Annotated in this window: 217 protein-coding genes, 8 tRNA genes, 1 other RNA gene and 1 riboswitch (2 of these 227 only partly in view); of the genes, 92 read left to right on the top strand and 134 right to left on the bottom strand. The window is 70.9% G+C overall.

From position 1 onward, the window contains the following. The 3 genes from O3S82_RS15595 to purL all read right to left on the bottom strand — a co-directional run. Nucleotides 1-585: the 5' portion of a DUF47 domain-containing protein gene (locus tag O3S82_RS15595; RefSeq protein ID WP_179427786.1), read on the bottom strand. It extends 33 nt beyond the left edge of the window; the window shows 585 of its 618 coding nt (coding positions 1-585); the start codon lies at nucleotides 583-585; its stop codon lies beyond the left edge, outside the window. 79 nt (nucleotides 586-664) lie between these two features. Then, nucleotides 665-844, bottom strand: a complete 180-nt coding sequence (locus O3S82_RS15600; RefSeq protein ID WP_179422414.1) for a hypothetical protein — start codon at nucleotides 842-844, stop codon at nucleotides 665-667. A 90-nt stretch (nucleotides 845-934) separates the two neighbouring features. Further along, a complete protein-coding gene (purL, locus tag O3S82_RS15605; protein ID WP_269304042.1) occupies nucleotides 935-4789 on the bottom strand; it encodes a phosphoribosylformylglycinamidine synthase in 3855 nt (1284 codons plus the stop codon). 96 nt (nucleotides 4790-4885) lie between these two features. Between purL and O3S82_RS15610 the strand changes: the two genes are divergently transcribed. Then, the gene (locus tag O3S82_RS15610) at nucleotides 4886-5602 is read left to right on the top strand and encodes an ABC transporter ATP-binding protein (RefSeq protein WP_179427784.1); all 717 of its coding nucleotides are present in this window, start codon (nucleotides 4886-4888) and stop codon (nucleotides 5600-5602) included. Continuing rightward, nucleotides 5599-6324, top strand: a complete 726-nt coding sequence (locus tag O3S82_RS15615; RefSeq protein WP_269304044.1) for an ABC transporter permease — start codon at nucleotides 5599-5601, stop codon at nucleotides 6322-6324. The genes O3S82_RS15610 and O3S82_RS15615 overlap by 4 nt, the downstream gene beginning before the upstream one ends. A 37-nt stretch (nucleotides 6325-6361) precedes the next feature. Here O3S82_RS15615 and O3S82_RS15620 read toward each other — a convergent pair whose 3' ends face one another. After that, a complete protein-coding gene (locus O3S82_RS15620) occupies nucleotides 6362-6985 on the bottom strand; it encodes a hypothetical protein (protein WP_269304046.1) in 624 nt (207 codons plus the stop codon). Between the two features lie 238 nt (nucleotides 6986-7223). Here O3S82_RS15620 and O3S82_RS15625 point away from each other — a divergent pair, with 238 nt between their 5' ends. After that, nucleotides 7224-8123, top strand: a complete 900-nt coding sequence (locus tag O3S82_RS15625; RefSeq protein WP_269304048.1) for a DUF6801 domain-containing protein — start codon at nucleotides 7224-7226, stop codon at nucleotides 8121-8123. 62 nt (nucleotides 8124-8185) lie between these two features. On the opposite strand, the gene O3S82_RS15630 is transcribed toward O3S82_RS15625, so the two are convergent. Genes O3S82_RS15630 through O3S82_RS15640 form a run of 3 tightly spaced genes read right to left on the bottom strand, consistent with a single transcriptional unit; the run spans nucleotide 8186 to nucleotide 10554 of the window. Next, nucleotides 8186-9043, bottom strand: a complete 858-nt coding sequence (locus O3S82_RS15630; protein WP_269304050.1) for an Fpg/Nei family DNA glycosylase — start codon at nucleotides 9041-9043, stop codon at nucleotides 8186-8188. 18 nt (nucleotides 9044-9061) lie between these two features. Further along, nucleotides 9062-10276: an Nramp family divalent metal transporter gene (locus O3S82_RS15635; RefSeq protein WP_269304052.1), complete on the bottom strand. Its 1215-nt coding sequence runs from the start codon at nucleotides 10274-10276 to the stop codon at nucleotides 9062-9064. Next, nucleotides 10273-10554, bottom strand: a complete 282-nt coding sequence (locus tag O3S82_RS15640) for a GNAT family N-acetyltransferase (protein WP_269304054.1) — start codon at nucleotides 10552-10554, stop codon at nucleotides 10273-10275. The genes O3S82_RS15635 and O3S82_RS15640 overlap by 4 nt, the downstream gene beginning before the upstream one ends. Nucleotides 10555-10666: 112 nt before the next feature. Between O3S82_RS15640 and O3S82_RS15645 the strand changes: the two genes are divergently transcribed. Next, entirely contained in the window at nucleotides 10667-11983 is a 1317-nt protein-coding gene (locus O3S82_RS15645; protein ID WP_269304056.1) for a UDP-glucose dehydrogenase family protein, read from the top strand. Between the two features lie 66 nt (nucleotides 11984-12049). On the opposite strand, the gene O3S82_RS15650 is transcribed toward O3S82_RS15645, so the two are convergent. The 3 genes from O3S82_RS15650 to O3S82_RS15660 form a co-directional block, all read right to left on the bottom strand. Beyond that, complete coding sequence (locus O3S82_RS15650) at nucleotides 12050-13612, bottom strand: long-chain-fatty-acid--CoA ligase (RefSeq protein WP_179427768.1); 1563 nt, start codon at nucleotides 13610-13612, stop codon at nucleotides 12050-12052. A 118-nt stretch (nucleotides 13613-13730) separates the two neighbouring features. Then, complete coding sequence (locus O3S82_RS15655) at nucleotides 13731-14450, bottom strand: hypothetical protein (RefSeq protein WP_179427766.1); 720 nt, start codon at nucleotides 14448-14450, stop codon at nucleotides 13731-13733. Between the two features lie 66 nt (nucleotides 14451-14516). After that, on the bottom strand, nucleotides 14517-15062 hold the full coding sequence (locus O3S82_RS15660; RefSeq protein ID WP_179427764.1) for an RNA polymerase sigma factor: 546 nt from the start codon (nucleotides 15060-15062) through the stop codon (nucleotides 14517-14519). Between the two features lie 27 nt (nucleotides 15063-15089). Here O3S82_RS15660 and O3S82_RS15665 point away from each other — a divergent pair, with 27 nt between their 5' ends. Next, nucleotides 15090-15941 (top strand): serine/threonine-protein kinase, encoded by an 852-nt coding sequence (locus tag O3S82_RS15665; RefSeq protein WP_269304060.1) that lies wholly within the window; start codon nucleotides 15090-15092, stop codon nucleotides 15939-15941. A gap of 16 nt (nucleotides 15942-15957) precedes the next feature. Here O3S82_RS15665 and O3S82_RS15670 read toward each other — a convergent pair whose 3' ends face one another. Continuing rightward, the gene (locus tag O3S82_RS15670) at nucleotides 15958-16818 is read right to left on the bottom strand and encodes a phosphoribosylaminoimidazolesuccinocarboxamide synthase (protein ID WP_269304062.1); all 861 of its coding nucleotides are present in this window, start codon (nucleotides 16816-16818) and stop codon (nucleotides 15958-15960) included. A gap of 53 nt (nucleotides 16819-16871) precedes the next feature. Here O3S82_RS15670 and O3S82_RS15675 point away from each other — a divergent pair, with 53 nt between their 5' ends. Then, complete coding sequence (locus O3S82_RS15675; RefSeq protein ID WP_269304063.1) at nucleotides 16872-18059, top strand: MFS transporter; 1188 nt, start codon at nucleotides 16872-16874, stop codon at nucleotides 18057-18059. 4 nt (nucleotides 18060-18063) lie between these two features. After that, a complete protein-coding gene (locus O3S82_RS15680) occupies nucleotides 18064-18612 on the top strand; it encodes a maltokinase N-terminal cap-like domain-containing protein (RefSeq protein ID WP_269304065.1) in 549 nt (182 codons plus the stop codon). A gap of 84 nt (nucleotides 18613-18696) precedes the next feature. Here the strand turns inward: O3S82_RS15680 and purB are convergent, their stop codons facing one another. The 8 genes from purB to O3S82_RS15720 form a co-directional block, all read right to left on the bottom strand. Continuing rightward, the gene (purB, locus tag O3S82_RS15685) at nucleotides 18697-20118 is read right to left on the bottom strand and encodes an adenylosuccinate lyase (RefSeq protein WP_269304067.1); all 1422 of its coding nucleotides are present in this window, start codon (nucleotides 20116-20118) and stop codon (nucleotides 18697-18699) included. A 23-nt stretch (nucleotides 20119-20141) separates the two neighbouring features. Continuing rightward, nucleotides 20142-21143 (bottom strand): AsnC family transcriptional regulator, encoded by a 1002-nt coding sequence (locus O3S82_RS15690; protein ID WP_269304070.1) that lies wholly within the window; start codon nucleotides 21141-21143, stop codon nucleotides 20142-20144. A 104-nt stretch (nucleotides 21144-21247) separates the two neighbouring features. Beyond that, nucleotides 21248-22492, bottom strand: a complete 1245-nt coding sequence (gene purD, locus O3S82_RS15695; RefSeq protein ID WP_269304072.1) for a phosphoribosylamine--glycine ligase — start codon at nucleotides 22490-22492, stop codon at nucleotides 21248-21250. Nucleotides 22493-22533: 41 nt separating this feature from the next. Next, complete coding sequence (locus tag O3S82_RS15700) at nucleotides 22534-23073, bottom strand: hypothetical protein (protein ID WP_179427747.1); 540 nt, start codon at nucleotides 23071-23073, stop codon at nucleotides 22534-22536. Further along, on the bottom strand, nucleotides 23066-23812 hold the full coding sequence (locus O3S82_RS15705) for a hypothetical protein (protein WP_179427745.1): 747 nt from the start codon (nucleotides 23810-23812) through the stop codon (nucleotides 23066-23068). Before O3S82_RS15705 ends, O3S82_RS15700 begins: the two co-directional genes overlap by 8 nt. Before the next feature lies 1 nt (nucleotide 23813). Continuing rightward, nucleotides 23814-24770, bottom strand: coding sequence for a hypothetical protein (locus O3S82_RS15710; RefSeq protein WP_179427743.1), 957 nt, complete (start codon nucleotides 24768-24770; stop codon nucleotides 23814-23816). Then, complete coding sequence (locus O3S82_RS15715; RefSeq protein ID WP_269304075.1) at nucleotides 24767-25294, bottom strand: hypothetical protein; 528 nt, start codon at nucleotides 25292-25294, stop codon at nucleotides 24767-24769. Before O3S82_RS15715 ends, O3S82_RS15710 begins: the two co-directional genes overlap by 4 nt. 32 nt (nucleotides 25295-25326) lie before the next feature. Next, nucleotides 25327-26610, bottom strand: coding sequence for an adenylosuccinate synthase (locus O3S82_RS15720; RefSeq protein ID WP_179427739.1), 1284 nt, complete (start codon nucleotides 26608-26610; stop codon nucleotides 25327-25329). Nucleotides 26611-26868: 258 nt separating this feature from the next. Here O3S82_RS15720 and O3S82_RS15725 point away from each other — a divergent pair, with 258 nt between their 5' ends. From O3S82_RS15725 to O3S82_RS15735, 3 genes are read left to right on the top strand one after another with little or no spacing between them, the layout of a single operon-like run. Beyond that, nucleotides 26869-28260, top strand: a complete 1392-nt coding sequence (locus O3S82_RS15725) for a condensation domain-containing protein (RefSeq protein ID WP_179427737.1) — start codon at nucleotides 26869-26871, stop codon at nucleotides 28258-28260. Continuing rightward, a complete protein-coding gene (locus O3S82_RS15730; protein ID WP_269304078.1) occupies nucleotides 28257-29657 on the top strand; it encodes a condensation domain-containing protein in 1401 nt (466 codons plus the stop codon). The genes O3S82_RS15725 and O3S82_RS15730 overlap by 4 nt, the downstream gene beginning before the upstream one ends. Before the next feature lie 10 nt (nucleotides 29658-29667). Then, nucleotides 29668-30543 (top strand): diacylglycerol/lipid kinase family protein, encoded by an 876-nt coding sequence (locus O3S82_RS15735; protein ID WP_179427733.1) that lies wholly within the window; start codon nucleotides 29668-29670, stop codon nucleotides 30541-30543. A gap of 1 nt (nucleotide 30544) precedes the next feature. Here the strand turns inward: O3S82_RS15735 and O3S82_RS15740 are convergent, their stop codons facing one another. From O3S82_RS15740 to O3S82_RS15765, 6 genes are all read right to left on the bottom strand, one after another. Beyond that, nucleotides 30545-30949 (bottom strand): DUF3151 domain-containing protein, encoded by a 405-nt coding sequence (locus O3S82_RS15740; protein WP_179427731.1) that lies wholly within the window; start codon nucleotides 30947-30949, stop codon nucleotides 30545-30547. A 31-nt stretch (nucleotides 30950-30980) separates the two neighbouring features. Continuing rightward, nucleotides 30981-31418, bottom strand: a complete 438-nt coding sequence (locus O3S82_RS15745) for a universal stress protein (protein ID WP_179427729.1) — start codon at nucleotides 31416-31418, stop codon at nucleotides 30981-30983. A gap of 167 nt (nucleotides 31419-31585) precedes the next feature. Beyond that, nucleotides 31586-32602, bottom strand: coding sequence for a class II fructose-bisphosphate aldolase (gene fbaA, locus O3S82_RS15750; RefSeq protein ID WP_179427727.1), 1017 nt, complete (start codon nucleotides 32600-32602; stop codon nucleotides 31586-31588). A 29-nt stretch (nucleotides 32603-32631) separates the two neighbouring features. Continuing rightward, complete coding sequence (locus O3S82_RS15755) at nucleotides 32632-33240, bottom strand: TrmH family RNA methyltransferase (RefSeq protein ID WP_269304082.1); 609 nt, start codon at nucleotides 33238-33240, stop codon at nucleotides 32632-32634. Then, nucleotides 33237-33881: an orotate phosphoribosyltransferase gene (gene pyrE, locus O3S82_RS15760; RefSeq protein ID WP_269304084.1), complete on the bottom strand. Its 645-nt coding sequence runs from the start codon at nucleotides 33879-33881 to the stop codon at nucleotides 33237-33239. Before pyrE ends, O3S82_RS15755 begins: the two co-directional genes overlap by 4 nt. A 49-nt stretch (nucleotides 33882-33930) precedes the next feature. Continuing rightward, complete coding sequence (locus O3S82_RS15765) at nucleotides 33931-34578, bottom strand: sortase (RefSeq protein WP_269304086.1); 648 nt, start codon at nucleotides 34576-34578, stop codon at nucleotides 33931-33933. 231 nt (nucleotides 34579-34809) lie between these two features. Here O3S82_RS15765 and O3S82_RS15770 point away from each other — a divergent pair, with 231 nt between their 5' ends. The 3 genes from O3S82_RS15770 to O3S82_RS15780 all read left to right on the top strand — a co-directional run bounded on the left by O3S82_RS15770 (nucleotide 34810) and on the right by O3S82_RS15780 (nucleotide 38873). Further along, nucleotides 34810-35979: a pyridoxal phosphate-dependent aminotransferase gene (locus tag O3S82_RS15770; RefSeq protein ID WP_269304087.1), complete on the top strand. Its 1170-nt coding sequence runs from the start codon at nucleotides 34810-34812 to the stop codon at nucleotides 35977-35979. Between the two features lie 81 nt (nucleotides 35980-36060). Further along, a complete protein-coding gene (locus O3S82_RS15775) occupies nucleotides 36061-38112 on the top strand; it encodes a discoidin domain-containing protein (RefSeq protein ID WP_218845980.1) in 2052 nt (683 codons plus the stop codon). Nucleotides 38113-38351: 239 nt separating this feature from the next. Further along, complete coding sequence (locus O3S82_RS15780) at nucleotides 38352-38873, top strand: DUF1990 family protein (protein ID WP_269304090.1); 522 nt, start codon at nucleotides 38352-38354, stop codon at nucleotides 38871-38873. A gap of 69 nt (nucleotides 38874-38942) precedes the next feature. Here O3S82_RS15780 and O3S82_RS15785 read toward each other — a convergent pair. Next, nucleotides 38943-39018 (bottom strand) — tRNA-Thr (locus tag O3S82_RS15785). Nucleotides 39019-39102: 84 nt separating this feature from the next. Between O3S82_RS15785 and O3S82_RS15790 the strand changes: the two genes are divergently transcribed. Beyond that, nucleotides 39103-39402: a chorismate mutase gene (locus tag O3S82_RS15790; RefSeq protein ID WP_179427714.1), complete on the top strand. Its 300-nt coding sequence runs from the start codon at nucleotides 39103-39105 to the stop codon at nucleotides 39400-39402. A gap of 75 nt (nucleotides 39403-39477) precedes the next feature. Here the strand turns inward: O3S82_RS15790 and O3S82_RS15795 are convergent, their stop codons facing one another. The 6 genes from O3S82_RS15795 to topA all read right to left on the bottom strand — a co-directional run bounded on the left by O3S82_RS15795 (nucleotide 39478) and on the right by topA (nucleotide 46607). Next, entirely contained in the window at nucleotides 39478-40998 is a 1521-nt protein-coding gene (locus tag O3S82_RS15795; protein ID WP_269304093.1) for an alpha/beta hydrolase, read from the bottom strand. Further along, nucleotides 40995-42125, bottom strand: a complete 1131-nt coding sequence (locus O3S82_RS15800) for a DNA polymerase III subunit delta' (RefSeq protein WP_269304095.1) — start codon at nucleotides 42123-42125, stop codon at nucleotides 40995-40997. The genes O3S82_RS15795 and O3S82_RS15800 overlap by 4 nt, the downstream gene beginning before the upstream one ends. After that, nucleotides 42122-42784: a dTMP kinase gene (gene tmk, locus O3S82_RS15805; protein WP_269304097.1), complete on the bottom strand. Its 663-nt coding sequence runs from the start codon at nucleotides 42782-42784 to the stop codon at nucleotides 42122-42124. The genes O3S82_RS15800 and tmk overlap by 4 nt, the downstream gene beginning before the upstream one ends. 60 nt (nucleotides 42785-42844) lie before the next feature. Further along, nucleotides 42845-43084: a hypothetical protein gene (locus O3S82_RS15810; RefSeq protein ID WP_269304098.1), complete on the bottom strand. Its 240-nt coding sequence runs from the start codon at nucleotides 43082-43084 to the stop codon at nucleotides 42845-42847. 4 nt (nucleotides 43085-43088) lie between these two features. Next, a complete protein-coding gene (gene aqpZ / locus O3S82_RS15815; RefSeq protein ID WP_269304100.1) occupies nucleotides 43089-43841 on the bottom strand; it encodes an aquaporin Z in 753 nt (250 codons plus the stop codon). Between the two features lie 81 nt (nucleotides 43842-43922). Continuing rightward, nucleotides 43923-46607, bottom strand: a complete 2685-nt coding sequence (gene topA / locus O3S82_RS15820; protein WP_179427706.1) for a type I DNA topoisomerase — start codon at nucleotides 46605-46607, stop codon at nucleotides 43923-43925. Between the two features lie 111 nt (nucleotides 46608-46718). Between topA and O3S82_RS15825 the strand changes: the two genes are divergently transcribed. Further along, a complete protein-coding gene (locus O3S82_RS15825; RefSeq protein ID WP_179427704.1) occupies nucleotides 46719-47888 on the top strand; it encodes an MFS transporter in 1170 nt (389 codons plus the stop codon). On the opposite strand, the gene O3S82_RS15830 is transcribed toward O3S82_RS15825, so the two are convergent. Together O3S82_RS15830 and O3S82_RS15835 are read right to left on the bottom strand one after the other, a co-directional pair. Next, complete coding sequence (locus tag O3S82_RS15830) at nucleotides 47889-49340, bottom strand: DUF7059 domain-containing protein (RefSeq protein WP_269304104.1); 1452 nt, start codon at nucleotides 49338-49340, stop codon at nucleotides 47889-47891. It lies immediately after the preceding gene. 2 nt (nucleotides 49341-49342) lie between these two features. Further along, a complete protein-coding gene (locus O3S82_RS15835; RefSeq protein WP_078699459.1) occupies nucleotides 49343-49675 on the bottom strand; it encodes an STAS domain-containing protein in 333 nt (110 codons plus the stop codon). An 83-nt stretch (nucleotides 49676-49758) separates the two neighbouring features. Here O3S82_RS15835 and O3S82_RS15840 point away from each other — a divergent pair, with 83 nt between their 5' ends. Beyond that, on the top strand, nucleotides 49759-52047 hold the full coding sequence (locus O3S82_RS15840; protein WP_269304109.1) for a DEAD/DEAH box helicase: 2289 nt from the start codon (nucleotides 49759-49761) through the stop codon (nucleotides 52045-52047). Between the two features lie 117 nt (nucleotides 52048-52164). Next, nucleotides 52165-53898, top strand: a complete 1734-nt coding sequence (locus O3S82_RS15845; RefSeq protein ID WP_179427700.1) for a BCCT family transporter — start codon at nucleotides 52165-52167, stop codon at nucleotides 53896-53898. A gap of 20 nt (nucleotides 53899-53918) precedes the next feature. Here O3S82_RS15845 and O3S82_RS15850 read toward each other — a convergent pair whose 3' ends face one another. The 8 genes from O3S82_RS15850 to ssd form a co-directional block, all read right to left on the bottom strand. Next, entirely contained in the window at nucleotides 53919-54272 is a 354-nt protein-coding gene (locus tag O3S82_RS15850) for an Rv3654c family TadE-like protein (RefSeq protein WP_269304112.1), read from the bottom strand. Next, the gene (locus O3S82_RS15855) at nucleotides 54269-54583 is read right to left on the bottom strand and encodes a TadE family type IV pilus minor pilin (protein WP_269304114.1); all 315 of its coding nucleotides are present in this window, start codon (nucleotides 54581-54583) and stop codon (nucleotides 54269-54271) included. Before O3S82_RS15855 ends, O3S82_RS15850 begins: the two co-directional genes overlap by 4 nt. A gap of 17 nt (nucleotides 54584-54600) precedes the next feature. Continuing rightward, complete coding sequence (locus tag O3S82_RS15860; RefSeq protein ID WP_269304115.1) at nucleotides 54601-54801, bottom strand: DUF4244 domain-containing protein; 201 nt, start codon at nucleotides 54799-54801, stop codon at nucleotides 54601-54603. A 58-nt stretch (nucleotides 54802-54859) separates the two neighbouring features. Next, a complete protein-coding gene (locus O3S82_RS15865; protein WP_179427692.1) occupies nucleotides 54860-55054 on the bottom strand; it encodes a DUF4244 domain-containing protein in 195 nt (64 codons plus the stop codon). A gap of 117 nt (nucleotides 55055-55171) precedes the next feature. Further along, nucleotides 55172-55723: a type II secretion system F family protein gene (locus O3S82_RS15870; protein WP_179427690.1), complete on the bottom strand. Its 552-nt coding sequence runs from the start codon at nucleotides 55721-55723 to the stop codon at nucleotides 55172-55174. Nucleotides 55724-55857: 134 nt separating this feature from the next. After that, nucleotides 55858-56646, bottom strand: coding sequence for a type II secretion system F family protein (locus O3S82_RS15875; protein WP_269304118.1), 789 nt, complete (start codon nucleotides 56644-56646; stop codon nucleotides 55858-55860). Continuing rightward, on the bottom strand, nucleotides 56643-57761 hold the full coding sequence (locus O3S82_RS15880) for a TadA family conjugal transfer-associated ATPase (RefSeq protein WP_269304120.1): 1119 nt from the start codon (nucleotides 57759-57761) through the stop codon (nucleotides 56643-56645). The genes O3S82_RS15875 and O3S82_RS15880 overlap by 4 nt, the downstream gene beginning before the upstream one ends. Next, nucleotides 57758-58795: a septum site-determining protein Ssd gene (ssd, locus tag O3S82_RS15885; RefSeq protein ID WP_269304123.1), complete on the bottom strand. Its 1038-nt coding sequence runs from the start codon at nucleotides 58793-58795 to the stop codon at nucleotides 57758-57760. The genes O3S82_RS15880 and ssd overlap by 4 nt, the downstream gene beginning before the upstream one ends. A 132-nt stretch (nucleotides 58796-58927) precedes the next feature. On the opposite strand from ssd, the gene O3S82_RS15890 reads away from it, so the two are divergent. Next, complete coding sequence (locus O3S82_RS15890) at nucleotides 58928-59743, top strand: HAD family hydrolase (protein WP_179427682.1); 816 nt, start codon at nucleotides 58928-58930, stop codon at nucleotides 59741-59743. Between the two features lie 254 nt (nucleotides 59744-59997). Here O3S82_RS15890 and O3S82_RS15895 read toward each other — a convergent pair whose 3' ends face one another. Next, nucleotides 59998-60714: an oxidoreductase gene (locus O3S82_RS15895; RefSeq protein WP_269304125.1), complete on the bottom strand. Its 717-nt coding sequence runs from the start codon at nucleotides 60712-60714 to the stop codon at nucleotides 59998-60000. A 60-nt stretch (nucleotides 60715-60774) separates the two neighbouring features. Between O3S82_RS15895 and O3S82_RS15900 the strand changes: the two genes are divergently transcribed. Genes O3S82_RS15900 through O3S82_RS15910 form a run of 3 tightly spaced genes read left to right on the top strand, consistent with a single transcriptional unit; the run spans nucleotide 60775 to nucleotide 64088 of the window. Beyond that, entirely contained in the window at nucleotides 60775-61455 is a 681-nt protein-coding gene (locus O3S82_RS15900; protein ID WP_179427678.1) for a class I SAM-dependent methyltransferase, read from the top strand. A gap of 1 nt (nucleotide 61456) precedes the next feature. Beyond that, nucleotides 61457-62596 carry a sensor histidine kinase gene (locus O3S82_RS15905; RefSeq protein ID WP_331283461.1) on the top strand — a complete coding sequence of 380 codons (1140 nt, stop codon included), beginning with the start codon at nucleotides 61457-61459 and terminating at the stop codon, nucleotides 62594-62596. Nucleotides 62597-62615: 19 nt separating this feature from the next. Continuing rightward, the gene (locus tag O3S82_RS15910) at nucleotides 62616-64088 is read left to right on the top strand and encodes a GuaB1 family IMP dehydrogenase-related protein (protein WP_179427676.1); all 1473 of its coding nucleotides are present in this window, start codon (nucleotides 62616-62618) and stop codon (nucleotides 64086-64088) included. Nucleotides 64089-64172: 84 nt separating this feature from the next. Here the strand turns inward: O3S82_RS15910 and O3S82_RS15915 are convergent, their stop codons facing one another. The 3 genes from O3S82_RS15915 to O3S82_RS15925 form a co-directional block, all read right to left on the bottom strand. Continuing rightward, on the bottom strand, nucleotides 64173-65108 hold the full coding sequence (locus tag O3S82_RS15915) for a hypothetical protein (protein WP_269304129.1): 936 nt from the start codon (nucleotides 65106-65108) through the stop codon (nucleotides 64173-64175). Nucleotides 65109-65305: 197 nt separating this feature from the next. After that, nucleotides 65306-66514, bottom strand: a complete 1209-nt coding sequence (locus O3S82_RS15920) for a hypothetical protein (protein ID WP_269304131.1) — start codon at nucleotides 66512-66514, stop codon at nucleotides 65306-65308. Nucleotides 66515-66599: 85 nt separating this feature from the next. Continuing rightward, nucleotides 66600-67082, bottom strand: a complete 483-nt coding sequence (locus O3S82_RS15925; protein WP_179427670.1) for a TetR family transcriptional regulator — start codon at nucleotides 67080-67082, stop codon at nucleotides 66600-66602. Nucleotides 67083-67141: 59 nt separating this feature from the next. Between O3S82_RS15925 and O3S82_RS15930 the strand changes: the two genes are divergently transcribed. From O3S82_RS15930 to O3S82_RS15955, 6 genes are read left to right on the top strand one after another with little or no spacing between them, the layout of a single operon-like run. After that, complete coding sequence (locus tag O3S82_RS15930) at nucleotides 67142-67735, top strand: biotin transporter BioY (protein WP_269304134.1); 594 nt, start codon at nucleotides 67142-67144, stop codon at nucleotides 67733-67735. After that, nucleotides 67732-68394, top strand: coding sequence for an energy-coupling factor ABC transporter ATP-binding protein (locus O3S82_RS15935; protein WP_269304136.1), 663 nt, complete (start codon nucleotides 67732-67734; stop codon nucleotides 68392-68394). The genes O3S82_RS15930 and O3S82_RS15935 overlap by 4 nt, the downstream gene beginning before the upstream one ends. Next, nucleotides 68391-68996, top strand: a complete 606-nt coding sequence (locus tag O3S82_RS15940) for an energy-coupling factor transporter transmembrane component T family protein (RefSeq protein WP_269304138.1) — start codon at nucleotides 68391-68393, stop codon at nucleotides 68994-68996. Before O3S82_RS15935 ends, O3S82_RS15940 begins: the two co-directional genes overlap by 4 nt. 45 nt (nucleotides 68997-69041) lie before the next feature. Then, nucleotides 69042-69779: a LytR/AlgR family response regulator transcription factor gene (locus tag O3S82_RS15945; RefSeq protein WP_179427662.1), complete on the top strand. Its 738-nt coding sequence runs from the start codon at nucleotides 69042-69044 to the stop codon at nucleotides 69777-69779. Next, nucleotides 69776-70174, top strand: coding sequence for a hypothetical protein (locus tag O3S82_RS15950; RefSeq protein ID WP_269304141.1), 399 nt, complete (start codon nucleotides 69776-69778; stop codon nucleotides 70172-70174). The genes O3S82_RS15945 and O3S82_RS15950 overlap by 4 nt, the downstream gene beginning before the upstream one ends. Beyond that, nucleotides 70171-71676 (top strand): sodium/solute symporter, encoded by a 1506-nt coding sequence (locus tag O3S82_RS15955; RefSeq protein ID WP_269304142.1) that lies wholly within the window; start codon nucleotides 70171-70173, stop codon nucleotides 71674-71676. The genes O3S82_RS15950 and O3S82_RS15955 overlap by 4 nt, the downstream gene beginning before the upstream one ends. Here O3S82_RS15955 and O3S82_RS15960 read toward each other — a convergent pair whose 3' ends face one another. The 3 genes from O3S82_RS15960 to O3S82_RS15970 are packed head-to-tail and all read right to left on the bottom strand — an operon-like array spanning nucleotide 71677 to nucleotide 73757. Then, nucleotides 71677-72183 carry a winged helix-turn-helix domain-containing protein gene (locus tag O3S82_RS15960; protein WP_269304144.1) on the bottom strand — a complete coding sequence of 169 codons (507 nt, stop codon included), beginning with the start codon at nucleotides 72181-72183 and terminating at the stop codon, nucleotides 71677-71679. 58 nt (nucleotides 72184-72241) lie between these two features. Then, complete coding sequence (locus O3S82_RS15965) at nucleotides 72242-72739, bottom strand: bacterial proteasome activator family protein (RefSeq protein WP_179427654.1); 498 nt, start codon at nucleotides 72737-72739, stop codon at nucleotides 72242-72244. A gap of 43 nt (nucleotides 72740-72782) precedes the next feature. Beyond that, nucleotides 72783-73757 (bottom strand): NAD(P)H-quinone oxidoreductase, encoded by a 975-nt coding sequence (locus O3S82_RS15970; RefSeq protein ID WP_269304146.1) that lies wholly within the window; start codon nucleotides 73755-73757, stop codon nucleotides 72783-72785. A gap of 34 nt (nucleotides 73758-73791) precedes the next feature. Between O3S82_RS15970 and O3S82_RS15975 the strand changes: the two genes are divergently transcribed. The 4 genes from O3S82_RS15975 (at nucleotide 73792) to O3S82_RS15990 (ending at nucleotide 76309) form a co-directional block, all read left to right on the top strand. Next, a complete protein-coding gene (locus tag O3S82_RS15975; RefSeq protein WP_269304148.1) occupies nucleotides 73792-74556 on the top strand; it encodes a carbon-nitrogen hydrolase family protein in 765 nt (254 codons plus the stop codon). 5 nt (nucleotides 74557-74561) lie between these two features. Continuing rightward, nucleotides 74562-75614, top strand: coding sequence for a hypothetical protein (locus O3S82_RS15980; RefSeq protein WP_179427648.1), 1053 nt, complete (start codon nucleotides 74562-74564; stop codon nucleotides 75612-75614). A 161-nt stretch (nucleotides 75615-75775) separates the two neighbouring features. Then, nucleotides 75776-75864 (top strand) — tRNA-Ser (locus tag O3S82_RS15985). 1 nt (nucleotide 75865) lies between these two features. Continuing rightward, the gene (locus O3S82_RS15990) at nucleotides 75866-76309 is read left to right on the top strand and encodes a hypothetical protein (RefSeq protein ID WP_269304150.1); all 444 of its coding nucleotides are present in this window, start codon (nucleotides 75866-75868) and stop codon (nucleotides 76307-76309) included. A gap of 53 nt (nucleotides 76310-76362) precedes the next feature. Here the strand turns inward: O3S82_RS15990 and O3S82_RS15995 are convergent. Together O3S82_RS15995 and O3S82_RS16000 are read right to left on the bottom strand one after the other, a co-directional pair. Then, nucleotides 76363-76452, bottom strand: a tRNA-Ser gene (locus O3S82_RS15995). Between the two features lie 44 nt (nucleotides 76453-76496). After that, nucleotides 76497-77144, bottom strand: a complete 648-nt coding sequence (locus O3S82_RS16000) for a TetR/AcrR family transcriptional regulator (protein ID WP_179427644.1) — start codon at nucleotides 77142-77144, stop codon at nucleotides 76497-76499. 93 nt (nucleotides 77145-77237) lie between these two features. Between O3S82_RS16000 and O3S82_RS16005 the strand changes: the two genes are divergently transcribed. Both O3S82_RS16005 and O3S82_RS16010 read left to right on the top strand, forming a co-directional pair. Beyond that, nucleotides 77238-77313 (top strand) — tRNA-Arg (locus tag O3S82_RS16005). A 201-nt stretch (nucleotides 77314-77514) separates the two neighbouring features. Beyond that, on the top strand, nucleotides 77515-81213 hold the full coding sequence (locus O3S82_RS16010) for an Ig-like domain repeat protein (protein ID WP_269304153.1): 3699 nt from the start codon (nucleotides 77515-77517) through the stop codon (nucleotides 81211-81213). Nucleotides 81214-81478: 265 nt separating this feature from the next. On the opposite strand, the gene O3S82_RS16015 is transcribed toward O3S82_RS16010, so the two are convergent. After that, on the bottom strand, nucleotides 81479-84232 hold the full coding sequence (locus tag O3S82_RS16015) for a M1 family aminopeptidase (RefSeq protein WP_269304155.1): 2754 nt from the start codon (nucleotides 84230-84232) through the stop codon (nucleotides 81479-81481). 181 nt (nucleotides 84233-84413) lie between these two features. On the opposite strand from O3S82_RS16015, the gene O3S82_RS16020 reads away from it, so the two are divergent. Then, nucleotides 84414-84587 (top strand): CsbD family protein, encoded by a 174-nt coding sequence (locus O3S82_RS16020; protein ID WP_179427638.1) that lies wholly within the window; start codon nucleotides 84414-84416, stop codon nucleotides 84585-84587. Nucleotides 84588-84648: 61 nt separating this feature from the next. Here O3S82_RS16020 and O3S82_RS16025 read toward each other — a convergent pair whose 3' ends face one another. Further along, a complete protein-coding gene (locus tag O3S82_RS16025) occupies nucleotides 84649-85110 on the bottom strand; it encodes a hypothetical protein (protein ID WP_179427636.1) in 462 nt (153 codons plus the stop codon). A 42-nt stretch (nucleotides 85111-85152) separates the two neighbouring features. Next, entirely contained in the window at nucleotides 85153-87561 is a 2409-nt protein-coding gene (locus O3S82_RS16030; protein WP_269304158.1) for an ATP-dependent DNA ligase, read from the bottom strand. A gap of 53 nt (nucleotides 87562-87614) precedes the next feature. Here O3S82_RS16030 and O3S82_RS16035 point away from each other — a divergent pair, with 53 nt between their 5' ends. After that, nucleotides 87615-88382: a GAF and ANTAR domain-containing protein gene (locus O3S82_RS16035; protein ID WP_179427632.1), complete on the top strand. Its 768-nt coding sequence runs from the start codon at nucleotides 87615-87617 to the stop codon at nucleotides 88380-88382. A 1-nt stretch (nucleotide 88383) separates the two neighbouring features. On the opposite strand, the gene ku is transcribed toward O3S82_RS16035, so the two are convergent. Together ku and O3S82_RS16045 are read right to left on the bottom strand one after the other, a co-directional pair. Next, nucleotides 88384-89223 (bottom strand): non-homologous end joining protein Ku, encoded by an 840-nt coding sequence (gene ku / locus O3S82_RS16040; protein ID WP_269304162.1) that lies wholly within the window; start codon nucleotides 89221-89223, stop codon nucleotides 88384-88386. A gap of 17 nt (nucleotides 89224-89240) precedes the next feature. Then, nucleotides 89241-89963 (bottom strand): DapH/DapD/GlmU-related protein, encoded by a 723-nt coding sequence (locus O3S82_RS16045; protein ID WP_269304163.1) that lies wholly within the window; start codon nucleotides 89961-89963, stop codon nucleotides 89241-89243. A gap of 95 nt (nucleotides 89964-90058) precedes the next feature. Here O3S82_RS16045 and O3S82_RS16050 point away from each other — a divergent pair, with 95 nt between their 5' ends. Continuing rightward, nucleotides 90059-90700 carry an amino acid-binding protein gene (locus tag O3S82_RS16050; RefSeq protein WP_407647440.1) on the top strand — a complete coding sequence of 214 codons (642 nt, stop codon included), beginning with the start codon at nucleotides 90059-90061 and terminating at the stop codon, nucleotides 90698-90700. A gap of 1 nt (nucleotide 90701) precedes the next feature. On the opposite strand, the gene O3S82_RS16055 is transcribed toward O3S82_RS16050, so the two are convergent. Beyond that, nucleotides 90702-91592 carry an SDR family oxidoreductase gene (locus tag O3S82_RS16055; protein WP_269304165.1) on the bottom strand — a complete coding sequence of 297 codons (891 nt, stop codon included), beginning with the start codon at nucleotides 91590-91592 and terminating at the stop codon, nucleotides 90702-90704. A gap of 173 nt (nucleotides 91593-91765) precedes the next feature. On the opposite strand from O3S82_RS16055, the gene O3S82_RS16060 reads away from it, so the two are divergent. Further along, nucleotides 91766-93307, top strand: coding sequence for a Re/Si-specific NAD(P)(+) transhydrogenase subunit alpha (locus O3S82_RS16060; protein WP_218846854.1), 1542 nt, complete (start codon nucleotides 91766-91768; stop codon nucleotides 93305-93307). An 11-nt stretch (nucleotides 93308-93318) separates the two neighbouring features. Further along, nucleotides 93319-94725 carry a Re/Si-specific NAD(P)(+) transhydrogenase subunit beta gene (gene pntB, locus O3S82_RS16065; protein WP_179427620.1) on the top strand — a complete coding sequence of 469 codons (1407 nt, stop codon included), beginning with the start codon at nucleotides 93319-93321 and terminating at the stop codon, nucleotides 94723-94725. A gap of 100 nt (nucleotides 94726-94825) precedes the next feature. On the opposite strand, the gene O3S82_RS16070 is transcribed toward pntB, so the two are convergent. From O3S82_RS16070 to upp, 3 genes are read right to left on the bottom strand one after another with little or no spacing between them, the layout of a single operon-like run. After that, on the bottom strand, nucleotides 94826-96280 hold the full coding sequence (locus O3S82_RS16070; protein ID WP_269304167.1) for an MFS transporter: 1455 nt from the start codon (nucleotides 96278-96280) through the stop codon (nucleotides 94826-94828). A gap of 45 nt (nucleotides 96281-96325) precedes the next feature. Then, a complete protein-coding gene (locus O3S82_RS16075) occupies nucleotides 96326-97324 on the bottom strand; it encodes an adenosine deaminase (RefSeq protein WP_269304169.1) in 999 nt (332 codons plus the stop codon). After that, the gene (gene upp / locus O3S82_RS16080; RefSeq protein ID WP_269304171.1) at nucleotides 97324-97965 is read right to left on the bottom strand and encodes a uracil phosphoribosyltransferase; all 642 of its coding nucleotides are present in this window, start codon (nucleotides 97963-97965) and stop codon (nucleotides 97324-97326) included. Before upp ends, O3S82_RS16075 begins: the two co-directional genes overlap by 1 nt. A gap of 46 nt (nucleotides 97966-98011) precedes the next feature. Here upp and O3S82_RS16085 point away from each other — a divergent pair, with 46 nt between their 5' ends. The 4 genes from O3S82_RS16085 (at nucleotide 98012) to O3S82_RS16100 (ending at nucleotide 100692) form a co-directional block, all read left to right on the top strand. Beyond that, nucleotides 98012-98473 carry a tRNA adenosine deaminase-associated protein gene (locus tag O3S82_RS16085; protein WP_269304173.1) on the top strand — a complete coding sequence of 154 codons (462 nt, stop codon included), beginning with the start codon at nucleotides 98012-98014 and terminating at the stop codon, nucleotides 98471-98473. A 14-nt stretch (nucleotides 98474-98487) separates the two neighbouring features. After that, nucleotides 98488-98910, top strand: a complete 423-nt coding sequence (gene tadA, locus O3S82_RS16090; protein ID WP_179428386.1) for a tRNA adenosine(34) deaminase TadA — start codon at nucleotides 98488-98490, stop codon at nucleotides 98908-98910. Between the two features lie 88 nt (nucleotides 98911-98998). Then, complete coding sequence (locus O3S82_RS16095) at nucleotides 98999-100096, top strand: LLM class flavin-dependent oxidoreductase (protein WP_269307074.1); 1098 nt, start codon at nucleotides 98999-99001, stop codon at nucleotides 100094-100096. Next, the gene (locus O3S82_RS16100; protein WP_269304175.1) at nucleotides 100093-100692 is read left to right on the top strand and encodes a CE1759 family FMN reductase; all 600 of its coding nucleotides are present in this window, start codon (nucleotides 100093-100095) and stop codon (nucleotides 100690-100692) included. The genes O3S82_RS16095 and O3S82_RS16100 overlap by 4 nt, the downstream gene beginning before the upstream one ends. A 115-nt stretch (nucleotides 100693-100807) precedes the next feature. On the opposite strand, the gene O3S82_RS16105 is transcribed toward O3S82_RS16100, so the two are convergent. Further along, nucleotides 100808-101863, bottom strand: a complete 1056-nt coding sequence (locus O3S82_RS16105; RefSeq protein ID WP_269304177.1) for a YdcF family protein — start codon at nucleotides 101861-101863, stop codon at nucleotides 100808-100810. Nucleotides 101864-101938: 75 nt separating this feature from the next. On the opposite strand from O3S82_RS16105, the gene O3S82_RS16110 reads away from it, so the two are divergent. Both O3S82_RS16110 and O3S82_RS16115 read left to right on the top strand, forming a co-directional pair. Beyond that, nucleotides 101939-102025: transfer RNA gene (locus O3S82_RS16110), tRNA-Ser, on the top strand. A 648-nt stretch (nucleotides 102026-102673) separates the two neighbouring features. After that, on the top strand, nucleotides 102674-103225 hold the full coding sequence (locus tag O3S82_RS16115) for a nuclear transport factor 2 family protein (RefSeq protein WP_269304179.1): 552 nt from the start codon (nucleotides 102674-102676) through the stop codon (nucleotides 103223-103225). Between the two features lie 43 nt (nucleotides 103226-103268). On the opposite strand, the gene O3S82_RS16120 is transcribed toward O3S82_RS16115, so the two are convergent. The 11 genes from O3S82_RS16120 to O3S82_RS16170 form a co-directional block, all read right to left on the bottom strand. Next, complete coding sequence (locus O3S82_RS16120; RefSeq protein ID WP_269304181.1) at nucleotides 103269-104057, bottom strand: SDR family NAD(P)-dependent oxidoreductase; 789 nt, start codon at nucleotides 104055-104057, stop codon at nucleotides 103269-103271. Nucleotides 104058-104460: 403 nt separating this feature from the next. Next, complete coding sequence (locus tag O3S82_RS16125; protein ID WP_269304183.1) at nucleotides 104461-106386, bottom strand: hydantoinase B/oxoprolinase family protein; 1926 nt, start codon at nucleotides 106384-106386, stop codon at nucleotides 104461-104463. Continuing rightward, a complete protein-coding gene (locus O3S82_RS16130; RefSeq protein WP_269304185.1) occupies nucleotides 106386-108434 on the bottom strand; it encodes a hydantoinase/oxoprolinase family protein in 2049 nt (682 codons plus the stop codon). Before O3S82_RS16130 ends, O3S82_RS16125 begins: the two co-directional genes overlap by 1 nt. Nucleotides 108435-108612: 178 nt before the next feature. Then, nucleotides 108613-109476 (bottom strand): alpha/beta fold hydrolase, encoded by an 864-nt coding sequence (locus O3S82_RS16135; RefSeq protein ID WP_269304187.1) that lies wholly within the window; start codon nucleotides 109474-109476, stop codon nucleotides 108613-108615. Further along, nucleotides 109473-110141, bottom strand: a complete 669-nt coding sequence (cofC, locus tag O3S82_RS16140) for a 2-phospho-L-lactate guanylyltransferase (RefSeq protein ID WP_269304188.1) — start codon at nucleotides 110139-110141, stop codon at nucleotides 109473-109475. Before cofC ends, O3S82_RS16135 begins: the two co-directional genes overlap by 4 nt. After that, entirely contained in the window at nucleotides 110138-112723 is a 2586-nt protein-coding gene (locus O3S82_RS16145) for a bifunctional FO biosynthesis protein CofGH (protein WP_269304190.1), read from the bottom strand. The genes cofC and O3S82_RS16145 overlap by 4 nt, the downstream gene beginning before the upstream one ends. A 4-nt stretch (nucleotides 112724-112727) precedes the next feature. Next, nucleotides 112728-113411: an NADPH-dependent F420 reductase gene (gene npdG, locus O3S82_RS16150; protein WP_269307075.1), complete on the bottom strand. Its 684-nt coding sequence runs from the start codon at nucleotides 113409-113411 to the stop codon at nucleotides 112728-112730. A 90-nt stretch (nucleotides 113412-113501) separates the two neighbouring features. Continuing rightward, the gene (locus O3S82_RS16155) at nucleotides 113502-115445 is read right to left on the bottom strand and encodes a flavin-containing monooxygenase (RefSeq protein WP_269304193.1); all 1944 of its coding nucleotides are present in this window, start codon (nucleotides 115443-115445) and stop codon (nucleotides 113502-113504) included. Between the two features lie 33 nt (nucleotides 115446-115478). Then, entirely contained in the window at nucleotides 115479-117065 is a 1587-nt protein-coding gene (locus O3S82_RS16160) for a class I adenylate-forming enzyme family protein (protein WP_269304195.1), read from the bottom strand. Further along, nucleotides 117062-117877, bottom strand: a complete 816-nt coding sequence (locus O3S82_RS16165) for an enoyl-CoA hydratase/isomerase family protein (protein ID WP_269304197.1) — start codon at nucleotides 117875-117877, stop codon at nucleotides 117062-117064. Before O3S82_RS16165 ends, O3S82_RS16160 begins: the two co-directional genes overlap by 4 nt. Before the next feature lie 2 nt (nucleotides 117878-117879). Next, nucleotides 117880-119043, bottom strand: a complete 1164-nt coding sequence (locus tag O3S82_RS16170) for an acetyl-CoA C-acyltransferase (protein ID WP_269304199.1) — start codon at nucleotides 119041-119043, stop codon at nucleotides 117880-117882. Between the two features lie 105 nt (nucleotides 119044-119148). Between O3S82_RS16170 and O3S82_RS16175 the strand changes: the two genes are divergently transcribed. Next, on the top strand, nucleotides 119149-120714 hold the full coding sequence (locus O3S82_RS16175; protein ID WP_269304201.1) for an AMP-binding protein: 1566 nt from the start codon (nucleotides 119149-119151) through the stop codon (nucleotides 120712-120714). A 35-nt stretch (nucleotides 120715-120749) separates the two neighbouring features. After that, nucleotides 120750-121676 (top strand): SDR family NAD(P)-dependent oxidoreductase, encoded by a 927-nt coding sequence (locus tag O3S82_RS16180; RefSeq protein ID WP_269304203.1) that lies wholly within the window; start codon nucleotides 120750-120752, stop codon nucleotides 121674-121676. A 47-nt stretch (nucleotides 121677-121723) separates the two neighbouring features. Here the strand turns inward: O3S82_RS16180 and O3S82_RS16185 are convergent, their stop codons facing one another. The 9 genes from O3S82_RS16185 to O3S82_RS16225 all read right to left on the bottom strand — a co-directional run bounded on the left by O3S82_RS16185 (nucleotide 121724) and on the right by O3S82_RS16225 (nucleotide 131130). After that, nucleotides 121724-122494: an SDR family NAD(P)-dependent oxidoreductase gene (locus O3S82_RS16185; protein ID WP_269304205.1), complete on the bottom strand. Its 771-nt coding sequence runs from the start codon at nucleotides 122492-122494 to the stop codon at nucleotides 121724-121726. Further along, on the bottom strand, nucleotides 122494-123315 hold the full coding sequence (locus O3S82_RS16190) for an SDR family NAD(P)-dependent oxidoreductase (protein WP_269304207.1): 822 nt from the start codon (nucleotides 123313-123315) through the stop codon (nucleotides 122494-122496). Before O3S82_RS16190 ends, O3S82_RS16185 begins: the two co-directional genes overlap by 1 nt. Further along, nucleotides 123312-124061, bottom strand: coding sequence for an SDR family NAD(P)-dependent oxidoreductase (locus O3S82_RS16195; protein ID WP_269304209.1), 750 nt, complete (start codon nucleotides 124059-124061; stop codon nucleotides 123312-123314). The genes O3S82_RS16190 and O3S82_RS16195 overlap by 4 nt, the downstream gene beginning before the upstream one ends. 34 nt (nucleotides 124062-124095) lie before the next feature. After that, complete coding sequence (locus O3S82_RS16200) at nucleotides 124096-125841, bottom strand: branched-chain amino acid ABC transporter ATP-binding protein/permease (RefSeq protein ID WP_269304211.1); 1746 nt, start codon at nucleotides 125839-125841, stop codon at nucleotides 124096-124098. Nucleotides 125842-125865: 24 nt separating this feature from the next. Next, a complete protein-coding gene (locus O3S82_RS16205; protein WP_269304213.1) occupies nucleotides 125866-126804 on the bottom strand; it encodes a branched-chain amino acid ABC transporter permease in 939 nt (312 codons plus the stop codon). Between the two features lie 73 nt (nucleotides 126805-126877). Continuing rightward, complete coding sequence (locus tag O3S82_RS16210; protein WP_269304215.1) at nucleotides 126878-128110, bottom strand: ABC transporter substrate-binding protein; 1233 nt, start codon at nucleotides 128108-128110, stop codon at nucleotides 126878-126880. A 52-nt stretch (nucleotides 128111-128162) separates the two neighbouring features. Next, the gene (locus O3S82_RS16215) at nucleotides 128163-128921 is read right to left on the bottom strand and encodes an ABC transporter ATP-binding protein (protein ID WP_269304217.1); all 759 of its coding nucleotides are present in this window, start codon (nucleotides 128919-128921) and stop codon (nucleotides 128163-128165) included. Nucleotides 128922-129529: 608 nt separating this feature from the next. Further along, the gene (locus O3S82_RS16220; RefSeq protein WP_269304219.1) at nucleotides 129530-129976 is read right to left on the bottom strand and encodes a Zn-ribbon domain-containing OB-fold protein; all 447 of its coding nucleotides are present in this window, start codon (nucleotides 129974-129976) and stop codon (nucleotides 129530-129532) included. Next, nucleotides 129973-131130 (bottom strand): thiolase domain-containing protein, encoded by a 1158-nt coding sequence (locus O3S82_RS16225; protein WP_269304221.1) that lies wholly within the window; start codon nucleotides 131128-131130, stop codon nucleotides 129973-129975. Before O3S82_RS16225 ends, O3S82_RS16220 begins: the two co-directional genes overlap by 4 nt. A gap of 114 nt (nucleotides 131131-131244) precedes the next feature. On the opposite strand from O3S82_RS16225, the gene O3S82_RS16230 reads away from it, so the two are divergent. Continuing rightward, nucleotides 131245-131697, top strand: coding sequence for a VOC family protein (locus O3S82_RS16230; RefSeq protein WP_269304223.1), 453 nt, complete (start codon nucleotides 131245-131247; stop codon nucleotides 131695-131697). A gap of 76 nt (nucleotides 131698-131773) precedes the next feature. Continuing rightward, nucleotides 131774-132616, top strand: coding sequence for a TIGR03619 family F420-dependent LLM class oxidoreductase (locus O3S82_RS16235; RefSeq protein ID WP_269304225.1), 843 nt, complete (start codon nucleotides 131774-131776; stop codon nucleotides 132614-132616). 48 nt (nucleotides 132617-132664) lie between these two features. On the opposite strand, the gene O3S82_RS16240 is transcribed toward O3S82_RS16235, so the two are convergent. Both O3S82_RS16240 and O3S82_RS17380 read right to left on the bottom strand, forming a co-directional pair. After that, on the bottom strand, nucleotides 132665-133831 hold the full coding sequence (locus O3S82_RS16240) for an acetyl-CoA acetyltransferase (RefSeq protein WP_269304227.1): 1167 nt from the start codon (nucleotides 133829-133831) through the stop codon (nucleotides 132665-132667). Then, nucleotides 133828-134277, bottom strand: a complete 450-nt coding sequence (locus tag O3S82_RS17380; protein WP_442864734.1) for a Zn-ribbon domain-containing OB-fold protein — start codon at nucleotides 134275-134277, stop codon at nucleotides 133828-133830. Before O3S82_RS17380 ends, O3S82_RS16240 begins: the two co-directional genes overlap by 4 nt. Before the next feature lie 20 nt (nucleotides 134278-134297). Here O3S82_RS17380 and O3S82_RS16245 point away from each other — a divergent pair, with 20 nt between their 5' ends. From O3S82_RS16245 to O3S82_RS16260, 4 genes are read left to right on the top strand one after another with little or no spacing between them, the layout of a single operon-like run. Further along, nucleotides 134298-135467 (top strand): CaiB/BaiF CoA transferase family protein, encoded by a 1170-nt coding sequence (locus O3S82_RS16245; protein WP_269304229.1) that lies wholly within the window; start codon nucleotides 134298-134300, stop codon nucleotides 135465-135467. Next, on the top strand, nucleotides 135464-136597 hold the full coding sequence (locus O3S82_RS16250; protein ID WP_269304231.1) for an acyl-CoA dehydrogenase family protein: 1134 nt from the start codon (nucleotides 135464-135466) through the stop codon (nucleotides 136595-136597). Before O3S82_RS16245 ends, O3S82_RS16250 begins: the two co-directional genes overlap by 4 nt. Further along, nucleotides 136584-137594, top strand: coding sequence for an acyl-CoA dehydrogenase family protein (locus O3S82_RS16255; protein ID WP_269304233.1), 1011 nt, complete (start codon nucleotides 136584-136586; stop codon nucleotides 137592-137594). The genes O3S82_RS16250 and O3S82_RS16255 overlap by 14 nt, the downstream gene beginning before the upstream one ends. 11 nt (nucleotides 137595-137605) lie before the next feature. Next, complete coding sequence (locus O3S82_RS16260; protein ID WP_269304235.1) at nucleotides 137606-138382, top strand: enoyl-CoA hydratase/isomerase family protein; 777 nt, start codon at nucleotides 137606-137608, stop codon at nucleotides 138380-138382. Nucleotides 138383-138476: 94 nt separating this feature from the next. On the opposite strand, the gene O3S82_RS16265 is transcribed toward O3S82_RS16260, so the two are convergent. The 7 genes from O3S82_RS16265 to O3S82_RS16295 all read right to left on the bottom strand — a co-directional run bounded on the left by O3S82_RS16265 (nucleotide 138477) and on the right by O3S82_RS16295 (nucleotide 144546). Continuing rightward, nucleotides 138477-138962, bottom strand: coding sequence for a MaoC family dehydratase (locus O3S82_RS16265; RefSeq protein ID WP_269307076.1), 486 nt, complete (start codon nucleotides 138960-138962; stop codon nucleotides 138477-138479). A gap of 84 nt (nucleotides 138963-139046) precedes the next feature. Beyond that, complete coding sequence (locus O3S82_RS16270; protein ID WP_269307077.1) at nucleotides 139047-139787, bottom strand: FadR/GntR family transcriptional regulator; 741 nt, start codon at nucleotides 139785-139787, stop codon at nucleotides 139047-139049. A gap of 79 nt (nucleotides 139788-139866) precedes the next feature. Then, a complete protein-coding gene (locus tag O3S82_RS16275; RefSeq protein ID WP_269304237.1) occupies nucleotides 139867-140988 on the bottom strand; it encodes an acyl-CoA dehydrogenase family protein in 1122 nt (373 codons plus the stop codon). A gap of 41 nt (nucleotides 140989-141029) precedes the next feature. Then, nucleotides 141030-142235 (bottom strand): acyl-CoA dehydrogenase family protein, encoded by a 1206-nt coding sequence (locus O3S82_RS16280; RefSeq protein ID WP_269304239.1) that lies wholly within the window; start codon nucleotides 142233-142235, stop codon nucleotides 141030-141032. 151 nt (nucleotides 142236-142386) lie between these two features. Beyond that, entirely contained in the window at nucleotides 142387-143328 is a 942-nt protein-coding gene (locus tag O3S82_RS16285) for an aromatic alcohol reductase (RefSeq protein WP_269304242.1), read from the bottom strand. 561 nt (nucleotides 143329-143889) lie between these two features. Beyond that, the gene (locus O3S82_RS16290) at nucleotides 143890-144219 is read right to left on the bottom strand and encodes a hypothetical protein (RefSeq protein WP_269304244.1); all 330 of its coding nucleotides are present in this window, start codon (nucleotides 144217-144219) and stop codon (nucleotides 143890-143892) included. Nucleotides 144220-144264: 45 nt separating this feature from the next. After that, nucleotides 144265-144546, bottom strand: coding sequence for an antibiotic biosynthesis monooxygenase (locus tag O3S82_RS16295; RefSeq protein WP_269304245.1), 282 nt, complete (start codon nucleotides 144544-144546; stop codon nucleotides 144265-144267). Between the two features lie 72 nt (nucleotides 144547-144618). On the opposite strand from O3S82_RS16295, the gene O3S82_RS16300 reads away from it, so the two are divergent. Together O3S82_RS16300 and O3S82_RS16305 are read left to right on the top strand one after the other, a co-directional pair. Further along, complete coding sequence (locus O3S82_RS16300; RefSeq protein WP_269304246.1) at nucleotides 144619-145179, top strand: mycothiol transferase; 561 nt, start codon at nucleotides 144619-144621, stop codon at nucleotides 145177-145179. A gap of 154 nt (nucleotides 145180-145333) precedes the next feature. Beyond that, nucleotides 145334-149668 (top strand): LamG-like jellyroll fold domain-containing protein, encoded by a 4335-nt coding sequence (locus O3S82_RS16305; protein ID WP_269304247.1) that lies wholly within the window; start codon nucleotides 145334-145336, stop codon nucleotides 149666-149668. Nucleotides 149669-149832: 164 nt separating this feature from the next. Here O3S82_RS16305 and O3S82_RS16310 read toward each other — a convergent pair whose 3' ends face one another. Genes O3S82_RS16310 through O3S82_RS16320 form a run of 3 tightly spaced genes read right to left on the bottom strand, consistent with a single transcriptional unit; the run spans nucleotide 149833 to nucleotide 151884 of the window. Further along, nucleotides 149833-150702, bottom strand: a complete 870-nt coding sequence (locus O3S82_RS16310; protein ID WP_179427601.1) for an LLM class F420-dependent oxidoreductase — start codon at nucleotides 150700-150702, stop codon at nucleotides 149833-149835. 3 nt (nucleotides 150703-150705) lie between these two features. Then, the gene (locus O3S82_RS16315) at nucleotides 150706-151230 is read right to left on the bottom strand and encodes a flavodoxin domain-containing protein (RefSeq protein ID WP_269304250.1); all 525 of its coding nucleotides are present in this window, start codon (nucleotides 151228-151230) and stop codon (nucleotides 150706-150708) included. A 9-nt stretch (nucleotides 151231-151239) separates the two neighbouring features. Further along, nucleotides 151240-151884: a DUF4386 domain-containing protein gene (locus O3S82_RS16320; RefSeq protein ID WP_269304252.1), complete on the bottom strand. Its 645-nt coding sequence runs from the start codon at nucleotides 151882-151884 to the stop codon at nucleotides 151240-151242. 85 nt (nucleotides 151885-151969) lie between these two features. Here O3S82_RS16320 and O3S82_RS16325 point away from each other — a divergent pair, with 85 nt between their 5' ends. The 3 genes from O3S82_RS16325 to O3S82_RS16335 are packed head-to-tail and all read left to right on the top strand — an operon-like array spanning nucleotide 151970 to nucleotide 154618. Continuing rightward, on the top strand, nucleotides 151970-152626 hold the full coding sequence (locus tag O3S82_RS16325; protein WP_269304254.1) for a TetR/AcrR family transcriptional regulator: 657 nt from the start codon (nucleotides 151970-151972) through the stop codon (nucleotides 152624-152626). A 9-nt stretch (nucleotides 152627-152635) separates the two neighbouring features. Then, nucleotides 152636-153082 (top strand): type II 3-dehydroquinate dehydratase, encoded by a 447-nt coding sequence (gene aroQ, locus O3S82_RS16330; protein ID WP_269304255.1) that lies wholly within the window; start codon nucleotides 152636-152638, stop codon nucleotides 153080-153082. 33 nt (nucleotides 153083-153115) lie between these two features. Beyond that, nucleotides 153116-154618: a potassium/proton antiporter gene (locus O3S82_RS16335; RefSeq protein WP_269304257.1), complete on the top strand. Its 1503-nt coding sequence runs from the start codon at nucleotides 153116-153118 to the stop codon at nucleotides 154616-154618. Here the strand turns inward: O3S82_RS16335 and O3S82_RS16340 are convergent, their stop codons facing one another. Both O3S82_RS16340 and O3S82_RS16345 read right to left on the bottom strand, forming a co-directional pair. After that, nucleotides 154619-155131, bottom strand: a complete 513-nt coding sequence (locus O3S82_RS16340) for a LytR C-terminal domain-containing protein (RefSeq protein WP_179427592.1) — start codon at nucleotides 155129-155131, stop codon at nucleotides 154619-154621. It lies immediately after the preceding gene. Next, on the bottom strand, nucleotides 155128-155430 hold the full coding sequence (locus O3S82_RS16345; protein ID WP_179427590.1) for a type II toxin-antitoxin system VapB family antitoxin: 303 nt from the start codon (nucleotides 155428-155430) through the stop codon (nucleotides 155128-155130). Before O3S82_RS16345 ends, O3S82_RS16340 begins: the two co-directional genes overlap by 4 nt. A 114-nt stretch (nucleotides 155431-155544) precedes the next feature. Between O3S82_RS16345 and O3S82_RS16350 the strand changes: the two genes are divergently transcribed. Continuing rightward, nucleotides 155545-157287 carry a helicase HerA-like domain-containing protein gene (locus O3S82_RS16350; RefSeq protein WP_269304260.1) on the top strand — a complete coding sequence of 581 codons (1743 nt, stop codon included), beginning with the start codon at nucleotides 155545-155547 and terminating at the stop codon, nucleotides 157285-157287. A 4-nt stretch (nucleotides 157288-157291) separates the two neighbouring features. Next, on the top strand, nucleotides 157292-158056 hold the full coding sequence (locus O3S82_RS16355) for a M14 family zinc carboxypeptidase (RefSeq protein WP_269304261.1): 765 nt from the start codon (nucleotides 157292-157294) through the stop codon (nucleotides 158054-158056). A 6-nt stretch (nucleotides 158057-158062) separates the two neighbouring features. Here O3S82_RS16355 and ffs read toward each other — a convergent pair. Beyond that, nucleotides 158063-158153, bottom strand: an RNA gene (ffs, locus tag O3S82_RS16360) — signal recognition particle sRNA small type. Nucleotides 158154-158279: 126 nt separating this feature from the next. Between ffs and O3S82_RS16365 the strand changes: the two genes are divergently transcribed. From O3S82_RS16365 to O3S82_RS16385, 5 genes are all read left to right on the top strand, one after another. Beyond that, on the top strand, nucleotides 158280-158972 hold the full coding sequence (locus O3S82_RS16365) for a response regulator transcription factor (RefSeq protein ID WP_269304262.1): 693 nt from the start codon (nucleotides 158280-158282) through the stop codon (nucleotides 158970-158972). Then, nucleotides 158969-161527: a DUF4153 domain-containing protein gene (locus O3S82_RS16370; RefSeq protein ID WP_269304264.1), complete on the top strand. Its 2559-nt coding sequence runs from the start codon at nucleotides 158969-158971 to the stop codon at nucleotides 161525-161527. The genes O3S82_RS16365 and O3S82_RS16370 overlap by 4 nt, the downstream gene beginning before the upstream one ends. Before the next feature lie 59 nt (nucleotides 161528-161586). Further along, nucleotides 161587-161674 (top strand) — tRNA-Ser (locus O3S82_RS16375). A gap of 79 nt (nucleotides 161675-161753) precedes the next feature. Continuing rightward, entirely contained in the window at nucleotides 161754-162056 is a 303-nt protein-coding gene (locus O3S82_RS16380; RefSeq protein WP_269304267.1) for a DUF6458 family protein, read from the top strand. Between the two features lie 67 nt (nucleotides 162057-162123). Then, the gene (locus O3S82_RS16385; protein WP_269304269.1) at nucleotides 162124-163173 is read left to right on the top strand and encodes a lipoate--protein ligase family protein; all 1050 of its coding nucleotides are present in this window, start codon (nucleotides 162124-162126) and stop codon (nucleotides 163171-163173) included. Nucleotides 163174-163277: 104 nt separating this feature from the next. Here the strand turns inward: O3S82_RS16385 and O3S82_RS16390 are convergent, their stop codons facing one another. The 3 genes from O3S82_RS16390 to O3S82_RS16400 form a co-directional block, all read right to left on the bottom strand. Then, entirely contained in the window at nucleotides 163278-164375 is a 1098-nt protein-coding gene (locus O3S82_RS16390; RefSeq protein ID WP_269304271.1) for an acyl-CoA dehydrogenase family protein, read from the bottom strand. Between the two features lies 1 nt (nucleotide 164376). Then, nucleotides 164377-165492 (bottom strand): acyl-CoA dehydrogenase family protein, encoded by a 1116-nt coding sequence (locus O3S82_RS16395; RefSeq protein WP_269304273.1) that lies wholly within the window; start codon nucleotides 165490-165492, stop codon nucleotides 164377-164379. A 71-nt stretch (nucleotides 165493-165563) separates the two neighbouring features. After that, complete coding sequence (locus tag O3S82_RS16400) at nucleotides 165564-166871, bottom strand: threonine/serine ThrE exporter family protein (protein WP_269304275.1); 1308 nt, start codon at nucleotides 166869-166871, stop codon at nucleotides 165564-165566. Between the two features lie 100 nt (nucleotides 166872-166971). Between O3S82_RS16400 and O3S82_RS16405 the strand changes: the two genes are divergently transcribed. From O3S82_RS16405 to O3S82_RS16420, 4 genes are read left to right on the top strand one after another with little or no spacing between them, the layout of a single operon-like run. Further along, nucleotides 166972-167949 carry an alpha/beta hydrolase gene (locus O3S82_RS16405; RefSeq protein ID WP_269304277.1) on the top strand — a complete coding sequence of 326 codons (978 nt, stop codon included), beginning with the start codon at nucleotides 166972-166974 and terminating at the stop codon, nucleotides 167947-167949. After that, nucleotides 167946-168557, top strand: a complete 612-nt coding sequence (locus tag O3S82_RS16410) for an HAD family hydrolase (protein ID WP_269304279.1) — start codon at nucleotides 167946-167948, stop codon at nucleotides 168555-168557. The genes O3S82_RS16405 and O3S82_RS16410 overlap by 4 nt, the downstream gene beginning before the upstream one ends. Before the next feature lie 51 nt (nucleotides 168558-168608). Beyond that, the gene (locus O3S82_RS16415) at nucleotides 168609-170585 is read left to right on the top strand and encodes a DNA polymerase III subunit gamma and tau (protein WP_269304281.1); all 1977 of its coding nucleotides are present in this window, start codon (nucleotides 168609-168611) and stop codon (nucleotides 170583-170585) included. Between the two features lie 13 nt (nucleotides 170586-170598). Further along, nucleotides 170599-173211 (top strand): aminodeoxychorismate synthase component I, encoded by a 2613-nt coding sequence (locus O3S82_RS16420; RefSeq protein ID WP_269304283.1) that lies wholly within the window; start codon nucleotides 170599-170601, stop codon nucleotides 173209-173211. On the opposite strand, the gene adhP is transcribed toward O3S82_RS16420, so the two are convergent. Beyond that, nucleotides 173198-174229, bottom strand: coding sequence for an alcohol dehydrogenase AdhP (adhP, locus tag O3S82_RS16425; RefSeq protein ID WP_269304285.1), 1032 nt, complete (start codon nucleotides 174227-174229; stop codon nucleotides 173198-173200). The two genes, O3S82_RS16420 and adhP, sit on opposite strands and share 14 nt — an antisense overlap. A gap of 93 nt (nucleotides 174230-174322) precedes the next feature. After that, a riboswitch (guanidine-III (ykkC-III) riboswitch) is annotated at nucleotides 174323-174390 on the top strand. Nucleotides 174391-174400: 10 nt separating this feature from the next. Between adhP and O3S82_RS16430 the strand changes: the two genes are divergently transcribed. The 4 genes from O3S82_RS16430 to O3S82_RS16445 all read left to right on the top strand — a co-directional run bounded on the left by O3S82_RS16430 (nucleotide 174401) and on the right by O3S82_RS16445 (nucleotide 177936). Then, the gene (locus O3S82_RS16430) at nucleotides 174401-174715 is read left to right on the top strand and encodes a DMT family transporter (RefSeq protein ID WP_269304287.1); all 315 of its coding nucleotides are present in this window, start codon (nucleotides 174401-174403) and stop codon (nucleotides 174713-174715) included. 72 nt (nucleotides 174716-174787) lie between these two features. Further along, entirely contained in the window at nucleotides 174788-175384 is a 597-nt protein-coding gene (recR, locus tag O3S82_RS16435) for a recombination mediator RecR (protein WP_179427562.1), read from the top strand. A gap of 148 nt (nucleotides 175385-175532) precedes the next feature. Next, nucleotides 175533-176822, top strand: coding sequence for an aspartate kinase (locus O3S82_RS16440; RefSeq protein WP_269304290.1), 1290 nt, complete (start codon nucleotides 175533-175535; stop codon nucleotides 176820-176822). A gap of 79 nt (nucleotides 176823-176901) precedes the next feature. Continuing rightward, nucleotides 176902-177936, top strand: coding sequence for an aspartate-semialdehyde dehydrogenase (locus O3S82_RS16445; RefSeq protein ID WP_269304292.1), 1035 nt, complete (start codon nucleotides 176902-176904; stop codon nucleotides 177934-177936). A gap of 77 nt (nucleotides 177937-178013) precedes the next feature. On the opposite strand, the gene O3S82_RS16450 is transcribed toward O3S82_RS16445, so the two are convergent. From O3S82_RS16450 to O3S82_RS16470, 5 genes are all read right to left on the bottom strand, one after another. Then, nucleotides 178014-179963, bottom strand: coding sequence for an acetoacetate--CoA ligase (locus tag O3S82_RS16450; RefSeq protein WP_269304293.1), 1950 nt, complete (start codon nucleotides 179961-179963; stop codon nucleotides 178014-178016). 362 nt (nucleotides 179964-180325) lie between these two features. Beyond that, nucleotides 180326-180399: transfer RNA gene (locus O3S82_RS16455), tRNA-Pro, on the bottom strand. Nucleotides 180400-180417: 18 nt separating this feature from the next. Then, complete coding sequence (locus O3S82_RS16460) at nucleotides 180418-181320, bottom strand: metallophosphoesterase (protein ID WP_269304294.1); 903 nt, start codon at nucleotides 181318-181320, stop codon at nucleotides 180418-180420. Between the two features lie 32 nt (nucleotides 181321-181352). After that, nucleotides 181353-181949 carry a response regulator transcription factor gene (locus tag O3S82_RS16465; protein WP_179427544.1) on the bottom strand — a complete coding sequence of 199 codons (597 nt, stop codon included), beginning with the start codon at nucleotides 181947-181949 and terminating at the stop codon, nucleotides 181353-181355. Continuing rightward, nucleotides 181946-183070, bottom strand: coding sequence for a sensor histidine kinase (locus tag O3S82_RS16470; RefSeq protein WP_179427541.1), 1125 nt, complete (start codon nucleotides 183068-183070; stop codon nucleotides 181946-181948). The genes O3S82_RS16465 and O3S82_RS16470 overlap by 4 nt, the downstream gene beginning before the upstream one ends. Before the next feature lie 98 nt (nucleotides 183071-183168). On the opposite strand from O3S82_RS16470, the gene O3S82_RS16475 reads away from it, so the two are divergent. Genes O3S82_RS16475 through O3S82_RS16485 form a run of 3 tightly spaced genes read left to right on the top strand, consistent with a single transcriptional unit; the run spans nucleotide 183169 to nucleotide 185372 of the window. After that, a complete protein-coding gene (locus tag O3S82_RS16475; RefSeq protein WP_269304297.1) occupies nucleotides 183169-184113 on the top strand; it encodes an ABC transporter ATP-binding protein in 945 nt (314 codons plus the stop codon). After that, nucleotides 184110-184874 (top strand): ABC transporter permease, encoded by a 765-nt coding sequence (locus O3S82_RS16480; protein WP_269304298.1) that lies wholly within the window; start codon nucleotides 184110-184112, stop codon nucleotides 184872-184874. The genes O3S82_RS16475 and O3S82_RS16480 overlap by 4 nt, the downstream gene beginning before the upstream one ends. Nucleotides 184875-184910: 36 nt before the next feature. After that, a complete protein-coding gene (locus O3S82_RS16485; protein WP_269304300.1) occupies nucleotides 184911-185372 on the top strand; it encodes a GatB/YqeY domain-containing protein in 462 nt (153 codons plus the stop codon). A 9-nt stretch (nucleotides 185373-185381) separates the two neighbouring features. Here the strand turns inward: O3S82_RS16485 and O3S82_RS16490 are convergent, their stop codons facing one another. Continuing rightward, nucleotides 185382-187565 carry a transglycosylase domain-containing protein gene (locus O3S82_RS16490; RefSeq protein WP_179427533.1) on the bottom strand — a complete coding sequence of 728 codons (2184 nt, stop codon included), beginning with the start codon at nucleotides 187563-187565 and terminating at the stop codon, nucleotides 185382-185384. Between the two features lie 209 nt (nucleotides 187566-187774). Between O3S82_RS16490 and O3S82_RS16495 the strand changes: the two genes are divergently transcribed. After that, nucleotides 187775-188032 carry a WhiB family transcriptional regulator gene (locus O3S82_RS16495; protein ID WP_269304303.1) on the top strand — a complete coding sequence of 86 codons (258 nt, stop codon included), beginning with the start codon at nucleotides 187775-187777 and terminating at the stop codon, nucleotides 188030-188032. A 7-nt stretch (nucleotides 188033-188039) separates the two neighbouring features. Here the strand turns inward: O3S82_RS16495 and O3S82_RS16500 are convergent, their stop codons facing one another. Together O3S82_RS16500 and O3S82_RS16505 are read right to left on the bottom strand one after the other, a co-directional pair. Further along, on the bottom strand, nucleotides 188040-189239 hold the full coding sequence (locus O3S82_RS16500) for an ArsA family ATPase (protein WP_179427529.1): 1200 nt from the start codon (nucleotides 189237-189239) through the stop codon (nucleotides 188040-188042). Beyond that, nucleotides 189236-190216 carry an ArsA-related P-loop ATPase gene (locus O3S82_RS16505; RefSeq protein ID WP_269304306.1) on the bottom strand — a complete coding sequence of 327 codons (981 nt, stop codon included), beginning with the start codon at nucleotides 190214-190216 and terminating at the stop codon, nucleotides 189236-189238. Before O3S82_RS16505 ends, O3S82_RS16500 begins: the two co-directional genes overlap by 4 nt. A gap of 78 nt (nucleotides 190217-190294) precedes the next feature. On the opposite strand from O3S82_RS16505, the gene O3S82_RS16510 reads away from it, so the two are divergent. The 4 genes from O3S82_RS16510 to O3S82_RS16525 all read left to right on the top strand — a co-directional run bounded on the left by O3S82_RS16510 (nucleotide 190295) and on the right by O3S82_RS16525 (nucleotide 192568). After that, a complete protein-coding gene (locus O3S82_RS16510) occupies nucleotides 190295-190450 on the top strand; it encodes a DUF4177 domain-containing protein (RefSeq protein WP_153302903.1) in 156 nt (51 codons plus the stop codon). Between the two features lies 1 nt (nucleotide 190451). Further along, on the top strand, nucleotides 190452-190910 hold the full coding sequence (locus O3S82_RS16515) for a RidA family protein (RefSeq protein ID WP_179427525.1): 459 nt from the start codon (nucleotides 190452-190454) through the stop codon (nucleotides 190908-190910). Nucleotide 190911: 1 nt separating this feature from the next. Further along, complete coding sequence (locus tag O3S82_RS16520) at nucleotides 190912-191724, top strand: NUDIX hydrolase (protein WP_269304311.1); 813 nt, start codon at nucleotides 190912-190914, stop codon at nucleotides 191722-191724. A gap of 76 nt (nucleotides 191725-191800) precedes the next feature. Continuing rightward, entirely contained in the window at nucleotides 191801-192568 is a 768-nt protein-coding gene (locus tag O3S82_RS16525) for an MBL fold metallo-hydrolase (protein WP_269304313.1), read from the top strand. 22 nt (nucleotides 192569-192590) lie between these two features. Here O3S82_RS16525 and O3S82_RS16530 read toward each other — a convergent pair whose 3' ends face one another. Next, entirely contained in the window at nucleotides 192591-193226 is a 636-nt protein-coding gene (locus O3S82_RS16530) for a maleylpyruvate isomerase family mycothiol-dependent enzyme (RefSeq protein WP_269304314.1), read from the bottom strand. Between the two features lie 4 nt (nucleotides 193227-193230). Further along, the gene (locus O3S82_RS16535) at nucleotides 193231-193908 is read right to left on the bottom strand and encodes a Crp/Fnr family transcriptional regulator (protein WP_269304316.1); all 678 of its coding nucleotides are present in this window, start codon (nucleotides 193906-193908) and stop codon (nucleotides 193231-193233) included. An 81-nt stretch (nucleotides 193909-193989) separates the two neighbouring features. On the opposite strand from O3S82_RS16535, the gene nth reads away from it, so the two are divergent. From nth to O3S82_RS16555, 4 genes are all read left to right on the top strand, one after another. Further along, nucleotides 193990-194721, top strand: coding sequence for an endonuclease III (nth, locus tag O3S82_RS16540; RefSeq protein WP_179427517.1), 732 nt, complete (start codon nucleotides 193990-193992; stop codon nucleotides 194719-194721). A 76-nt stretch (nucleotides 194722-194797) separates the two neighbouring features. Beyond that, on the top strand, nucleotides 194798-195439 hold the full coding sequence (locus O3S82_RS16545; RefSeq protein ID WP_179427515.1) for an NUDIX hydrolase: 642 nt from the start codon (nucleotides 194798-194800) through the stop codon (nucleotides 195437-195439). A gap of 2 nt (nucleotides 195440-195441) precedes the next feature. Then, nucleotides 195442-196608, top strand: a complete 1167-nt coding sequence (locus O3S82_RS16550; protein ID WP_269304320.1) for a MarP family serine protease — start codon at nucleotides 195442-195444, stop codon at nucleotides 196606-196608. Then, the gene (locus O3S82_RS16555) at nucleotides 196608-197414 is read left to right on the top strand and encodes a hypothetical protein (RefSeq protein ID WP_269304322.1); all 807 of its coding nucleotides are present in this window, start codon (nucleotides 196608-196610) and stop codon (nucleotides 197412-197414) included. Before O3S82_RS16550 ends, O3S82_RS16555 begins: the two co-directional genes overlap by 1 nt. On the opposite strand, the gene O3S82_RS16560 is transcribed toward O3S82_RS16555, so the two are convergent. The 4 genes from O3S82_RS16560 to serS all read right to left on the bottom strand — a co-directional run bounded on the left by O3S82_RS16560 (nucleotide 197392) and on the right by serS (nucleotide 202072). After that, nucleotides 197392-197817, bottom strand: coding sequence for a phage holin family protein (locus O3S82_RS16560; RefSeq protein ID WP_179427509.1), 426 nt, complete (start codon nucleotides 197815-197817; stop codon nucleotides 197392-197394). The two genes, O3S82_RS16555 and O3S82_RS16560, sit on opposite strands and share 23 nt — an antisense overlap. 64 nt (nucleotides 197818-197881) lie before the next feature. Beyond that, entirely contained in the window at nucleotides 197882-199858 is a 1977-nt protein-coding gene (gene acs, locus O3S82_RS16565; RefSeq protein ID WP_269304325.1) for an acetate--CoA ligase, read from the bottom strand. A gap of 148 nt (nucleotides 199859-200006) precedes the next feature. After that, nucleotides 200007-200792 (bottom strand): HAD family hydrolase, encoded by a 786-nt coding sequence (locus O3S82_RS16570; RefSeq protein ID WP_179427505.1) that lies wholly within the window; start codon nucleotides 200790-200792, stop codon nucleotides 200007-200009. Further along, nucleotides 200789-202072, bottom strand: coding sequence for a serine--tRNA ligase (gene serS / locus O3S82_RS16575; protein ID WP_269304328.1), 1284 nt, complete (start codon nucleotides 202070-202072; stop codon nucleotides 200789-200791). Before serS ends, O3S82_RS16570 begins: the two co-directional genes overlap by 4 nt. 85 nt (nucleotides 202073-202157) lie before the next feature. On the opposite strand from serS, the gene O3S82_RS16580 reads away from it, so the two are divergent. Then, nucleotides 202158-203768 carry a YegS/Rv2252/BmrU family lipid kinase gene (locus O3S82_RS16580; RefSeq protein ID WP_179427501.1) on the top strand — a complete coding sequence of 537 codons (1611 nt, stop codon included), beginning with the start codon at nucleotides 202158-202160 and terminating at the stop codon, nucleotides 203766-203768. A 3-nt stretch (nucleotides 203769-203771) separates the two neighbouring features. On the opposite strand, the gene O3S82_RS16585 is transcribed toward O3S82_RS16580, so the two are convergent. The 4 genes from O3S82_RS16585 to O3S82_RS16600 form a co-directional block, all read right to left on the bottom strand. Further along, complete coding sequence (locus tag O3S82_RS16585; protein ID WP_269304330.1) at nucleotides 203772-206276, bottom strand: glycoside hydrolase family 65 protein; 2505 nt, start codon at nucleotides 206274-206276, stop codon at nucleotides 203772-203774. After that, nucleotides 206273-206986, bottom strand: a complete 714-nt coding sequence (locus O3S82_RS16590) for an HAD family hydrolase (RefSeq protein WP_269304331.1) — start codon at nucleotides 206984-206986, stop codon at nucleotides 206273-206275. The genes O3S82_RS16585 and O3S82_RS16590 overlap by 4 nt, the downstream gene beginning before the upstream one ends. A 74-nt stretch (nucleotides 206987-207060) precedes the next feature. Then, nucleotides 207061-207900, bottom strand: coding sequence for a DUF5926 family protein (locus O3S82_RS16595; RefSeq protein ID WP_179427495.1), 840 nt, complete (start codon nucleotides 207898-207900; stop codon nucleotides 207061-207063). 38 nt (nucleotides 207901-207938) lie between these two features. Further along, entirely contained in the window at nucleotides 207939-208331 is a 393-nt protein-coding gene (locus O3S82_RS16600) for an ATP-binding protein (protein WP_179427493.1), read from the bottom strand. Nucleotides 208332-208469: 138 nt separating this feature from the next. Here O3S82_RS16600 and O3S82_RS16605 point away from each other — a divergent pair, with 138 nt between their 5' ends. Beyond that, complete coding sequence (locus tag O3S82_RS16605; RefSeq protein WP_269304334.1) at nucleotides 208470-208787, top strand: rhodanese-like domain-containing protein; 318 nt, start codon at nucleotides 208470-208472, stop codon at nucleotides 208785-208787. Between the two features lie 4 nt (nucleotides 208788-208791). Here the strand turns inward: O3S82_RS16605 and O3S82_RS16610 are convergent, their stop codons facing one another. The 4 genes from O3S82_RS16610 to O3S82_RS16625 form a co-directional block, all read right to left on the bottom strand. Beyond that, on the bottom strand, nucleotides 208792-209862 hold the full coding sequence (locus O3S82_RS16610; protein ID WP_269304335.1) for a CPBP family intramembrane glutamic endopeptidase: 1071 nt from the start codon (nucleotides 209860-209862) through the stop codon (nucleotides 208792-208794). 78 nt (nucleotides 209863-209940) lie between these two features. Next, on the bottom strand, nucleotides 209941-210228 hold the full coding sequence (locus O3S82_RS16615; protein WP_179427488.1) for an HU family DNA-binding protein: 288 nt from the start codon (nucleotides 210226-210228) through the stop codon (nucleotides 209941-209943). Between the two features lie 97 nt (nucleotides 210229-210325). After that, nucleotides 210326-210982, bottom strand: a complete 657-nt coding sequence (aat, locus tag O3S82_RS16620; RefSeq protein WP_269304339.1) for a leucyl/phenylalanyl-tRNA--protein transferase — start codon at nucleotides 210980-210982, stop codon at nucleotides 210326-210328. After that, complete coding sequence (locus tag O3S82_RS16625; RefSeq protein WP_269304341.1) at nucleotides 210979-211944, bottom strand: phosphotransferase; 966 nt, start codon at nucleotides 211942-211944, stop codon at nucleotides 210979-210981. Before O3S82_RS16625 ends, aat begins: the two co-directional genes overlap by 4 nt. A 78-nt stretch (nucleotides 211945-212022) precedes the next feature. Here O3S82_RS16625 and O3S82_RS16630 point away from each other — a divergent pair, with 78 nt between their 5' ends. Then, entirely contained in the window at nucleotides 212023-212700 is a 678-nt protein-coding gene (locus tag O3S82_RS16630; protein ID WP_179427482.1) for an EcsC family protein, read from the top strand. 87 nt (nucleotides 212701-212787) lie between these two features. Here the strand turns inward: O3S82_RS16630 and O3S82_RS16635 are convergent, their stop codons facing one another. Genes O3S82_RS16635 through O3S82_RS16645 form a run of 3 tightly spaced genes read right to left on the bottom strand, consistent with a single transcriptional unit; the run spans nucleotide 212788 to nucleotide 217039 of the window. Then, nucleotides 212788-213711 carry a hydroxymethylglutaryl-CoA lyase gene (locus O3S82_RS16635; RefSeq protein ID WP_269304343.1) on the bottom strand — a complete coding sequence of 308 codons (924 nt, stop codon included), beginning with the start codon at nucleotides 213709-213711 and terminating at the stop codon, nucleotides 212788-212790. Beyond that, nucleotides 213711-215501, bottom strand: a complete 1791-nt coding sequence (locus O3S82_RS16640) for an ATP-binding protein (RefSeq protein WP_269304345.1) — start codon at nucleotides 215499-215501, stop codon at nucleotides 213711-213713. The genes O3S82_RS16635 and O3S82_RS16640 overlap by 1 nt, the downstream gene beginning before the upstream one ends. Before the next feature lie 5 nt (nucleotides 215502-215506). After that, entirely contained in the window at nucleotides 215507-217039 is a 1533-nt protein-coding gene (locus O3S82_RS16645; RefSeq protein ID WP_269307078.1) for a carboxyl transferase domain-containing protein, read from the bottom strand. A 52-nt stretch (nucleotides 217040-217091) separates the two neighbouring features. Here O3S82_RS16645 and O3S82_RS16650 point away from each other — a divergent pair, with 52 nt between their 5' ends. Continuing rightward, the gene (locus O3S82_RS16650) at nucleotides 217092-217646 is read left to right on the top strand and encodes a TetR/AcrR family transcriptional regulator (protein WP_269304347.1); all 555 of its coding nucleotides are present in this window, start codon (nucleotides 217092-217094) and stop codon (nucleotides 217644-217646) included. Here O3S82_RS16650 and O3S82_RS16655 read toward each other — a convergent pair. From O3S82_RS16655 to O3S82_RS16670, 4 genes are all read right to left on the bottom strand, one after another. Then, the gene (locus tag O3S82_RS16655) at nucleotides 217576-218487 is read right to left on the bottom strand and encodes an EamA family transporter (RefSeq protein ID WP_269304349.1); all 912 of its coding nucleotides are present in this window, start codon (nucleotides 218485-218487) and stop codon (nucleotides 217576-217578) included. The two genes, O3S82_RS16650 and O3S82_RS16655, sit on opposite strands and share 71 nt — an antisense overlap. Nucleotides 218488-218570: 83 nt before the next feature. Further along, entirely contained in the window at nucleotides 218571-219056 is a 486-nt protein-coding gene (locus O3S82_RS16660) for an NUDIX domain-containing protein (RefSeq protein ID WP_179427472.1), read from the bottom strand. A gap of 16 nt (nucleotides 219057-219072) precedes the next feature. Then, complete coding sequence (locus tag O3S82_RS16665; RefSeq protein ID WP_269304352.1) at nucleotides 219073-219879, bottom strand: hypothetical protein; 807 nt, start codon at nucleotides 219877-219879, stop codon at nucleotides 219073-219075. A 19-nt stretch (nucleotides 219880-219898) separates the two neighbouring features. Next, entirely contained in the window at nucleotides 219899-221404 is a 1506-nt protein-coding gene (locus O3S82_RS16670; RefSeq protein ID WP_269304354.1) for an MFS transporter, read from the bottom strand. A 128-nt stretch (nucleotides 221405-221532) separates the two neighbouring features. Between O3S82_RS16670 and O3S82_RS16675 the strand changes: the two genes are divergently transcribed. Next, on the top strand, nucleotides 221533-222054 hold the full coding sequence (locus tag O3S82_RS16675; protein ID WP_179427466.1) for a TetR/AcrR family transcriptional regulator: 522 nt from the start codon (nucleotides 221533-221535) through the stop codon (nucleotides 222052-222054). Nucleotides 222055-222136: 82 nt separating this feature from the next. Here the strand turns inward: O3S82_RS16675 and O3S82_RS16680 are convergent, their stop codons facing one another. Genes O3S82_RS16680 through O3S82_RS16695 form a run of 4 tightly spaced genes read right to left on the bottom strand, consistent with a single transcriptional unit; the run spans nucleotide 222137 to nucleotide 225249 of the window. Further along, on the bottom strand, nucleotides 222137-222736 hold the full coding sequence (locus O3S82_RS16680) for an IMPACT family protein (protein WP_269304356.1): 600 nt from the start codon (nucleotides 222734-222736) through the stop codon (nucleotides 222137-222139). Nucleotide 222737: 1 nt separating this feature from the next. After that, nucleotides 222738-223505 carry a class I SAM-dependent methyltransferase gene (locus O3S82_RS16685; RefSeq protein ID WP_269304358.1) on the bottom strand — a complete coding sequence of 256 codons (768 nt, stop codon included), beginning with the start codon at nucleotides 223503-223505 and terminating at the stop codon, nucleotides 222738-222740. A gap of 50 nt (nucleotides 223506-223555) precedes the next feature. Continuing rightward, nucleotides 223556-224362, bottom strand: coding sequence for a crotonase/enoyl-CoA hydratase family protein (locus O3S82_RS16690; protein WP_269304360.1), 807 nt, complete (start codon nucleotides 224360-224362; stop codon nucleotides 223556-223558). 5 nt (nucleotides 224363-224367) lie between these two features. Next, on the bottom strand, nucleotides 224368-225249 hold the full coding sequence (locus tag O3S82_RS16695; protein ID WP_269304362.1) for a MerR family transcriptional regulator: 882 nt from the start codon (nucleotides 225247-225249) through the stop codon (nucleotides 224368-224370). A gap of 126 nt (nucleotides 225250-225375) precedes the next feature. Here O3S82_RS16695 and O3S82_RS16700 point away from each other — a divergent pair, with 126 nt between their 5' ends. Both O3S82_RS16700 and O3S82_RS16705 read left to right on the top strand, forming a co-directional pair. Further along, nucleotides 225376-225666, top strand: a complete 291-nt coding sequence (locus tag O3S82_RS16700; protein WP_179424212.1) for a WhiB family transcriptional regulator — start codon at nucleotides 225376-225378, stop codon at nucleotides 225664-225666. Continuing rightward, nucleotides 225666-225968 carry a DUF4235 domain-containing protein gene (locus O3S82_RS16705; protein ID WP_269304364.1) on the top strand — a complete coding sequence of 101 codons (303 nt, stop codon included), beginning with the start codon at nucleotides 225666-225668 and terminating at the stop codon, nucleotides 225966-225968. The genes O3S82_RS16700 and O3S82_RS16705 overlap by 1 nt, the downstream gene beginning before the upstream one ends. A 157-nt stretch (nucleotides 225969-226125) precedes the next feature. On the opposite strand, the gene O3S82_RS16710 is transcribed toward O3S82_RS16705, so the two are convergent. Next, nucleotides 226126-226208, bottom strand: a tRNA-Leu gene (locus O3S82_RS16710). A 195-nt stretch (nucleotides 226209-226403) separates the two neighbouring features. Here O3S82_RS16710 and O3S82_RS16715 point away from each other — a divergent pair. Beyond that, on the top strand, nucleotides 226404-226408 hold the 5' portion of the coding sequence (locus O3S82_RS16715) for an FhaA domain-containing protein (protein ID WP_269304365.1). 706 nt of this gene lie beyond the right edge of the window; 5 of the gene's 711 nt are visible here — the first part of the coding sequence; the start codon lies at nucleotides 226404-226406; its stop codon lies off the right edge, out of view.

Genomic DNA, 226408 nt, shown 5'->3' on the forward strand with positions numbered 1-226408 from the left:
GTTGGCGACCGACTCGAGGGCGTCGATCGCGGCCTCCACGGCCTCGACGATGTCCTTGAGCTTCAGCACCTGCATGGCCTTGTAGTTGCCGTCGAACAGGTCAGCGAGCATGCGGCGGTGGTTCCGGTCGCCCTCGTTCTCGAGGCGGTTGATCTCGATCCAGAACTCGTCGAGGTCCTTCATCGTGCGCAGCCGCGGCATGGCCTCGGCCGTGAGGTTGGAGGCGCGCTGGAGCACCTGCACCTGCGCCGCGAAGGCGTCGGGGAACTCCGTGACGCCGTAGAGGGCCGCGCTGTCGACGACCTCCTCCATGTAGTCCATGACGTCGTCGAGGCCACTGGCCAGCGCGTAGATGTCCTCACGGTCGAACGGCGTGATGAACGTGCTGTTCACGAGCTTGATGATCGCGTGCGTGGTGTCGTCCGCGGCATGCTCGGCGTCGTTCATCTGCGCGGCGAGTGCGGTCTTGTCGGCCTCGGGGTCCAGGACCCTGGCGACGATCCCGGCGCCGGTGACCAAGTGGTTGGCCATCTCGGTGAAGAGGTCGTAGAACGAAGCCTCGACCGGTCGGATGCGAAAACGCACGCGGGTACTCCTCGGCATGTGGCGGGCAGACTCTGCCCATGGTAGGTGCTGGGCGAGTGCCGCCGCCAACCGAGGGCGGTCAGGCTTCGGGGTCGACGCCCAGGAGGCCGTCGATCTCCGACTGGGTCAGTGGCGAGGTGGCTCCCGACGCCGCGATCATGAGCCGCGAGGTCAGCTCGATCTCGGCCAGCGCGGCATCGTCGCGCAGCCGATCGTCGAGCGGCTCGCTCGTGCGCTCGCCGGGGGGGTACAGGGCCACATACCGAGAGTACGCGGGTACGCGCCGGTAACCGAAGTCCCGGACGGAAAACCGCCCGTTCGGACTACGCCCACACCCCGGTTCCGGGGGTCAGTCGACCCATACGCGGGCGTTGCGGAACATGCGCAGCCAGGGGCTCTCGGCGGACACGTCGCCCGAGGTCCAGGACAGCTGCACGTTGCGCTGGACGCGCTCGGCGTGCGGCATCATCGCGGTGAACCGACCGTCGGGCGTCGTGACCGCGGTGAGGCCGTCCGGGGACCCGTTCGGGTTGGCCGGGTACGCGCTCGCGACCTGCCCGTCCACGTCGACGAAGCGGGCCGCGCGGTGCACGGTGGCAGCGTCGCCCCGGGCCGAGAAGTTCGCGAAGCCCTCGCCGTGCGCCACCGCGATCGGCACCTTCGAGCCGGCCATGCCGGAGAAGAAGATCGACGGCGAGTCGAGCACCTCGACGAGCGACAGGCGCGCCTCGTACTGCTCGGAGGCGTTGCGGGTGAAGCGCGGCCACGCGTCGGCGCCGGGGATGATGTCGGCGAGCGACGCGAACATCTGGCAGCCGTTGCAGATGCCGATGCCGAACGTGTCCGGTCGGGCGAAGAACGAGGCGAACGCGTCCGTCAGCGCCGGGTTGAACAGCACCGAGCGCGCCCAGCCCTCGCCGGCGCCGAGCGTGTCGCCGTAGGAGAACCCGCCGCACGCGGCCAGGCCGACCACGTCGGCGAGGTCGAAGCGCCCGGACTGCAGGTCGGTCATGTGCACGTCGTAGGTCTCGAAGCCGGCGCGGTCGAAGCCGAACGCGGTCTCGACGTGCGAGTTCACGCCCTGCTCGCGCAGGATCGCGACCTTCGGGCGGGCCCGGCCGACGAGGTAGGGCGCGGCCACGTCGTCGGTGGGGTCGAACGTCGGCGCGACCGTGAGCGCGGGGACGTCGGCACCGATCGCGGCGTGCTCGGCGTCGGCGCACTCCGGGTTGTCGCGCAGGCGCGAGATCCGCCACGAGACCTCGTCCCACGCCTGGGCCAGACCTTGGAGCGGCTCGTCGAGGCCGAGCGCCGGGACGCGCACGTGGCGGTCCTCGGTGGAGGCGCCCACTGGCCGCACGAGATCGGCGAGGCCGTGCTCGGCGAGCAGCGCGAGGGCCTCGTCGGCGCGGTCGGCGGGCACGGCCAGCACCGCGCCGAGCTCCTCGGTGAACAGCGCGGCGAGGTCGGCGACGTCGAGGTCGGCGCCCATGCCGCCCGCGAACGCCATCTCGCACACGGCCGCCCACAGGCCGCCGTCGGAGCGGTCGTGGTACGCCAGCAGCAGGCCGGCGTCGCGCAGCGCGTTGACGCCGTCGACCAGCGACACGAGGCGAGCGGGGTCGTCGAGGTCGGGGACGGTGCCGCCGAACTCGCCGCGCACCTGGGCCAGCATCGAGCCGCCGAGGCGGTTCGCCCCGGCGCCGAGGTCGGCGAGCAGCAGCGCCGCGCCGGCGGGCAGCTCGGGGGTCGCGGTGCCGCGCACGTCGGGCAGCGCCGCGAACGCGGTGACGACGAGTGAGACCGGCGCGATGACCTGCTTCTCGGTGCCGTCCTCCTCGGTCCAGCGCGTGCGCATGGACAGCGAGTCCTTGCCGACGGGGACGGAGATGCCCAGCGCGGGGCACAGCTCCATCGCCACCGCGTGCACGGTGTCGTAGAGGGCGGCGTCCTCGCCGTCCTCGCCGCACGCGGCCATCCAGTTGCACGAGAGCTTGACGCCCGGCAGGTGGATCGGCGCGGCCAGCAGGTTGGTGATCGCCTCGCCCACGGCCATCCGGCCGGAGGCCGGCGCGTCGACCGACGCCAGCGGGGTGCGCTCGCCGCTGGCCATCGCCTCGCCGGCGAAGCCGACGTGGTCCGACAGGGTGACCGCGACGTCGGCGACGGGCACCTGCCACGGGCCGACCATCTGGTCGCGGTGCGTCAGGCCGCCGACCGTGCGGTCGCCGATCGTGACGAGGAAGCGCTTCGAGGCCACCGACGGGTGGCGGAGCACGTCGTACGCGACCTCGCGCGCGTCGACGTCGGCGAGGTCGAGCTCGTCGGAGGCGCGCGCGACGCGGGTGACGTCGCGCGTCATCTTCGGGGGCTTGCCGAGCAGCACCTCGAGCGGCATGTCGATCGGGACCTCGTCCTCGGGATCGACCGGCGCCAGCACGAGCTGGGCGTCGTCGCGGGCCACGCCCACGACGGCGAACGGGCAGCGCTCACGGTCGGCGAGCGCGGCGAACCGCTCCAGGGACTCGGGCGCGATCGCCAGGACGTAGCGCTCCTGGCTCTCGTTGCACCACGCCTCCTTGGGCGCCAGGCCACTCTCCTCGAGCGGCACGGAGCCCAGCTCGAACGTGGCGCCGACGCCGGCGTCGTCCACGAGCTCGGGGAACGCGTTGGACAGGCCGCCCGCGCCCACGTCGTGGATCGACAGGATCGGGTTCTCCTCGCCGAGCGACCAGCAGTGGTTGATGACCTCCTGCGCGCGTCGCTCGATCTCGGGGTTGCCGCGCTGGACGGAGTCGAAGTCCAGCTCGGCGGCGTTCGCGCCCGCGGCCTTGGAGGAGGCCGCGCCGCCACCCATGCCGATGCGCATGCCGGGGCCGCCCAGCTGCACCAGCAGCGTGCCGGCCGGGAACTGGATCTTCTCGGTCATCTCGGCGCTGATCGAGCCGAGGCCGCCCGCGCTCATGATCGGCTTGTGATAGCCGCGTCGGACGCCGTCGACCGTCTGCTCGTAGACGCGGAAGAAGCCGCCGAGGCCCGGACGGCCGAACTCGTTGTTGAACGCGGCGGCGCCGATCGGACCCTCGGTCATGATGTCGAGCGGGCTCGCGATGTGCGCGGGGCGGCCGAACTGCGCGGTCTCCCACGGCTCGTCGGTGCCGGGCAGGTGCAGGTTCGACACGACGAAGCCGGTCAGGCCCGCCTTCGGCTGCGAGCCGCGGCCCGTGGCGCCCTCGTCGCGGATCTCGCCGCCGGCACCGGTCGCGGCGCCCGGGAAGGGCGAGATCGCGGTCGGGTGGTTGTGCGTCTCGACCTTCATCAGCACGTGCACGTCGCCGTCGCGCGGCGCGTAGCGGCTGGGGCGGTCGGCCGACTCGGGGAGCCAGCGCGTGGCCGGGCCACCCTCCATGATCGAGGCGTTGTCCTTGTAGGCCACGATCGTGCCGGCGCCGTGGAGCGCCTCGGTGTGGCGGATCATCGCGAACAGCGAGCGGTCCTGCGGCTCGCCGTCGACCACGAAGTCGGCGTTGAAGATCTTGTGGCGGCAGTGCTCGGAGTTCGCCTGGGCGAACATCATCAGCTCGACGTCGGTGGGGTTGCGGTCGAGGCCGACGAAGGCGTCGACGAGGTAGTCGATCTCGTCGGGCGACAGTGCCAGGCCGAACTCGGCGTCGGCCCGCTCGAGGGCCTCCCGGCCGCCGCCGAGCACGTCGATCCGCTGCATCGGCTCGGCCTCGCGCTCGTCGAAGAGCTCGGCCGCGGCCTCGCGGGAGTACAGGGCGGTCTCGGTCATCCGGTCGTGCAGCACGTCGGCGCACGCGGCGAGCTGATCGGGGCTCGGCCGGCCACCCTCGAGCGTGTACTCGGTGACCCGCTCGACGCGGCGGACGTCCAGCCCGCAGTTGTGGACGATGTCGGTGGCCTTGCTCGACCACGGCGAGATCGTGCCGAGGCGCGGTCCGACCACCACCAGGGTGCCGTCAGGGCCGTCCTGCACCGGATCGCCGTAGTCGAGGATCCGCGTGACGGTGTCGGTGGTGGCCACGTCGAGGGGACGCTCGCTGGCCACCCAGTGCACGTGCCGGGCGCGGACGCCGGTCAGTCCGGGGGCCACCTCCTGCAGACGGGTCAGCAGGGCCTGGGCTCGGAAGGCGGAGAGGGCGTTGCCGCCCTCGACCACGGTGAGTTCGACGTCGCGCGACACGCGACCCAGCCTATCGGCCCGTCCTGCCCGGCCCGCCGGGCGCATCGGTCCGCGTGGGTGCTGGTGCGCGGCGCGCTCCGGTGCCATCGTCGGAGCATGACCACACCCGCGGTGGAGGTGAGCGGACTCGTCGTCGAGCGCGGCGGCCGGACCGTGCTGGACGGCCTCGACCTCGAGATCCTGCGCGGCCGCGTCACCGGGCTGCTCGGACCGAGCGGCTGCGGCAAGTCCACGCTCATCCGGGCCATCGCCGGCGTCCAGGTGGTGAGGTCGGGTTCGGTGACGGTGCTCGGCGAGCCGGCCGGCTCGGCCGTGAACCGGCGGCGCGTGGCCTACATGACCCAGGCGAGCTCGGTCTATCCCGACCTCACCGTCGAGCAGAACCTCTCCTACTTCGCACGACTGTCCGCGGTGGGACGTGACCGCGTGGAGGCGGTGCTGTCCGCCGTCGACCTCGGCGCGCAGCGCGGGAGCCTGACCCGCGAGCTCTCGGGCGGGCAGCGGGCACGGGTCTCGCTGGCGGCGGCGCTGATCGCCGAGCCCGAGGTGTGCCTGCTCGACGAGCCCACCGTCGGCCTCGACCCCGTCCTGCGGCGCGACCTGTGGCGGCTGTTCGGCGGGCTGGCCGAGTCGGGCGTGACCCTGCTGGTCTCGAGCCACGTCATGGACGAGGCCGACCGGTGCGACGTCGTGCTGCTCATGCGCGAGGGCCGGATGATCGCGCAGGACTCCCCCGCCGGGCTGCGCGCCGCGACCGGGACGGCCGACATCGAGTCGGCCTTCCTCGCCCTGGCCGAGGGGGGTGCCGCGTGACGGGCGCGACCGCCACGGCCCAGCGGGTGCTGGCGCAGCTGCGGCACGACCCCCGCAGCATCGTCATGCTGCTGTTCCTGCCGTCGATCCTGCTGGCGCTGTTCCGCTACGTGTTCGACCAGCAGCCGCAGGTGTTCGCGCGGGTCGGTCCGCAGATGCTGGCGCTGTTCCCCTTCATCCTGATGTTCCTCATCACCAGCGTGACGATGGTGCGCGAGCGGATCTCCGGGACGCTCGAGCGGCTGCTGACGACGCCGCTGCGGCGCGGCGAGCTGATCGGCGGCTACGGCGTCGCGTTCGGTCTGGTCGCGCTGGCGCAGTCGGCGATCAGCCTCGTGGTGGCGCAGTGGCTGCTGGACCTCGGCCTCGACCGGCCGTGGGAGGCGTTGGTCTTCGCGATCCTCGGGTCCGTCGTGGGCACGGCGCTCGGGCTGCTGGCGTCGGCGTTCGCGCGCACCGAGTTCCAGGCCGTGCAGTTCATGCCGCTCGTGATCATCCCGCAGATCCTCGTGTGCGGACTGCTCGTGCCGGTGGACGCGATGCCCGAGGTGCTGCAGTGGCTCTCGGTCGTCATGCCGCTGACCTACGCGACCGACGCGTTCTCCTCCCTCGCGGCCGGCGAGGCGGCCTCGGAGCGGGTCACCGACCTGGTCGTGCTGATCGGGTTCGCCGTCGGCTCGGTCGCGCTGGCCTCGCTCACCCTGCGCCGCCGCACCCCCTGACGCCGAGTGGCAAACCGGGGTCGCGAGTGGCGCGGGATCAGCGGGCGGCGAGCGCGATGGCGAGCAGCAGGCAGCTGACGAACGAGACGGGCACGAGCCAGAGCACGCCGAAGAAGAGCGTCACCGTCGTGCCGACCTTCGGCGGGAAGAACCAGCGGGCGCGGGGCAGGTCGGCCGCGTCCTGGAGGACACCCGGACCGAGGCCGAAGCCCCGCCCCAGCGCCTTGAGCCGCGAGAACACGCGCGGGCCGCCGGCGGCGCCGGCCAGCTGGCCCAGCACGAGGCGCGCCTCGCCCACGTCGTCGCTCATCGCGACGGCGATCCCGAGCTCGGTGGCGAGCTGCTGCTCGTCCTCGACGGCCGCGATGATGCGCGAGCGCCGCCACGCGAACGCCCCCGAGAGAGCGGCGCCGACGAGCGCGATCAGGCCGGCGACGACGGTCAGCCAGGTGTCGTCGGCCAGGAGGCTGACGATCGCCAGGCCCACCAGGAACGGCCACGACACCACCATGATCCCGAGGCTGGGCCAGCGCAGCAGCCGCACGCCGAGTCGCAGCGCCTGCGCCGCACGCGCCGCCGCGACCTCGGTCTGGCCGTCCACCCGCGACGCGAAGCCTCCGACCGCCGCGTTCACCCGTCGTCCCGTCCTGCCGATGCCCATGCCTCCAGCCTAGGGAGCACCCCCGCAGGCCCCGAGATGTGCTCCGTATTCGACCTTTCAAGCCGGTTGAAAGGTCGAAAACGGAGCAAAACTCGGGCGGGTGGGGAGGCCGTGAAAATAGTGGCTTAACTCACAGTTAAAACCTTGTTACGATGACGCACCACCGTTCCGTTCCGTGCACTCCCACCCGCACGGAGCTCGTCCTTCCGAAAGGCTCATCGTGACCCGTACTCCTGCTGTGGCACGCCGTCTGGCCGTGCCCCTCTCCGCCACGCTGATCGCCGGCATGGCCGGCGCGCTGACGATGGCCGGCGCCGGCACGGCGAACGCCGCCGACGTCCGACTGTCGAAGACGTTCACCTACAACTGCGGCGTCACCGCGGGCCCGCTCGACCTCGGTCGGCACAACCTCGGCGTGGCCATCTCCACCACCGTGCCCACCTCGGTCCGCGCCGGCCAGACGATCCCGGCTCGTCCCGTGAACATCACGCTGACGCTCCCCGAGGACCTCCGCGCCGCCACGGCCGGCCTGCTGCAGGGCCGCGAGGCCGCCGGCGCCAGCACCGACGCCTCGCTCACCCTGACCACCGGTGGTCGCAGCACCGCGGTGCGGATCCCGAGCCTGGCCGCCCCGCGGACCCCGGTCCCGCAGAACGTCGGCGACAAGTGGACCATCCCGGCCACCGGCACGGTCCCGGCGATCAAGGCGCCCGCGAACACCAAGCACACCGTCGCGCTCGGCGTGCCGAAGTCGTTCACGATCGCGGCCACGATCTACCGCGCCGACGAGTCCACGGTCCCGTCGAGCCTCACGTGCACCGGCCCGTCCAACCTGGCCCTCGGCTCGATCAAGGTCCCCAACCGTGCACCGGTCGTCAGCAAGAAGACGGTCAAGGTCGTCACGAAGCAGAAGAAGGCCAAGGCCTTCGTGCTGCGCGCCCGTGACGCCGACGGCGACCGCCTGACCTACAAGGTCGGCAAGGTCAGCAAGAAGGCCGGCAAGGTCAGCGGCAAGGGCCCGAAGTTCACGTTCGTCCCGAAGAAGGGCTTCAAGGGCAAGACGGCGTTCTACGTGACCGTCCGCGACGGCTACGGCGGCAGCGCCAAGGTGAAGGTCGTCGTCACCGTCAAGAAGTGACGCCACCCGCAGCGTGACGCAGGGGCGAGGGCCGCGAGGCTCTCGCCCCTGCGCCTGTCCGGCTACTTCAGGAACTTCGAGGTGGAGCGGTCCTTGAGGATCGTGCCGCCGGTCTGGCACGTGGGGCAGTACTGCAGCGAGGAGTCGGCGAAGACCACCTCGGCCACCGTGTCGCCGCAGACCTCGCACGTCTGGCCCGCCCGGCCGTGCACGCGCATCCGCTCGCGCTTGGCGTCCTTGAGGTCGGCCGCGGGCTTGCCGTCGGCCGCCGCGACGGCCTCGGCGAGCACCGAGGTGACCGCCTCCTCCAGGCGAGCGATCTCGTCGTCGTCGAGCTTCTCGGCGATCGCGAAGGGCGAGAGCCGCGCGGCGTGCAGGATCTCGTCGCTGTAGGCGTTGCCGATGCCCGCCACCACGGTCTGGTCGCGCAGCAGCCGCTTGACCTGCATCCGGCGCTGCAGCAGCGGCCGCAGCTCGAAGCCCGGCGCGAGCGGGTCGGGACCGAGCCGCTCGATCCCGGGCACCTCGTGCGGGTCCCGCACGGCGTAGACGGCCAGGCCCTTGCGGGTGCCGGCCTCGGTGAGGTCGAAGCCCTCGTGCGGGCCCGAGCCCCGGTCGACGCGGAACCTCAGGGCGAGCGGGCCACCCATCTTGACCCGGCTGTCGCCGAAGTGGTCGGACCAGCGCAGCCAGCCCGCCTTGGCCAGGTGGATCACGAGGTGCAGCCCGTCGACGTCGATGTCGATGAACTTGCCGTGCCGCGTGACGCCGCTGACGGTGAGCCCCGCGAACGACGACACGGGCGGGTCGTAGGTCTTGAGCACCGCGAACGACGCGGGCTCGATCTCGACCACGACCGCGCCCTCGAGCTGGGCCTGCAGCCAGTGGACGAGGGCCTCCACCTCGGGCATCTCGGGCATGACGTCAGCGTACGAGGATCAGCCGACGAACGTCAGCCACAGCAGCACCAGGTTGAGCGCCACGATCGCCGCGGCCGCGAGCGTCGCGAGCACGGTGGTGAGCCGCCGGTTCACGAACTCGCCCATGATGGCGTGCCGCGAGGTCAGCCAGACCAGCGGCACGACGGCGAACGGGATGCCCATCGACAGGACGACCTGCGAGACCACGAGGGCCCGCGTGGGGTCGATCCCGAGCAGCAGGACGATCACGGCCGGCACGAGCGTGATGAGGCGCCGGGTGACCGGCTTGAGCGACCACGGCGTCAGGGCGCGCATGACCTCGGCGCCCGCGGCGCTGCCGACCGAGGTCGACGAGATGCCCGAGCCCAGCAGCGCGACCGCGAACAGCAGCGCCACGCCCGCGCCGATCTCGCTCGTGATGAGCTCGTGCGCGCCGGCGATCGTATCGGTGCCGGGCAGGCCCTGCAGGTTCGCCGCGGCCATGAGCAGCAGGCCGAGGTTGAGCATGCCGGCGAGGATCAGCGCCAGCACGACGTCGATCCGGGTGGCGGCCAGCAGGTCGCGCACCGTCGAGCTCTCGCCCCGGACGCCCAGACGGTCGGCCGTGAGGCTCGAGTGCAGGTAGACCGCGTGCGGCATGACGGTGGCGCCGACGATGCCCGAGGCCAGCAGCACGCTCTCGGCACCGTCGAACCGCGGCACCAGTCCCTGCACGACCTCGCCAGCGGCGGGCGGGCCGACGACGAGGCCGGCCAGGAAGCCCACCGCGATCAGCAGCAGGAAGCCGACGATGACGCGCTCGAGCGCGCCCTGGCCACGGTGGTCGCCGATCGCGAGCACCAGCATCGCGACCAGGGCGGTCAGCAGCGCGCCGAGCGGCAGCGGCACGCCGAACAGCAGGTGGAACGCGATTGCGCCGCCGATGACCTCGGCGAGGTCGGTGGCGATCGCGATCCCCTCGGCCTGCATCCAGTACGCGAAGCGCGCGCGGACGCCCAGACGGTCGCCCACCTGGCCCGCCAGCGAGCGGCGGGTGACCAGGCCGAGCTTGGCCGAGAGGTACTGGATCAGCACGGCCATGAGGTTGGCCAGCACGATCACCCAGACGAGGGTGTAGCCGAACTGCGCGCCGGCCGTGAGGTTCGTGGCGACGTTGCCGGGATCGACGTACGCGATGGCAGCGACGAACGCCGGCCCCAGCAGCGTGAGCCGGCGCCGCAGGACCTGGGTCACTCGACCCGCAGATCCTGGTACTCGGGGTGCTTCTCGACGAACCGCTTGATGTAGCTGCAGTGGATGCGGGCCTTCTTGCCGCGCGCCCGCACGTCGTCGAGCGCGAAGGTCACGAGCTGGCTGGCCAGGCCCTGGCCCTCGAAGCGCTCGTCGATGATCGTGTGCGGGAAGACGACGACGTCGCCCTCTTCACGAGCCTCGGTGAAGCCGGCGCGCTCGCCGTCGACCGCGATCTCGTACTGCTGCTCCGCCGCGATGTGCGTGATGTCGACCGTCATGGGAACGACCTTCCCACACTCGGTTTTCCCTTGCGCACCATGCGTGCCGGGCCGACGGCGACGTTCGTCTCTTCGGGCCCGGTCCCGCCGCGCAGTCGCTACGGTGTCGGGTATGAAGATCAGCGTCATCGGCTGTGGCTACCTCGGCGCCGTCCACGCCGCGAGCATGGCGGAGCTGGGCCACGAGGTCGTCGGCGTCGACACCGACCTGGCCAAGATCGAGAGCCTGTCCGCCGGGCGTGCCCCGTTCTTCGAGCCGAACCTGCCCGAGCTGCTCGAGCGCACCCTGGCCAGCGGCCGGCTGTCGTTCACCACGGACTTCGCCGACGTCGCCGACGCGCAGGTGCACTTCCTGTGTGTCGGCACGCCGCAGAAGCGCGGCGAGTACGCGGCCGACCTGGCCTACGTCGACGGCGCGTTCACGAGCCTGCTGGAGGTCATCGCGCCCAGCGCGCTCGTCGCCGGCAAGTCCACCGTGCCCGTCGGCACGGCCGAGCGGCTCGCGGCGCAGCTGGCCGAGGTCCGGCCCGACGCGATGCTCGTGTGGAACCCCGAGTTCCTGCGGGAGGGCTTCGCGGTCAAGGACACGCTGCACCCCGACCGTCTGGTCTACGGCGTTCCCGACGGCGGGGCCGGCGAGCGCGCCACCGCGCTGCTCGACGAGGTCTACGCCGCGATCCTCGCCGAGGGCACGCCTCGCCTCACGATGGACCCGGCCACCGCGCAGCTGGTCAAGGTCGCCGCGAACTCGTTCCTGGCCACGAAGATCTCGTTCATCAACGCGATGGCCGAGCTGTGCGAGCGCACCGACGCCGACGTCACCGCGCTGGCCGACGCGATCGGCCTCGACGACCGCATCGGGCGCAAGTTCCTCAACGCCGGCCTCGGCTTCGGCGGCGGCTGCCTGCCGAAGGACATCCGCGCGTTCATGGCGCGCGCCGGCGAGCTCGGCGCCGACCAGACCCTCAGCTTCCTGGCCGAGGTCGACGCGATCAACACCCGCCGCCGCGTGCGCATGGTCGACCTCGCCCGCGAGGAGTGCGGGGGCTCGCTCATGGGCCGCACCGTCGCGGTGCTGGGCGCCTCGTTCAAGCCCGACAGCGACGACATCCGCGACTCCCCCGCCCTCAACGTGGCCGAGCAGCTGCGGCTGCAGGGCGCGAACGTGCGCGTCACCGACCCGGCCGCGCTGGGCAACGCGAAGTCGTCCTACCCGAACCTGCTCTACGTGGAGGACACCGAGGAGGCGCTCACCGGCGCCGACCTCGTCCTGCTGCTCACCGAGTGGCGCGAGTACCGCGAGCTCGATCCCGAGGCCGTCGGCGCGCTGGTGCGCCGCCGGGCGCTGCTCGACGGGCGCAACGCGGTCGACCCCGACCGCTGGCGCGCCGCCGGCTGGACCTACCGCGCCCTGGGCCGCCGCGCCTGAGACACGCCCACCCACGACAGAGCAGGGGCCCGCAGCCATCGGCTGCGGGCCCCTGTCGTGTCGGCGTCAGTCGATCTCGCGCTTGAGGATCTTGCCCGTCGCGGTCATCGGCAGCGCGTCGCGGAACTCCACGATGCGCGGGTACTTGTACTGGGCGAACTGGCCCTTGGCCCACTCGCGCAGCTCGGCCTCGGTGGTGGGATCGTCGGCGTTCTTGACCACGACCGCCTTGATCTCCTCGCCGTGCGACTCGTGCGGGACGCCGATGACGGCGACCAGCGAGACCGCCGGGTGCGTCATCAGCACCTCCTCGAGCTCACGCGGGTACACGTTGTAGCCGCCGCGGATGATCATGTCCTTGCTGCGGTCGACGATGTAGTAGTAGCCGTCGTCGTCCTTGCGGGCGAGGTCGCCCGTGCGGAACCACTCGCCCTGGATCGCCTCGGCCGTGGCGGCGGGGCGGTTGTAGTAGCCCTTCATGATGCCGTGACCCTTGATCGCGATCTCGCCGATCGCCTCCGGGTCGTGCGGCACGTCGCTCCAGTCGTCGTTGATGAGCTTCATCTCGACGCCCTCGACCGGACGGCCGATGGAGCCCACGCGGACCTCCTCGCCGCGGACGCCGAACGAGGCGACGGGCGAGGTCTCGGAGAGGCCGTAGCCCTCCTGGATGACGATGCCGAACTTCTCCTCGAACTGACGGTGGATGTCGGCCGGGAGCGCGGCGCCACCGGCGGCCGCCGTGCGGATGGTCTTGGCGATGGCCTCGACGTCGATGCTGCCGTCGGACGCGGCGAGCGCCTGCAGCAGGCCCCAGTACATCGTGGGCACGCCGGCGAAGAACGTGATCTTCTCCTTCAGCAGGAGCGCCAGGGCGGCCTCGGGCTCGAACCGCGGCAGGTAGACGACCGTGCCGCCGTAGAGGAACGCGCCGTTCTGGATGACGGTCTGGCCGAAGATGTGGAACAGCGGCAGCACCGCGAGGTACGTGTCCGGGTCGTTCTCGTCGGCGCCGAACAGCGAGGTGCCGAGGGCGGCGTTGGCGCGCAGGTTGCGGTGCATCAGCTCGGCGCCCTTGGGCTGTCCGGTGGTGCCCGACGTGTAGAGGATCACGGCGGTGTCGTCGTCGTCGCGCTCGACCGTGGTGAACTCCGGCGACTGCTGGGCCACGAGCGGGCCGTAGAACTCCGGCGGCTCCATCGGCTCGGGCGCGGCCGAGTCGAGCTTGATGAGGAAGAACTCCTTGCACGCCTCGACCTCGTTGAAGCCGGCCCAGGCGCGGTCGCCGATCGGCAGGTCGGGGGTGCCCTCGAACGCGATGAAGGCGACGGCGCCGGAGTCGTCGAGGTGGTAGGCGACCTCGCGCTCGGACAGCAGGACGTTCAGCGGGACGACCACGGCACCGGCCTTGAGGATGCCGAAGTAGGCGATCGTGAAGTAGGGCAGGTTCGGGATCGAGATCGCGACCTTGTCGCCGGGCTTGATCCCCCGCGAGACGAGCAGGTTGGCGACCTGGTTGGCGGCGCCGTTGACCTGCGCGTAGTTCAGGCGCGTGTCACCGAAGACGATGGCGGTGCGCTCGGGGTACTTCGCGGTCGTGTCGTCGAGGATCGCGGCGAGGTTGGTCACGGTGCCTTCTTTCGGGGGGTGTGGCCTCAGTTACATCGTCACTGTAACCAACGACCGCGGCACAAAGTGTGCCGCGACCCCTGTAGCAAAGCGTCGCGACCACACCCCTCCCGACGACTCAGCAGCCGTCGCGCATCAGGTCAGGCTGGTTGCCGTCGGTGACCTCGACCATCGTGATCCGCGAGGAGTCCGTGAGGCGGTCCGGAGCCTCGTCGAAGAGGAAGCCGATCCAGCGCGTGTCCTCACGGACGAACGCGCCGGTCTGCGAGTAGCCGGCCTCCTCCGGCTCCGACAGCGCCCCGCCGTAGGCCCGGCGCAGGCCTCCGTAGCTGTTGCCCACCGAGATGCCCTTCGCCGTCTCGGCCCCGTCCTTGAACAGGCCCAGCGTGGCGATCGTGCCGTCCTGCCGGACCTGCACGTCGAACCCGTCGCCGAGGTCGCCGGTCCAGCGGTACCGGGTGCCCTCGCAGACCAGTCCACTGTCGTCCCGCTCGATCAGCCCGGTCGCGATCGCCTCGTCGACCGGCGTGCCGACCCGGATCGGCTCGATCGCACCGGGAACCACGTCGCCCACCGTGATCGGGCGTCCCTCGGCGTCGACCGGGTCGGCGGGAGACCAGGAGGGCCCCGTCCGGTCGGCGCGGGCCGCCGCGAGATCGGGATCCTCCGTGGCGCTCGGCGCGGGGGACGTGGCCGTCGGGGCGGGCGACGACGTGACGGTGGTGCCGGGGTCGGCGGCCGACGCCGATCCTCCGTCCAGCTGGCGGGCGGCGAAGCCGGCGCCGACGCCGGCGATCACGCTGGCGGCGACGAGGGATGCTGCGATGCTGCGGTTCATGGTGTCCTCACCGACCGCCTCCGTGACGGTCTCACCCTCCTGATGCCGCCGGGGCACGGAAAGTTGTCACGCATCGGCACCGGCCGTGAGCTGCGCCCGGACGAAGCGCCGCGCCGTGTGGATCCGCGCCTTCACCGTGCCGAGCGCGACGCCGAGGATCGTCGCGATCTCGTCGTACGGCAGTCCCCCGAGGTCGCGCAGGACGAGTGCCTCCACCGTCTCGGGGTGGCGCTCCTCGAGCGCCTCGATCGCGTCGAGGAGGTCGAGCCGCGTGCCGGCGACGACGCTGGTGCGTGCCGGGTCGGCCGTCTCCGGCGCCGCGTCGAGGCCTCGCTCGACGGATCGCCGCTTCAGCGTCCGGTACGTCATCCGCGCCTGGTTGGTCGCCACCATCGCGGCCCAGGCCTCGAACGAGCCCCGGGCCGCCCAGGTGTCGAGCCGCGTGGCGATCGTGAGCAGGGCGTCCTGGGCGGCCTCCTCCGCGTCCTGGGGGTAGGGCAGGACGCGTCGGCAGCGCCGCTGCACGAGGGGTCGGACCTGTCCGAGCAGGTCCTCGAGCGCCGCCCGATCGCCGGCGCGGGCGCGCGCGACCAGGGCGTGGTGCACGTCCATCCGGCCTCCCCACCGATACTGGTCACGATGCGACAGATCGGACGTTACCGGCTCGACTCCGTGCAGGGGGTCGGCGCCTTCGCGACGGTGTGGCGCGGCCACGACCCCGATCTGGACGTCACGGTGGCGGTGAAGGTGCTGGCCGACAACTGGGCCCACCACCCCGACGTCCGCGAGCGATTCCTCGAGGAGGCCCGGCTGCTGCGCCGCATCCACGACCCTCTCGTCGTGCGGGTCCACGACGTCGGCGTCCAGGACGACCGGCCGTACTTCGTGATGGACTTCGTGCCCGGCGGGACGCTGGCCGACCGGGTCGGCGATCTCGGCACCGACGACGCCGTGGCGTGGGTCGTGGCGGCGTGCCGGGCCGTGCAGGCGCTGCACGACCACGACGTCCTGCACCGCGACGTCAAGCCCTCCAACCTGCTGGTGAGCGGCGACGACAAGGTCCTCATCAGCGACCTCGGGAGTGCGAAGCGACTGGCCGAGGCGAGCGGGATCACCGTCACCACCGGAACGCCCGCCTACATGGCACCCGAGCAGGCGTACGGGCAGCCGCTGGACGCGCGCACCGACGTCTACGCCCTCGGGGTCCTCGCGCACGAGCTGATCGCCGGCCGGCTGCCGTTCGACGGTCCGCTCGGACGGACCGCCAACGACCGGCTGGAGCCGACCGGAGCCGGCCCGCGGGTCGACGCGGTCGTCGCCGCCGCGCTGTCCGTGCGGCGCGAGGGCCGTCCGGCGTCGGCGGCCGCGCTGGCCGAGGCGCTCGAGTCGAGCGAGGAGCCGGGGCGCACGGCCGTGCCGCCCTGGCTCGTCGCCCTGCTGATGATCGTGGCCTTCGCCGCCGCCGCCGTCACCACCTGGTACCTGGGCTGAGGCGACGACCGGCGACTCACCAGGTGAGGCCGGTGAGTCGCTCGTAGGCCTCGATGTAGCGGTCGCGCGTGCGCTCCACGATCTCGTCGGGCAGCCGCGGCGGGGGCGTGTCGGACGCGCGGTCCCAGCCGGACTCCTCCGACGTCAGCCAGTCGCGGACGAACTGCTTGTCGTAGCTGGGCTGCGCCTGGCCGGGCACGTAGCGGTCGGCGGGCCAGAAGCGCGACGAGTCGGGCGTGAGCACCTCGTCGGCCAGCACGATCGTGCCGTCGGGACGGGCGCCGAACTCGAGCTTGGTGTCGGCCAGGATGATGCCGCGCTCGCGGGCGATCTCCTCGGCACGGCCGTAGACGGCCAGGGTGAGGTCGCGCAGCCGCTCGGCCATCTCGGTGCCGACGGTCTCCACGACCGCCTCGAACGAGACGTTCTCGTCGTGCTCGCCGAGATCGGCCTTCGTGGCCGGGGTGAAGATCGCGGTGTCGAGGCGCGAGCCGTCGACGAGCCCGTCGGGCAGCGGGATGCCGCACACGGCGCCGGTCTCGCGGTAGTCGGCCAGGCCCGAGCCGGTGAGGTAGCCGCGGGCGACGCACTCGACCGGGAACATGTCGAGCCGCTCGACGACCAGCGCGCGGCCGGCCACCTCGTCGGGCACGTCGGTGCTGACGACGTGGTGCGGCACGAGGTCGGCCAGCTGGTCGAACCACCACAGGCTCATCCGGGTGAGGATCTCGCCCTTGTCGGGGATCCCCGGCTCGAGCAGGAAGTCGTAGGCGCTGACCCGGTCCGACGCGACCATCAGCAGGTGGTCGCCGTACGTGTACAGGTCGCGGACCTTGCCCGAGTGCAGGTGGGTGGCTCCGGGAATCTCCAGCGGCATGGGATCAGGCTAGTGGCCTGCCCGTCGGCGCGTTTCCGTGGCAGGCTGTGCCGGTGCCATCGACCCGGACCACGACCACGACGCTGCTCGTGTCGGCCCTCGTGGTCTACAGCGCCCAGGGGATGCTCGTCCCGGTGCTGGCGCCCGTCACCCGGCTGGTCGGGCTCGGCGAGGTCGACCTCGGCGCCGTCATGACGCTGTCCGCGGCGATGCTCGTGCTGACCGGTCCGTGGTGGGGTCGCGAGGTCGACCGGGTCGGCGTCCACGCGGTCCTCGTGCGCGGCCTGCTGGTCGCCACGATCGGTGCGGCTGGCTTCGCCGTGATGACCGAGGTCGCCGTCCGGCAGGAGCTGCCGCGGTGGCTCGTGCTCTCGGCGTTCGCCCTCACCCGGGGCGTGCTCTACGGCGTCGGCTTCGCCGCCGTCCCCGTCGCGGCGCTGACCTATCTCGCCTCCACGAGCGACGGCGCCACCGCGCGCACGCAGGCGATGGGCGCGTTCGGAGCGGTGCAGGGCATCTCGCTCGTCGTGGGTCCCGCCATCGGCGGCCTCGCGGCGATCGGCGGGCTGCTGCTGCCGGTGCACCTCGCGCCCGTCCTCGTCGGGGCGACCCTCGTCGCCGTGTGGCTGCTGCCCGCGCCCGAGCGGCAGGAGCGCCCCGAGCGCGAGCGACTCGGCTTCGGCGACCCGCGTGTGCTGCCCTACCTCGCGGCGGGCGCCACGCTCTTCCTCGGCCTGGCGCTCGTCGAGATCATCCTCGGCTTCCTCGTGCAGGACCGCCTCGGCCTCACGAACAGCGAGACCGCGGGCGTCGTCGCCGTCGCGGGCGTCGCGATCGGCATCGGCTTCGCCCTCACGCAGGCCGTCGTCGCACCCCGCGTCCCCGGCGGGCCGCGCGCGCTCATCGTGATCGGCAGCCTCGTCGCCGCGGCCGGCTACGCACTCGCGATCGTCGCCACCACGCTCGGCGTGCTGCTGCCGGCCCTCATGGTCATCGCGGCCGGACTCGGGCTCGCCGTCCCTGGCTACAACGCCGGCGCCACGCTCGTCGTCGAGCCGTCGGAGCACGCCGCGGTCGCGGGCCAGCTCTCGGCGACCGTGGGTCTCACCTATGTGATCGGGCCGGTGCTGGGCGCCGGTCTCTACGGCCTCAACGACCTCGCCCCGATCGTCGGCGCCGCCCTCCTCTCGGTCGTGGCGGCCGTCGTGGCTGCCGCCAGCGTCCGACCCGTGGCACGATGACGCCATGGGCGTCGTGCATCCCGGATCCGAGCTGAACCCCACCAAGGCCGAGCTGCTGGAAGCCTGGCTGCCGAGCCGCGACTGGTGGCCGCAGGGCGCGGAGGTGCCCGCCTTTCAGGCGAACTTCCGCTTCGACGACCCCGAGGGCGAGGTCGGCATCGAGTCGTTCCTGCTCCCCGTGGGCGACGACATCGTGCACGTGCCGCTGACCTACCGCTCCGCCCCGCTCGAGGGCGCCGAGCTCGTGGGCGAGATGGACCACTCGGCGCTGGGTCGCCGCTGGGTCTACGACGGCGCGACCGACCCGGTCTACCTCGCCGAGGCGGCCGCCGTGATCCGTGAGGGTCGCGGCGAGGTGACGATGCTGACGCCCGAGGGCGAGCCGATCCCGCGCCGCCGGTTCACCGCGGCCGTGCACGGCAGCGGCTCGGGCCACGGCGAGCTGCACGTCGCGCGGGTCGTCGACGCCCACGCCCCCGCCGAGGCCTCGGGCATCCTCACGGCCACGTGGGCCGAGCACCCCGGCCCCGCGGTCCTGGCCTGGCTCGCCTGACCGCCCGTCCCGAGATGTGCTCCCTCTTCTACGTTTCAGACCTGCTGAAAGGTAGAAATTGGAGCAGATCTCGTCACGCGAGGGTCAGAGGATGGCGCCGGGCGCGTAGGCCGCGGCGTCGGGGTGGCGCTGCAGGACGGCCTCGACCTGCGTGAGCACCTGCGCGACCTGCGAGACGGCCGCGCCGGTGAAGGCCAGCGGCTCGGCGACGAGGCGCTGCAGGTCGTCGGCCGTGAGGCCGAGCCGCTCGTCCGCGGCGAGACGGTCGAAGAGGTCGTTGTCGGCCGTGCCCTGCTCGCGCATCTCGAGCGCGACGGCGACCGCGTGCTCCTTGATGGCCTCGTGGGCCGACTCGCGGCCGACGCCGTGGCGCACCGCGGCCATGAGCACCTTGGTGGTGGCCAGGAAGGGCAGGTAGCGGTCGAGCTCGCGCTGGACCACGGCCGGGAAGGCACCGAACTCGTCGAGCACGGTCAGGAAGGTCTCGAAGAGGCCGTCGGCGGCGTAGAACGCGTCGGGCAGCGCCACGCGGCGCACGACCGAGCACGACACGTCGCCCTCGTTCCACTGGTCGCCCGAGAGCTCGCCGACCATCGACGCGTAGCCGCGCAGGACGACGGCGAGGCCGTTGACGCGCTCGCACGAGCGGGTGTTCATCTTGTGCGGCATCGCCGAGGAGCCGACCTGGCCGGGCTTGAAGCCCTCGGTGACGAGCTCGTTGCCCGCCATGAGGCGGATCGTGAGGGCCAGGCTCGACGGCGCGGCGACCAGCTGCACGAGCGCGCTGACGGCGTCGAAGTCCAGCGAGCGCGGGTAGACCTGGCCGACGCTGGTGAACGTGCGCTCGAAGCCCAGGTGCGCCGCGACGCGCTGCTCGAGGTCGGCGAGCTTCGCCTCGTCACCGCCGAGGAGGTCGAGCATGTCCTGGCCGGTGCCCACCGGGCCCTTGATGCCGCGCAGCGGGTAGCGCGCGATGAGCTGCTCGACGCGCTCGATCCCCACCAGCAGCTCGTCGGCGGTGGTGGCGAAGCGCTTGCCGAGCGTGGTGGCCTGCGCGGCGACGTTGTGGCTGCGGCCGGCCATGACGAGCTCGGCGTGCTCGCCCGCGAGGCGACCGAGGCGCGCCAGCGCGGCGACGGCGCGGTCGCGCACCAGCTCGAGCGACGCGCGCACCTGCAGCTGCTCGACGTTCTCGGTGAGGTCGCGCGAGGTCATGCCCTTGTGGATGTGCTCGCTGCCGGCCAGCGCGGCGAACTCCTCGATGCGCGCCTTGACGTCGTGGCGGGTGACGCGCTCGCGCGCGGCGATCGAGTCGAGGTCGACCTGGTCGACGACGGCCTCGTGCGCTTCGATGACGCCGTCGGGGGTCTCCACCCCGAGGTCGCGCTGGGCCTTCAGCACCGCGATCCACAGCTGCCGCTCGAGGACGATCTTGTGCTCGGGCGACCAGATGCGGGCCAGCTCGGCGGAGGCGTAGCGGGAGGCGAGGACGTTCGGAGTGGTCACCGGCCCATTGTCGCAGTCCGCGGTCAGGGCGTGGAGAGCAGGACGCGGCCCTCGTCGTCGAGCAGCTTGCCCTGACGCTTGACGCTGCGCACGATCGTGGCGCGGTCGGTGACCCGCCATCCCGGCACGCGCTCCGCTGCCGTGCCCTCGAACTCGAACAGCTCGGCGAGGGCGTTGAACCGCACCACCAGCGCGAGGTTGGACGCGCCCACGACGGCCGCGCACCGCACGACGCAGGGCAGGTCGCCGATCACGCCGCCCGCCGTGCGTGGGTCGTCCGCCTCGGCCTCGAGGATCACGCCGCGTCCCGCACCGCCCGCGGAGGCCACGACGTCGCAGCCCAGCCGGATCGCGCGCGAGCGCAGCGCCCGCTCCAGCAGGCGGCGCGCGGTGGGCTCGGGACGGTCGAGCCGGCGCCCGATGTCGGCCACGCTCATGCGGGGGTCCTCGATGAGGATCTCGGTGAGCTGGGCGAGCACCTCGGCGTCGGGCGGCGTGACGGTGCCGTCGCCACGGCGGTCGAGCCCGCTGACCTGCTCGGGGCTGAGCGCGCCGAGTCGCCACTGCGCGTCCTCGCGGTGCACGCCGGCGATGAACGAGGCGCGCGTGCCGACGATGTCGGGATCGTCGCCCACGAAGGTGTCGACCGCCTGCCGCATCTGACCCAGTCCGCGGCCGATGAGGATGATGGCGACATCGTCCTTGCCGGCCAGCAGGTCGACGGAGTAGACCTCCTCCGCCTGGGCGATCTGCTCGGCGACCCGGACGTCGGCACCGGGACGGCAGGTCAGCTTGAGGACCACGGCATCGCGGTCGGGCGCCAGCTGCTCGGCGCTGGGACGCACCACGAACCAGGCCAGTCGCTCGGCGACCAGACGGTCCCAGCGACGGGCGGCGGTGGCGGGGTCGACGCCGATCGTGCGGCCGATGGCGCTCCACGGGGCCCGGGGAGCGACCTGCAGGGCGTGCACGAGCGCGAGGTCGACCTCGGGGAGCTCAGGCAGGGACTGCGACGACGCGTACATGCGGCCAGAATACGGGTTGCCGGTCCGACCGCACGCCCAGGTGACGGATCAGCCCGCCGAGGGCCCTCCGACTGACGGAACCGCGCTGTGGCGTCGGCGGGGACTCAGCCGGGCAGGTTCGCCGCGATGTCGCGCCGGTGGTGCGCCCCGCGGATGCGGATGAGGTCGACGGCCTCGTACGCGCGGGCCCGGGCCTGGTCGAGGTCGTCGCCGACGGCCGTCACCGACAGCACGCGGCCACCGGCCGTGACCAGGTTGCCGTCCTCGTCGATCTTCGTGCCGGCGTGGATCACGTCGACCCCCTCGACCGCGTTGGCCTCGTCGAGTCCCTCGATGCGGTCGCCGGTGACGGGCGACTCGGGGTAGTGCTCCGAGGCGATCACCACGGTGAGCGCGGCGCCGTCGCGCCACTGCGGCAGCCCGACCTCGGCGAGCGTGCCCGTGGCGGCGCCGTGCAGGAGCGCCGACAGCGGCGTCCTCAGCAGCGACAGCAGCGCCTGGGTCTCGGGGTCGCCGAAGCGGGCGTTGAACTCGACCACGCGCGTGCCGCGGCTGGTGAGCGCGAGGCCGGCGTAGAGCAGCCCCTGGAACGGGGTGCCGCGCGCGGCCATCTCCTTGACGGTGGGCAGCAGGACCCGCTGGGTCACGTCGCTCACGAGGTCGTCGGGCGCCCAGTCGAGCGGGGTGTACGCACCCATGCCGCCGGTGTTCGGTCCCTCGTCGTCGTCGAGGGCGCGCTTGAAGTCCTGCGCCGGCTGCAGCGGCAGCACGGTGGAGCCGTCGGTGATCGCGAACAGCGACACCTCGGGACCGTCGAGGTACTCCTCGATCACGACGCGATCGCACGAGACGCCGTGGTCGTAGGCCGCCTGGCGGTCCTCGGTGACGACGACGCCCTTGCCGGCCGCGAGGGCATCGTCCTTGACGACGTAGGGCGGGCCGAAGGTGTCGAGCGCGTCGGCGACCTGCTCGGGCGTCTCACACACGCGCGCCATCGCGGTGGGCACCTCGGCGGCGGCCATGACCTGCTTCGCGAACGCCTTCGAGCCCTCGAGCTGCGCGGCCTCGGCGCTGGGACCGAAGCAGGCGATGCCCGCATCGCGCACCGCGTCGGCGACGCCCGCGACGAGCGGGGCCTCGGGTCCGACGACGACGAGCCCGGCGCCGATGCGGGTGGCGAGGTCGGCCACGGCGGCGCCGTCGAGCGGGTCGACGGGGTGCAGGGTGGCGATGTCGGCCATGCCCGGGTTGCCCGGGGCGGCGTGGACCTCGGTGACCTGCGGGTCGCGGGAGAGGGCCAGGGACAGGGCGTGCTCGCGGCCGCCGGTGCCGATGACGAGAACCTTCACCCGTCGAGCCTATCGCCGGTGCACACGGGCTCCCGCATCGATCAGGATGGCGTGATGTCGGCGGCGATCTCGCGCGCGAACGCCACGAGCGCGTCCCACGGGCGCGGGCCGTCGGTGCCGGTGAGGAACGAGGACCACGTCAGCGGCGGCGGTGCCGGCAGTGCGAGGTCGTCGAAGGCGCGGGTCCAGCCGGCCAGCAGGCGCTCGTCGTAGCGGCCCGAGGCGAGCAGGAAGCTCGTGACGGCCGAGACCGTGCCGCGCCGGGCCTCGTCGTCCTCGCGCAGCAGCTCGGCCAGGTCGGCGCCGAAGCCCTCGGCGTCGAACTCGGGCCACGACGCGGCGGCGTGCAGGCCGTCGCGCAGCAGGTCGGGCAGGCGGTCCCAGTCGGTGATGTCCTCGCGGTGTGGTCCGAACGCGATCGTGGCCAGCGCCGAGACGACGCCGCCCGCGCCGATGGCCGCGAAGAACCCCGCCATCGCCTCGGGGCGCCGGTGCTGGCGCTCCAGCACGCGCAGGAGCCGCGTGAAGCGCGCCGCCTGCTGCCGCGAGACCAGGTCGGCCGGAGGAAGGACGTCAGTCATCGGCCCCCCGGGACCCGCGACCCGTGACGACGTCGCCGAGGGCGCTGACGACCTCGTCGAGCGTCAGCGGCGCGAGGGTGACCTCGACCTCCTCGGTGCCCGTGCGCGGGGCGTGCTCGACCCGGTACCAGCCCTGCGGACCGGCGTCGACGACCGTGACGGTGGCGTCGACGTCGCGCTCGGCCCAGTTGCCGGTGGCGCGCCAGGCCAGCCGCCAGCCCTCGAGGACCGGGTCGAGGTCGGCGTCGCCGCTGGGGTCGACGCCCTCGAGCGTCATGGCCGCGTCGATGACGGTGGTGTTCGTCGTCACCGTGGGGCGCTCGGCCGGGACCTCGCGGTCGAAGATCGCCAGCCACTGGCGCAGCTGGTCGCGCAGCAGGCCGAGCTCGGTGGCGGTGACGACGACGGCGCCCTCGGTGTCGGGCGCGCTCGTGGTGGCGCGGCCGTCGGGCATCCAGCCGATGAACAGGGGCGAGAGGGTGGCGCCGTCGAAGCGCTCGACGACGATGCTGCGCGCGGGACCCACCGCGACCTCGACCAGGCTCGCGGCCGTGGGGTGGACGCCCGCGGAGGTCACGAGGCCCTCCTGGCGCAGGCGGGTGGGCGCGTCGGCCGGGGCCACGCGGCCGGCGTGCACCTCGGCCAGCTTGATGAGGTCGTCGTAGCCGACGGTGAGCTGCAGGAAGGTCTCGTCGAGTCTCGGCACGGTGGCTCCAGCGTTCGCAGGGGTGTCGTTCATGTCAGTCCCAGAACGTCAGCTTGTCGCCGACGTCCTTCCAGGTGTCGCCGTCGGTGACGGTGTCCCAGGCCTTCGAGGCGCCGTCGCTGATCTCGTCCCAGTGGTCCACCACCTCGGCGCCGGCCCAGACCAGGCCGGTGCCCACGGCGATGGCGCCGGTGACCGGGTTGGGCGCGATGAGGAACGCCGTGGTGGAGGCGCTGAAGGCGGTCTCGGCCACGTCGGCCACGTAGCCGGCGCCCTCGCGCTCGAAGGCGTCGATCGGGTTGCCCTGCTGGATCAGGTTGTTGACGCCGACCGCCGTGCTGTAGACGCCACCCACGATGCCGAGGCCGCGCATGAGGCCCAGGCCTCCGGGGTTGCGGCTCAGCGGGTCGGCCCAGCCGGCGGTCGGGAAGCGGGTGCCCGGTCCGGCCCACTTGGGCAGCTTGTTCAGCAGCGCGGTGGGCGGGGCCGCGTGGCGCCCGCCGCCCGAGAGCATCCAGCGCGCCCACTCGCCCGTGCGCCCGCCGGCGTTGGCCATGCGGGTCAGCATGTTGCGGCCGACGAGGCCGGTCTGGAAGATGGGCGCGACGCCCGTGGCCATCTTCTTCATCTTGCCCAGCGCCGAGGCGATGGAGATGAGCGGGAAGTCGTCGTCGTTGCCGAAGATGTTGCCGAACTCGGCGCCGAGGTACTCCCCCAGCAGGTCGTTGAGGGTGTCGTTGATGGCGCTGAGCGACATCGTGACCTTGCCCTCGCCCGACTCGTCGAGCAGCAGCGCAATGTCGGCCAGTCCGTTGAGCTTCTCGGCCGCGTCGTCGAGGAACGTCGCCTTGGCCTCGATGTTCTCCAGGCTCGGCAGCGCGACCGGGCTGGCGGAGCGCGCGGACGCGGCGTTGGTGCGGATCTTCGACGCCAGCTCCTCCGCGCGGGTGGCCGACAGCGTGAGCTTGTCGTAGTCCATCTCGACGGTCATAGCGTGACCTCCTCCTTCACGGCGAACCACAGCGCGACGTGCTCGGGGCGGGTGCCGCCGACCACGCGCGGGGGGACGAGGTCGTGCTCGCGCACGAACGACCATTCGACGACGGCCATGTTGAGCGGCGAGGCCCACCGGCGCGAGGCGACCAGCACGCCGGCCTCGCTGCGCAGCGTGAGCAGCTTCGGCAGGCCGCGGTGGGTGAGCTGCATGCCGGGGAGCACGAACCGCTGGTCTCCGGTGACCGCGAGACGCTGGCGCCGTCCGAGGCCGCTGCGCTTCCCCTCGGTGGTGATCGTGGCGACGCGCTCGCCGTTCAGCGTCACGGGGACCCCGTCGTCGTAGGCGTCGCGGAACGGGTTCGCCTGCCGCTCGGCGGCGGTGCGGCGATCGGTCAGGTCGAGGCCCACCGTCGCGTCGCCCACCGTGGCCTCGATCGCGTCCGCGCGGCGCACCAGGCGCACCGGACCCCATGACGACCGGCGGTGGGACCGCCACTCGTACCTCTGCTCGTCGCTCACACCGTCTCCCCCGTGAATGTGCTTCGAAGATCCTAGAGCAGGTCGTGCAGGACGACCGTCTCCTCGCGGTCGGGACCGACGCCGACGGCGCTGATGCGCGAACCGCTCATCGCCTCGATCTCGCGCACGTACGACTGCGCGTTCGCGGGCAGGTCGGACAGCTCGCGGGCACCGCTGATGTCCTCGGTCCAGCCGGGGAAGAACTCGTAGATCGGCTTGGCGTGGTGGAAGCCCGTCTGGGTCATCGGCATCTCGTCGACGCGCTCGCCGTCGACCTCGTACGCCACGCACACGGGGATCTGCTCCCAGCCGGTGAGGACGTCGAGCTTGGTCATCACGAAGTCGGTGACGCCGTTGATGCGTGCGGCATAGCGCGCCACCGGGGCGTCGTACCAGCCGCAGCGACGGGGGCGACCGGTCGTGGTGCCGAACTCGCCGCCGTTCTCGCGCAGGCGGTCGCCGTCGGCGTCGAACAGCTCGGTGGGGAACGGGCCCTCGCCCACGCGGGTGGCGTAGGCCTTGACGATGCCGATCACGCGCGTGATGTCGGTGGGGGCGATGCCCGAGCCCGTGCACGCGCCGCCCGTGGTGGCCGACGAGCTGGTGACGAACGGGTAGGTGCCGTGGTCGACGTCGAGCAGCGTGGCCTGGCCGGCCTCGAGCAGCACGGTCTTGTCGTCGCGCAGCGCCTCGTGCAGCACGAGCGCGGTGTCGGCGACGTACGGACGCAGGCGGTCGACGTGGCCCAGCAGCGACTCGACGATCTCGTCGGCGTCGACCGCGCGGCGGTTGTAGACCTTGGTGAGGATCTGGTTCTTGAGGTCGAGCGCACCCTCGACCTTCGCCTGGAGGATCTTCTCGTCGAAGAGGTCCTGCACGCGGATGCCGAGGCGGTTCATCTTGTCGGCGTAGGTGGGGCCGATGCCGCGGCCGGTCGTGCCGATCTTGCGGCTGCCGAGGAAGCGCTCGTTGACCTTGTCGAGCGTGCGGTTGTAGTCGGCGATGAGGTGCGCGTTCGCGCTGACCAGCAGGCGCGACGTGTCGATGCCGCGCTCGTTGAGGCCGTCGATCTCCTGGAACAGGACGTCGAGGTCGATGACGACGCCGTTGCCGATCACCGGGACGCAGCCGGGCGTCAGGATGCCGCTGGGCAGCAGGTGCAGGGCGTACTTCTCGTCGCCGATGACGACGGTGTGGCCGGCGTTGTTGCCGCCGTTGAACTTCACGACGTAGTCGACGCGGCTGCCCAGGAGGTCCGTTGCCTTGCCCTTGCCCTCGTCACCCCACTGGGCTCCGACGATCACGACTGCGGGCATGGAATGCCACCCCTCCACCAGACGGAAAGCCCCGCTACGGGGGCTCGTGCTCGTCAATCCTACCGAGAACCCGCCGCGCGGGAGCCACCGGCGCTCGTCGCCGGGCGTGGAAGGACGGCGAAAAGGAGACATTCGCACCAGTTCAGGCGGAGTGATGGACATCACTGGAACGTGCCGTAGCCTTCCTGTAACTGCACGTGTAACGGTGAGTTGCATTGGGACTCCCCCGGACCCGCGGCACTCGAAGGAGGAACCCTCTTGCACCCCCATCGCCTGACCCTCGTCCCCGCGGGAGACGTCCACCTCTGGGTGCCGCGTTCCTCCACGCTGCGGGCGTTCGCGACCGCCGCGCCCGACCCCCGCCCGGTCACTCCCGACCAGCAGCGACGCCTCGACGTCGCCGGCCTCCCGCGCCCCGTGGACGACGAGGTCAACCCGTGGATCGGCCTGCGCGCCACCCTCCACGGCGCCGACCTCACCTCCCTGGCGGGCACGCTGCGCCGCTACTGCGCCCGCCACGAGAGCCTGCGCTGCATGTTCGTGCGCCGCGACGACGGCAGCTACGAGCGACGCATCATCGACGCGGAGCTGATCGGCTTCCAGCCGCGCCACCTCGGCCACCATGCCGACCCGGGCGAGGCGTTCGACGCGGTCATGGCCGAGCTCGACGACCGCACGGGTCCGCTGTCGTGGCCCGCCGCCACGGTCGTCAGCGTCACCGACGCGAACGGCGACATCACGGTGTTCGCCGCCTTCGACCACGTGACCTTCGACGGCTACAGCGCCTACCTGACGATGGGCGAGCTCAAGCACCACCTCGAGGCCGAGCTGAACCACGCGCCCTTGCCCGCCCCCGTGGGCAGCTACGTCGACTTCGCCGTCGAGCAGCGCGCCCTCCAGGACGCGATCAGCCCCGACAGCCCGGCCCTCGAGCCCTGGCGCCGCGCGGCCGATGCCACGGGCGACCTGCCCGGCCTGCCGCGCGCCACCGGCGTCCGGCGCGGCGACCGGATCCAGCACCGGATGCGGTACCCCACCTTCGCGGGCCCCCGGCTGAGCCGGGCGTTCCACCGCTGGTGCGACCGGCACGACGTGCCACCCGCCCTGGCGTTCACCGCCGTGCTGCTGCGCGCCATGGTCGCGGAGGAGGACGACGAACGACTCACGGTGCTGATGTCCACGCACAACCGCAACCGCCCCGAGTGGCACCAGGCCATCGGCTGGTTCTCGGGCATCGTGCCGATGACGGTGGATCTCGGCCGCGACCTGCCGCTGATCGAGCTCGTGCGGCGCACGGCCGAGGCGTGGCAGTTCGGTCGCACCGCCGAGACGATCCCGCTGCCCCTGGCCAACCACCTCCTCGGCACCACGATGCGCCCCGCGGCGGTCGTGTCGTTCCTGGACTCACGCCACTGCCCCGGCCGGGACGGCTGGGAGGAGATGGACTCCACCGTGTTCCTCGGCGAGGTCGAGCCCAGCGACGAGATGCACCTGTGGATCAACTCGATGCCCTACGGCACCGAGCTGCTGCACCGCAGCCCCGACACCCCGCCCTGCACCGAATGGCTCGACCGCGTGATGAACCGGATGCGCGACCAGATGGTGGCGGTCACGCGCGAGGTCAACGACCCGATGGAGGCACTGACATGAGAATGACCCGCATCGAGGAGCTCGACACCATCGACGGTGACGTCTTCCTCCTCCGCCCGTCCGAGGAGTCCGCCGCCGCCCTGGCCGCCGCCCCGGCGAACGAGCACCGGCCGTCCTACATGCAGGACCAGCACCTGCGGCTCCGACGCGCCATGGAGCGGGTGGGCTCGGCCGACGCCAACTGGCTGGGCCTGTGCTTCGACGTCCAGGGCCCGCTCGACGTCGACGCCCTGCACCGCGCCGCCACCGCGTGGGTCCGCCGGCACGAGGTCATGTGGGGCACCTTCAAGGACGACCCCGCCGATCCCGACGGCGAGCTGACCCGCCACGCGATCGCGCCCGAGGACCTGACGCTCAGCCTGACCCCGCTCGGGTCGCACGCGGGCGACGAGGTCAACCAGGTCCTGCTCAAGCACTTCAGCGACGCCGTCGACCCGATCGACAACTTCGGCTATGCGATCGCCGGAGTCTCGGGCGAGGACCGGTCCACGATCTTCTGCGGGTTCGACCACTGCTACGGCGACGGCTTCAGCGTCCTGCTCGCCTACATGGAGCTCTCGCAGCTGTACGCCACCGAGATCGGCGACGAGCAGGTCGAGATGCCTCCCGTGAAGGGCTACATGACGTACGCGCAGGAGGAGCGCGCCGACGCGCAGCAGTACGGCATCGACCACCCGTCGATGCAGTTCTGGGCCGACTACGCGATGGACGGCGCCGGCGCCAAGGACGGCTTCCCGATGGATCTCGGCATCGCCGAGGGCGAGCGGTTCTGGCTCGTCCCGATGGACTACGACATCCTCACGGCGGCCGAGTGCGACCGGCTCGAGGCGATCGCGAAGGAGGAGTCGGCCACGTTCCCGTCCGTCGTCTACGCCGCGTTCGCGCTGGCCGCACGCGACCTCGCCGGCGCGAGCGCCTACCGCTTCTTCAACCCCGTCGCGACGCGCCACACCCCCGAGACGCTCCCGACGATGGGCTGGATGATCAACGTCCTGCCGATCCACATCCCGGTCGCCCCCGAGGCCACGCTGTTCGACGTCGCGCGCGACGTGCGCCAGAAGTTCCGCGACGCGCGAGTGTGCGAGCCGGTGCCCGCCCTGCGCGTCATGGAGGTCGTCCAGGAGGCCTTCGGGTTCTCGCTCGAGGACACCCACCGGCCCGCGATCGTCTCCTACCTCGACGGCCGGATGATCCCCGGCCAGGAGAAGTGGGCCCAGGACCGATTCCACGGCACGACCGGCCAGGGGTACGACGACAACGTCAACGTCTGGATCAACCGCACGCCGACCGAGCTCTACGTGATGTGCAGCGTCCCGCAGACCCCCACGGCCGTGGCGAACGTCGACGCGTTCTTCACGTACGCCTCGAACCTCCTGCGCGGGGCCCTCACGCGCTAACGTCGAGCCCGTGAACTCCTGGCTGGCGGTCAGCAATGCCCAAGCGGGATCCTCCGACGAGGCGGTGATCGCCCAGGTCCTCGAGATCCTGCGCGAGGCCGCCGAGGTGGAGCACGTCGCCACCGAGGATCCCGACCACCTGGCGCGCACGCTGGCCGAGCACCCGGACGTCGACCTCGTCGTCTCGATGGGCGGCGACGGCAGCCTGCACGCCGTGGTCCAGGCGCTGCACGACGCGGGCCGGCTGCCGGGCACGCCCGTGGGTCTGGTGCCGCTGGGCACGGGCAACGACTTCGCCCGCACCCTGCAGCTGGCCGAGGACCCCGTCGACGCCGCGCGTGACCTGGCCGCCGGCTCGGTGCGCTCGATCGACCTGGTCCTGGACTCCACCGGCACGGTGGTGGTGAACGCCGCGCACGTGGGCATCGGCGCGGAAGCCGCGGCCCGGGCCGAGCCGGTGAAGCCCGCCCTCGGGCCCCTGGCCTACGTGCTGGGCGCGATCTCGACCTTGTTCACCCCGAGCGCCGACGTGCGCGTCACGATCGACGACCGCACGCTCAGCGGCCGGGTGGCCCAGGTGGCCGTGGGCAACGGCCGCTTCGTGGGCGGCGGCGGCGAGCTGCTGCCGAAGGCCGTGGTCGACGACGGCCTGATGGACGTGGCCGTGGCGTTCGCCGCCCGGCTGCCGCAGCGGATCGCGTACGCGCTGCACCTGCGTCGCGGCACGCACCCGAACGCCGACTTCGTGCACTACACGCGGGCGACGTCGGTGCGCGTGACCGGCGACGCCGTGCGCTGCACGACCGACGGCGAGCTCACCGATCCGCGCTCGGAGCACGGCTGGCGGATGCTCGCCGACGGCCTCGCGATGCGGCTGCCGGCCTGAGTCAGCCGACGAGCGCCTCGTAGCCCTCGCGGCTGGACTCGCGCAGGAACTCGCGGCAGCGGTGCGCCTCGGCGTCGTCACCGAGCCGCTCGCTGGCGGTGGCCAGGACGGCCAGGGCGTGCAGGAAGCCACGGTTCGCCTCGTGCGTCCACGGCACCGGGCCGTGACCGCGCCAGCCGTTGCGGCGCAGCGAGTCGAGGGAGCGGTGGTAGGCCGTGCGCGCGAACGCGTAGCCCTCGAGGTCGCGGCCGTCGGCGAGCGCGGCGTCGGCCAGGCGGGCCCACGCGGCGACCGAGTCGGGGTGGCGCGAGGCGACCTCGTCGGCCTCGGCGCCCTCGGCCAGCAGGGCCGTGCCCGGGTCCTCGGGCAGCAGCGTCTCGGGCGGTTCTCCCAGAAGGTTGGTCATGGTGAGCCAGCCTAGACGGGCGGTCCGACCGCTACCGCTGGTGCGTGTGCGCGATGTAGACGTCGCACGGGGCGTGCGCGGCGACGTCGCGCGCGATGCTGCCGAGCACGCGGGTCAGGCCCTGGACGCGCTTGTTGCCCACGACGATGACGTCGGCATCGAGCTCCTCGGCGGCGCGCACGAGCGCGTCGGCCGGCTTGCCCTCGCCGGCGCCGTACGTCACCTCGAGGCCGGGGAAGTCCTTGCGGATCTGGCTGAAGACGTCGCCGGCGACGTCCTTGGCCGTCTGCTCGTTCGTGATGAGGATCTCCTCGGAGCCGACCTCGATGCGCTCGGCCTCGAAGTTCTTCCCGTACGCCGACAGGACGTGCAGGCGGGCACCGAGTCCGGCAGCCAGCTCGGCGGCCTTGCGGGCCGCGGCGGCCGCGGGGGCGGTGTTGTCGACGCCGGTGAGGACGATCTTGGCCATGGGTTTCCCTTCGTCACGCGGGCGAGGCTGCCCGGACTCCTGCCTCGACCCTAGTGGGAGTCGGGCTCCCGGAGGCGGTCCGGACCTCCGGTTCCCGGTCACCGAGACCCCGTGGACGCGACGACGGCGGGGACGATCCCTCGTCCCCGCCGTCGGTGCTCGGTGCCTCAGTGCGTGCCGGCGCTGCGCAGGTTCTGGCAGGCCTCGACGACGCGCGCCGCCATGCCGGCCTCGGCGGCCTTGCCCCAGGCGCGCGGGTCGTAGGCCTTCTTGTTGCCGACCTCGCCATCGACCTTCAGGACGCCGTCGTAGTTCTGGAACATGTGGCCCACGACCGGGCGGGTGAACGCGTACTGCGTGTCGGTGTCGACGTTCATCTTCACGACGCCGTAGTCGACGGCCGCGCTGATCTCCTCGGGCAGCGAGCCCGAGCCGCCGTGGAACACGAAGTCGAACGCACGATCCTTGCCGAACTTCGCGGCGACGGCCTCCTGCGCGGCCTTGAGGACCTCGGGGCGCAGCTTGACGTTGCCCGGCTTGTAGACGCCGTGGACGTTGCCGAAGGTCAGCGCCGTGAGGTAACGGCCGTTCTCGCCCAGGCCGAGCGCCTCCACGGTGGCGATCGCGTCCTCGGGCGAGGTGTAGAGCTTGTCGTTGATCTCGGCCTCGACGCCGTCCTCCTCGCCGCCGACGACGCCGATCTCGACCTCGAGGATGATGTGCGCGGCGTGCGCCTTGGCGAGCAGCTCCTGCGCGATTTCGAGGTTCTCGGCCAGCGGCACGGCCGAGCCGTCCCACATGTGCGACTGGAAGTACGGCAGGCCGCCGCCCTTCACGCGCTCGGCGGAGGCGTCGAGCAGCGGCCGGACGAAGCCGTCGAGCTTGTCCTTGGGGCAGTGGTCGGTGTGCAGCGCGACGTTGATCGGGTACTTCTTGGCGACCTCCTGCGCGAACGCGGCGAAGGCCAGCGAGCCCGAGACCATGTCCTTGACGGTGGGGCCGGAGAAGTACTCGGCGCCGCCGGTGGAGACCTGGATGATGCCGTCGCTGCCGGCCTCGGCGAAGCCGGCCAGGGCGGCGTTCAGCGTCTGGGAGGACGAGACGTTGATCGCGGGGTACGCGAAGGAGTCGTTCTTCGCCTTGTCCAGCATCTCGGCGTAGACCTCGGGAGTGGCGACGGGCATGGGTCCTCCTGTGGGAACTCGTGTTGCGGTCAGTATTCCACCGACGCGAGGTCGGCATGCTCACGGATCCAGGCGTGCATCGTGATCGCCGCCGCGGCCCCCGCGTTGATCGATCGCGTCGAGCCGAACTGGGCGATCGCGACCATCTGCTCACACGCCTGCGCGGCCTCGTCGGTGAGGCCCGGGCCCTCCTGGCCGAAGACGAGGACGGCGTCCAGCGGCAGCGACGTGGTCTCGAGCGGGACGGCGCCGGGCAGGTTGTCGACGCCCACCACCGCGACCCCCGCCTGCTGCGCCCACGCGACGAACGCGGGGACGTCCTCGTGGTGGTACACGTGCACGTAACGGTCGGTGACCATCGCGCCGCGGCGGTTCCAGCGGCGCTTGCCGATGATGTGCACGCCGCCCACGTTGAACGCGTTCGCGGTGCGCACGATCGAGCCGATGTTGAAGTCGTGCTGCCAGTTCTCGATGGCCACGTGCAGCCGGTGCCGCCGCAGGTCGAGGTCGGCGACGATCGCCTCCACGGTCCAGTAGCGGTACCGGTCGACGACGTTGCGGGTGTCGCCCTCGCGCAGCAGGTCGGGGTCCAGCCGCGGGTCGTCGGGCCACGGGCCCACCCACGGGCCGACGGTCACGCCACCCCGTACTGCTCGCGGTACGCGCGCACCGCGGGGAGGTGCTCGGCGTGCCGGCCGGTCTCCTCCAGGTACTCGATGATGTCGTCGAAGCTGACGATGGAGGTCACGGTGATGCCGTGGTCGCGCTCGACCTCCTGGATGGCGGAGAGCTCGCCCGTGCCGCGCTCGCGGCGGTCGACGGCGACGATGACGCCCGCGACCTCGGCGTCGAGGCGGTCGACCAGCGCGATGACCTCGCGGATCGCGGTGCCCGCGGTGATGACGTCGTCGATGACCAGCAGGCGACCGCGCGGCTCGGCGCCGACGAACAGGCCGCCCTCGCCGTGGTCCTTCGCCTCCTTGCGGTTGAAGCACCACGGCACGTCGCGGTCGTGCGCGTCGGCCAGCTGCACCGCGGTGGCGGCGGCGAGCGGGATGCCCTTGTAGGCGGGACCGAGCAGGACGTCGAACTCCAGGCCCGCGCCGGCGATCGCGTCGGCGTAGAAGCCGCCCAGCGCCCCCAGCCGCGCCCCGGTGTCGAAGGCGCCCGCGTTGAAGAAGTACGGCGAGGTCCGCCCGGACTTCAGGGTGAACTCCCCGAACCGCAGCACCTCGTGCTCGAGGGCGAACTCGATGAATCGGCGCTGGTAGTCGTGCACCCGCCCAGCGTAGGGCGCCCGCAGTTTCCCCGGTTAAGTGGGGAAACTGTCACGCGCCGGGCTTGCGCTCGGAGGAGACGAGGTCGCCGACGACGACGTTGCGGTCGTCGGTGCGGAAGAGCTCGGAGCAGGTCACGAGGGTGACGACGGCCTCGGTGGCCTCCTCGCCCTCGGCCTCGGGGTCGGGCACGGGCCACAGCGGCCACGAGGTCGTGAAGGGCACGCGGATCCGGTCGCCGTCCTGGCGCAGCTCGTAGGTGAAGACGTGCGTGCGGGTCTCGACGACGACCTCGTCGCCGGCGCGCAGCTTGAGGAAGTCGCGGAAGGGCTCGCCGTGCGTCACGCGGTGGCCCGAGAGCACGAGGTTGCCGACCTCGCCGGGCAGCGCGCCGTCGGTGTCGCGACCGACCCCCTTCGCGAGGGTGGCGTCGTCGTCGCCGTCGAGGATCGGCACCTCGAAGTCGGCACCGAACCGCGGCACCCGCAGCAGGCCGGCGCCGGTGACCGGGTCCTCCTCCGCCTTCCAGGCCTCGGAGATCTCGCCGCGGATGCGCTCGTGCTCGCGCTGGGCGACGACGTTGGTGCCGAAGTACTGCCAGCCGACCCAGCCCAGGATCCCCACACCGGCGAGCAGCAGGACGACGCCCGCGACGAGCATGAGGCGCGAGGCGAGCGAGCGGGTCGGAGTGGCGGACACCTCCCCATTGTCGGGTGCGCACCACGTCGTCCGCGCGGCAGCCTGAGATCTCGATGAGGAATCTGATCATTTTCAACCGCCGTCAGGTGCCCGCATGTATTCTGGCGTTGCAGGTTCGGGGAGCTCTTGAGCCGCTGAATCTGCCGTCGGTCCGCCGTTTCACCCCCCGAGAACGGCGGGCCGACCTATTTCTCCCCCTCCCTCCTCCGCCGTCCCGGCTAGGGTCGAGCCGTGAGCAGGCGCAGCGCTCGTCTCGACGGCATCGGCACCACGATCTTCGCGGAGATGAGCGCGCTCGCGGTCGAGACCGGAGCGATCAACCTCGGCCAGGGCTTCCCCGACCAGGACGGGCCCGAGGTCGTCAAGGAGGCCGCGCGCGCCGCGATCACCGACGGCCCCAACCAGTACGTCGCCGGCATCGGCATCCCGCCGCTGCGCGAGGCGATCGCGCGTCACCAGCAGCGATTCCACGGCATCGAGCTCGACCCCGGGCGCGAGGTCGTCGTGACGACCGGCGCGACCGAGGCCGTCGCGGCGGCACTGCTCGGCCTGGTGAACCCGGGCGACGACGTCCTCGTGCTGGAGCCCTTCTACGACTCGTACCGCGCGATGATCCAGATGGTCGGCGCCCGTCACCGCGCCGTCACGCTGCGCGCGCCCGACTTCCGACTGCCGGTCGACGAGCTGCGCGCCGCCGTCACGCCGCGCACCACCGCGATCGTGCTGAACTCGCCGCACAACCCGACCGGGGCGGTGCTCACGCGCGAGGAGCTGACCGCCGTCGCGGAGGTCGCGATCGAGCACGACCTCGTCGTCATCTCCGACGAGGTCTACGAGCACCTGAGCTTCGCCACGCCGCACGTGCCGATCGCGACGCTGCCCGGCATGGCCGAGCGCACCCTCACGATCAGCAGCGCGGGCAAGACCTTCTCCTTCACGGGCTGGAAGGTCGGCTGGGCCACGGGACCCGCCGACCTCGTCGACGCGCTGATGGGCGCCAAGCAGTTCCTGACCTACACGTCGGGCACGCCGTTCCAGCCCGCCGTCGCCGCGGCGCTCGACCTGCCCGACGCGTTCTACGCCGCGCTGCGCGACGACCTCCGGCACAAGCGCGACCTGTTGTGCGCCGGGCTCGCTGACCTCGGACTCGACGTCTTCGTCCCCGAGGGCACCTACTTCGCCACCACCGACGTGGCGCCGCTGGGCTTCGACGACGGCCTGGAGTTCTGCCGCGAGCTGCCCCGCCGCGCCGGCGTCGTCGCGATCCCGCACCAGGTGTTCCACGACGACCGCCCGGACGGATCCAACCCCGGACGCACGCTCGTGCGCTGGGCGTTCTGCAAGCGCGAGACCGTCCTCGACGAGGCCGTCACGCGGCTCGCACGCCTGCGAGCCCGCTGATCCCGCGGTGCAACTCCTGTTTGCATGTGTCCCCGATCACACCTAGAGTCACGCCAACGGCACTCTCGGAGGGGGACTCTCGTGTCACGACAGCTCAAGGCGATCCTGGTGGCTCTGCTCGGCGCCCTGGTGGTGATCACCGCGGGAGCCGGCGCCTCGGCCGAGTCGGGATGGTGGGTCGCCACCTCGACACCGAGCCCCGAGTCCGAGGTCAACGCCACCGGCGAGCCCTCGGGCGGCACGAACGCCGCCGGCGAGGTCACCGGCTACATCGACGCCCACACGCACATGTTCATGGACCTCGGCATGGGCGGGAACGCGGTGTGCGGCTCGACGTACAGCGAGAAGGGCATCGCCGACGCGCTCAAGGACTGCGATCGTCACGGCGTCTCGCTCCTGGAGAACCTGACGAACTCCGGCGCCGGCCGCGGGCCCCTCGACCCCCACGACACCGTCGGATGGCCCACGTTCAAGGACTGGCCCACCTACTCGTCGTTCACGCACCAGCAGATGTACTACAAGTGGGTCGAGCGGGCGTGGCGCGGCGGCCAGCGGATCATGGTCAACGACATGGTGTCGAACCCCGGCCTGTGCCCGATCCTCGGCGTGATCGCCGGGCCGAACAAGTACAACTGCAACGACATGGACACGGTCCGACGCCAGATCCAGGCCACCTACGACCTCCAGTCGTTCATCGACAAGCAGTACGGCGGCGCCGGCAAGGGCTGGTACCGCGTCGTCACCAGCCCGAAGCAGGCGCGCGACGTCGTCGCCCAGGGCAAGCTCGCGGTCGTCCTGGGCGTCGAGGTGTCCGAGCCGTTCAACTGCAAGCAGGTGCTTGGCGCGCCCCAGTGCACCAAGGCCGACATCGACAAGGGCCTCGACGAGCTCAAAGCCAAGGGCGTCTCGAGCATGTTCCTGTGCCACAAGTTCGACAACGCCCTGTGCGGCGTGCGCTACGACGAGGAGACCGCCGGCCTGCTCGTGAACGCCGGCCAGTTCCTCACCACCGGCACGTGGTGGAACCCCAAGACCTGCAAGGAGGGCGAGGTCGCCGACAACACCGTGATCGGCGGCGTGCTGCCGCCCGAGATCGCCAGCGTCCCGGGCCTGCCCGCCGTGCTGCCGATCTACCCGAAGGGCCCGCACTGCAACCCGCGCGGCCTGACCGAGCTCGGCGAGTACGCCCTGCGCGGCCTCATCAAGCGCAACATGATGGTCGAGCTGGACCACATGAGCGCCAAGGCCGCGGGCCGCGCGCTCGACATCCTCGAGGCCGAGGCCTACCCGGGCGCGCTGTCCACGCACGACTGGCTGTCCAACGACTACATGGACCGCCTCTACGCCCTGGGCGGCTTCGCCACGCAGTACGGCCACGCCGCGAGCGAGTTCGTCACCCAGTGGCGCGAGACGAAGCCCGTCCGCGAGAAGTACGGAGTCGGCTACGGCTACGGCACCGACATGAACGGCTTCGGCGGCACCGCCGCCCCGCCGGAGGAGTCCGGCAAGATCCAGTACCCGTTCACGGCGCGCGACGGCACGGTCCTCGACCGCCAGGTCACCGGCGAGCGCACGTGGGACTACAACGACGAGGGCGTCCCGCACTACGGTCTGGTCCCGGACTGGATCGAGAGCCTGCGCACGCTGGCCGGGTCCGAGATCGTCGACGACCTCGCCGCCGGCTCCGAGTCGTACCTGCGCACGTGGGGCGCGACGAGGGACTTCGCCCCGGGCGCCAACCTCGCCACGGGTGCCATCGCCACGGCGAGCTCCACCGAGTGGAGCCTGCTCACCGACCTCAAGCCGGGGCGCGCGGTCGACGGCAAGCTGTCCACGCGCTGGGCCAGCAAGTACGGCCAGGACGACGCGTGGTTCCAGGTGGAGCTCCTCGCGCCGCGCCAGGTCCGCAAGGTGACGATCGAGTGGGAGAGCGCCTACGCGCGCCAGTACCGCGTGCAGACCTCGCTCGACGGCCAGCGCTGGCGCGACGTCGCCATCGTCGGCAACGGCAACGGCGGTCTGGACACCGTGACGTTCCAGCAGCCCCAGTCCGCGCGGTTCGTGCGGATGCAGGGCGTGGAGCGCGCCACCCGCTACGGCTACTCGATCAAGGAGTTCGGCGTCTTCAGCTGAGACAGAGGACCGCCCCAACCCTCCGATATGGGGGCCGGGGCGGCGAGAGGCCGGTGCTGCTCCGGCCACCGCTTCGGCCGAAGCGCACGAAGCGATGTGCCCAACCTACAGGGCCTGCCTGAGCGAACGTGAGGAGGGTCTCATGTTCTGGTCCGGAGACCCTCCGGAAGGACCAGCGGCACACCCGGCCGATACGCGAGGTGGACCGCCGAGGGGCTCGACCGTGCCACCCTGTCCCCATGCGTCGTGGCGAGTCGGACCTCAGCACGCTGTCGACGGCCGCGCTCACGTACCCGGACGTCGGAGCGACCCTCGCTGACCTGCCCCGCGGCTACCGGACCCTGACCCGGCGGCGCGTCATCGGCCGCGGCCGGGAGCGCTTCGAGGAGGCCGCGCGCGCGGTCCTCGGCTGGGACCTGCACCGCCGGGCGGGGCTCGGCGTCCGTGCGTCCAGCCCGAGCGTCGTCGAGGGAGCGGTCGCGGTGCTGCGCGTCGGATGGGGACCGCTCGGGATGGACGCGCCGGTGCGCGTGGTCCACGTGATCGACGAGCCGAGTCGGCAGGGCTTCGCCTACGGCACCCTGCCGGGACACCCGGAGTCCGGCGAGGAGTCGTTCGTCGTCGAGATGGACGAGTCCGGCGACGTGGTGGTGGCGATCACGGCGTTCTCCCGCCACGCGACACTGCCGGCCAGACTCGGCGGACCGGTGACCACCTTCGTCCAGTCCCGCATCACCGAGCGCTACCTCCGCGCGGCCTGAGCGGCCCGGAGACGACGAGAGCGCGGCTCCTGCGACTGCAGGATTCCGCGCTCCGAGGGGGACTTCTGGTGGAGCCGCCTGTCGGAATCGAACCGACGACCTTCTCATTACGAGTGAGATGCTCTACCGACTGAGCTAAGGCGGCGCGATTCGGCGAGGATCGCCCGCCGAACCAAGTGTGAACTATACCGGGTCGAGCCAGCACGCGGAAAACCCGGGGGCGGTCCGTATGATCGGCCGCGTGGACGCACCGACCCAGGCAGAGCTCGACGACATCCGCGCCAGCATCGACAACATCGACGCGGCGCTCGTTCACCTCCTGGCGGAGCGCTTCAAGTGCACCAAGCGGGTCGGCCGGCTGAAGGCCGAGCACGACCTGCCGCCCGCCGATCCCGCCCGCGAGGCCAGGCAGATCGAGCGGCTGCGCGAGAAGGCGCTCGAGGCCGACCTCGACCCCGCGTTCGCGGAGAAGTTCCTGAACTTCATCATCAGCGAGGTCATCCGGCACCACGAGGCCATCCGCGACTGAGCCCTGGCAGTGACGTTTGCGGGCTTGATCACCGCCTTTCTCCCCGCGAACGTCACGCCCAGCGCTTCTGGCAGGTCACTCCTCGCAGACGGTGCCGTCCTTCGGCACCGTGCCGTCGCCGAAGTAGGCGTCGACGGCGTCGCGGATGCACTCGTTGCCCGAGGTGTAGGCCGTGTGGCCGTCGCCCTCGCGGGTGAGCAGGACGCCGGATTCCAGCTGCTCGGCCATCGCCTCGGACCACTCGTACGGCGTGGCGGGATCGCGCGTGGTGCCGACGACGAGGATCGGCGGCGCACCCTCGGCGGTGACGTCCTCCTGCGGGTGCTCGCCCTTGATCGGCCAGTCGTGGCAGGCCATGACGCCCCAGCCCAGCGCGGCGCCGAACACGGGCGAGACCGCGCGGAACTTCGGGATGAGGTCCTGCGTCTGCGCGGCGTCGGGCGCGCCGTCGGAGTCGAGGCAGTTGACCGCGTAGATGACCTGTCCGGAGTTGTTGTCGAAGGAGCCGTCCTGGTCGCGCTCGAAGTACGTGTCGCTCAGGACGAGCATGACCGACGGGTCGCCCTTGACGAGGCCGCGCAGCGCGGTGGTCAGGTACGGCCAGGACTCCTCCGAGTACAGCGCCACGGCGATGCCGTAGAAGGCGCGGCCCTCGGTGAGCTCACGACCGCCCGGCGCCTTCAGCGGGGTGTCGCTGAGCTTGGCCATGAGCGCGGTGATCGTGTCCATGCCCTCCTGGACCGAGTCGCCCACGGGGCAGGCCTCGCCCTCGATGCAGGACGCGAGGTAGGCCTCGAGCGCCTGCTGGAAGCCGGTGGCCTGGCCCAGGCCCTGGCCCTCGGCGTCGAGGGTGACGTCGACGGCGCCGTCGAGCACCATCTTGTCGACCTTCTCGGGGAAGAGGTCGGCGTACGTGGCGCCCAGCTGGGTGCCGTAGGAGAAGCCGAACCAGCGCATCTCGTCCTGGCCCAGCACGGCGCGGGCGATGTCGTGGTCGCGCGCGGCCTCCTCGGTGGAGACGTGCTCGGCGAGGGCGCCGGAGTTCTCGCGGCAGGCCGTGCCCATCTCCTTCACCGACCGGGTCAGCGCGGCGACGCCGTCGGCATCGTCGGGATCGGGGTCGGTGTCGATGAACGCGTCGAACCGCTCGTCGGACAGGCACTCCAGCGGGGTGCTCTCGCCGACGCCGCGCGGGTCGATGCCGATCACGTCGTGCGTGCGGCGCAGGTCGTCGGGCAGCTCGCTGGCGAGGTAGCCGACGAAGCCGACCGCGGATCCACCCGGCCCTCCCGGGTTGACGAAGATCGCCTTCCCGCCCTTGCCGGTGGCGGGGACGCGGCGGACGGCCAGCTGGAGGGTCTCACCGTCGGGATCCTCGTAGTCGACCGGCACCTCGATCGTGGTGCAGCGGTCGTCACGGCAGTCGCGCCACGTGACGTCCTGGTCGTAGAAGCGCTCGAGGCCGGCCGGAGCCGTCTCGCCGGTGGGCTCGGGGTCGGGCGCGGGCCGGTCGACGAGGAAGAGCGCGCTGACGGCGCCGGCGACCAGCGCGACCACCAGCAGCGAGACCAGGGCGATGACGGTGACGCGCTTCATCCGAGGAACCTCGACATCATGTGCTCGAGCGCCAGCTGGGGCGCGGCGTTGGCCTGGAGCGCCTCGCGGCAGCCGACGATCGCGTCGATCGAGGCGAGCGTGCCCTCGGGCGTGGAGCGGGCGGCCATCGTGGCGATGTCGGCGGCGACGTCGGCATTGATGGCGGCCGCCCCGGTGCCCAGCTGCTGCGCCAGCACGTCGCGCTGGAACGACAGGAGGTCGAGCAGCACGCCGTCGATCGCGTCGCGCGCCATGCGCTTGCGACGGCGCTCCTGCTCCTTGGTGAGCGACGAGAGAGCGCCGGCGTAGCCCGCCGGACGGCGGCCCCGTTCCTCGACGCCCCACGACTCCTGCAGGTTGCCCAGCTCGCGCGCGTCGAGCACGTCGCAGCGCTCCTTGGCGCGGGCGGTGGCCTCCTGGTCGATCCGCTGCGCGGCGCGCAGGCAGTCGCCGAGTCCGCGCAGGCCGACCGGCAGCGCGAGGATCTCGGCGCGACGACGACGGGCCTCGGGGTCGCGGGCCAGCCCGCGGGCGCGGCCGATGTGCCCTTGGGCCGCGGCCGCGGCGCGCTGCGCGACGTCGAGCTCGATCCCGTCGCGCTCGTGCAGCAGCCGCGCGATGGCCGCGGCGGGCGGCGTGCGCAGCAAAACGGGTCGACACCGCGAGCGGATCGTCATGATGACGTCCTCGACGGCTGGCGCGCACAGCAGCCAGACCGTGCCGGGCGCGGGCTCCTCGATCGACTTGAGCAGCGCGTTGGCGGCCTGGTCGGTGAGGCGGTCGGCGTCCTCGACCACGAGGATCTGGTAGCGCCCCATCGACGGGTGCAGGGCCGAGCGACGGACGGCGTCGCGTGCGGCGTCGACGCCGATGCTGAGGCCGTCGGTGTTGATGACGGCGATGTCGGGGTGGCTGCCCGCGGCGGCGGTGACGCACGAGTGGCACGTCGTGCAGCCGCCCTGCTCGCACTGCAGGGCGGTGGCGAACGCGACGGCGGCGTTGGAGCGACCTGAGCCGGGCGGACCGGTGAACAGCCATGCGTGGGTCATCTGCCCGGCGACGGCCGACCCGAGCGTGGCGACGACGTCGTCCTGGCCGACGAGCTCGTCCCAGACGGGAGCGGTCATGCCTGCGCCCCTCGCGCCTGCGGGAGCCACGGCAGGACCGCGGCACGGACGCGCTCGTGAATCGCCTCGGGCGCCTCGTCGGCGTCGAGGACGACGTAGTGCTCGGGGTCGGCGTCGGCGAGGTCGAGGAAGTGCCGGCGGACGCGGTCGTGGAACTCGATCGGCTCGCCCTCGATGCGGTCGGGCTCGCCCGCGCGGGCCAGGCCCACGCGCGGGTCGACGTCGAGGACCACGGTGAGGTGCGGGCGCAGGTCGGCGGTGGCCCAGCGGGCGAGCGGTTCGAGCTCGCCGACGTGCAGGGCCCGCCCGGCGCCTTGGTAGGCCAGCGTGGAGTCGACGTAGCGGTCGGTGATGACGACCGAACCGTCGGCGAGCGCCGGCAGGATCATCGTGTCGACGTGCTCGGCCTTGTCGGCGGCGTAGATGAGCGCCTCGGTGCGCGGTGACAGGTCGCCGGTGGCCGGGTCGAGGAGGATCGAGCGCAGCCGCGCGCCGACCTCGGTGCCGCCGGGCTCACGCGTGAGCAGCGCGGTGTGCCCGCGCGACTCGACCCAGGACGCGAGCAGTCGCGACTGGGTGGACTTGCCCGAGCCCTCGCCGCCCTCGAACGCGACGAAGACGCCGACCTCGGTGACGAGGGGGTCGTCCGATGGCTGCATGGGGCGAGCCTAGTCGGCGCGCCCGACACCGTGCCGCACGGCCGAGCACGCCTGTGGACATCAGCGTCGACGAGTGGAGTCCAAGCTCCGGAGTGCGTGGAACTGCACCGGCACGAAGGCGATCCCGAGGCACATGAGCACGGCGACAAGTGTCTCCCGTACCGGCGACGGCAACGCCGGTGCCACGACGACCCCTGCGAGCAGGATCGCCAGCCAGACACCCGTGACGCAGAAGTACCGGCCTGCCGACGGGCCCGGGCCGAAGAGGCGCTCCGAGGCGCGGCCCACCCACGCCCACATCGATCTACGCGACGGGATCGCGGTCGTGGCCGAGCAGGAAGTCGTGCGAGAAGCCGGCGATCGCGGCGCCGACCACCGGCGCGAGGATGAACACCCAGACCTGCATCATCGCGTCGCCGCCGGCGAACCAGGCGACGCCCAGCGAGCGCGCCGGGTTCACCGAGGTGTTCGACACCGGGATGCTGATGAGGTGGATCAGGGTCAGCGCGAGACCGATCGACAGGCCCGCGAAGCCCACCGCGGCGCGCTTCGCGGTGGTGCCGAGGATGACGAAGAGGAACACCGCCGTCAGCACGACCTCGATGAGCGCCACCGACGCGAGGCTGTAGCCCATCGGCGAGCGGTCGCCGTAGCCGTTGGTGGCGAAGCCGGTCTCGACCGGGTCGAAGCCGCCCTCGATCCCGCGCGCGATGATCAGCAGCACCGCACCGGCCAGCGTGGCGCCGACGACCTGCGCCGCGACGTAGCCGGGCAGGTCGCGCCACGCGAACCGCTTCGCGACCGCGAGGCCCACCGAGACCGCCGGGTTGAAGTGCCCGCCCGACACCGGACCGAACGCGTACGCGCCGGTCAGCACGGTGAGGCCGAAGGCGAGGGCGACGCCCAGCCAGCCCACCCCGACCGCCATCTGCGCGTCGACGGGGATCGCGGTGGCGGCGAAGATCGCCGTGCCGCAGCCGCCGAAGACCAGCCAGAACGTGCCGAGCGCCTCGGCGCCCAGCCGCTGGGCCATCGTGTACTCGGGTGCCTCGGTCATGAGTGCTCCGTCCCACTGCGAAGGGTTCCTACACCGTAGGGCACGAACGCGGTCGTGGGCGAGACCTCCGCAGGGGCGGGCTCAGGACTTCTTGGCGGCCGACTTCTTGGTTGTGGCCTTCTTCGCGGTGGTCTTCTTGGCCGCCGTCTTCTTGGTGGCCTTCTTCGCTGTCTTCTTGGCGCCCTTCTTCGCGGGTCCCTTCGCGCGGCGCTCGGCGAGCAGCTCGACGGCGCGCTCGTGCGTCAGCGTCTCGATGTCGTCGTCCTTGCGCAGCGTGGCGTTGTACTCGCCATCGGTGACGTAGGCGCCGAAGCGGCCGTCCTTCGCGACGATCGGCTTGCCGCTGGTGGGGTCCTCGCCGAGCTCCTTCAGCGGGGCGGCGGCAGCGCGACGACCGTAGGTCTTGGGCTGGGAGTAGATCGCCCGCGCCTGCTCCTCGGTGATCGTGAGCAGCTGCTCCTCGGACTCCAACGAGCGCGAGTCGGTGCCCTTCTTGAGGTACGGCCCGTAGCGGCCGTTCTGCGCCGTGATCTCGGTGCCGTCGACGTCGGTGCCGACGACGCGCGGGAGCGTCAGCAGGCGGACCGCGTCGTCGAGGCCGATCGAGTCGAGGTCCATCGACTTGAACAGGCTCGCCGTGCGGGGCTTGGCGCCCTTCTTGGCGTCCTCGGGCAGGGACTCGGTGACGTAGGGGCCGTAGCGGCCGTTCTTCGCGACGATCTCGAGGCCGGTCTCGGGGTGGGTGCCGAGCACCTTCTCCATGCCGGCGGGCGTGGCGAGGAGCTCCTTGGCCTTCTCGAGCGTGAGCTCGTCCGGCGGCAGGTCCTCGGGCACGTTGGCGCGGGTGGGCTGCTCGCCGCCGTCCTTGGCCGGGACCATGGGCGGGCCCTCGACGTAAGGGCCGTAGCGGCCGACGCGCACGGCGATGCCCTCGCCGAGCTCGAACGTGGCCAGGCCGCGGGCGTCGATCTCGGGCAGGTTGTCGACGAGGCGCTTGAGGCCGGTGTCGGTCTCGCCCTCACCGGACCAGAAGCCCTCGAGGACGGCGACGCGGTTCTCGCGACCGTGGGAGATCTCGTCGAGGACGCCCTCGAGCTCGGCGGTGAACTCGTACTGCACGAGCCGCGGGAAGTGCTGCTCCATGAGGCGGATCACGCTGAACGCGACCCAGGCCGGCACGAGCGCCGTGCCCTTCTTGTAGACGTAGCCGCGGTTCTGGATCGTGTTGACGATCGAGGCGTAGGTGGAGGGACGACCGATCTCGCGGTCCTCCAGCTCCTTGATGAGCGAGGCCTCGGTGTAGCGCGCCGGCGGCTTGGTCTGGTGGCCGGCGGCGGCCAGCTCGACCGCGGTGACGACGTCGCCCTCGGAGAGGTTCGGGAGCTTGGTCTGCTGGTCGTCGCCCTCGGCGTCGGGGTCCTCGGTGGACTCGACGTACGCCTTGAGGAAGCCGTGGAACGTGATGGTGCGGCCCGAGGCGCCGAACTCGACGTCCTGGCCGTTCTCGGTGGCCGCGCCGATGCGGATCGAGACCGAGTTGCCCTTCGCGTCGGCCATCTGCGAGGCGATCGTGCGCTTCCAGATCAGCTCGTAGAGCTTGAGCTCGTCGCCGGACAGGCCGGTCTGCTGGGGGGTGCGGAACGTCTCGCCGGCGGGGCGGATCGCCTCGTGCGCCTCCTGGGCGTTCTTCACCTTGGAGCTGTAGACCCGCGGCTTGTCGGGCAGGTAGTCGGCGCCGTAGAGCTCCTTGACCTGCGAGCGCGCGGCGGTCAGCGCGGTCTGCGACAGCGTGACCGAGTCGGTGCGCATGTAGGTGATGTAGCCGCCCTCGTACAGCTTCTGGGCGATCGACATCGTGCGCTGGGCGCCGAAGCCGTGCTTGCGCGAGCCCTCCTGCTGCAGCGTGGTGGTGCGGAACGGCGCGTAGGGGCGACGCGTGTACGGCTTGGACTCGACCGAGCGCACGGTGAACTCGCGGCCCTCGAGCGCGGTGGACAGCGCCTGCGCGGCCGGCTCGTCGAGGTGGACGACGTTGCCCTTGAGGGAGCCGCTGCTGTCGAAGTTCGAGCCCGAGGCGACGCGCTTGCCGTCGACCGTGGCGAGCTTGGCCGGGAAGCGCGAGGGCTCGAGATCGCAGCCGAACGTGGCCTCGAGATCCCAGTACGACGCGGTGCGGAAGGCCATCCGCTCGCGCTCGCGCTCGACGACCAGGCGGGTGGCCACCGACTGCACGCGGCCGGCGGACAGGCCGCTCATGACCTTCTTCCACAGGACCGGGCTGATCTCGTAGCCGTAGAGGCGGTCGAGGATGCGGCGGGTCTCCTGCGCGTCGACGAGGTCCTGGTCGATGTCGCGGGGGTTGGCGATCGCGCGCTGGATCGCCTCCTTGGTGATCTCGTTGAAGGCGATGCGCTTGACCGGGACCTTCGGCTTCAGCTCGTCGAAGAGGTGCCACGCGATGGCCTCGCCCTCGCGGTCCTCATCGGTCGCGAGCACGAGCTCGTCGGCCTCCTTGAGCAGCTTCTTCAGCTCGGCGATCTGCTTCTTCTTCTCGGCCGGGACGACGTAGACCGGCTCGAACCGGTTGTCGATGTCGACGCCGAGACGCGCCCACGACTCCCCCTTGTACTTCGCGGGGATCTGGTCGGCGCCCTGCGGCAGGTCGCGGATGTGGCCCACCGAGGAGGACACGACGTAGCCGTCGCCGAGGTACGCCGCGATGCTGCGCACCTTGTTGGGCGACTCGACGATCACCAGTGATGTCACGTTGGGTTCCTCCGAGGGGGCCTGTTGGGGAGAGAGGCCGATGGAGGCCCACCGTAGCGCCTCCTGTCAACCATTTTTCTCACAGGTGTCAGCCGTGGAAGAATCCGGCGAGTGGAGAAGGTGACCTACGGACAGGTGCTCCGGTCACCCGGAACCGTGCCGCTGTACATCGCGGCGTTCCTCGCCCGAATCCCCATGATGGCGGTCCCGCTCGTGCTGACCCTGCTGGTCGTCGAGGGGCTCGACGCCTCCTACGGCGAGGCCGGGATCATCGCCGCCGTGGAGACCATCGGCGCGGGTCTCGGTGCACCCTGGCGCGGCCGGATGATCGACGGACTCGGCGTGCGGCGCGCGCTGATCCCCTCGATCGCGGTCCTCTTCGTCGTCTACCCGCTCGCCGCCACCGCGACCTACCTGTGGCTGCTCCCGCTGGCGTTCGTCATGGGCCTGTTCATCGCGCCCGTGCACTCCATCGTGCGGGTGTCGCTGGCGGCGAACCTGCCGTCGAGCCACCACCGCAGCGCCTTCGCGCTGGACTCGGTCATCGCGGAGGCCTCGTTCATCATCGGCCCCGCGGCCGCGGGCGTGCTGGTGGTGGCCGCCTCGCCGGAGATCGCGCTGCTCGCGGTGGGCTTCACCGTCGCGCTCGGGCTGCTCATCCTGTGGTGGCTCGACCCGCCCACCCGCAGCGAGGGCCAGGCCCCGGCCGAGCGGACCCGCGGCTTCGACTGGGTCACGCGCGACCTGATGTTCCTCTTCCTCGTGTCGGGCGGCGCGATGGTGGCCCTGATGTCGACCGACCTCGGGATCATCGCCGTGCTGCGCGAGCTCGACGCGGTCGGGCTCGTCGGCGTCGTGTACCTCGGCTGGGGCCTGTCGTCGCTGGTCGGCGGTCTCATCTACGGAGCGCGCCCGGCGTCGATCCGGCCCACCTACCTGCTGCTGGCGATGGGCCTGCTGACGATGCCGGTCGGCATCGCGCACGCGCCGTGGACGCTGGCGCTCGCGTCGATCCCCGCCGGGCTGCTGTGCGCGCCGATCATGACCGCGTGCAGCGAGTACATCGCCAAGCTCACCGACGAGTCCCGTCGCGGCGAGGCGATGGGCTGGCAGGCCACGGCCTTCACGGTCGGCGGTGCCGCCGGCGCGCCGGTCATCGGCGCCGCGATCGACCAGTGGGGCGCGGCGGCGGGCTTCGCGGCCGGAGGCGGGATCGCAGTCGCCATCGCGCTCGTGTCGCTGGGCGGTCAGCGCCGGCCCGTGCCCGTGCGGGCCGAGTAGCTAGACGAGGAAGCCGTCGGCCACGAGCTCGCGCACCGCGGGCTCGTAGGTCCGGCGCACCTCGGCGGCGTCCTGCTCGAGCAGCTGGGCGATCGCGTCGAGCAGCTGGCCCGCCGTGAGGTCGCCGTCGCTGGCCGAGACGAGTCCCGCCTCGATCGTGTCGAGCTGGCGCGTGGGGCGCAGGCCACCCATCCGCACGGCGCGGATGATGGCCGGGTCGGGCGCGCCCACGGGGCCCGCCGTCTCCTGGACGACGTCGTCGCCCACCCGCCACGCGCGGTCGAGCAGGTCACCCGTGTCGAGCGCGTCCGTGCGGCCGGCCCAGGCGGCGAACTCGGAGCTCACCGGCTGTGCCACGGGACCGGTCCACTCCTCGATCCTCACCTGAGGCGTCGCGCGGCCGGCCTTTCGCAGGGTGATCCAGCCGAAGCCCATGGCCTCGATGCGCTGCTCGGCGAACCACGAGAGCCACCGGTCGTAGCGCTCGAGGTGACCGGGCGCGTGCCGCAGTCCGGCGTCGGCGAGCCACATCTCGGCGTACTCGGGCAGGTCGACCCGCTCGCGCTGCACGACCCACGCGTCCATCCCCGTGGGCTCGATCCACGACGCGAGCCGCTCCTGCCACGGGACGCCGTCCTCGTGGATCCACGCGGCGAGCACCTGGCACCAGCCGCCGTCGTTCAGGTGGTCGGGCGCCTGCGTGACGATGCGGCGCACGACGTCGTCGCCGGGGAAGCCCGTCTCGCGGTAGACGAGGCGGTCGCCCTCGGGCGGCGAGACGACGAATGGCGGGTTGGTGGAGATGAGGTCGAACCGCTCCCCCGCGACGGGCTCGAAGAGGCTGCCCTCGCGGACGTCGAGGTCGACGCCGTTGATCGCCGCGGTGAGCCGGGTGAGGTCGGTGGCGCGCCGGTTGACGTCGGTGGCGACCACGTCACGCGAGTGGGTGGCGAGGTGCAGGACCTGCACGCCGCAGCCCGTGCCGAGGTCGAGCGCGCGATCCACCTGCGGCCGCACCGTGAGCTGGGCGAGCGACGAGGAGGCCTCGCTGATGCCCAGCACGTACGAGGGGTCGCGCGGGTTCTCACGGCCGTCCAGGCCCGGGGTCAGGTCGCACACGACCCACCAGTCGTGCGTCTCGTCGCCGTAGGGACGCAGGTCGAGCAGCGCCCGCGCCTCGTCGCCGTCGACCTCGACCAGGCCCAGCGCGAGCGCGGTCTCCCACGCGTCGCCGAAGGCCGCCTCGGCGCTCGCACGGGGCACCGCGGCCTGCAGCTGGAAGAGCCGGATGAGCGTCGAGAGGGTCGAGCCATCGGCGGTGGCGCGCAGCCCGGGCACGGTCTCGTTGCGGGCCAGCGCGCGCCACGCCGCGTCGCCGAGAACCCCGTGCACCGCGTCGACGGTGAAGCCGTCGATCGCCGCCCGGAGCCTGCCGACGTCGGGGGTCGCCACGGTCAGGAGACCAGCTCGTCGATCGAGGTGTGCAGGCCGAAGACCTTGTCGAGACCGGTGATCGCGAAGATGCGCAGGAGCCGCTCGCTCGTGCAGATGATGTCGAGGGAGCCGTTGTCGGCCCGCACGCGCTTCAGCGCCCCGACGAGCACGCCGAGGCCCGTCGAGTCGAGGAAGGCGACGTTCTCGATGTCGATCACCAGGCGGGTGTGTCCGTCGTCGATCGCGCCGACGACGACTTCACGTAGGCGTGGCGCGGTGTAGACATCGATCTCCCCCGCGACCTCGACCACGTGGAACGGGGGTGACTCCCGTTCGGTGAGCGTGAGGTCCATGTCCGAATTCAATCATCCGGCGGCACGTCTTCCCACCTGAACGCACGCACGGCCCCGTGAGGGCCGTGGGGGAGACTTCCCCCATGCCCCTGCACCCCGTTCTCGCGCGCCACGCGGAGCGACTCGTGCACGTGCAGCACCACCCCGCCATCGAGCCCGTGGTGGAGCCGTGGCCCGAGTGGATCGACCCCGAGGTCCGCGAGCTGTTCGCGGCCGAGGGCGCCGACGTGCTGTGGGGGCACCAGGCCGAGGCGCTCGCGGCGCTGCACGACCGACGGCACGTCGTGGTGGCCACCGGCACCGCCTCGGGCAAGTCGCTCGTCTACCAGGCGGCCGCGCTGCAGGCGCTACGCGAGGGACGCGGCGGGTCCGGCCTCTCCGGCGCCCGGCGGCCGTCGGTGCTCTACCTCGCGCCCACCAAGGCCCTGGCCGCCGACCAGCTGCGGCGGCTGCCCACCGGCGTGCCCGGCCTGCGCCCGGCCACGGTCGACGGCGACAACAGCCGCGAGGAGCGGGCGTGGGCGCGCGACCACGCGAACTGGGTGCTGGCGAATCCCGACATCCTGCACCGCACGATCCTTCCGCAGCACGACCGGTGGGCGCGCCTGCTGGCCGGTCTGCGGGTGGTCGTGATCGACGAGTGCCACCACTACCGCGGCGTCTTCGGCGCCCACGTGGCGCTGATCCTGCGACGGCTGCGGCGGATCTGCGCGCACTACGGGGCCGATCCGCTCTTCGTGCTGTCGTCGGCCACGGTGGCCGAGCCGGCCGCGTCGGCCCAGCGGCTGATCGGGGCGCCGGTCACGGCGGTCACCGAGGACGCCTCGCCCCACGCGGCGCGCACCGTGGCGTTCTGGCAGCCACCGCTGCAGGCCGCGCGCGACGGCGTGGAGGTGCGCCGCTCGGCCGGCTCCGAGGCCTCGGACCTGCTCACAGACTTCGTCGTGGGCGGCACCCGCACCCTCGTCTTCGTCCGCTCGCGACGCGGCGCCGAGCAGCTGGCGATGGGCACGTCGCGGGCGCTGGCCGAGGTCGATCCGGAGCTGGCCGGGCGCGTCGCCACCTACCGCGGCGGCTACCTGCCCGAGGAGCGGCGCGAGCTGGAGGCGCGACTGCGCTCCGGCGACCTGCTCGGTCTGGCCAGCACGAACGCGCTCGAGCTGGGCATCGACATCGCGGGCCTCGACGCCGTGGTCACGGTGGGGTTCCCCGGCACCCGGGCCGCCCTGTGGCAGCAGTGGGGTCGCGCGGGGCGAGCCGGGGTCGACAGCGTGGGCGTGATGATCGCGCGCGACGACCCGCTCGACTCGTACCTCGTGCACCATCCCGAGGCGGTGCTCGGCGCGCCGGTCGAGGCCACCGTGTTCGACCCGGAGAACCCCTACGTGCTGGGCCCGCACCTCGCGGCCGCGGCCCAGGAGCTGCCGCTCACCGAGGCCGACTTCGGCCCGTTCGGCCCCCGCGCGACCGAGGGCGTCGCCGCGCTGGAGGCCGCGGGGATGCTCCGCCGCCGCGCGGCCGGCTGGTTCTGGACCAGCCGCGAGCGCGCGGCCGACCTCGCCGACATCCGCTCCGCCGGCGGCCACCCCGTGCAGATCGTCGAGGGCACCACGGGGCGTCTCGTCGGCACGGTGGACGCCGGATCCGCCGACGCCGAGGTCCACGAGGGCGCGATCTACGTCCATCGCGGCGAGGACCACCTCGTCGAGTCCTACGACCCCGACCACGGCGCGGCGGTGGTGCGCCGTGCCGACGTGCACCACACCACCAGCGCACGCTCGGCCACGGCCGTCACCGTCGTCGAGGAGCGCCGCCGAGTGACGTGGGGCCCCGCCACGGTCGCCTTCGGCGACGTCGAGGTGGCCAGCCAGGTCATCGGCTACCAGATCCGCGACCGCAGCACGGGCCGCGTGATCGGCGAGGAGCCACTCGACCTGCCCGAGCGCACGCTGCCCACCGCGGCCGTGTGGTGGACCCTCGACACCGACGTCGCCACCGGCCTGATGGACCCCGAGGCGCTGCCCGGTGCCGCGCACGCCGCCGAGCACGCCGCGATCGGCATCCTGCCGCTGCTGGCGACGTGCGACCGGTGGGACATCGGCGGCCTCTCGACCGCTCTGCATCCCGACACCGGGAAGCTCACGGTGTTCGTCCACGACGGCCACGCCGGCGGTGCCGGGTTCGCCGAGCGCGGGTACGAGCAGATGGCCACGTGGCTGCGGATGACGCGCCACACGATCGCCGAGTGCTCGTGCCGCGACGGGTGCCCGTCCTGCGTGGTCTCGCCCAAGTGCGGCAACGGGAACCACCCGCTCGACAAGGCCGGAGCGGTGCTGCTGCTGGACGCCGTGCTGGCGTCCGCACCCGCCTGATCGAGCCGTTTCCCCCGGGTTTCCGGGCTCCGTTCGATTGGCCATTCCGGGACGACGGTGCGAGAGTTGAAAGGTTTGCAACCACAGACACACCAGAGACCCGAGGTGATTTCTCCGATGGCCATCGGCACCGACCGACCCGCCGACGCATTCGAGCCCGAGCTGGAACCACGCCCAGAAGGGAGACTCGACAAGGTCGTCTTCGGGGTCGCAGCCGCTCTGGCCCTCATGGTCATCCTCTGGGGAATCCTCGACCAGGCCTCCCTCGGCGCACGTGCCTCGGAGGCCCAGTCGTGGGTGATCGAGTACACCGGCTGGCTGTTCGTCCTGGCCACCACCGGCTTCGTCGTCTTCGCGATCTGGGTGGCCGCGAGCCGCTACGGCAAGATCCCGCTCGGGCGTGACGGCGAGAAGCCCGAGTTCCGCACCGCCTCCTGGATCGCGATGATGTTCAGCGCGGGCATGGGCATCGGCCTGATGTTCTGGGGCGTCGCCGAGCCGCTGACGTTCTACCTCGCACCGCCGCCCAACACCGCCGACGCGGCCACCGACGAGGCCGTCCAGGCCGCGATGGCGCAGACGCTGTTCCACTGGACCTTGCACCCGTGGGCCATCTACGCCGTGGTGGGCCTGGCGATCGGCTACGGCACCTTCCGTCTGGGACGGCCGCAGCTGATCTCGGCCGTCTTCACCAGGATCCTCGGACGTCGACGGGTGGAGGGACCGATCGGCAAGGCCATCGACATCATGGCCATCTTCGCCACCCTGTTCGGCTCGGCCGCGTCGCTCGGCCTGGGCGCCCTGCAGATCGGCGCCGGCCTGGAGCACAACGGCTGGGTCGAATCGGTCGGCGAGCTCCTGCTCGTCCTCATCATCGTGACCCTCACGATCCTGTTCATCCTGTCGGCGGTGTCCGGCGTCGCGCGCGGCATCCAGTGGCTCTCGAACATCAACATGGTGCTCGCGCTCGTGCTGGCCGCCTTCGTCTTCATCGCGGGCCCGACCCTGCTGATGCTGAACCTCCTGCCCACGGCGATCGCGGACTACGTGGAGTACCTCCCGCAGATGGCGGGACGCACCGATGCCCGAGGCGGCTCCGTCGCCGACTGGCTCGGCGCCTGGACGATCTTCTACTGGGCGTGGTGGGTGTCGTGGACGCCGTTCGTCGGCATGTTCATCGCGCGCATCAGCCGTGGCCGCACGATCCGTCAGTTCGTCACCGGAGTGCTGCTGGTCCCGAGCATGGTCAGCCTGGTCTGGTTCGCGATCTTCGGCGGCTCCGGCATCAGCGAGGCCGAGGCGATCTCGGGCGGCGAGACCACCGTCGACTCGAACTACGCGCTGTTCGACCTCCTGCAGCAGTACCCGATCCCCGCGGTCACGACCGTGGTGGTGATGCTTCTCGTCGGCATCTTCTTCGTCTCCGGCGCCGACGCGGCCTCCCTCGTCATGGGCACCCTGTCCCAGCGTGGCTCGATCGAGCCGAAGACCTGGCTGGTGATCTTCTGGGGCGGGTTGACCGGAGCCGTGGCGGCGATCATGCTGCTCATCGCCGATCCCGACGACCCCGTCGCACTCGAAGGGCTGCAGGCCCTGACGATCGTCGCTGCGCTGCCGTTCCTGGGCGTGATGGTCGTCCTGTGCGTGTCGCTCTACCGCGACCTGAGCACCGACCCGATCATCGTCCGCGAGGACCTCGGCCAGAGCCTGGTCGAGGGCGCGGTGCTGGCCGGTGTCGACCGCCACGGCGAGGACTTCGCACTCGTGGTGGAGGAGGCCCCGTCCGACGATCCCACCGGTCCCGTCGTCGACGGCGACGACGCGATCATCGACAAGTCCGCGAAGAGCTGAACCCGTCCGCCCCCGCCGCCTCACTCGAGGTACCAGGCGGGGGCGGCCCGGGCCCGCTGGTCGGCGGCCCATCGGCCGATCGACCAGCGCGGGCCCACCGCGCGCGCCGTGACCGTGGCGACATCGGCGTCCATCCGGCAGTCCCGCAGGCGCGCACCGTTGTCGCCTGCCACCCGGCGCGCCACCCCACAGGGGTTCGCCCCCTCCACGCTGGCGCGCGAGGCCGCGAGCGCCGCGAGGTCGGCGGCCGCCGCCGCCCGCTCGCGCAGCGCCACCGCCAGCGCGATCTGCAGGCAGACGAAGGCGACGAGGCTCAGCAGCGCGACGACCGCCGCGGCCTGCACCGTGGCCGATCCCCGCTCCGCGCTCCTCATTCGACGACCGCCACCGAGCGGCTGGACAGGTCGAGGTGGACCCGCGGCACGAGCGGCAGCCGCGCCCGGTAGCGGACGGTGACCCCGGCCCGGTCGCCCTCGCGGCTCACCCGCATGCGCGCGCCCGGCACGGCCTCACGGACCGCCGCGCGCGCCTCTGCGGTCGACTGACCCCGCGCCAGCAGTCGGGCTGCCTCGCGCGACGCGTCGGCGACGCGCATCTGGGCGACGCCGAGCGACACCACCCAGACCAGCACGCACGCGACCAGCACGACGAACGGCAGGACGACCACGGTCTCGGCGGTGACCATCCCCCGCTCACCTCGCCTCACCACGGCCACCGGAACAGATCGGGCAGCGTGGTCGTGAACGCCCGGGCGACGAGGTCGGTGACGAGATCGAGGACCCACCGGCCCATCACGGAGCCCGGACCGCCGAGGATCGCCCCGGCGACCGTGACGGCGGCGACACCACCGACGGCGTACTCGGCGGTGACCTGGCCCTGCTCGGCTCGACTCAGCTTCTTCATGGCGTGACTCCTCGGGTGGGGCCGCGGCACCCGGCTGCCCGGGTGCCGCGGCGGGCGATCAGAACGGCAGCAGGTCGGGGATCCGGCCGAGCACGTCCCGGACGAGGCCGCCGAACCAGTCGGACTGGCCGATCTTCACCAGCACGCCGCCGATGGTGCAGGCACCGAGCGTGCCCACGGCGTACTCGGAGGTGCTCATGCCGAGCTCGTCGGCACGGTCGGCGACGCGGCGCAGGGTGGCGATCAACTTCATGGGTGTCCTTCCAACGGATGATGTGACACCCGAAGATGGCGATCCGGCGCCCTGATCTGCGGTCCTCGCGGAAGCCTGTGGAGATCTCCCGTCGCGGCGCGCCGGGCTGGGGACGAGTCACATCCGGACCGATCCCACGACCGCGATCACCGTGGGAGCGACGCCCACCAGCACGAAGGCCGGGAGCAGGCACAGTCCCATCGGCACGGTGGTGCGGACCCCGACGCGACCGACCATCTCGCGCCGCTGTGCGCGGTCGGCCCGGCGCAGGTCATCGGCGGTGTCGCGGATCAGCGGGACGATCGCGGCGCCGGAGGTCTCGGCCCGCGCAAACGCGCGGCCGACCGGCTCGAGGACGTCGCCGTCGAGTGACCTCCACGCCGTCGCCGGATCGGCGGCGAGGCGCACGCGGAGGGCGACAGCCTGGAGCTCGGGGCCGATCGGGTCGGGCGCGTGTGCCGCGACCGCCAGGACCGCCTCGTGCGGCGAGCGGCCTGCCTCGAGGACCGCAGCGACGAGGTCGAGCGCGAGCGGCGCGCCCCGCACCAGCTGGACCCGCCGTCTGACGTCGCGCGACGACTCCCAGCGGCCGGCCTGGCGGTGGACGAACGGTGCGGCCGCCGCGCCCACCACGAGGCCGATGGCGCCGAACAGCAGCCAGCCGCCCACCGGCGCGCACGCCGCGACGAGCAGTGCCCGATCCAGGCGCCGGGGCGTCGTCGTCCGCCTCAGCCTCCGGAGGCGTCGCCGAGCGTACCCCGGGCGAGCCACGAGGACGGCTGCCGCAGCGAGCAGACCCGCGATCATCCGCCCGCCTCGAGTCGGTCGGCGATCCCTTCGATCCACAGCACGCCCGCGACCGCGAAGGCGACGCCGAGGGCGACGCACGCGGCCCCGGGAACGGTGGTGAGGACGACGTCCAGCGGATCCACCCCGAGGCCCGTCCCCAAGCCGAGTCCGAGGGGCGGCATCGCGATCACCAGCAGCGCGGTGGCCCGGGCCGGGGCGACGCCCGCGGCCAGCTCGCGCTCGAGCTCGCGGTCCTCCCGTGCGGCCTCGCGGACACGCTCGAGGGTGTCGACGAGCGCCACGCCGCACGACTGCGAGACCGCCCAGGCCTGACCCACGCCCCTCAGGGCCTCGGCACCCGGACGGCGACCCAGCTCGAGCAGCGCGGTCGCCACGTCGCCGCCGGTGGCCGCGGCGGTCGCGGCGGCGCGAAGGACGGGCGCCTCCAGCTCCAGCCGCTGGAGCGCGGTGGTCGGCGGCACCCCGCTGCGGAGCTCGCCGACGAGTCCGTCGATGACCACCTGGCACTCGTCGCGGACCACGAGCCGACGCCGACGCTCGCGGGCGCGCTGCCAGCGCACGGCGGCGGCGACCGCGACCCCCGCCGCGGTCCAGGCGAGGATCGTCGGCGCGGCCGGCAGCACCGTCAGGGACGCACCGGACGCGAGCACGGCGGCCGGGACGAGCTCGCGGCGCCCCGGCCGCGGCCAGGTGACGGGGTGGACCCGCACGCGGATCCAGCTCCAGGGCGGTCGCCAGACCAGCACGGCGGCCACGCCCAGCAGGGCCGCCGCCTCCCTCACGGCTCGACGACCCGGCCGCGACGGACCGTCAGCCGAGGCCGCACGACGAGCCGGCCGGACGCATCGGCCGCGACATCGGCGAGCGCCGCGACCTCGCGCACGCCGTCGGCGTGGCGCACGACGTGCACGACGGCGTCGAGGCCCGCCGCGACCTGGGCGTGGACCGCGTCGCGGGTGAGGCCGGCGGCGATGCCGAGTGCCTCCATTCGCGCGGGGACGTCGTCCGGCGCGTTGGCGTGCACGGTGCCGCAGCCACCCTCGTGACCGGTGTTGAGGGCGGCCAGCAGGTCGACCACCTCGGCCCCACGCACCTCGCCCACCACGATCCGGTCGGGACGCATGCGCAGCGCCTGGCGCACGAGGTCGCGCAGTCCCACCGCTCCGGCACCCTCCACGTTGGGCGGGCGGGCGACGAGACCGACGACGTGCGGGTGCCGAGGCCGCAGCTCGTCGGAGTCCTCGACCACGACGATCCGCTCGGGCTCCGGGACGAGATGCAGCAGCGCGGCGAGGACGGTGGTCTTGCCCGAGCCGGTGCCACCGGTGACGAGGAAGCTGCGACGGGCCGCGACGAGGTCCCGGAGCGCAGCGCCCATCGCCGGTGCGACGGACCCTCCCGCCTCCAGCTCGGCCAGGGTCATCGCCCGTCGCGGCGGCACGCGCAGGGAGATCGCGGTGCCCGTGCGGGCGACCGGCGAGAGCACGGCGTGGAGCCGGGTGCCGTCGGCGAGACGGCCGTCGACCCACGGTGATGCATCGTCGAGCCGGCGTCCCGCGGTGGCCGCGAGGCGCTGGGCCAGCCGTCGCACGGTGGCCTCGTCGGCGAAGCCGACCTCGGGCCGGGGCACGAGGCCGTCGCCGTCGTCGACGTAGACCCCCTCGGCGCCGTTGACCAGGACGTCGGTGACGCCCGGCAGGTCGAGCAGTGGCTGGAGGACGCCGGCCCCCAGCACCTCGCTGCGCAGCTGCTCGACGATGGCGAGCACCGTGGTGGTGCCCCACAGCTGCTCCTCGGCTCGCAGCGCCTCGGCGACCGAGTGCGGCGTGGGCTCGGAACCGGACGCGGCCAATCGTCGTCGGACCCGCTCGACGACCTCGGCACGGACGGCCGTCACCGCAGGCCGACCGTGTCGAGCACCCGTCGCGCCGCGCCGACCACGGACCGTGCGCGCAAGGGGCCGAGGCCGTGCTCGAGGTCGGCCGCCAAGCGTCGCGAGGAGCCGACATCGGCCAGGACCGGCAGCCCGAGCTCGCGCCCCACAGCCGCCGTGGGCATCCCCGACGGCGTCGACCGCGTGACGAGTGCGATCGAGCCGGACCACGAGCCCAGCCGTTCGACGAGGGCCCTCGCCGCGACCACCCCGCGCAGCCGCCGCGGCACGACGACCACCGTGAGGACCGAGCGGGAGACCAGCTCGCGCCCGAGGTCGTCCAGGTGGCGCGGCACGTCGGCCACGACCACGTCGAAGCCGCGCATCGCCGCGCCGATCACGGGTGCGCTGCCGTGCACCGGACGTCCGGACCGCCCGAAGGACACCAGCGCGATCCCGCGGTGCACCGGCAGGCTCTCCACCAGCTCGGCGGCGCCGACGTGACCGACGGCGCCGTCGAGGTCGTTCCAGCGCGAGCCGTCCACGGCCTCGGCGCCCGTGACGAGATCGAGTCCCCCGCCCAGCGGATCGCCGTCGACGAGGACGGGCGCGAGGTCGCGCCGGGCGGCCAGGCCCGCCGCGGCGGCCGCCAGCGTGGAGGCTCCGACACCTCCGCACGCACCGACGATGGTGATCGCGCACGCCTCGCCCGAGCCGTCGAGGGCCCGCACGAGCGCCCCGACGATCGCGGCGTCCTCGTCGGCCGACAGCACGTCACGCGCCCCGAGGTCGAGTGCCGAGCGCCAGGCCTCGCGCGGGTCGGGCGCCACCACGACCACCTCGTCGCGCCGCGGAAGGTCGACGGCCAGCAGCGCGTCGAGACTGCGGGAGTCGACCAGCACGGACGACGCCGAGCGCCAGGCGCGGCGCACCCGGTCGACGTCGGCGATGGTCTCGGGCTCGTGCCCGGCGGCCGCGCACCAGCGCCGGGCGCTCTCGGCGAAGGACGCGTCGCGGGTGACCACCAGGGGTACTGAGGAGAGCGGGCGTGGGTCCATGCCACCACCCTCGCGAGGTGCGAGACGCACCGACAGGGGTCGCGCCGAGCCTGTGGACGGCGCGACGGGTGTGACGTAGGCGTGTGGACGAATGTCCCCGACTGTCGGTGCGGACCGCCTACGCTGGAGGACATGGCGACTCCCGCGGGACGCCCCGCCGCCTTCTTCGACCTCGACAAGACCATCATCGCGAGGTCCAGCACGCTTGCCTTCAGCAAGTCCCTCTTCGCCGAGGGTCTGCTCAGCCGCCGCGCGGTCCTGCGCAGCGCCTACGCCCAGCTCGTGTTCAGCACCGGCGGCGCCGACCACGACATGCTCGAGAAGATGCGCGACGAGATCAGCGCCATGGTCACCGGATGGGACGCCGTCACCGTGCGCCAGATCGTGCGCGAGGCCCTGCACGACGTGATCGAGCCGCTCGTCTACTCCGAGGCCCTCGACCTCATCGAGGAGCACCGCGAGTCGGGCCACGACGTCATCATCGTGTCGGCCTCCGGCACCGAGATGGTCGAGCCGATCGCCGAGATGCTCGGCGCGACGCACGCCATCGCCACCCGCCTCGAGGAGATCGACGGCCGCTACTCGGGCCGCGTCCTGCACTACTCCTACGGCCCGAACAAGGTCACCGCGATGCGCGAGCTGGCCGAGCTCGAGGGCTACGACCTGGAGCGCAGCTTCGGCTACTCCGACTCCGAGACCGACATCCCGATGCTCGAGGCGGTGGGCCACCCGTTCGCGGTCAATCCCGACAAGGGACTGCGCCGTCGGGCCACCGAGGAGGGTTGGCCGATCCTCACGTTCGAGCGACCCACGGCGCTGCGCTCGCGGCTCGTGCCGGAGTCCACCACGGGCAAGGCGATGGCTCTCGGCGGCATCGCGGCGTCGGCCTCGCTGCTGGCGCTCGGGATCACCGCGGCCGTGCGTCGCCGCACGTCGCGACCCGCCTGACAACCCCCTTCACCCTTGTGGTTCCAGGCCGCGTGAGGCACGCTGGAGCCAGAACTCCAGAGCAGTCCGCACCCCGGTACCCACGCGGCGATCTCCCGTCCCACAGGGCAATCGCAGACGGGACAACCGCCGTCTCACGACGCCGGACCCGAGGCGATGATTGACGAAGGCACGCTTGGTAGCTGAAGGTGCGGACTTCCACGACGGCGTCGGGCCTGCCCCGACGCCGTCGTCCTGTGCCGGGACCGGCCGGCTCAGCGCGAGGACAGCGGCGAGGCCTCGGCGCCCCGCGTGAACGCCTCGGCGGCGTACAGCAGCCAGCGGTGGACGCCGGTCTCCTCGGTCCCGTAGGCCTCGAGTGCAGCGAAGTAGTCGGGCGCCGCGGCGACGTGGCCGGCCTCGGGCACGGTGACCGAGGCGGGATCGACGCCACGCGCCAGCAGGACGAGCCGCTCGGCCGCGCGCCCCACCACGCCGTTGTGCGAGACGAACGCCCCCGCGGAGGCGATCTCGGCGTGCACGAGCGCCGCCACGACCATGGCCGGCGCCTCGGTCTTTGCGCCGAGCAGCTTCGCCAGCTGGGTCAGCCGGGCAGTGCCAGCGGGGTTCACGGGACGGCCGAGGTCGTCGTCGGGGACCGAGCCCGCGGCCGCCAGCGCGTGCATCCGCGCCATCGCCTGCACCGGCGACCGCTGCCACGTGGGCAGCAGGCCGAGCAGCTCGGTGGAGAGCCGGACCGCCGCCCGCGCGGTGGCGTCGCCGCCGCCCGAGGACAGCTCGTCGAGGTCGATCTCGGAGCCCTCGAGCGTGGCCGTGGCCCAGGCGCCGATCAGCAGCGAGCGCGCCGTGTCGTCGGGCGTGCTGCGGCGCAGGCCGCGGTCGCGAAGGACGGCGTCCATCCCGTCGCGGGCGGCGCGGAACGCCGACGGAACGCCCTCGAGGGAGGCGGCTGCGATGAACGGATCGGACACGCAGGCAGCGTACCCAGCGCACCTCCGGGGCCACGGGCTGACCGGCGGTAGCCTCGGAGCGTGGACGTCATCCCCGCTGCGCGCGCCGCCAAGTGGATGGTGGGCGACCGCCTCGCCACGGTGCTGCACCTCGGCGACGGCGGCCTGGCGTACGAGCTGGCCGAGCAGGGTCACGACGTCACGGTCATCGGCGACGACGTCGAGCAGGTCCGCAACCCCGACCTCTCCTACATCCGCTCCGGCGGCGACCGGCTGCCGCTGCGCTCGAACACCTTCGACGTCGTCATCACGCCGTTCCTCGAGGAGTCGCCGGCCGCGCTGGCCGAGTACGCGCGCGTCCTGGTGCCCGGCGGACTGCTGTCCAGCATGAGCCGTCGCTACGACGACTCGATCCCGTGGATGCGCCGGTTGCGCACGATCACCGGCGACCGCGACGCGCCCGAGCCGGCCGTCGACACCTTCTCGGCCTCCGGCCTGTTCGGCCCGCCCGAGGTCGAGGTCTTCAACGCGTGGGAGGAGCTCGACCTGCCGCACCTGCTGCGCTTCGCCGAGCAGACCCGGCGTCCCTCGGTGCCCGAGTCCGCGCTCGGCGCCGTGCACGACCTGTGGCGCGAGTACGCCTCCGGCGCCGCGAAGCTCCGGCTGCGGCACGAGACGCGCTGCGTCCGCGCCGTCGTCGACAAGTCCGCGCTGGCCGGCGAGCCCGATCCGCCGGACGCGATCCTGCTCTCGCTGGACTGACGTGGGTCCCCTCGACGCCGCGATCGCGCTGGCGGTCGTCGCCGTGCTGGTGGCGCTGGCCCTGCTGACGCGCTGGGTGCTGCTGAGCCGCCGCCGCAGTCTCGGCTCGGCCGAGGACCGCGCCACGTACGAGACGCTGCACACCGCCGCGCTGGCCGCCCCGGCCCTCCGGTCGGGTCTCGACGCCGAGAGCGTCCGCCAGGCCCTCCCCCACCTGCGCCAGCTCATCGGCGCGCCGACGGTGGGCATCACCGACACGCACGGTCCGCTCGGCTGGGCGGGCACGGACGAGACCGAGCACACGGCCGAGCTCGTCGCGGTCGCCCTGGAGCACGGTCGCACGCAGGCGTCCAACCGCGTCATCGTCGCGCCGCTCTCGGTGGAGGGCCGCGTCGTCGGCAGCATCGTCGTGGTCGACGAGAGCGCGTCGGCGGGCCTCGCGCGCACCGCCACCGAGGTCGCCGGCTGGGTCTCGAGCCAGCTCGAGCTCGCCGAGCTGTCGGCCTCGCGCACCGCGCTCATGGAGGCCGAGCTGCGGGCCCTGCGGGCGCAGATCTCGCCCCACTTCATCTACAACTCCCTCGGCGCGATCGCGTCGTTCGTCCGCACCGACCCCGAGCGCGCCCGCGAGCTGCTGCTCGAGTTCGCCGACTTCACGCGCTACTCCTTCCGCCAGCACGGCGACTACACGACGCTCGCCGAGGAGCTGCGGTCGATCGAGCGCTACCTCGTGCTGGAGAAGGCGCGCTTCGGCGACCGGCTGCGGGTCGTCACCCGCGTCGCGCCCGAGGTGCTGAGCCTGACCGTCCCCTTCCTCACCGTGCAGCCGCTCGTGGAGAACGCGGTGCGCCACGGACTGGAGCGCAAGCCCGGCCCCGGCACGCTCACGGTGATCGCGGAGGACGCCGGCACCGAGTGCCTCATCTCGATCGAGGACGACGGCGTGGGCTCCGACCCCGAGACCGTCCGGGCCGCACTGGCGGGCCGCACGAGCTCGCCGTCGGTGGGCCTGGCCAACGTGGACGAGCGGCTGCGCACCGTCTACGGCAACGACCACGGCCTCGTCGTGGAGACCGCGCCGGGCCTCGGCACGAAGGTGACGCTGCGGGTCCCGAAATTCACTCCCACCACGGTCGACTGACGATCCGTAGACTTGACCGGTGAGGTTCCTCAACGATCTGCAGCCCAGCCACGACCTGACGTACAACGACGTCTTCATGGTCCCCGGACGCTCGGACGTCGCGTCGCGCTTCGACGTCGACCTGTCCACGAGCGACGGCACCGGTGCCACCCTGCCGCTGGTGGTGTCCAACATGACGGCCGTCTCGGGTCGCCGGATGGCCGAGACCGTCGCCCGCCGCGGCGGCATCGCGATCCTCCCGCAGGACATCCCGCTCGACATCGTCGCCGACACGGTCGCCCGCGTGAAGGCCGCGCATCCGGTCTACGACACACCCGTCGTGCTGACCCCGAACATGACGGTCGGCGAGGCGCTCAGCCTCGTGCCGAAGCGCGCCCACGGCGGCGCCGTCGTCGTCGAGTCGCTGCACGGTCCCGAGCTGAAGGTCGTCGGCATCTTCACGCCGCACCAGGCGCACGAGATCGACCGCTTCGCGCAGGTCCGTGAGGTCATGCTGACCGATCCGTTCGTCCTGCCCGCCGGTGGCGACGTGCGCGAGATGTTCAACCTGCTCTCGGAGCAGCACGTGCCGTTCGCCCCCGTCGTCGACGGCGGTGCGCTGGCCGGGGTGCTCACCCGCAAGGGCGCGCTGCGCTCCACGATCTACACGCCCGCCACCGATCCCGACGGCCACCTCGTCGTCGGCGGTGCCATCGGCATCAACGGCGACGTCAAGGGCAAGGCCCAGGCCCTCATCGAGATCGGCGTCGACGTCCTCGTCGTCGACACCGCGCACGGTCACCAGGCCAAGATGTTCGACGCGCTGCCGGTCGTGCGCGAGGTCCGCGACGCGCACGAGGCCGCCACGGGTCGCCGCCTGCCGATCTCGGCGGGCAACGTGGTGTCGGCGGAGGGCGTACGCGACCTCGTCGCCGCCGGCGCGGACATCGCCAAGGTGGGCGTGGGCCCCGGCGCGATGTGCACGACCCGCATGATGACCGGCGTGGGCCGGCCGCAGTTCTCGGCCGTGCTCGAGGCCTCCGAGGCGGCCGCCGAGCTGGGCGCCCACGTGTGGGCCGACGGCGGCGTCCGCTGGCCGCGCGACGTGGCGCTGGCGCTGGCCGCCGGTGCCGGCAGCGTCATGATCGGCTCGTGGTTCGCCGGCACGCACGAGAGCCCCGGCGACCTGAAGTTCGGCGCCGACGGCCGCGAGTACAAGGAGTCGTTCGGCATGGCGTCCTCGCGCGCCGTGGCCAACCGCACCCGCGACGCCGCCGGCTTCGAGCGCGCTCGCATGGCGCTGTTCGAGGAGGGCATCTCCACCTCGCGCATGTACCTCGACCCCGAGCGCCCCGGCGTGGAGGACCTGGTCGACCAGATCACCGCCGGCGTCCGCTCCTCGTTCACCTACGCCGGCGCCCGCACGCTGGCCGAGTTCGCCGACCGCGCCACCGTGGGCCTGCAGTCCAGCGCCGGCTACGACGAGGGCCGCCCGCTGCACGCCTCCTGGTGACCCTCGTGGGCGGTGAGCCGTCAACCTCTCCGCGCGGGTGGCGGTGAGTCGTCAACCGAATAGGTCCCCCATGCGGTTGGTGGCTCACCGCCCTCCCGGGACCGCTCTGAAGAGGGAGCCCCAGCGCTCCGCGAACTTCGGTGGCGGTCCGGTGTAGCCGTGGCGAACGAGCGCGGTGAAGAGCCGCTGCACGGACCCCGCAGGGTTGGCCGTCATCGCAGCCGTGATCTGGACGTAGGCGACGTCGTTGTCCCGGAACCCGGCGTAGCGATCGATGTCCTTGCGGAACTGGAGCGGGTCCTCGGCGTGCTGCCGGCCCTCGTACTCGGCCACCAGCCGCCACTGGGGGAACCACAGGTCGCCGATGCCCAACCGTGTCCCGTCGAGGGCGAGGACGTCGGCGTTCACCTCGGGCCGCGGCAGGCCCGCCGCGTGGACGTAGGCACGGAGCTCGGACTCCTTCGGCGACCAGGCTCGTTCGTCGAGCCACGAAAGGACCGCGGGCGCCTGGCTCGCGCCGGGCCGCCACGGGTGGAGCCGACAGACGTCCACGATCTCGCCGACCGTCGCGAGCTCCTCGCGCAGCAGGTGGTCGCCGATCACGATGAGGTCGAGCAGCCGCATCGACGCGCAGCACTGGACGAAGGCCGCCGCAGGCGTCACTCCCACGTCATCGCGCGGTGGCATGACCGCCGTCCGGTGCAGAAAGGTCCCCGTCACCGTGAGGTGATGGTCGCCGGCGATCGTGAAGCGCACCGGTCGAACAGGTCCGACGTCCAGACCCGTCCGCTGGATCCGACTCACGTGACTCAGCGCCGCTCCGTCCGGCATCGCGAGCGCCGCTGCCGTCTGCCAGTCGAGCGGCGTCATCTCGTACCCCGTCCACCGCCACACGCCGGGATGGAGTCGCTCGAAGTGCCTGCCCTGCAGGCGACGGTCGCTGACCCCGGCGGAGCGCGCCTGTTCTCGGCTGAACGGTCCGCGGCGAGCCAGGTCGGGGATCTCGGGTGGTCGAGGCACCGTTCCACGCTGCCGCGGCGAGGACCCTCAGCCGCTGTTCCGGCGGCTCCCTGTGGACTGCGAGCTCAGCCCTTGCCCCCCTGTGGATTCTGGCCAAGCGGTCAGCCGTCAACCTCATCACCACCGCATGACGTTGATGACGCACCGGGTCTCCCCGGGAAGGGTTGACAGCTGACCGCTCACTCAAGGGGCCCGCGTCAGTGCGCGCCGGCCGAGACGATCTCGTTCGGGACGCCGGGCAGCTCGACGCTGCGGGTGACCCGGCCGGCGGCGAGGTCGACCTCGTGCACCGTGGACGCGCCGGGCTCGGTGACCCACGCGGTGTCGCCGTCGACCTCGAGGGTCGGCCGCGGACGCTGCCAGTCGAGGGGCTCCTGCCACGGGTCGATCACGACGATGCGGTCGGCGACCTTGCCCGTCACGGGGTCGATCACGTGCAGGGCGCCGTCCGTGCCCAGCACGAGCGCCTCGCCCGCCGGGCCGCGGCCGAGCGACCGGAACGTGTAGCTGGTGCCGAGGTCCACGAGGCGCAGCTTCGCAGTCTCGGTGTCGATCAGGCTGATGCGCTCGGGGCGCTCCAGCTCGGCGTCGGCGTCGACCTTGTAGTCGCCGAGGACGACCGACGACTCCGGGCTTCCCGCCTGGTTGCCGATGCGGCCGTACGCGTCAGGGCTCGACACCTTGGTGATCGTGCCGTGGTCCACCACGACGACACCGTCCTCGCAGCCGACGACCGCACGGCCGTCGGCCGCCGTCGCCTCGCCGTGGACACCGGGGCAGTCGTCCGTGCGGGCCTCCTCGTCACCGTCGACGCCATCGCGCAGAACGACGGTCGAGCGGGCGTCCGCGGTGCCCTCGGTGTGCATGAGGTCGCCGCCGAGGTTCACCGCCACGCCGTGGTGCGGATCGGGGGTCTCGGTGGTCTCCACCACCTTCGTGGGGTCCTCGGAGTCCAGGACGCGGATCGAGCCGTCCCCGTCGCCGAACAGCACGGTGCGGCCGTCGCTGATGGTGACGTGGCCCGGCTCCGCGGCCTCGTAGGTCTCCCCGAACGCGGGCTCGCCCTTCGTCCGGTAGTGCGCGTGGTCGCCGTGCGCCTCGGCCTCGACGCCTGTGTCGAGCAGGCGGAAGCCCTCCTCGGTCGACACGAACACGTGCCGTGCGTCGCCGGCGGCGTTGACCCGCACGAACCCCTCGGCGGGCAGCGTCTTCACCGGCTCGAGGGTGTCGCGCTCCAGCACGAGCAGCCCGTCGTCGGTCGTCACCACGAGCCGGGGTCCGGAGACCTCGGCACCACCGTGGTCGTCGTCGTGCCCGGACTCGCTCGCCGTCTCACCGCACGCGGCCAGCGCCGACCCCGCCACCAGGGCCGCCACCGCCAGGCGGACGTGTCGCCATCTCGTCATCGTCGCTCCTTGTTGAGAATGAATGTCATTCCCGAAAGAGTACGACAGGGCGTCCACGCGACGCCACGGGGTGCCGGGAGACGCGTCAGCGCAGGATGAGGTCGAGGCCGCGCGCGAACGACGCATCGAGGTCGGGATCCTCGGCGAGGATGCCGATCTGCGCGGCCTGGCGGTGCATCTGGGTGGCCTGGGTGTGGCCGAAGACGTAGAGCAGCAGGGTGCGCGCGACGTCGGGCGAGGTCAGCGCCGCCAGCTCGGTCTCGATGCGCGAGTCGCCCAGCCGGAAGGCCGAGGCGGTGGCCACGACGTCGGCCCCGTCGCGGGTGGACAGCAGCGCCTCGCGCAGCGCGTGGGCAGCCTTGGCGGGATCGTCGCCGACCTCGACGTTCGCGACGATCCGGTCGGCCATCAGCGCCAGGAGCGTCTGCTTGTCCGGCACGTGGTGGTAGAGCGCGCTGGGCTGCACCCCGAGCTCGCCGGCGACGCGACGCATCGAGCAGAACTCGAGCCCGTAGGCGTCGAGCACGCGCAGGGCCCCGGAGACGACGTCGTCGAGGGTGTTGGCCATGTCGGCATCCTATCGGCTAGCCTGAACACCGTTCAGGTGAACACCGTTCAGGAGACCTCATGACCACGACCACCTCGGCGAGCCGTCGCCTCACCTCCACCGACCTCGCACTGATCGCCGCCTTCGCCGCGCTGATCGCCGTCTGCGCGCTGCTCCCGGCCATCAACGTGGGCGCAGGCCTCGTGCCGATCACGCTGCAGACGTTCGCCGTGCTGCTCTCCGGTGCCGTCCTCGGCGCGAAGCGCGGCTTCCTGGCCGTCCTGCTCTACCTCGCGGTCGGCGCCGCGGGCGTCCCGGTGTTCTCCGGCGGCGCCGCCGGCCTGGCCGTCTTCGCCGGCCCCACCGCCGGATACCTCATCGGCTTCCCGCTCGCGGCCGCGCTGTGCGGGTTCATCGTCGAGCGCCTCCCGCGCGAGAAGGTCGCCACGAGCATTCCGCTGATCTTCGCCGCGGGCCTGTTCTCCAGCGCTCTGCTGATCCACACGCTCGGCATCCTCGGACTGGCCTGGCGCGCCGACATGAGCCTCGCGGCGGCGGCCAAGATCGACCTGGCCTTCTGGCCCGGCGACGTCATCAAGAACCTCGCGATGGCCACGGTCGCCACCGCCGTCCACCGCGCCTTCCCGGACCTGCTGCCGGCCCGCCGGAAGTGATCGAGCTCGCCGAGGCCGCCGTCGAGGGACGGCTCGAGCCCACCAGCCTCCGGCTCGAGGAGGGTCGCATCGCCATCGTCGGCTCGAACGGCTCGGGCAAGTCCACCCTCGCGCGACTGGTGAACGGCCTCGTCGAGCCCACGAGCGGCCAGGTCCTGGTCGACGGGCTCGACACGCGCCGGCACGGTCGCGAGGTCCGCCGTCGCGTCGGCTTCGTGTTCACCGACCCGGCGGCGCAGCTGGTGATGCCCACCGTCGCGGAGGACGTCGCCCTGTCGCTGCGCAAGAGGCACCGCGACAAGGCCGAGCGGGCGGCGGCCGTCCTCGCCGTGCTCGAGCGGTTCGGCCTCGCCGACCTGGCCGAGCGCAGCGTGCACGCGCTCTCGGGCGGGCAGCGGCAGCTGCTCGCGATCGCGACGGTGCTGGCCACCGATCCCGACGTCCTGGTCGCCGACGAGCCGACCACGCTGCTCGACCTCGCGAACACCCGCCGCGTCGGCGACGTGCTGCTCGGTCTGCCCCAGCAGGTCGTCCTGGTGACCCACGACCTCGACCTCGCCGCACGGTGCGACCGCGCGCTGGTGGTGCACGCCGGACGCGTCGCGTTCGACGGGCCCGCCGCGACCGCCGTCGACCACTACCGGGCTCTCGTGTCATGAGCTCTCCGCTCGGGGTCTACCAGCCGGGGACGTCGCCGCTGCACCGGCTGACGCCCGGCCCGAAGCTGGCGGGACTGTTCCTGCTCGCCGTGGCCGTGCTCGTCGCGAAGGGCCCCTGGACAGGCGTCGCGTTCGTCGCGCTCGCCCTCGTCCTCGCCGCGCTCGGCAGCCTCTCGCCCCGATCCCTGCTGCGGGCGCTGCGGCCCTTCCTGATCGTCGCGGTGCTCCTGCTGGCCTTCAACGCGTGGCAGAACGGGTGGCCGCGGGCGGTCGAGGTGGTCGCCGACCTGACCGCGCTCATCTTGGCCGCGACCGTCCTGACGGCCACGACCGCCGTCAACGACCTGCTCGACACGATCGTGCGCAGCCTGCGGCCCTTCCGCCGCCTCGGCGTCGACCCCGACCGCGTCGGCCTCACGTTCTCGCTCATGCTGCGTGCACTGCCCGGCACGATCGAGCTGGCGGCCGAGACGCGCGACGCGGCCCGGGCGCGCGGGCTCGAGCGCAGCATCCGCGCCCGCACGATCCCGCTGGTGCTGCGCGTGGTCGCGCGCGCCCGCGACACCGGCGACGCGCTGCACGCCCGCGGCGTCCTCGACTGACCCGGTTCGACGCCGCATCCCTCGACAGTGACTAGGCTCACTCCCATGGCGCGCGCACTGCGGACGCTGGTGGTCGACGACGAGCAACCGGTGCTGGACGAGCTGGTCTGGCTGCTCGGCCGCGACGACCGGATCGGCACGATCGACACGGCTCGGTCCGGCACCGAGGCGCTGCGTCGCCTCGACGCCGGTGACATCGACCTGCTGTTCCTCGACATCGCCATGCCCGGACTGACCGGCATCGACATCGCGCGCCTGCTGGGCAAGTTCAAGACGCCGCCGCAGATCATCTTCGTGACCGCGCACGACGCGCACGCCGTGGAGGCGTTCGACCTCAACGCCGTGGACTACCTGCTCAAGCCGATCCGCGAGGAGCGCCTGCGCGAGAGCGTGCGCCGGGCCGTGGCCGACTCCGACCACGGCGGCACCGAGTCCGACGACACGATCGCCGTCGAGCTGGCGGGCGTCACGCGCTTCGTCTCGCGGTCGAAGGTCACCCACGCCGAGGCGCAGGGCGACTACGTCCGGCTGCACACCCTGGAGGGCTCGAGCCACCTCATCCGCACGCCCCTCGGCTCCCTCGCCGACGACTGGGCCGACGCCGGCTTCCTGCGCATCCACCGCAGCCTCGTGGTGAACCGCGCCCACATCCTCGAGGTCCGCATGTCGTCGGGCCGCGCCAGCGTCGTCGTTCCGGCCGCGGGCGGGAACACGCTCGAGCTGCAGGTCGCCCGCCGCCACACGCGGGCGCTGCGCGAGCTGATCGGCGAGCACACCCCGTGACCGACCAGGCCCTGCCCGAGCCGTCCGGCCGGGTCCGCATCACCAGCCCCCTCTCCACGGCGCCCGCGCACGTGCGCAGCACGGTGGGTCAGGAGATCGACGAGGCCACCGGGGTCGGCGAGGTCTACATGCAGTCGCTCATCCGGTCGCAGCTGCGCGCCGCGATGACCGTGGCGATCACGCTCCTGCTCACGGTCGTCAGCCTGCCGCTCGTGTTCTCGTGGGTGCCGGGCCTGAACGACCTGCGCGTCCTGGGCATCCCGCTGCCGTGGCTCGTCCTGGGCGGTGGCGTGCACGCGGGCGTCATCGTGCTGGGCTGGCTCTATGTGCGCCACGTCGAGCGCGCGGAGCGCCTGTTCACCCTGCTGGTCGAGCCGGACGACACCCGACCATGAGCCCGACCTGGGGCATCGTCGCCGTCTCCCTCGTCTCGATCGCGACCCTCGCGATCGGGGCGTTCGGCCTGCGGATCAGCCGCACGACGAGTGACTTCTACGTGGCCTCCCGGTCGGTCTCCCCGGCCCTGAACGGCTCGGCGATCAGCGGCGAGTACCTGTCGGCGGCCTCCTACCTCGGCATCGCCGGCCTCGTGCTCGTCTACGGCGCCGACATGCTCTGGTACCCGATCGGCTGGACGGCCGGCTACCTGCTCCTGCTGGTGTTCGTGGCGGCTCCCCTGCGCCGCTCGGGCGCCTACACGATCCCCGACTTCGCCCAGGTGCGCCTGCAGTCGGTGGCGGTGCGGCGCGTCTGCACCGCTCTCGTCGTGGCGGTCGGCTGGCTGTACCTGCTGCCGCAGTTCCAGGGCGCGGGCCTGACCCTCGAGGCCGTCCTCGACGCTCCCCGGTGGGTGGGCACCGTGCTCGTCGCGATCATCGTGACCCTCAACGTGGTGCTGGGCGGCATGCGGTCGATCACCTTCGTGCAGGCGTTCCAGTACTGGCTCAAGCTGACGGCCCTGCTGGTGCCGCTCATGTTCCTGCTGCTGGCGTGGTCGCGCGACGGCCAGCCGGCCGCGCAAGCCGGCAGCGACTGGTGGATCCCCCTCGGCGACGCCAACCCGCAGACCGTGTACTCCACGTACGCCGTGATCGTCGCGACGTTCCTCGGCACGATGGGCCTGCCGCACGTGGTGGTGCGGTTCTACACGAACCCCGACGGGCACGCCGCGCGGCGGACCACCCTGATCGTGCTCGGCCTCGTCTCGGCGTTCTACCTGCTCCCGACGTTCTACGGCGTGCTCGGGCGGGTCTACGCGTCCGACCTCATCGCCGCCGGCCGCGCCGACACGGTGGCGCTCGAGCTGCCGAGCCGCGTGATCGCGGGGACCGCCGGGGAGCTGCTGACGGCGCTCGTCACCGCCGGCGCCTTCGCGGCGTTCCTGTCGACCTCGTCCGGCGTGACGATGGCGCTCGCGGGCGTGGTGGGTCAGGGCCTGAGCAACCACGCGCCATGGGGCAGCCGGCTCTCGTCCATCGCGGCGCTGCGGATCGCCGCCGCCGTGTGCGTGGCGGTGCCGCTCGTGCTGGCCTTCGTCGCCGAGCCGATCCCCGTGGCCAGCTCGGTGGTGTTCGCGTTCGCGCTGGCGGCCTCCACCTTCTGCCCGCTGCTCGTGCTGGGCATCTGGTGGCGCGGACTGACGTCGGCCGGGGCGATCGCGGGCCTCATCGGCGGCGGCATCTGCGCGGGCGCGGCGCCCTTCGTCACGCTCGCCCTCGACGTCGAGGGCTGGTGGGGCACGCTCATGAGCCAGCCGGCCGTGTGGTCGGTGCCCGTGGGCTTCGGCCTCATGGTGGGCATCTCGCTGGCCACCCGGTCGCGCGTCCCGGCCACGGTCGGGCGCACCATGGTCCGCCTGCACACGCCGGAGCGGGTGCAGGTGGACCGGCGGTTCTGATCAGACCCGACGCGAGGTGTCGAGGCGGTCGAACGAGTCGAGCACCTCGCCCATCGACGGCTTGGCGATCGTGGTGACCGCCGCCGCGCGTCCCTCGCGCTCCTGGCGCAGGTGACGCTTGACCGTGGAGGTCGAGCAGCCGAGCCGCTGCGCCAGCTCGCGACAGGTCTCGTCGGGGTGCGCCTTGCGAGCGCCGATCACCTCGGCGTGGTCGACGGGACCGCCCCCGACGCGCGCCGTGCCGTAGGGGCTGGAGTCGACCCGCACCTCGATGCCGAGATCGCGGCGCATGGTGCGGCGCTCGGCCTCGCTGGTGCAGGCGACGAAGCCCGACACGTCGACGTCGACCACGGCCCGGTAGAGGCAGTCGTCGAGGACGCTGCAGCCCGCACATCGGCGGTGGGCGGCAGCGCGCTTGGTCACGTAGTCACGCCACTGCTCGACCGAGACGTCGCGTCGAGCGGGCGGGGACAGCAGGATCTCGTCCTGGTACATCTCGGGTGCCATGGCACACGGCGGGAGTGTCGGCCTCATTGCCATCTCCGATCATGCGAATGACACCAGTCTAGAGGTACATTCCCCCGGTTTCGGAAGGTGTGACGCGATCGTCCGAGGTACCATCCTCGCCGCCGGCCCCCGGGAGGGCCAGACGCATGTTCTGCAGCTGGTTCTGCGCCTGCACCTGCTGGGCGTAGAGGGCGGCCTGGATGCCGTGGAAGAGACCCTCGAGCCAGCCCACCAGCTGGGCCTGGGCGACGCGCAGCTCGGCGTCGCTCGGCGACTCGGCGTCGAACGGCAGGCTGAGCCGCTCGAGCTCGTCGACGAGCTCGGGCGCGAGACCGTCCTTCAGCTCGTCGATCGACTGGTGGTGGATCTCGCGCAGGCGGGCCCGGCTCGCGTCGTCGAGCGGCGCGGACTTCACCTCCTCGAGCAGCTGGCGGATCATGCCGCCGATGCGCATGACCTTCGCGGGCTGCTCGACCAGGTCGGTCAGCGGCGTGCGCGCGGGCTCGGAGGAGGCCACGGGCTGGCCCTGGGGGTCGATGATCCGGTCGTCGGTCATGCGCTCCAGCCTAGGCCGAGGTGCCTCGCACGGCGCTGCGGGCTCAGGCGCCCATGTCGAGGACGACCTTGCCCACGTGCGAGGACTCCTCGAGGATCCGGTGGGCGTCGGCGACCCGCGCCAGCGGCACGGTCTCGTGCACCACGGGGCCCAACGTGCCGTCCTCGATGAGCGGCCAGACCTTCTCGACGAGCTCGGTCATGATCGCGGCCTTCTCCTCCACCGGGCGGAAGCGCAGGGACGTCGCCGAGACGCTCCCCTGCTTCGCCAGCAGGGCGCCGAGGTTGAGCTCTCCCTTGCGGCCGCCCTGCATGCCGATCACGACGATGCGGCCGCCGCGGGCGAGGGAGGCGACGTTCTGGGCGAGGTACTTGCCGCCGATGATGTCGAGCACGACGTCGACGCCGCCGAGGTCCTGGCAGGTCTCGGCGAAGTCGTCCTCGCGGTAGTTCACGACCGCGTCGGCGCCGAGGCCGCGCACGACCTCGGCCTTCTCGGCACTGCCGACCGTGGTGACGACGGTGGCGCCGAAGGCCTTGGCCAGCTGGATCGCGGTGGTGCCGATGCCGCTGGCGCCGCCGTGCACGAGCACCTTCTGGCCCTCGCGCAGGCCGGCGAGCATGAAGACGTTCGACCAGACGGTGGCGTAGGTCTCGGAGATCGCGGCCGCGGTCGTGAGGTCGACGCCCGCGGGCACCGGCACCACCTGACCGGCCGGCACGACCACACGCTCGGCGTAGCCGCCGCCGCTGAGCAGCGCGCAGACCTCGTCGCCGACGGAGAGGCCCGTGACGCCCTCGCCGATCCCGTGGACGACACCCGAGCACTCGAGGCCGATGACGTCGGTGGTGCCGGGCGGCGGCGGGTAGTGGCCCTCTCGCTGCAGCAGGTCGGCGCGGTTGACGCCGGCGGCGGCCACGGCGATCACGACCTCGCCCGGCCCCGGCTCGGGGTCGGGAAGCTCGGCGACGTGGAGGCTCTCGGGGCCCCCGGGCTCTTCGACGATGACGGCTCGCATGTGAACCACCGTAGTGACCGGCACACTGGTCCACATGCAGGTGACGCTCGTGCAACTAGCCGCGACCCTCGACTCGGCCGCCAACCGCGACCAGGTGGCGGCGCGGCTCCGCGACGTCGAGGGCGGCGGGCTCGTCGTGCTGCCCGAGGGCGCGATGCACGACTTCGGCGCCCCCGACCACGACCTCGCGGCCGTCGCCGAGCCGCTCGACGGGCCGTTCGTGGACCTCCTCGCGCGCGAGGCGCGGCGCCTCGGCTCGACGATCGTCGCAGGCATGTTCGAGCGCACCGACGGACTGCCGTTCAACACGCTCGTCGTGGTCGGTCCCGACGGCGACCTCGCCGCGACCTACCGCAAGATCCACCTCTACGACTCCTTCGGCTACCGCGAGTCCGATCGCCTGCGCGCCGGCGAGATCGAGCCCGTCACGGTCACCGTCGAGGACCTCACGGTCGGCCTCATGACCTGCTACGACCTGCGGTTCCCCGAGCTCGCGCGCCGTCTGGTCGACGCCGGGGCCGACGCGTTCGTCGTGCCGGCCGCGTGGGTCGCAGGTGAGCACAAGGTCGACCACTGGCGCACGCTGCTGCGCGCACGGGCCATCGAGAACACCGTCTGGGTGGCCGCGGCGGGCCAGGGCGGCGAGCGTTACAGCGGTCATTCCTTGGTCGCCGATCCGTGGGGAACTATCGTGGAGGAGGCCGCCGGGGGGGACGAGCTCATCACCGCGCAGATCGCGGTGGACGCCGTGCAGCACTCTCGCGACGTGAACCCGTCGCTTGCCAACCGGAGGATGTAGACGCAGTGACGACCGCCACGCCGGGCCGACGACGACTGGACACGTCGGTCCCGACCCCGTACGAGGTCGCGACCCGTGAGCCACGAGTCGCGTCACCCCGTTGGGCGCGCCTGCTGATGCTCGGCACCTTCCTGGTCTGGCTCGCGAGCACCCTCGGCGCGGCCACGTCGATCTCCGACGTCGGTGCTCCCTCGTGGCTCTGGCGGCCCTCCGCCGCCGCGCTGCTCGTGGTGTTCGCCGTGATCCTGACCCACCGGGTCGGCGGCTACATGCGCATCTGGGTGACGCTGTCGGCGCTGCTGGCGGCGGCCGCGGTGCTCACCGACCTCAACTCGCTGCTCGCCGCGGCAGCCGGTGCGACGGCGGTGCTCTCGGCAGTGACCGCCGTGGTCTTCACGCGTCCCGCCGCGAACGTGCTGCAGGTGCTGCGCGAGTACGCCGTGATGCTGGTCCTGTCCGTCAGCGGCGCCGTGGGCGTCGCGGCGTGGAACGCCTCGGTCGACGTGCGGCCCTTCGGCCTCATGGTCATGGCCGTGTCGGTGACGCTGGCCGTCTCGATCGTGTGGCGCCTCGGCTCCAGCCTGCACGGCTTCGGCCGCCGCCACCTCAAGCTGCTCGTGGTCGTGGCCGTCATCGCGGTCGGGCTCTTCTTCTACGGCAGCTTCGTGCGCACCGCCGGATCGCCCGCTCTGACCAACCTGCTGGACGACACGATCGTGTGGCTGCGCCAGAACATCGGCGGCGTGCCGCGGCCCTACGAGTTCCTCATCGGCTTCCCCGCGCTCATCGTGGGCGTCTCGATGCGCTCGCGCTACCGCGAGGGCTGGTGGGTGTGCGTCTTCGCCGTCGTCGGCACCGTGATCGTCGCGAACTCGCTCATCGACCCGCGCGCCTACCCGTCGTACTTCGCGCTCTCCACGCTCTACAGCGCGGCCATCGGCCTGGTCATCGGCCTCGTGATCCGGGCCGTGTTCTTCCGGCCGCAGTCGCGCCGCTCCGCGCGCGCCGTGCAGCACGCCGAGCGCACCGAGCCCGGGCGCCTCTCGCCCCTGCGCTGACCCGCTACCGCTCGCCCCTCTCCACTTCTGGAACGGGTTGCACCCTTTCCGCGGCCGAAAGGGTGCAGAGCGTTCCAAAAGTGGGCAGGGGTGCCGCGTCGGGGCGCTGTGCGTGCGGAATGCGAGAATCGACGCAGGTCCCGCCGCTTCGGCGACGGCCTGGAGGGGTGCCGGAGTGGCCGATCGGAACCGCCTTGAAAGCGGTCGCTGGCAGAGATGTCAGCCACGGGTTCGAATCCCGTCCCCTCTGCGTGAACCGTTACCGACTCGATCGCGCGCACCTCATGGTGCTCGCGGGGGTGTGCTTCATCGTCGCTGCCGTGGGCGTGCTGGTCGCGTTCCTGACCGGGACCGACAGCGCCCTGCGCACCACCGTGACCGTCCTCGCCGCCGGCGTGGCCGTGATCGCGCTCCTCGTGGCCGCCGTGATGAACCTGCGGCCGCCGGTCGTGCTGACCCTCGACCAGGCCGGGTTCCGCGCCCGCGGGCGCCACGGCGACGTCACGTGGAAGCAAGTCGAGTCGGTCGAGATCAGTGAGGGCCTGCTGCGCTTCACCGACGGCACCGGCGCGATCACCGCGTTCCCGCTGAGCCTCGTCGACCGCACGCGCCGGGCCGAGCTCGTCCGCGAGGTCTACGACCGGCTCAACACCGCCAACGGCTACCGACGGTTCGACCCCACCGAAGGGCTCTGAGACCTCCGGAGAAGCGAAAGTGGGAGCAGGCTGAGCCTGCTCCCACTTCCCCATGGCGGAGATGGCGGGATTTGAACCCGCGAGAGGTTTAAACCTCAACCCGCTTAGCAGGCGGGCGCACTAGGCCACTATGCGACATCTCCAGACAACCGGATCAGGATACCCACCCCGACCCCCAGCCGCCGAATCAGGTCGTGCGCTTGACGATCGAGGCACCGCGCTCGTAGAAGTCCGGCGGCAGCTCGGCGAGCGGCGTGGGCTCGTGCGGATGGGCCCGCATCCCGTCCAGCAGCAGCGTGCGCATGCGGCGCGCGAGCCACTCGCGGTTCTCCGGCGCGGCCGTGTGGACCGCCCCGAGCATCAGCGGCGCGGCGCTGAGGTCGGCCACCGCGAGGTCGTCGCGCGCCGAGCCCTCGGCGACCGCACGCTGCACGAGGATCGCCAGCGTGCCCACCCACCGGTCGGTGGGCCGGTAGTCCGGGTCGTTGATCGCCTGACGACGCATCACCTCGGCGACGATGCGCCGGTCGATCATCACCTGGGTGGCCTCGTCGACCACGAGCTCGATGCCCTCCCAGCCCGTCGACGCCTCCATCGCGCGCTCCGCGATCTCGTCGAAGATCGCGATGTGCCGGTCGTAGAGGGCCCGCCACAGCTCCTCCTGCGAGGCGAAGTTGCGGTAGAGCGTGCCGGTGCCCACCTTCGCGGCCTCCGCGAGGCCGTGCAGGGGCGCGTCGAGGCCGTTCGCGGCGAAGTAGGCCTCGGCGGTGTCGATGATGCGCTCGCGGTTCGCCACGGCGTCGCGGCGCTGCGGAACGCGGGGGGAATCTGACATCGAAGCCAACTTACGGGATTTCGGGCCGCCCGTTGCCCCGATTTCGCACCTCGAGGGAACACCCGCTAGACTCGTCGAGGCCCGCAAGGGCGTGCGCCCGTAGCTCAACGGATAGAGCATCTGACTACGGATCAGAAGGTTTGGGGTTCGAATCCCTACGGGCGCGCCAGACACCCCCGGTCGACCACCAGGTCGCCGGGGGTCTCTCGTTTCCGGGGGCGCTCCCCACGGTCGCGCACTTGTTACGTGACACGCCGTCAGCACATCTGGATGAGCGCTTCTCGTCACATCGGCGAAACGAGGCCCTCCCAGACTCGGACGGTCCCGCTCGCTTCCCCACCTGCGAGCTCCCCCACCCGAGAGGGATCACGTGTTCACACAACGAGGATGGCGGCTCGCCACCGTGGGAGCGCTGCTCGCGCTGCCACTGGCTGCGGTGCCCGCCCACGCCGACGACGGCGAACTGGCCTCCGGCAGCGACTGGACGGTCTCGCGCGCCGCCGGCGGCTACCTGGTCACGGTCGACCTGGCGAAGAAGCTGCCGGTCGTCTCCGACGCCCCGACCATCGAGGTCGACGGCGAGCCGATCGGCATCGCCACGGAGTCCGCCGACGGCGAGAGCCTGAGCGTCTTCACCGCCGACGCGTCCGTGCTCAAGGCCGACGACATCGAGGCGGGCTGGTTCAGCAAGCCCTCCGGCGCCCCGGCCCAGCTCACGAGCGTCGAGGAGATCGCGGAGGCCGATCCCGAGGCCCTCGACGCGAACCCCGCGTCGCTCGGCGAGTTCGAGCACACCGAGGCCGTCTACAACTTCGGCGCGCAGTCGATCCCCCTCGCGGCGATCGGCGGCATCCGCGGTGAGCTGCAGGGCAAGGTCTACCTGCCCAAGACCGGTGGCGCCCGCCCCGTCGTGCTGCTGCTGCACGGCCGCCACACCTCGTGCTCCACCGGCACCGCCAACCCGAACCGCTGGCCGTGTGGACCGAACCAGATCAACATCCCGAGCTTCGCCGGCTACGACGGCACGGCACGCGCGCTGGCCAGCCACGGCTACGCGGTCGTGTCGATCTCGGCCAACGCGATCAACTCCAACGACAACCAGCTCGCGCTGGACCAGGGCGCCCAGGCGCGCGGCCAGCTGCTGCTGGACACGCTCACGATGCTCAAGAAGGCGAACGAGGGCGCCGCGGTCAACTACTACGACCAGCAGACCGACGCCGACGTCACGCTCGAGCAGGCGCTCGCCAACCAGGCCCCGCTGCCGGGCCTGACCGAGGGCACCGCGGGTCTCGCCCCCGCCGACTTCGTGGGTCGCTTCGACTTCTCGAACATCGGCATGATGGGCCACTCGCGGGGCGGCGAGGGCGTCACCTCGGCCGCGACGCTCAACCAGGGCCTCGAGAAGCCGTGGAAGATCACGTCGATCCTGCCGCTCGCGCCGGTCGACTTCGCGCGCATGACGGTGCCGAACGTGCCGATGAACGTGGTCCTGCCCTACTGCGACGGCGACGTCTCGAACCAGCAGGGCCAGCACATGCTCGACGACTCGCGCTACGCGTTCGACGACGACGTGCTGCGCAGCGGCGTGTGGATGATGGGCGCGAACCACAACTTCTACAACACGGTCTGGACCCCCGGGAAGTACGCGTACAGCGTCTCCGACGACTGGGGAGCGACCTCGACCGATGCCGTCTGCGGTCCCCGCTCGGAGACGAACATCCGGCTGAGCGCCGACGCGCAGTACGACGCCGGCACCGCCTACATGGCCGGCTGGTTCCGCCTGACGATGGGTGACGAGAAGCAGTTCCTGCCCATGTTCGACGGCTCCGCCCAGGTGCCCGAGGTGCTCGGCTCGGCCGACATCCGCAGCATGTCGACGGCTCCGGCCTCGGCACGCCAGACGATCACGACGTTCGAGGAGACCAGCTCGCTGGTCCGCGTCCAGGGCGCGGCCACGGCCACGGTCTGCGCGAGCGCCGCGGGTCGCACGGTGTCGCAGCCGCTGCCGGCCTGCACGCCCTCGACGATCAGCACCAGCGCGCTGCCGCACTGGACGCCCGCCAGCAACGGCGGCAACGTCCCGGCGACGCCGGTCACGAAGTTCTCGTGGACGGCCCTCGGCACCGGCACCACCACCGTGACGCCCAGCGAGGTGCGCGTCAGCGTCCCCGCGAAGGCGCGCAACGCGGCGGACCTCGAGCGCCTGTCGTTCAAGGTCGCCGCGGACGACACCGTCGCCACCAGCACCGCGATCTCGCTGACCGTGGTCGACAACGCGGGCCGGACGTTCACGACGCCCGTCGCGGACCTCAACCCGCTGGCCACCACGCGACTGCCCGCCTCGACCAGCACGATCCTGAAGAAGATCGTGCTGCAGCAGGTCGACCTCCCGGTCGCCACGCTGGCGGACGCGGGCCTGAACGTCTCGGACATCCGTGAGGTCCGCTTCGGCGCCCTCGCAGGCCCGGACGCGCTGGCCACCGGCGGCGTGTTCCTGTCGGACCTCGCGTTCGAGAGCTCGGCGGTCGGCACGGCCGACAGCAAGTCCCTGCCGACGCTCAACGTGAAGGCCCCCGTCGTGGACGAGGGCAACGGGCCGGGCACGGCAGACATCGCGGTCTACCTCGACGAGGCGGCCACGATCCCGGTCACCGGCTACGTGTCGGCGCTCGGCTCGGCCACGGGCCGCGCGGGCATCGCGATGGAGAAGGTCACCTTCGCCCCGGGCGAGACCTGCAAGGTCGTCACCGCTCCGGTGCTCGGCGACCAGCTGGCCAGCACGACGGCCTCCACGTCGGTGAAGGCCTCGGTCATCAACACGGCCGGCGCGGTCATGGGCACGAACGCCCTCGACTGGATGATCGTCCGCGAGGACGACGGCGTGACAGGCTCGGCGACGGCGCTGCCGCCGGCGGGCGTCCAGGGCGACGCGTGCGCCGAGCTGGCCGCGAAGGACGAGAAGGCCGACGTCACGGTCAGCGACGACAAGCCCCAGCCGGGCTCGTCGGTCACCGTCACGGCGGGCGGCTTCCGCTCCGGTGAGGGCGTCACCGTGACGATCGCCGGGGTCGACCCGGTCGTCGCCGTCGCCGACGGCTCCGGTGCCGTCAGCGCCGCCGTGACGATCCCGGAGACCGCCACCCGCGGTGCCGCGGACGTCACGGTCACGGGCAGCGGCACGGGCCGTACGGGCACCACCTCGGTGGCCATCCTCGACGCGAGCACGACGACCCTGTCGATCTCGCCCGAGGCGCCGCAGATCAACGAGGCGGTCACGCTCTCGGCGACGGTCGGCGGTGGCGACACCACCGGCAGCGTCGAGTTCTTCGACGGCGACCGCTCGCTCGGCACCGCGGAGGTCGTGGACGGCGTGGCCACCCTCGACGTCCCGGGCTTCAAGGCCGGCAAGCACGAGATCGTGGCGACCTTCGCCGAGACCGGGGTCACCGCCGGCTCGACGTCCGGTGCGGTCACCTTCACCCTCGTGAAGGGCAAGCCGACCCTGGTGATGTCGCTCTCGAGCGCCACCACCGTGTTCGGCAAGGCCGCGACGCTGTCCGCGGTCGTCGGCGGCGCGGACGGCGGCAACGTCACCTTCCGCTACGGCACCGTGACGAAGAAGGTCGCGCTGGCCAAGGACGGCTCGGCCTCGCTCACGCTGCCGGGCACCCTGAAGCCGGGTCGCTACACGGTCGCCGCGTCCTACGACGGCACCGACCTCACCGAGGGCGGGGTGGGCATCTCGTCGATGCTCACGGTGACGAAGAAGGCCACGACGACCAGCCTCTCGGCGCAGTCGTCGGTCAAGGCCGGGAAGACCCTGCGTGGCAAGTTCGCCGTCCGTGGCGGCGTCGCGAAGGTCGCTCCGACCGGCACGGTCAAGGTCTACGTGAAGCAGGCGAAGGGCGGCTACAAGCTGGCCCGGACCGTGCGCGTCACGTCGACCGGCAAGGCGTCCTTCACGGTGAAGACGCCGAAGAAGCGCCAGGGCCTGCGGGTCAAGGTCGTCTACTCCGGTGACGCCAACTACGGGTCGAGCATGAGCTCGAAGTCGGTGCGCCTGCGCTGACACCGTCACACGAGGCCCCGGCAGCACCCGCTGCCGGGGCCTCGTCGTGTGTCCGGCCTCGGCGGTCCGATCTGGTGCAGGTTCCCCGGTTGCGTGGGTTTGCTGTCACCGACCGGGGATCGCCCCCCGGAGGTGACAAAAGGAACCCCACTCGTCCACCGTGTCCCCGGTTGCGTGGGGACGGACGGAGGGGTGGGGCGGGGCAGACGAGAGCGCCCCGGCCCGCCGTGGCGGACCGGGGCGCTCGTGACGCCGGGCTCAGGACCTACTTGATGACCTTCGCCGAGCGGGGCGTGTACTTCACGACGGTCGCGTAGCCGGTCTTGCGCGCCGTGACCTTGACCCGGATCCGCTGGCCGCGGTCCGCCTTCGTGAGCTTGTACGACCTCTTCGTCGCGCCCTTGATGGCCTTGCTCCCGCGGTACCAGCGGTACGACAGCGTGACACCGGAGTCCCAGCGGCCCGGGTTGAACTTCAGCGTCCGGCCGACCTTCGGCAGGCCGCTCTGGAACGGTCGCGGCGTGCGCGTCAGCAGCCCCGGGGCCACCTTGAGCGGCTTGCTGGCCTTCGTCACGGGCGCCCAGCCGGCCTTCGCACCGGTGACGGCGACGGTCACGACCCGTCCCACGTCCTTCGGCGCGAGGCGGTAGGTCGACCCGGTGGCACCGGCGACGGGCGCGCCACCGACCGACCACTGGTACGTCAGCGCCGTACCGGCGGGCCACGTGCCGGCCGAGGCCGTCAGGACCGTGCCGACGCGTCCGGTGCCGCTCACGACCGGCACGGGGGCCGGACCGAGCGGCTTGAGGCCGACCGTGTGGGTCAGCGTGGGCTCACCGCTGCCGCCGGCGGTGCCGGGTGCGGCGGAGATCCGCAACGACGCGTCGGACTCCGCCTCGACCAGGACCGTGAAGTCCGCGCGGGCGGTCTGGCCGCTCGAGACGCGGGGCACGGACCAGCGCAGCGTCGTGCCGTCGAGCTCGAGCCCGTCGCCCAGCGAGACCACGGAGGCGTCGTCCAGCACGTCGGACAGGTCGATCTCGGCCGTCGCGTCGCGCAGCGGGTGGACCGCCGTGTTCTTTGCGGCCACGCTGTAGGTGATCTCGTCACCGGTCTCGACGTCGCCCGGCAGCGGGTCCGCCGACAGGCCGAGCGTCCACGCGTCGTCCTGGTCGGCGATCGCCGTCGAGACGCTGCAGGTGAGGCAGAACGAGCCCAGCGCGCTGGAGCTCGTCGTGAGGCCGACGGTGCCGCCGGACGAGGACTCCTTGACGGTGGCGGGGAACGAGACGGTCGCGGACGCGCCGGCCGCCGTGGCCGGGATCGTCCACCGCAGCGTGCCGCCGAGGTTCGCCAGCTCCGCCGGGAGCGCGCCGAGGCGCGCGTCGTCGACGAGGTCGGCGACGTCGACCGTCACGGTCTGGCCGCCGAGGGCGACCTTGCCCGTGTTCTGCGCCGTCAGGGTGTGCACGACGGTGTCACCCGCGGCGACCGGGCCCGTGGCGTCGGCAGCCGCCGACAGGTTCCACTTCGACGGCCACGCCGGCTTCACCGTGCCGTAGAGCCACGGGTTCAGCACCGGTCGCACGTCCTTGCCGGAGACCCGGTTCGCGAGCGCGACGAAGTCGGCCGTCGAGGCGTCCGAGCCGTTGTTCTCCGCGACCCACGTGCGCAGGATCTCGAACCACGCCTCGTCGCCCACGATGGTGCGCAGCGCCTCGAACGTCATGCCGCCACGCCCGTAGACGTAGTTGAAGAGGATGGCCGGGTCGGTGAAGCCGGCCAGCGGCACCTGCCACTGGGCCGACGTCGGGGCGCTGGCGTTCCACGAGTTGAAGTAGGCCGTCTCGGGCGTGGTCGTGGTGGTGCCGCTCGCGAGGTTGTAGGCCCGCGGGGCGTAGTCGCCCATGCCCTCGTTGAGCCACAGGTCGCTCCAGTCCGTCGGTGACACCGCGTTGCCGAACCACTGGTGGGCGATCTCGTGGATGAGCGTGCCGCGGCTGACCGAGTTCTGGTAGAACGAGCGGTCCTGCGTCTCCAGCGCGTAGCCCACGTTGATGCGGTCGACGACCGCGCCGGTGGCCACGCCCGGGTAGGGGCCGAACCTCGACTCCATCCAGCGCATGATGTCCTGCGTCTGCGCCAGGCTCGCCAGCGTCGTGTTCCGCTGGGTCGTCGTCATCGCGGAGTCGAGGAACGTCCAGTCGCGGTACGTGCCGCTCTCGAGCTCGACCACCGACTCGCGCACCTCGTACTTGCCGATCGAGACCATCGACAGGTAGGGCACCATCTGGTTCGGCTGGCGCCAGTGCCAGGTCTCCAGGGCGCCGTTGCGCGTCTTGGAGTGCAGCGTGCCGTTGCTGGCCGCGGCCATGGTCTCGCCGTCCATCAGCCGCGGGATCGTCAGCTTGATGTCGTACTTCGCCTTGTCCTTCAGCGAGTTGTTGACGGGGTACCAGGTCATCGCGCCGACGGGCTCGTTCACGGCGGTGGCGCCGTCGTCGCCGGCGATCCAGCCCTCACGCGAGCCGTCGGGGTCGATGTGGGTGACGGGCGAGCCGGAGTACGTGATCACGGTCGTGAACTCGCCCTCGACGGGCGTCGCCGGCGTGATGATGAGCTTGTACTTCGTGGCCGCGGCGTCGACGTCGCGCGTCCACGTGGCGGGTGCGCCGTTCACGGTGATCGACTCGACCGTGAGGCCCTCGAAGTCCAGCGAGAACTCCGACAGCGGCGCGTCGGCGGTCGCCGTGATCTTCGCGGTGGCGGCGATCGTGCTCGCGGTCGCGACGGGCGCGCCCGGCGTCCAGGCGATGTCGAGGTCGTAGTGCTTCACGTCGTAGCCGCCGTTGCCCACGTTCGGGAACAGGGAGTCGCCGGAGGTGCGGGCGCCGGCGACCGGCTCGGCTGCCGAGGCGCTCGTGGCGGTCGCGCCGAGCGTGCCCAGGCACAGGGCTCCGCTCAGGAACGCGGCCGCGACGGCCCTGGCGGGGCGGGCGAGGGGTGGGGAGAGGGACATCGATGCTCTTTCGTCGGAGGAGGTTCCGCTCATCCTGTCCGACGGACGTGGCGCGCGTCACTGGAACGCCAGAGGTTTCACCTGCCCGCAACACGCGTGGCGCGTCCCTCTGAAGATGCGGACACCGTGCGTCCGTGGTGGCATGGAGACAAGAACAGACCCCCGAGCGAAGGTGGAGATCATGGGACTTGACGACAAGCTGAAGAACGCCGCCGAGGACGTCAAGGGCAAGGCCAAGGAGGCCACCGGCAAGGCGACCGACAACGAGCGCCTCGAGGCCGAGGGCAAGGGCGACCAGGCCAAGTCCGACGTCAAGCAGGCCGGCGAGAACGTGAAGGACGCGTTCAAGCACTGATCACCGAACCAACGACGAGGGCCCCGGGAAGAGATTCCCGGGGCCCTCGCTCGTGTGTCGGTCAGACGGTCGGCGGCGGCGTGACCGTGCCCGTGGCACCGACGTCGCCCGTGGGCGTGGTCGGCGTCGTGGAGGTCGTCGGCCTGCCCGGCGTCGTGTAGGTCGAGGCCGTGTACGTCGGCTGGTCGGCGGAGCGGGCCTTGAAGAAGGCCACGACGCCCGCGATGCCGGCGGTCAGCAGGCCCACGAACGCGACCTTCCGCAGGCCGCGGAAGCGCTGGCGCTTCTCGATCGGCAGCTTGTCGCTGACCTCGTCGGGCAGCTTGTCGACCAGGTTGTCACGCAGGTCGAGCAGCTCGGTCTTGTCCGGGAGCTTCTCCATGAGATCGTCGCGCAGCGCCAGCCACTCGGCTCGGTCGGGAAGACGCTCCACCAGCTGGTCCCGGAGGTCGCGCAGCTCGGACGCGTCCGGCAGCTGCTCCACGACGGTGTCGACGTGATCCTTCACGCTCTTCTTGCCCACAATGGCTCCTTCGCACAGATGTCGTCGGACCTCCATCGTGTCTCACGGCGGGGTCAGTCGCACCTCGGCAGCCGACTCGAGCACCACGTCGGCCGCGTCCTTGTCCGGTCGCAGGCCGCGCCAGCTGGCGTGTCGCAGGTGCCCCGCGGGCGACCAGTCGCCGTAGACGACCTCGCCGACCAGCTGCGGCGTCACCCAGGTGGCATCGCGGGAGGCCGCGGACTCGACCTCGTCGACGAACGGCGAGGTCTTCCGCTCGAGCGGGTCGAGGAGCGAGCGGAGCTTGAGCCGCTCGGCGTTGCTGTAGCCCGTGCCGACACGGCCGAGGTAGCGCAGGCCTCCCTCCACGGGCACGCCCACGAGCAGCGAGCCGATCCCGCGCCCGCCACTGCTCGGGCGCCAGCCGCCGATGACGATCTCCTGCGTGTCCTGGTTCTTGATCTTGAGCCAGTCGGTGGAGCGCGCACCGGGGTCGTACGTGGACGCGCGCCGCTTGGCCACGATGCCCTCCAGCTGGTGGCTCCGGCTCAGCGCCACGGCCTCGTCGAGCGTGCCGCCGTGGGCGGGCGGCACGTGCACCAGCTCGGACTCGAGGTCGAGCTCCTCCAGCGCGTCTCGGCGGTCGTCGTAGGAGAGGTCGCGCAGCGAGGTGCCGTCGCGCTCGAGGAGGTCGAACAGCATCAGCTGCACGGGCGTCGTGCGTCGGAGTCGCTCCACGTCACCCGGCTTGGTGACGCCCATCCGCTGCTGCAGCCGGCCGAAGGAGGGGATGCCACGCTCGTCCATCGCGACGATCTCGCCGTCGAGGACCGCGTCGAGCCCCATCGCGGCGAGCTCCTCGACGAGCTCGGGATAGCTGGCGCTGACGTCGTTGTGGTTGCGCGAGTACAGCCGCACGTCCTCGCCCGAGACCACCGCGACGCACCGGATGCCGTCCCACTTCAGCTCGTAGGCCCACCCGTCGCCTGAGGCGTCGCGGCCTCCCGCGAGCACCGCGAGCATCGGCGGGACGAAGCCCGACCGCCCCGCGGGCGCCTTCTTGCGCGCCGGCTTCGCCCTCTTCGTCGCCTTCGGCCGCGAGGTCGTGGACGGCGCGCCCGGCTGCTGGTCCTTCATGAGGTGGATCAGCCAGTTCTCACCCGTCTTGATGAGCGCGAGCCGCTTCGAGCCGCCGAGGCCGCCCTCCTGGGTGCCGTGGAGCGTGGCGATCACCTCGTGGTCGTTCCACTTCTCGAGGTCGAAGTGGCCGTGGTCCCAGATCGTGACCTCGCCCGCGCCGTACTCGCCCTTCGGGATGCTCCCCGCGAAGGTCGCGTACTCCATCGGGTGGTCCTCGGTCTGCACCGCGAGGTGGTTGCCGCTCGTCGAGTCGGGCACGCCCTTCGGGAGCGCCCACGAGACCAGCACGCCGTCGCGCTCCAGCCGGAAGTCCCAGTGCAGCCGGCGCGCGTGGTGCTCCTGGATGACGAAGATCGGGTCGCCGTCACGGCCGCGCACCACCGAGTCGGGCACGGGCTCGGGCGTCCGGCTGGCGTCGCGCATCGAGCGGTAGGTGGACAGCTTGTCGGCCACGGGCGCGGCGAGCGAGGCCATGGGGTCGCCCCGCTCGGCCAGGCGCGCCGGCACCTCGTCGATCGTGAGGTGGCGCAGGCTCTCGTCGAGCTCGTCCCAGTCGCGCGGCACGGCGACCGTGGGCTCCTCGCGGCCGCGCAGGGAGTAGGGCGAGATCGTGGTCTTCGCGCCGTTGTTCTGGCTCCAGTCCACCAGGACCTTGCCTGAGCGCTTGGCCTTGCTCATGTCGCTGACGACGAGCTCGGGCATCGACGCCTCGAGCGCCTGCGCGACCTGCTTCGCGAAGGCGTTGACGTAGTCGGAGTCGTGCGTACCGTCGAGGTGCGCGAACAGGTGGATGCCCTTGCTGCCGCTCGTGACCGGGAAGCACTCGATCCCGATGTCGGCCAGCAGCTCGCGCGCCGCGTGGGCGACCTCGACGCACTCGGGCAGGCCCGTCCCGGGGCCCGGGTCGAGGTCGATCACGAGACGGTCCGGGTTCTGCGGCACGCCGGTGGCGTCGACCTGCCACTGCGGCACGTGCAGCTCCAGCGCGGCGACCTGTCCGGCCCAGGCGAGGTCGGCCACGGACTCGAAGATCGGGTAGACGTTCGTGCGCGACTTGTGCTTGATCGTGACCCGGCGGATCCAGTCGGGCGCGGAGTCCGGCAGGTTCTTCTCGAAGAAGACCTCGGCCCCCGGGCCGGTGCCGTTCACCCAGCGCTTGCGGGTGACCGGACGCCCCGCGAGGTGCGGCAGCAGCCACGGCGCGACCTGCACGTAGTACGAGATGACGTCGGCCTTCGTGGTGCCCGTCGCCGGGTACATCGGCTTGTCGCTGTTCGTCAGCCTCAACAGCCGTCCGTCCACCGAGACGGTTTGGGTGGACGCGCCTGCCACGACCTTGACCCCCTCCGCGTACTGTTCGTAGTCACCAGTGTGAAGGAGCGGCCGTGTCCGTGCTTGACTTCTTCTCCGAGGTGGCGCTCGACCTGCACGAGCAGCCGACCACGGAGAAGACCGTGGAACGCATCACCGAATATGCCCGCAAGGCCGCCGAGTGTGATGACGCCGGCATCATGCTGGTCCACTCGCGCACGCGCATCGAGACGGCGTCGACGACCTCCGAGCGGGTGATCCGGTCGCACGAGCTCCAGCGCGAGCTCGACGAGGGCCCCTGCCTGGACGCGCTCGAGGCCGGCGGCAGCTTCGTCTCGAACGACGTCAGCCTCGACCCGCGCTGGCCCAAGTGGGGCCGGGCCGCCGGCGACCTGGGCATCCGCAGTGCGATGAGCGTGCTGCTGGAGACCCGCGAGCGCCGCTACGGATCGCTCAACCTGTACGCCGACCGGCCCGACGCGTTCGACGGGAACGATCTGGCCACCGCGCTGATCTTCGCCCGCCACGCCTCGGTCGCCCTGGCCAATGCGCACCACGAGCAGGGACTGCTCCACGCGATCGATGCCCGCAAGGTCATAGGGCAGGCCCAGGGAATACTGATGGAGCGCTTCGACATCGAGGCCGACCGCGCGTTCGACGTGCTGCGTCGCTACTCCCAGAACCACAACCAGAAGCTGCACGCCGTGGCGACCTGGGTCGTGGAGAACCGCAAGCGTCCCGTGTCGGAGTTCCCCGGCACCATTCGCGTGGACGTGCCGGAGTCCCTCATGGCCGATCCTCCGAAGAACGCTCCCGAGAACGGCGACCCGCAGCCGGCCTGACTCAGGCCGACGACTTCTTCTTCGCCGCCTTCTTCTTGGGCTTGTCGTCGGACTTCGCGTCGCCCTTGCGCGCCTCGACGCTGCGTCGCAGCGCCTCCATGAGGTCGACGACCTCGCCGCCCTCCTCCTCCTGCTCGCCGAAGGTGGCCTCGGTCTCGATGCCCTCGCCCGCCTTGCGCTTGGCCTCGATGAGGGTCTTGAGCTGCTCCTGGTAGTCGTCGGTGAACTGGCTGGCGTCGAAGTCGCCCGCGAGCGACTCGATCAGCTGGCCCGCCATCGCGAGCTCCTTGTCGGTGACCTTCGCGGTGTTCTCCAGCACGGGGAAGTCCGCGGTGCGGACCTCGTCGTCCCACAGCAGGGTCTGCAGCACGAGCACGCCGTCGCGCACGCGCAGGGCGCCCAGGCGGGTGCGCTGGCGCAGCGCGAACGTGACCACGGCGGTGCGCTCGGTGTCCTCGAGCGCGCGGCGCAGCAGCGTGTAGGGCTTGAGCGCCTTCTCCTCGGGCTCGAGGAAGTAGGGGTTGCCCAGGCGCAGGACGTCGATCTGGTCGTCGGGCACGAACTCGACGACGTCGATCTCATGGCTGCGCTCGGCGGGCAGCGACTTGAGGTCCTCGTCCGTGAGGACGATCGTCTTCTCGCCGTCGTCGTAGGCCTTGTCGATGTTCTTGTAGGGAACGACTTCCTTGCAGATCTCGCAGCGGCGCTCGTAGCGGATGCGCCCGCCGTCCTCGTCGTGGACCTGGTGCAGCGACACGTCGTGGCTCTCGGTGGCGGAGTACACCTTCACCGGCACATGGACCAGCCCGAAGCTGATCGCGCCCTTCCAGATGGCTCGCATCCAGCCAGTATCCGCCTTCAGCGCCTCCAGCGCGACCGCTTGGCGTCGGTGCGCTGCGGGCGCTCGACGGGCACGAACCCGGGCTCGTACGGCTCGAGGCCGGGCACCCGCTCCTCGAGCTGCGCGATCGCGCGCGGCAGGTCGTCGAAGGTCACGCCGGCCAGCTGGTTGGGCGAGAACCGCCACCAGGCCAGCTCGAGCAGTCGTTCGCGGGTGGCGGGGTCGACGCGGTCGCGGATCGGTCGGGCCGGGATGCCGCCGACGATCGAGTAGGGCGCCACGTCCTCGGTGACCACCGCGCCAGCGGCCACGACCGCGCCGTCGCCGATCGTGACGCCGCGCAGGACCACGACCTTCGCGCCGATCCACACGTCGTTCCCGACCACCGACGGCTCGCCGCGGAACGAGGGGCGCCCGTCGGCCTCGGGGTCGATGACCTCGGACTCCGACGCCGAGGGGTGCCAGCCCCACGTGGCCTTCTTGTACTGGAAGGAGTTGACGCCGAGCCACGTCAGCGGGTGGCCGGTGGCGCCGATCAGGATGTCGGGGGCGAACTCGCAGTAGCGGCCGATCGTGGCCCCCTGGGTCTCGACGCCGTGGGCCAGGCTCGTGAACGCGCCGACGTGCGTCGTGCCGCCGCGGACCAGCAGGTCGCCCAGCATCCGGATCGGCGGCTCGGCCACCAGCTGCGACGAGCCGACGAGTCGCAGGCCCTCGGTCCCGCGTGCGTGCTCCACCACGGCGCCAGCCTAGGGGCTGCGCCCGGACGCGACTCGCCAGCGCCGCGTTTACCTCCCTGCAATCGGGACGCGCGACAATGGCTGCCATGGCGTTTCTGTTGCGCGTGGAGCTCCCCGACGTGCCGGGCTCCCTCGGCGCCCTCGCGACGGCCCTCGGTGGCGCCGGCGCCGACATCGAGGCGATCGAGATCGTCGAGCACCGCTCCGACGGCATCGCGGTCGACGACGTGCTGCTCGAGCTGCCGCACACCGTCATGCCCGACGCCCTCATCACGGCCTGCCAGGCGCTCGAGGGCGTGCACGTCCACTGGATCAGCCGCTACACCGCCGGCGCCAACCTCAGCATGGACCTCGAGGCGGTCGAGGCCTTCACCGACGAGCCCGACCTCGCGATCGAGCGGCTCGTCGAGGTCATCCCCTCCACGTTCCGCACCGACTGGGCGATGGCGGTGGGCCCCGGCGAGGAGGGCGCGGCGTTCATGTTCGGCTCGTCGGCGGCCCCGCGCGTCGTGCCCGACTGCGACGGCTGGCTGAAGGTGGAGAGCGCCCGCGCGCTGCCCGAGGTGGCGGCCTGGGACTCCACCGTGCTGGCCGGCTCCCCCGGCACCACCCGCTCGGGCACCGAGTTCTTCGTCGCCGTCGGCCGCCACGGAGGTCCGGAGTTCCTGCCCTCCGAGATCGCGCGCCTCGGCCACATGGTCTCGCTCGCCGCCTCGGTGCAGACCGAGGGCGACTGACCTACTGCTGCGGCGTCACCGGCGTGTGCGCGTGGTGGAAGCGGCCGAGCGCCGTGACCTCCTGCTCCAGCGCCGGCACCGTGCGGCGGGTCAGCAGCCGCACGTAGGGCCACGTGGCCGGCGAGTTCACGAACGCCTTCGTCCAGTTCGCCAGCAGCACGGCCTGAGGGACGTAGACACGGCTCTTGCGCTTCGCCAGCCCCACGAGGATCCTCTCCGCGCAGGTCTCGACGTCGGTGGTGGTGTTCGCCGGGTACGGCAGCTTGCGACGGATCGCCTTGAAGGTGGGCAGGTCGGCCTCGGCGTTGCGGACGATGTCGGTGTCGATCCACGAGGGGTGGCAGATGCCCACCTTGATCCCGAGGTGCGCGACCTCCTGGCGCAGCGCGACGGCGAGCGCCTCGTTGCCGGCCTTGCTGGCGCTGTAGGAGCTGAGTCCGGCGATGTTGGAGAAGGCGGCCAGCGACGACACGACGAGCAGGTAGCCCTTCGAGGCCCGCAGGTGCGGGATCGCGTACTTGGCCGTGCGGAAGACGCCGTTGAGGTTGACGTCGATGACGCGCTCGAAGGCGTCGTCCTCGATCTGGCGGACGGTGCCGTAGGACGCGATGCCCGCGTTGGCCACCACGTGGTCGAGGCGTCCGAAGTACGCCGCGGCCTCGTCGATCGCGGTGCGCAGCTGGTCGCTGCTGCGGACGTCGGCCTGCCACCACGCGGCCGACTCGCCGAGCTCGGTGCTCAGCTCCTCCAGCAGGTCGGGCTCGAGGCCGACGAGGGCGACGCGACCGCCGTGGGCGACGTAGGCCCGGGCCACCGCGGCGCCGATGCCACGCGCGGCACCCGTGATGAGCGCGACCTTGCCGCGGAATTGCTGGGGCTTCAGAGACGACATGCCGGCCAAGATACCGGCGGTATGTGAAATGTGCCACTGGCGATGTCACATGCACCGATTGCCACGCCGGCCCTGTGTTACCTGTCCGTAACGTGACACACCTCATGCGCCGGGTCCGCAGACACCCGGCTATTGTCTGCGGGATGAGCACCCCCCTGCCCGATCTGGGCTCGATGCGGATCGGCGTCGTGAAGGAGTCCGCGCCCGGCGAGACTCGCGTCGCCGCGACTCCGGCGACGGTGAAGCAGCTGATCGATCTCGGCTATCTGGTGACGGTGGAGAGCGGGGCCGGAGCGGCCTCGAGCTTCAGCGACGACGCCTACGCGGCGGCCGGGGCCACGATCAGCGACAAGCCCGACGCGTGGGCCAGCGACGTGATCTTCAAGGTCAACGCGCCGACCGAGATCGAGATCGCCCTGATGCTGGACGGCGCGACGCTGATCAGCATGATCAGCCCCGGCCTGAACCCCGACCTGGTGGAGAAGCTGGCATCGCGACCGATCACGGTGCTGGCGATGGACGCGGTGCCGCGCATCTCGCGCGCCCAGTCCATGGACGTGCTCTCCTCCATGGCCAACATCGCCGGCTACCGCGCCGTCGTCGAGGCCGCCCACGAGTTCGGCCGGTTCTTCACCGGCCAGGTCACCGCCGCGGGCAAGGTGCCGCCGGCCAAGGTCCTGGTCGCCGGCGCCGGAGTCGCGGGCCTGGCGGCCATCGGCGCCGCGTCGAGCCTCGGTGCGATCGTGCGTGCCACCGACCCGCGTCCGGAGGTCGCCGACCAGGTCAAGTCGATCGGTGGCGAGTACCTCGAGGTCGTCGTGCCCGAGGAGGCCAAGGAGGTCTCCTCCGACGGCTACGCCAAGGCCACCAGCGAGGCGTACGACAAGCGCGCCGCGGAGATCTACTCGGAGCAGGCCGCCGACGTCGACATCATCGTCACCACCGCCCTGATCCCGGGACGCGCCGCGCCTCGCCTCATCACCGCCGCCGACGTGGCCTCGATGAAGCCCGGCAGCGTGATCGTGGACATGGCCGCCGCGCAGGGCGGCAACGTCGAGGGCTCGGTCGCCGGCCAGAAGGTCGTCACCGCCAACGGCGTCACGATCCTGGGCTACACCGACCTCGCGGGCCGCCTGCCCACCCAGGCCTCGCAGCTGTACGGCACCAACCTGGTGAACCTCATCAAGCTGCTGACACCGGGCAAGGACGGCCAGATCGTCCTCGACTTCGACGACGTCGTCCAGCGCGGCGTCACCGTCGTGCGCGACGGCGAGAAGACCTGGCCGCCGCCGCCGGTGCAGGTCTCGGCCGCGCCGGCCCCGGCCGCCGCGCCGAAGGAGCCCGCCCCGGCCCCCGAGCCGAAGAAGCCGGTCAACCCCGGTGTCAAGATCGGCGCGCTCGCCGCGGGCGTCCTGATCTTCCTGTGGGTCCTGGCCACCGCGCCGGGTCAGCTGCCGCAGCACTTCACCGTGCTCGCGCTGTCGATCGTGATCGGCTACTACGTGATCGGCCACGTGCACCACGCGCTGCACACGCCGCTCATGAGCGTCACCAACGCGATCAGCGGCATCATCGTGGTCGGCGCCATGATCCAGATCGGTGCCGACGACAACGTCATCCGGGCGCTGGCGTTCGTGGCCGTCCTCTTCGCCAGCATCAACGTCTTCGGCGGCTTCGCCGTGACCCGTCGCATGCTCAGCATGTTCTCGAAGTGAAGGGCTGACCTGTGACTGCCTCCTCCCTCGCCAACGCTGCGTACCTCGTCGCCGCCCTGCTGTTCATCCTCAGCCTCGCGGGGCTGAGCAAGCACGAGACCGCCCGCCGGGGCGTCGTCTTCGGCATCTCCGGCATGACGATCGCGCTCGCCGCGACGTTCGTCCTCGTGGTCGACAACGAGCCCGGCATCGGTCTGGCCCTGCTGATCGTCGCCATGGCGATCGGCGCCGCGATCGGCCTGTGGCGCGCCAAGATCGTCGAGATGACCGGCATGCCCGAGCTCATCGCGCTGCTGCACTCGTTCGTCGGCCTCGCGGCCGTCCTGGTCGGCTGGAACGGCTACCTGGGCTACCGCGACCTCCCGCACGACCTGCCCGGCGACGCCGGGACGCTGCTCGACATCCACAACGCCGAGGTCTTCATCGGCGTGTTCATCGGCGCGGTCACCCTGACCGGCTCGATCGTGGCCTACCTCAAGCTGAGCGCCAAGATGAAGTCCGCCCCGCTCGTGCTGCCGGGCAAGAACTGGATCAACCTCGGCGCGCTCGCGCTGTTCGTGATCCTGACCATCTGGTTCGTCGTCGACCCCGCGCTGTGGCTGCTGATCCTGGTCACGCTGGTCGCGCTCGGCCTCGGCTGGCACCTGGTCGCCTCGATCGGCGGCGGCGACATGCCCGTCGTGGTCTCGATGCTCAACAGCTACTCGGGCTGGGCCGCGGCCGCCTCGGGCTTCCTGCTGAACAACGACCTGCTGATCATCACCGGCGCGCTCGTGGGCTCCTCCGGTGCCTACCTGTCCTACATCATGTGCAAGGCGATGAACCGCTCGTTCATCTCCGTCATCGCCGGCGGCTTCGGCATCGAGGCCGGCCCCGGCGACGACACCGACTACGGCGACCACCGCGAGATCAACGCCGAGGCCGCCGCCGAGCTGCTCTCGTCCGCCAAGAGCGTCGTCATCACGCCCGGTTACGGCATGGCCGTCGCGCAGGCGCAGTACCCGGTCGCCGACCTCACCGCGCGCCTGCGCGAGAAGGGCGTCGACGTCCGCTTCGGCATCCACCCCGTCGCCGGTCGGCTGCCCGGTCACATGAACGTGCTCCTGGCCGAGGCCAAGGTCCCCTACGACATCGTCCTCGAGATGGACGAGATCAACGACGACCTCAAGGACACCGACGTCGTGCTCGTCATCGGCGCCAACGACACGGTCAACCCGGCCGCCGCCGAGGACCCGTCCAGCCCCATCGCCGGCATGCCCGTCCTGCACGTGTGGGAGGCCAAGAACGTCATCGTGTTCAAGCGCTCGATGGCCGCCGGCTACGCGGGCGTGCAGAACCCGCTGTTCTTCCGCGAGAACAGCCAGATGCTGTTCGGCGACGCCAAGGACCGCGTCGAGGACATCATCAAGGCTCTCTGAGTCCCGGCCCCGCCCCCGGCGGGCCAGATGTGTAGCGCTCCCCACCGTTTCTCGGCCCTCGCGGGCTGAGAAGGGTGGGGAGCGCTCCACATGTCGGAGGTCAGTCGGGCGCGGCCTCGCGCCGGCCAGCCTGCACGTGCGAGCCCACCGCGACCGCCAGCGCGAGGCCGAGCACCACGACCGAGACGAGCAGCGAGACCCGCAGCGCCGTGTCGCCGTCGTGCGCCGATGCGGTCAGCCCGTAGACGGTCATCAGCGCCGCGGTGCCGAGTGCCGACCCGATCCGCTGGCCGGTCTGCAGGGCTCCGCCGGCGGCTCCTCCCACGCTCGGCGGCACGTCCTGGAGCGTGAGCGTCTGGTTGGGCGCGACGACGCCACCGCCGCCGAGCCCGGCGAACAGCAGCAGCGGCGCGAAGGTCCACCACAGGGCCTGGTCGGTCTGCCCGGGCGTCATCCACGCCATCGCGCTGAAGCCGACCATGATCACGACGAGCGCGCCGATCGTCACCAGGCGCCCGGCGCGACTGACCAGTCGGCCCGCCGGGGTCGAGGTGATCGCGGCGCCGACCGCGAACGGGGTCAGCAGCAGGCCGCTCTGCAGGGCGCTCAGGTCGCGCACCTCCTGCAGCCACACCGACGACGTCAGGAACACGCCCGTGAAGCCCGCGAAGTACAGGGTGCCGATCACGATGCCGCTGCCGTAGGTGGGCAGCTCGGAGAGCATCCCGACGTCGAGCAGCGGCTGCCGGTCGCGGGCCCGCACGGAGCGCTCCCAGCGCACGAACGCCACCGCCAGCGGCAGCACCGCCAGCACGAGAAGCAGCGGCAGCCGCTCGCCGGACTCGGCCGCGATGAGCGGGTACAGCAGGCACACCACGGTCAGGCCGAGGATGAGCGCGCCCACGACGTCGATGTGCTCGCGGTCGGCGTCACCGCGCGGCACCGGCACGAGGCGGCGGATCGCGACGAGTGCCACGAGGCCGATGGGCACGTTGACGAGGAAGATCAGCCGCCAGCCCAGGTCGGTGCCGGCCAGCGCGATGATGCCGCCGCCGAGGACCGGCCCGATGCCGGATGCGACCGCGACCGTCAGGCCGAAGTAGCCGAAGGCGCGACCGCGCTCCGGCCCGGTGAACAGCTCCTGGATCAGTCCCGCGTTCTGCGGCGTGAGCAGGCCCGCGGCGGCGCCCTGGGCCAGCCGCGCCGCGATCATCCAGCCCGCACCAGGCGCCAGTCCGACGGCGGCGCTGGCGACGATGAACGCGATGAGACCGATCGTCATGATCCGGCGCCGGCCGTACGCGTCGCCGAGGTGCCCGCCGGCCACCAGCACGAGGCCGAAGGTCAGCGCGTAGCCCGAGACGACCCACTGCACGGTTCCGGCCGAGGCGTCGAGGCCCTCGCGGATCGACGGCACCGCGACGTTCACGACGGTGACGTCGAGCAGGGTCATGAACCCGACGACGAGGGTCACCGCGAGGATGCGCCAGCGCCGTGGATCGGGCTCGTCGACGGCGATGGGATCGGCTCCCCCGTGCGTCGTTCCGTCTGCCACCAGACCACTGTGCCGGTGGGCGCGCCACCTGTCCTGTCGAGCGGGTCAGCCCGCGGCGGAGATCTCCTCACGCAGGTGCGCCTTCATCGAGTCGGACGCGAAGCTGGCGTCGACGGCGGCGATGGCGAGCGCGCGCAGGCCCTCCTCGTCGAGGCCCAGCAGGTCGGCCGCCACGGCGTACTCCTCGTTCAGCGTGGTGCCGAACATCGGCGGGTCGTCGGAGTTGATCGTCACCGTGACGCCGGCCTCGACGAGGACGGGCAGCGGGTGCTCGGCCAGAGACGGCACCGAGCGGGTGCGGACGTTCGACGTGGGGCACACCTCGAGGGCGACCCCCTCGGCGACGAGCCGCTCCATCAGCGCGGGGTCCTGCGCGGCGGCGATGCCGTGGCCGATGCGCTCGGCGCCGAGGTGGTCGAGGCTGTCGCGGATCGACTCGGGCCCCGTGGACTCGCCCGCGTGCGGCACGCTGTGCAGGCCGGCGGCCTTCGCGCGCTCGAAGTGCGGGGCGAACTGCGGGCGCGGCACGCCGATCTCGGGGCCGCCGAGGCCGAAGCCGACGAGCGAGCCGGGGCCGAGCCGCAGCGCGGTGTCGAGGGTGACGTCGGCGGCGGGGATGCCGGACTCGCCGGGAATGTCGAAGATCCACTGCAGGGCCACGCCGAAGTCGCGCTCGGCGGCCTGACGCGCGTCCTCGATGGCCTCGACGTACGCCTCGGCGGGAATGCCGCGCACGATCGACGTGTAGGGCGTCATCGTCAGCTCGGCGTAGCGGACGTTCTGCGCGGCGAGGTCGCGCCCGACCTCGTGCGTCAGCGTCCAGATGTCCTCGGGCGTGCGCAGCAGGTCGACCACCGACAGGTAGACCTCGATGAAGTGCGCGAAGTCGGTGAAGGTGAAGTACTCGGCCAGCGCCTCCGGATCGGCAGGCACGGGCGAGTCGGTGTGGCGCGAGGCGAGCTCGGCCACCGTCTCGGGCGAGGCCGAACCGACGTGGTGGACGTGCAGCTCGGCCTTCGGCAGCGCCGCGATGAACTCGTGCATCAGTCCACGACGCCGTAGAGGCGGTCGCCGGCGTCGCCCAGGCCCGGCACGATGTAGCCGTTCTCGTCGAGGCGCTCGTCGAGGCCGGCGGAGAACAGGTTCAGCGGCGCGTCGATGTGCGCGGTGTCGCGCTCGAGCCGCTCGATGCCCTCGGGCGCCGACAGGAGCGTGATCGCGGTGATCTCGCGTGCGCCGCGCTTCACGAGGAAGTCGATCGCCATCGCGAGGGTGCCGCCGGTGGCCAGCATCGGGTCGAGCACGTAGCACTGACGGCCGTCGAGACGGTCGGGCAGGCGCTCGGCGTAGGTCTCGGCCTCGAAGGTGGTCTCGTTGCGGATCATGCCGAGGAAGCCGACCTCGGCCGTGGGCAGCAGCCGCTGCATGCCCTCGAGCATGCCCAGTCCGGCGCGCAGGATCGGCACGACGAGCGGGCCGGGGCTGGTGAGCCGGACACCCTCGGTGGTGGTGAGGGGGGTCGTCACCTCGACGGGCTCGACGCTGACCTCGCGCGTGGCCTCGTACGCCAGGAGGGTCACGAGTTCCTCGGTGAGCCGCCGGAAGGTGGGCGAGTCGGTCCTCGCGTCGCGCAGCACGGAGAGCTTGTGGGAGATCAGGGGATGGTCGGCGACGTGAACACGCATGCCTCGAGGGTAGCGGCCGGTGACGGGCGTCTGTCACCATCGCAGAGTGGCCGAGGACGACGTCGACTTCGTGATCGCGGCGTACCGCGACGAGGGTGCGTGGACCGTCGTCGAGCTCCCGCCCCGACTGGGCGAGGACTTCGACGGGCTGACGGCCGCGCTCGCGCGATTCCCCTCCGAGGTGGGGGTGATCGGCCTGGCCTCGGTCAACGACGACTTCTTCGTGATCGTGCGCCGCAGCGGCGAGCACGTGCGGGCCCTGCTGTCCGACGCGACGGCGGTCTGGGACTGGCCGATCGCGGCCGACCTGGCCGAGCTCGTGAACGCGCCCGACGGCGACGAGGAGCCGACGCCCGTGGGCGACCTCGACATCGTGAGCGACCTCGGCCTGGCGTCGGTCGAGCTGAGCCTGCTGTGCGACGACGACGACCTGTTCCCCGACGAGGCGCTGGCCGACCTCGCCGAGAAGCTCGGGTTCGGCGACCAGTTCGAGGCGATCGTCGGGTGACCTGGGACCCGTACATGCGGCGGGCGCTCGAGCTGGCGCGCGAGGCCGCGGCCGAGGGTGATGTGCCCGTGGGCGCCGTGGTGGTGCACGAGGGCGAGATCGTCGGCGAGGGCCGCAACACCCGCGAGCGCGACGCCGACCCCACCGGTCATGCCGAGATCGTCGCGCTGCGTGCGGCGGCCGCCGCCCTCGGGCGCTGGCGGCTCGACGGCTGCACGCTCGTCGTCACGCTCGAGCCGTGCACGATGTGCGCGGGCGCGGTGGTGTCGTCGCGGGTCGACCGGCTCGTGTTCGGCGCCTGGGACGAGAAGGCCGGCGCGGTCGGCTCGCTGTGGGACGTCGTGCGCGACCGTCGCCTCAACCATCGGCCCGAGGTCCTCGCCGACGTGCTGCCCGACGACTCCTCCGTCCTGCTGCGCTCCTTCTTCGGGCGCTGACGATCCCCTCCGGGAATAGTCCGCGGCCTCCTGCGTTCTATTAGTTGAATCTTTAACTATCTTCTGGGAGACTGAGGACATGAGCAGCATGCAGATCGGCATCTTCACCGTCGGCGACGTCACCACCGACCCCACGAACGGCACGACCCCGACCGAGCACGAGCGCATCAAGGCCACGGTCGAGATCGCCAAGAAGGCCGAGGAGGTCGGGCTGGACGTCTTCGCCACCGGCGAGCACCACAACCCGCCGTTCGTGCCCTCCAGCCCCACGACGACGCTGGCCTACATCGGCGCGCAGACCGAGAAGATCATCCTGTCGACCTCGACGACGCTCATCACGACCAACGACCCGGTCAAGATCGCCGAGGACTACGCGACGCTGCAGCACCTCGTCGACGGCCGCATGGACCTCATGCTGGGCCGCGGCAACACCGCCCCGGTCTACCCGTGGTTCGGCAAGGACATCAGCAAGGCCGTCGAGCTCACGATCGAGAACTACCAGCTGCTCCAGAAGCTCTGGAGCGAGCCGGTCGTCAACTGGGAGGGCAAGTTCCGCACCCCGCTGCAGGGCTACACCTCGACGCCCGCGCCGCTCGACGGCGTCGCGCCGTTCGTGTGGCACGGCTCGATCCGCACGCCCGAGGTGGCCGAGCTGGCCGCGTTCTACGGCGACGGCTACTTCGCCAACAACATCTTCTGGCCGAAGGAGCACTACATCCGGCTGATCAACTTCTACCGGCAGCGCTACGCCCACTACGGGCACGGCACGCCGGAGCAGGCGATCGTCGGCCTCGGCGGTCAGTTCTTCATGCGCAAGAACAGCCAGGACGCGGTCAACGAGTTCCGCCCCTACTTCGACAACGCCCCCGTCTACGGACACGGGCCGAGCATGGAGGACTTCACCGAGCAGACGCCGCTCACCGTCGGCAGTCCGCAGCAGGTCCTGGAGCGCACGCTCGCGTTCGCGGACTACTTCGGCGACTACCAGCGCCAGCTGTTCCTTGTCGACCACGCGGGCCTGCCGCTGAAGACGGTGCTCGAGCAGCTCGACCTGCTCGGCGAGATCCTGCCCACCATGCGCGCCGAGTTCGACGCGCGCCGCCCGGCCGACGTGCCGGACGCCCCCACCCACGCCGCCCGTGTCGCCGCCCGCGACGCGGCCCTCTCCGAGGAAGTGACCGCATGACCCGCATCGTCGCCCTGTCCGCCGGTGTCGGCGAGCCGTCGACCACGCGCATGCTGGCCGACCGGCTGGCCGCCGCCTCCGGCTCCGCCCTCGGCGGCGCCAGCATCGAGGTCGTCAACCTGCGCGACTTCGCGCACGAGATCACCGACGCCGCGCTCACCGGCTTCGCGGCCCCGCGCCTGCAGCACGTGTACGACCAGGTCGGCGAGGCCGACGCGCTGATCGTCGTCGTGCCGACGTTCAAGGCCTCCTACCCGGGCCTGTTCAAGTCGTTCGTCGACGCGCTCGACAACGACGCGCTGATCGGCAAGGTCGTGCTGCTCGCCGCGACGGGCGGCACGACCCGCCACTCGCTGGTGATCGACTTCGCACTGCGGCCGCTGTTCGCGTACCTGCAGGCCGTGGTCGTGCCGACGGGCGTGTTCGCCAGTCCGCACGACTGGGGCTCGGCCGGCGAGGGCACGCTGCAGTCGCGCATCGAGCGCGCGGCTGGCGAGCTCGCCAGCCTGCTCGCCGGCGCCGGCTCGGGCCGCTCGAAGGACGACGAGATCGACCTCTTCAGCGAGACGATGCTCTCGATCAGCCAGCCCGGCTGACCTCCGGACGCTCCACCGCCCGCCCCCTGCCCACTTCTGGAACGGGATGCACCCTTCCGTCGCCGGAAAGCGTGCAAAACGTTCCAAAAGTGGCGACGGGGCGGGCGGCGGCGTCTCAGGCCCAGGAGGCGACGGCGCGCACGAGGAGCAGCGCCAGCGGGACGCAGGAGATCACGAGCAGGACGGCGTTGAGGCGGCGGTGCTCCCACAGGATCGCGGCGTACTCGCGCAGGATCGCGCTCGGCCAGAAGTAGCGCGCCGTGCGGGCGCCGAGACCGTGGCCCTCGAGCCCCATCCGGTGCAGCAGCAGTGCCGCCCGCAGCACGTGGAAGTCGTTCGTGACGACCGCGAAGCGCCCCGACTCCACACCGTGCTCGGCGGCGACGCGGGCGCTGAACCGCAGGTTCTCCTCGGTCGAGGTGGAGGCGTCCTCGAGCCACAGCAGGTCGCGGTCGACCCCCTGCTCGGCGAGGTGGTTCGCCATCGCGACCGCCTCGGGCACGACCTCGTCCGGTCCCTGCCCGCCCGAGCAGATCAGGTGCGTGTCCTTGCCGCGCGACCGCGACCGCTCGAGCGCCTGCCGACCGCGGGCGAGCCGCGAGGCCAGCAGCGGCGTCACCCGCTCGCCGCTCAGGCCCGCGCCGAGGACGATGACCGCGTCGACCGGCCTGGCCCAGCGGTCGGCGGCCCAGCCGTACAGCAGCCCGTAGCCCACGAACGCCACGAAGACGAACGCCAGGTAGCCCAGCAGCACGCCGACCGCGACGATCCAGAGGAACAGCTCGCGGGCGACCTCGGTGTGGTTCAGGTCGATCCACCACAGGACCACGATCAGCGCGCAGTAGCCCAGCACGCCGAGCCCGAACACGAGCGAGAGCAGGTTGGCGGGGCGCCGGCCCTCTCGTCGGATCATGAGGATCCCGTTCGCGACGCTCGCCAGACCGAGGACCACGACGGCCGCGAAGGCGACGCCGAGGCCGATCAGCAGCGCCCAGGCGAGCCGCAGCGGGTCGTCGGACCCGGCGAGCACGAATGCGAGGCGACCGAGCAGACCCACGGCCCCGAGGCCGATCGCGAGGGTGAGGTAGACGCCGATGCGGAGCCGTCGCGGGTCCTGCCACGCGGTCAGTCCAGCCGCGAGCGCCAGCAGCGCGACGAGTGCCCACCCCACGCCTGAACCCTAGGCCCCGCGCCCCTGACGGCCCCGATTGGGCCGCGACGGGGTGACTGACGTAGACTCCTCGGCGGTGGCGTGTCCGAGCGGCCTAAGGAGCACGCCTCGAAAGCGTGTGTGGGTTCACGCCCACCGTGGGTTCAAATCCCACCGCCACCGCCGTTTCGAAGCCCCCGTCCAAGTTGAATCCCAGCTTGGAGCGGGGGCTTCGTTGCGTCCGTTGGCGCGAAACGGGCATGCCGATGTGTCCACATCTACGTTCCGATGCCGCAGTTCGCGAAGTTGGCGCGGGATTGAATATGGTGTCTGCCGTGCGATGGCTCCGCTGAGTCTCAGGTGGATCGAAACGCAGCGATCAGTCAGCTTCGGCAACCGCATCAGCGCGCAGGTCACGGTCGGCGCCGGCCATCCGAGGTCTGGGGTGGAGCAAACCTGCGAGCAGGCCGATCTTCGATCTAGCCGAGGGCCGCACGCGTCTCCGTGTCGACTTCCGGGGTGAGCCAACTCGCCCCGAACAGACAGCTTCTCCAACTGTCGATCCGAGCGGTTCCGACGGGGGCCAACCAGAGGACCAACGTCACACGCGGCGGTGAGGATGGGGCGCGGGGCGCGCTGAACAACAGCGAGGCTTGGGCTACATCGAGGTGCCCTGATCGCCGTGAAGCCTGCCGGCAGGGTTGACCTCCGCCTGTCAAGGCCGACGGCGTGGGTCGGAGTGCCAAAGACGCTCCCAGGCACGCTCGACGCGGCATCCCGCCGATCGGCCCGATTTCGGCTTACTATGACACTAAATCAACGCTGGGAGAGATGATGACTGAACCATCCACGTCGCGCGACTCGATCCATTGCGACGAGCTTGCGCCCGAACTCGACATCATCATCTCCCGCGTCCTCGGCACGTACTGCCGCGGTGTTGATCGCCGCGACTGGGATCTCGTCCGCGCGGCGTTTCATTCCGATGCGATCGACGACCATGGCGTATTCGTCGGCTCGGTGGATCAGATGATCGAGTGGATGCAGGACCGGCACCAGGGCATCAGCAGCTCTCTGCATGTCCTTGGTCAGTCCTACCGGCGACTGATCTCCCCCGATACGGTCGTCGCCGAGAGCTACTGCGTCGCCTACCAGACGCACGGCAGTGCCGGCCTCGGGTCCGAACCCGTCCAGGTCCAGGTGCGCTGTCGCTATCTCGACCGGATCGTGTGTCGCGACGGCCATTGGCGAATCGCGCGACGGACGGTCGTCTTCGAGTCGCAGATGCAGGAGACGGGTATCCCCATCCCCGACGGTACGGGCGGGTCCCGTGACTTGACGGACCCCTCCTACAGCCTCCTCGCGACCGGTACCGTCGAACGCTAGAGCGGGGGGCCGACCGCTGGTCGGCCGCCCGCCACCGCGGTACTCACATGTCGGGCTTGGCCGATCGCCTCGAGACCTCGTTGATCACCCCTTGGAAGGCGCCACCGGCCGAGAAGCCGCCATCGACCGCGATCTCGGCGCCGTTGACGTACGAGGAGGCGTCGCTGCACAGGAAGGCCACGGTGGCCGCGACCTCATCGGCCCGCCCGGTGCGCTTTGACGGAACCGTCGCAGCGAACGAGGCGCGAACGGTCGCGTTGACGTCCTCGATCATGGGCGTCTCGATGATGCCGGGATGGACTGAATTGGTGCGGACGCCCGAAGGACCCAACTCGAGCGCGGCCACCTTCGTCAGCCCACGCACACCCCACTTGCTGGCCGAATAGGCAGCCGAGGAATAGGCCACCAAACCGGCGATCGAAGAGATGTTCACGATCGATCCGCGGCCGCGTTCGCACATGCCAGGGCCCACGCTGCGGATGCCGAGCATGCATCCCGTCAGGTTGATCGCCAGGACCTGGTCCCAGGTGCTCCTTTCGGTCGCCAGGATGCCTACCCTCTGGCTGACACCCGCATTGTTGACAAGGGCGTCCGCACCGCCAAGCTCGGTCGCCAGAGCCGTGACGCGGTCCCAGTCGGCTTCGCTGGTCACGTCGAGCGACGCGGCGATCGCGCGTCCTCCAGCCTGCTTGATCTCATCAGTGAGCGCTCGGGTTTCCTCGGGCAGCACGTCGCCGACGATCACCGTCCCTCCCTCCGACGCGAGGAGTCGAGCCGTCGCCGCTCCCATGCCCCGGGCCCCGCCCGTGACGATGATGGTCCTGTCATCCATGACACCCATGGTGTCTCCGTCCTGTCGTGATCTCGTGTCGTGGTGTGGCCGCTGTCCACGGGCAACCGTGAGGGCGACGGGGCTCGCTAGCCGTTTCGCGAGGCCGGCCAGTCCGAGGTCGCCGAGGCCCACGGTGGCCAGTGGTCGTCGGGCGTCGGCACCGTCGTCTCCAGGTGTGTGAAGCACTCCTGACACTTCACGACCATGCGAGGGCCGATGAAGTTCGCGACGGGATAGCGAGCCACGTCGCGCGACCCGCACATGGGACACGTCCGGTCCGTGGCGACCCTCTCAACACTTACGGTCGCCTCGTGGGGTGGCCCGAAGAGCAAGCGATCTACTCCCATGGGATTCCTTTCTCGATGTGGGGGTCCGGGCAGCGTGCCCGGAGCGCGGGTTCAGGTCAGAGGATCCAATCGACGGGTGAGGCGGACGGGACGCTCCATCGGCCTGCGTCACGCTCACCCGCCAGGTGGCGACGCAGCGCCGCGGTCTCGTCGAAGCGAAGCACCCCGTCCTCCAGGACCACGCCGAAGGCTCTTCGGGCGTATTCCGGCGAGTACAGTCCATCCCTGACGTCCTTGCCTACGGCGATGAGCTCTCGTTCCAAGGGGTCGCCCCACCCGCCGCCGCCACCGATCAGGACACGCACGGCGTCGCCGGCCCGGACCACCAGGCCGGCGATCTTGCCCGTGCTGTGCGTCGCTCCGCCGTACACCGAACCGTGATCGGCGTCCGGCACTCCGTGCTGGTCGAAGGCGCCATAGAGTGGCTCAAGTCCCGTGAGCAGTCGCGGATCCATGTGGGTGTCCCAGTCGAACTGCGGGATGTACCAGGCGTACGACGACATCCCCCGACCTCCGCCAAGGACACCGTCAGCGCCGTGGCGCACCCGGTCAGACGTGATGGTGAGGATGGTGTCGGAGAGGGCTACGAGGGTGTAGATGCCGCCGAATCCACCTCGGTGTCGACCTGCACCAGCGGAGTCGGGCATGACCTCCATCTGCCCGATCACGGTCGGTGACTCGGCTTCCGCGTGCTCGTGCACCGAGGTCCGGCAGTTGCCGATCGGTGCGATGCAGTACGACAGGCCGTCGCCTTTCCAGGTGCCGCCCCAGCCGCCGCCCGGTCCCGCGAAGGAACCCCACTGCTGGCCCTCGCGTCCGGGGCGCATGTCGATGCCGCCCATGACGATCGTCGCGCAGGTGCCGGAGTCGGCGGCGATGGATCTGGAGACCAGCGCGCCTGAAATCGCCTTGACGACCATGTTGATCGATCGCGAGCCGACGTCCATGTGGTTGGAGCAGCTCGACGGGGGCAGGACGCACACCGCGCTGCCTGGCGGCAGGATGGTCTCGATCGGCCGCAGAGTGCCGCTGTTGACTGGCGGCTCCGGGTCCACCAGCATCTTTACGGCCTCGATGCATCGCGTGGCCTCCACCCATGCCGTGCCCACATTGCCGCGCGGCTGGCGGCCGGTGCCGGAGAAGTCGATCTCCATGGAGTCACCGCGAACCTTGACGGTGACCACCATCGGTAGTGGCTCGACCACCACGCCGTCGTCGTCGAGGAAGTCCTCGATCCGGTAGTCACCATCGGGAATCTCGCGGATACCGGCCCGCATGCTTGCCTCGGTCACGTCGATGGCATGCTGGGCGGCCGCGAAGACCGTGTCGGTGCCATAGCGTCCGAGGAGGTCGCGGAAGCGTCCCTCCCCCACGACCAGGCAGCCATAGAGCGCGCGGATGTCGCCCAAGAGCATGGACGGCACGCGCGTGTTCTCCAACAGGTAGTTGAACGCGGGTCGGACGGGCACGTCGTCGGCGTACAGCAGAGTCGGCGGGAACTTCAGCTGCTCCTCGAAAGCAGTCTCCACTCCGTTCGAGAAGCCACCCGGAATCGGCCCGCCGAGGTCGACGACGTGGGACGTGGAGTGCAGTACCGCTCTTACCTCTCCGTCGACGTGGATCGGCCGAAGGAGGTTGATGTCGGACTGGTGGATCGCGCCACGCCAGGGATCGTTGACGAAGATGACGTCTCCCGGCCGAGTCCGCTCGAGGTCCCACTCGTCCATCGTGAAGTTGGCGATGTGCTGCGACGTGAAGGCGTGCTGCATGCAGCCCTCGAAGCAGGCGACCATCTCCCAGCCGTTCTCGGTCTTGAGATGGAGCGCCGTCGTGCAGTCCAAGATGTCCCGTACCACAGGCGAGAAGGCGCTTCGCATCAGTGACAAGTTCATCTCGCGGGCGATCTCGATCAGGCCGTAGCGGATGGTGTCGTAGAGACCGGCGGACGTGGCGTCCGGCGTCTCCTCGGGCGCGGTGGTCATCAGAGTCCTCCCTTGTCGTCGCGGCTGACGATCAGACAGCCGTCCTCCCGTACACGCGCCGACCACCCGGGTCGGACGAATGTCGTGGCGTAGCGCTCCACGACCAGTGCCGGGCCGACGATCCGCTCCTCGAGCGTGAGGAGTTCGCGGCGGTGGACCTCGGCGCCCATCGGACCATGACCCACCGCGGTGACGGTGGCGCTGCGGACGAAGGACGACCGGCCCGGGCTCGGGAGCGTCCGGCGTGTCGCGTCGACGCTGCGACGGATCACGCCCGTGACCTCGAGACTCGTGCACGTGATGGGGAGCTCGCGCGCCGAGAACCCGTAGGTGCGCTGGTAGAAGCTGTGGAACTCCTCGACCGCCGCGGCGACCGTGTCGGCGGTGACGGGCCCGTCGTCCAGGCGCTGGCGGTTGTCCCATGTCTGCCCGACGTACATCCCGAAGTAGGCACGCTCGAAGTCAAGGTCGGTCACGTCGAGGCCCTCGGCGATCAGGTCGTTCCGGATGCTCTCCTCCATCGCCGCGAACGACCGTTCCAGATCGGGGGCCGCATCAGCGGACAGGACGGTCATGGGAGCCGTCGCCGTCGTCACGCGAAGGTCGCTGCCGAGCAGGCCGAGGGCCGAGAACTGGCCGGGATTGTAAGGGACGACGATCGTGTCGACCCCGAGAATCTCGGCGACCTGGTTGGCCAGCATCGGTCCGGCGGCACCGAAGGGGAGGAGGGCAAAGTCACGCAGATCCATGCCACGGTAGACCGAGACCGACCGGATCTTCGCGGCCATGTCCTCGCAGGCGACCGCGTAGGCGGACAGCGCCAGTCGGTTCGAGTCCAGTCCGAGGTCCTCGCCCACGGAAGCGAGCGCCTTATGGGCAAGGCCGACGTCGAGGCTCATGGCGCCGCCGGCGAACAGGTCCGGTTGCAGGATGCCCAGGGCGACGCACGCATCGGTCAGGGTGGGTTCGGAACCTCCGCGCCCGTAGCACGCCGGACCTGGGACGGAGCCGGCCGACGCCGGTCCGACCCGCAGGGCACCCAGCGCGTCCACCGAGATGATGCTGCCCGCGCCGGACCCCACACTGCCCACGTCGACGAGAGGCATCGTCAACGTCAGACCTTGCTCGACAGTCCAGAGGTCGGTCAACGGCGTCGTCGCTCCGACGATGCTCGCGACATCGGTACTGGTGCCCCCGACGTCCATCGTGAGCAGGTTCTCCGGACCTGCAGTCTGCGCCAGACGGACGGAACCCGCCACACCGCCCACCGGCCCAGAGACGAGCTGGAAGACCGGGGCAGTCGCCGCGTGCTCGATCGTGGACACGCCGCCGTTCATCGTCATGATCCACAACAGCCCATCGAAGCCCGCGGTGCCGAGCAGCCCCCGGAGTCTGTGCAAGTAGTGCGTGACGGCGGGCCCGACGTAGGCGTCGAGGGCGACCGTCGTGGTGCGCTCGTGCTCCTTGGTCACCGAGTACAGCGACGATGTCTGCACGTAGGCGTCAGGAAGCACCTCTCGCACGATGGCGGCCGCGCGTTGCTCGTGGTCAGCGTTGCTGTAGGCGTTGACGAAACAGATGCCCACGCTCTCGACGCCGCCCTTCTTGAGCTCGATGGCCGCTTCGCGCACGGCACCCTCATCGAGCGGGCGCACCACCTCGCCTTCGGCTGACATCCGCTCCGGCACGCCGACGCGGCGCTCACGCGAGACGATGGGACGTTCCTGGTGCGGCCGCAGCCACGTCGGGTCATAGAACGCGGGGCCGAACTCCCGATTCATGCGACCGATGTCGAGTAGGTCGCGGTGACCGTCGGTGGCGAGCAGTGCTGTCGTGGCGCCCGCGCGGCTCAGTACGGCGTTGATGCCCACCGTGTGGCCATGCACCAGCTCTCCGACCTCGACCGGATCGATCTCCACCTGTCGAATGGCCTCGAGAACGCCGATCTCCTGCTCGGAAGTCGTGAGGACCTTACCGTCCCGGATCTCCCCGCTGATCGCGTGGAGAGCCACGATGTCGGTGAACGTGCCTCCGACGTCGACGCCCACGACCCATGGTCTTTCTGTTGTCGAGTTCCCCACGAGCCATCCTCTCGTCGCGTGCCGCTCACGCCGCTCGTGCGACGTGCGTCACATGCCGATCCTGAGGGACTGACGAATTTATGTCAATAGTTCGCATGATCTGGCGGAGTTGCTCCGCGATCGGGACAGCGAGCTTCCGTTCGACTCAGAACCGCGCTGCGTCGTAGGCTGAGACGTGCTGACGCACGAGGTCGATCAGCGCCTCCGGCTGGTCGACCATCACGTGATGACCGGAGTCGGGCACCACGGCCACGGTGGCGTCAGGGCCGAGGATCTCCAGCTCGGCCTTGGAAAATGGGGTCCGAGCCGTGCCCCGCTCGGCCTGAAGAACGACGACACGACCCTGAACCCGCGCCAAGTCCAAGGCGTCCGACACAGGCCGGGCGAAGATGCCTGGGTCCAGCTTCCATCGCCAGCCCTCAGTCGCCAGCGTGATCGAGCGAGCCGCGATGTGCTCGACAATGTACGGCCGGTTCGCCGCATCGGGAGGGGTCGGGGTGAACCGCTCGAGAAGTTGGTTCCTATCGGTGTAGTGCACCACCGGCTTGGCGGTGATGCGTCTCATCCACAGCCACTCGCGTCGGGCGGCATCGGTGATGGCAGAGTCCACCACGATCGTGAGGGCCGGGACGACGTCACGGGTTGCCATGTCCAGGGCCACCAGCCCTCCCAGGCTGTGCCCCACCGCCACCGGGCTCACGAGGTTCGCATCGTCCGACGCGGCCAACACCTCGTCCGCCCATAGCCGAAGGTCGTAGGCGTCGCGGCGGCCACTGTCGCCGTGGCCCGAGAGGTCCACCGCGATGACACGTCGATCCGCCGCAAGTGCAGGAGCGATGTGGTCCCACCAGGAGGCGTTCGCGCCGCCGCCATGCACGAGGACGACGGGCGGACCGTCCCCATCGCCCCAGGCCCGGTAGGCGACGTGGCACCCATCGACCAGCACCTGTCGTTCCTCGGGCTCGGTGTTCAAGGCCTCGACGAACCACTCCGGGAGGCTCGTGGTCATTGGTCCGCCTTCGCTGGCTTCGCGGCTCGGGTCGAGATGTGGTCCTCCCACGCCGCCGTGCTCTTCGCACCAAGACCCAGTGCCCTCGCCTCGGCGAGGTGCGCGACCGTGTCGACGTCGCGCCGGACGCGCACATCGACCTCCAGGAGCTTCTCGTACCCGAGCCGAGAGTGCCGGTGGGCCGATCCGGCACCGAAGGCGGGCCGGAGCGCGACCGGTGTTGGCGCCATGAGCATCGTGGTCCCGTCACCCTCCGCGTCGGCAACGAAGGTCGGAGCCTCAACGTGGGCGCGGCCAAGGACGTCGGTCAGGACCGAGGTAGTCAGGCACGGCAGGTCTGCGGAGACGACGGCGAGCGGACTGTCCGCGCGCCGAGCCCGAGCCCAAGCGATCCCGATTCCTATCGCGGCGTTCTGACCCCCTCGGCTCAGGAGGGGTCGGTCCTCCAGGACCGTCCACCCGGCACGCGGAGCAACTCGGCTGCTGACGGCGGCGTCAGCGGTCACGAGGACGACGTCAGACACGAGAGCGCACTCGTGCACGGCGGCAAGCGTGTCAAGTGCGAAAGCCTCCGCCAGTGACTGGCGAAGCCTGACGGGGACCTGCAGACGCGACTTTCCGAGGCGGGGGGGCTTGAGTGGAACGACGACAGTCCAGCCAGTCATGGTGCTTCCTTCCTGGATGCGTGCCCCACGCGTGTCTCCTCGAGTCGGTCGTGGAGGGTGGTGCGTTGGACGGCGGGTCGGCCGGCGAGGTGGGCCATCGCGATGAGCTCGTCGACGTTCTTGCGTGAGCCGTTCGTGGAGCCGGCCATGCGGCTGATGGTCTCTTCCATGAGGGTGCCGCCGAGGTCGTCAACGCCACCGCGGAGGACTTCGGTGCAGACGTCCGGACCGAGCTTGACCCAAGAGCACTGGATGTGGTCGATCAGGCCATGCAGGCGGATGCGCGAGACGGCGTGAACCGCGCGGTTGTCGCGAACGGTAGGGCCGGGGCGCGCGACGCCGGCGAGGTAGATCGGACTCGACTGGTGCACGAACGGCAACGGCACGAACTCGGTGAAGCCTCCAGTCTGTTCTTGGATGCGGGCGATGACACCGAGATGGGTGGCCCAGTGGCCGGGATGGTCGACGTGTCCGTACATCATCGTTGCGGTCGTGGGCAGGCTGACGGAGTGTGCCGTGGTGATGACGTCGATCCACTGCGTGGTGGGGAGCTTGCCCTTGGTCAGGATCCAGCGAACCTCGTCGTCGAGAATCTCCGCCGCCGTGCCAGGCAGGGAGTCGACGCCCGATTCCTTCAACGAGAGGAGGAAGTCTCGCACCGAGAGGCCGGTGCGTGCGACGCCGTTCATGACCTCCATCGGGCTGAACGCGTGCACGTGCATGTCGGAGTCGGTCGCCTTGACCGTCTGCGCGATGCGTGCGTAGGTGTCGCCGGGCAGATCGGGGTCGATGCCGCCCTGAATGCAGACCTCGGTCGCGCCGGCCTGCCGCGCCTCGGCCACGCGCGTCGCGATCTCGTCGAACGACAGCGAATAGGCATCGGCGTCGGACTTGCGCTGGGCGAACGCGCAGAAGCGGCAGCCGGTGTAGCAGACGTTGGTGAAGTTGATGTTCCGGTTGACCACGTAGCCGATCGGCTCACCGACTGCGTCAACGCGCATCTGATCGGCAAGCTCACACACGACCTCCAGGGCCGGCCCTTCGGCACGTAGCAGGGTCTCGGTCTGAGCATGCGTGAGGGTCGTGGGTGCTGACTCCGCGACCTGAAGTGCAGCGGCGACATCGGTACCCAACGCCGCACCGAACAGTGCTGGTGCACCCTTGACCTTGTTGCGCAGGACGGACCAGTCCCCGTAGACCTCGTCGAAGTCACCGCGCCGGTCGCCCATACGGCCGGTTGTGTCGATGCTGCTGTGGAGGTCCGAGCGGCCGGTCGTCTCGAGGCCGCCGTCGGGTTCCTGCCACGGCATGCCCACCGGACTCACGTCGTCGGCCAGCAGGCCATCCGGGCCGCGCAGTGCGTCGACATGAGCTCGCAGACGAGGGTCGATCCAGGGGGATTTCAGCAGTTCGGGATGCGTCGTCAGACGTGGCCGTAGCTCGAAACCGCTCCCGCGACACAACTCTGTCAGCACGCGAAGGTCTGGCCACGGCCTCTCCGGGTTGACATGATCCGGCGTGACGGGACTGATGCCGCCGAAGTCGTCCACCCCCGCAGCCAGCAGTGCGCGGCACTCGTCCAGGTCGACCAGGTTCGGCGGCGCTTGGATGTGCATCGAAGGGCCCAGCACGACTCGCGCGGTCGCGACCGCGGCAAGGTACTCGTCCAGCCCGACGTCGTCGGCCGAGCGCATGGCGGTGTCGGGCTTCGCGCGGAAGTTCTGCACGATGACTTCCTGGATCGAACCGTGCTCACGATGTACACGGCGGATAGCGAACAGGCTCTCAGCACGTTCCGTCAGCGTCTCGCCGATGCCGACCAGGATCCCGGTCGTGAACGGCACACCTAGACGCCCGGCATTCTCCAACACTCGCAGGCGGACAGCCGGGTCCTTGTCGGGCGACCCGTAGTGCACCTGCCCCTTCTCCTCGAACAGGCGGCGGCTGGTGGTCTCGAGCATCATCCCCATCGATGGGGCGACCGGCTTGAGCCGGTTCATCTCCGCCCATGACATGACCCCCGGGTTGAGGTGGGGCAGTAGGCCGGTCTCCTCCAACACCCGGATCGCGAGCGCCCGGACGTACTCCAGCGTCGAGTCGTAGCCGGCCTCGGCGAGCCACTGCTTCGCCTCGGGCCAGCGGTCTTCGGGTCGGTCTCCCAGTGTGAACAGGGCCTCGGTGCATCCCTCAGCCGCACCTGCGCGGCAGATCTCCAGTACCTCGTCCACGCTCAGGAACATGGCCCGACCGTCAGCTGCGAGCTGATTCGGCGTAGCCACGAAAGTGCAGTAGTGACACCGGTCCCGACAAAGCCGCGTGATCGGCACGAATACCTTGGGGGAGAAGGTGACCGTGGCAGGTCGACCGAGCGCCTCGAGCCCGGCGTCGCGCACCCGACCTGCGACTGCGATCAAGCGGTCCAGGTGCTCACCGTTCGCCGCGAGCAGAGCCGTGACCTCACCGATGTCGAGGGTCTTTCCCGCCTCCGCCCGCACCACCGCTCGCCGCACCTGCGCCGCGGTCGGCATCGCCTCGAGGACCCGCTCGGCGGGGAACGAGGGGAAGGGCAGGGGAGTGCTCATGAGGCTACAGGCCGTGGCCGGTGATGCGGATGCCCGCGTGGGTCTTGTGGCGACGATTGATCGCGATCAGGTTCGCGGTGAGCTTCTCGACCTGTCCGGCATTTCCCAGGCGTCCGCCGAACAGCCCCCGCACGCCGGGGATCGCTTCGGCCAGGGCGATGACCAGGTCGGTGTCGGCACGCTCCTCGCCGACAACCAGCACGTCGGTGTCCACCTCTGTCTGCAACATGTCTGCCAGCACGACGGCAGACACATTGTGGAACGCGCCGATGATGCGTGATCCGGGGAGCACCGCCTGCGCCTGCTGCGCTGCCGAGCCCTCGGCCACGTCGAGCGGGAAGGGGCCGGTCTTGCCGAACCCGATCGGGTTCACGCAGTCGACCACGACCTTGCCCTCGAGCTCGGAGGCCAACAGGGCGAGCAGCTCGCTGTGACCCTCCCACGGGACGGCTGCGACCACCACGTCGGACCGCGCTGCGCACACGGCGTTGTCCGCGCCCGTCACCTGTGCGTCCGGCGTACCGAAATCGGCAAGCAGGTCCACGAGCTCTTTCGCCGCAGCCTCGGCCCGCGCCGCGTCACGCGAGCCCAGCACGACCGGGATGCCCGCGGCAGCCCACCTCAGCGCGAGGCCACGCCCCTGTGCACCCGTCCCACCCAGCACACCGACCGTCACACCTTCCAGCACCGACAACGCTGCAGCCTTTCTCTTCGAGTTCAGTGCTCGACCTGCTCTCATCACTCGCGGTGATGAGAGCAGGCGAGCCCACGATCATTGCTAGTGGGTTGAGAGCGCCGGGTTGGCGTCCACGGGGGCCTCGAAGTCGAATTCGTCGAAGTCGACCACGTTCGTCATGGCCCAGTAGTCGACGACGCGCCACGGCGAGTTCGTGACCACCCGTCCGGCCGCGTTGCGATACCACGTGTCCATGCCGCGGTGGCTCCAGATCATCTGGGCGTGCTCCGCGTCGATCTGGGCGTTGTAATCGTCGTGGACGTTCTGGCGCACCTCAACCGTGCCGCCGTGCCGCCGGGCCAACTCGGTGCAGAGCTGCGTGATGTAGCGTGCCTGACACTCTCCGGCGAACATGTAGCTGCCGCCGTGACCGAGGTTGATGTTCGGTCCGTACATGATGAACATGTTCGGGAAGTCCGGAGTCGTGATGCCGAAGTAGGCACGGGCGTCGTCGTCCCCCCAGCGCTCGCGGATGCTGACGCCTCCCCGACCGCGGATGTCGAGGGGGTACAACATCTTCTTCGCCTCGAACCCCGTGGCGTAGACGATGACGTCCAGGTCCACGGTCTCGCCGGTTCCCGTGACGACACCCTCGGGCGTGATCGACGCGACGCCGTCGGTGATGAGCTCGACGTCGGGCTTCTTCAGCGCCTTGTACCAACCGTTGTCCAGCAGCATGCGCTTCCCGAACGGGGGGTAGCTCGGCAACGACTTCTCCAGGAGGTCCGGCCGGTCCGCAAGCTCGCTTTCGATGTACCGGGTCAAGGCGCGGCGGTGGCCGTCGTTGATGGCGTTGATCGATCGCTCCGGGTGAGCCCACTCGGGATCGACGCGCAGTGACGGGTAGAGCCGATCGTTGATCAGCCAGAACAGACGCAGGCGGTACCAGAGCTGGTAGTTCGGGACGTGGTCCAGCAGCCAATTGACGCTGTCGGACACCGGGTCCGCGTAGTTGTCACTCGGGGCCACCCACTGCGGGGAGCGCTGGAAGACGGACAGATGCGCCACTGAGTCGGCGACCGCTGGGACGATCTGCATTGCACTGGCGCCTGCGCCGATCACTCCCAGCCGCAGACCCGACACATCGAACCCCTCCGGCCACTGAGCCGAGTGGAACTGTGTTCCGGCGAAGGTCTCCGCCCCGGGGATCGCAGGGACAGCCGGACGGTTGAGCTGCCCGACAGCCGTGACCAAGACGTGGAACTCGTGCTGCTCGGTCCGGCCATCGGCCGTGCGCACCTCGAGCCGCCACCGCTGGGCGGCTTCATCGAAGGTCGCTGCGACGACCTCGGTGTCGAACCGCACCAGGTCTCGGACGCCGGTGTCCTTTGCGACGTCCTGCATGTAGGCGAAGACCTCGTCGCGCTTCCCGAAGAAGGTCGACCATCGGCGCTGCTGGAAGGAGAAGCTGTAGACGTGGCTCGGCGTGTCGACGCCGCAGCCCGGGTACCGGTTCTCATACCAGGTGCCTCCGACGTCCGGGTTCTTCTCGAAGATGACGGGCGTGATCCCGGAGGCCCGCATCTCGACCGCGGCCGCGATGCCGGAGACACCGGCACCGATGATCGCGACGGAGAGCTCGCCGGCGCCCTCGACGACCTTGCGCGGTCGGCCGCCCTCGGCCATCGCGCGCATGTCCTCGGCGAACATCGGTCCGAACTCCTCGGGGACCTCCTCGCCCATGCAGATCGTGATCATCTCCACGAGCATCGAGGCGTCTGGTGTCGGGTGGGCCATGGGAGCGCCGTTGCTCCACTCCGTCAGGATGTCGAAGGCGGCGCTGCGGATCGTCTCCTGCACCTCGGTCGAGAACCCGCCCGCATCATTGTCGGCGATGCCACGCGTGCGCTGCGGCCGGAACGGCTCCTCAAGCCATTTCCGCTCGCCGCTGAGCTGGAACATGACCATCAAGAGGGTCGGAAGGTTGGCCTCAGCCAGTGCGGCACGCAGCTCCTGCTCGTTGAATCGGTGGGGCTTCAGGGTCATGAGTATTTCCTTCAAGGTCGGAGGGCAAAGCGTTCAGGAAGCGGCCATGGATGCGATGAACGCGTCGCGCAAGAGGAACTTTCGCACCTTGCCGCTGGCGGTCATCGGCATCTGCTCGACCACGACGATGTGGCGAGGCACCTTGAACGACGCCAAGTGGTCGCGCGCGAACGCTCGCAGCTCGTCGATCTCCAAGGCATGTCCGGGCAGGGCAGTGACGTGCGCCAGACCGACCTCCCCCAGCCGTTCGTCAGGTACTGGTTGGACCGCCGCGAAGGCGACGCCAGGGTGCCGCATCAAGACCGTCTCCACCTCGATGGGATCGACGTTCTCACCGCCCACCTTGAACATCTCCTTGATGCGGCCCACGAAACGGAGGTAGCCGAGCTCGTCGACCGTCATCGCGTCGCCGGTGCGGAACCACCCGTCTCCCATCGCCTCGGCCGTCACATCGGGCAGCTTGTAGTAGCCCTGCATGACGGGCGGACCCTTGACCCACAGCTCCCCGACGACTCCGTTCGGGACCGGGGCACCATGTGGGTCGACGACCTTCACGGTCGACTTGGGCAAGGTCCGTCCCACCGTGTCTGCGCGCAGCTCGATCGCGTCATCCATGTCCCCCAACGACGTCATCGAGGTCGTCTCGGTCATGCCGTACACGTTGATGGCCGGCGCCATCTGGTCCGAGACCATCCGGACGAGGTCGCCCGTGCCGGCGGCGATGCACAGTCGGATCGTGGCGAGGTCACGCTTGGCGTAGCTGGGGTGACGGATCTGGTCCAGGTAGTGCGGCGCGACCCCGTAGACGAGGGTCACCCTCTCGCGCTCCATCAGATCCAGCGAGGCTTCACCGTCGAAGACCTCCATGAGCACCAGCCGGGCGCCGCGCACCATGAACGTGATGGTGGCACCGAGCGCGAAGATGTGGAAAAGCGGCAGGTACATCACCGCGACATCGTCGGACCGGAGGCGGAGCCGATCGGCGACGTCCTCGAGGTTCCCGATCACGCGGTGTGAGTGCATGACGCCCTTGGGGAACCCGGTGGTGCCGGAGGTGTAGAGCATCAGCGCGATGTCGTCCGGGCTCATTGCCTCGGCACGAGCCTGCGACGCAGCGGCGCCAGCGTCCGGAGCCTCGATCAGGAAGTCCTCGATCGTGGTCGCCCCGTCAGTGCTGCCGCCGACAGTTAGGACGGCCCGCACGTCCACGTCAGGGTGGGCCGCAACGGCGACCGCCTCTCGTCCCAGTTCGCGACCGCGCAGCGATGCGGTGGCGATCAGGAGGACCGAGTCGGACTGTCCGACCACGAACGCCGCCTCGTCGACGGTGAAGCCCGTGTTGACCGGCACCACGACTGCGCCGGCGCGGATCAGCCCTAACTCGACCAAGATCCAGTCGAGGGTGTTGCTCATCCACATCGAGACGCGATCGCCAGGCCGTACGCCCCAGCCGATGAAGGCCCGGGCGCGTCGATCCGCCTCGAGCGCGAGCTCCGACCATGTCAGCCTCGTGTCTGCGTGCACGTACGCGACTTGGTCTGGCCAGAGGCGCGCGGCCCGTTGCAGGAGGCCGTCGATCGTCAGGCCGTCGACCGCGTGGTCGTGGGTCGCGGCCGTCATGCCGGCTGTCCAGTTCCGCGGGAGCCGCGGTCGGCAACCGCCGTCAGGTACGCCTGCGTCGCAGCCACGGCGTCGGGCTCGAGGACCGCACGCGCCAGGGTGACGGCCTCGTCGTCAACGCCGAGTGCCGTGCTGTGGTCCGCGAGCGCCAGGATACGGCGCAACGTCGCGGTCACAGCGAAGCTCGGGCGCGCCGCACTCATGTCGGCGAGCCGGCGCGCGTGCGTCATCACCTCGGCACTTGGCACCACGGCCGTGGCCAGTCCACGGCTGAGCGCCTCGTCGGCTCGCATGGACCGTCCCGTCAGGAGCAGGTCGCGTACGGCGGTTGGTCCGAGATCTCGGATCAACCGCTCCATAGCGCCCCAAGCCAGGGGTACGCCCATGGCGAGCTCCGGCACCGAGACCAGCGTGTCCTCGGCGAGCACGCGTAGGTCGCATGACACCAGGAGCGCCACGGCGCCCCCGACGGCCCGGCCGTGCACGGCAGCGATCGTAACGAGCTCAGGGGACTCAAGCGCTGCGCAAAGACGAGCCCCGAGACGCGCGTCGTCCACCACCGCGTCGCTCGATCGGCCGCCGGACCGGGCATCGTGACGAACTTCGTCGATATCGGCTCCAGCCGAGAACATGCGTCCCTCCCCGGTGAGGACCAGCGCACGGATCTCGGGAGTCTCGACACAGTGCTCGACCGTCTCGAGCAGTGCGGCGAGCACGCGGCGCGACAGACCGTTGAGGCGGTCCGGTCGAGCGAGCGTGATCGTCGCGACGGCGCCGTCGATCGCGACGCGGATGCCCGTGCTGGTCGTCATCGTCAGGACAGTCGCTCGATCATCATGGCGATGCCCATACCGCCACCGACGCACATGGTTTCGATGCCGATTTGCTTGTCGAGCGTCTGGAGGTCGTTGATCAGCGTCGTCATGATGCGTGCGCCGGTCATGCCGAACGGGTGGCCGAGCGCGATGGCTCCACCATGGGGATTGAGCTGGTCCTCGATCGAGATCCCGAGGTCGCGCGCGATCGGGACGACCTGCGCCGCGAAGGCCTCGTTGAGCTCGACGACGTCGACGTCGCTGATCGACATGCGGTGCCGCTCAAGCAGCTCGGTGATGGCCTTCACCGGGCCGAGGCCCATGATCTCTGGCGCGAGGCCGGTGACCGCAGAGCCGATGATGCGCGCGAGCGGCGTGATGCCCAGCTCCTTCGCCCGCACGTCCGACATCACGACGACCGCAGCGGCTCCGTCATTGAGCGGGCAGGAGTTGCCCGCCGTCACGATGCCGTCCTCCCGGAAGCTGGGACGAAGCGCTCCCAGTCCCTCCAGGGTGGTCTCGCGCGGGCTGTCGTCGCGGTCGACGACGGTTCCGTCGGCGAGCGTGACCGGAGTGATCTCGCGAGCGAAGAAGCCCGACTCGATCGCGGCGGCGGCACGCTGCTGCGAGAGGAGCGCGTATTCGTCGAGTTCGCGACGGGTGAGGCCCTTGAGCTTGGCGACGTTCTCCGCCGTCTCTCCCATCGGGATGTACATGTCGTTGATGTAGTCGTCCCGGTCGCGATCGACGAACCGCGGATTCATCGCTGACTCGTCGTAGAAGCCGTCCTTGTTTCGGCTGACCACTTCGGCGCCGGCAGCGACGAAGGCATGTCCTTCGCCGGTGGCGATTGCCTGGTGTGCCATGCGGATTGTCTGCAAGGACGAGCCGCAGCCTCGGTTGATGGTCGTGCCCGGCACGGTGTCCGGCAGGCCGCCGAGAGCAGCGGCGTTGCGACCCAGGTTCATGCCCTGCTCGCCGGAGTGGCTGCCCGCGCCCATCATCACGTCGACGATCTCCGCACGGTCCAGGCTCGGGACCTGGTTCAGAGCGGCGTCGATCATCGCTCCGGCAAGATCGTCGGCGCGGACCGACGTGAGCGATCCCTTGAAGGCGCGCCCGATCGGGCTGCGAGCGGTAGCGACGATAACGGCCTCAGGCATCGAATTCTCCTCGACAAGTCGGTGTGATGGCGCTTACATTATAATAGTGTTCAGAAATACGCAACTGCTTCGGTTGCGGACCGATCCAGAAAGTTCGAGGCCCCTATGTACGATCCGACGTCCCACGCGCAGAAGTGGCCGGACCGCCCGGCGATCATCATGGGCGGGACGGGGGAGGAGCTGACGTTCGCAGAGCTCGACGAACGCTCGAAGCGCCTCGCCCAGCTGTTCTGGTCCGAAGGCCTACGTCCGGGCGATCACGTCGCGATTCTGATGGAGAACAACATCAGGTACCTCGAGGCGTTCTGGGCGGCCTTCCGGTCCGGTCTCTATGTCACGACCGTCAACCGCTACCTCACGGCCGGCGAAGCGGGATACATCATCGACAACTGCGACGCACGCGTCCTGGTGACGTCGATCTACATGTCCGACGTCGCTTCCGCGATCCTCGACACGACGCCCAAGCTGCAGCGCCGTCTCATGGTCGACGGGACCATCCAAGGCTATGACGCCTACGAGGACGCCATCGCCGACCACCCCGCGGATGCCCTCGCCGAGGAGCCGCTCGGCCGCACGATGTTGTACAGCTCGGGTAGCACCGGCCAGCCGAAGGGCATCTGGCGCCCCCTGACCGGACGCACTGTGCAGGAAGGCAAGGCGACCTTGGTGCCGGTCTACCAGGAGTCCTACGACGTGGGGCCCGACACCGTGTACCTGTCGCCGGCGCCCATGTATCACTCGGCACCGCTGCTCTTCAGCACCGACTTCATGGCCCTCGGCGCCACCGTCGTCATGATGGAGAAGTTCGACGCCGAGCAGTCCTTGGCGCTGATCGAGAAGTACCGGGTGACGCACGCCCAGTTCGTCACCACGATGTTCAGCCGCATGCTCAAGCTGCCAGCCGAGGTCCGGGAGTCCTACGACCTGTCCAGCCTCACGCATGTCATTCACGGCGCCGCGCCCTGCCCGATCCCGGTCAAGCAGGCCATGATCGACTGGCTCGGCCCGTGCATCTACGAGTACTACGCAGGCACCGAGGACAACGGTGCCACTCTCATCGATTCCCACGAGTGGCTCGCCCACCCGGGCTCCGTCGGGAAGGCGGCATTCGGCTCTACGATCCGCATCTGCGACGCCGACGGCCGCGAGCTGCCCGCGGGGGAGGTCGGTCGGATCTACTTCGAGACCAGCGAGGCACAGGCCGGGTTCGAGTACTACGGCGAGCCGGGCAAGACCGCTGCAGCACACCACCCGGACCACTTCGAGTGGACCGCGCTCGGCGACCTTGGCCGACTCGATGAGGATGGTTACCTCTACCTGGCCGACCGCGAATCGTTCATGATCATCGCGGGCGGCGTGAACATCTACCCCCAGGAGATCGAGAATGTCCTGGCGCTGCACCCCGCTGTGCAGGACGCCGCGGTCTTCGGCGTGCCCAACGAGGACCTCGGTGAGGAGGTCAAGGCCATCGTGCAGCTCGTCGATCCTGCGGCAGATTCGGCGGACATGGCCACCGAGCTCCTGGCGTACTGCTCGGAGAACCTGGCCCGCTTCAAGGTGCCACGCTCGATCGAGTTCCTCGAGGACTTCCCGCGTTCCCCCACCGGAAAGCTGCTCAAGGCTCCCCTGCGCGATCAGTACTGGTCCGACCGCGACTCGCGGCTCGTCTGAGACACCCCATTCACAACCAGAGGAAAGGAAGACACATGAGCTTGGTGGAATTCGAGGGGCGCTCGGTCATCGTCACGGGCGGTGGCGGCGGCTTGGGTCGTGAGTACGCCTTGGCGCTGGCTCGCCACGGAGCCCGCGTCATGGTCAACGACCTGGGCGGGGACGTGCACGGCGGAGGGGCGGCTAGCAGCATGGCCGATCAGGTGGTCGACGAGATCCGCGCCGCGGGGGGCGACGCCGCCGCGTGCTACGACACCGTGGCCACCTCGGTCGGCGGTCGCGCGATCGTTGACGCGACGATGGACGCCTTCGGCCGGGTGGATGCGCTGATTCACAACGCTGGGATTCTCCGCGACAAGACCCTGCACAACCTGACCGAGGAGGACATCGACGCGGTGTTCGACGTCCACCTGAAGGGCGGCTTCAACGTCGCTGTGCCCGCCTTCGCCCGCATGAAGGAAGCGGGCTACGGCCGCATCGTGATGACGTCCTCCTCTTCGGGTTTGCTCGGCAACTTCGGGCAGGCGAACTACGGCGCCGCAAAGACCGGTCTCGTTGGCCTGGTCCACGTGGCCGCCATCGAGGGCGCACGTCATGGCATCCTGGCGAACGCCATCTCCCCCGGCGCGCGGACGCGGATGACCGAGGGACTTCTCGGGGAACTGGCCGACCTTCTCGACCCGGCCCAGGTAGCCGCCATGGCGGTCTATCTCGCGTCGCCCCAATGTACGCAGACGCACGAGATCTACTCCGCTGGCGGCGGGCGCTTCGCGCGGTACGCCATCGGGCTGAACCGCGGATGGTTCAGGACCAGTGATGTGGCGACGGCCGACGACGTGCTGCAGAACATCGACGCCATCCGCGACCTGGACACTCTTCAGGTGTTCGGCGACGGCATGGGGGAGCTGCAGATCCTCCAAGAGATGGCACGGGAGGCCGGCGCACTCCCCGACGCCCGTTGAATTCTCGGGGAGGCCCCAGCGGGGGCCTCCCCGGGAATTCCCGGCGCTCAGCCTGGGTGTCTGGCCGCGGTGGCCTGGACCCCGGCCGTCCAGCCCCCGTCGATCGCGATCTCGGCGCCCGTCACGTACGCCGCCGCATCGGAGACGAGGAAGCCGACGAGTTCTGCCACCTCCCACGGATGGCCCGGGCGGGAGACCGGCAGGAGCGAGATCATGGCCCGCTGCGCAGCCTCCGGCGCTGCTCGCCCCATGGAGGTGTCGATGAACCCCGGGTGGATGCTGTTGACACGGACCCCCCGCGCACCGAACTCTTGAGCCGCGGTCTTGGTCAGGCCTCTGACGCCCCACTTGCTCGCGGTGTAGGCGGCGTCGGGATGGTGGTCGAGTCCTGCGGCCGACGAGACATTGACGATGGATCCGCCGCCGGCGTCACCGAGCAGGGGACCCATGGTCTTCATCCCGAGCCAAACGCCCTTGAGGTTGACGTCCATCGTACGATCCCAGACGGGTTTCGTCGTGCCAGCGATGCGTTCTCCGCCCAGCACACCGGCGCTGTTGACGAGACCTCGAGGAACGCCGTCATGCTTGAGCACGGCTTGCCGGACAGCGTCCCATCCCTTGCTCGTCGAGACATCGGCGATCACCCGCGTCACACCGGGACCAGCGACCGGCTGATCGATCCGGTCGTGAGTGATGTCGGCTGCGACGACGGCGGCACCCCGTTCGGCCAGGAGCGCGGCGCACGCAGCTCCGATCCCCGACGCGGCGCCTGTGACGACGATGACGGATCGTTCCAGCGCCAACCGTTCGAAGACCATCAGGGATCCCCTTCACCTCGGGAAACGGCGAGCTCCAGTGCACGATTCGCTCCGGCCGCCAGGAACCCGCCGTCGACGGCCACCTCCGCGCCGGTCGTGAAGGAGGCTTCGCGCGAGGCAAGGTGCAACACCATGCCTACGATTTCGTCCGGGGTGCCGGGACGGCGGTTGGCGTTCATCCGGGAGTAGTGGTGGATCACGTCGAGGCCGAAGTGCGCGGTCATGGGTGTGATGATCACGCCCGGATGGACGGAATTGACCCGGATTCCGGCATCGGCGAGCTCCCGGGAGGCGGAACGCGTCAGTCCGCGCAGTGCCCACTTGCTGGCCGTGTAGGCCGCATGGTCGTAGCCGGTCATGCCCGCCATCGAGGAGACGTTGATGATCGCCCCTCCCCCGCTTCGTGCCATCAGGGGTGCCGCGGTGCGCATGCCGACGAGGGGACCCCAGACATTGACCGCCATGACGCGGTCCCAGCCCCTCTCGCCTTGGTCGACGACCCCCTTCGCGTCGCCGATGCCGGCGTTGTTGACCAGCACGTCGAGTCGTCCGAACCGCGCCGAGCACTCATCGACGGCATCGGTCCACTGGCCCTCGTCGGCCACGTCGAGCAGGACTGCGACAGCTTCGTGACCATGACGGCGGAGGTCCGCTGCGACCTCGCCCGCCTGGTCCGCGAGCACGTCCGCAACCATCACCGACGCGCCCTCGGCGGCGAACGCCCGCACCTCCGCCTCTCCCTGTCCGCCTGCGGCGCCTGTGACCAGGGCGACGCGGCCGGCGAACCGGCCCGGCCGCAATTCGCCCGACGAGGAGGTCACGACACCAAGTACGTGCCGCCGTCGACCGACAGCACCTGACCCGTCATGTATCGAGCGCCGTCCGAAAGCAGGTAGGCGAACGTCGGGGCCATCTCCTGCGCCTCCGCGAATCGGCCCAGGGCAATCCGCGACAGATAGGTCTTCGCGAAGCTCTCGTTCGTCATGATGGTCCGCGTCATCTCCGTCGCGGCCGATGGCGCCACGGTGTTGACGCGGATCCCGTACCTTCCGAGCTCCTTGGCAGCCGACTTCGTCATCGCGATGATCGCGCCCTTCGCTGCGGAGTAGTTGATCTGCCCGATCGTGCCACCGAGACCGGCCGATGAGGCGACGTTGACGATGACGCCCTCAGTCTCCGCCTTCACCATCCGCCGAGCCGCCTCACGAGTCCCGAGGAAGCTGCCTCGGGCGTGGACGGCCATGACAGAGTCGAAGTCCGCAACGTCCATTTTCAGCAGCATTGCGGGACTGGTGTTGCCGGCGTTGTTGATCCAGGCCGCAAGCCGACCCAACTCGGCTTCCGCCACGTCTGCCGTTCGCACGACGTCGTCCTCGCTCGCCACGTCCGCGCCGATCCCGACGGCCCGCAATCCCTCCGTAGTGAGCTCCGCCGCCACCTCTTCGGCGGCTGCGGCGTCGATGTCAGCGACGCACACCCCCCAGCCCTCACGGGCCAGGTGCTCGGCGATCGTCCGGCCGATGCCGGCGCCTGCTCCGGTGATGACGACATTCTTTTCCTGGTTCACGTTCTCTCCTTGGGTTGCGACGGCGTCCCGGCAATCACACCGGGCGTCCGAAGTAGATGGAGGTCAGCTCGGGGTCGTTGATGACGTCCTCCGGCTGACCCTCGGTGAGGAGGCGTCCCCGGTCGAGGAAGAGGACCCACGAGGCGACCTCGCGTACGACCTGCATGCTGTGCTCGACGATGCAGATCGAGGTGCGGCCATCGGCGACGATCTCCCGGAGCAGGGCGGTGAGCTGAGCTCGCGCCGCCTGGTCCAGACCGGACATGGGCTCGTCGAGCAGATAGCAACTGGCTCCGGTGGCCAGCAGGCGTCCCATCATGAGCATCTTCTGCTCGGCGTAGGACAGCTCGCGCGCCAGCACGTGGCGCTGCTCGAACAGGCCCAGGCTTTGCAGGATCTCCTCGGCGCGGGCAGCAGCCACGTCGTCGCGACCACGGGCGGCCGCCACCGAGAACTGCGACAGGAGCGAGTCGTGACGCGTCTCCGTCACTGCGACGTGCACGTTCTCCAGGACCGTCATGCCCTCGAACAACCGCACGTCCTGGAACGAGCGGACCACGCCGATCTGCGCGCGGCGCTCGGCGCTGAGCCGGGAGATGTCACGATCGCCGTAGGTCATACGTCCTGTATCGGCCCTCAACGCACCGCTGAGCAGGTTGAAGACCGTGGTCTTGCCCGCCCCGTTGGGACCCACGAGTGCCGTGACTTGTCCGGGACGGATCTCCAGCGTCACGTCGTCGACGGCCCGCACGCCACCGAAGGCGATGCCGATGCCCTCGGCCCGCAGGGATCGAGCCTCGACGAGCTCGCCCGAGCCGGTCGTGCGCGGGCGCACCAGCACGGCCTCGCGATCACCGCCGGCGCCTCCGTTGCTCCTTCGGGCCTCGCGCTTGCGTGCCTCGCGCTGAGCGATGACGGCGGGATCGCGACCCAGGAGGCCGCGGGGCCGATAGATGAGGAGCAGCAGCACGACCAGTGTGTAGATCATCCCGTTGACCGGGCCGGCCACGGTGTCCGGAATGTCGGCGAACTTCAGTGCCTCGGGGAGTGCGAGCACGACTGCCGCACCAAGAAACGGTCCCCAGTAGGCCGCGAGTCCGCCGATGATCGTGATCGACAAGATCTCCACCGAACGGTCGAGCGTGAACTCCGCGGGGCTGATGTATAGCGTGTGCGAGGCGTAGAGGCCTCCGGCGATTCCGGCGATGGCTGAACTGAACGCGAAGACCGTGACCTTGGTCCACAAGGCCTTCTTGCCCAGCGACCGGGCCGCCGGCACATCCTCGCGGAGCGCCTTCAAGAGCCGACCGTAGGGGGAGTGGACGACGCGCCAGCATACGGCGGCCACGATGAGGCAGACGATCCATGCGAGGATCGCAACCTCGAGGTTCGAGTCCAGCTGGTGACCGAGGACGGTCGGTCGGGGGATACCGGCGATGCCGGCCGATCGACCGGTCAGCTCCAAGTTGTTGAACAGCTCCACGAGAGCGACCTGAACCGCAATCGTCACGATGAACAAGAACTCGTCAGAAAGGCGCCCGGCGGCGTATCCCACGCTCAGGCTCATGACGCCGGCGAGCAGAGCGCCGACGGCGACGGCAGGGATGAATTCGAGCTGGTAGTCCTTGACGAGGATCGCCGTCGCGTATGCGCCGATGCCGAAGAAGCCTCCGTGCGAGATCGAGAGCAGGCCACCGTATCCCAGGAGCAGGTTGAACGAGATGCCCAGGATGACGAAGATCGGCAGCAGGCCGAGCAGGCTGATCAGGTAGTAGGTCATGTCAGGTCCTTGGTCGGCTGGGTGTCAGTGGGTGGCGACGAGGGAGGCGGCTGGCGCGTCGTCCCGCGCCGACGACCGGCGCCGGCGGGGCTTCTTCCCCGCCCCGACCAATCCAGTGGGCCGGAAGATCACGAAGGCGAAAGCCACGATGAAGAGGATGAACTCGCCCCATTCGGTCGGCAGCCAGTACAGGGGCAGGGTCTCAGTCAGCCCGACGAGGATGCCGCCGATGAGCGCTCCACTCATGCGACCCATGCCACCGATCGTCAGGGCGATCACTGCCTTGAGGAGCAGGTCGAAGCCCATGTGCGGGTGGACGGGCGCCTTGAGGGCCAGCAGGATCGCAGCCGGTACTACCAGCACCGAGCCGAGCACGAGGGAGCGCAGGTGCACACGATCGAGGTTGATCGCCAGTGCCTGAGCGCGCGACGGGTTGTCGCCGACGGCCCGGAACTCAAGGCCGGCGTGGGTTCGAGTCAGGAACCAGTGCATGAGGACGAACAGCACGACGCTCATGACGATGACGCTCAGGTCGTATGCATCGATGCGGAAGCCCAGTGTGTCGTTGCTCCAGGTGAACCACGAGGGCACCGCAGCGGTCACGACTCCGGAGCCCCAGAAGAACTCGATGACATAGGCGCCGAAGGCGACAAGCAGCAGGGAGGCGACCAGGACGACCATCGGATCGGCGTCACGGCGCGCGAGCGGTTTGTAGATCAGGTACTGCATGGCGGCGGCCAGCACGGCAGCCGTGGCAAGTGCACCGAGCACCGCCAAGACGAGCGGGAGCTCCTCGGACGTCCCCAGGCTGTAGAAGACGTAGCTGGAGAAGACGAACGTCGCACCCTGCGCGACGTGGAAAACCTTGTTGACCGACAGGATGAGACTCAGTCCGTAGGCGAAGAGTCCATACAGCAGCCCCATGACGAGACCGGTCTTGACGAGGGTGATCAGCAGGTCCACGAGAAGGAGCCTTCCGGGTCGGGTGGGAGGCGGCGTGTCCCCCGGGAGACGGGAGACACGCCACCTGAATCGGTCAGTTGGACGCGGTCACCGAGTCGACGGTGGTGTCGTCGAGCGGGTCGTCCTCGTAGTTCGTGATCTGACGGACGATCGTCGGACCGTGGTAGGTGAGCTTGTCGGTGAAGTCCATCGGACCGACGATCGGCGCCGTCAGGTCCTTCGAGCTGTTGACGATGGCGAGGACATTCGTGCCCGTGACCGGCGCGCCCTGTGCGCGAAGCTCCTTGATCGCCTCGGCGTAGAGGAACGCGGTGGCGTAGAAGTAGGCATCGTACGAGGGGTTCTGCAGCACCATCTTCGGGGCGCGGTCCTGGATGCGTCCCATGAGCGCCTTGACCCCGTCAACGTCCTCGGGGATCTGCGACATGTAGATCAGGTCGTTCATGGCTTCTTGGCCGGCCGCGCGGATGAGCTTGCTCTCACCGACGCCGGCGTAGCTGCCGACCGGGATGTCGAGCTTGGCCTGCTCGACAGCCTTCATCGTCGATGCCCCCTCGACCAGCAAGGTCTGGACGTACAGGAAGTCGACGCCGGAGTCTTTGACCTTGGCCACTTGTGTCGTCGCGTCCGTCGCATCCTGACGGATCGACTCCTGGGCCACGACCGTGGCGCCGCGTGCCTCGACGGCCGCCTTGAAGGCGTCCGCGGTGCCCTGCCCGGTCTCGTTGTCCACGTAGATGGTCGCGAACTTCTTGTAGCCCTTCTGGTCGACCAGATACTCGGCATAGTTCGCGAGCTGCGCGTCGTTCATCGGCAGCGCATTCACCAGGTTCGGGCTGGAGCCGATCAGCGCCGGGCTCTGCGCGCCCGCATTGAGGAGGGCGAGACCGAGGTCCTCAGCCACGGGAGAACCGGCAGAGACGACGGCACCCCAAGCGGTGATGACCGCCGGCACCTTGTCGACGGCGCCCAGCTTGTTCATCGCGCTGACGCCGCCTTCGGCCGTGGCCTGGGTGTCAGCGGTGACCAGCTCGAGGCTGATGCCATCGTCCTTGAACTGCTCGTTGACGTCCTCGATGCCGATCTCCACGGCCATCTTGAACTCTTCGCCGTACGCCGCCGACGGACCCGTGAACGGAAGGGCCAGGCCGATCCTGTACGTCTCGTCGGAGGTGGTCGGCGTGCCGGTCGCGCTCTCGACGTCCGTCGTCGCACCGTCGTCGCTCGAATCGGACGTCGTGCACGCACTGACCGCCAGGAGGGCCAGCGTCACCGCCACGACGCTGGCGGAGCGGAGCTTTCGCATGTCGTTTCCTATCATTCGTCGTCCTGGGCTTCAGGACGAGCTGGATCGATGCTCAGAACAGGTCCCAGATGTCGGGATCGTCGAGCAACGCTGATGCGGGACGTTCCCGCACCATTTCCCCGAGCCTGAGCACGTAGGCGCGGTCTGAGACTCGCAGTGCCTCGTGGATGTTCTGCTCGACGATCAGGACGCCGATGCCGAGCTCCTGGTGTACCGACCGGATCTGGTCGAGCATCGTCTGCACGAGGACCGGAGCCAGTCCGGTGGACGGCTCGTCGAGCAGGAGAAGGCGAGGGCTCGTCATCAGTGCGGTCGCGATCGCGACCATCTGCTGCTGCCCGCCGCTGAGCGTGCCAGCGTCCTCGTGAAGCCTTGAAGAGAGTGCCGGAAAGAGGTCGAGGACGAAGTCCATCGAGACCTTCTCGCGGCCGGTGGCCCGGCGGGCGATCCCGCCTCCGAGCTGCAGGTTCTCGCCGATCGTCAAGTTCGGGAATACTCCGCGTCCCTGCGGCACGAGAGCGATGCCGTCCTGTGCCACGCGGGCCGAACCGTGTCCGATCTGACTCATCCCGCCGAAGTCGATGTCGCCGCGCTCCACGCCGATCACGCCGGCGACGGCTCGGAGCAGGGTCGACTTCCCGGCCCCATTGTGCCCAAGCAGGCTGACGACCTCCCGCTCCCTGACCGTGAGCGAGACATCTCGCAGCACCGTGTGGGCGCCGTAGCCCGCCGTGACGCCACGAACCTCGAGGGCTGCGCCCGGCGACATCGTCTGGACGGCGGCGCGGTGGCCGTCTCGCGGCTCGGTCATAGGACTCCTTCGGTGTCGATCGACGGGTGTAATCCACGTCACGTCTAAGTAGTAGCATACTTATGATCAATCGCCTATACTTTTTCGCCAAGCCTCCTTCGCGGTCACGCGCCGAGCCGCTGAACCTTGCGCGATGACGTGCATGAGCCAGCGCTCTAGACGCACGCCGAAGGCGACCCGTGGCGAACCCTTGCTCGTGCCCCGTCGCGCAGGACGACACGGCAGGGACGGACGCCGCAGGCTTGGAACGCACGAGCCCCTGCCGAGCCTTGGCCTCGAGATCAAGACGTGAGGTGAAAGCGCGACGTTGTCTCAGTGGGCCCGAGATCGCGTGGAGCTGGCCCAATGACGACAGCTGGGTGACGCGGCGTGACGGGCCTGCGCCGGGTGGGCAGTTCAAGAGGCACGCATCTCCCGCCTCTCCACCGGGGGGGCAGACGGCGGGGTGCGTCCATGCCCGGGATCGACTGGACCTGAACGCCGGCCTCGCGCAGCCCCTCACGGTCCGACAACGAAGCGTTTCCGTAGGTGCGCCAGCTGCGCGGCCAGCAGCCCAGGGTCGCGCTTACGGAGGCGAGCCGCGGCCCAGGTTTCGGTCTTCCCGCGCGTCAGTCACGAGAGCCGTCCGTCCGCTCGACCGGCGCAAAACGCAGGGCCGGAAGATCTCCATCCGGGCCCTGCTCGAATCGGGCACGTACCCGTTGGCCTGGCACGAGGTCGTCGGGCGCGATTGACACGACATTCGCCGTCAAGGACACCCCCTCGTCCAGCTCCACCACGGCCACTGCGAAGGGCACGTGGCTTGCCCAGGGGCCGCCTGCGCGACGCACCACGGTGGCCGAGTAGATCTGCCCCACTCCGCTGGCGGGCCGCCACTCAAGCTCGTTCCGGGCGCAGCGTGGACAGAATCCACGGGGGTACCAGAAGGGCTTCTCGCACGCGGCGCACCACGGCAGCACCAGCCGGCCGTCGCGCGCAGCGCTCCAGAAGGGCTCCGTCGCGGGGTCGACGTCGAAGGATGCGGTGGGCAGATCTGAGGACAGCAGCTCGCTCATGCGAACCTCCCGAGGACGATGGTTGAGCTGTAATGTGACGACCCGAGTCGAAAACCGGTGCCCGAGACCAGAGCCCACTCGAGATCGGGGACTTGGAGTTCGACGTGGGCCTCGCCGCGGACCTGGCGGACGGCCTCGATCAGGCGCGACATGCCACCGCGGTTACCGGGATGGTTGTTCGATAGGCCCCCTCCGTCAGTGTTGATCGTGAGTGGACCGGACCCGGCCACAAGTCCCCCATCTTCGACAAGAGGACCTGCCTCGCCTCGCTTGCAGAAGCCGAGGTCTTCCAGGGCCATGAGCACCGTGATGGTGAAGGAGTCGTAGAGCGACGCGTAGCCGATGTCCGACGGCCCGACGCCGGCCTCGGCGTAGGCGAGCTCGCCGGAACGTCGGATCGCCGAGTACGAAAGATCGACCTCGCCGACCAGGGACGACTTGGTCGCCTCGCCGTGCCCGTGCAGAACAGCTCCCGTGCGGCCCAAGTCGCGAGCGACGTCGGGGTGCACAACCACGACCGCCCCACCCCCGTCGGTCACGACGCAGCAGTCCATCCGGTGCAGCGGATCGGCGATCAATGGCGACTCGAGCACCTCCTCCACCGTGACCTCGTCGCGCAGGAATGCGTTCGGATTCTTCGCCGCATGACGTGAGGAGGCAACTTTGACCCAGGCAAGTTGCTCCGGGGTCGTGCCGTGTTCGTGCATGTGTCGGCGAGCAACCATCGCGTAGTCGGCGACGGGGCCGTACCCCCCGGCTCGTCCGTCCTGGTGGAAGGCGATCGAGGGGGCGATCTCACCCACGGTCGGAAGCTTTTGTCCCTGCGCCGGGAGTCCGGCCAACGAGATCACGGCCACTCGGCACTTGCCGGCAGCGATCGCCGCCGCTGCATGTCCGACGTAGGCGACATAGCTGGAGCCGCCCATCTCGGAGGACGCCGAGTACGTCACGGCAAGGCCCAGGTGCTGGGCGAGGTCCAGCACCCCGTGGCCCGGAGCCGTCGAGTCGGTGAAGAAACCGTCGACATCCTGCGGCGACAGTCCCGCGTCGGCGAGGGCTCCCGCCACCACCTCTTGATGCACCCGCGCGAGCGAGTACCCAGGGAGCCGCCGGCCCGGGTGCTCGAACGCTCCAATGATGACCGCTGCCGGCATGAGGGCCTCCCTGACTAACGATTGATATTTACTATTATCATTGTTAGCATCTTAGTGCGACCTGTGTCATGTACGTGGTCGCCGTCCACCCTCAATCGCGGAAAGAGACTGCGCATGAAGATCGAACGCATGGAGCTCGTCGGACTCGAGGTCAACGACCTCGACGCCGCCATGGCGGAGTTCTCAGCGCTGCTCGACACGACTTTCATTCGCGTGGACTTCGGCAGCCCCGGCCTGGTTCGCTTCTTCCCCGCGGACGTCTCACAGGAAGGTAGCGACGCCTCGATCAGCGTGGCGATGGATCGCAAGGGCTACCTCGAGCTCATCCAGACCCACCCGCCCACCTCGCGCGAGCGGGTGCGGAACATCCATTTCAAGGTCGACGACATCGACGCAGCGATCGCGATGATGCGATCGCGTGGCCATCGGCTCGTGCAGAACCTCCAGATCGGCACGATGCGCGAAGCGGTCTTCGGCGCGCGCGAGACCCGCGGGCTGCGCATGTGCCTGGTCCAGTACGACGCGTCCAGCATGATCGACGCGATGCTCGAGGCACCCGACGCGTGACGTCAGACCTGGAGAAGCTCCACCCCTACGGCCCGCCGAAGGTCGGCGTGCTGCACCTCGAGCCGAGAGGATGCCCATGCATCTCGGAATCATGATGTTCTCCACCGACCTCACGGTGGCGCCCGGCCCCTTGGCGACGATGATCGAGGAGCGTGGGTTCGAGTCCATGTTCCTTCCTGAGCACAGCCACATCCCGACGGCTCGGTCGACGCCCTACCCGCGTGGCGGCGAGCTCCCCCCGGAGTACTACCGCACGTACGACATGTTCGTGGGCCTCGCAGCAGCCGCGACGGCCGCACCGACGCTGACGCTCGGCACGGGCATCACGGTGGTCCCGCAGCACGACCCGATCTACCTGGCCAAGCAGGTCGCCAGTGTCGACCGGATCTCCGGTGGGCGCCTGATCTTCGGGATCGGCTTCGGGTGGAACCAGGACGAGATCGAGCACCACGGCACCGCCTACCGGAAGCGTCGCGGCATCACGCGCGAGAAGATGCTGGCGATGCGCGAACTCTGGACGAAGGACGTCGCATCGTTCGACGGCGAGTACGTCTCGTTCTCAGACTCCTACCAGTGGCCGAAGCCGCTGCAGCAGCCCGGGCCCCCTGTGGTGGTCGGCGGGCTTGCAGGTCCCAAGCTGTTCGAGCACATTGCCGAGTACGCTGATGGCTGGGCTCCGATCGGCACGAAGACGATCGTCGACGGGCTTCCGGACCTGCGGCGTGCATTCGAGTCCGTGGGTCGCGATCCTGATTCGATCCGACTGCACGCCTTCGATCCTCGGACCGATCCGGAGTTGATTGACCGGTACGCCGAGCTGGGTGTCGAGCGACTCGTCCTTACCGTGCCCCCGATGGGCCGCGACGACCTTGGACGGCGCCTCGACTCACTGCTCCCTCTCATCTCGCGAGTCGCCTGACCCATCCGAATGCCGCAGGGCGCGGGATGTCCCGAGCCCTGCGGCGTTTCACCGCGTCGCGGCGCTTCCCAGCAGGACAGTTGCCTGACTTGAGAGGACGCCACCGTTGCCATGGGCCAGAGCCACTGCCGCGTCGGCCACCTGACGGTCGCCCGCCTGACCGCGCAGCTGGAGCGCCGCTTCCGTCACGGTGAAGATGCCGTACATCCCGGGGTGACAGAAGGACAGGCCGCCGCCGTTGGTGTTGACTGGAAGTCGACCGCCCGGCGCGATCCCGCCTCCACGGACGAAGTCACCGGCCTCGCCCTTGGCGCAGAATCCAAGGTCCTCCAGGAACAGCAGGACGTTGATCGTAAAGGCGTCGTACAGCTCGACGACGTCGACGTCGCTGGGCCGCAGGCCGGCGGCCGCGAAAGCGCGGTCGCTTGACGCGGCGGCTGCCGTGACCGTCAGGTCGGGCATCTGGGAGATGGAGACGTGGGTCAGGGCCTCACCGCCACCGAGGTAGTGCACCGCGGGTTGAGGAAGGTCGAGGGCCCGTTCGGCGGAGGTCATGACCACCGCCCCGCCCCCGTCGGTCACGAGACAGCAGTCCAGGACCGAGAGCGGCGACGAGACCATCCGTGCCTGCATCACGTCGTTGATGGTCAGGTCGCCCTGGGCGAAGGCGGCCGGATTCAGCTGCGCCCACTGTCTCGCTGCCACGGCGACCTCGGCGAGGTCCTCGCGGGTGGTTCCGTATTGGTGCATGTGGCGGGCCGCCGCAAGGGCGTATCCCGACACCGGGAGCCTCGGCCCGAACGGGGTCTCGTAGGGCATCACGTGTGCACCCCCCGAGGCAACCAGGCCTCCTGCCGCTGACCTTTGGTTGCTGCCGTAGGCGATCAGGGCTACCTCGCAGAGTCCCGCGTGGATGGCGGCCGCTGCGTGACGCACGTGAGCGAGGAAGGAGCTGCCCCCGGTGGCCGTGCTGTCAGTCATGTGCGGATCGATGCCCATGCGTTCGCACAGGGTCACGGTCGGCATGGGGTAAAACGCCGAGTGCGAGAACACGGCGTCGACGTCGCGAGGAGTCAGCCCCGCGTCGTCCAGCGCCAGGTGAGCGGCGCGCTCGGTGATGTCCAGAGCGCTCAGCCCGGCCGGTGCGACGCCACAGCCGTACTCAGCCAGGCCAACGATGGCGGCTTGGCGGCTGAGGCGGCCCTCGGCGCTCACGCGCCACCTCCCGACGAGGTCGCCGACTCTCGCGCAAGGAACGGCTGCACTTGGTCCACCACCTCGACGAACGTGACGCGCACGCGGTCGCCAATCGCGACGGGCTCCGCGCCCACGTCGTCGAGGCGAGACATCATTCGAAACCCCTCATCAAGGTCTACCAGCACCACGGCGTAGGCGGACTCGTCGCGGGGGTGGAGCTGCGTCGCCGAGTAGACCTCGCCGCGCCCGTCACTGTGGTGCCACGAAAGCGCGGCTGCATGGCAGTGCGGACACCGCCAGCGGGGTGGGAAGACTGCCCGCGAGCAGGCTTCGCACCGCTGATACCCCAGTACGCGACGATCAAGGAGAGATCGGTACGTCGCGTCAGGGCTTGCCTCGGGTTCGTCGACCAATGTCATACGGTGGTCTCCTCCATGTTGACTATGCGAACAATTAGCATACATTGGTCTCGACAAGGAGTGAGATGACCGAACAACCCAGCCCGAGCGGACCGCTCACCGGCGTGCGAGTCTTGGACCTCACACGCGTGGTGATGGGCCCTTTCGCGACCCAGATCCTCGCCGATCAGGGCGCCGACGTCCTGATGGTCGAGGCGCCCGAGGGAGACACCAATCGCGTCATGGGCGCCGGCCCTCACCCTGAGCTGTCCGGGATCGCGCTCAACCTCCTACGCAACAAGCGGTCGGCGACGATCGACCTCAAGTCGACCGAGGGCCGCGAGTCGATCCGTCGGCTCGTGCTGCGGAGTGATGTCGTCGTCTCGACGATGCGACCCCACGTGCTCGAACGGCTCGGTCTCGACTACGAGAGCGTGCAGACCATCCGCCCGGACGTCGTTTACTGTCAGGCGCAGGGCTTCCGCCTGGACAGCCCGCTCGCCAATGAGCCCGCGTACGATGACATCATCCAGGCCGCCACGGGCGTGTCCGACCTCGTCGAGCGCGTCACAGGGGAGCCTGGCTTCCTGCCCACGATCTTCGCCGACAAGGTCTGCGGGCTCGTCATGGCACAGGCCATCACGGCCGCCCTCCTCGAGCGGGCCCGCACTGGCCGGGGTCGGCACGTCGAGGTCGCCATGGACCAGGCCATGCGCGCCTTCATGCTCGTGGAGCACGGGGCCGGCGCGATCAGTGAACCCCCGGTTGCCGTCCCCGGGTCTCCCGTGACCGGCTACGGTCGCATCCTGTCACGCGAGCGGAGACCGCACCCCACGAGCGACGGATGGGTGCACATCCTGCCCTACCGGCCCGAGCACTACGCCGCGCTGTTCAGCGAGGCCGGCCGTCCCGACGCTGACCTTGACCCGCGGTACGCCGACCTGCGCGCGACGATCGCGAACGCAGCTTCGCTCTACCGCGACGTCCGCGCCATCACGCCGACTCGCACGACGGACCAGTGGTTGGCTTACTGCCGCTCGGCGGGCATCCCGGCGACCGCTGTCATCAGCATCCAGGAGATGGTCGACGACCTGCCGCTGCACACGCATCCGATGGCCGGCGTCTACCGGACCACGCCCGAGCTCGCAGTGTTCCACGGCCGCGAGGACTGGATTCCCCAGCCCGCCCCCTTGATCGGCGAGCACACAGCAGCCGTGTTGCACGAGCTCTACCGCCCCGAGGAGCAACTCCGATGAGACTGGCCCCCACCCGACTGACGTCGGACGAACGAGAATTGCAGTCCGAAGTCAGTGCGTTCCTCGACGACCGACTAGCCCCTGGGAGCTACCCCCTCGGCCTCGGCATGGCCGGCGGGGTCGACAAGTCGTTCTCGCGCGACCTCGCGGCTCGGGGATGGGTCGGGATGGCGCTGCCGACCCAGTACGGCGGAGGCGGGCGAACGGCCGTTGAACGCCAGATCGTCGTCGAGGAGCTACTGAGCCGAGGGGCGCCCGTCGGATACCACTGGGTCGCCGATCGCCAGTCCGGGCTCAGCATCCTGGCGAACGGCACCGAGGAGCAGCGACGAGAGCTGCTGCCCGGCATCTGTCGCGGTGAGCTGTCATTCGCGATCGGCATGAGCGAGCCGGACGCCGGGTCCGACCTGGCTGCCGTCAGGACCAAGGCGATACGTCGGGGCGACGGCTGGATCGTGAACGGCACCAAGATCTGGACCTCGAACGCGGCCACGGCGACGCACATCCTGGGCCTGTTCCGCACGTCCGAGGAACGGCACGGCGGACTCACCCAATTCATTGTCCCGCGCGATACCCCGGGCATGACCGTCTCGCCGATTCCCTTCATCGATGGGACTCAGGACTTCTGCGAGGTGTCGTTCACGGATGTCGTCCTCCCCGACTCGGCCCGACTGGGCGACGTCGGAGCCGGGTGGGGCCAGAACACCGGCGAACTCGCCCTGGAGCGAGGCGGGGTCGACAGGTGGATGTCGCTCATGCCGATCGTGGACCATTTCGCTCGGCGACCCGACCCGACAACGGGCGCATTGGCCGACCTCGGTCGGATCACGGCCAGGCTCTGGGCGCTGCGCGGGTTGAGCCTGTCCATCGCGCGCCTCGTCGACGCCGGGCACTCGCCCGTCGTGGAGGCCGCCCTCGTCAAGGACATGGGCACGTTGTTCGAGCAGGAGGCGCTAGGACTCCTGCGACGCCACCTCGACGCGAACCCGCTCCCAACCTCGCCAGATCCCTGGGAGGCGCTGCTGGCCCAAGCCATCGTCGTGAGCCCGTCCTGGACCCTACGCGGCGGGACCACCGAGATTCTCCGATCCGTCATCGCGAAGGGACTGCGTCACCGTGACCAGCACTGACCTGAGTGAAGCCCTCCGGAGCTTCTTCGCCGACATCTGGCCCACCGACGCACCGATCCCTGAGCCACGGCCCTTGGAGCAGTCCGGGTGGCTCGCGTTGGTCGACCTTGGCCTGCATCAGATCGGTGTGGCAGAGCACGCGGGTGGGTCCGGCGGATCGCTGGGCGACCTCCTCGAGGTCGCGCAGCTGGCTGGCCGATACGCCGCCGACATTCCGATCGTCGAGCATGCCCTCGGCGCCTGGGCCCTCACCGAGGCCGGGGCCGATCTTCCGCCAGAAAGCACCCTGACGCTGGCCCACGCGGCGGACGCCTTGATGGCACACCCGGACGGGACCGTCTCAGGATCGCTGGTCAGGGTTCCCTGGGGCTCCATGTGCGACCACGTCGTCTCGACACTGCCCGACGGGCGAACGATCGCGCTGAGCGTCAGTGAAGCCGCGGTCGAACCCGGACTCGACCTGGCCGGGACGCCGTGCGACACGCTGCGGTTCGATGGCGCCTCTCCCTGGCACTGCGCGCTCGGCGCCACCGCTGAGGATCTTGCCAGCCGCGCTGCCGCGCTTCGGGTGGCACTCATTGCCGGGGCGTTGCAGAGCGTCTCCGAGCTGACGCAGCGCTACGTCAACGAGCGCGTCCAGTTTGGCAAGCCGATCGGCAGCTTCCAAGCGGTGCAGGCTCACATTGTGCTGGTCGAGCAGATGGCCGTCCTGACCGACTCCCTCGCGCATCGCCTCGCGCTGGGCTCGACCCTCGATACGTTCGAGGTGCAGGCGGCCGAGCTCGTCGCGCGTGAGAACGCCGTGGCTGCCGTCCGCGCCTCGCACCAGGCGCACGGTGCGATCGGCATGACGCGCGAGTACCGACTCCAGGGATTCACGCGCCGGCTGCACGTCTGGAGTGCGGGAACCACCTCGGCCGTCGAGGCGGCAGCCTCCCTCGGCATCCGATCTGTGGCCGCACCGTCGGTGTCGCGCCTCGTTCTCGACCCATCCTGAAGGGGACCCACATGATCACCTCGCCCGCCGACCTCGCGATCACCCACGAAGGACACGTGGCGATCTTGGAGATCGCTCGGCCTCCGGCCAATTACTTCGACCGTCCCCTCATCGCCGCGATCGCCGACGCACTGCACTCGTTCGGACACGACGACAGGACGCGGGTCGCCGTGCTGTGCTCGCAGGGGCGCCACTTCTGCGCTGGGGCGAACTTCGGCGCGACAGCAGACGGCGAGGATCGCGCCAGCGAGTCGGTGCGGCTTTACGAGCAGGGCTTGCGCCTGTTCCGTTCACCCGTCCCCGTCGTGGCTGCGGTTCAGGGTGCTGCCGTGGGTGGTGGCCTCGGCCTGGCGTGTGCGGCGGACTTCCGCGTCGCCTCCGCGCAGACACGGTTCTGGGCGAACTTCGCGCGGCTCGGCTTCCATGCCGGCTTTGGCCTGTCCGCGAGCCTTCCGCGTATCGTCGGGCCTCAGGCGGCGCTGCGTATGTTGGCGGCAGCGGAGCGGGTCGACGGCGAGCGCGCCCACACGATCGGACTCGTCGACCGCTTGGCACCGGCCGGCGAGGAGCGAGCCGCCGCGATCGCGTACGCCCACGAGCTGGCCCGGCTTGCGCCTTTGGCCGTCAGATCGATGCGGCATACCCTACGTGAGCACCTTGCAGACGAGGTGGCGGCGGTCCTGAGCCGTGAGGCCTCCGAGCAGGCTCAGCTCTGGCCGACCGCGGACAGTCTCGAGGGCATTGCAGCCAGCTTGGAGCGGCGCGAGCCGGTGTTCACGGGCCGCTAGACCGGATGTGCCCGCAGCGGCCTCGGCGGCGTGACTCCTAACGTCGAAGTCACGCCGCCGCTTGCGTGGCAGGTAGAAAGAGCTCCGACACTGCTTACGGGAAGGCGAGAGCCAGGAACTGGCCCACGGCTGCGGGCTTCTTGGAGCCTTCGAGCTCGATCGTGAGATCCAGGCGGTACTGCACGCCCCCCGCCTTCGGCTGGGCCGATGCGATGCGCCCAGACAGACGGATGCGCGAACCCTCGGGCACCGGCGAGACGAACCGCACTTGGTCCATCCCGTAATTGACGCCGCTGCTGCGCTCGCTGACGTCCAGCACGTCGACCAAGAGGCGAGGGATCAGGGACAAGGTCAAGTACCCGTGGGCGATCGTGCGCCCGAACGGCCCCGAGGCCGCCCGCTCGCGGTCGACGTGAATCCACTGGTGATCGCCCGTCGCGTCCGCGAAGGTATCGATGCGCTCCTGATCGACGGTCACCCACGGACCCGGTCCCACCTCACGCCCCACCGAGGACTCGACCTCGCTCAGCCGAAGCCGCAGAGGGCCGGCGGAAGTACTATTCTCATTAACTATTGCCATAGTTAATGTTAGCAATGAGGCGGCCGGAGAAACCAAGACTTTCGCCATCCGAATCGGCTCAGTGCCGCCACGGGACGCGCCGCTTCACTCCGGCCAGTGAATCCGGCTACGGAGCGCCTGCGGAGCACTGCGATCGATGAATCGGCGGCCCACGTCGAGGTGGCGGTACATGGAGTCCGCAGCACCTTCGGCGTCACCCGACTCGAGCATCTCGACGATCTCAGTGTGCGCATGCACGACTTCCTCGAAGTCGGCCCTGCCGTACTGCACGCCACTCGAAGCACCGTCAGCGATGAACTTCAATGCGTCGATGATCATGCCGATCACTTGGCTGTCGGCCGCGTGGGCGACGGTGGAGTGGAAGCGCGCGTTCTGCTCCCAGAAATCGGCGGGCGACTCGTAGCTGCGCTTCATGACCTCGATGGAGTCCTTGAGGTCGCCGAGCAGTTCCGGGGTGATGCGCTCGGCCGCGAGCCGCGCCACCATGGGCTCCAGGGCGACACGCGCGTCCGACACGTCACGCAAGGTCAGCTGCTGGAACTGCAGGAGGAGGGCCATCTGCTCGGCGAACTCCTCCGGCACGGGCCGGCGTACCACGGGGCCTCCGCCAGGTCCTGTCCTGATGACGACGAGGCCCCACACCTCCAAGAGGCGCAGTGCCTCACGCAGGGTCGCTCGTCCGACCTGGGTCTGCGCGAGCATCTCGCTCTCGTGGGGGAGGCGGTCGCCTGCGGCATACTCTCCCTCAACGATGGCGGTCGCGAGGTGGCGGGCGAGTCGCTCGGAGGCCTTCGGGGCGCGACGCTGGAAGGCCGAGATCTCCATCGGGTTCACTCGGCTCATGATACGCAGGAAATTCGAAGACCCCCGCGCTCCACGCCCGTCACCCCGCGCCCCGCGGGTCTCATGACCCGACGCGATCCAGGACCGCGCGCGCGATCAGCTCACGATGCTCGTCATGGGACCCCGCCATCAATTCAAGCGACTTCGCTCGTTTGAAGTGCAGATGGGCCGAGTGCTCCCACGTGAATCCGATGCCTCCGTGAAGCTGCACCATGTCGGCGGCCGAGCGGAAGTAGGAGCGGGTGGCATACACCTTGAGGACCGACGAGAGGACGTCAAGATCCTCCTCCCCCGTGACGATCGCCTGTCCGGCGTACCTGACACCAGCTCGCGCCCCCTCCAGCCGCACCTGCATGTCGGCGCACCGGTGCTTGACGGCCTGGAAGGCGCCGATCGGGCTGCCGAACTGCTCGCGGGTCTTGGCGTAGGAGACGGTCTGGTCCACGCACGCGGCGGCGCCACCGACCGCCTCGGCCGCGAGGTGCAATGCGACGAAGGGCCGGAGCCGGTCCAAGACCGACGGCGCGCCTCCGGGCGTACCGACGAGGACGGCTGGTGCGTCGTCGAGGACGAGCGTGGCGAGGCGCCGCGTCGGGTCGATCGACTCCCCGGCGAGGCGTTCCAGGCCGTCCTCACCGGAAAGGAGGAAGACCGAGTCGCCCGCGTCGGTGTTGGCCACGACCAGCACCCGGTCGGCGCTCTGGCCATCCACCACCCGTCGGACCTCGCCGGTCAGCCTCCACTCCGAACCGCTCTGCACGGCCCGCGGCAGCGGAGCGCGCGTGCGGTCGCGCCCGGAGTCGGGCCACGCGAGGGTGGCCGTCACCGTGCCGTCCGCGATTCCCGGGAAGAGAGCTGCTTGGGCGCTTTCGTCCTCGCACAGCAGAAGGGTCTGCGAGGCGAGCACGACCGTGCCGACGTAGATGGGGCCGAACAGCGCCCGGCCCAGCTCTTCGATGACCAGGAGGGCCTCGGCGTGGGCCTCGCCACTTCCGCCGTGGTGTTCGGGGATGTTGAGGCCGGCTACTCCGAGCTCGAACGCGAGTCGTCGCCAGACGTCACGCTCAAGCGTCGTCGGCCCCTCCATCGCCGCGCGAAGTCGGTCCGGTCCCCATTCCTTCTCGAGGAAGCGGCGAAGGCTGCGCTGGTACGACTGCTGGTGCTCGTCGAGCAGGGGTTCCATGTGGGTCACTTTCTGAACCGGGGTGGCTGGTGCGTCGGAGGTCAGCGCGGAAGACCGAGGAGCTTCTCGCCGATGATGGAGCGCTGGATCTCGGAGGTCCCGGCGTAGATCGTCGCGGCGCGGGAGATCATGAGCGAGACGATCCAGGACGCACTGGAGTTCGGCGCTCCGACGTCGTCGGTCTGGAACATCGTCACGTTGGTGGGCCGGCGGCCCACGGCTTCGAGTCCCTCAGCGTCGAGGATGTCGACCGCGAGCTCGGACGTGAGCTGGTTGTACTCGCTCCAGAACAGCTTGTTCACTGCCGCGTCGGGACCTGGGGCGTGACCGGCGAGGTAGCGGGCCAACGAGTCCTTGCCAAGGAACCGCATGATCTCGACGCTGATGTAGGCCTCGACCAGTCGCTCCCGCATTGAGGCTACGTTCGCGGCCCCATTCTCGCGGGCCAGGTCGAACAGCCGCTCCAGTTCGGTCCGGAACATGATCGGCATCACGGCCGCGGACTCACCACGTTCGAAGCCCAAGAGAGTCATGGCGACGTGCCACCCACCGTTGACATCTCCCACGACGTTCTCGGCGGGGCACCGGGCGTCGGTGAAGTAAACCTCGTTGAATTCCGCGTCGCCACCCATGTTGCGAATCGGTCGTACCTCGACGCCGGGCTGGTCCATCGGCACCAGAAGCAGGGAGATGCCTCGGTGACGCGGTGCGTCTGGGTCAGTGCGCACGAGCACGAAGATCCAGTTGGCCAGATGGGCGCAGGTGGTCCAGATCTTCTGACCGTTGATGACCCACTCGTCACCCACGAGCTCGGCCTTGGTTGACAGGCGCGCCAGATCCGAACCGGCACCGGGTTCCGAGTACCCCTGGCACCAGCGGTCCTCGCCGGAGATGATCCGAGGAAGGAAGTGATCCTTCTGTGCGTCGGTGCCCCAGGCCAGCAGCGTGTTGCCGAGCATCGAGATGCTGAAGCCGTCGTTCGCAATGCCGGTCGGAACTCCCGCGTGAGCGAACTCCTCTGCGAGGATCACCTGCTCGTGCTCGGTGAGCCCCGCGCCGCCGTACTCGCGCGGCCATGACGGCGCGAGCAGACCTTCCTCGCGCAGTGTCACGCGCCAGTCCTCGGCGAACCGCTCGGCCTCTGCCGGCTCTAGGGTTCCGACTCCCTGCCAGTCCGCCGGCAGGGCTCGCTTCAGGAACGATCGCAGACGCTCGCGGAACGCGTCGACCTCGTACGGCTCATTCATAATTACTATTGTACTAGATAGCTCGAGGCGTCGGTAGCGGCCCGCGCCAGGACGCACGGGCGGAAGACCTGCCGGCTGGCGACAGCTCAAGGCGCCAGTCCATGCCAAGACCGCGCTCTCCCCTGCAAGTTCAGGGGAGCAGGTCATCGCGTCAGCGATTCCCCAGGTTTGCCAAGACCCAGCTGCGCAGGTCGGTCGTCGCGATGTCACGGTCGTGGTTGAACGTGGTGGCCTTGTCCCATGCGACACCGCGGCCCTGGGCGAAGACGGCGCGGTACTTGCGCGTCATGTTGTCGGGATCGTTCGCAAGCTCGTCGAGCAGAACGGGCACCGTCCAGACCTTCCGGCGGAACGGACGCTCAAGGACCTGCTCGAGCGTGTCGGCCACCTCGCCATAGGTGACGGTGTCGCCGGCGACGTAGATGATCTCGTTGCGGATCCGCGGCTGATCGAAGACGATCTCAGCAGTCAGCACGCCGATGTCCTCCGGCGTCGTGAGTGTCACCGCCGTGTCGAGACTGCCGAGGGCGTTGACGGTGTCCGTGGGCAGGTCGACCATCCCCGAGCCCGGCTCGAACAGGTAGTTCATGAACATGCCGGTCGAGATGATGACCCACTCGGTCTCGTCCTGAGCGCGCAGCAGCTCACGGACGTCGAGCTGCGAGTCGAAGATGTCCTGAGGGCTACCGCGACCGATGACCTCGAAATCCACCCCGAACTGCCACGGGAAGTAGCGCGGAATGCCCGCCAAGAGGGCCGCTCGTGCAACCTTCATCGGCGTCTCGATGCCCGCCGCGATGCCAGCGCAACCGATCACGGTGTCGAAGCCCGAGAACAGCGACGCGAGCTCCTGGAGCGAGTTCTTCACTAGGTCGCCGCTCACGATCTCGATACCGAGCTCGCGAATCTCATCCACGTCGCGGCGCTTCTCCGGCACCTCGGAAGTGAGCGTGCTCTCCCGCAGCATCACGCTGACCTTCGCGCCCTCCCCGGGAGCGCGAGCTGCGAGGTTGCGCAGCACGGGCATGCCAAGCTCGCCTGCGCCAATCACCAAGATCGAACGAGAGGTAGGAATCGGGTCAACGTTGGTCATCGGCGCACATCCTGGAGAACTAAGTAGTTGAACGTTTGTCTATCTGTCATCGTACGGCGCCGCCCAAGACTCCCCGGCGTTGATGAAGCACCGTGCGCCGGGCGCGTGACTCAGTTGGCGCGGGACTCTCGTCAGCGGCGCACCCGGTCACGAAAACGTCGTCCGCGGCACGCGCAACACCCGGCGATCACCACTCCATCGGTGGCGCGCGGGAACTGACCGACGAGACCATCGGCTACGCCTCGTGATCGGCAGCGACGTGGCCGCATGCGAATGCGGGGCGGTGCCGATGCTCTGGTCCGCCGCCTGGTCGTGCTGTTGGGCTGGGGCATCAGCAGCCAGGGGATCGTGCAGGCCCCGGATGGCGTGTGGATACGCCGGCCCCCGAGGACCACCTGCTCCAGACGTCCATCGGGATGGGGTGTCCGAGAGAGCCATCCCGGCTATCCGGATGATCTCGCGCCGACGCTCAGTCGCAGAGTCTGCGCGGTTAGTGGGCTTCGCAGCCTGACGCCGTCAAACCCCCCGCCGTGGGTTCCACACCTTGACGAAGACGAAGCGTCAGCCGAGCGGAGGGCACTCCAGGACTTCGATCGTGTTCCCGGCGCTCAGGGTCAGGTGGGGGTGAGCCGCGAGGATCCGTGCGGCCTCGTCGTGCGATCCGGCCTCCACGATCGCGTAGGCGACCTTGGCGTCCGTGAAGTCCTCCACCCCGGCCTTGGTCACGACCTTCTTCCTGAACAACGGGGCACCGGGATCGACCAGCGCGCTCTCGTGGACCTGCGCCCACGCGCCCCAAGCCGCCAGGAACTCCGCCTGCTGATCGTCACTGAGCTCGTTCTTGGACTCGTCGTCCGCCGCACCGTCCAAGATCGCGAGAAATCTGCTCATCGCCTCAACCTAGGTCGTTCGCGTCGCGACGCAGCGCTTCCCGGGTCAGCGGACCGGACCGCGCAGTCCGTCGATCGGCTGCTCGTCCCAGTCGGCGAAGGGGTCGTCGCCGACCTCGGCCATGAGGGCCGGGCGCGCGGCGGCCGCGGCCTCCTCGGACTCCCACAGGGCGATGCCCACGAGGCGGCCGCTCGCGTCGTCCACGACGCCCGTCCACTCCAGCCCGGGCTGCTCGCGGGCGACCCGGCTGTAGCGCTGCATCGAGTCGATCACCGCGGCGCGGTGCTCAGGCTTCGGCGAGTGGACCGAGACGACGGCGAAGGTCATGCTCGGAGTCAAGCACGACCCGGGGTCGTCGAGACCGGTGCGATCGGGCCGCGTGCGACGTACCGTCGTGCCATGGTCGACGGAGCGTGGTGGGAGCCCCCGATCGCGGCCTCGGAGGTCGAGCACCTCCTGGGCGCGCTCGACCGCCAGCGCGCCACGTTCCGGTGGAAGGTCGACGGCCTCGACACCGCGGCACTCCACGCCGGCCTCGCGTCGTCCGACCTGACGCTCGCGGGACTGCTGTCCCACCTGGCCTTCGTCGAGGACTTCACGTCCGCGACGAAGCTGGGCGGTGGCTCACCGGGCGACCCCTGGGCGGGGCTCGACTGGGACGGCACCGACGACGTCTCCTTCAGCGTCGGCGGCGACGCGCGGGCCCTCTACGCGCTCTACGACGACGCGGTGGCGCGAGCCCGGCAGCGCTACGCCGACGCCCTCGCGAGCGGCGGGCTGGACCAGCCTGCTGCGGTGAGCGACGACGACGGAGCCCATCCGAGCCTGCGTCGTCTGCTGTTCGACCTGCTCGAGGAGTACGCCCGGCACACGGGTCACGCGGACCTGCTGCGCGAGGCCGTCGACGGGCGCGTGGGCGAGGATCCTCCCCCGGGATGGAGCCCCTCGCCGTCGCCGTGAGCGCGCTCCGGGCGAACAGCCGGCGAACGGATCGCCAACGCACCGAGTGCTCACGCACCGTGCTCCGACCGCTCACCCGGCGTTCACCGGGAGGAACCTCTCGCCGAGAGTCTCAGGGCGTCCTGATGGCTTTCCCCGTAGGAGCACACTGCCCATGCGATCCCTTCGCACGACCTCCAGCCTCGCGCTCGCCGCGGCGGTCGGGTTCGGCACGTTCACCACCACACCCGCCCTCGCCTCGCCTCGACTGGCCGATGCGGCGGTGAGCTCGATGTCGAGCATCGCCGCGCCCCCGGCCGCGGCGTCCGCGCTGCGCCAGGCGGTCGACCTGCCGACCGCCGACGTCTTCGACGTCGACTTCCGCGACGGCCAGCTCACCGAGCACGCGCAGGGCCTCGAGCCCACCGTCCACGGCGAGCCCACCGCGGGCGCCGACCTCGGCACCGGGCGCTCGGTCCTGAGCTTCGACGGCACCGACGACGCGATCGGCTACCCGATCCGCTCGGAGTTCTCCAAGCTCGAGCAGGGCATGTCGCTGGAGTGCTCGTTCCGCTTCGACGGGCCCCGCTCGTCCGCCAGCACCGAGGCGGCCCTGTGCTCCTCGAAGGAGTCCGGCGGCTTCGCCACGGTCATGTCCGGCAACGACGTGCATTTCATGATCCACGTGGGTGGCGGCTACAAGAGCGTCCGCGTCCCGATCACCACGGGCACTTGGCACCACACCGTCGCGACGTGGGACGGCACCCGGCTCAAGCTCTACCTGGACGGCGAGCTGGTCCGCGACGTCGCCGCCGCGGGTGCGTTCAAGCACTCGTCCGCCGGCGCCGACTCGATGATGCTGGCGGCCGACGTCAACACCTCGAACAAGCCCCAGTTCTTCGCGCAGACCACGCTGCGCACGAGCCGCATCTACAGCGACCCGCTCACCGCGGAGCAGGTGTCCGCGCTCGCCGACGCCGACCGCGAGGGCCCCGCGGCCCCGAAGGCCGACGTCCTCGACCTCGACTTCTCCTCCGGCGCTCCGGTCGACGGGGCGCAGGGACTGACCCCGCGCACGTTCGGGTCGCCCGTGGTGCGCGACGACGCCCCGATGGGCACCAAGGTCGCGCAGTTCGACGGCGCCGGCTCGGCCTACCTCTACCCGTTCGAGGCGCAGTTCCCGAAGCTCGCGAACCAGATGACCGTGGAGTGCGTCTTCAAGTACGACGACGACTTCCAGGCCAGCGGCGTCGAGACGCGCGGCAACCTGTGCGGCGCGAAGGAGGCGGGCGGCTTCGGCGTCGTCATGTACGGCGACCGGCTCTCGTTCAACCCGCACATCGGCGGCTCGTACCGCAACACGAGCACGCAGATCGAGAGCGGGCGCTGGTACCACGCGGTCGGCACGTACGACGGCGAGATGGTGCGCCTCTACGTCAACGGCGTCCTGGCCGCCAGCACGCCGGCGACCGGCACGCTCAGCTCGCCGAGCGCCGGCGCCCGCAACCTCGTGATCGGCGGCGACGCGAGCGGACGCGACCGTCCCGCGTTCTTCTCCCCCTCGACGATCAGCCGCGTGCGGGTCTTCAGCGAGGCCGTGGACGCGGAGGGCGTGCTCGCCCTGGGCCGCGACGCCTTCGCGGGCCGTCCCGCGAACTACAACGTCAAGGTCAGCTCGACCACGCCGGCCGCGGGCGAGCGCCTCACGAAGCGCACCCGCTTCGGCGTGGAGTTCACGAACCCCGAGGGCGTCGGCCGCGACGTCCGCTACGCGCTCGACGGCGATGCGATCAAGCCGGGCGACGAGATCGGTGCCGGGCTCAAGTCCGGCGAGCACGAGATCACGGTGGAGGGCCACGACGTCTTCGGCACGCCGATCGACCACACCACCACCTTCACGACGGCCAACGTGCCCTCCGCGGGCGGCACCGAGACCGAGCAGGGCGGCGGCTCCGTGCGCCTCTCGGCGAACGCCACGAACCCGTCGGGCGACCGCGTGCGGACCACGTTCCGCGAGGCCGACGTCGTCGTCGCGCAGCAGGGCCGCCAGGGCGTCCTCACGGGGATCCCGAAGGAGCGCGACTTCACGGGCACCGACGAGCAGCCGATCTCCGACGCAGCCGCACCCGGCGACGAGACGTTCCTCGACTCGCCCTCGACGTCCGAGCTGCCGTTCCAGCAGTTCGACGTCCCGGTCACGTCGAACTCGGACCAGCAGGTGATCTGGAGCGGTCGCGTCGATCCCGCGCGCGAGGTCGTGCTGCGCGTCTGGGACGGCGGCGCCTGGGAGGAGCTCGCCCGCTCCCGTGGCAACGCGGAGGGCCAGGTCCAGCTGACCGGCGACCTGCGCAGCCGCCACCGCCACGGGGGCACCGTCCCGGTCCTGGTGACCGGCGAGGACCCGTTCGCCGACGACCTGCCGAACGAGGTGAAGAACTCGTTCGAGAATCCGGACGACTACGACTTCTCGATCGCCCACGTCACCGACACGCAGTACCTCTCCGAGGGCGCGGTGGAGCAGGAGACCGAGCAGGAGCGCGAGGTCTGGCGCAGCGCCTACCGCGGCATCACCGAGTGGATCGCGGCGAACGCCGACGAGCGCAAGATCGCGTTCACGGCCCACACCGGCGACATCATCGAGAACTGGCACAACGTCGGCTCGGACGAGCCGAACGCGCGCGCCGAGTTCGAGGTGGCGTCGGAGGCGCAGAAGGTCCTCGACGACGCCGGCATGGTCAACACGGTCCTGCCCGGCAACCACGACAACCTCTACGGCGCGGACACCGGCCCGGACGCCCTCTACAACGACTACTTCGGTCCGGACCGCTACGCCACGCTCGAGCAGAGCCAGGCCTGGCAGGACGCGAAGGCGGAGTTCACGCCGTGGAAGGCGGGCGACAACAGCAACAACTACGTGCTGTTCAGCGAGGGCGACCTCGACTTCGTCGTCGTCTCGCTCGGCTTCGGCGTCGACGCCGAGGAGACCGCGTGGGCCGACAGCGTCCTGAAGCAGTTCCCCGACCGGAACGCGATCCTGATGACGCACGCGTACCTGACACCCAGCGTCAACCCGGACGGCCGTGGCAGTGGCTTCTCGTACGACGGCCGCCAGGTGCTGGACGCGGTCATCAAGAAGAACCCGAACGTCGCCCTGGTCCTGTCGGGCCACGAGCACGGCGTCAGCATCGAGCTGCGCCGCGATGTCGCCCGCAAGGGTCACCACGTGGTCGAGCTGCTCGCGGACTACCAGTTCTACAAGGTGACCTCGGACGAGCTGGGGCTGACGGGCGTCGGCTACGACAGCAACACGCCGCTGCAGTTCGGCTCGTCGTTCTTCCGCCTGCTGCAGTTCGATCTCGACAAGGGCGAGGTCGCGGTCGACACCTACTCGCCGCTGCTGGAGAACTTCGGCGCCACCGAGTACGACGACCGCTTCCGCTACAACGGCACCGAGGACGACACGCGCCTGCCGATCAACCTGACGACCCGCAAGACGAGCTTCAGCTCGGACGGCCTCGTCGTGGTGGATCCGACCGACCGCGTGATCGGCGAGGAGATCGTGCGCTCGGGCTGGCCGGCCACGGTCACCTGGAACGGCCTCGAGGAGGGTCGCACGTACGCCTGGCACGCCACCAGCGTCGACGCCGCCTCGGGCGAGGAGCTGCCCGGGGAGGTCAGCCAGATCTCGCTCTTCACGGCGGGCTCGAGCGGGACGGACACGACCGCGCCGGTCCTGACCGTCCCGAAGAACGGCTCGGTCGAGCTCAATGAGGTGTTCGACCCGATGGCCGGCGTTTCGGCGCAGGACGCGGTCGACGGCGACGTCACCGAGAAGGTCCAGGTGCTCGGCGAGGTCGACACGGCCAAGCCCGGCACGTACGCGCTGACCTACTCGGTCGCGGACGCCAACGGCAACCAGTCGATGGTCACCCGGGTCGTCGAGGTCAAGGGCGCGAAGGCCCCGGTCAACACGGTCCGCCCGAAGGTGAGCGGCGCGATGCGCGTCGGCTCGATCCTGCGGGCCAGCATCGGCACGTGGTCGAACACCGAGGCCGCCACCCTGCAGGCGCAGTGGCTGCGGGACGGTCAGCCGATCCGGGGCGCCACGGGCGGCGACTACCGGGTGACGTCGGCCGACATCGGCCGGTCGATCAGCGTGCGCGTGACGGCCACGACCGTCGGGCACCGGCCGGTGACCGCCACGTCGATGGCCTCGCGCGTCGCGAAGGCCAAGGCCACGGTCCGCGCCTCGCTGGCGAAGAAGCGGATCAAGACCTCGCAGCGCGCAGCGGTGCGGGTCCGGGTCGCCGCTCCGGCCCAGGCCAACGGCAAGGTCCTGGTGAAGGTCAAGGGCCGCGTGGTCGCCGACGGCACGGTGCGGAACGGCAGGCTCACCGTCCGGCTGCCGAAGCTGAAGGCGGGCAAGCACCGCCTCGTGATCAGCTACCTCGGCAACGACCGGGTCGGCGCTCGCAACACCGCGGTCACCCTGCGGGTGGTCAAGCGCTGAGCCGGCCCTGAACGACGCAGGCCCCGGGCGATCCCCGGGGCCTTCGTCGTGGGTGGCGACGATGGCGGCCCGCTCGCTCAGCCATCTGCCACTTCTGGAACGCGTTGCACCCTTTCGGTCGCCGAAAGGGTGCAACGCATCCAAAAGTGGGTCGGTCCCGCGCGTCAGATCTCGGCGAGACGCGGCGCGGTCCTCTCGGCGAACTCGCTGACCCAGGCCACCGGGTCGGGACCGTGCGGCGAGACCGAGACCGACTGGATGCCCAGCTCGGCGTAGGCCGCGACGTCCTCGAGGAACTTCTCGGGGTCCTTCACGGCGTCGCCGGGCGACTGCAGGGTGCGCAGGATGTCGGCGGGGTCACGACCCACGTCGGCGCAGTGCTGGTCGAGGACCTCGAGCTTGTGCCGGATGACGTCGACGCCGGCGGGGAAGAGGTTGCAGGCGTCGCCGTACTCGGCCACGAACCGCAGCGTCTTCTTCTCGCCCATGCCGCCGAGCAGGATCGGCGGGTGCGGCTGCTGGATCGGCGCGGGATGGCAGATCGTCTCGGCCAGCTGGTAGTGCTTGCCCTCGTAGGCGCCGTCGTCGTCGCTCCACATCTGGTGGACGATCTGCAGCGTCTCCTCGAGCCGCTCGAACCGCTCCTTCATCGACGGGTACGGAACGCCGAGGCCGAGGTGCTCGCGCTCGTACCAGGCGGCGCCGAGGCCCAGGATCGCGCGACCACCCGACAGCACGTCGAGGGTCGTGGCGATCTTGGCCAGCAGGCCGGGGTGGCGGTAGGTCACGCCGGTGACCAGCAGGCCCAGCTTGACCCGCTCGGTGACGGCGGCGAGGTAGCCCAGGGCTGTGTAGCCCTCCAGCATGGGGTCCTCGGAGCGGCCGACGGTCTCCATCTGGAAGTAGTGGTCCATCAGGGTGACGGCGTCGGCGCCGGCCTGCTCGGCCCGGCGCGCCGTCTCGGCGAGGGTCGGGGCGAGCGTCTGCGGCTCGCCGGGGATCGTGAAGTTGTAGACGTGGACGCTGAAGCGCATGCCTCAGCCTAGGCACGCCTCGACGACCGTGGCGACCGCAGCGCGGTCGGTGAGGTCGATCGAGTCCGGGGTGAGCGCCTCCAGCATGGCCTGCTCCTCGGCCGTGCGGTCCCGCTTCACCGCGAGCCCGCGGCGGATCGTCGACATCATCGACCTCTCCACCAGGCTCAGCCGCGACCGGTCCATCGCGCCGCGCACGTGGACGACCTCCAGCCGCTCGCGCAGCTCGGCGGGGAGCTTCGACGCGACCAGCTCGTCGCGCTTCGTCGTGATCCCGGGGTCGCTGAGCCCCACCGTGACCAGGACGAACCGCGTCGCCGTGCCCAGCTCCATTGCCTTCCGCAGCAGGCTGCTGCCCCGCAGGGTCGGGCCGTAGATCGCGCCGCACAGCACGACCACGTCGCTCCCGGCCAGCTGCTCCGGGGTGACCTCGTCGGCGGCGGCCACGGGCGCGCCGAGCGCCTCCCCGATCCAGCTCGCGTAGAGCTCGGCGGACCCGTACTTGGAGGCGTGGACGACGAGAGGCACGCTCCGAGGCTAGGCCCCGACGGGGGTCACCCGGGCGGTCGAGAAGCCCCTGACCAGCAGCCACAGGCCGAGCGACAGCTCCCACGCCGCGATGGGCAGCGCGAGCAGCCCCGCGAGCACCGAGACCTGGTCGATCCAGCCGGCCACCGCGCCCAGCGCCGAGACCAGCAGCAGGGGCGCGCCGACCAGCCCGATCACCGGGATGGCGCGCGGGACGAGTCCCCCGCGCAGCAGCAGGGGTGCGAGCAGCAGCGCGTTGAGGGCGGGCACCGCGCCGGGTCCGACGAGGAACGCCGCGTCGTGGAGTCCGACGAGAGCCGGCGCGACCTCCTCGCCCACCACTCCCTCGGCGAACGCCAGCACGACCAGGACACCCACGAGGATCATCGAGGCCTCGAGCACGCGCGCCGCGACGAACCCGAGCGCCGCGCGCTCGCCGTGGGCGCGCACGACGGGGTACAGGACGACCGCGGTGCCGACGCACGCCACGGCGAGCACCAGCTCGAGCGCGGCACCGGTCCGGGCCGGCCCGATCGCGGACGCGGATCCCGGGTCGTCGAGCAGGCCGCCCTTGAGCGCGACGGCGGGGATCGACGTCACGAACGTCAGCAGGTAGAGGACGCCGGCCCAGAAGGCCGTCCGGCGCGCGGTCATGGCTCGCTCCTTCGCTGGTGTACGGCGTACACCTCGTGCCTGACACTAGGCTTACGGCGTACACCCGTCAAGCAGGAGGAGCGACGTGGCCGCAGCCGACCGACCCACCGTGAGTCGCGAGCGCACCCTCGCCGCCGCGATCACGCTCGCCGACGAGCAGGGACTGACGGCGGTCAGCATGCGCCAGGTGGCCGCCCGCCTCGACGTCGTCCCCATGGCGCTCTACAAGCACGTCGCGAACAAGGAGGACCTCCTCGACGGCATGGTCGAGACGATCGTGGCCGGCTACGAGCAGCCCGCGCCGGGCGGATCCTGGCCCGATCGCGTGCGCGCCCGCGTCCTCGCCGCCCGGGCCGAGCTGGTGCGCCACCCGTGGCTGCGCCAGGCGATCGAGAGCCGCACGGCGCGCACGCCCGCCGTGCTCACCCACATGGACGCGGTGACCGGCGAGATGATCGACGGCGGCCTCTCGGTGGACCTCGCGCACCACGTCATGCACGCCCTGGGCCACCGCATCTGGGGCTTCAGCCCCGAGGCCTTCGACGAGCCCGGCGACGACACGCCCTCCCCCGAGGCGCTCGACGCCTTCGCGCGGACGTTCCCGCACATCGTGGCGGTCGTGCGCGAGACCACGCGCGACGGCGGCCGGTGCGACGCCGACCTCGAGTTCGACTTCGCGCTCGACCTGCTGCTCGACGGGGTGGAGCGCCTGCACGCCTCGGGCTGGCGCTCGCGACGGTAGGTTGGCGGCGTGACCACCCGCCGGCTGCTGCTCGTCAACGGGCCCAACCTCAACCTCCTCGGCACGCGCGAGCCCGACATCTACGGCTCCGAGACGCTCGCCGACGTCGAGGCGCTCGTCGCCGAGGCCGCCACCGCCCGCGGCTACGAGGTGCGCGCCGTGCAGAGCAACCACGAGGGCGTCCTCCTCGACGCGATCCACGAGGCCCGCCACGACTGCGCCGGCATCGTCATCAACCCCGGCGGGCTCACCCACACCTCGGTCGTGCTGCGCGACGCGCTCTCGGGCGTGGCGCTGCCGGTGGCCGAGGTGCACATCTCCGACGTCATGGCGCGCGAGTCGTTCCGCCACCACTCGTACGTCGCCGACGTGGCCGTCGTGCACGTGATCGGCGAGGGCGTTCCCGGCTACCGCGCCGCCACGGATCGGCTGATCGACCACGTCGAGGGCCGATAGGATCACCCCACCGGCGCGAGGGAAGGGGATGGTATGACCTCCCATGACCTCGACGTCATCCTCCTGACCGGGTCCGGAGTCCTCATCCTGGCCGTCCTGGCCGTGCGCCTGTCCGTGGGCATCGGGCTGCCGTCGCTGCTCATGTACCTCGGGCTGGGCATCCTCATCGGCTACGACGGCGCCGGCGTTCAGTTCGCCGACGCGAACATCGCGCTCGTGCTGGGCCTCTCGGCCCTGATCCTCATCCTCGCCGAGGGCGGCCTGACCACGAACTGGTCGACGATGCGGCCCGCGCTGGGTCTCGGCGTCCTGCTGGCGACCGTCGGCACGTCGATCAGCGTGGGGATCGTCGCCGCCGGCGCGCACTACCTCTTCGGACTCGACTGGCAACTGGCCGTCCTGATCGCGGCCGTCCTCTCGCCCACCGACGCCGCCGCGGTCTTCTCGGTGCTGCGCTCGGTCCCGCTGAAGTCGCGGGTGTCGGGCGTGCTGGAGACCGAGTCCGGCCTCAACGACGCGCCCATCGTCGTCCTCGTCACGGCGATCAGCGTGGGCGAGATCAACGACCACGGGGTCGGCGGGTTCCTGGCGCTGATCGTCTTCGAGCTCGTGATCGGCGCTCTGCTGGGCCTGCTGGTCGGCTGGGGCGGCGCCCGCCTGCTGCGCCGGGCGGCGCTGCCCGCGGCGGGCCTCTACCCGCTCGTGGTCTTCGCGGTCACGGTGCTCGCGTACGCCTCGGCCGCGCTCATCCACGCGAGCGGCTTCGCGGCGGTCTACGTGGCCGCCGTCGTGCTGGGCAACACCGAGCTGCCGCACCGCTCGGCCACCCGCTCGTTCGTCGAGGGGATCGGCTGGCTCGCGCAGATCGGCCTGTTCGTCATGCTCGGCCTGCTCGTGCACCCGAGCGACATCCAGCTGTGGCACATCGGCGCGGGCGTCGGGATCGGCGCGCTGCTGACCTTCGTCGCGAGGCCGGCCTCCGTCGCCGCGTGCGCCGCGTGGTTCCGCGTCGGCTGGCGCGAGCAGCTGTTCATCGGCTGGGCGGGCCTGCGCGGCGCGGTGCCGATCGTCCTGGCGACGATCCCGCTCGCGAACGGCGTCACCCAGTCCATCGACCTGTTCAACATCACCTTCGTGGCGGTCGTGGTCTACACGATCGTGCAGGCCGCGCCGCTGCACCGCCTCGCCCGCTGGTGCGGGGTCGAGAGCGACCGCGGCCGCGACGTCGAGATCGACGCGGCTCCGCTCGAGCGCATCTCGGCCGACCTGCTGCAGATCCACGTGCCGCCCACGTCACGGCTGGCGGGGGTGGAGGTCGGCGAGCTCCGGCTGCCCGAGGGCGCCTCGGTGACGATGGTCGTCCGCGGCGACTCGACCCTCGTGCCACACCGCACCACGCGCATCCGCGTGGGCGACGAGCTGCTCATCGTGACCACGCGCGACCTGCGCGAGGGCGTGGAGCGACGGCTGCGCTCGGTGGCCCGCCACGGCCGCCTGGCCGGCTGGGACCTCGACCCGCGACGCCGCGATTCGTGACTACGGCAGAGTGATCGTCGGGACGCACACGGTGACGTCCTGCGAGGCCTTGAGCTTCGTGCCCGCCTTCTTCAGCCCCTGGTAGTCCGGGCCGATCAGCACCGAGATGCCGTCCTCGGTCTCGAAGTCGGCCTGGACGCGCTCGACCTTGCCCTTGAACTGGCGGGCGACGAGGCGCGCGCGGGGGTCGGCCGGATCCTGGCTCAGCACCATGACGTTCTTGGGCTTGAGCTGGCCGGGGTTGTTCTGGGCCACGCCGCCGAGGAAGCCGCGGCGCTCGAGGTTGATCTTCACGCGGTTGGCGACGCCGGCGCGCTGGCTGGCGTTGTAGACGTGCACCATGACGAGGTTGCTGCTGAGCACCTCGCCCTTCGCGATCTTCTTGATCTCGCACGTGGGCTCAGCGGCCACGGGGTCGGGCTTGGAGAACGCCAGGTTGAGCCCCAGCGCGGTGCCGGCGACGAACACGCCCGCAGTGCCCAGGACGACGAGACGCTCCACGGCCTTGCTCATGACTGCTTCCCGATCGTGAAGACGCGCGCGTGGACCATGGTGCGCTGCTGCAGGGCCGCACGCAGGGCCCGGTGCAGTCCGTCCTCGAGGAACAGCTCGCCCTTCCAGCCGACGACGTGGGCGAACAGGTCGCCGAAGTACGTCGAGTCGGTGTCGAGCAGCGTCTCGAGGTCGAGGGTGGTCTTGGTGGTGGTGAGATCGTCCAGGCGCACCTGGGTCGGCGCGATGGCAGCCCAGTCACTCTGGGTCAGTCCATGGTCGGGGTACGGCCGCCCGTCCCCCACGCGGCGAAAGATCACCCGGCCAGTCTAAGGGGCGCGTCACAGCCGCCAGACCACCACGGGACCCCCGGTGTGGCTCCCGCGCGACGCGAAGCCCCTGGCGCGACGGCCGTGGGGAACTAGCCTGAGCACATGACCGAGACCGATCCCTCCGCCGACGAGGTCGCCGCGGCCGCCCGAGCCGCCGCAGAGGCGCAGGCCGCCGCAGAGGAGGCCCAGCGCCGCGCCGACGAGCTGGCCGCCGCGGCCGCGGCCGCGCAGGCGAGGGCGTCCGATCGGGCGGAGGCTCCCGCGCCCGAGGCTTCGTCCGAGGACTCTGAGCAGGTGGCGCAGATCCGCGCCGGCTACGCGTTCGAGGGCCCGGCGCTGGAGATCGGCGCGCTCGTGGAGGCCGGTGAGCCGCGCTCCGACGTCCCCGTGCGCATCCCGTTCGGCATGCTCAACCGCCACGGCCTCGTCGCGGGCGCCACGGGCACCGGCAAGACGAAGACCCTGCAGGTGCTGGCCGAGCAGGTCTCGGCGGGCGGCGTCCCGGTCTTCGCGGCGGACATCAAGGGCGACCTCTCGGGTATCGCGACCCCCGGCGCCTCGAACGAGAAGCTGCTCGCCCGCACCGCGAGCATCGGCCAGGACTGGCAGGCCACGGCCTTCCCGACGGAGTTCTACGCTCTCGGCGCGAAGGGCACCGGCGTGCCGATCCGCGCCACGGTCGAGGCCTTCGGGCCGATCCTGCTCTCGAAGGTCCTCGACCTCAACACCACGCAGGAGTCCTCGCTCTCGCTGGTCTTCCACTACGCCCGCAAGGCCGGGCTCCGCCTCGTCACCCTGGAGGACCTGCGTGCCGTCGTGGCGTTCCTCGACAGCGCCGAGGGCAAGCCCGAGCTCAAGGCGATCGGTGGCCTGTCGAGCGCCACGGTCGGCGTCATCCTGCGCGAGCTGGTCACGTTCGCGGATTCGGGCGCCGACGTGTTCTTCGGCGAGCCCGCGTTCGAGGTCACCGACGTGCTGCGCACCGACGCCGACGGCCGCGGCATCGTCTCGCTGCTCGAGGTCCCGGGCGTGCAGGACCAGCCGCAGCTGTTCTCGACGTTCCTCATGTACCTGCTGCGCGAGCTCTTCTCGACGCTGCCCGAGGTCGGCGACACCGACCGGCCGAAGCTCGTCTTCTTCTTCGACGAGGCCCACCTGCTGTTCAAGGGCGCGTCGAAGGACTTCCTGGAGATCGTCGTGCAGACGGTGCGGCTCATCCGGTCGAAGGGCGTCGGCATCTTCTTCGTCACCCAGACGCCGAAGGACGTGCCCGACGACGTGCTGGCCCAGCTCGGCTCGCGCGTCCAGCACCAGCTGCGCGCCCACACGCCACAGGACGCGAAGGCGCTCAAGGCGACCGTCTCGACCTACCCGCACTCGGGCTACGACCTCGAGGAGGTCCTGACCCAGCTGGCCACGGGCGAGGCCATCGTGACCGTCATGAACGAGAAGGGCGCGCCGTCACCCGTCGCGTGGACGCGCGTCCGTGCCCCTCAGGGGTCGATGGAGCCCACCAACGCCGCCGCGATGACCGCCGCCGTGGCCGCCTCTCCCCTCGCCGCCAAGTACGCGGCCCTCGCCTCCACCGGCGGCGCGGCCGAGACGATGGCCGAGCGCACCCGCGCCGCAACGGAGGCCGCCAGCGCCGAGGCCGAGCGCCAGCGCGCGGCCGAGGAGGCCGAGAGGCTCGAGAAGGACCTCGCCCGCGAGCGCCCGACGGGCTCGCGCGCGAAGAGCCGCAGCCGCGGCTCGAACCGGATGTCGCCCATGGACCGGGCGATCGGGGAGGCGAGTCGCACCGCCGCCCGCGAGCTCATCAAGGCGATCTTCAAGAAGAAGCGGTGATCACATGTCGGGGGCAGTGAAGGCAGCAGCGGGAGTCGTCCTGTCGGTGGGGCTCGTCGCCCCGGCGCTCGTCAGCGTGCCGGCGCAGGCGGCGGACTCGGACTACACGACGCGCAAGGTCGTCATCGGCACGAGCCACCAGGGCCGCAGCATCGTGGCGTTCTACCGCGGCGCGAAGAAGCCGACGAGGGTCCTGCTGATCCTCGGGCAGATGCACGGTGACGAGCCGGCCGGACGCAAGACCGCCCAGCACGCCGTCAAGCGCGTCAGGCCGAAGGCGGGCACGGGCCTGTGGATCATCCCGACGATGAACCCCGACGGCGCCGCCCGCAAGACGCGCACCAACGCGCGCGGGGTCGACCTCAACCGCAACTGGCCCACGAGCGGCTGGATCCGCGGCACCAAGGGCTCGCGCACCTACGGCGGACCGAAGAAGGCCAGCGAGCGCGAGACGCGCACGATGATGAAGTTCCTCAAGAATCAGCGGCCCGACTACATCGTCTCGCTGCACCAGCCGCTGCACGGCGTGGGCAAGTCGGGCAAGGACGCGGCCTTCGAGAAGCGGCTCGCGAAGGAGCTCAAGCTCAAGCGCAAGCACTTCGGCGTCGCGCAGGGCAAGGGCACCTCGCCCACGCTCACCGGCTGGTACAACCGCTACCTCGCGAAGCACGGCACGGCGATCACGGTGGAGTACGGGGCGAGGCCGTCGTCGGGCTACGTGAAGGGCGCCAGTCGCGGCATCATGCGCGCGGCGCGCGTGCACCCCTAGGAACGCAAGGACCCCTCGCGTACCCGGCAGGGACCACTGACCCTTGCTGCATTCCTGCCCTGGGGGAGTTGGGTGATGTGCCGCCACGCGAGGGGCTGGTCACCACTATACGAGCCGCGGCGTGACCGCCCGAACCGGGCGGCCGAACTCGCCGGGGCGATCTGCACAGGATCTTCACGATTCGTCCCCACGATCCGGCGACCCGGGCTCCTAGGTTGGGGGCATGACGACTGCTCGCCGCATCCTCCTCGTCGAGGACGAGCCCACCATCGGGACCGCCGTGACCGACCGGCTGACCGCCCACGGCCACGAGGTCGTGCGGGCCTGGGACGGGCCCGGCGCGGTCGCAGCGTTCGAGCAGCACGACCCGGACCTCGTCGTGCTGGACGTGATGCTGCCGGGGTTCGACGGCCACGAGGTGTGCCGGCGCATCCAGGCCGTGCGGCCCGTCCCGGTCCTCATGCTGACCGCGCGGGACGACGAGGCCGACGTCCTCGTGGGCCTCGCGGTCGGCGCCGACGACTACCTCACCAAGCCGTTCCGCATGCGCGAGTTGGTGGCGCGGGTGTCCGCGCTGCTGCGGCGCGTCGACCGAGCGGCCGAGCTGGCCGCGTCCGCACAGGGCTCGGTACGCGAGTGGGGTGACCTGCGGCTCGACGTCGGCGCCCGCCGGGTGTGGGTTGCGGACGAGGAGATCCACCTGACGCCGACCGAGTTCGACCTCCTGGTGTGCCTGGCCGCCGCGCCCGGCGACGTGCTCTCACGCGAGCGGCTGCTGGCCGAGGTGTGGGGGTGGGCCGAGGCCTCCGGCACCCGCACCGTGGACAGCCACGTGAAGGGCCTGCGCGCCAAGATCGGCGCCGACCGGATCCGCACGGTGCACGGTGTCGGCTACGCGCTCGAGGTGTCGTCATGACGCGGCCGCTGGACCCGATCGGGTCGGTGAAGGTCAAGCTCGGCCTGCTGGTCGCGGCGAGCGTCCTGGTGGCCTCGATCGTGGCCACGGTGGGCGCTGCCGGTGGCGTGCCGATCTGGCTGAGCATCCCCGTGACGATCGCGCTGGCCCTCGCGGTGACCCAGCTGCTGGCGTCCGGCATGACCTCGCCACTGCGCCAGATGACGGCGGCGGCGGCGCGGATGGCGCGCGGCGACCACAGCACCCGCATCACCGAGACCTCGCGTGACGAGATCGGCGAGCTGGCCCGCGCCTTCAACCGCATGGCCGCCGACCTCGAGCAGGTCGACCGCCAGCGGCGCGACCTCATCGCGAACGTGAGCCACGAGCTGCGCACGCCGCTGACCGCCATGTGCGCGCTGCTGGAGAATCTCGCTGACGGCGTGAGCGAGCCCGACCCGGCGACCCTGCGCAGCGCGCTGGCGCAGGCCGAGCGACTCTCGGCCCTCGTCGCGGACCTGTTGGACCTCTCCCGCGTGGACGCCGGCGCGGTGCCGCTGCACGTGGAGCCGGTCGTCGTGCGCGAGCTGCTCGTGTCGGCGGCCGACGAGTTCCAGTACGGCGACCGCGACGTCGAGGTCACGGTGGCCGTCGAGCCCCCGGACCTCGAGGTCGAGGCCGACCCGGCCCGGCTGCGCCAGCTCGTGGCGAACCTCGTCGACAACGCGACCCGGCACTCGCCGGCGGGCGGGACGGTGTCGATCCGGGCGCGGCTCGTCGACGCCGGCTGGCTGCTCGAGGTGGCCGACGAGGGTCCCGGCGTCGCGCCGGACTCTCGCGCCCGCGCATTCGAGCGCTTCGGCACCCTCGCCGAGACCGAGGGCGGTGGCGGCACGGGCCTGGGCCTGGCCATCGCCCGCTGGGTGACCGACCTGCACGGCGGGACGATCCGCTTCGTCGACCCCGAGCCCGGCCACGCCGGCGCGCGCGTCCACGCCGTCCTGCCGCTCGCCGCGCCCCCGACCCGTGACCGCGCCCCCGTGGCCGCACCGAAGGAGATCCCCGTGCCCGACACCTCCGCACCGACCCCGCCCTCGGCGACCCCGCCGCCGCTCCCGTCCATGACGGACTCGCTGTTCGGCGGCCTGTGGCCCGACCGGGGCGAGCCCGGACGACCGCGCCTGCTCGCCTGGGCGGTCGGGGTCGGCGTGCTCGCCGGCATCGCGCTGCCGTTCCACGACCTCGGCCTCGGCACGTTCCTCGTGCTGATGGCGGCGGGCCTGCTGCTGTTCGCGGCCAGCCCGCGCCGGCGCCGGCCGTTCACCATCGCGTGCGCCGTCCTGTGCACCCTCCTGGCCTCCACGGCGCTGATCCGCGACGCCGAGTGGATCGTGATCCTGTGCCTCATGGCCGGCGGTGCGATCGCCACCATGGCGCTCACGGACGCGAGGAACGTGCCGGGCTTCGTGATCTCGGCGATCTCGTGGCCGCTCGCGGGCCTGCGCGGCATCCCGTGGCTCGGCCGCACGATGCGGATGCTCACGGGCACCGGTCACGGCATCGCCGTGGTGCGCACCGTCCTGTGGTCGGTCCTCGGCCTGACGATCTTCGCCTTCCTGTTCATGTCGGCCGACGCGCTGTTCGCCGAGTGGTTCAGCGGGCTCGTGCCCGACTTCGGCTCCGCCGACTTCGCGGTCCAGGTGTTCGTCGCCATCGCCGTCGGCGGCATCGCGCTGGCGGGCACGTACCTGGCGCTCAACCCGCCGGAGGTCGACACGGTGCGCTGGGAGTCCTCTCCGGTCGCGAAGCGGTTCGAGTGGCTCGTGCCCGTGCTGGTCGTGGACGCGGTGTTCGTCGCCTTCCTCGTGGCCCAGGCCGCGGCCATCTTCGGCGGGCGCGACTACTTCGAGCGCACGACCGGGCTGACCTACGCGGAGTACGTGCACCAAGGCTTCGGCCAGCTGACGGTCGCCACGGCGCTGACGCTGTTCGTGGTCTGGGCCGCGTCCCGCAAGGCCTCCCGCGAGACCGTCGCGGACCGGACGTGGCTGCGCGTCGCGCTCGGCCTGTTGTGCGTCATGACGCTGCTCGTGGTGGCGTCGGCGCTCAACCGGATGGCGCTCTACCAGGAGGCCTACGGCTTCACCCAGCTGCGACTGCTGGTCGACGTCTTCGAGGGCTGGCTCGGCCTGCTGGTGCTCGCCACGATCGCCGCCGGCTGGCGACTGCGCGGCACCTGGCTGCCGCGGATCGGCCTGATCAGCGGCGCGGTGCTGCTGCTGGGCATCGCCGCGATCAACCCGGACGCCTGGATCGCCGACCACAACCTCGACCGCTACGAGACCACCGGCAAGGTCGACTGGTACTTCCTGTCACAGCTCTCGGACGACGCCGTGCCCACGATGGAGTCGCGCCTGTCCGAGGCGGACCAGACCTGCGCCCTGTCGGGCGATCGGCACGATTCGGCGTCGTGGCTGGAGTGGAACCTGGGCCGTCAGCGGGCCGAGTCGCTGGGACTGGAGACGAGCGCTGCGGACTTCACCACTGACGCCTGCACGGGCCAGACGGAAGGCTGAGATCCGCCGGTCCCGGCCCGATTCGCCGCTCGCGGCCGGGTCCACGTAGACTCCTCGGCGGAGGATTCGCATAGTGGCCTAGTGCGCTCGCTTGGAAAGCGGGTTGAGTGAAAGCTCTCAGGGGTTCGAATCCCCTATCCTCCGCCACTCGAAGCCGGCTCAGGGAATCTCACCGAGATCCCGAGGGCCGGCTTCGCTGGTTCCCGGACCCTCTCGCCTGCTCAGAATGCGGACACCCACGATCCGTGCCACCGTTTTCCAGACCGAAACGGTCGGCGCACCCGCTCCGGCCGTCATCGAGGGAAAGGGACCTGACATGTACTTCGGTGGATCCATCGCCCTGATCGCCATCGGCGCGATCCTTGCGTTCGCGGTGACCGATGCCATCAACGGCATCGACCTGACCATGGTCGGCTACATCTGCATGGCGGCCGGTGCCCTGGGCATCGTGCTCAGCCTGATCGTCAACAGCCGCCGCGACCACGCCGTTCGCGACACCCGTCGCGACGACCTGCCACCGGCTCGCTGAGTCACCCGCCTCGCACGTCCGGTTCAGCTGGCGGAAGCATCTGTCGCCAGGGGGTGTTGAACCGGACATGCGCGGTGAATACAAGGTCCCGGGCGGCAAGCTCGTCGCGGTCGACCTCGAAGTCCAGAACGACCGGCTCGTCGACGTGAGCGTCTCGGGGGACTTCTTCCTCGAGCCCGAGGAGGCCCTCCTCGACGTCAACGCGGCGCTGACCGGCCTCTCGGTCGACGCGTCCGTCGACCAGCTCACCTCCTCCATCACCGGGGCCGTCGGCCCCGAGACCGCCTTCATCGGCTTCACGCCCGAGGCCGTCGGCATCGCCGTCCGCCGGGCGCTCGGCAAGGCCACCGGCTGGCATGACCACACCTTCGACGTGATCGGTCCCGTCACGATGGACCCGGCGATGCACGTCGCCCTCGACGAGATCATCGGCCGTGAGGTCGCCGACGGCACTCGCCCGCCCACGTTCCGCATCTGGGACTGGGACAGCCCGCTCGTCGTGATCGGCTCCTTCCAGAGCTACGTCAACGAGATCGACGCCGAGGGCGCCGCGAAGCACGGCATCGACGTCGTGCGACGCGTCTCCGGCGGCGGGGCGATGTTCATGGAGCCGGGCAACTGCATCACCTACTCGCTCGTCGTCCCCGGCTCACTGGTCGAGGGGCTGAGCTTCGAGCGCTCCTACTCGTTCCTCGACGACTGGGTGATCGAGGCGCTCGCCGAGGTCGGCGTGAACGCGCGGTTCGTGCCGCTCAACGACATCGCCAGCGAGGCGGGCAAGATCGGCGGCGCCGCCCAGAAGCGCTTCGCCGGCGGCTCGGTGCTGCACCACGTGACGATGGCCTACGACATCGACGCCGACAAGATGACCGAGGTGCTGCGCATCGGTCGCGAGAAGATGAGCGACAAGGGGACCCGCTCGGCCAACAAGCGCGTCGACCCGATGCGCTCGCAGACCGGCCTCACGCGCGAGGCGATCCTCGACAGCTTCCTCGAGACGTTCCGCCGCCGGTACGCCACGCGCGACTCGGAGTACACCGAGGCCGAGCTCAGCGAGGCCAAGCGCCTCGTCGACGAGAAGTTCTCGACGCGCGAGTGGACCCACCGCGTGCCCTGAGCCGCGGGGTGGCCCCGCCCCCGCTCCACTTGTGGAGCGGCGACCACGCAGACGACGAGACCCGCCGAGCAGCGCTCGGCGGGTCTCGTCGTTGAAAGGCTGGATCAGCCGATCGGGTCGAAGACGTCGTGGTCGCCGACCGTGGCGGCCAGGCGCGCCCGGTGGAACTCGCCGTCGCCGATCAGGTGCTCGATCGCGAGCAGGCGGCTGGCGTAGTGGCCGACCGAGTACTCGGCGGTCATGCCGATGCCGCCGTGCAGCTGGATCGCGTCGAGGCCGATGTGGCGACCGGCCACGCTGACCTGCAGCGCCGCGTGCGAGGCGGCCGTGGCCAGCTGCTCGGGCGTGGTGTCCTCGTCGGCCGCCACGATCGTGGCCCACGTGATCGTGCTGCGGGCCAGCTCGAGCGCGACGTACATGTCCGCGGCGCGGTGGTTGAGCGCCTGGAACGTGTTGAGCGTGACGCCGAACTGCTTGCGCGTCTTGAGGTAGCCGACCGTGGTGGTCAGTGCCGTCTCCATCGCACCGAGCGCCTCGTGGGCGTAGGCGATGCGGGCGCGGTCGAGGGCGACCTCGAGCGCGGCGGTCTGGTCGCCACCCTCGCCCAGCTGCACCGCGGGGGTGTCGCCGAACGTGACGGTGGCGGCGCGGCTGTCGTCGTTGGTGACGGCCGTCTCGACCGCCGTGGCGCCCTCGACGAGGAACACGCCGGTGCCGCCCTCGGGCAGCGCGGCCGTGACCAGCAGCAGGTCGGCACGCTCGGCCTGGACCACAGGGGCCTTCACGCCGTTGAGCTTGCCGTCGGCGAACGTGACCGACGCCTGCGTCGACCAGCGCTTGCCGGGCTCGAGCCACGCCAGGATCGGCAGGACCTCGCCGCCGGCGATGGCGTCGACGTACTGCTTCTTCTGCTCGTCGGTGCCGAGCGCCTCGATGAGGCCGCCGGCCAGCACGATCGCCTCGACGAACGGGTCGGGGGCGATGACCTTGCCGAGCTCCTCGGCGGCCAGCGAGACCTCGACGGGCGAGGCCTCGAACGGCAGGCTCAGCACGCCCATCTCGGCGAGCTTGTCCCACGCGGCGAAGCCGGGCTCGGTCTTGGTGACCTCACGACGGGCCTCGGAGGACTCGTAGACGTTGGTGATCAGGCCACGGACGGCCTTGACGAGAGCCTTCTGCTCCGAATCGATGGTGAAGTCCATGTCACAGTCCCAGGATCGTGCCGGCGATGATCTGGCGCTGGATCTCGTTGGATCCGCCGTAGATCGACACCTTGCGGTTGTTGAGGAAGACGCGGGTGTCGCGGCTGGTGATGGCCGCGGGACCCTCGAGGTCGACGAGCAGGTCCGAGACGGCCTGCGTCAGCTGCGAGCCCTTGATCTTGAGCACGCTCGAGGCCGGGTGCGGCTTGTCGCCGGAGGAGCCGGCGGCCACGCGCAGGGCGGTGAGCTCGAGCGCGGTGAGCTGGTTCTCGATGTCGGCGATCCGCGACGCGTACTGGTCGAAGACGCCCTGCTCCTTGGCCTTCTTCTTGGCCGAGGCCAGGTGCAGCTGGCTGTCGCCGACGCGGGCGATGCCGACGCGCTCGTTGCCGAGGAGGAACTTGGCGTACGTCCAGCCCTTGTTCTCCTCGCCGACGAGGTTCTCGGCGGGGACGCGCACGTTGTCGAAGAAGACCTCGTTGACCTCGTGGCCGCCGTCGATCAGCTCGATCGGGCGGACCGTGAGGCCCTCGGACTTCATGTCGATCAGCAGGAAGCTGATGCCCATCTGCTTCTTGGGCGCATCGGGATCGGTGCGAACCAGGGTGAAGATCCAGTCGCCGTACTGGCCGAGCGTGGTCCACGTCTTCTGGCCGTTGACGACGTACTCGTCACCGTCGCGCACGGCGGTGGTGCGCAGGCCGGCGAGGTCGGAGCCGGCGTCGGGCTCGGAGAAGCCCTGGCTCCACCAGATGTCGAGGTTGGCGGTGGCGGGCAGGAAGCGCTCCTTGAGCTCCTGCGAGCCGAAGGTCGCGATGACCGGGCCGACCATCGAGGCGTTGAAAGCCAGCGGCGGCATGACGCCGGCCAGCTGCATCTCCTCGTGCCAGATGTGGCGCTGGAGCTGGGTCCAGTCCTTGCCGCCCCACTCGACGGGCCACCCGGGAACGGCCAGTCCGCCGGCGTTGAGCGCCTGCTGCGAGCGCACGATCTGGTCGCGCGTGAGCTCGCCGCGGTTGATCACGGCGTCGCGGATGTCCTGCGGAACCTGGGTGGTGAAGAACTCACGCATCTCCTCGCGGAATGCCTGGTCCTCGGCTGACAACTGAAGTCTCATGAAGTGCCCCTTCGCACTAAGCGCTTGCTTAGCATCGAGAATACTGTGCAACTGCCGTTGACACCAGTGAGTCACTTCCGCTTCGACTTGGCTCGGAAGGGGCCCACCAGACGTGGTCCGGACAGCCGGCGCTCGAGCCGCTTGGTCTCGCGTCCGAGCGGTTGAGCAGCATACTCACCGAGGATGACCCCTGCGGCCAGCGCCACCGCCACCGCCATCGCGGTGATGCCCGCGAAGATGCCCGAGAGGCTCTCCTCTGCCAGCTGCGCGAGCGAGCGGTAGATCGTCAGGCCGGGCAGCAGCGGGACGATCGCGGGCACCACCATGACCAGCGCCGGGATGCGCAGGCCGCGCGAGGCCGGGTAGCTGACGACACCGATGAGGAAGGCGGCCATCCCGGCGGCCCAGGGCCGGTCGAGCCCGTTCTGGAACATGGCGGACGAGAACGCGCCGGCGCCCGCGCCGATCGCCGCGATGACCGGCACCGAGGTCCACGGCGCGTACGACTGCACCGCGAAGCCGGCGGCCGCGACGGCCGCGCCGATCGTGACGAACGGCAGGTGCGACAGGTCGGGCCAGCTCGTGCCCGAGCCGAGGTCGACGCCGAGCATCCGACCGACCATGAGGCCGCCCGAGACGCCGGCGACGATGCCGCCCGTGGCGAGCACGACCTCGAGCAGCCGCGCCACGGCGGTCAGCTGGTAGCCGGTGAGCGCGTCCTGGATCGCGCCCATGAGGCCCAGACCGGCGAGCAGCACGACGATGTTGGCGGCGATGACGAGCGAGGGCGGCGACGGCACCTGCAGCGCGGCGGCGGACACGGCGATGAGCGAGGCGCACAGTCCGCCCACCACCTGGATGTAGAAGTCGGGGAGCCGTCGTACCTCGAGCGGCCGCCGGACCACCTCGATCACGACGGCGGCCAGGAACGCGATCGCCGTGACCAGCACGCCGCCGCCGAGCATGAGGGCGACGCCCGCGCCGACCGCGCCCGCCGCCGCGATCACGACCCAGCGAGGACGCGCGTGGCCGCTCGTGGCGATCGCGGCCAGCCGCGAGCGGGCCTCGTCGAGGCCGATCTCGTCGTTCAGCAGGTCGCTCACGAGGCGGTCGATCGCGGTGACGTCCTCGAAGTCGGTCTCGCGCCGGACCACGTTCCGACGCAGGATCAGCGGCGGCTCGTCGAGCTGCTGGTCGTGGACCATCGTCAGCATGATGTGCGTGACGTCGACGTAGGTGCCGCGCAGGCCGAGATGGCGGGCGATCGACGACATCGTCGCCGACACGTCGGCCGTGCCCGCGCCGTTGGACAGCAGCATCTCCCCCGCGCGCAGGGCGAGGTCCATGATGCGGAGAGTCTCCGGCGCCGAGGTGCTCATGACTCCACCTTTCCTGATGGCCCGGGAGGATGCCGCGTACCCCCGGACCGAGCCGTCGCCTGGGCCTAGGGTGGGGGTCCGAGCAGCGCGAGGAGGACCGATGACCGGCTGGACCGAGGACATCCTGGGCGACCCGTACGAGCGACGGACGATCGACCTGGGCACCGATCCCGACGGCGAGGGCGAGATCACCGCGACCCTCGTCCGGCGCCGGTTCGAGGGCGAGCCGCGCGGCGCACTGGTCTACGTTCACGGCTTCAGCGACTACTTCTTCCAGACCGAGCTGGCCGAGTTCTACGCCGACCGCGGCTTCGCCTTCTACTCCCTCGACCTGCGCAAGTGCGGCCGGTCGCTGGGCCGGGGCCACACCCCGCACTACGTCTCGGACCTCGCGCTGTACGACCGCGAGCTCGACGAGACCCTGCGCACCGTGCGCGCCGAGGTGCCCGACGTGCCGATCGTGCTCTCGGCGCACTCCACGGGCGGCCTCGTGCTGCCGCTGTGGCTCGACCGGCTCAACCTCGAGCCCGGCGGCGCGCGCGGGCGCGGCATCGCCGGCCTGGTGCTCAACAGCCCGTGGTTCGACCTGCAGGGCGCGCCGTGGATGCGCTCGATCGGCACGCAGGCGATCCGCGCGTTCGCGAAGGTCCGCCCCAAGGACCGCATGCGGCTGCCTCTCGCCGAGGCCTACGGCGTCAGCCTCTACCGCGAGCACGGCGGCCTGTGGGACTACGACCTCGCCTGGAAGCCGCTCGCCGGGTTCCCCGTGACCTACGGCTGGCTCACGGCGGTCCGGCGCGGCCACGCGGTCCTGCACCGAGGCCTCGACGTCGGCGTGCCCTCGCTCGTGCTCCGGTCGCACCGGTCGTGGTTCAGCTTCAAGCACCACGAGAAGACCGACACGTCCGACGCCGTGCTCGACGTCCGCCAGATCGCGCGGTGGTCGGGCTGCCTCGGCGGCGACGTCACCTCGCTGCAGGTGCGGAACGCCCGCCACGACGTCTACCTGTCGAACGACGACCCGCGCGCCGAGGCCTACCGGCTCACCGGCGAGTGGCTCGACCGCTGGATCCCGTGACGCGCACGATCGGGTTCGACCTGGACATGACGCTGATCGACTCGCGCCCGGGGATCCGCGCGGTCTACGAGGAGCTGTCGCGCCAGACGGGCGTGCCGATCGACGCCGAGCTGGCGGTGTCGCGGCTCGGGCCGCCGCTCACGTGGGAGCTCGAGCACTGGTTCCCCGCCGAGGCCGTGCCCGAGATGTTCACGCGGTACCGCGCGATGTACCCCGAGATCGCGATCCCCCGCGTGCTCGCGATGCCCGGCGCGGACGAGGCGCTCGCCGCCGCGCGCGAGCTCGGCCGCGCCATCGTCATCACCGCGAAGGCCGGACCGAACGCCGTCCTGCACCTCGAGCACCTCGGGCTCCCCCACGACGCGGTGGTGGGCGACGCCTGGCGCGAGCAGAAGGCCGAGGTCCTCGTCCGCGAGTCCGCCGACACCTACGTCGGCGACCACGTGCACGACATGGACGCGGCGCGGATCGCCGAGGTGAGAGGCCTCGCCGTGACCACCGGGCCCTGCTCGGCCGAGGAGCTGGTGGCGGCCGGCGCCGCCCACGTGGCGGACGACCTGACGGCCTTCGTGCCGCTGCTACGAACCGGCGCGAGCCCTCGCCCGTGAGCCGTGCGGCGACGGTGACCGCTGTCGGGGCAGGCGTCTAGGGTGGTCTCCGTGGACGCACCCCTGGCGCTTTACCGACGCTATCGGCCCGAGACGTTCGCCGAGGTCATCGGCCAGGATCACGTCACCCAGCCGCTGCGCCACGCCCTGTCGAACAACCGGGTCAACCACGCCTACCTGTTCAGCGGACCGCGCGGCTGCGGCAAGACCACCAGCGCCCGGATCCTGGCGCGCGCGCTGAACTGCGAGCGCGCGCCCATCGCGGATCCGTGCGGCGAGTGCCAGAGCTGCCGCGACCTCGCGCGCGGCGGCCCGGGCAGCATCGACGTCATCGAGATCGACGCCGCCAGCCACGGCGGCGTCGACGACGCCCGCGACCTGCGCGAGCGCGCGTTCTTCGCGCCCGTCAGCAGCCGCTACAAGGTCTACATCATCGACGAGGCCCACATGGTCTCGCCGCAGGGCTTCAACGCGCTGCTCAAGCTCGTCGAGGAGCCGCCGCCGCACCTCAAGTTCATCTTCGCCACGACCGAGCCCGACAAGGTCATCGGCACGATCCGCTCGCGCACGCACCACTACCCGTTCCGGCTCGTCCCGCCGAAGCTGCTCAGCGACTACATGCTCCAGCTGTGCCGCAGCGAGGACGTCGGCCTCGAGCCCACCGCGCTGCCGCTCGTCGTGCGCGCCGGCGGCGGCTCGGTCCGTGACTCGCTCAGCGTCCTCGACCAGCTGCTGGCCGGCTCGGGTCCCGATGGCATCACCTACGACCTCGCCGTCCAGCTGCTGGGCTACACGCCCGACTCGCTGCTCGACGAGGCGGTCGAGGCGTTCGCGGCCGACGACGCCGCCACCGTGTTCGGGGTCGTCGACAAGGTGATCGAGTCCGGCCAGGACCCCCGCCGCTTCGCCGAGGACCTGCTCCAGCGATTCCGCGACCTCGTCATCCTCAAGGCCGTCCCCAGCGCCGTCGAGAACGGCCTCCTCGAGACGCCCGCCGACCGCACGGCCGTGCTGCAGCGCCAGGTCGCGGGCTTCGAGCCCACCGAGCTCACCCGTGCGGCCGACCTCGTCAGCGAGGCGCTCACCGAGTTCCGCGGCGCCACCGCTCCGCGCCTCATGCTCGAGCTGATGTGCGCGCGGATCCTCGTGCCTGGCGCCGACAACTCCGTCGAGGGCTTCCACGCGCGCCTCGACCGGCTCGAGCGGCGGCTCTCCGGTGCCGCGCCGGCTCCCGTTCCTGCGGCCGCCGACGCCCCGGCGCCCCCGACCGCTGCGGCACCCGCGTCCGCCGCCGTCCCGGAGACCACGTGGGAGACCGAGTCCCCGACTCCCGCACAGCAGGCTCCCGAGCCGCAGTCCCCCGAGCCCCAGGCTCCCGAACCCCGGACTCCTGAGCCCCAGACGCCGACGCCCCAGCCGGCCCCGGAGCCCGCGCCCCAGCCCGCCCCGGTGGCGCCCCGGGTGCAGCCGCCCTCGGCTCCCGAGCCCGAGATCTCCCAGCCGGCCCCCGCGGCACCCGGTCAGCTGACCACGGCCGACGTCCGCCGGATGTGGCCGCAGGTCCTCGAGCGGGTGCAGCAGCTGCGCCGCTTCACGTGGGTCATGCTCAGCCAGAACGCCCAGGTGGCGGCGCTCGACGGCTCCACCCTCACCCTCGCGCTGGTCAACACCGGCGCCCGCGACTCGTTCGTCAAGAGCGGCTCCGACCAGATCGTCCAGCAGGCGCTGTCCGACGTCATGGCGGTGCAGTGGCGCATCGAGGCGATCGTCGACCCCTCGGCCACGCCCACCGGCACCGCGCCGGCCCCCGCCGCGAGTGCGCCGTCCCCGCCCGCGCCGCAGGAGTCGCGCGTGCCCGAGTCGGTCCGCGATGCCCTCCGCCAGGGTCCCGTGCCCATCGAGCGGCTCGATCCCGACGCGGGCGTCGACCCCGACGACCCGGTCGTCGACGACGGCACGCAGGACGCCGAGGCACTGCTGGCCGAGCACCTCGGAGCCGAGATCATTGACGAGACCACCCACGGCTGACCCTGCCCCGCCGGTGCGGCGGCGACTCGACCTCGACGCGTCGCCCACCGAGGTCCTGCGGCGCCTGCGCGGCCGCGACCGGCTGGTCGCCCTCGTCGGCGCGTGGCACCAGGGCGAGGCGCTCATCGCCTGCGAGCCCGTACGCCTGCTGGAGGCGTGGGACGACGTCGACCTGCCCCGCCAGGACGACGACGGCTTCGGCGGTGGCTGGATCGGCGCGTGGGGCTACCGCCTCGGCCGCCACGTGGAGCAGCTCCCCGACGGCCCGTCGCGACCGATTCCTCAGCCCGACCACCGGGTCGGCCTCTACGACCTCGTGCTGCGCCGGGTCCGCGGCACGTGGTGGCTCGAGTCCCTCGGTGAGCCCGATCCGGCCCGCGTCGACTCGCTCCTCGAGGCCGTCGCGATGCCCGCGCCGGCCCAGCCGTTCACCGCCGGCACGTTCGAGCTGACGCCCGGTCCCGATGTGCACCGCGCGGCCGTGCGACGAGCCCTCGACCACATCGAGGCGGGCGACATCTTCCAGGTCAACCTGTGCGCACGGCTCGAAGCGGCGTTCGAGGGCGACCCGCTCGACGCGTTCTGCAGGGGCGTCGAGTCGCTGCGCCCCGCCTACGCGGCCTACGTCTCGTCGCCCGAGGGAGCGCTGGCCAGCCTCTCGCCCGAGCTGTTCCTGCGCCGCACCGGCGACGAGGTGCTCACCTCGCCCATCAAGGGCACGGCACCGCTGACCGCCGACCCCCGCGAGCTCGAGGCCTCGGCGAAGAACCGCGCCGAGAACGTCATGATCGTCGACCTCATGCGCAACGACCTCGGTCGCGTGGCGCTGCCCGGATCGGTGCGGGTCCCGGCGCTCAACCGGCTCGAGCGGCACAGCGTGTGGCACCTGGTCTCCGACGTCGTGGGGCACCTGCCCGCCGAGGTCGGCGACGGCGACCTGCTGCGCGCCACCTTCCCGCCCGGCTCGGTCACGGGCGCGCCGAAGGTGCGCGCGATGGAGATCATCGCCGAGCTCGAGACCACCGGCCGCGAGGCGTACACGGGCGCGATCGGGCACGTCAGCGCCACGGCCGGGATGGAGCTCAACGTCGTCATCCGCACGTTCGAGTTCGCGCGCGACGCCGAGGGCAGTCAGCGGGTCTGGCTGGGCCTCGGCGGCGGCATCGTGGCCGACTCCGACCCCGACGACGAGTACGCCGAGTGCCTCGTCAAGGCGCGGCCGCTGATCCGGGCGATCGGGGGGCGGCTCGACCTCGAGGCCGTTCCCTCGGGCGCGCCGGCGGTGGCGACCACTCCCGTCGGCGACCTCGGTCGCCCCGTCGACGCGTCCCGCGGGATCTTCGAGACCGTCCTCGTCGTGGACGGGCACGCCGACGACCTCGACGCCCACCTCGCGCGGCTCGACGCCAGCGTCCGGTCCGTCTACGGCACCACCGTCCGGGCTGGGCTCGAGGAGGCGGTGCACCAGCGCATCGCGGGTCTGCACGGCCGGCACCGGCTGCGGCTCGACGCGGTCCCGCGCGGCCACGACGTCCGGGTCTCGATGACCACGTCACCGCTCGATGCCGCCCCGGCCGCGTGGGCGCTCGTGCCGCAGGTGCTCCCGGGCGGTCTCGGCGAGCACAAGTGGGCCGACCGCTCGCGGGTCGCGCCCGCCGCCGCCGAGCCGCTGCTGCTCGACGCCGACGGATCGGTTCTGGAGACCGAGCGCGCCAATGTCTTCGCGGTCCTCGACGACGGCCTCCACACGCCCGCCCTCGACGGTCGCCTCCTGCCCGGCACCACCCGTGCGCGCGTGGTCGAGCTGGCGCTCGGCCTCGGCATCCCCGTATTCCAGCACCGGCTCACCACCGCCGACCTCGCGGCCGCCACCGAGGTCTTCGTCACCAACGCGCTGCGCGGCATCGTCCCGGTCACCTCGTGCGAGGGCATCGGGGCCTGGCCCCCCGGCCCCCTCACCGCCCGCCTCGCCGACGCCCTGCGGGGGGACGGATCTTGGTACCAAGATGTCGCCCCAGCGACCCGACGGTCGAAAGATCCGTCCCCCTCCGGACGGCCGCGGGTGCTGTTCATCGACAACTACGACTCGTTCGTGTTCAACCTCGCGCAGTACGTGGGCGAGCTCGGCGGCAGCACCGAGGTCGTGCGCCACGACGCCGCGAGGGTCGACGAGCTGCTCGCCGGCGACTTCACCCATGTGATCGTCTCGCCCGGGCCCGGCACCCCCGCCGACGCCGGCATCAGCGCCGAGGTCGTCCGCAGGTTCGGCGACCACACGCCCGTCCTCGGCGTCTGCCTCGGCCACCAGGTGATCGGCGAGGTCTTCGGCGCGCGCGTCGTCCGCGCCGACCGCGTGGTGCACGGCAAGTCCTCGCTCGTCCACCACGCCGGGGCGGGCGTGTTCGCCGGCCTTCCCTCACCGCTGGTCTGCGCGCGCTACCACTCGCTCGTCGTCGAGGACGTCCCGCCGGTCCTCGAGGTCACGGCCCGCACCGGCTCGGGCATCGTCATGGGCCTGCGCCACCGCGAGCTGCCGATCGAGGGCGTCCAGGTGCACCCCGAGTCCATCCTCACCGCGCGCGGGCACGACCTGCTCGCGCGATTCCTGGGACTCAGTACCGCATGACCACGCGGCCGTCGATCCGGCCGTGCTCCATCTCGTCGAAGATGTCGTTGATCTCGTCCAGCGACCTCGTCGACACGGTCGGGTGGATCCGGCCCGACGCGAAGAACTCGAGCGCCTCGACCATGTCCTGACGGGTGCCCACGATCGAGCCGCGCACGGTCAGCCCGCGCAGCACGATGTCGAAGATGTTGGCCGGGAAGTCACCCGGCGGCAGCCCGACGAACACGATCGTGCCGCCGCGGCGGGTCATGCCGGTGGCCTGGCCGAACGCCTCGCGGTGCACGGCCGTGACCAGGACGCCGTGCGCCCCTCCCACCGTCTCCTGCACGAAGGCGACCGGGTCGTCCTTGGCCGCGTTCACGACGTGCTCGGCGCCGTGCTTGCGCGCCAGCTCGAGCTTCGCGTCGTCGACGTCCACGCCGATCACGCGCATGCCCATCGCCACCGCGTACTGGACCGCGATGTGGCCGAGGCCGCCGATGCCGCTGATGACCATCCACTGCCCCGGGTGCGTGTTCGCGACCTTGAGGCCCTTGTAGACCGTGACGCCCGCGCACAGGATCGGCGCGACCTCGACGTCGTCGACCCCGTCGGGCACGCGTGCGGCGAAGCGCTCGTCCACGAGCATGTACTCGCCGAACGAGCCGTCGACGCCGTAGCCGCCGTTCTGCTGCTGCTCGCACAGCGTCTCCCAGCCCTGGCGGCAGTACTCGCAGGCGCCGCACGCCGACCACAGCCAGGCGTTGCCGACCCGGTCGCCGACCGCGAGCTGCGTGACGCCCTCGCCGAGCGCGACCACCTCGCCGAAGCCCTCGTGGCCGGGGATGAGCGGGCGCTTCGGCGGCACCGGCCAGTCGCCGTTCACGGCGTGCAGGTCGGTGTGGCAGACGCCCGAGGTGATCAGCCGGACGAGCGCCTGGCCCGGGCCGGGCGTCGGCACCGGCACCTCGTCGATGGTCAGGGGGGCGCCGGCCTCGGCGCTGACGGCGGCGCGCATCGTGCGCGGGATGTCGGTCATGGTTCGTCCTCTCCACCACCGACGCTAGTCCGCGAAGGTGTCACCGACGTTGCATCCGATTTGGCCCCCGACCCCGGACGTGAAAGGCTGGAATCCGAGCCGGGATCCCCGGCCACCGGACGAGTGGAGTCGTACCCGGAGCGCGACAAGACGGCCACGAAGGAGTCCGTCATGTCGTGGATCGTTCTGGTCGTCTCGGGTCTGTTCGAGGCCGTGTGGGCCACCGCCCTGGGTCGCAGCGAGGGCTTCAGCAAGCTCGTCCCCTCGATCGTCTTCGTCGTCGCCTGCGCCATCTCGATGGCCGGCCTCGCGTGGGCGATGCGGGACCTGCCGATCGGCACCGCCTACGCCGTGTGGGTGGGCATCGGCGCCGCCGCCACGGTCGGCTGGGCCATGTTCACCGGCACCGAGCCGATCTCGATCACCAAGTTCCTGCTCATCGGCGGGCTGATCGGCTGCGTCGTCGGTCTCAAGCTCGCGCACTGAGTCGCGCACGCGGCCGCCGGACTCGCCTCGTCGGAGGCGGTTCGGCTGGCCGCGGCCGACTACGCTGTCGGTGTGTACGAAAGCGTGATCCAGGACCTCATCGACGAGCTCGGTCGACTGCCGGGCATCGGCCCGAAGAGCGCCCAGCGGATCGCGTTCCACCTCCTCGACGCCGACCCCGAGGACGTCAAGCGCTTCGCGCAGACCCTCGTCGACGCCAAGACCAAGGTCCTGTTCTGCTCGGTCTGCGGCAACGTCACGGTCGACACCACGTGCCGCATCTGCTCCGACCCGCGCCGCGACGACTCGGTGCTGTGCGTGGTCGAGGAGAGCAAGGACGTCATCGCGATCGAGCGCACCCGTGAGTTCCGCGGCCGCTACCACGTGCTGGGCGGCGCGATCAGCCCCATCGCGGGCATCGGTCCCGACCAGCTGCGCATCAAGGAGCTGCTCGGCCGCCTGCAGGACGGCGCCGTCACCGAGGTCATCATCGCCACCGACCCGAACCTCGAGGGCGAGGCCACGGCCACGTACCTCATGCGGATGCTCGTGCCGATCGGCCTGAAGGTCACCAAGCTCGCCAGCGGCCTGCCCGTGGGCGGCGACCTCGAGTACGCCGACGAGGTCACCCTCGGGCGCGCGTTCGAGGGCCGCACCGCCGTCGGCTGATGGCCGAACCCGGTCAACCGGGGAAACTTCGCTCTCGTCCAGCGCCCGGACGGCGGGCCGGAGGCTGGAAGCGCAGGGGCTAGACTGGCCGAGGCGCAACGTGGCGTCATCTCCCTGTGCCAGCAACCCCCAGAGCAAGGAAATGTCCATGGGCATCGTCGTGCAGAAGTACGGCGGCTCGTCGGTGGCGGACGCCACCAGCATCAAGCGAGTCGCCCAACGCATCGTGGCGACCAAGAAGGCCGGTCACGACGTGGTCGTCGTCGTGTCCGCGATGGGTGACACGACCGACGAGCTGATCGACCTGGCCAACCAGGTCTCTCCCCTCCCGCCGGGCCGCGAGCTCGACATGCTCCTCACCGCAGGTGAGCGCATCTCGATGGCGCTGCTGGCGATGGCGATCGAGACCCTGGGCCAGGAGGCGCGCAGCTTCACCGGCTCGCAGGCCGGCGTCCTCACCGACGACGTCCACGGCAAGGCCAAGATCATCGACGTCACGCCCGGCCGCCTCCAGTCGGCGATCGCCGACGGCGCGATCGTCATCGTGGCGGGCTTCCAGGGCGTCTCGCAGACCACCAAGGACATCACCACGCTCGGCCGCGGCGGCTCGGACACCACCGCCGTCGCGCTGGCGTCGGCGCTCAAGGCCGACGTGTGCGAGATCTACACCGACGTCGACGGCATCTTCACCGCCGACCCGCGCATCGTCCCCACGGCCACGCGCATCCCCGCGATCTCCTACGAGGAGACGCTCGAGATGGCCGCCAGCGGTGCGAAGATCCTGCACCTGCGGTGCGTCGAGTACGCCCGCCGCAACACCATGCCCATCCACGTGCGGTCGTCGTTCAGCGACAAGACGGGCACGTGGGTCGTGGCCGCCGAAGACGTCAGCAAGTACACGGAAGAAGGACAGGCGATGGAGCACGCCATCATCTCCGGGGTCGCCCACGACCGCAGCGAGGCCAAGATCACCGTCGTCGGGGTGCCCGACAAGGTGGGCTACGCCGCCGCCGTCCTGCGCGCCCTGGCCGAGGCCCGGATCAACATCGACATGATCGTCCAGAACGTGTCGGCCGCCGCGACGGCGCTCACCGACATCTCCTTCACGCTGCCGCGCGACGACGGCCAGACCGCGATGACCGCGCTGGCCCGCCTCAAGGACCAGATCGGCTTCGAGCGCCTGCAGTACGACGACAGCGTCGGCAAGGTCTCGATCGTCGGCGCCGGCATGCGCTCGCAGCCCGGCATCACCGCCACGTTCTTCGAGGCGCTGGCCGCGGCCGGCGTCAACATCGGCATGATCTCCACCTCCGAGATCCGCATCTCGGTCGTCGTGGGCGAGAACGAGGTCGACGCTGCGGTCAACGCCGCCCACGAGGCCTTCGGCCTGGGCAACGAGGACACCGAGGCCGTCGTGTACGGAGGGACCGGGCGATGAACGAGCGCCAGCGAGTGATCAATTCAGCACGTGGAATCGCGGCACCGACCTACCGTGCCCTTTCCGAGGCGGTGGCGCGATGACCAAGATCGGAGTCGTCGGCGCGACCGGCCAGGTCGGCGCCGTCATGCGTCAGCTGCTCGAGGACCGGAACTTCCCCGCGGAGTCGGTGCGCTTCTTCGCCTCGGCCCGCTCGGCGGGCAAGACCCTGCCGTTCCGCGGCGAGGAGATCGTCGTCGAGGACACCGCCACGGCGGACGTCTCCGACCTCGACATCGCGCTGTTCAGCGCCGGCGCCACGATGAGCAAGGTCCAGGCCCCGCGCTTCGCCGAGGCCGGCGTGACCGTCATCGACAACTCGTCGGCGTGGCGCAAGGACCCGAGCATCCCGCTGGTCGTCAGCGAGGTGAACCCCGGCGACATCCCCGCAGGCGACGGCCCCCGCGGCCGCGGCATCATCGCGAACCCGAACTGCACCACCATGGCCGCGATGCCGGTGCTCAAGCCGCTGCACGACGCCGCCGGTCTCGTCCGGCTCACCGTCAGCAGCTACCAGGCGGTCTCGGGCTCGGGCTTGGCCGGCGTCGAGGAGCTGCACTCGCAGGCCCTCGCCACGGTCGAGAAGGCCGACGCGCTCACCCACGACGGTCGCGCGCTCGAGTTCCCCGAGCCGGTCAAGTACGTCGCGCCGATCGCGTTCAACGTGATCGCGCTGGCGGGCGCGATCGTCGACGACGGCTCGCACGAGACCGACGAGGAGCAGAAGCTCCGCAACGAGTCGCGCAAGATCCTCGGCCTGCCCGACCTGCGGGTCGCGGGCACGTGCGTGCGCGTCCCGGTGTTCACGGGCCACTCGCTGTCGATCCACGCCGAGTTCGCGAACGACATCACGCCTGAGCAGGCCGAGGAGATCCTCGGCTCGGCGCCCGGCGTGACGCTCACCGACGTGCCCACCCCGCTCGAGGCGGCCGGGCGCGACGAGAGCCTCGTCGGCCGCATCCGCCAGGACCAGTCGCTCGAGGGAAACCAGGGCCTCGTGCTGTTCGTGTCGGGCGACAACCTGCGCAAGGGTGCCGCGCTCAACACGATCCAGATCGCCGAGCTGCTGGTCTGATCTGCCAGCCCGCCCAAGATGTGCTCCCATTTCCACCTTTCAGAGGGCTTGAAAGGTAGAAATGGGAGCAAATCTCGTCAAGGGCGGAAGGCGAGGAAGTCGTCGAGGACCTCGGGGTTCTGCAGCGCGCCCTTGGCTGCCGCGTCGTCCACGGGCGTGCCGCGCAGGATCTTCTTGACGGGTACCTCGAGCTTCTTGCCCGAGAGCGTGCGCGGCATGCCGCGCACCTGGTGCACCTCGTCGGGCACGTGGCGAGGCGACAGCTTCGAGCGCAGCTCGGTGGCGATCCGCTTCGTGAGGTCGTCGTCGAGCACCGCGCCCTCGACGAGCGCCACGAACAGCAGCAGGCGCCCGGCGCCGCCCTCGGAGTCCTCGAGGTGAACCACGATGCTGTCGGCGACCTCGGGCATCGACTCGACGACCGAGTAGAACTCCGAGGTGCCCAGCCTCACGCCACCGCGGTTGAGCGTGGCGTCGCTGCGGCCGGTGATCGTGCACGAGCCGTACGAGGTCAGGTTGATCCAGTCGCCGTGGCGCCAGACGCCCGGGAAGTCCTCGAAGTAGGCGGCGCGGTAGCGCGAGCCGTCGTCGTCGCCCCAGAAGCCGACGGGCATGGACGGCATCGGCTGCTTGATGACGAGCTCACCCAACTGGTCGCGCACCGGCCGGCCCTGCTCGTCGAACGAGTCCACGTCGCAGCCCAGCGACCGGCACGAGATCTCGCCCGCGTAGACCGGCACCGTGGGCGCCGCCCCGACGAACGCCGCACAGGTGTCCGTGCCGCCCGAGACCGAGGCCAGCTGCACCTGCGGGTCGAACTCGTCGTAGACCCAGCGGAATCCTGCCTCGGGCAGCGGGGCGCCGGTGGAGCCGAGCGCGCGCAGCGCCGAGAGGTCGGCGACCTGCGCGGGGTGCAGCTCCTCCTTGCGGCACTGGAGCAGGAACGGCGCGCTGGTGCCGAAGTACGTCACCCCGACCTCGGCGGCCATCTGCCAGAGCGCCTCGAGGCCCGGATGGGCCGGGTTGCCGTCGAACATCACCACGGTGGTGCCCGCGCCGATGCCGGAGACGAGGTAGTTCCACATCATCCAGCCGGTGGTGGAGAACCAGAAGAAGCGGTCCTCGGGGCCGAGGTCGCTCTGCAGGCTGAGCGCCTTGAGGTGTTCGATCGTGATGCCGCCGTGTCCGTGCACGATCGGCTTCGGCAGGCCCGTGGTGCCCGAGGAGAACAAGACGTAGAGCGGTGCGTCGAACGGCAGCCGCGCGAACTCGAGCGGGCCGGTGGTGGCGGTGAACTCCCGCCAGGTCGTGGCGCCTTCGGGAGCGGGCGCCTCGGGGTCCAGGTACGGCAGCCAGACGACCTGGCGCAGTGACGGCAGCGCCTCGGTGATCGTGGCCACCTGGTCGCGCCGGTCGATCCCCTTGTCGCCGTAGCGGTAGCCGTCGACGGCGAGCAGAACCACAGGCTCGATCTGCTGCCACCGGTCGATGACGCTCTGCGTGCCGAACTCGGGCGCGCACGAGGAGAAGATCGCGCCGAGGCTGGCCGACGCCAGCAGCAGCACGAGCGTCTCGGGGATGTTCGGCGCGTAGGCCGCCACCCGGTCGCCGGGGGCGACGCCGGCCGCGAGGAGTCCCTGCCGTGCCCGCGCCACCTGCTCGCGCAGCCCGGCGGCGGTCAGCGTGACCTCGTCGCGGCTCTGCGACCGCGCGATCACCACGACGTCGTCGTCGGCGCGCCCCGGGATGCGCAGCATCGCCTCGGCGTAGTTGAGCCGCAGCTCGGGGAACCACCGCGCTCCGGGCATCGAGGCATCGGGGAGCACGGGCTCGGCGGTGCCGTCGTGCGGCAGGTCGAGGTACTCCACCCAGGCGCCCCAGAACCCGGCGAGATCGTCCACCGACCACTGCCACAGCGCGTCGTAGTCGGGGACGTCCACTCCCTTCGTGCGGGCGACCCAGGCGGCGAAGCGCTCGATCGCGGAGGTGCCGGAGAGGGCGGGCTCCCAGAGGACGTCGGCAGGCATGTCGGCAGTCTAGGTGTGACGCACGACGCACGAGAGTCGGGACCGGGCAGGGCGCGAGGCGGCCGCCGGCCGTGGCTTCCCCACCAGACCGACGACCGCCTCGCTCGCACCGGCGTGCCCCCCAGCACGCCGGCGCACCCCGCACGATGGAAGACCTGCGGGGCGGCTCCTCGGCCTTCCCGCCCCGGTGCACACACGCGGGAGAACCCGCTCACCGGAGCTGCCGAGCGCCCGGAGCGATCCGGGCACCCGGTCAGTGTGCCCTAACTGCGAGTTACGCGCCAATCGGGAGGGCGTGAGCCGATGCACCCCAGAGCGGCACGAAGCCCGGACTCCGAGGGAGTCCGGGCTTCGTGAGTGGGTCGGGGTGACAGGATTTGAACCTGCGGCCTCGTCGTCCCGAACGACGCGCGCTACCAAACTGCGCCACACCCCGTGTGCAACCTCGGAAATTCTACCCGGTCAGGGTGAGGACTGTCGCCTCGGGTCGGCAACAGAACCGGAACGGGGTGAACGGCGAGGTCCCGCAGCCCGCCGAGACGTGCAGCCACGAGGCGTCGTGACCCGGGGTCCGGTGCGTGTGGAGGCCGTTCGCGCGGGCCCGGTCGATGTCGCAGTTCGTGACCAGCGCGCCGAACCCCGGAACCTGCAGCTGGCCGCCGTGCGTGTGCCCCGCGAGGATCAGCTCGTTGCCCGCGGCGTTGAACGAGTCGAGCACGCGCAGGTAGGGCGCGTGCGCGACGCCGATGCGCAGGTCGGCGGTGGCGTCGGCGGGCTGGTGGTCGAGCCGGTCGAACCGCAGGTGCGGGTCGTCGACGCCGGTGAAGGCGATGCGGGTGCCCTTGACCGTGAGCTCGTCCCGCCGGTTGTTGAGGTCGCGCCACCCCTGGTGGGAGAGCACGGCGCGCAGCTCCTCGTACGGCAGGTCGCGGGGGCGCTCCCAGTCGCCGCCGGTGTCGACGCCGGTGCCGCCGGTGAGGTAGGTGGCCGGGTTCTTGAGCTTCGGCGAGTAGTAGTCGTTGGACCCGAAGACGAAGACGCCGGGCACCTGCAGGAGGTCGGAGAGGGCGGTCACGAGAGGCACGACCGAGTCGCGGTGGGCGAGGTTGTCGCCCGTGTCCACGACGAGGTCCGGCCGCAGCCCGGCGAGGGACTCGAGCCACTCCTGCTTCGCGTGCTGGCCCGGCGTGAGGTGGATGTCCGACAGGTGCAGCACGCGGATCGGCTCGTGCCCCGCGGGCAGCACCGGCGCCGTGAACTCGCGCACCACGAAGCGGCGCGTGGCCTCGACGTAGGAGTACGCGAGCGTGCCCAGTCCGAGCGCCGTGGTCGCTCCCAGCAGCCGGGTCAGTCGCATGCCGGAAGCCTAGTGGCCGCCACCGACCGCCGTCAGATCCAGCCGTGCTCGTACGCGTGCTCGGCTGCCTCGTACCGCGAGGACGTGTCGGTCTTGGTCATCGCGCTCGACAGGTAGTTGCGGACCGTGCCCTCGGCGAGGTGCAGGGTGCCCGCGATCTCGGCCACCGAGAGGTGGCGCCGGGTCAGCCGCAGCGCGTCCAGCTCGCGGTCCGAGAGCGGCGAGGCCTCGGCGTTCAGTGCGGCTGCGGCGACCTCGGAGTCGACGTAGCGCCGGCCCGCCGCGACCTCGCGGATGACCTGCGCGAGGGCCGACACGGGGCTCGACTTGGGCACGAAGCCCGCGATCCCGGCGGCCATGGCGCGCCGGAGCACGCCCGGGCGGGCGTGGCGGGTCATGAGGACCGACCGCGCGAGACCGTCGATCTGGGTCGCGACCTCGATCCCGTCCGTCGGCGGCATCTCCAGGTCGAGCAGCACGACGTCGGGCGCGTGCGTCCGCACCAGGTCGAGCCCGTCGGCGCCGTTGCCGGCCTCGCCCACGACCTCGAGGTCCTCCTCCAGGGCGAGCAGGGCCACGATCGCGCTGCGGATCATCTCCTCGTCGTCGACGACCACGACCCGGATCACAGGACCACCTCGACGGTGAAGCGGTCGTCCTCGCGCCGGACCGCCAAGCGGCCGCCGCCCGCCGCGACCCGCTCGGTCAGCGACGCCAGGCCCGAGCCGGGCGACCCCGTGGCCTCGCGGGCGCCGTCGTTCGTGATGGCCAGGCGCTCCGGTGACGCCTCGATCCGCACGGTGGTCGCGGCGCTGTGGCGCAGGATGTTCGTCGTCGCCTCGCGCAGCGCCAGCGCGAACAGCGGCTGGTCGAGGCCCTCGTCGCACTCCACGGTGACGTCGGCGCCGGCCGCCTCGAGGACGGCGGCCGCGTTGGCCATCTCCTCGCGCAGGCTCGTGCGCCGGTAGCCGCGCACGATCTCCTTGGTCTCGGTCATCGCATCGCGCGCGATCTGCTGGACCTCGCCCATCGACGCCCTCGCGGCGGCGGGATCGCGGTCGAGCTGGCGCTCGGCGAGCTCGGCCTTGAGCGCGATCACCTGCAGGTGGTGACCCTGGACGTCGTGCAGGTCGGCCGCGAGGCGCAGCCGCTCGCGCACCGCCGCGAGGTCGGCCTCGGCCTCGCCCGCGGACCGCACCTGGAGCATGAGCTGCCACAGCCAGACCTGGAACACCGAGACGGCCGGCAGGAAGAGGGCCATGAAGCCGATGACGTACGCGCCCTGGAAGTCCAGGTCGAGCAGCTGGTCCCAGCCCGCGACGGCGTAGAGGCCGAGCAGCACCGGCACCGCCAGCACCAGCAGGGTGTTGCGTCGCCGTGGCGACACGTCGATCGCCAGCAGCGAGACGACGAGCCACGGCACGAGGACGATCCCCGGCGGGAAGGTCGGCGGCAGCCAGGCCAGCGGGTAGACCAGCAGGGCCGGGGCGAGGTACTTCGCCCGCTGCGACCACGCGATCTGCTCGTGCCCCAGTCCGTGGCGCGCCGCGGCGATGAGGGGCCGGCAGGAGAGCCACACGACCGCGGCGATCACCACGAGCAGCAGGACGCTGCGCACGACCGCGGTGCCCTGGACCAGGTCGCCCGTCGCCCGCGCCGCCGGGCCGATCGTCCCGAACACGACGTAGATCCACAGACTCGAGGCGGTGTAGCGCCAGGTCGCGACGAAGCCGTCGGGGTTCGAGCTCACGGTCCCGACCGTAGCCGAGGAGGCGCATGACAGATGTCATCGGATCTGGTGACTCCACGCGCTGGTGGGCACCGGTCCCCGGCCGCGAGGGTGGAGACATGGAGACCCCCGACAACGCCGTGATCGACGTTCGCGGCCTGACCTGCACGTACGGTGACTTCACCGCCGTGCGCGACCTCGACCTGACGGTCCGGCGCGGCGAGCTGTTCGCCCTGCTGGGCACGAACGGCGCGGGAAAGACCACCACGATGGAGACCCTGGAGGGACATCGGGCCGCGGACGCTGGGAGGGTCCGCGTCCTGGGGATGGACCCGGTCGCCGACCGCGCGCGACTGCGGCCCCGGCTCGGCATCATGCTGCAGGAGTCGGGATTCGCCGGCGACCTCACGGTGCGCGAGACCGTGGACCTGTGGGCCTCGCTCACGACCAACCCCCGCCGCACCGACGACGCGCTGGAGCGGCTCGGCCTGGCCGACCGCGCCGGGACCCGCGTGGTCCAGCTGTCCGGCGGTCAGCGCCGCCGACTCGACCTCATCCTCGCGACGCTCAACAACCCCGAGGTGCTGTTCCTCGACGAGCCGTCGGCCGGGCTGGACCCCGAGTCCCGCGAGGCCGCCTGGCGCTTCGTCGCCGACCTGAAGGCCGGCGGCACCACGGTCGTGCTGACCACGCACTACCTGGAGGAGGCCGAGGCGCTGGCCGACCACGTCGCGATCATGCACGAGGGCAGCGTCGCCACCGAGGGCAGCGTCTCGGACGTCGTGGGCACCGCGCCCGCCGCGATCGAGTTCACCACCGTCGGCCTGGCCGGCGCCGACCTCGACCGCGAGCTGCGCACCGTCGTCGACCCCGTCTCGCTGCGCATCACGGCGGACCGCGTCCGCCTCGACGTCGCCGACCTGCAGTCCTCGCTGGGCCGCCTGCTGCGCTGGGCCGACCAGCACGGCCACCGTCTCGAGCGGCTCAACGCCTCGGAGGCCAGCCTGTCCGAGATCTTCACCCGCGTCAGCCACAGCAGCAACCGTCTGGAGGATGCCTCATGAGCACCACGACCACGCCCACCTCGCCGACCGCACTCGCTCGCGTCCGCGCGATCGCGGGCTCGGAGTTCCGGCTCATCGCACGCTCGAAGGCCGTGCTCTTCAGCGCCACCGCGCTGCCGCTGATGTTCGCCGCGTTCCTGTTCGTCCAGCGCGAGACCGCCGTCGAGGCGTCCGACGACACCACCGCATCGGTCGGCATGGTCTCGATGGTCGTCATGTTCTTCGTGATGTTCACCGTCTACATCACCGCCACGACGACCCTCGTGACCCGGCGCCAGGACCTGTTCCTCAAGCGGCTGCGCTCGGGCGAGTCCTCCGACCTCGTGATCCTGACGGGCCTGCTCGTGCCGCCGGTCCTGCTGTGCCTGGGCCAGACCGTGCTGGTCCTGGTCGCCATGGTGGCGCTGGGCAACGGGATGCCGGGTGCCTGGTGGTGGCTGCTGGTGGCGCTCGTCGGGCTGCTGGCCTCGTCGGTCACCGCCGCCACCGCGACCGCCGCGCTGACCCCCAACGCCAGCGCCGCGCAGATCTCGAGCATGCCCTACGTCGCTCTCGCGCTCGGCACCCTCATCGCCTCGCCGATGACCGAGAACCGCTGGCTCGACCTCACGCCCGGCGGCGCGCTCGTGACGCTGGTGCGCGCCGCCTACGAGATGGACGTCTACGGCAACGTCGGCGTGTCCGTCGCGGGCCTCGCCCTGTGGACGTACTTCGGGTACGACCTGTCCAGGCGCCTGTTCCGCTGGGAGCCGCGGCACTGAGATCGCTCGTCGCGCAGGCGGTGGGAGAATGGCGACATGTCAGCTCTCAAGGACCGCCTGCGCGACGACCTCAACACCGCCCTGAAGTCCCGTGACGCCCTGCGCACCTCCGTGATCCGCATGGCGCTCGCCGCGATCACCAACGCGGAGGTCGCCGGCAAGGAGGCGCGCGAGCTGACCGACGACGACGTCCTCACCGTGCTGTCGTCGGAGGCCAAGAAGCGCCGCGAGTCGGCCACCGCGTTCGACGAGGGCAACCGCCCCGAGCTCGCCGAGAAGGAGCGCGCCGAGGCCGCCATCCTGGCCGACTACCTGCCCGAGCCCCTCAGCGACGAGGAGATCGCCGCGATCGTCTCGGACGTCATCGACCGGACCGGCGCCGCCGGCGAGGGCATGAAGGCGATGGGCAAGGTCATGGGCGCCGTCTCGGCACAGACCAAGGGCCGTGCCGACGGCGGCGCCGTGGCCGCCGAGGTCAGGCGCCAGCTGGGCGCCTGAGCCCCTCGCTCAGTCGTCGTCCCCGCCGCGGCCGCGTCCGCGGCCCGGGCGATCGTCGTCGCCCCCGCCGCTCTTCTTCGTGGCGCGGGGCGCAGACGGCAGCGTCACCGAGTCGAACTTGGCCGGGGTGAGCGACTTCTCGATCTCGCCCATGGCCGCCTTCCACTGCGGACCCGCCAGCGAGGAGCCGCCGGCCTGGGAGAACGACACCGGGGTGCCGCGCAGCGTGGTGCCGACGAGGCCGGCCGGCTGGCCCTTCTTGTTGATGCCCGCGATCATCGACGCCGCGGAGATCTCGGGGGTGTAGCCGGTGTACCAGACGGCCTTGCTGTCGTTGGTGGTACCGGTCTTGGCGGCCGACGGGATGCTCAGGCCGGTGCCGTTGCTGTAGCCGAAGCCGCCGGGCTGCTGCAGGCCGACGAGGATCGCGTTGATCGTGGCGGCGGTCTTCTTGCTCATGGCGCGCTTGCACTCGGGCTTGTACTTCTTGATCGTCTTGCCGCTGCGGTCGAGGATCTCGGCGACCGGGGCGGGCTCGCAGTACATGCCCCCGGCGGCGGGGGTGGCGTAGGCGGCGGCCATGTCGAGCGGGCTGACGTCGATCGGGCCCAGCGTGAACGACGGGATGTAGCTGCCGGGGCTGCCCTTGTCGATGTCGGGCTCGGCGGTGGGGATGCCCATCCGCTTGGCCATCTTCACCGTCTCGCACAGGCCGGCGTCGCGCTCGAGCTGGGCGAAGTAGGTGTTCACCGAGCGACGCAGGCCGGTGACCATGTTGAAGCCGCCCGCACCCGTGGAGTTCTTGACCTCCCACTGGCCGGTGCCGTTGCCGTCGCAGTCGAAGTAGGTGCCCGTGGGGATCCTCATCGTCTGCGGCGAGTTGTAGGACTTGCTCGCGGGGATGCCGTCCTCGAGGGCCGCGGCCGCGGTGAACATCTTGAAGGTCGAGCCGGCCTGGAAGCCGTTCGAGTCGCCGTACCGGCGCGGCACCGAGAAGTTGATGTACGTCTCGCCCTTGCCCTTGCCCATCGAGCGCGACTGGCCGATGGCGCGCACCTTGCCGGTGCCGGGCTCGACGAGGGCCAGCGAGCCGATCGCCTTGTCGGTGTCGCCGACGTACTTCGTGACCGCCTTGTTGACGGCCTTCTGCATCGACAGGTCGATGTTGGTCTTGATGGTGAGGCCGCCGCGCTCGAGCATCGCCTGACGCTCCTTGACGGTCTCGCCCAGCGCCGGCTCCTGCAGCAGGTAGCGGCGGATGTAGTCGCACGAGAACGCGGCCTCGGAGTCGACGCAGCCGTTGGGGAACGACGTGATCTTCAGGCCGATCGGGGTGGCGCTGAGCTCCTCGGCCTCGGCCTCGGGGATCTTGCCGAGGCGGGCCATGACGCCGAGCACCGTGTTGCGGCGCTGGAGCGCGCGCTCGGGGTAGATGCGCGGGTTGAACTGCTCGGGGTTCTGCACGAGGCCGGCCAGCGTGGCGGCCTGCGCGGTGGACAGCTTGTCGGGGCTGACCGAGAAGTAGTGGTAGGCCGCGGCGCGGATGCCGTACGCGCCGTCGCCGAAGTAGGCGATGTTGAGGTAGTGCTCCAGGATCTCGTCCTTGGAGTACTTCTTCTCGTAGTTGATCGCCAGCTTGAGCTCGCGGATCTTGCGGGCCGTGGACACCTCGGTGGCGGCGGCGCGCTGCTCCTTGGTCGTGGCCTGCTGCACGAGCGTGAGCTTGACGAGCTGCTGGGTGATCGACGAGCCACCCTGCGTGTTGCCGTCGGAGGCGTTGTTCATCAGGGCGCGCAGCGTGCCCTTGAGGTCGAGGGCGCCGTGCTCGTAGAAGCGGTAGTCCTCGATCGAGATGATCGCGGTCTGCATGACCGGCGCGATCTTCTTCAGCGGCACGTCCTGGCGGTTCTCCTGGTAGAAGTACGCGACGCGCTTGCCGTTGGAGGCGATCAGGCGGGTGGTCTGCGGATTCGGCAGGTCCTGCAGCGCGAGCGGCAGGTCGACGACGTCCTTGCTGACCTTGTTCGACGTGCTGGCCAGGAAGGCCGTGCCGGGCACGAAGATCGCCGCGACGATCACTCCGGCCAGCACCGAGAGCCACGCGATCGAGCCGATCGCCCCCAGCTTCGACGTCGGCCGCGGTTCGCTCTCGGCGACCTTCTTGATCGAGTCACCCATGTCCTGCCACGCCATGGGCACGAGGATACGGGAGATCGGCAACCCGCCCCGGCACCGGCGAGACCAGCGCGGCCCGGGAGCGACATGACTATTTGGGACTATGTATCAACTACCCGGAGGAATCTGTCCGGTTACCGCGGAAATCCCTAGGCTCTTTCACAGCAGAAACAAGTTCACCTCTCGGTCACGGGGACCCGGAGGATCTCGGGAAAGGGTCTCTGCGCATGTGGAACGACAACTGGTCTCAGAACGCGGCTTGCCTCGGCAAGTCGGATGATCTCTTCGTGAAGGGCGCGGAGCAGAACCGCGCCAAGCTCGTCTGCAACGGCTGCGGCGTCCGCGCCGAGTGCCTCGCCGAGGCGCTCGACAACCGGATCGAGTGGGGCGTCTGGGGTGGCATGACCGAGCGTGAGCGCCGCGCCCTGCTGCGTCGCAAGCCCAACGTCCGCAAGTGGCGCGAGCTGCTCGTTCCCGCCAGCTGACCTGACCTCAGGCGCCCTGCGGGGCGCCGAGGTGATCACCGATCACCCTCAGGCCACCGAGGTCGTGGACGTCCGTGTCCAGTGCCGGCACGGGCACCACCTCCACGTTGCGGTGTGCCGCACTGAACCGCTCGCGCAGGCGGTTCTCCCGCTCCGCCAGCCGCATCCGCTCGGCATGGACGTCGAGCAGCTCCGCGGTCCGGCGCTCCGCCGCCCGCCCGTCCGCCAGGCGGGGCGAGGCCGACTCGGCGTCGGCCGCCGTGACGCCGGCCGCCGACTCGTCGTGGACGCGATTCACCACGAGGCCCGCCAGCGGCATGTCGTCGGCCGCCAGCCGCTCCACGAAGTAGGCCGCCTCGCGCATCGCCGCCGCCTCGGGCGCCGCGATCACCAGGAACGCCGTGCCGTCGGCCTGCAGCAGCGAGAACGTCGCCTCGGCCCGCTGGCGGAACCCGCCGAAGAGCGTGTCGAACGCGGCGATGAACGTCTGCATGTCGGTGAGGACCTGCGCGCCCAGCACCTTGTTGAGCGCGCCCGTCACGATGCCCAGGCCCGCCGACAGCAGCTTGGCCGGGCCGCGCGCCGGCGCCAGCATGAGCCGGATGAACCGGCCGTCGAGCAGCGACGAGAGCCGCTCGGGAGCATCGAGGAAGTCCAGCGCCGACCGTGACGGCGGCGTGTCCACGACGATGAGGTCCCACCGGTCCTCGGCGTGCAGCTGGCCCAGCTTCTCCATCGCCATGTACTCCTGCGTTCCCGCGAACGAGCTCGACAGCGCGACGTAGAAGGGGTTGGCGAGGATCTCGGCGGCCTTCTCGGGCGAGGCGTGCGCCTCGACGACCTCGTCGAAGGTCGTCTTCATGTCGAGCATCATCGCGTCGAGCGAGCCGCCGAGCTCCGTGTCGATGCCCTTGACCGGACGCGGGGTGTTGTCGAGCTCGAGCAGGCCGAGCGACTGGGCCAGGCGTCGCGCTGGGTCGATCGTCAGCACGCACACCGTGCGGCCCTGCTCGGCCGCGCGCAGGGCGAGCGCCGCGGCGGTGGTGGTCTTGCCGACGCCTCCGGAGCCGCAGCACACGACGATGCGGGTGGTCGGGTCGGCGATCAGGCCGTCGACGTCGATCCGCGCCGGCTGCTCGGTGGCGGAGAGCCGGCGCTCGGTGCGAGGCCGGCGCTCGCGCGGGGTGGTGGTCACGCGGGCGGTCATCGGGCGTCCTCCACGAGCGGCGCGAGCTCGGCGGCGAGGTCCTGCAGCGCGCCCAGGTCGATCCCGCCCGTCAGCAGCGGGAGCGTGACGTGCGGCCGACCGCACTCCTCGATGATCGTGCACTGCTCGTTCTGCAGCTGCTGGCGCTCGATGTGCCCGAACCCGTCGGCGACCAGCGTGGCGGCGGCGTCGCGCGGCAGCCCGGCCTTCTCCAGCACTGGCGCGACGGCCTTCGCATCGAGGCGACCCGCCTCGAGCGCCTCGACGGTGTCGTCGGACAGCAGGGACGGTCGCACGAGGTTCACCACGACGTGCCCCACCGGCAGCCCCTCGCGGCTGAGCTCGTCGATGCCGTCGAGTGTCTCCTGCACGGGCATCTCCTCCAGCACGGTGACCAGGTGCACCGCTGTCTGCGGGCTGCGCATCATGCTCATGATCGACTCGGACTGCGTCTTGATCGGGCCGACCTTCGCCAGACCCGCCACGTCGTCGTTGACGCCCAGGAACCGCGCGATCCGGCCCGTGGGCGGTGCGTCCACCACGACCGCGTCGTAGACGAACCGCGAGGACTTGTCGCCCGTGCGGCGGCGGGTGGCCTCGTAGACCTTGCCGGTGAGCAGCACGTCGCGGACGCCCGGCGCGATCGTCGTGGCGAAGTCGATGACGCCGAACTTGTCGAGGGCCCGGCCGGCCCGACCGAGGCGGTAGTACATCTGCAGGTACTCCAGCAGCGCGGCCTCGGGATCGATCGCGAGCGCGTGCACGTGGCCCCCGGCGTCGCTCGTGGCGATCCTGCGCTCCTCGTACGGCAGCGGCGGGACGTCGAAGAGCTGGGCGATGCCCTGGCGGCCCTCGACCTCGCACAGCAGGACCTTCAGTCCCTTGCCGGCGAGCGCCAGTGCGAGCGCGGCCGCCACCGTGGTCTTGCCGGTGCCGCCCTTGCCCGTCACGACGTGCAGTGGAGTCGAGTTGGCCACGCCGTCGAGACTACCGAGGGTCGGGCCGGAACGTCGGGCGAGAACCGCACCCGCCCGCGCGGGGATACAGTCGGGGCCATGACCAAGTGGGAATACCTGACGGCCCCCGTGCTCGTCCACGCGACCAAGCAGATCCTCGACAACTTCGGGCGCGACGGCTGGGAGCTGGTCCAGATCGTGCCCGGCATGAACCCCGAGAACCTCGTCGCCTACTTCAAGCGCCCGGTGGCCTGACATGGGCGCCGTCGTCGACCGCCTGGCCTCGATGGGGCTCACGGTCCCCGAGGTCGCGGCGCCCGTCGCGTCCTACGTCCCGGCCCTGCGCAGCGGCTCGCACGTGTTCACGTCCGGCCAGCTGCCGTTCGTCGACGGCGTCCTGCCCGGCACCGGCAAGGTCGGCGCCGAGGTCACGCCCGAGGACGCGCAGGAGTACGCGCGGCTGTGCGCGCTCAACGTCATCGCCGCGATCAGCTCGGTGGTCGACCTCGACTCGGTCGTCCGTGTCGTGAAGCTGACCGTGTTCGTCGCGAGCGACCCGTCGTTCACCGGCCAGCCCGCCGTGGCCAACGGCGCGAGCGACCTCATGGCCGCCGCGTTCGGCGCCGCCGGATCGCACGCCCGCAGCGCCGTCGGCGTCGCCGTGCTGCCTCTCGACACTCCCGTCGAGATCGACGCGGTCGTCGAGGTCCGCTGACGTGCTGGTCCCGGTCCCGGCCCGGATGCAGGAGCGGCTGAAGGACTTCGACCCCGAGACGGCCGTCACCCCGAAGGACGCGGCCACGATCGCCGTCGTCCGCGACGGCGAGGACGGCATCGAGGCCTTCCTCATGCGCCGTCACTCCGCCATGGCGTTCGCCGCGGGCATGTACGTGTTCCCCGGCGGCGGCGTGCAGGACGACGACGGCGAGCCGATGACCTGGGTGGGCCCCGCCCCCGAGGTCTGGGCCGAGCGCTTCCACTGCGAACCCGACCGCGCGGCCCGGCTCGTCGTGGCTGCCGTACGCGAGACGTTCGAGGAGACCGGCGTGCTGCTGGCCGGGCCCGACGAGCACTCCGTCGTCGGCGACACCACCGACCTGGCGTGGGCGCGCGAGGACCTCGAGGCGAAGAAGATGTCGTTCGCGCGCTTCCTGGCCGACCAGGGCCTGGTGCTGCGTGCCGACCTGCTCGGTGCGTGGGCGCACTGGATCACCCCGGCCCTCGAGCCGCGGCGCTATGACACCCGGTTCTTCGTCGCCGCGCTCCCCGAGGGCCAGCGCATCGGCACCGTGAGCACCGAGGCCGACAAGTCGCTGTGGGCGCCACTGTCGGAGGTGCTCGCACTCGTCGACGCGAAGCAGGCCGCGATGATGCCGCCCACCGCGGTCACGTGTCGCGAGCTCTCGACCCTGGCGGCCACCGAGGTGCTGGACGCCGCGGCCGAGCGCCGCATCCGTGCCATCGAGCCGCACTTCGTCCGCCAGGACGGCGAGTGGTGGCTCGAGACCGAGCGTGAGGAGCACCTGTGAGCGAGCGCCAGCGAGCGAACCGAGGGGATGTCACGCCGGCTTCCCCGTACCGTCGACTCATCTCGGGGAGGTCGGCGTGAGTGACCAGCGGATCACCGACCGCGCGTCGTTCATCCTGGCGGACAACCCCGGGATCATGACGCTCGACGGCACCAACACCTGGATCCTGCGCGAGCCGGGCGCCGCGCGCTCGGTCGTGGTCGACCCCGGTCCCGACATCGCCGAGCACGTCGAGGCGGTCGCCGCGGCGGCGGGCGAGGTGGCGCTCGTGCTGTTCACGCACCACCACTGGGACCACACCGACGCGCTCGCGTCGTTCGTGAAGGCCACGGGCGCGCCCACGCGCGCGATCTCGCCGGACTACACCCGCGAGGCCGACCCGCTGGTCGACGGCGAGCGGATCGAGGTCGACGGCCTGCAGATCGACGTCGTGGCCGCGCCGGGGCACACGCGCGACTCGGTGGCGTTCCTGCTGCCCCAGGACCGGGCGCTGCTCAGCGGCGACATGGTGCTGGGCCGCGGCACCACCGTGGTGGCACACCCCGACGGCGCCCTCGGGCCCTACCTCGACTCGATCCGGAAGTTCCGGGCGATCGTCGAGGAGGGCCGCGCCACCACGATCCTGCCCGCCCACGGTCCGGTCGTGGAGGACCCGGCGGCCGTCCTGGACTACTACCTGGCCCACCGCGAGGAGCGGCTCGAGCAGGTGCGCGCCGCCGTCGAGCGCGGCGCCACCACGGCGCGCGAGGTCGTCGAGCTGGTCTACGCCGACGTCGACCCGGTCCTGTGGGACGCCGCCGAGCTCTCGGTCCGCGCCCAGCTGGAGTACCTCGAGACGACCTGACCCGCGGACGGCGCGACGCGGGTCAGGCGATCTCGATGCGGTGGAGCAGCTCCTCCGCACCGGGGCCGGCCAGCTCGGCGGCCGCGTCCGCGCGCCCGGCCATCGCCAGGGTGAGCGTCAGCAGCTCGCCGGTGACGAGGGGACCCGAGCCCACGTCGAAGGGCGCGTCGTCCGCCTTGAGCGACAGGCCGCGGACGAGCGTGCGGCTGTTGACCGCGAAGTCCTTCGTGGCGAAGAAGCGGGCGACCTCGAGAACCGCGGTCTGATCCGGCACGAGCTCGAGGCCGAGGGGCCGCACGATGTCCTGCGCGTGCACCACGACCTCGCCGAGCATGGCGACGTGGGCGCCGGCGGCGGCGGTGCGACTGGCGACGAGTCCGCGGAAGGTCTCCAGCGTCTCGCCCGGCGTGGCGCCGCGATGACGGGCGATGAGGCGGTCGTTGTGCCGGTCCGGATCGAACCTCGAGCGGACGATGCTGACGATCCACTGCCGCGTGGTGGTGCTGGCGGCGGCGCTCAGGTGGGCGACGACGTCCTCGACGGACCAGCGCGGGCACGCCGAGGTCGCCTCCCACTGCTCGGGGGTCAGCCGGTCGAGGATCTCGACCAGCCGGCGGCGTTCCCCGTGGCTGAGCTCCTGGACCGCTGCGGCGTCCACCAACTCAGCGCGAGCGGCGCTTGAGGCGCTCGAGGTCGAGGATGATGACCGAGCGGGGCTCGAGCCGCAGCCAGCCGCGCGAGGCGAAGTCGGCGAGCGCCTTGTTCACGGTCTCGCGGGAGGCGCCGACGAGCTGCGCCAGCTCCTCCTGCGTGAGGTCGTGGTTGACGTGGATGCCGTCGTCGGCCTCGCGGCCGAAGCGGGCGGCGAGGTCGAGCAGCGCCTTGGAGACGCGGCCCGGGACGTCGGAGAAGACGAGGTCGCCGACGACCTCGTTGGTGCGGCGCAGGCGGCCCGCCAGCTGGTTCAGCAGGGCGTAGGCCACGTCGGGGTGCGACTGCAGGACCGGGTTGAGCGCGCCGTGGCCGAGGCTGCGCAGCTCGGTGTCGGTGACGGCCGTGGCCGTGGCCGAGCGCGGGCCGGGATCGAAGAACGACAGCTCGCCGAACATCTGGCCCGGGCCCAGGATCGCGATGAGGTTCTCGCGGCCGTCGACCGAACGACGACCGAGCTTGATCTTGCCCTCGATGACGACGTAGAGCTGGTCGCCCTCGTCGCCCTCGGCGAACAGGACCTCGCCACGGCGCAGCGTCACCGTGGACATGGAGGACTCGAGCGCGCCGGAGGCGTCGTCGTCGAGGCCGTTGAACAGAGGGGCTTGGCGCAGAACATCATCGGTCACAGCGCTAGTTTCCCACATGCAACCCAGATCACACCCACCTTGGGCCCGTGCGTGTGTGAAGAGTCCGGATACGGTGTTAACGTGCCAGCCGATTCGACGCCCCCGACGACACGTCCGGCGACGTCCCTCGTGCGGCGCGCACGCAAGATCAACCGGGTGCTCGCGCAGACGTACCCCGACGCCCGGTGCGAGCTCGACTTCGCCGATCCGTTCCAGCTGCTCGTCGCCACGGTGCTCTCCGCGCAGACCACGGACCGTCGCGTCAACGCGATCACGCCCACCCTCTTCGCCGCCTATCCCGACGCCGCGGCCCTGGCCGCCGCCGACCGCACGGCGGTCGAGGAGATCATCCGGCCCACCGGCTTCTTCCGCGCCAAGACCGACAGCGTGCTGCGCCTCTCGGCCGCCCTCGTCGAGGACTTCGGCGGCGAGGTGCCGGGCCGGCTGAAGGACCTCGTGAGCCTGCCCGGCGTCGGCCGCAAGACCGCCAACGTCGTCCTGGGCAACGCGTTCGACGTCCCCGGCATCACCGTCGACACCCACTTCGCCCGCCTCGTGAAGCGCTGGGAGTGGGTGGACGAGGCCACCGCGAAGGACCCCGTCAAGACCGAGCACGCCGTCGGCGCCCTGTTCCCGAAGAGCGACTGGACCATGCTGTGCCACCACGTGATCTGGCACGGCCGCCGTCGCTGCCACGCGCGCACGCCCGCGTGCGGCGCCTGCCCCGTGGCGCAGTGGTGTCCCTCCTACGGCCTCGGGCCCACCGACCCCGAGGTCGCCGAGGCCCTCGTCACCACGCAGGGGCCGGCATGAGCGAGCGCCAGCGAGCGGCGATGAGGTGGGGAATGCCGGCACTGCCAGACTGTGCCCTTCCGAAGGCGGTGCCGGCATGACCGACGTTGCCGCACTGCCCGAGTGGCTGCACCCGCTGGCCGAGATGCTGGACTCGGTCGAGGCCGAGCACCTCGCACCTCGCTTCCCGCACCCGCCGGCCGAGGCCCGCCCGGCGGCCGTGCTGATGCTCTTCTCCGACGGCGAGAACGGCCGCGAGCTGCTGCTCACCGAGCGCGCCGCCACCCTGCGCAGCCATGCGCGACAGATCTCGTTCCCCGGCGGCCGCCAGGACGCGACCGACCGCGACGCGGTCCACACCGCGCTGCGAGAGGCCGAGGAAGAGGTCGGGCTCGACCCCCGCGAGGTGATCGTGTTCGGCAGCCTGCCCACGCTGTGGCTGCCGCCGAGCAACCACGCCGTGACCCCGGTGCTGGGCTACTGGACGAGCCCGCGCACCCTGCACGCGCACAGCCCCGACGAGGTCGAGCGCGTCCTGCCGACCCCGCTCGACCTGCTGCTCGACCCCGAGCGCCGCTTCAGCGTCGTGCACCCCTCGGGCTGGACCGGGCCCGCCTTCGACATCGGCACGAACGTCCCGCTGTGGGGCTTCACCGCCGGCATCATCGCCCGACTGTTCGAGCGCCTCGGGTGGGAGCGCCCGTGGGACGCCTCCCGGACCCGACCCATCCCGGAGTGAGCATGAACTGGCTCGACATCGTCCTGGTCGTGACGTTCATCGTCTACGCCTACGCGGGGTGGGTGCACGGCTTCGTCTCCAACGTGTTCTCCGGCGGCGGCCTGCTGCTGGGCTTCCTGCTCGGCATCGCGCTCGCGCCGAAGTTCTTCGCCCAGGGCGAGGGCGACCCACTCAAGGCCGTCATGTCGATCGTCTTCGTCTTCGTCATCGCGGGGATCGGCAACTTCCTGGGGACGCTGATCGGGCGGTCGCTGCGGATCGGTCGCGGGCCCGGGCGGGCGATCGACGCCGTGTTCGGTGCGGCGTTCGGCACCGTCGTCGTGATGGCGGCCTCGTGGGCGCTCGGCTACGCGGTGAGCGCCTCCACGCTGCCCTACGTCAGCGCGGCCGTGCGCGACTCCACCGTGCTGGCGCGGGTCGACACGCTCATGCCCGAGCGGGCCGGCGCGGCGCTGCGGTCGTTCACCGACACCCTCACCGGCGACGTTTTCCCGCGGTACCTGGACCCGTTCGAGACCGAGATCATCCCGCAGACGGATCCGCCGGACCAGGACACGCTCGCGCTGAAGTCGGTCCGCGACGCCCGCGGCAGCGTCGTGCGGATCCTCGGCGAGGCCGAGTGCCGCCGCACGATCGAGGGCTCGGGCTTCGTCATCGCGCCCGAGCGGGTCATGACGAACGCGCACGTGATCGCCGGCGTCTCCCGTCCCACCGTCACGCTGGGCGACCGCCGCCTCGACGCCCGTCCCGTGTGGTTCGACGCCGAGCTCGACCTGGCCGTCGTCGACGTGCCGGGTCTCGACGGCGACCCGCTCCGCTTCGACACCGGGGCGCAGCAGGGCGATCCGGCGGCCGTCCTCGGCTTCCCCGAGAACGGTCCCTTCGACGCCCGCGCGGCGCGCGTGCGTGGCCGGCTCGACCTGCGCGGCCCCGACATCTATGGCCAGGGGCGCGTCTCTCGCGACGTCTTCTCGATCCGCTCGCTGGTGCGCTCGGGCAACTCCGGTGGCCCGCTGATCTCGGCCGACGGCGACGTCATCGGCGTCATCTTCGCGGCCTCGGTGTCCGACGCCGAGACCGGCTACGCGGTCACGGCCGCCGAGACCGTGCCGGTCGCCACCGCGGCCCTGCGCGCGAACCGCACCGTCTCCACGGGAGGCTGCGCCTGATGCGCGCCCTGGCCGCCGCGCTGCTGTGGTGCGTCGCCACCGTGGCCACCTTCGTCGCGATCGGCGCCGGCTGGAGCGCCACGCACCTGCAGAGCGAGGACGGGTTCGTCGACCTCACGTCCCGGGTGGGCGACGACCGCGAGGTGCAGGAGCGGGCGGCCGACCTCGCGGGCGAGGCGTTCGCCGACCAGACCGGCCTGCCCATCGCCCTGCACGACCGCATCGCAGCGGGCGTCAGCGACGCCATCGTGCGCCTCACCGAGTCGCCCGACTGGAGCGAGGCGTGGCGCGAGACGACGCGCAGCGCTCATCAGGAGCTCTTCGCCGAGCCGACCCCCACGTCCGTCCGCGCCGACGTCGCGCCACTGGTGCGCCTCGCCCTGGGCGAGGTCGACCTGCCGATCCCCCTGACCGGCCCGGAGGAGCTCGTGGTCACCCTCAGCGAGGAGGACCCGAGCGATCTCGTGGCCGCGGCCGAGCGCTCGCCCGGGCTCGCGGTGGTCGCCGCCGCCGTGGCGCTGGGCGCCGCGCTGCTTGCCCTCGTCGTGTCGCGGCGCCGCTCCACCACGCTCGCCGCGTTGGGCGTCGGCGTGGTGCTGGCGGCCGCCGCGTGGTGGGTCATCGGGCGCGAGGGCGTGCCGCGCGTCGTCGAGCAGCAGTCGACCGGGACGGCTTCCGGCCGCGAGCTCAACCACGTGCTGACGGCACGCATCGTGGAGTCGCTCGACACCACCCTGCTGTGGGTGGCGGTCGCCGGAGCGGTGATCGCCGCGGTGGGGCTGGTCAGCTCCGCGCGACGGTCTTGACGCGGGTGCCGGCGGGGCCGCCGGGCTTGAGCGCCGACGGGATCTGACGGGCGGTGCCGATCGACTTCTCGGGGGCGCGAACCTTCTTGAAGCGGCTCCAGGCGATCAGCACGAGCACCACGGCGAGCAGCAGGTAGAAGCCCGTCACGATCAGGAACGCCCACGCGGGGTGCAGACCGGTCATCGTCAGGAAGTACGCGATCGTGACCGACCCGAGGATGAGCACCAGCAGCAGCAGGAACGCGGCGACGGCCACGAGCGCGATGCCCAGGCCACCCGCCTTCACGCTGACGCGCAGCTCCGACTTCGCCAGCGCGATCTCGTGCTGGACGATCGAGGAGAGATCGCGGGTCACATCTGCGACGAGTCGTCCGATCGTGGGGTCGTCCGTGGGCTTCGTCATGGTGCGAGCGTACCCAAGTCGGGGCGCGGCAGCCCGTCGTGACCGCCGCACCCCCGACCCGGGGTCACTCCTGGTCGGCCGCGGGCTTCTTCAGGCCCGCCGTGATGAGGTCCATCACCGACGAGTCGGCCAGCGTGGTCGCGTCGCCGACCTCGCGGTTCTCGGCCACGTCGCGCAGCAGGCGACGCATGATCTTGCCGGAGCGCGTCTTGGGCAGCTCGGGCACGACCATGATCTGGCGCGGCTTGGCGATCGGGCCGATCTCCTTCGCCACGTGGTTGCGCAGCGCGACGATCGCCTCCTCGGTGCCGCCCGCCTCACCCGCCGACTCGCGCAGGATCACGAACGCCACGACCGCCTGGCCGGTGGTGTCGTCGGTGGCGCCGACCACGGCCGCCTCGGCGACGGTGGGGTGCGAGACCAGCGCGGACTCGATCTCGGTGGTGGACAGGCGGTGGCCCGAGACGTTCATGACGTCGTCCACGCGACCGAGCAGCCAGATGGCGCCGTCGGAGTCCTTCTTGGCACCGTCACCGGCGAAGTACATGTCCTTGAAGCGCGACCAGTACGTGTCCTTGAAGCGCTGGTCGTCGCCCCAGATGGTGCGCAGCATCGACGGCCACGGCTCGGTGAGGACCAGGTAGCCGCCCTCGCCGTTGCCCACCGGCTGGCCCTCGTCGTTCACGACCTCGGCGCTGATGCCCGGCAGCGGGCCCATGGCGGAGCCCGGCTTCGCGGTGGTGACGCCCGGCAGCGGGCTGAGCATGTGCGCGCCGGTCTCGGTCTGCCACCAGGTGTCGACGATCGGGGTGCGGTCGCCGCCGATGTTCGTGCGGTACCAGACGTAGGCCTCGGGGTTGATGGACTCGCCGACCGAACCGAGGATGCGCAGCGTGGACAGGTCGTACTGCGCGGGGATGTCGTCGCCCCACTTCATGAACGTGCGGATCGCGGTGGGCGCGGTGTAGAAGAGCGTGACCTTCTTGTCCTGGATGATCTCCCACCAGCGGCCCTTGTGCGGGCTGTCGGGCGTGCCCTCGTAGAGCACCTGCGTGGCGCCCTCGGCCGTGGGCCCGTAGACGATGTACGAGTGGCCGGTGACCCAGCCGACGTCGGCCGTGCACCAGAAGACGTCGGTGTCGCGCTTGTGGTCGAAGACGGCGTTGAACGTGTAGGCGCACTGCGTGAGGTAGCCACCACTGGTGTGCAGGATGCCCTTGGGCTTGCCCGTGGTGCCGGACGTGTACATGACGTAGAGCGGGTGCTCGGCGTCGAACGCCTCGGGCGTGTGCTCGGGCGAGGCGCTGTCGACGACGTCGTGCCACCAGACGTCGCGGCCCTCGGTGACCTCGGTGTCCTGCTCCGTGCGGCGCACGACCAGCACGTGCTTCACGGGGCTCCGGTCGCCGAGCTTGACGAGGGCCTCGTCGACGGCGGGCTTGAGCGCCGACGGGTTGCCGCGGCGGTAGCCGCCGTCGGCGGTGATGACGAGCTTGGCCTCGCAGTCCTCCACGCGGCTGGCGAGGGCGTCGGAGCTGAAGCCGCCGAAGACGACGGTGTGCGGGGCGCCCAGGCGCGCGCAGGCCAGCATCGCGATGACGGCCTCGGGGATCATCGGCAGGTAGATCGCGACCCGGTCGCCGGCCTCGATGCCGAGCTCGGTGATCGCGTTGGCGGCCTTGCTGACCTCGTCCTTGAGCTGGGAGTAGGTGATGTCGCGGGTGTCGCCGGGCTCGCCGACGAAGTGGAAGGCCACCTTGTCGCCGCGGCCCTCCTCGACGTGGCGGTCCACGCAGTTGTAGGCGACGTTGAGCCTGCCGCCGACGAACCACTTCGCGAACGGCGGGTTGGACCAGTCGAGCACCTCGGTGAAGGGGGTGTCCCAGGTCAGGCGCTCGGCCTGCTCCGCCCAGAAGCCGAGCCGGTCGGAGGCGGCGCGGTCGTAGGCCTCGGCGGTGACGTTGGCGTGCGCCGCCAGGTCGGACGGCGGCTCGAAGCTGCGGTCCTCGTTCGCGAGGTTGTCGATGCCGGTCTGAGTCACGGGTGGGCCTCCTGGCGGGTTCGGGGGTGTCGCAGGTCACAACTGGTGACGACTTTACGGTGCCCCACCGACTCGGGTGTGCGCCAGCGCACACCGACGAGCGGCGGGTGCGCTGCGACGAACGGCGCGAGGGTGACCGATTCCCCGGTCAGTCGAGCCAGCGGGTGAGCTCGGCCGCGAGGCCGTCGTCCTCGACGGAGCCGGTGACGTGGTCGGCGACCTGCTTGAGCTCGTCGGGCGCCTGGCCCATGGCGACGCCGCGGCCCGCCCAGCGGACCATCTCGACGTCGTTGCTGCCGTCGCCGACGGCGAGCACGTCGGCCGCCGTGACGCCCATCGACGCGCACACGACCTCGAGGCCCGAGGCCTTCGAGACGCCCTCGGGCGCGAGGTCGAGCCATGCGGTGTAGCCGATGTAGTAGTTCGTGCCGTCGAGGCCGAGGTCCTCCACGAGCGCGGAGAACTCGTCGCGGTCGTGGTCGGGCGCGCGGACCACGACACGGGTGACGGGCTGCGAGACCATCCGGTTGACCTCGTCGAGGATGATCTCGCCGGTGATCTCGCCCTTGGGGAACGCACGGTTCACGCGGTAGCCGACCCCGACCTCCTCCACCGCCACGAGTGCCTCGGGCACCCGCTCGAGCACGCGCTTGACCGCCTCGCTGGCGTCGAACGTGGTGGTGTGGACGACCTCGAACGGGTCGACGTTGAAGACGACCGAGCCGTTGCTGGCCACGCCGAGCCCCTCGCGGAAGCCGAGCTTCTCCAGCACGTCGTACACGCCCGGCACGGCGCGGCCCGTGGCGATGACGACGGGGATCCCCTGCTCGCGCAGGCCCAGCACGGCGTCGCGTACGGCAGGGCTCAGCGTGTTGCGGTGGTCGACGATCGTGCCGTCGACGTCGAGGGCGACGAGCCGGGGACGCCAGCTCACGCGGACGCCTGACCGAGGGGTCGCAGCACCTCACCGAGGTACGGGTGCAGCGCGGCGGGCAGACGCACCGAGCCGTCCTCCTGCTGGCCGTTCTCGAGCAGCGCGACGATCGTGCGCGTCATGGCGCAGAGCGTGCCGTTGAGGGTGGCGACGTGGCTGGTGCCGTCGTCCGCGGCGCCGCGCGTGCGGACGTCGAGGCGGCGGGCCTGGAACTCGGTGCAGTTCGAGGCCGACGAGAGCTCGCGGTACTTGCCCTGCGTGGGGATCCACGCCTCGCAGTCGAACTTGCGCACGGCCGAGAGGCCGAGGTCGCCCGCGGCCACGTCGATGACGCGGAACGGCAGCTCCAGCTTCTGCAGCCAGGCCTTCTCCCAGCCCAGCAGGCGCTCGTGCTCGGCGGCTGCCTGGTCGAGCGTCGTGTAGACGAACATCTCGACCTTGTCGAACCAGTGCACGCGGAAGATGCCGCGGGTGTCCTTGCCGTACGAGCCGGCCTCGCGGCGGAAGCACGGGCTGAAGGCGGCGTAGCGGCGCGGCAGCGACTCGGTGGGGAGGATCTCGCCACCGTGGTAGGCCGCGAGGGGCACCTCGGACGTGCCGACGAGGTACAGGTCGTCCTTCTCCAGGTGGTAGACGTCGTCGGCCGCCTGACCGAGGAAGCCGGTGCCGTCCATCGCCTGCGGCTTGACCAGCGCGGGCGGGATCATCGGCGTGAAGCCCCACTCGGCGGCGGTCGACATCGCCAGCTGCACGAGCGCGAGCTCGAGCTGGGCGCCCACGCCGGTGAGGTAGTAGAAGCGCGAGCCGCTGACCTTCGCCCCCCGCTCCATGTCGATGGCGCCGAGCATCTCGCCGAGCTCGAGGTGGTCGCGCGGCTCGAAGCCCTCGGCCGCGAAGTCGCGCGGCGTGCCGACCTCCTCGAGCACGACGAAGTCGTCCTCGCCGCCGGGAGGCGCGTCGACCGTGGGGTTCGGGAGGGTCTTGAGGAGCTCCTCGAACGCCTGGGCGGTGGCGCCCTGCGCCGCCTCGGAGGTCTTGACCTCGGCGCTGAGCTCCTTCGTGCGGGCGAGCAGCGCCTGCTTCTCCTCGCCCTGCGCCTTCGGGATCTGCTTGCCGAGCTGCTTCTGCTCCGCGCGCACCGCCTCGAACCGCACGATGGCGGCGCGACGGGCCTCGTCGGCCGCGATCAGCTCGTCGACGACCTCGGGCGACTCGCCGCGGCGCTCCTGAGCGGCACGCAGCAGGTCGGGTTCGTCACGCAACAGTCGAGGATCGATCACCCCGCCAGCCTAGCGAGGCGTGACCGGCCGACGTGTCGCGGCGCGGTTACGCTGGGGCAGCCCCATTCCGGACGAGAGGACTGTTGTGACGATCGACCTGCGCCGTGCCGACGGTGACCGGCCGCTCATCCCGAACGCTCTCCTGGCGGTCGAGTGCGTCCTGTTCCTCACCCTGGCCGTGCTCGTGTCGATGCGCTGGCAGCCCCTGATGGACCTCGACCAGTCGGTCGCGGAGTGGGCGTACGACGTGTCCGAGCCGCGTGCGTGGCTCGTCAGCCTGCTCGACATCACCGCGATCGTGACCAGCAACTGGTCGGTCGGGATCGTCCTGGCGGTGCTGGCCGGGCTGCTGTGGTGGCGCCAGGAGCGCATCCTCGCGCTGTGGGTCGTCGCGTCCGGCGTCGTGGTGCTGGGCGGGAACGCCCTGATCAAGCTGGCCGTCCGCCGCGAGCGGCCGGTGTGGGACCTTCCGCTGCACGAGATCGGCGGCTGGTCGTTCCCGAGCGGCCACTCGGCCGGCGCGGGCCTGTTCTTCACCGTCATGGCGCTGCTGACGATCGTGGCCACCGGCCGCGGCCTGCGGCGCCGGCTGCTGCTGACCCTGTGGGTCGTCCTCACGCTGCTGGTGGCCGCCGACCGCGTGTTCCTCGGTGTGCACTTCCTCAGCGACGTCACCGCGGGCGTGTGCTTCGGCAGCGCCGTCACGCTGATCCTGTGGCACGTCATGGTGCGCGGCAGCGGCCGCCTGCCGTCCGACCTCGCCGTCGTCACGGGCTCCGGTCGACGTCGCGCCGCGGTGGTCCTCAATCCCGTCAAGGTCGGCGACATCGAGGACTTCAAGGCCAAGGTGCGCCAGGTCGGCGCCTCGCACGGCTGGGACGAGCCGCAGTGGTTCGAGACCACGATCGAGGACCCGGGCCACGGTCAGACCCGCGCGGCGCTGGACGCCGACGTCGACCTGGTCATCGCCGCGGGCGGCGACGGCACGGTGCGCGCGGTGTGCGAGGAGGCCACCCGCTCGGGTGTCGCCGTCGGCGTGCTGCCCCACGGCACCGGCAACCTGCTGGCGCGCAACCTCGACATCCCCGTGAACACCCGCGACGCGCTCGACGTGGTGTTCGGCGGCCAGGACCGCGCGATCGACCTCGCCACCTTCACGACCGACGGCGGCACCGAGACGTCCTTCCTGGTGATGGCGGGCCTGGGCATGGACGCGATGATCATGACCGGCGTCAACGAGGACCTGAAGAAGCGCGTCGGCTACCTCGCGTACTTCGTCTCGGGCGTCAAGGCCATCACCTTCCCGCGCACCAAGGTCGAGATCACCCTCGACGACGAGGAGCCGCGCCACTTCCGCGCGCGCACCGTCGTCATCGGCAACGTGGGCTTCCTGCAGGGCGGCATCCCGCTGCTGCCCGACGCGCAGATCGACGACGGCCTGCTCGACGTGGTCATCGTCGCGCCGAAGCGCTTCATCGGCTGGCTGTCGATCGTGGCCCGCGTCATCACGCGCCGCAAGACCAACGACGCCCGCCTCACCCGGCTGTGCGCGCAGCGCGTGCACGTGAAGGCCGAGAAGCCCGTGCCGATGCAGCTCGACGGCGACCCGGCCGGCGAGGGCCGCGAGATCACCGCCGAGGTGCACCCCGGCGTGGTGCTCGTGCGCGTGCCGGCGACGCTGGCGCCCGCCGAGTGACGCTCAGCTGCCGGGGACGATGGCGGTGATGACCGTGCCGTCGGCCCGGCGGCGTCCCGAGACCGACGGCGGCGTGCCCTCGATCTGCGGTCCCTGACCCTCGAGCGGCACCACGACGGGCTCGCCCGGCCGCACGGTCACCGTGCGCTTGCGGACGAAGAACTGCGGGTCGACCACCCGGCCGCGGGCGTCGGGCTGCTGGTCCTCGACGACGAGCTCGAGCTGGTCGCGGCGCACCGTGACGCGCACGCGGGTGCCGTGCACCGTGACGCGGTAGACCAGCTCGTCCCAGTCGTCGGGCAGCCGCGGGTCGATCGTGAACTCGCCTTGGTGGTCGCGGAACCCGCCGAAGCCTCCGGCCAGCACGCTCCAGACACCGCCGGTCGAGGCGACGTGGACGCCGTCGGTGGCGTTCTTGTGCCGGTCGGCGAGGTCGACGAACAGCGCGCCGAGGAAGTAGCGGTACGCGAGGTCGCGGTAGCCCACCTCAGCGGCGATGATCGACTGGACCACGGCCGAGAGCGTGGAGTCGCCCGTCGTGATCGGGTCGTAGTACTCGAAGTTCGCGCGCTTCTGCTCCGCCGTGAAGTGGTTGCCCTGCAGGTACAGCGCCAGCACGACGTCGGCCTGCTTGATCACCTGGAAGCGGTAGATCACCAGCGGGTGGTAGTTCAGCAGCAGCGGCCGCTTGTCCAGCGGCGTGTGGTCGAGGTCCCAGACCTCGCGCTCGAGGAAGTGCTGGTCCTGCGGGTGCACGCCGAGCGCCTCGTCGTAGGGGATCGCCATGTTGCGGGCGGCGCGCTCCCAGTCGGTGATCTCGTGCTCCTGGAGCGCCAGGCGGGTGACCATCCGGCGGTGGGCGTCAGGAGCGCGCTTCTCCAACTGCTTCACCGCGAGCGCGGCGGCGCTCAGGTTGAACCGGGCCATGACGTTCGTGAAGAGGTTGTCGTTGACGACGGTCGTGTACTCGTCGGGTCCGGTGACGCCGTGGATGTGGAACGTGCCCACCTCCTCGTCGCGCCAGAAGCCGAGGTCCACCCACATCCGCGCCGTCTCGACGAGGATGTCGATGCCCTGGCGGATCATGAAGTCCTCGTCGTCGGTGGCGAGGTAGTACTGCGTCACGGCATACGCGATGTCCGCATCGATGTGGTACTGCGCGGTGCCCGCGGCGTAGAAGGCCGAGGCCTCCTCGCCGTTGATCGTGCGCCACGGGAACAGCGCGCCCGACTGCGACATCTCACGAGCGCGCTTGCGTCCGGCCTCGAGGAGGCTGTGCCGGAACCGCAGGGCGTTCCGGGCATGGTCGGGATTCGTGTAGGTCAGGAACGGCAGGACGTAGACCTCGGTGTCCCAGAAGTAGTGGCCGCTGTAGCCCGACCCCGTGACGCCCTTGGCGGGGATGCCGGCGCCCTCGGCGCGGGCGCTGGCCTGGGCCACCTGGAACAGGTTCCAGCGGATCGCCTGCTGGATGCTGTCGTGCCCGGGCACCTCGACGTCGGAGCGCTCCCAGAACTCGGCGAGCCAGGCGACCTGCGCCTCGCGCTGGTGGGCGACGCCCTCGGAGCAGGCGCGGTCGAGGGTGCGGCGGCAGCGGTCGACGAGCTCGCGCACCGGGACGCCGCGCGACGTGTGGTACGAGACCAGCTTCGTCAGGCGGACCTTCTGGCCGGGCTCGGCGTTGATCCGGTAGGTCACCTTCGCGAGGTCGTCCTCGACCTGCACGCGGGTCGTGTACTCGTTGTCGGTCTCGAGGATGTGCTCGGCCGCCACGGCCAGGGTCATGCCGCTGTCGGCGCACCGGAAGCCCAGCTCGACGCGGCCCTGGTCGGCGTCGCCCCACTGGTGCTTGGGCTCGAGCACGCGGCGGTCGAATCCGTCGGACTTACGGGGGTCGTGTCCCTCGCCCATCGCCTTGGAGCGGACGTGGTACTCGTCCTCGCCGTCCTGGCGGTTGAGGATCTGCGACGAGATCGCGATCGGCGCGTGGTCGTCGACCATCTCCACCTCGAACTCGAGCACCGCGAGGTGGCGCTCGGCGAACGAGACCATGCGGTTGGCCACGACGCGCACGAGCTTGTTCGAAGGAGTGCGCCACAGGATCTCGCGGCGCAGGACGCCGTCGCGGAAGTCGATCGAGCGCTCGTACTCGAGCAGGTCGGCCACGCTCAGCAGCAGCGGCTCGTCGTCGACGTAGAGGCGGATGACCTTCGCGTCGGGGGCGTTGACGATCGTCTGGCCGACGCGGGCGAAGCCGTAGGCCTCCTCGGCGTGGTGGATCCGCCACGTCTCGTGGAAGCCGTTGATGAACGTGCCGTGGGTGTGCGAGTCGCGGCCCTCGGTGACGTTGCCGCGCATGCCCAGGTAGCCGTTGCCCACTGCGAACAGCGTCTCGGTGACGCCGAGGTCGGTCTGGTCGGGGTGCGTCTCCACCAGCCGCCACGGATCGGCGGGCCAGCGGTCGCGGTCCAGGAAGTCCTCCGCCAGCGGCGCCTCGTGCGAGCTCATGCCAGCAGCTCCGCGAGATCCGAGACCACCACGTCGGCGCCGTTCTCGCGCAGGACGTCGGCGCCCGCACCGCGGTCGACGCCGACGACGAGGCCGAAGTCGCCCGCCGCGCCGGCCTGGACACCCGAGACGGCGTCCTCCAGCACGACGGAGCGCTGCGTGGGCACGCCGAGGCGCTCGGCCGCGGCGGCGTAGGTGTCGGGCTCCGGCTTGCCGGCGATCTGCTCGCTCGCGGCGACCTCGCCGTCGATGATCACCTCGAAGCGCTCGGTGAGGCCCGCGGCCTCGAGCACGAGCTTCGCGTTGCGCGAGCTGGAGACCAGCGCGGCCTTGACGCCACGCTCCTCCAGCGCGTCGAGCAGCCGCACCGAGCCGGGGTAGGCCTCGACGCCCTCGGTGCGCAGCACCTCGGAGAAGTAGTCGTTCTTGCGGTTGCCGAGCGCGCAGACGGTCTCGGCGGCGGGATCGTCCGACGGGTCGCCGTACGGCAGGTCGATGCCGCGGGACTCCAGGAACGACCGGACGCCCTCGTACCGTGGCTTGCCGTCGACGTACGCGAAGTAGTCGGCGTCGGTGTAGGGGTCGGCGTCGGGGTGACCGGCCAGGAAGTCCGTGAACATCCGGCCCCAGGCCATCTCGTGGACCTCGGCGGTGGGCGTGATCACTCCGTCGAGGTCGAACAACGCGGCGTCGTAGTCGTTCCAGTCCACGCAATCAGCCTAGGGGCTCGGTGCCGGTGACCACGAACCCCGTGACCGACGGCACGTCGATCGTGGCTGCCGTGTCAGCGGATGGTGACCTGTCGGCTGACCAGGTCGCGGCGTGCGGTGCGCTCGGCCGCGGACAGCTCGGCCGTCTGCGCCTTCGCCTCGTCGAGCGAGGCGACGAACGCCGGGAGGGCCGCGTCGAGCTCCTCGGCCCCGACGCCCTCCAGCTCCCAGACCGGGACCAGCAGGCCGTGCGCGCGGAAGATGCCGATGAGCGTGGTGCCCTCCGTGATCGCGTCGGTGCCCGCGGCGCGCAGCCGCGCGAACGCGTCGAGCAGCGGGCCCTCCTCGTCGAGCATGATCCAGCGCAGGAACGCGTGGTCGCCCATGTCGGTGACGTAGGCCGAGTCGGTCGCGGTGAGGCGCGTGGTGGGCGCGACGGTGGCGTTGGCCTCCTCGAGCGCGGACGCGGCGGCGGACGAGCCGCGGTCCTCCTCGACGAGCCACCAGTCGAAGCCGTCGTGCAGCTCGAGCTCGAACGACGCGTCGGGCGCGATGAGGTCCTGCAGGCGGTCGCCGACACCGGGAGGCGTCATCCGGATCGGGGTGCCGGGCTCGGTGTCCCGCGCCACCTCGATGACGTGCGCGAGGTCGCGGCTGATGTCGCCGTGGTTGTGCAGTACCTGCAGGGCCACCCAGATCTCGCCGTCAGGACGGACCAGGCCCGCGCCGGCACCGGGGAGCAGCGAGCAGACGCGGACGGTGCCGCCGTCGCGCAGGCCCACCACGGCGGTGGCCGACGGGACGAACTCGCGCATCGCGACCCAGTCGCCCTCGGCGGGGAGTCCTTCGAAGGTGCGCGCCACGAACGGCATGCGCTGCTTGGCCGGCTTGGTACGCCTCGACTTCTTGCCCATGGCCGACACGGTATCCGTCGGCTGCCGACGGCGGTCGCTCAGGCCAGCGTGAGCTCGGCACGCACGCACGTGCCTTCGCTGAGGTCGACCGACCACTTGTCGGCGACCCGGCTGATGATCGAGAGGCCGCGGCCGCCGAGGGAGTCCTCGTCGAAGGGGCGCGGCACCATGTCGACGCCATGGCCGGAGTCGCGGACGCTGAGGAGGAGGTGCCCCTCCTCGATCGCCCAGCCGATCTCCATCGTGCCGTCCTGGTCGGGGGTGCCGTGCGCGACGGCGTTGGCGATCATCTCGCTCAGCACGATCAACGCGTTGTCGATCGCGGCGAGGTCGGTGCGGTTGCGGGTGAGGAAGGCCGCGAGCTTGGTCCTGGCGATGCCCGGGGTGGAGGACTCGAAGGGCAGTCGCACGAGGTCGCGGCTCTGCACCATGTGTCCCTCCTCTCTCGCAGCCGGCGGTCGCTCCGCACGCATCACGGGGCGCGCGAATGGGCGCCACGCAGCCATGACTAGTAACAATTAACCATTCAACTCTCCCGGTTTCAAGACCCACAGGAGGTCCCCCGCCCCATGAGTGACTCCGGTCTGCCCCAGGTGTCCGTGTCCGAGGTGCCCGACCCGCTGCCCGAGGACTGGGTCGTGCTGGACGTCCGCGAGCCCTTCGAATGGGAGGCGGGACACATCGACGGGGCGGTCCACGTCCCGCTCGGGCAGCTGCCCCTGCAGGTGGAGCGGCTGGATCCGCAACGCCCGATGCTGGTGGTCTGCCACCTCGGGCAGCGATCAGCGCACGCGACGGCGTGGCTGACCTCGATGGGTCACCACGCGGTGAACCTCGAGGGCGGGATGGACGCGTGGGAGGCTGCCGGGCGCCCGGTGGTGTCGTAGCGGCTCAGCGTCCCCAGACGCCCGGGTCGCCTGGGTAGGACGGCGCGTTCGGCGGCACGAGCGACTGCGGTGGCACCGGAGCGGCAGGCTGGACCGGGGCTGCCGGGATCGGCGCGTGGTCCGACGGGCCGGGCACGTACGGCGGCGGGGGCACGACGACGTAGGCGGGGGCGGGTGCCGGCAGCGGCGGGCGGCGGCGCTGCAACCCGCGGCGCCGCGCCGAGAGCTCGACGAGCCCCCAGAAGACCAGGCACATGACCGTGGACGGGACGACCTCGTTCCACATGCCGGCGCCCTCGCCGCTGGAGTCGATCAGGCCGAGGACGTCGAGGGTCAGCAGCACCATGTTGTTCGCGACGTGCAGCGCGACCGCGGCCTCGAGGCCACCGGTGCGGATCGTGATCAGGGCCGCGATCACGCCGAAGAGGAAGACCGAGACCAGGCCCCAGACGTTGTAGAGGTGCCCGGCCGCGAACAGCAGACTGGTGGCGATCACCGGGACGGCCGCGAATCGCGTCCACGACCCGATCAGCTGCATCAGCGCGCCGCGGAACACGTACTCCTCGGCGGCGGCCTGGAACGGCACGACCAGCAGCACGATGAGCAGCACGAGCAGCGCTCGGCCGCCGGGGGCGTCGAAGCCGAGGGACTCGCCCGACGCGGCGGCCAGGACGATCGAGAGGCCCAGCGCGGTGCCGACGACGACGAAGGCCAGGACCGCGCACCAGCCCAGCCAGCGCCAGCGCACGTGATCCACCACCGAGTGGAGGTAGCCCACGTGGCGGCGCCAGATCACCGCGACGGACACCAGGACGCACGGCAGCAGCAGGACGATCGAGAGCAGCTGGAACAGCAGGGCGCCCGGCTCGTCGGTGTCGACGGTGGCGCCGATCGAGTCCAGCCACGCGTCGAAGCTGGCGCCGCTGCCCACCACGACCAGGGCGGCGACGACGACCAGGACGATCGTGAGCGCCAGGTAGAGACCGGTGCCCGCGACGGCCGCGACCGGCAGCCGCCAGTGGGCGAAGTCGGGTGACTCGCGGGCGAGCCGGTGGTACGGCGTCGAGGTGGTCATCGCCGCATCCTCACACACGACGCGCGACGCCCCCGGCCCTGTGTCCACAGGGGCGGGGGCGTCGGAACGCGCAAGGAATTACTTCGCGGACTTGGCGGCAGCCTTGAGGCGCGAGCCGGCGCTGACCTTCACGCCCTTGCCGGCGGGGATGTCGATGGTCTCACCAGTGGCGGGGTTGCGACCCGTGCGGGCGGCGCGCTCGACGAGCTCGACCGAGAGAACACCCGGGATCGAGATCTTCTCGCCCTTGGCGACCGAGTCGATGACGAGCTCGGCGAAGGCGGTGACGAACTCGTCGACGTCCTTCTTGGTGCTGCCGGTCTTGTTGGCCAGCTCGGCCACGAGATCGTTGCGGGAAAGTGCCACGATTCTGCTCCTGAAATGGATGAAATGGGTACGCGTGCAGTCTAGGGAGCACGCGGAGGGGTCCGCCTCCCGGGGGCCCCCGGCGTGTCGCGAGATTTCAGTCCCAATCGGGTGCGGGGAGGTCCACGAGGGCCTCGATCGCGGCCAGGTAGGTCGCCCGCGGGACCTCGCGGACGCCCAGCGTGGCCAGGTGCGGGGTCTGCCACTGGGTGTCGATCAGCCAGTCCGGCAGGACCGACATCCGCTCGACCAGCCCGACCAGCGCGGCCTTCGACGCGTCGGTGCGGCGGTGGAACATGGATTCGCCCGCGAACAGAGCGCCGATCCCGACTCCGTAGAGCCCGCCGACCAGCCGTCCTTCCTCGTCGCGGGTCTCGACGCTGTGCGCGTGGCCGAGCTCGAAGAGCCGCACGTACGCGCGGCGGATCGAGGCGTCGATCCAGGCCCCCGGACGGCGCGGGTCGGCGCACGCGTCGATGACGGCCTCGAAGTCGGTGTCGACGGTGATCGTGAACGACCGCATCGAGCGCCGCAGCGACCGTGAGACCTTCAGGTCGCCCGGGCCGAGCACGCCGCGCTGCGTCGGCGACCACCACAGCAGCCGGCGGCGGTCGGGCATCGGGAACGCGCCGCGGCGGTACGCCTCGAAGAGCGTGGAGGGCTCGAGGTCGGCGCCGGAGGCGACGCAGTCGTCGTCGGGCCACTCCGCGGGCTCGAACGCCCAGGGCGAGGGCGGCAGGGGGACCGGCGTCATGCGTCCAGCATGGAGGCCAGGTGGTGCTCGACCGCGCTCCCCCACTCGGCGACCTCGGCGGCGGTGGCGGTCAGCAGGGCCCGGTGCCACGTGACGGCCCGGTTCACCGCGTGCGTGAAGCCGGTGGCGCGCCACAGCCGGTCGAACTCGTCGGGCTCGACCTCCCAGACCTCGCGCCACGCGGGGACGACGTCGGCCCAGGCCACGTCGTCGGACGACGTGACCACGCCGTAGGGGACGCAGAGCAGCTCGACCGCGTGGGCCCACATGCCGTCGCCGAGGTCGAACAGGGCGACGTGGCCGTCGGTGCCGTAGAGGTTCCACGGGTGCAGGTCGCCGTGCTGCCACGTGGAGGGCAGGGAGGACTCCGCGAGCTCGGCGCAGGCGTCCACGAGCTCGGAGCGCCGCGAGCGCAGCGCCTCGATCGTGCCGGGCGCGACGTGCGGACCCTCCTCGGCCGGCGTCTGCTCGTGGATCTCGAGCATGCGGTCGAAGCGGTCGACGACGGTCTCCGGGGCCGCGTCGGGCAGTCCGGTGGCGAGCAGCTCCTCGCGGTGGTCGACGAGCACCCGCTGGACCCGCGCGGCCTCGGCGACCGCGAGCCGCCAGTCCTGCGCGGTGGGCGTGCGCTGGTCGCCGACCGTGGGGCCGTGGTCGCGGGTGAGCATCCAGCCCTGCTCGGCGTCGATCGCGAGCGGCTCCTGGACGGCGCCGGGCACGAGCCTGGCCATCTCCTGCTGCAGCGCCGGCTCGAACGCCATCGCCGGGCACGTGGCCTTGAACCAGACGAGTCCGGCGTCGGTCGGCACGGTGAGCTGGGTCGACCAGGCGCGGATGCGCGGCTGCTCGCTCGGGCCCGTGACCGCGATGCCGTGACGCACGAGCGCCTCCGCGGTCCACTCCTCGGCGAGGGCGCGCCACTGGGGAGTCGCCACCTGCGTCGAGAACGGCTCCTGCGCCATGGGCCCACCCTAGGGGGCCCGGGGCCGTTGCGCGTGCGGCGAACGAGCGCATTCGCGCCGTCTTCCTATGCTTGCGGCATGGGAATGAAGGACCGGATCGCGAAGGAGGCGGGCACCCGGGTGGTGCCCTCCGTGGCCTCGGGCTACGTCCGCACGGTCCTCGACAAGGCCATCGACGGCATCGGGCCGCTGCGCCCCGTCGTCGAGACGGCCGGGGCCAAGCTCGCCGCGAACGCCGGTGACGTGGAGAAGGCCGTCGCCTCGCTCGTCCGCTCGCACACGAGCCTCGCGGGCCTGCAGGGGTTCGTCACGAACCTCGGCGGCGTCGCACTGGCGCCCGCCACGGTCCCGGCCAACGTCGTCGGCGTCACGATCGTGCAGTGCCACCTCGTCGCGAGCATCGCCCACCTGCGCGGCTACGACATCGAGGACCCGCGCGTGCGCAACGCCGTGCTCGCGGTGATGCTCGGCGAGGACACGGTCAAGGAGATGATCAAGAAGCGCACGCTGCCCTCGTCGCCGATGGCGCTCGCGACCTCCCCGGTGCACGACCCCGTGCTCGACGACCGCATCGCCAAGGAGGTCACCGGCGAGCTGGTCGGCCGCACGATCGGCCGCCGCGCGCTGATGCTGGCCGGCAAGAAGATCCCGCTGCTCGGCGGCGCGGTCGGCGCCGGTGCCGACGGCTTCGGCACCTGGCAGGTCGGCCGCTACGCGCAGTCCGAGCTCAAGGATCGCCGCCTCCGTCGCCGCTGACCTCCGCCCGTCCCGAGATTTGCTCCATTTTCGACCTTTCAACACCTCTGAAACGTCGAAAATGGAGCAAATCTCGGGTCAGGGCGGTCAGGCGAGGGCGCGGACGACGGCCGAGGGGCTCTCGCGGCCGAGGACCTCGGCCATCCGCACGCTGGCACGGACGAGCGCCGGCAGGTCGACGCCGTGCTCGATGCCCAAACCGGTGAGCATCCAGACGAGGTCCTCGGTGGCCAGGTTGCCCGTCGCGCTCTCGGCGTAGGGGCAGCCACCGAGACCGCCGGCCGAGGCGTCGAACGTGGTGATCCCGCAGCGCAGCGCCGCGAGGGCATTCGCGAGCGCCTGCCCGTAGGTGTCGTGGAAGTGCATCGCGAGCCGGTCGGCCGGCACGCCCGCGTCGGCGAAGTCGCCGACGAGCCGGGCCACGTGCGCGGCGGTGCCGACGCCGATCGTGTCGCCGATCGAGAGCTGGGTCGCGCCGAGGTCGAGCAGGCGCCGTCCGACGCCCACGACCTGGGCCGGGTCGACGGCGCCCTCCCACGGGTCGCCGAAGCACATCGAGACGTACGCGCGGACGTCGACTCCCGCGTCGAGCGCGCGGCGGACGACGGGCTCGAACATCGCGAACTGGCCCTCGACCGAGCTGTTGAGGTTCTTGGCCGCGAAGGTCTCGGTGGCGCTGGCGAAGATCGCGATGTGCCGCACGCCGGCCTCCAGGGCGCGGTCGAGACCGCGCTCGTTCGGGACCAGGACCGGCAGCGGAACGCTTCCCGCCACGGGGAGCCGCGCCACGACCTCGCCGGCGTCGGCGAGCTGGGGCACCCACTTCGGGTGCACGAAGCTGGTGGCCTCGACGACCGGCAGCCCCGCGGCCACGAGGTCCTCGATGAACGCGACCTTCGCGTCCACCGGAACGATCCCGGACTCGTTCTGCAGGCCGTCGCGCGGGCCGACCTCGTAGATCGTCACGCGCGCGGGCAGGCTGGGGTCGCGCTCGACCATCGGCAGTGCCATCAGTCCTCCTGCGCCTCGACGTGGAACAGCAGGTCGCCCATCTTCACCTGGCGCCCGACCGTGGCGGCCACCTCGGTGACGACGCCCGCGTGGGCGGCGGTGAGCGCCAGCTCCATCTTCATGGCCTCGACCGCCCCGAGCCGCTGACCGGCCTCGACGCGCTGGCCCGGCTCGACCTCGACGGCGATGACGGTGCCGGGCATCGGCGCGGTCACCTCGGCGTCGCCGGCGTGCAGCGTGCGTGGCCGACGCGTGCCGTCGGGCCGCTCGAAGACGTGCGTCTCACCCTCGATCGCCACCCACGCGCGGGCGCCGTCGGTGGTGTTCGGGACGACGTGGTCGGGCCACGCGCTGACCTCGTGGCGGACGCCCTCCTCGTCGACGACGGGCAGGACGAGCGGCGCGGCGGGACCGGCGACGCGCCAGCCGTCGTCGGGCGCGGGCCAGAGCAGACGTGCCGCCGCGGCGGCCGCGCTCCCGGGCACCTCGGGCGGTGCGAGCAGGTCCTCGGGCTCGGCGTCCAGCCAGCCGGTGTCCATCGCGGCGTCGCGGAACGTGGCCGAGTCGACGATCCGGCGCAGGAAGCCGACGTTCGAGCGGATGCCGAAGACCGCGGTCGCGTCCAGCGCCTCGACCATCGCGTCGACGGCCTCGTCGCGGTCGTCGCCGATCGTGATGATCTTCGCGATCATCGGGTCGAACGAGGAGCTCACGTCCGCGCCGTCGAAGTCCTCGATGACCGACTCGATGCGGGCGCCGGGCCACCAGACCTCGCGGATCCGGCCGGCCTGCGGGAGGAAGCCGGCGTAGGGGTCCTCGGCGTAGACGCGCACCTCGACCGCGTGGCCCACCTCGACGACGTCCTCCTGCTCCAGCGGCAGCGGCTCGCCCGCGGCGACCGCCAGCTGCCAGTGGACGAGATCGGTGCCGGTGACCTCCTCGGTGACCGGGTGCTCCACCTGCAGGCGCGTGTTCATCTCGAGGAAGTACGCTTCGTCGCCGTGGACGAGGTACTCCACCGTGCCCGCGTTGACGTAGCCGACCTCGCGGCACAGGGCCACGGCGGCGGAGCGGATCCGCTCACGGACGCGCGGGTCGAGGCCGGGCGCCGGGGCCTCCTCGACGACCTTCTGGTGGCGGCGCTGCACGGAGCAGTCGCGGTCGAGCAGGTGCACCACGTGGCCGTGCCGGTCGCCGAAGACCTGGACCTCCACGTGACGGCCGCCCTCGACGAAGCGCTCGATCAGCAGGGTGTCGTCGCCGAACGCGGCGCGCGCCTCGCGGGCGGCGGTGGCGAGCGCGTCGGCGAGCTGCTCGGGCCGGCGAACGACGTGCATGCCCTTGCCGCCGCCGCCGGCCGCGGCCTTGACCAGCACGGGATAGGCGTCGGCGGGCACCGCGTCGGGCTCGTAGCGTGGCATGACCGGCACCCCGGCGCGCTCGGCGACCTCGCGGGCACGGTCCTTGCGTCCCATCAGCTCGATGACGTCGGCGTCCGGACCGACGAACACCAGACCGGCCTCGGCCACGGCCCGCGCGAACGGCGCGTTCTCGGAGAGGAAGCCGTAGCCCGGGTGCACGGCGGTCGCGCCGGCCCCCCGTGCGGCCTCGACGATCGCGGCGCCGTCGAGGTAGCCCGGCACCTCGACCGCGTCGTCGGCGAGGGCGAGGTGCGCGGTGTCGCCGGGGACGTGCACCGCGATCCCGCGGATGCCGAGCTCACGGCAGGCCCGCAGCACGCGGGCGGCGATCTCGCCGCGGTTGGCGACGAGCACGGAGTCCAGGGCCATGTCTCTCACATCCGGAAGACGCCGAAATTCGGCGCGGGAACGGGGGCGTGCGCGGCGGCGGCGAGGCCGAGCGCGAGGACGCGGCGGGTGTCGCCGGGATCGATGATCCCGTCGTCCCACAGCCGCGCGGTGGAGTAGTAGGGCGAGCCCTGCGTCTCGTACTGGTCGCGGATCGGCGCCTTGAACGCCTCCTCGGCCTCGGGCGACTCGAAGTCGCCGCGCACGGTGGCGAGCACCGATGCGGCCTGCTCGCCGCCCATCACCGAGATGCGCGCGTTCGGCCACATCCACAGGAAGCGCGGGTCGTAGGCGCGGCCGCACATGCCGTAGTTGCCGGCGCCGAACGAGCCGCCGATGACGACGGTGAACTTCGGGACGACGCTCGAGGCGACGGCCGTGACGAGCTTGGCGCCGTCCTTCGCGATGCCGCCGTTCTCGTACTCCTTGCCGACCATGAAGCCGGTGATGTTCTGCAGGAACACCAGCGGGATGCCGCGCTGGTTGGCCAGCTCGATGAAGTGCGCGCCCTTGAGCGCCGACTCGCTGAACAGGATGCCGTTGTTGGCGATGATCGCCACGGGCCAGCCGTCGATGTGCGCGAAGCCGCAGACCAGCGTGTCGCCGTAGAGCGGCTTGAACTCGTGCAGGCGCGAGTCGTCGACGATGCGGCTGATGACCTCGCGGACGTCGTACGGCGTGCGCGAGTCGACCGGGACCACGTCGTAGAGGCCGTCGGGGTCCTCACGCGGCGGGAGCGCCTCGCGGCGGGTGATCGTGGACTGCTGCGGACGGGCGAACGTGTCGACGATCGAGCGGACCAGCTGCAGCGCGTGGTCGTCGTCGTCGGCGAGATGGTCGACCACGCCCGAGACCTTGGCGTGGACCTCGCCGCCCCCGAGCTCCTCGGCCGTGACGACCTCTCCCGTCGCGGCCTTCACCAGCGGCGGGCCGCCCAGGAAGATCGTGCCCTGGTCGCGGACGATCACGGTCTCGTCACTCATGGCGGGCACGTAGGCGCCGCCGGCGGTGCACGAGCCGAGGACGGCCGCGACCTGGGGGATGCCGCGCGACGACATCTGCGCCTGGTGGAAGAAGATCCGGCCGAAGTGGTCGCGGTCGGGGAAGACCTCGTCCTGCATCGGCAGGAACGCGCCGCCGGAGTCGACCAGGTAGAGGCACGGCAGGTGGTTGTCGGCCGCGATCGTCTGCGCGCGCAGGTGCTTCTTCACCGTGAGCGGGTAGTACGTGCCGCCCTTGACGGTGGCGTCGTTCGCCACGATCACGCAGTCGCGGCCCGAGACGCGGCCGATGCCGGTGATGATGCCCGCGCTCGGCACGGCGAACGGGTCGTCGCCGTACATCCCGTAGGCGGCCAGCGCGCCGACCTCGAGGAAGGGCGACCCGGGGTCGAGCAGCCGGTCGACCCGGTCGCGCGGCAGCAGCTTGCCGCGCCCGACGTGGCGGTCGCGGGCCTTCTCGGAGCCGCCCAGGCGTGCGGTCGCGGTGCGCTCCCGCAGCTCGGCGACGAGCTCTCGCATGTTCACGGCTCGAAGGTTAACACTCATTAACCTGCGCTGCTATGCTCCTTCCGTGAGCCGGCGCGAGCAGATCCTCGAGACCGCGGCCGGACTGTTCGCCGAGCGCGGCTACCACGGCGTCTCGGTCAACGACATCGGCGAGGCGTGCGGCATCTCCGGCCCCGCCCTCTACAAGCACTTCGCCGGCAAGGAGGACCTGCTGGCGCAGTCGCTGACCTCGATCAGCGAGCGCTTGCTGTCGGAGGGGCGCCGCCGCCGGGCCGAGGCCCCCGACGCCTCCGCCGCGCTCGACGCCCTCGTCGCCTGGCACGTCGAGTTCGCCCTGACGCACCCGGCGCTCATCGTGATCCAGGACCGCGAGTGGTCGAACCTGCCCGAGCAGGCGCAGGCCGCCGTGCGCGAGCTGCAGCTGGCCTACATCGACGCGTGGGTCGAGACGCTGCGCGAGCTGCGGCCCGACCTCGACCGAGGCACGGCCCGAGCCGCCACCCAGGCGGTGTTCGGCCTGATCAACTCCACGCCGCACTCGGCGCGGATCAGCTCGGACTCGATGGCACGACTGCTGGCGACGATGGCGCGGGACGCGCTTCTCGCCTCCGGAGCGTGACCGTCGCGACCGCGACGCCCACCATCATCACGACGCCGCCCACCCACTCGAGCGTGCTGGGCACCTCGCCCAACGCAGCCCACGCCGCGGCGACCCCCACCGGCGGCACCAGCAGGATGTAGGGCACCACGCTGGCCGCGGGGTAGGACGCCATGAGGCGGTTGAAGATCGTGTAGCCGACCAGCGACGCCAGCACGACCGTGTAGAGCGTGCTGCCCCAGGCGGCGAGGCCGAAGTTCCCCAGCGCGTCTCCGATCTCGGCGGGACCCTCGAACAGCAGCGACATCGCCAGGCAGGGCAGCGGCACGACGAGCGCCGACCAGACCACGAGCGACAGGCCCGAGGGCACCTTGGCCGCCCGGGCGATGACGTTGCCGATCGCCCACGAGAGCGCCGCGCCGACGGTGACGAGCAGCGGCACGAGCGGCGCGTCCTGGTGGAAGCCCCACGCGACGATCGCGAGACCGGCGGTGCCGATGGTGGCGCCGATCGCCTGGCGACGCGAGGCGCGCTCGCCCAGGACGGCGGCGGCGATGAGGATCGTGAAGATGACCTGGGCCTGCAGCACCAGCGCGGCCAGGCCGGCGGGCATGCCGATCGCCATCGCCAGGTAGAGCAGGCCGAACTGGCCCAGGCTCATGAACAGGCCGATGCCGAGGACCGAGCGCAGCGGTGCCTGCGGCCGGGCCACGAAGAACACGAGCGGGAACGCGACGAGGGTGAACCGGATCGCGAGGAAGAGGAACGGCGGCACGTCCTGCAGGCCGACGTGGATGGCCACGAAGTTGCAGCCCCACAGCACCGCGACGAGCACCGCGAGAAGACTGTCGCGTCGGGTCACCGGACCATGCTCGCAGGGCGCCGAGCGCCGCACAGCGGAAGGGCCCGCCAGGTTGCGTCAAGATCGCGCCACGGGGCGGTGGGTCACAGGGGCAGCGAGATCACCGCGGGTACCGGGGTGCCCGTCGCGAGGAGGTCGAGCACGTCGCGCTCGTGCGGGACGAACGGCTCGGGCAGCGCCGACAGCGGGTACCAGCCCATGTCGGAGGCCTTGTCGGCCTCGCGCAGCTCGGCGTCGCCGCCCCACTGCGTGACCTCGAAGAAGAGGTCGATCCGCTGCTCCACCTGGGGGCCCCCGCGCTCGAAGCGGTGGATCGCGGTGAGCGGGTGAAGATCGTCGGGCGCGATCGAGACGCCGGCCTCCTCCTCGGCCTCGCGGACGGCGGCCTCGTGCACGGACTCGCCCGGGTCGACGTGGCCGGCGATCACGGCCCAGTAGCCGTCGCGGTAGCCCGTGCCGTGCCGCCGCTGCACGAAGACCTCGTCGCCACGGCGCAGCACCACGTAGGCGGCGGCGACGAGCAGCGAGCGGGAGTCGGCGTGGTCGTCCAGCGGGTAGTGCTCGGTCATCGCGCCAGTGTGTCACTCACGGCCGACACCGCTCGCGGTAGAAGTCCTCGAGGGAGGCGCGCACGTCGTCGGCCAGGTCCAGCGTGAAGTAGGCGTGCTCGATCTCGGCGGTCCTCACGCGCACGCCGAAGCGCGAGCCGACCTTGTCCTCGGCCACGACGTGCGGATCGCAGCGCCCCATGACGACCTCGAGCCGCAGCCGCTGGGGCCGGTCGAGCGGCAGCTCCACCTCGGTGGGCGTGGCGGGCCCGAACGCGAACCGCAGGGTCGGCGCGAGGCCCAGGAGGACGACCTCGTTCGGCCCGCGCGGCTCGAGGTCCAGCGGCGCCGACCACGTGTCGCCGATGACCTCGGGCGTGCCGACGGTGACGGTCGTGGCCTCGGCGAACGCCTGCTCGCCGCAGTCGCCGTCGACGAGGTCGCGCAGCACGCCGTACGGATCAGCGACGGGCACCTTCGAGCGCCGCTCCTCGTCGCCGTACCGGTAGGTGAAGTCCGCGACCGCCTCCAGCTCCTTCCCCTCGGGGCAGGTGCCGGCCGGCGGATCGACGTCGATGCCCGTGCCGAATCCGGGTCCGATCTCCTCCTCGCCGTCCCACTCGACGGCCTCGGGCCAGCGATTCGACTCCAGCCGCATCGCCGAGATCGTGAGGTCGCGCCGCGTGTCGTTGCGGATCGCCACCGCGATGTCGCGGGTCAGCCGCTTGCCGCGGTACTGCATCACCTGGGCGGTGAAGCCGTCCGGCGGATCGCTCGGCTCGGGCGCGCCGGAGCACCCGGCAGCCACCAGAAGAGCTGCGACGAGCGCGATCCGACCCCGCATGGGCCGAGTGTAGGTCCGCTCAGCCGTGCCGCAGGGTGCGTCGCGAGACCAGCGCCGCGGCCAGCGCGACGAAGATCGCGGCGCCGGCGGTGAACTGCACGCCGAGGTCGAACGCCGAGGCGGCCGACGCGTGGATCCAGCCCTCGACCGGCGCGCCGAACTGCTCCGCGAACTGCAGGGTGCTGCCGAGGGTCTCGAACGCGTTCTCCTGCTCGCCGAACTTCGCCACCGCGGGCACCGTGAGGTGCGAGCGGAAGGTCGCGGTCAGCACGCTGCCGAGCACGGCCGTGCCCAGCACGGCGCCGATCTCGTAGGCGGTCTCGGAGATCGCCGACGCGGCACCGGCCTTCTGCGGGGGGACGCTCGACAGGATGAGGTCGTTCGTGATCGTCTCGGCCAGGCCGATGCCGATGCCGAGCACCGTGAACGCCACGGCGACCGACAGGACCGTCGGGTGACCGGTGAACGCGGCGATCGCGTAGCCGCTCGACGAGAGCATGAAGCTCAGCGGCACCAGCGTGCGCACCGGCACCCGCTCGACGAGGCGCACGGCGGCGAAGCCGGCCACCATCGTGGCCACCGAGCCCGGCACCAGGACGAGCGCCGACTCCAGCGGCGACAGGCCCAGCACGAGCTGCAGCAGCTGCGCGCCGAAGTACAGGAAGCCCGCGAGCGCCATGAGGCTCAGCGCGTTCGCGGCCAGCGCGCCGCTGAAGACCGGGTTCCGGAACAAGGAGAGGTCGAGCATCGGGTTCGCGCTGCGCTGCTGGCGGCGGACGAACAGCCAGCCCGAGGACAGGCCGAGGGCGAGCGCCGCGAGGGTGACGTCGTCGAGACCTGCGCTGGCGCCGTGCTTGATCGCGTAGACCAGCGGCACCATCGCCAGCAGCGACAGCAGCACCGAGATCGGGTCGAACGGGCCCGGCTGCGGGTCGCGCGACTCGGGGATCACGGCGAGCGCCAGCGGCACGAACACGATGATCAGCGGGACGTTCAGCAGGAAGACCGAGCCCCACCAGAAGTGCTCGAGCAGGTAGCCGCCGACGACGGGACCCAGGACGGCTCCGCCGGAGAACATCGCGGCCCACGCGGCGATGGCGGTGCGGCGGTCGCGCGCGTCCTCGAAGATGTTGCGGATCAACGACAGCGTCGACGGCATGAGCGTCGCGCCGAAGAAGCCGAGCAGCGCGCGGCCGGCGATCAGCATCTCGGGGGTCGTGCTGAACGCGGCGATCGCCGAGGCCACGCCGAAGCCGACGGCGCCCACGACGAGCAGGCGGCGCCGACCCACGCGGTCGCCGAGGCTGCCCATCGCGATGAGCAGGCCGGCCAGCATGAGGGCGTAGACGTCCACGATCCACATGAGCTGGTTGCCGCTGGGGCGCAGCTCGCGGCTGATCTCGGGCAGTGCGAAGGAGAGCACCGTGTTGTCGACGGAGACGAGCAGCACGGGCAGCATCAGCACGGCCAACGCGAACCACTCGCGTCGGCCGGCACGGTGCGTGGCGGGCGTGTACGTCGTCATGGACGCAACTGTACCGTCCAGACGGTACAGTTCCAAAATGACTCTGATCACAACGCTTTCCGGTGATCGGGGTCACGTGATCGTCGTGTTTCGCCCTCGCCGGCTCGACGATCACTAGGCTGGGCCGCATGGCCGAGGAACGCAGCACCCGTGACCGCGTCCTCGACGCCTTCGAGCGACTGCTGGTCGGCGCGGGCAGCCGGGCGGCCACGCTCGACGCCGTCGCGGCCGAGGCCGGCGTCTCCAAGGGTGGTCTGCTCTACCACTTCCACAGCCGCGAGGCGCTCGTCGATGGGATGGTCGAGCGGCTGCGCGAGCAGGCGGCGCGCGACGTCGAGCAGATGCGCTCCGCCCCTCAGGGTCCGGTCGCGTTCTACCTCGAGACCTCGGTGGACACCGGCAGCGACTTCGACCGCGCCCTCATCGCGGCCTCGCGCATCGCCCAGGAGCACGACCACGGCGCCCGCACGGCCCTCGCCGACATCCGCGACGCCTGGTTCGGCGTGCTCAACGACCACCTCGCCGACGAGGCGCTCGCGCGCACGATCCAGCTGATCGGCGACGGGCTCTACTTCGACGACACCACCGGCCTGGGCAGCCCCGACGCCCTCGGCCACGTGCGCGAGGTCCTGGGCCGCCTCGGCCAGTGACTGAACGAGGTTTCCTGTCACTTCACGTGGTTCGCAAACCTCGTGAAGTGACAGTTTCCCCGGTTAACCGGGGAAACCTCCCCTACGAATCGCGCCAGACGGGCTCGAGGGTCTCGAAGGGCAGCCGGTCGAGGACGGCGAGGTCGGCGGTGGCGACCTCGTAGGAGACCTCGGCCGCGCCGTAGGCGACGGCGAGGACGTCGGTGTCGCGGCGCAGCCGGCTCTCCATCGCGCCGACCTCGGTGACCGGGACGGTCACGCGCGCCCGCTGCCACAGGACGCGCTGGCGCGTGCCGGCGACGTCGAGCGCGGCGGCCGTGGCGTCGGCGTACGCCCGGGCGAGACCGCCGGTGCCGAGCAGCGTGCCGCCGAACCACCGCGTGACGACGGCGACGACGTCGCTGACCTCACGCCCGGCGAGGACCTCGAGCATCGGCCGGCCGGCGGTCCCGGAGGGCTCGCCGTCGTCGTTGCTGCGCCGCAGCGCACCGTCGGGACCGATGACGAACGCGGTGCAGTGGTGCCGGGCGTCGTGGTGCGTCGACCGCACCTCGGCGATCAGCGCCCGCGCCGACGCCTCGTCCTCGACCCGGCCCACCCGCGCCAGGAACCGCGACCGCAGCACGACGATCTCGGCCTCGGCGAAGCCGCCGACGGGCCGGTCGATCGTGCGGTACGACACCTCAGCGCTTGCGCAGTTCCAGGAAGATCGAGGGACCGAAGTCGCTGGCCGCGAGCGGCTTCTGCAGCACGCGCTCGACCGCGACGAGGGCGTTGGTGGGCACGATCCGCTTGAGCTTCTGGCTGCGCAGGTTCGAGACCGAGAGCTTGCGCTCCAGCACGAGGCCGGCGGCGGCCAGCTGGCTCACGACGGTGTCGATGTTGTGGTTCACGAAGGCGATCGCGTCGGGCTCGTCGGCCGCGACGGTGCGGATGCTGACGGGCTCCTTCGGGAGCGCCTTGCCGGCCTTCTTGAACGCACGACGGTTCTTGAAGTGTCCGTAGTTCGCGACCTCGATGATCGCGGTGCCGCCCGGCGCGAGGACGCGCGCGATCTCGGCGAACTCGTCGGTGGGCTCGGGGATGTGGTGCATGACGCGCACCATCGTGATGAGGTCGAGCTCGCCGTCCTCGAACTGCAGGGCGTCGGCCTGCTGGCGCGCCTTGATGACGTCGGTGCCCTCGAGGAACTTCTCGGCGGCGTCGAGCTGGGTCTGGCTGGGCTCGGCGAGCGTCACGCGGTCGGCGTACTCGCGCAGCAGCAGGGCGAGGCGGCCGAAGCCACCGCCCACGTCGGCGGCCTTGGCGAATCGGCGGCCCTGGAGCAGACGACGGATCGCGACCTGCTCGGCGGCGTTCTCGTAGTCGCGGTTGTTCCAGTACTGGGTGTAGTCGTACCCCCGGTCGTACTGGTCGGCGACCTTCTTGCTGGGCTTGTTGTCCTCGCTCACCGGGCAAACCCTAGCAATCCGGACCCCACGTCCCGAATCGCGCGACGGCTTCAGCGACCGAAGGTGCGCGGGCCGAACTCGGGCTCGGTCTTCTCCATGCCCGCCTTGCGCGCAGCGGCCGTGTTGGGCGCCTTGAACATGGCCTTCTGCAGCTTGCGCTCGAGGGCGAACGCGCGGCGCGGGGTGGCGCGACGCGTCTCGTTGAGGAGCCTCTTGGAGGCCGCGACGGAGTCGGGGGAGCGCGTCAGCAGCTGGTCGATCAGCTCGAGCGCGGGCTTGGTCGGGTCGTCGGCCACGCCCGAGGCGATGCCGTACTCGACGGCCTGCTCGCCGGAGAAGACCTCACCGGTCATCACGAGACGCTTGGCGAGGTCGGCGTTGACCAGCTCGGCCAGGGCGACCGTGCCGCTCATGTCGGGGACCAGGCCCCACTTGGCCTCGAGGATCGACCACTGGCAGTCGGGCGTGGTGAAGCGGAAGTCGGCCGCGAGCGCCAGCTGGATGCCCCCGCCGAAGACATGACCGCGGGTGACGGCGATGACCGGCACCGAGAGCTCACGCCAGGCCCACAGCGGCTGCTGGAACTTGTTCGTGCCCTTGAGGGGGTTGGGCAGGAAGTACTTGGCGACGCGCTTCTTGTCGGTCATGACCTGCCCGAAGTCCAGGCCCGCGCAGAAGGACGGGCCGCGGCCCTCGAGCAGCACGGCGCGCACGTTCGGGTCGGCCTCGATGCGGTCGGCCGCCTCGAGCAGGCCGTCCAGCACGCCGAACGTGATGCCGTTCAGCTTGTCCGGGCGGTTGAGCCAGACGCGGGCGATGGGCCCCTCGATCTCGGTGACGACGTGCTGTTCGCTCATGGGGCTCAGGGTAGGGGGTCGCCGAGCGCGCGCCGCAACTGCTGCACCGTCTCGGTCAGCGAGTGCGACGTGGCGACGCCGTGCGGCCAGCCCGTGCCGCCGAGGAAGAGGTGCGTGCGCTTGCCCAGGGCGGCGAACCGCTCCAGCTCCTCCTCGCCCGGGACGATGACCGAGGACCACAGGAAGACGACGTCGGGCTCGCTGCTCTCGACGAACTGCTCCAGCGAGTCCATGGGCAGCCGCGCGCCGAGCTCGGTCCAGGCGTGACCGTGACGGGCCAGGGCCGCGCCGAGCGCGACGACGGGCAGCTTGTGCTGCTCGTCCTCGACGCTGGCCAGCACCACACGCGCCGGGCCCTTCGTCGGGTACTGGTGCGCGGCGGCGCGCAGGGCACTGAGCACGCACGCGGTGACGAGGTGCTCCGCGGCGACGCCGATCCGTCCGTCCTCCCAGTGCAGGCCGATCTCGATCATGGCCGGTGCGATGGCGGCGTCCCAGGCCTCCTCGATCCCGAAGCGGTCGATCGCCTTCTCGGCCGCCTCCTGGACCCGCGCGGCGTCGAGCTCCTTGGCGCCCTCGATGATGTCGAAGACCGCCTGCTCGTGGGCCGAGGCCCGCAGGCCGGCCGGTCCGGCGCCGACGATCGCGGCGAGCTCGTGGGGCGACAGGCGCTTGACCCGCTCGGCCGCGTCATGCGCCGGAATCCCCGATTCGATGAAGCGTGCCATCGTGGCGACGCGGTCCGCGTCGACGATCGTGTAGCGGCGGTGACCGCCGGCGGTGCGGAAGGTGGGACCCACTCCGTAGCGGCGCTCCCACGTACGAAGAGTGGGCGCGGCAATGCCCAACATCTCGGAGAGAGTCCCCACGGTCCAGCGGCGGTGCATGGGGAAATCATAAAACCTATTCAAGTCGCTTGCCTAGTGAATAGGTTGAGTAGTACGGTCGGACTACTCACCGAGTTGTGCACCCAGCTCGCGTCAGTCCTCACCCTTGGGGAAGGGGCAGGAAACATGGTCAACATCAAGCGACTTCCGTCGCCCATCATCGAGTCCTACGAATGGCAGTGGGAGGGCGCCTGCATGGGTGCCGACTCCTCCGTCTTCTTCTCGCCCGAGGCCGAGCGCGGGATGAAGCGGCACCGCCGTGAGGAGAACGCCAAGGCCGTCTGCGCCACGTGCCCGGTCATCGACCGGTGCCGTGAGCACGCGCTCGCCGTTCAGGAGCCGTACGGCGTCTGGGGCGGTCTCACCGAGTCCGAGCGCACCGAGATCCTCGCGGGCCGTCAGGTGGCCGTCGGCTGATGGCCGCGTCCAAGCCCGCGAAGTCCAGCACGTCGGCGAAGATCCTGTACCAGCCGGTCGGGCTCATCTCGTCGATCCTCGCGGGACTCATCGCGTCGGCGGTGTTCAAGCAGGTCTGGAAGCGGGCCAGCCCGAACAGCGAGGGCGATCCGCCAAACCCGACGCAGTCCGAGTTCCCGCTCAAGGAGATCTTGCTCGCCGCCGTCATCCAGGGCGCGATCTTCTCCGGTGTTCGCGCGCTCGTCCAGCGACAGGGCGCCCGCGCGTTCGCCAAGGCGACGGGCGAGTGGCCCGGCGACTGAGCGCACGACCCCGCGACCGACCGGGTCCTCCTCCTGCCGGTCGACGCACACCGATGATGGCCGCGGGACTCCACCCCGCGGCCATCGTCGTGTCCGCGGTGATCGGTCCCCGAGCACGAGAAAGGGCCGGATCCCTGAGGATCCGGCCCTTCTGCTGTGCGCGAGGGGGGATTTGAACCCCCACGCCCTTGCGGACACTGGCACCTGAAGCCAGCGCGTCTACCATTCCGCCACTCGCGCGTTGATCCGGTGAACCGGACCGACGTCAGAGTCTAACAGGCAGCGTCGGGGACGCGAACTCGGCGGGTCCCCCTCCCGCGATCCCGGGCGTGTGCGGCGGGTCGCAGCCACGGAGGACGCCGTTCTGGCCCCGTGTCGATACGATCGACAGGACCGACCGTCGTCGATGTGGCATGCCCGAGGAGGTGAGCACCTGTGGC

Source organism: Aeromicrobium sp. HA (genome assembly GCF_027171405.1).
Classification (GTDB): Bacteria; Actinomycetota; Actinomycetes; order Propionibacteriales; family Nocardioidaceae; genus Aeromicrobium; species Aeromicrobium tamlense.

Coding starts and splice junctions, on each gene's coding strand:
- O3S82_RS16355 (WP_269304261.1), top strand. CDS start 157,292: ATGTCGGGGGCAGTGAAGGCAGCAGCGGGAGTCGTCCTGTCGGTGGGG.
- adhP (WP_269304285.1), bottom strand. CDS start 174,229: ATGACCGACATCCCGCGCACGATGCGCGCCGCCGTCAGCGCCGAGGCC.
- O3S82_RS15670 (WP_269304062.1), bottom strand. CDS start 16,818: ATGCCGCTGGAGATTCCCGGAGCCACCCACCTGCACTCGGGCAAGGTC.
- O3S82_RS16405 (WP_269304277.1), top strand. CDS start 166,972: ATGACCGGCTGGACCGAGGACATCCTGGGCGACCCGTACGAGCGACGG.
- O3S82_RS15720 (WP_179427739.1), bottom strand. CDS start 26,610: ATGCCCGCAGTCGTGATCGTCGGAGCCCAGTGGGGTGACGAGGGCAAG.
- O3S82_RS16060 (WP_218846854.1), top strand. CDS start 91,766: ATGCGGATCGGCGTCGTGAAGGAGTCCGCGCCCGGCGAGACTCGCGTC.
- O3S82_RS15740 (WP_179427731.1), bottom strand. CDS start 30,949: ATGACCAACCTTCTGGGAGAACCGCCCGAGACGCTGCTGCCCGAGGAC.
- O3S82_RS16475 (WP_269304297.1), top strand. CDS start 183,169: ATGGAGACCCCCGACAACGCCGTGATCGACGTTCGCGGCCTGACCTGC.
- O3S82_RS16170 (WP_269304199.1), bottom strand. CDS start 119,043: ATGCCTGAGGCCGTTATCGTCGCTACCGCTCGCAGCCCGATCGGGCGC.
- O3S82_RS15645 (WP_269304056.1), top strand. CDS start 10,667: ATGAAGATCAGCGTCATCGGCTGTGGCTACCTCGGCGCCGTCCACGCC.
- O3S82_RS16280 (WP_269304239.1), bottom strand. CDS start 142,235: ATGAATGAGCCGTACGAGGTCGACGCGTTCCGCGAGCGTCTGCGATCG.
- O3S82_RS16440 (WP_269304290.1), top strand. CDS start 175,533: ATGGGCATCGTCGTGCAGAAGTACGGCGGCTCGTCGGTGGCGGACGCC.
- O3S82_RS16500 (WP_179427529.1), bottom strand. CDS start 189,239: ATGACCGCCCGCGTGACCACCACCCCGCGCGAGCGCCGGCCTCGCACC.
- O3S82_RS15855 (WP_269304114.1), bottom strand. CDS start 54,583: ATGGTCACCGCCGAGACCGTGGTCGTCCTGCCGTTCGTCGTGCTGGTC.
- O3S82_RS15850 (WP_269304112.1), bottom strand. CDS start 54,272: ATGAGGAGCGCGGAGCGGGGATCGGCCACGGTGCAGGCCGCGGCGGTC.
- aqpZ (WP_269304100.1), bottom strand. CDS start 43,841: ATGACCGAGGCACCCGAGTACACGATGGCCCAGCGGCTGGGCGCCGAG.
- O3S82_RS15690 (WP_269304070.1), bottom strand. CDS start 21,143: ATGTACGCGTCGTCGCAGTCCCTGCCTGAGCTCCCCGAGGTCGACCTC.
- O3S82_RS15680 (WP_269304065.1), top strand. CDS start 18,064: ATGGGCGTCGTGCATCCCGGATCCGAGCTGAACCCCACCAAGGCCGAG.
- O3S82_RS16600 (WP_179427493.1), bottom strand. CDS start 208,331: ATGGTGCAGAGCCGCGACCTCGTGCGACTGCCCTTCGAGTCCTCCACC.
- O3S82_RS15840 (WP_269304109.1), top strand. CDS start 49,759: ATGCCCCTGCACCCCGTTCTCGCGCGCCACGCGGAGCGACTCGTGCAC.
- O3S82_RS16305 (WP_269304247.1), top strand. CDS start 145,334: ATGCGATCCCTTCGCACGACCTCCAGCCTCGCGCTCGCCGCGGCGGTC.
- O3S82_RS16300 (WP_269304246.1), top strand. CDS start 144,619: ATGGTCGACGGAGCGTGGTGGGAGCCCCCGATCGCGGCCTCGGAGGTC.
- O3S82_RS16250 (WP_269304231.1), top strand. CDS start 135,464: ATGAGACTGGCCCCCACCCGACTGACGTCGGACGAACGAGAATTGCAG.
- O3S82_RS16430 (WP_269304287.1), top strand. CDS start 174,401: ATGTCGTGGATCGTTCTGGTCGTCTCGGGTCTGTTCGAGGCCGTGTGG.
- O3S82_RS16135 (WP_269304187.1), bottom strand. CDS start 109,476: ATGACCACGAGCCTCCCGGAGTGGTTCGTCGAGGCCTTGAACACCGAG.
- O3S82_RS15655 (WP_179427766.1), bottom strand. CDS start 14,450: ATGAACCGCAGCATCGCAGCATCCCTCGTCGCCGCCAGCGTGATCGCC.
- O3S82_RS16635 (WP_269304343.1), bottom strand. CDS start 213,711: ATGGCACTGCCGATGGTCGAGCGCGACCCCAGCCTGCCCGCGCGCGTG.
- O3S82_RS15865 (WP_179427692.1), bottom strand. CDS start 55,054: ATGAAGTTGATCGCCACCCTGCGCCGCGTCGCCGACCGTGCCGACGAG.
- upp (WP_269304171.1), bottom strand. CDS start 97,965: ATGCGTGTTCACGTCGCCGACCATCCCCTGATCTCCCACAAGCTCTCC.
- O3S82_RS16220 (WP_269304219.1), bottom strand. CDS start 129,976: ATGAGCGAGCTGCTGTCCTCAGATCTGCCCACCGCATCCTTCGACGTC.
- O3S82_RS15665 (WP_269304060.1), top strand. CDS start 15,090: ATGCGACAGATCGGACGTTACCGGCTCGACTCCGTGCAGGGGGTCGGC.
- O3S82_RS16400 (WP_269304275.1), bottom strand. CDS start 166,871: ATGAGCACCTCGGCGCCGGAGACTCTCCGCATCATGGACCTCGCCCTG.
- O3S82_RS16560 (WP_179427509.1), bottom strand. CDS start 197,817: ATGACGAAGCCCACGGACGACCCCACGATCGGACGACTCGTCGCAGAT.
- O3S82_RS16265 (WP_269307076.1), bottom strand. CDS start 138,962: ATGGCAATAGTTAATGAGAATAGTACTTCCGCCGGCCCTCTGCGGCTT.
- O3S82_RS16450 (WP_269304293.1), bottom strand. CDS start 179,963: ATGCCTGCCGACGTCCTCTGGGAGCCCGCCCTCTCCGGCACCTCCGCG.
- O3S82_RS16160 (WP_269304195.1), bottom strand. CDS start 117,065: ATGACGGCCGCGACCCACGACCACGCGGTCGACGGCCTGACGATCGAC.
- O3S82_RS16015 (WP_269304155.1), bottom strand. CDS start 84,232: ATGTCCCTCTCCCCACCCCTCGCCCGCCCCGCCAGGGCCGTCGCGGCC.
- O3S82_RS16550 (WP_269304320.1), top strand. CDS start 195,442: ATGAACTGGCTCGACATCGTCCTGGTCGTGACGTTCATCGTCTACGCC.
- O3S82_RS16485 (WP_269304300.1), top strand. CDS start 184,911: ATGTCAGCTCTCAAGGACCGCCTGCGCGACGACCTCAACACCGCCCTG.
- O3S82_RS15810 (WP_269304098.1), bottom strand. CDS start 43,084: ATGTGGGCGTGGGTGGGCCGCGCCTCGGAGCGCCTCTTCGGCCCGGGC.
- O3S82_RS16225 (WP_269304221.1), bottom strand. CDS start 131,130: ATGCCGGCAGCGGTCATCATTGGAGCGTTCGAGCACCCGGGCCGGCGG.
- O3S82_RS16690 (WP_269304360.1), bottom strand. CDS start 224,362: ATGAGCGAACAGCACGTCGTCACCGAGATCGAGGGGCCCATCGCCCGC.
- O3S82_RS16645 (WP_269307078.1), bottom strand. CDS start 217,039: ATGCGAGAGCTCGTCGCCGAGCTGCGGGAGCGCACCGCGACCGCACGC.
- O3S82_RS15845 (WP_179427700.1), top strand. CDS start 52,165: ATGGCCATCGGCACCGACCGACCCGCCGACGCATTCGAGCCCGAGCTG.
- O3S82_RS16095 (WP_269307074.1), top strand. CDS start 98,999: ATGCAGATCGGCATCTTCACCGTCGGCGACGTCACCACCGACCCCACG.
- O3S82_RS16275 (WP_269304237.1), bottom strand. CDS start 140,988: ATGGAACCCCTGCTCGACGAGCACCAGCAGTCGTACCAGCGCAGCCTT.
- O3S82_RS15790 (WP_179427714.1), top strand. CDS start 39,103: ATGATCGGCCGCGTGGACGCACCGACCCAGGCAGAGCTCGACGACATC.
- O3S82_RS16055 (WP_269304165.1), bottom strand. CDS start 91,592: ATGTCGTCTCTGAAGCCCCAGCAATTCCGCGGCAAGGTCGCGCTCATC.
- O3S82_RS16155 (WP_269304193.1), bottom strand. CDS start 115,445: ATGACCCTGAAGCCCCACCGATTCAACGAGCAGGAGCTGCGTGCCGCA.
- O3S82_RS16495 (WP_269304303.1), top strand. CDS start 187,775: ATGTGGAACGACAACTGGTCTCAGAACGCGGCTTGCCTCGGCAAGTCG.
- cofC (WP_269304188.1), bottom strand. CDS start 110,141: ATGACTGGCTGGACTGTCGTCGTTCCACTCAAGCCCCCCCGCCTCGGA.
- O3S82_RS16350 (WP_269304260.1), top strand. CDS start 155,545: ATGACCGAGACCGATCCCTCCGCCGACGAGGTCGCCGCGGCCGCCCGA.
- O3S82_RS16610 (WP_269304335.1), bottom strand. CDS start 209,862: ATGACCACCTCGACGCCGTACCACCGGCTCGCCCGCGAGTCACCCGAC.
- O3S82_RS15710 (WP_179427743.1), bottom strand. CDS start 24,770: ATGACCGTCGAGATGGACTACGACAAGCTCACGCTGTCGGCCACCCGC.
- O3S82_RS16335 (WP_269304257.1), top strand. CDS start 153,116: ATGACCTCCCATGACCTCGACGTCATCCTCCTGACCGGGTCCGGAGTC.
- O3S82_RS15890 (WP_179427682.1), top strand. CDS start 58,928: ATGGCGACTCCCGCGGGACGCCCCGCCGCCTTCTTCGACCTCGACAAG.
- O3S82_RS16115 (WP_269304179.1), top strand. CDS start 102,674: ATGATGACTGAACCATCCACGTCGCGCGACTCGATCCATTGCGACGAG.
- O3S82_RS16555 (WP_269304322.1), top strand. CDS start 196,608: ATGCGCGCCCTGGCCGCCGCGCTGCTGTGGTGCGTCGCCACCGTGGCC.
- O3S82_RS16460 (WP_269304294.1), bottom strand. CDS start 181,320: ATGCGACTGACCCGGCTGCTGGGAGCGACCACGGCGCTCGGACTGGGC.
- O3S82_RS16235 (WP_269304225.1), top strand. CDS start 131,774: ATGCATCTCGGAATCATGATGTTCTCCACCGACCTCACGGTGGCGCCC.
- O3S82_RS16670 (WP_269304354.1), bottom strand. CDS start 221,404: ATGACGACGTACACGCCCGCCACGCACCGTGCCGGCCGACGCGAGTGG.
- O3S82_RS16365 (WP_269304262.1), top strand. CDS start 158,280: ATGACGACTGCTCGCCGCATCCTCCTCGTCGAGGACGAGCCCACCATC.
- O3S82_RS16210 (WP_269304215.1), bottom strand. CDS start 128,110: ATGCGAAAGCTCCGCTCCGCCAGCGTCGTGGCGGTGACGCTGGCCCTC.
- O3S82_RS16695 (WP_269304362.1), bottom strand. CDS start 225,249: ATGCACCGCCGCTGGACCGTGGGGACTCTCTCCGAGATGTTGGGCATT.
- O3S82_RS16185 (WP_269304205.1), bottom strand. CDS start 122,494: ATGGTCTTCGAACGGTTGGCGCTGGAACGATCCGTCATCGTCGTCACA.
- O3S82_RS16075 (WP_269304169.1), bottom strand. CDS start 97,324: ATGCACGAGTTCATCGCGGCGCTGCCGAAGGCCGAGCTGCACGTCCAC.
- O3S82_RS16145 (WP_269304190.1), bottom strand. CDS start 112,723: ATGAGCACTCCCCTGCCCTTCCCCTCGTTCCCCGCCGAGCGGGTCCTC.
- O3S82_RS16340 (WP_179427592.1), bottom strand. CDS start 155,131: ATGAGCAAGGCCGTGGAGCGTCTCGTCGTCCTGGGCACTGCGGGCGTG.
- O3S82_RS16125 (WP_269304183.1), bottom strand. CDS start 106,386: ATGACCACCGCGCCCGAGGAGACGCCGGACGCCACGTCCGCCGGTCTC.
- O3S82_RS15940 (WP_269304138.1), top strand. CDS start 68,391: ATGAGCTCTCCGCTCGGGGTCTACCAGCCGGGGACGTCGCCGCTGCAC.
- O3S82_RS16605 (WP_269304334.1), top strand. CDS start 208,470: ATGAGTGACTCCGGTCTGCCCCAGGTGTCCGTGTCCGAGGTGCCCGAC.
- O3S82_RS16245 (WP_269304229.1), top strand. CDS start 134,298: ATGACCGAACAACCCAGCCCGAGCGGACCGCTCACCGGCGTGCGAGTC.
- O3S82_RS16020 (WP_179427638.1), top strand. CDS start 84,414: ATGGGACTTGACGACAAGCTGAAGAACGCCGCCGAGGACGTCAAGGGC.
- O3S82_RS15960 (WP_269304144.1), bottom strand. CDS start 72,183: ATGGCACCCGAGATGTACCAGGACGAGATCCTGCTGTCCCCGCCCGCT.
- O3S82_RS16200 (WP_269304211.1), bottom strand. CDS start 125,841: ATGACCTACTACCTGATCAGCCTGCTCGGCCTGCTGCCGATCTTCGTC.
- O3S82_RS16165 (WP_269304197.1), bottom strand. CDS start 117,877: ATGACGACCAGCACGGGCATCCGCGTCGCGATCGACGGCGCCGTCGCG.
- O3S82_RS16000 (WP_179427644.1), bottom strand. CDS start 77,144: ATGTCAGATTCCCCCCGCGTTCCGCAGCGCCGCGACGCCGTGGCGAAC.
- O3S82_RS16515 (WP_179427525.1), top strand. CDS start 190,452: ATGGGCGCCGTCGTCGACCGCCTGGCCTCGATGGGGCTCACGGTCCCC.
- O3S82_RS16700 (WP_179424212.1), top strand. CDS start 225,376: ATGGTCAACATCAAGCGACTTCCGTCGCCCATCATCGAGTCCTACGAA.
- O3S82_RS16490 (WP_179427533.1), bottom strand. CDS start 187,565: ATGGCGTGGCAGGACATGGGTGACTCGATCAAGAAGGTCGCCGAGAGC.
- O3S82_RS17380 (WP_442864734.1), bottom strand. CDS start 134,277: ATGTATGCTAATTGTTCGCATAGTCAACATGGAGGAGACCACCGTATG.
- O3S82_RS15930 (WP_269304134.1), top strand. CDS start 67,142: ATGACCACGACCACCTCGGCGAGCCGTCGCCTCACCTCCACCGACCTC.
- O3S82_RS15620 (WP_269304046.1), bottom strand. CDS start 6,985: ATGGGCATCGGCAGGACGGGACGACGGGTGAACGCGGCGGTCGGAGGC.
- O3S82_RS15945 (WP_179427662.1), top strand. CDS start 69,042: ATGGCGCGCGCACTGCGGACGCTGGTGGTCGACGACGAGCAACCGGTG.
- aat (WP_269304339.1), bottom strand. CDS start 210,982: ATGACGCCGGTCCCCCTGCCGCCCTCGCCCTGGGCGTTCGAGCCCGCG.
- O3S82_RS16545 (WP_179427515.1), top strand. CDS start 194,798: ATGACCGACGTTGCCGCACTGCCCGAGTGGCTGCACCCGCTGGCCGAG.
- O3S82_RS15610 (WP_179427784.1), top strand. CDS start 4,886: ATGACCACACCCGCGGTGGAGGTGAGCGGACTCGTCGTCGAGCGCGGC.
- O3S82_RS15955 (WP_269304142.1), top strand. CDS start 70,171: ATGAGCCCGACCTGGGGCATCGTCGCCGTCTCCCTCGTCTCGATCGCG.
- O3S82_RS16395 (WP_269304273.1), bottom strand. CDS start 165,492: ATGAGACTTCAGTTGTCAGCCGAGGACCAGGCATTCCGCGAGGAGATG.
- O3S82_RS16390 (WP_269304271.1), bottom strand. CDS start 164,375: ATGGACTTCACCATCGATTCGGAGCAGAAGGCTCTCGTCAAGGCCGTC.
- O3S82_RS15705 (WP_179427745.1), bottom strand. CDS start 23,812: ATGAACGACACCCCTGCGAACGCTGGAGCCACCGTGCCGAGACTCGAC.
- O3S82_RS16595 (WP_179427495.1), bottom strand. CDS start 207,900: ATGGGCAAGAAGTCGAGGCGTACCAAGCCGGCCAAGCAGCGCATGCCG.
- O3S82_RS16320 (WP_269304252.1), bottom strand. CDS start 151,884: ATGACCGCGCGCCGGACGGCCTTCTGGGCCGGCGTCCTCTACCTGCTG.
- O3S82_RS16285 (WP_269304242.1), bottom strand. CDS start 143,328: ATGACCAACGTTGACCCGATTCCTACCTCTCGTTCGATCTTGGTGATT.
- O3S82_RS16445 (WP_269304292.1), top strand. CDS start 176,902: ATGACCAAGATCGGAGTCGTCGGCGCGACCGGCCAGGTCGGCGCCGTC.
- O3S82_RS16260 (WP_269304235.1), top strand. CDS start 137,606: ATGATCACCTCGCCCGCCGACCTCGCGATCACCCACGAAGGACACGTG.
- O3S82_RS16640 (WP_269304345.1), bottom strand. CDS start 215,501: ATGGCCCTGGACTCCGTGCTCGTCGCCAACCGCGGCGAGATCGCCGCC.
- O3S82_RS16510 (WP_153302903.1), top strand. CDS start 190,295: ATGACCAAGTGGGAATACCTGACGGCCCCCGTGCTCGTCCACGCGACC.
- O3S82_RS16625 (WP_269304341.1), bottom strand. CDS start 211,944: ATGGCGCAGGAGCCGTTCTCGACGCAGGTGGCGACTCCCCAGTGGCGC.
- O3S82_RS15925 (WP_179427670.1), bottom strand. CDS start 67,082: ATGGCCAACACCCTCGACGACGTCGTCTCCGGGGCCCTGCGCGTGCTC.
- O3S82_RS15640 (WP_269304054.1), bottom strand. CDS start 10,554: ATGACGGTCGACATCACGCACATCGCGGCGGAGCAGCAGTACGAGATC.
- O3S82_RS16705 (WP_269304364.1), top strand. CDS start 225,666: ATGGCCGCGTCCAAGCCCGCGAAGTCCAGCACGTCGGCGAAGATCCTG.
- O3S82_RS16180 (WP_269304203.1), top strand. CDS start 120,750: ATGAGCTTGGTGGAATTCGAGGGGCGCTCGGTCATCGTCACGGGCGGT.
- ssd (WP_269304123.1), bottom strand. CDS start 58,795: ATGGACCCACGCCCGCTCTCCTCAGTACCCCTGGTGGTCACCCGCGAC.
- O3S82_RS15745 (WP_179427729.1), bottom strand. CDS start 31,418: ATGGCCAAGATCGTCCTCACCGGCGTCGACAACACCGCCCCCGCGGCC.
- O3S82_RS15965 (WP_179427654.1), bottom strand. CDS start 72,739: ATGACCGACGACCGGATCATCGACCCCCAGGGCCAGCCCGTGGCCTCC.
- O3S82_RS16295 (WP_269304245.1), bottom strand. CDS start 144,546: ATGACCTTCGCCGTCGTCTCGGTCCACTCGCCGAAGCCTGAGCACCGC.
- O3S82_RS16630 (WP_179427482.1), top strand. CDS start 212,023: ATGGGAATGAAGGACCGGATCGCGAAGGAGGCGGGCACCCGGGTGGTG.
- O3S82_RS16290 (WP_269304244.1), bottom strand. CDS start 144,219: ATGAGCAGATTTCTCGCGATCTTGGACGGTGCGGCGGACGACGAGTCC.
- O3S82_RS16380 (WP_269304267.1), top strand. CDS start 161,754: ATGCGGACACCCACGATCCGTGCCACCGTTTTCCAGACCGAAACGGTC.
- O3S82_RS15700 (WP_179427747.1), bottom strand. CDS start 23,073: ATGACTGACGTCCTTCCTCCGGCCGACCTGGTCTCGCGGCAGCAGGCG.
- O3S82_RS15660 (WP_179427764.1), bottom strand. CDS start 15,062: ATGGACGTGCACCACGCCCTGGTCGCGCGCGCCCGCGCCGGCGATCGG.
- O3S82_RS15835 (WP_078699459.1), bottom strand. CDS start 49,675: ATGGACCTCACGCTCACCGAACGGGAGTCACCCCCGTTCCACGTGGTC.
- O3S82_RS15920 (WP_269304131.1), bottom strand. CDS start 66,514: ATGACGAGATGGCGACACGTCCGCCTGGCGGTGGCGGCCCTGGTGGCG.
- O3S82_RS15800 (WP_269304095.1), bottom strand. CDS start 42,125: ATGACCGCTCCCGTCTGGGACGAGCTCGTCGGCCAGGACGACGTCGTC.
- O3S82_RS16175 (WP_269304201.1), top strand. CDS start 119,149: ATGTACGATCCGACGTCCCACGCGCAGAAGTGGCCGGACCGCCCGGCG.
- O3S82_RS16310 (WP_179427601.1), bottom strand. CDS start 150,702: ATGCGCTTCAGCGTCCACGTCTACAACTTCACGATCCCCGGCGAGCCG.
- O3S82_RS16665 (WP_269304352.1), bottom strand. CDS start 219,879: ATGCGGGGTCGGATCGCGCTCGTCGCAGCTCTTCTGGTGGCTGCCGGG.
- O3S82_RS15630 (WP_269304050.1), bottom strand. CDS start 9,043: ATGCCCGAGATGCCCGAGGTGGAGGCCCTCGTCCACTGGCTGCAGGCC.
- O3S82_RS16100 (WP_269304175.1), top strand. CDS start 100,093: ATGACCCGCATCGTCGCCCTGTCCGCCGGTGTCGGCGAGCCGTCGACC.
- O3S82_RS16385 (WP_269304269.1), top strand. CDS start 162,124: ATGCGCGGTGAATACAAGGTCCCGGGCGGCAAGCTCGTCGCGGTCGAC.
- O3S82_RS15970 (WP_269304146.1), bottom strand. CDS start 73,757: ATGCGAGCCGTCATCGTCGAAGAGCCCGGGGGCCCCGAGAGCCTCCAC.
- tadA (WP_179428386.1), top strand. CDS start 98,488: ATGCGGCGGGCGCTCGAGCTGGCGCGCGAGGCCGCGGCCGAGGGTGAT.
- O3S82_RS15780 (WP_269304090.1), top strand. CDS start 38,352: ATGCGTCGTGGCGAGTCGGACCTCAGCACGCTGTCGACGGCCGCGCTC.
- O3S82_RS16675 (WP_179427466.1), top strand. CDS start 221,533: ATGGCCGAGGAACGCAGCACCCGTGACCGCGTCCTCGACGCCTTCGAG.
- O3S82_RS16270 (WP_269307077.1), bottom strand. CDS start 139,787: ATGGAGATCTCGGCCTTCCAGCGTCGCGCCCCGAAGGCCTCCGAGCGA.
- O3S82_RS15975 (WP_269304148.1), top strand. CDS start 73,792: ATGCAGGTGACGCTCGTGCAACTAGCCGCGACCCTCGACTCGGCCGCC.
- fbaA (WP_179427727.1), bottom strand. CDS start 32,602: ATGCCCGTCGCCACTCCCGAGGTCTACGCCGAGATGCTGGACAAGGCG.
- tmk (WP_269304097.1), bottom strand. CDS start 42,784: ATGCAGCCATCGGACGACCCCCTCGTCACCGAGGTCGGCGTCTTCGTC.
- O3S82_RS15860 (WP_269304115.1), bottom strand. CDS start 54,801: ATGAAGAAGCTGAGTCGAGCCGAGCAGGGCCAGGTCACCGCCGAGTAC.
- O3S82_RS16480 (WP_269304298.1), top strand. CDS start 184,110: ATGAGCACCACGACCACGCCCACCTCGCCGACCGCACTCGCTCGCGTC.
- O3S82_RS16215 (WP_269304217.1), bottom strand. CDS start 128,921: ATGACCGAGCCGCGAGACGGCCACCGCGCCGCCGTCCAGACGATGTCG.
- O3S82_RS16230 (WP_269304223.1), top strand. CDS start 131,245: ATGAAGATCGAACGCATGGAGCTCGTCGGACTCGAGGTCAACGACCTC.
- O3S82_RS16370 (WP_269304264.1), top strand. CDS start 158,969: ATGACGCGGCCGCTGGACCCGATCGGGTCGGTGAAGGTCAAGCTCGGC.
- O3S82_RS16120 (WP_269304181.1), bottom strand. CDS start 104,057: ATGGATGACAGGACCATCATCGTCACGGGCGGGGCCCGGGGCATGGGA.
- O3S82_RS16660 (WP_179427472.1), bottom strand. CDS start 219,056: ATGACCGAGCACTACCCGCTGGACGACCACGCCGACTCCCGCTCGCTG.
- ku (WP_269304162.1), bottom strand. CDS start 89,223: ATGCGAGCCATCTGGAAGGGCGCGATCAGCTTCGGGCTGGTCCATGTG.
- O3S82_RS15795 (WP_269304093.1), bottom strand. CDS start 40,998: ATGAAGCGCGTCACCGTCATCGCCCTGGTCTCGCTGCTGGTGGTCGCG.
- O3S82_RS16585 (WP_269304330.1), bottom strand. CDS start 206,276: ATGAGCTCGCACGAGGCGCCGCTGGCGGAGGACTTCCTGGACCGCGAC.
- O3S82_RS15730 (WP_269304078.1), top strand. CDS start 28,257: ATGAGAATGACCCGCATCGAGGAGCTCGACACCATCGACGGTGACGTC.